The sequence below is a fragment of the Nitrosomonas sp. Is24 genome, from assembly GCF_033063335.1.
Classification (GTDB): Bacteria; Pseudomonadota; Gammaproteobacteria; order Burkholderiales; family Nitrosomonadaceae; genus Nitrosomonas.
The window spans coordinates 2,939,936-3,119,977 of record NZ_JAWJZG010000001.1; the positions used below are offsets into that span (position 1 = coordinate 2,939,936).

Sequence of the window (180,042 nt, forward strand, 5' to 3'; positions counted from 1 at the left end):
CCTATACGCATCGCAATGCGCGCCGCACCTTGGCCGATTTTGTGCAGGAGATGTGGATCGGACCGGCCTCGGCGGTGTTGTTGTTCCTGTTATTGGCACACAATCAATCCGCTGGATTGTTGTCCTGCGCACCGGTTTTGTTAGGCTGGTTATTGTCACCGGTTGTTGGCTGGTGGATCAGCAAACCGCTTTCATCGCCAGTACCTCAACTGACGGCCGATCAGCTTGTGTTTCTGCGCACATCCGCCCGGCGGACGTGGCGCTACTTCGCGCAGTTTGCGGGTCCGCAGGACAATTGGCTGCCACCCGACAATTTTCAGGAGCATCCGGCCAAAGCTATTGCCACACGCACATCTCCAACGAATATCGGCATGTCATTGCTGGCCGATTTGGCTGCATATGATTTTGGTTATATCTCCGCGGGCGAATTCCTGCATCGGACTCAAAACACCCTGGAAACGATGGAAAAGCTGGAACGCTACTCCGGCCATTTTTACAACTGGTATGACACGCGCACACTTAAACCATTGCACCCGCAATATATTTCTTCCGTGGATAGCGGCAATCTGGCCGGTAGTTTGCTCACTTTGCAAGCAGGATTGATCGAGTTGAAAGATCAACCGGTTCTTTCAGCCAATGCGTTTCAAGGGTTGCAGGATACCTTGTCTGTGCTCGCAGAGCATGTACCCGCATCACCTGCCTCGAATCTTGCACAGCGTGTCAAAGCGCTTGAAGATAATCTGCGCACACTGATAGCGAATGGGCCGCCGCACACATTGGCAGCTGTGGATAGCTCGCTGGAGAAAATTCGTTTTATTGGCGAAGAGTTGGTGACCTGGCTGCCTGCAAATATCGATATCGATGGCGAACTGTATTACTGGGTACGGGCATTCAATCAGCAAATTAGCGCACTCCAAGAGGATCTTCGATACTTGGTACCTGAACCGCAGAATTTTCACCACATTCCGGCATTGCTGGAATTGATCAAGGGAAATGCGGCAGATACTGAAACGCAGCTTCCAACCGGAACCATCAGAAGTGCACGGGAACGAATCACTCTTATCAATGATCTGGCGGATCGTTGCCGCAAGCTCGCGATCATGGATTTTGAGTTTCTCTATGACAAATCGCGCGACTTGCTGGCCATCGGCTACGATGTAGTCGAACGGCGCCGCGATCAATCCTGTTACGATCTGCTGGCTTCCGAAGCGCGCTTAGCCAGTTTCTTGCTCATCGCGCAAGGACAGATACCGCAAAGGCATTGGTTTTCACTTGGCCGTCTGCTGACCAGTCATGGCAGTAACGTGAGCCTGATTTCCTGGAGCGGCTCAATGTTCGAGTACCTGATGCCGCGTCTGATTATGCCCAGTTACGAAAACACGTTATTGGAGCAAACCTGCAAAGCCGCCGTGTTGCGCCAGATCGAATACGGCAGGCAACGCGATGTACCATGGGGAATTTCCGAATCCTGCTATAACACCACCGACCTGCATCAAGTCTATCAATATAGGGCATTCGGTGTGCCAGGACTGGGCTTCAAGCGAGGCCTGGGAGATGATCTGGTCATTGCGCCTTACGCCAGCGCGCTGGCGTTGACCGTGATGCCGCGCGAAGCGTGCGTTAACCTGCAAATGCTAGCTGCCAATGGCTTACTCGGCGCGTATGGATTTTATGAGGCCGTCGATTACACGCCATCGCGCGTGCCGCGTGGCAAGACACGTTCTATTGTGCGCACCTTCATGGCGCATCACCAAGGCATGAGCCTGCTGGCCTTCGCGCATGTATTGCTCGATCATCCGATGGAACGCCGCTTTATGTCCGATCCGCTCGCCCAAGCGACAAAATTGTTGCTGCAAGAACGTGTACCGAAGAAAGGCGCAACATTACATCCTCATGCGGCGGAAGTCAGCGCCGCAGCGCGCCCGGCGGCCGCAGAAGCCGGTGCTATCATGCGGGTTTTCACCAACCCGGACACGCTGATACCGGAAGTGCATCTATTGTCCAACGGTCAGTATCACGTCATGGCGACTCATGCCGGTGGCGGTTACAGCCGCTGGCGCGATATGGCCGTTACCCGCTGGCGCGAGGATGCCACTTCCGATAGCTGGGGCACCTTCATTTATTTGCGTGATCGTGATTCCGGACAGTATTGGTCCACCGCGTATCAGCCCACGCTGCGCAAAGCCGATCACTATGAAGCGATTTTCGTACAAGCGCGCGCGGAATACCGCCGCCGCGATCAGGCGATTGAAACGCACACTGAGATCAGCGTTTCACCCGAGGACAATGTGGAAATCCGCCGTGTCACGCTCACTAACCAATCACTCCGTATCCGTCACATTGAAGTAACGAGTTATGCGGAAGTAGTGCTGGCAGCGCTGAATTCAGACCTGGCTCATCGCACGTTCAGTAATTTGTTCGTGCAAACGGAAATAGTCCCCGATAAACAGGCGATTCTCTGCACACGGCGGCGGCGCACACCGGAAGAACAGATTCCCTGGATGTTTCATCTCATGGCGGCACCGGGTGCGGTAATTGGCGAGCCGTCTTATGAAACGGACCGTGCGAAATTCATCGGGCGCGGGCGGACGGCGTTTAATCCAGTGGTATTGGATAAGAATAATCGTTCGTCAGTCTTGTCGAACACGGACGGTTCGGTGCTTGATCCGATCGTATCCATCCGCCGCACCATTACTTTGCTGCCGGATGAATCGGCCACGGTGCAGATCATCTCGGGTGTGGCAAGTACGCGTGAAGGCGCTTTGGCGTTGCTGGAAAATTATTGCGACCGGCACTTCGTGGAACGCGCTTTTGAAATGGCATGGTTCCAGAGTCAGGAAGTGCTGCGCCTCATCAACGCCACCGAAACCGATGCGCAGATCTACGGCCGCCTTGCGAGCTCCATCATATTCAGCAATGCATTGCGGCGCGCTGCTCCCAGCATCATTGCCCGCAACCAGTTGGGTCAATCCGGGCTTTGGCGCTTTGCTATTTCAGGTGATTTACCGATCGTACTGATTAGAATCGGTAACCTGAATCGTATCGATTTGGTCAAACAAGCGCTGCAAGCGCATGCCTACTGGCGCATGAAAGGCTTGGCCGTCGACCTGGTGATCGTGAACGAAGATTTTTCGGGTTACCGGGCAACTTTGCACGACCAGGTCATAGGTTTGATTAATGCGGGATCGGACGGGCAAATCATTGACAAGCCCGGCGGGGTTTTCGTGCGGCGTACCGAAGAACTGACCGAAGATGAAAGAGTCTTGCTCCAGACGGCTGCTCGTATCGTATTTAGCGACACGTCCGAAACATTGATCGAGCCATTGGAACGCCGCATATCATCCGAACGGGTTTCGGATCTCCTGGAGCCCCGGTTACTGCCGGTCTCTGAACCAGTCACCCCGTTGCCAATACGCGAACGGATATTTTACAACGGTTTGGGGGGATTTACGCCCGATGGGCGCGAGTATGTCATTACGTTGGAACCCGGTAAAAGTACGCCCGCACCGTGGGTCAATGTCATTGCCAGTCCGCACATCGGCACGGTTGTGAGTGAGAGCGGCAGTGCCTATACCTGGGTGGAAAACGCGCACGAATTCCGCTTGACCACTTGGCACAACGATCCACTGAGCGACAGCAGCGGTGAAATGTTCTACATCCGCGATGACGATAGCGGGGTGTTCTGGTCACCAACGCCCTTGCCAAGCGGCGGTCAATCCGGATATGTATGCCGCCATGGGTTTGGATACAGCGTATTCGAACATTACCAGGTGGGGATTTCTTCGGAACTGCATACCTATGTCGCTATGAATGCGCCGGTGAAATTCGTGGTGATCAAGCTACGCAATCATTCCAAGCGCGCACGGCGATTATCGCTAACCGGCTACTGGGAACTGGTACTCGGTGAATGGCGGCACACTAATTTAATGCACATTGTGACTGAAGTGGAGCCGCATAGTGGAGCGCTGTTGGCTCGCAACGCGTACGGCCGCGAATACGCCAAACGAGTTGTCTTTGTGAAAGTGAGCGAACAAGAATGCTCAGTGACCGGAAATCGCACCGAGTTCATTGGCCGCAATGGCTTGTTGTCGAATCCAGCGGCAATGCGGCGCAAACGCTTGTCCGGCAAGACAGGCGCAGGTCTCGATCCATGCGCTGCAATCCAGACGCAAATCGAACTGGCTGCAGGACAAGAACGCGAAATCGTGTTTCTCTTCGGCGCAGCGCAAAGCACCGGCGAAGCGCAGCAGTTTATCGAACAATATGGTGGAATTTCAGGCGCCCGGCAAGCATTGGAAGAGGTGTGGAACTACTGGAACCACACGCTGAGCGCGGTACGTGTAGAAACACCGGATCCTGCTTTGGATGTTCTGACCAATGGCTGGCTTATCTACCAAACACTATCCTGCCGGTTCTGGGGCCGTAGCGGATATTATCAGTCCGGTGGCGCGTACGGTTTCCGCGATCAATTGCAGGACAGTATGGCACTGATTCATGCCACACCGTGGCTTGCCCGTGATCAACTCATACGTTGCGCCGGACGGCAATTTCTGCAAGGCGATGTGCAGCACTGGTGGCATCCCCCCAACGGGCAAGGCGTGCGCACGCATTTTTCCGATGATTATCTGTGGCTGCCGTATGTGACCTGCCATTATGTGCTGGCGACTGGCGATACCGGTGTACTGGATGAATCGATCCACTTTCTGGAAGGCCGCGAGTTATATCCGGAAGAAGAAGCGTACTACGACCAGCCTCAGCGTTCCGCAGAAGCAGCAAGCCTTTACGAGCATTGCATACGCGCCATTAAACATGGCCTGCGCTTTGGGGAACATCAGTTACCCCTGATAGGATGCGGAGACTGGAATGATGGCATGAATCATGTCGGCCGCGATGGCAAGGGCGAAAGTGTCTGGCTGGCATGGTTCTTGTACGCAAACCTTCAGCTGTTTTCCGGCTTGGCACAGAGCCGGGGAGACCAAGCTTTCGCCGATGTTTGTGACGAACAGGCTAAATTGCTGAGCAACCATATCGAGGCCAATGCCTGGGACGGAGAATGGTACCGGCGAGCCTATTTCGATGACGGCACACCGCTCGGCTCGTCCAGCAACGATGAATGTCAAATCGATTCAATCAGTCAGAGCTGGGCAGTCATTTCAGGTGGCGGAAACACCGTGCGTGCCCGGCAAGCGATGACAGCAGTCGACAAGCGCCTGATACGGCGCGATAAGCAGCTAGCTCAGCTGTTCGATCCTCCCTTTGATCAATCAGAACTTGAACCCGGGTATATCAAGGGTTATGTTCCCGGCATCCGTGAAAATGGCGGGCAGTATACCCATGCTGCGATTTGGTCTGCGATGGCATTTGCCCTGCTAGGTGACCGGGAACGCACCTGGGAATTGTTTGCCATGCTCAATCCCCTTAACCACGGCCGGACACCGGCGGAGATCGAGCGTTATAAAGTCGAGCCGTACGTCATGTGCGCGGATATTTATGGGGTAGCACCCCATGTCGGACGAGGCGGTTGGACTTGGTATACCGGTGCAGCAGGCTGGATGTACCGGCTGACCGTGGAAACACTGCTCGGTCTGCGATTGGAAGTAGACCATTTACGCATAACCCCGTGCATCCCGGCGCAGTGGAAGTCGTACATCATCCACTACCGCTTTCGTGAGACTTTCTATCACATCACCGTTAAATGCAACGGTACGGAATTAAGTCATGCGATGCATATAACGGTGGATGGTAACGTGATCGATAGCATAGTCACCGGTAAGCCAGGACGGCCACAAGGTATGATTCCGCTTGTAAATGACCGGCAGGTTCACCACGTTGCGGTGGATTTGAGTTAACTGCCAAAATGTCTTCGCGTTTATTCGGTTTTTTTGACTTCGATGAAGATCAATGACAAACCGTTGATCAGCAAACTTATATCGAGTCAACATTCCTCATCGTCGTAGTTCTGTCACGACATGAAAATTATTGTTTCTGAAGTCATCAAAATCAATCAGCTTGATTCCAAAACGATCAATGAATTTGTTATAAACAAGATTCATCGGCATCATTATTGTCTACTGTACTACCTTACACAGCCGGGCTTAATAAACCGCCGGATTTCCTGTCGACCCAATAAGATCAATCGAGTGCGTTTGTATATGTTCCTTTAGAGTATTCTCCTGGATACTGTAAACAACCCTGAGATTTCTTACACCTAATTTGATTACTACTCAGAGGCGATCTTAATCTCTACAGTTTTTAAAAACTAGTACCCTTCTCTGCCACGCCTATCATAAACATACACAAAAAAGGCTATTTACAACCGTTCCGTACGAAATCCACAAGAATCGGCCGCAATAGCGAGAAACCTTATCAATCAAGACAATCAAAACCGGATAAATTGAAAAGCAAAACCATCATGGATACTTGATTACAAGAATCATATGACTCCCATCCTCGCTACATCGTTACTTGCGGGTTTGCTGGCAAAGTATAAGGAGATGGGACCTACCAAGGTTCGGTAAAACGCAACCTCCCGCACTGGATCAAATCCCGCATCCGCCATAAAAACCGGCAGCAGACCCAGCATATGATCGTGAATCTCTTCAAACCAGCGCACGAACCAAGAGATCAACCTCATACCGGTATCATGCGGCGCGCCAAAATCCGCCACATGCAGTTCGCCGCCGGGTTTCAGAACACGAAATGCTTCCCGGAGCGCTTGCTGCTTATCTTCTCTCGTCAGATGATGCAGCATCAAACTAGCGAATACACGATCAAAACTCTCGTTCGGATAAGGCAGGCAGGTTGCTGAACCTTGTTGCAGGGTGACGTTTTGCCCCGCTTTCTCGATCTTCTCGCGCGCGATGTTCAAAGCCTGCAAATCCATATCCAGTGCATGAACTGTCGCACCCGGTTCAGTTTGTTTGATCAGTAGCGTCAACGTTCCGGTACCGCAACCTATATCCAAAACTGTCTGCCCGGACTGCACTTTGGCTTGCGCAATCAATGCCGCCTTGATTCCCGATTCGGGAAAGAGCCACCGCATCATAGGATCGTAGTAACGCGTCAGCCAGTGAAAATGGAACGCCGGGATGAAAGTGGGCCGTTTGTCCATAAAATCAGATTAACTCCGGTAGTTGCGTGCGGCGAGGCGGGTTGTCAGCAAATTTATACAAAGACCCGCAATAATTAAAGTGGCGGCACCGATTTTCCACGGATGGATGGGTTCGTTCAACACCCATGCGGAACTCGCAAACCCAAACACCGGCACAAGGAGTGAAAATGGCGCCACTGTCGCCGCCGGATAATGACTCATTAACCAGTTCCACGCCGCAAAGCCCAGCAGGGTAACCGGGTAGGCATTATAGCCAATGGCGGCGGCAGAGCGCCACGTGAGCCCGGATAAACTTTCGAGATCCCAGAAGTTTTGTTCAAAGATGAATGACACCAGCAAAAGCGGCGGCCATGCAACGAAACTTCCCCAAACGACCAGCGCCAGCATATCAATCTTACCAAGCCGTTTGGAAATCAGATTGCCCGCACTCCACGAAGCCGCTGCTGCAATGATCAACCCCATGCCCAGCGCCGAAATATCGCCGCCCAGATTGGCGGCGACAAGCCCGATACCGGAGAATGCAATAATCGCCCCGGCGATCTGCCAGCCGGACGGCTTTTCATGCAAAAACATGACGGCCAGCAAGATGGTAAAAAACACCTGAACTTGCAACAGCAACGAAGCGAGACCTGCTGTTGTTCCAGCAGCCATGCCAAAAAATAGCAAAGTGAATTGCAACGCGAACATGACAAACCCGAAAGCTGCCACTTGCCGGAAAGCGATGTTAGGCCGCCGGATGAAGAAGACCGCCGGAAACGCCGCAAAAAAGAACCGCAACGCGCACAGCAGAATCGGCGGCAACTCCTCAAGCCCGGCCTTGATCATGACGAAATTGAATCCCCAGATCACCGCCACCGCGATAGCCAGTGCAATATGCTGCAGGTGCATTATTTTTTGTGCTTAGTGTAAGTTAAATTCCCGGAATCATAAGTCATCATGGTATCCGGCGTATCTGGAAAAATACCGGAAATCTCCATTGCCAAGATTGTTGAAGCACTGGGGTACAAGCGGGCAGTGTCTTGAGTGTTGCGGTTCGAGATTTTTGGGAGACGTTATGTCAATGGTAAGGTTTGATCTCGGGGTGTTTGTGCATCGTCATTCCCGCACAGGCGGGAATCCATGATTGCACGCGGCATGACGGGAATGCTGAAGTTCCTTATGTCACTTCATCCTAGCTAAACATTTTATGCAAATATTGCCTTATTCTGGAAAATGGTGAAGCTGTTTTGACGGCTTTCTCATCTTTCCATTGCGCAATGGCTTTCTTGGCTCGCTCACCGGTGATACGAATCGGCCGGTTAACCAGAAAATGATCAACCTCGGCATCTTCAGGATAAATATTATCGATATAAGGATCATGTTGTGTGACAGCAACCGGTATACAGTTACCATCCTTAGCCGCACTGATTACGAAACTGCCACCTTGCTGTGCCTGCAAAATCCCAAATTCCGGATAATCGTCACACCAAACTTTAATATTCTTAAAACCAGCATCTGCAATAATTTGCAATAAATCCGCCTCTGCATAGACTCGCATTTCAAGTGTCGAACCTTCTCCCCCATGCCAGGTTAACCGGTCATATACCTCTATGCTCTGATCTTTGCGTTGATTAACCAACAGCATACCTTGCTGATCCCGGACAATTCCAAACTGATTCAAATGCGGGAAATGTTCAACCGTTTTTGGCAACATCGTATAAGGGACTGTCAACAACATCAATCCGTCCGGTTTCAACAAATGCCAACTATTAACAAACGCGACATGACGGGGTGGCGAAACATGTTCATAAACATCGGAGCTAATCAGTAAGTCGTAACTACCTACTGCCATATTTTCTATATTGCAAATGTCTAAAAATGGTTCCGCGTGGTAAAAATAATTTGTGTAGTCAAATAGATTATTAAGTTTATCCGCATAATGCGGCGCATCACTCAACCCCAGCGCTTTTTGGTTCCGGTCAGGTGAAAAATTAGCAAGCGGAACTGGTTTGCCATAAAAATGGTGTGACAGTGCAAACATCAATGCACGAAAACGGACAATCGATCCACAGTGTTGGCACGCTCCCCCCTCGCGGTGAAAATCTGGCACTACCATAGACTCTTTACCACAAAGATTGCAGGTGTATTGTTTGTAATCCGATGCAGACATATTGAAGAACCAGTGAATGATGCTTAGTTTGGAAGAAAGGGCTGAGGAAAGATAAATCACCTATTCCATGCGCGTTGAATGTACTGAAAGCCGCCTAGGTTGTCAAACACTGGGATAACCGATTGAAAAATGACGGCAGAAACGGGACAAATCTTGTCATTGCAATCTGCCTCAAAATAATCGCTGCGCGATTCACATCGTCATTCCCGCGCAAGCGGGAATCCAGGATTGCAGGCAGCACGACGGAAATGTTAAGGTCAGCTACACAGGGTGACGCAAATCCCACACCGAGCCGTCTTTCAGGCAATTGCGCAACGGAAAGCACTCAAAAAATAAGAGTCAAGTCCCCATTTCAGATTAAATTTAAGCCTGAATTAAATGGCGATTTCCTTCCTACGCCGCGCAAAATACCCAATCAAACCTAACCCGCCCAGCAACATCAGGTAGGTTTCTGGTTCGGGTACTGGCGGAATATAGATTGGTTTAGGGTCAAATACGGTATCAGGAGTATACGATAATAGAAACACTTCTTCATTTCCATTGTGATTGCCAGCCCCAATGATTTGTCCATTATTGTTGATGCTGACAGCATCAAGCTCAGTCCACCCCGCTGCGATGACAGGCGCCAATAACGAAAGATCAGTTATTCCGCCGTGACTAAAGATAAAAGAATGAGCTTCCCCCGTAGCAGTGCTAGCAACCCCCACAACCTCTCCGAAATCGTTGATGCCAGAGGCTCTGCTTTGTTCCCCTCCCAAGGTACCCAAATCAGTCATACCGATACCATTAGAGCCCGTGATAAAAGCGTGATTAAAGAAATTATCACCTACAGTGTAAGAATATCCGACTACTTGCCCGGAATCGTTTATGTCAAAGGCTCTGCTTTGCTCCCCACCCAAGGTTCCTAGGTCAGTCATGCCTTTACCATTAGGACCCGTGATAAAAGCGCGGGCAATATCGTGTAGGTTAAAAGAGTTCCCTACCACTTCTCCAGAACTGTTGATGCCTGTAGCTATGCTCTGTCCCCCACCCAAGGTACCTAGGCCCGTCATGCCTATGCCATTAGGACCCGTGATAAAAGCTTGGCTGGAGCTACTTGCAGTGAAAGAAAATCCTACCACTTGTCCGGAATCATTGATGTCATAAGCACCGCTATAGCTTCCACCCAAGGTACCCAGATCAGTCATGCCTATACCATTAGGACTCGTGATAAAAGCGTGAACAGGGGAAGTATCACTAATAGGTGATAATCCCACCACTTGCCCAGAATTGTTGATGCCATAAGCAAAACTGTATGTTCCACCCAAGGTACCCAAGTCTGTTATGCTCATACCATTAGGACCAGTAATAAAACCGTGATAAAAGTTATCACTTACATTGAAATAATACCCAACTACTTGCCCGGAATCATTGATACCAGAAGCTACACTACGACCTCCACCAAAAGTGCCAAACCCCATAATTGACCAGTCGGCATACGTCATTGAAGGGATCGATGCGGTAGAAATTGCTGTAAGAAAGATTGCAACGTTTTTGAGTTTAGCGAATTGAATGTTCATGATTATTATCCTCATGTGATTATTTCCGCGGTGTTATGGTGTTTCACATTGCAAGAAATCAAGAAATCCAAACAAATTGGATTAGCCTTTCAGTGTAGTCCGGGTTGATTTCACCATCAATAAGGAAAACACTTAATTTTCAATAAAATCAGTGAAGCACCCGGCCGCAAGCAGCGGAGTATGACCACTCTTCAATCCGCTGGTTTTCACCCCAAGGGCCGGAGAATTGAATCCGCAGAGATTAAATCTAAGTTTGAATTAAATGACCATTCCCTTTCTACGCCGCGCCAAATACCCAATTAAACCTAACCCGCCCAGTAACATCAGGTAAGTTTCTGGCTCGGGTACTGGCGGGATATAAATTGGTTTAGGGTCAAATACGGTATCAGGGGTATATGACAATAAAAACCCTTCGTCACTGCTATTGTGAAAACCATGCCCAACCATCTGTCCATTATTGTTGATGCTACTAACAACAAGATTTGTCCAACCAGCTGCAACGACTGGAGCCAGTAACGAAAGATCCGTCATTCCGCCGTGACTGAAAATAAAAGAATGAAATCCCCCATCAGCAGTCTCAGCTAGTCCCACAACCTCTCCGGAATCGTTGATGCTGGAAGCCCAGCTCCAGCCCCCACCTAAGGTGCCTAAGTCCGTCATACCTATACCGTTAGGACCCGTGATAAAACTATGGGTAAAAGGAGTGCCTGCAAAGTCAGATTGTCCCACCAGCTGCCCGAAATTATTGATATCTGCCACACCGCTACTGCCCCCACTTCCAAGTGCACCCAAATCGGTCATGCCTATACCGTTAGGACCCGTGATAAATGCATGTTTGGTAAAGCCGTCACCTGCAATGTAAGATACTCCCGCCACTTGCCCTGAATCATTGATGCCGACAGCACCGCTACTGTCTCCACCCAAGGTACCCAAATCAGTTATGCCTATGCCATTAGGACCCGTGATAAATGCACGAGTGACGGTATCACCGAAATGACCTGAATGTGAAAGAATGTGAGATGTTCCCACCACTCGCCCGGAGTTATTGATGTCATCGGCAAAGGTATAAACGGCTCCATCTAAGGTGCCCAGCTCAGTCAAGCCCATACCGATGGGGCCCGTGATGAAACCGTGGCCTAAGTCATCATACCCCGTCACTTGCCCGGAACCATTGATAGCGCGGCCTGAGGTTTCTTCTCCTTTCAAAGTTCCCAGATCAGTTATGCCTATACCATCAGGACCAGTCACAAACGCATGAAAAGGCACGACTATATTGGATAAGAAAGAATACCCGGTTACTTGCCCGGAATCATTAATGTCGGTAGGTATAGTAGGCCTTCCTTCCAAAGTACCCAGTCCTTTTATTGACCAGTCGGCATAAGCCATTGCAGAAATTGACGCGGTGGAAATTGTTGCGAGAAAGATTGCGACTCTTTTGAATTTTACGAGTTGAGTGCTCACGATTATTGTCCTCATGTGATTATTTCCGCGGTGTTATGGTGTTTCACATTGCAAGAAATCAAGAAATCCAAACAAATTGGATTGTTTTATCAATGTAGTCCTGCTTGATTACACCATCAATAAGGAAAACACTTAATTTTCTAACAAAAGAATCATTTATTTGTGGAACGTGTTGCTATCGTCGTATACGCCAAGACACCATATACTGATGCAGATCAAACTTCCTCAAGCAAAAGCCTTTAACTGGTTGCAAGCCTCATGCTTTTTCTCTTTTTATGCTCGTTGCAGCGACATCCCCTTCACCACCGCATACACCGCCGGAAAAATAATCAGTGTCAGGATCGCCGCTGAGACCATGCCGCCGACCATCGGGGCGGCGATGCGGCGCATGACTTCGGAGCCGGTGCCGGTGCTAAGCATGACGGGTAGCAAGCCGACCACGCTACCGGCGATGGTCATCATGACGGGGCGGATACGGTACACTGCACCTTGCACCACGGCGTCGTACAAATCCGTTAGCGCCACCTGCTCGGCCATCGCTTTGCGTTGCCGGGTGATCGTGGTCAACGATTGGTCGATGAACGCCAGCATCACCATGCCGGATTCGGCGGCGATGCCGATCAGGCCGATGAAGCCGACTACCGCGGCGATGCTCAGGTTGTAATCCAGCCAGTACATCAGCCAGATACCGCCGACCAGCGAGAACGGTATCGACAGCATGACGATCAGCGTTTCGGTCAGGCGGCCAAAATTCAAATACACCAGCAAGAACACCATCAAAATGGTCAGCGGGATGACGATTTTTAGTTTCTCGGTGGCGCGCTGCATGTATTCAAACTGACCGCTCCAGGTGGCATAGTAACCCGGCGGAAATTGCACTTGCTCGCGCACGGCCTGTTGCGCATCGGCGATATAGCCGCCGATATCGCGGTCGCGGATGTCGACGAAGATGTAGGCGGACAGCAGCGCATTTTCGGTGCGGATGCTGGGCGGCCCTTGCACCAGCTTGACTTGCGCCAATTGCCCCAATGGAATCATCGTGCCGCCCTGAGCTGGTACTAGCACTTGCGTGGCAATGGCCTGCGGGTCGCTGCGCAATTCGCGCGGGTAGCGGATTGCGACATCGAAACGTTCACGGCCTTCCACCGTGGTGGTAATGACTTCGCTACCCATGGCAACGGAGACGACGTCGAGCAAGTCGCCAACCGTCAGGCCGTAACGCGCCAGCGCCATCCGGTCCGGTTCGATGTCTAGATAATAGCCGCCGGTAATCCGCTCCGCATAAGCACTGGCGGTGCCGGGCACGGCTTTCACCACGGCCTCGATCTGCTTCGCGATGGCCTCGATTTCTTTCAGATTATTGCCAAAAACTTTAACGCCGACCGGGGTGCGGATGCCGGTGGCCAGCATATCGATGCGGTTTTTGATCGGCATGGTCCAAGCGTTCGCGACACCGGGAATTTGCAGTGCTTGATCCAGCTCGGCGATTAATTTATCGATGGTCATACCGGGCCGCCATGCGTTTTCCGGCTTCAGGTTAATGATCGTTTCAGTCATTTCCAGCGGCGCCGGATCGGTGGCGGTATCGGCGCGCCCGGCTTTACCGAACACCGAGGCGACTTCGGGAAAATTCATGATGATTTTGTTTTGCGTTTGCATCGTTTCCGCCGCTTTGGTTACCGAAATCCCCGGTAAGGTGACAGGCATGTATAACAGCGTACCTTCGTTTAATGTTGGCATGAATTCAGTGCCTAACCGCATTGCCGGATACACCGTAGCTGCCAGCACGCCCAGTGCGATCACTAATATGGATTTTTTCCAGCGCATCACCCCGGCCACAACCGGCTGGTACCCGCGAATCATCCAGCGGCCCAGCGGATTATCTTCTTCGCGCGGTATCCGGCCACGGATCAGCAGCAGGATCAGTACCGGAACCAGGGTGATGGACAAAATGGCCGCACCGGCCATGGCAAACGTTTTGGTGTAAGCGAGCGGCTGGAACATGCGCCCTTCCTGCGCTTCCAGCGCGAATACCGGCAAGAAAGAAACGGTGATGATCAGCAAGCTGAAGAATAACGACGGGCCGACCTCCTGGCACGCCGCGATGACAGCATCGATACGCGACTCGCCCGGCCCGGCACGCGCCAAGTGTTTGTGCGCATTTTCCACCATGACGATGGCGGCATCGGTCATTTCCGCAATCGCCAGCGCAATACCGGCCAGGCTCATGATATTGGAATTGATGCCCAGCTGCGCCATGGCAATGAATGCGATCAGCACGCCAACCGGCAGCATAATGATCGCCACCAGCGCGCTGCGCGCGTGCATCAGAAATACCGCGCACACCAACGCCACAATCGCAATTTGCTCGATAAACACTTCTCGCAGCGTCGCAATGGCACGATGAATCAGTTCGGAGCGGTTGTACACCGACTCAACCGACACACCCTGCGGCAGACCGGATTCGATCTGATCGATTTTCGCTTCGAGATCGTGAATCACATCCAGCGCATTTTCGCCGTAGCGCGCCACCGCAATGCCGGAAACCGCCTCGCCTTCGCCGTTGAGTTCGGTGATGCCGCGCCGTTCACCGGGAACCAGTTCCACCCTGGCGACATCGCGCAGCAGCACGGGCTTACCGATATGCGCCCTGACTACCAGATTCTCCAGATCGCTGCTGTTGCGCAGGTAACCGCGGCCACGCACCATGTATTCCGTTTCCGCCAATTCGATGACACGTCCGCCCACGTCGCGGTTACTCGCGGCGATCACTTCGGTGATACGTTTCAATGGAATGTCATACGCTTGCAGGCGGCGCGGGTCGACCGTGATTTGGTAGGTTTTGACAAATCCGCCGACGCTGGCGACTTCCGAAACGCCGGACACGGTGGTTAATTGATAGCGCAGGAACCAATCTTGAACAGCGCGCAATTCATCCAGGGTGCGCTCCTTGGCCGTCACAACATACTGATAAATCCAGCCGACGCCGGTGGCATCCGGGCCAAGTGCAGGGCGTACATCCCGGGGCAACTGGTTGGCGGCAAAATTCAGATATTCCAGCACGCGCGAGCGCGCCCAGTAAATATCGGTACCGTCTTCAAAAATGACATAGATGAAAGAAACCCCGAATGCAGACAAGCCGCGCACCACTTTTGCGCGCGGCACGGCCAGCATGGCCGTGGTGAGCGGATAGGTGACTTGATCTTCGACAACCTGCGGCGCTTGACCCGGATATTCCGTGTAGATGATGACCTGCACGTCGGACAGATCGGGAATCGCGTCGACCGGCATTTTCCATAACGCGTAGAGTCCCCACCCGGCGATAAACACGGTGCTCAGCAACACCAGGAAAACATTGCGGATCGACCATTCAATGACTTTTTTCAGCATCATGGTGTTCCCTTAGTGATCGTGAAAGGTATCCGCAGGCTGGATACGTACAATGACAAATTCACCGTCCGGTTCTTCGGCGATCTCAAAGATAACTTTCTGCCCCGGCTTGAACGATTGCAGCAATGCCGCTTCCAGGACGCGGAAATCCATCGTCATCGCAGGCCACTTCAGGCTTTCGATCGGGCCGTGTGCGAGTGTCATCGTGGCATGCGCGAAATCAATCGCGTCGATGCGTCCTTCACCGCGGTATTGCACTTGAGAAGGTGACAGAACAGCCGAACTGGATTCGACTTCCTGCTTGTCAACCGGGTAATAGGTGTTGTGGCCGAAACTATCGAGCGCGCTTTTGAAGTTGCTCTCCGCATCGATCAGGAAATTCGCCTTAACGACCACGTTTTCACCGGCCCGAAGCCCGCCCAGCACCTCGGCATAACCATCGGCATGCATGCCGAGCTTGACCGTGCGCGGCTCAAACCGGCCCGAACCCAAATCGACCAATACCATCCGCCGGGTGCCCGTATCCAGCACGGCGGAATCCGCGACGGTCAGCACTTTATGCTTGCTGTGAAACGACGCGAACTCGACTCGTGCATACATGGCGGGTTTCAATAAACGATCGGGATTCGGCAGCACGATGCGCACGCTCGCGGTGCGCGTTTCCGGCGTTACCGCCGGATAGATGAAAGCCACTTCGGCGTTGAAGATCTTATCGGGATAGGCATCCACCCGGACAGTCACCCATTGGCCGGGATGAATCATACCCAGGTCCTGTTCAAATACATCCGCCAATATCCACACGCTCGACAAATCGGCGAATTGGTACAACATTTCTCCCGGCATAAAACGCTGTCCCAAGACCGCTTGCTTTTCCATTACCACGCCATCGGCTGGTGAACGTAGCGTCATGTACTGCTGCACTTCGCCGGTTTGCTGCAGCCGCCGTAACTCGGCTTCGGCAATATTCCAATTACGCAGCTTCTGCAATGCGCCATCGACCAGCCGCTGCATCGCGGCACGCACAGCCGCATCGCCATTCACGACGGACTGCAACCCTCTGATCGCGATCAGATACTCCTGCTGTGCGGTAATCAGTTCAGGACTGTAGACCTCCATCAGGGCTTCGCCTTTCTTAACCGCTTGCCCGGTGGTATTGACATACAACCGGTGTATCCAACCCTCAAACTTGGTCACGAAGGTGTATTGCTTGCGCTCATCGGTTTGAATCGTCGCAACCGCCCGCACGGTGTGGATCAGTTCACGCATCTCCGCGGCTTCGGTACGCACACCGAGCTTCTGCACCTTTTCCGTGCTGATGGTCACCACATTCTGTTCCGCTGGCGGTTCCTTGCCTTCATTTTCATAAACCGGCAGATAATCCATGCCCATTGGATCTTTCTTCGGCACCGGCGAGGTATCGGGCAGCCCCATCGGGTTGCGGTAATACAGCACTTTCCGTTCCCCGTTAGCGGCTTGCGGTGCGGCAATTCCGGCGTCTGGCGACGATTGTGTTTTTCCCCACCAGTAACCTGCGGCCAATGTGGCGGTCAGCACCATTGCAGCGCTGATTTTCTGAGCGATAGATTGCATAGAAAGCTCCATGATCGGTATTCGTTAGTGTTGCTTCTTGCCAATCAGAAAATCGATCTCTGCCAGCGCCTTGTTGTAATTCGCGATCGCGGTAATCAGATTGGTTTCATAGTCGAATACCGTCATCTGATTATCCAGCAAGGTCAGAAAATCAACCCGGTTTACTTGGTAGGCCGCCAGCGCGGATTCAACGGTTAGCTTTGCCTGCGGCAGAATCGCGGTCTGATAGAGTTTGACCGATTTCATACTCTGTTCGGCCATCGCAATCTGCTGACGCAGTTTTGCCGCGATGTCATTACGCTGCGCCTGATACAAACTGATTGCCTGGTCGCGCATGGCTTGCGATTCCATGATGCGCGGCTCGATTTTGTTGCCGCGCCATACCGGCAAGTTGACTGCCACAGTCATACTGACCATGTCGTCACGCCGCATGCTTCCCAGCGTGTTATCGCGCTGACCGTACGATACACGCACATCGAAATCCGGGTAGTACGCCTTGCGCGCCAGATCGGCGGATTTCTCATTGCGTGCAATCAAACTCTGTAGTGCCAGCAATTGCGGACGTTGCGTCCAAGCTTCTTGTTGCAGCGCTTCCAGCAGCAAAGGCGTTTCGTGAGTTTGCAACAACACCGGTGCAGGAATCTCGCCGCGCGTGCTACGCCCCAGTGCGCGGATGAGCTCGGCTTCGAATACCGGTTGCTCGCGCTCGAGTCCCAACAACCTATCCAGCATTCTCGATACCTGCGTTTGCGCTTTCAGCACATCGGCCTGACTGCTCTCTCCCACCTGATAACGCGCATCGGCCATGCGCAGAAAATGTTCCAGCGTTTGCTTATTTTTTTCAACCACCTTGATCATTTCCAGCGTAAGCCCAAGATCAAAGTAGGCGGTTTTCAGATCATGCACGACGCGGTTAACCGTTTCATGGTAGCCCTGCTCAATGGCTTCCGCATCCTTGCTGGCGACTTCCTTGCGCAAACCGCGTTTACCGGGAAACGGCAAGCGCTGGGAAAGACCGATCATTTTCATCGTCATATCTTCGCGGTTAAACGGCGATGACGCCAAAGGCGCATTGATCACGCCCGCCTCGAGCATCGGATCGTCCAGCGCCTCCGCCGGTGCGATGCGTTGCCGGGCTGCTTCGCGCTCTTGATAGGCGGCCTGAATCTCGGGATTGTTCTCCAACGCTTCCGCAATCAAGCCGGGCAACAATACCGCATGGCTAGCATTGGTTGTTGTAAGCGTTTCTGCTGGAACAGCGCGGCTCAGCATGGTTGTTCCAGCTTTACCGGCCACCATTTCTTGCCCCTGGGCCGCAGTTGCGATGGTGGCAGTAAGCAACGCCATCATGATCACAGCTATGATGCGGTTCATCGCAGCCTCCTGAAGGTGTTTTGCTGTTGCTGACGAGTGTTAAGAATGAATGATACGAACATGCTTGTCCTCCTAGCAGGTAATCTCACCGGTTCCGCCGGTGATGGGCAGACATTGACGATAATTGTCAATATTTCATGGCTTGCGCAGCATTCGCGCAAGCACAAAGCTCATGCAAGAAATTGCACTTTTTACCTGACACTCAGGCAAAAAGTGCTAAAGGGAGATTACTACCGGAGGACGTTGCGGGTGTTCCGGCACAAACGAGACAAAGCCGGAATCAAATGAAGCAATGGTGGAAGTATCGGTAACTGGCATGGATACGGCAGCACCCGGAAGCACTGGCGTATGACTGTACGCATCACAGGAAGTATCGTCGCACGGCAAGCTGGCTAAGACATGCCCGGCATGCTCACTGGTACTATTGTCCGTTTGCTTATGGCAACCATCATGATGGTGATTGTCGATGACAATCGCTGATTTGTCATGCGTAGCGATGAAGTTTTTTTCCTGTACGCAGACTGACAAAATAGCCGCTGCAGCGCCTTGCAACGGGAGCCACAGCATGAAAAAAACCAATAGCCATTTGTAGCGATATGCTTTCATGTCTTTTATTATAAACAATTTTCAGATTTGACCAATTAAATCCAGAAAATTACTTATTCATTTGTGCGACTGGTTGGATAGGGTCAACTGCTGATACTGTTGCTGGTATTGCTCTGCTTTGGACTGATCCCCAGCTTCTCTTGCTGCCTGTGCTGCACGATAAACACCATTGCGCCGGTTGGGCGTGCGTATCAAGGATGCTTCCAATTCCTTCAACGCATCACTGGGTTGCTTCAATTCCAGCAATAATTCGCCGAGCAGTTCTCTGGCCGGAATGATTGCGCCGGGCGTGACATTGTCTTTTTCGGTCGAATCTTCCAGGTCCGCCGAAGCACGCATGAGTTTCACCGCTTCTTCCGTTTCACCTTCCGCATAAGCAATCCAGGCAGCTACCGCTAAGCGTTGGATGTCGATTTGACTGGCGGTGTAGTCTTTATTGTCCGCTTGATCGGCATTGCGTAAAACCTTCAGCTGCCGCAGGCTGTAGTGGGCAATGTCCATTTTTCCGCTGCGCGCGGCACCTAAACCACGAGCAAAGTGCGTGATGGCCTCGCACCAGCCAAATTGCTGCCAAGGAAAATCCGCTGGCAATACCTCGAGTTTTGCGGCTTCACTCCACTCGCCGCGTTCTATCGCATAACGCGCTGGAATCGCAGCAAAAGCATAGGCGACGGTGGTATTTTCCGGCTGCGCTTTTTTGATGCCTTGCAGTTCGCGCAGGATCTCCCTTGCTTTCTCCGTCTCGCCACTTTGCAGATAAGCGTACATCATGTAATCCATGAAGTGGAACTGCTGATCCCAAGTTCCGGGCAATGCATTTTTCCGCGCGTGATCTTTTGCCGCATGATAGGCCGCCAGATTCGATTGCGCCGCGTCATGCCATAGCCCGAGCCGGATAAAAATGTGCGAAGGCATGTGCAATGCGTGCGGAACCGCCGGTGCAATGTGCGTATAAGCGCGCGCTGCACTCAATCCAAGCCCGGCGAGCTCGGGGTAATCGCTGCTGTGAATGATGTAATGCGCCACGCCGGGGTGCTCCGGCTCATGTTCCAACACCTGCTGCAATAGATGTAATGCTTTCTTCTGATTGGCGAAGGTCTTGTCTTTGGGCGATGCCGTGGAAATCAGCGCCAAAGCGTAGAACACCGCAGCCTCCCGGTCATCCGGATTGTGTTTCAGGACTTGTTCCATCGCTTTCTGATACATCAGCTTTCTGGTAGTGAGGTCCACTTTTTCATCTTCGGGATACAAGGAACTGACAGCTTCAAGGTAAGCTTTCTCACGCTCTGTCTTGATTGCCAGCTTTTTTGCCTGCCGCAACGCTTCACGCCCCGTTTGTAGTTCTGCCGCAGTCGGCGCTGTAGCCCATAATTGGTAATACAGGCTCATCGCAACGCCCCAATAACCCATCGCGCAAGCCGGATCGGTAACGGTCACTTTGCGGAATGTCTTTCCGGCTTCGTCGTACCAAAAGGAATGCAACATCGCGACGGCTTGATTGAACTGTGCTTGCGCGGCTGGCGCACAGGAAACCGGGAAGGTCACTTTTCCCAGATTTTTCTCATCGAATGCACCGGCATGATGATCCCCATCCGCTCGCACCCCCCCGGCGGACATCATGGCAGCGATCAGAAGAACCCATCCCCATTTTTTCATATCAATTCTCCAGTATTGGTAAGACTTCACCGGAATGAACAATCGACATTCTTCCCGATAGCGCCAAGTAATCCAGGATTAAAAGAACAACTTGTTGCGCCATGAAAATCACTTAGTTACAATAATCGCAACATTGTTGCATTTATTTAAGTATGCTTAATCAGTTTCATCATACCGCAGAAGACATGATCCGGCACAACGGCGGACGGGCAACTGTGGGCAGAACCGGAATTCTGGCCATTTTGCTGGCTGAGCAGCAGGCCATTACCCACCGCGAAATTGAACAACGCCTGCCACAAGCGCTGCAATTGGACCGGGTGACTTTATATCGCGCGCTAGAGTGGCTGGTCGAGAAAAATTTGATCCATAAAGTAACCAGCGACGACCGGGCGTGGCGTTATCACGCCAATCGCGAATTGCATTCACATCAACATGCGCACTTCAAATGCACAGGTTGCGCGCAAGTGATCTGCCTGGATAAATTACCGGTAGAAGCAAACTGGCCGCTACCGGCCGGTTACCGGTTCCAGGAAATTGAATTGACCGTCAAAGGCCTTTGCGCCAACTGCTGTTGACCATGCTACGCAAAAGCTTATTTCTATTTTTGACGCTGGCTTTGTTGGCTGTGCCGGTCTTCTTGCTGGCGCATGCTTTCACGCATTATGCACAAACCGATGTGCTTGATGCCGCCGGAAGCGAAGCTGATGCCAGTGTTGATCTTGACGAAATCTGCTTCGATTGCGTCGCACTCACTGCATTAAACTTCATTCTGATCGCTTCGGGCTTGCTTCTGCGCAACCCGGCAAATCATCGCCGGTTGCCATTATGGGCCATGGGGCGTCATTCCAATCGCACCACACTTCCTTACTGCTCGCGCGCGCCACCATTCCAGCTGTTCTGATTCCTCAGGTTGTTAATCCAGGTTTGACTTAATCATCAGCAATCGGTCGATTGCTTTGATTTGCATTGCTTACCTGCGATTGATCAGTTCCATTGGTGCAACTCAGTTGCACGGCAAATACCCATCAGGGTTAGGAAAGTTGTATGGATTATTCTGATCATGCATCAAATAGCGCGCGATGGCAGCGTAAAAACTTGCTGTCGAAACTGGCAACCATCACGCTGTTTATATTTTTGCTGCACCCGTTGCATAGTTCCGGGCAAACCGCCGGCAAAAACGTCGAGCTGCCCGGTGTGATGATTACTGCGCCTGTTTCCAGCTCGGCCGAATCGGCTGGATTCAAACCGGACACGGTTGTGTCAGGAGATCGTCTGCGCCGGAAAAGGGAAACCAATCTGGGCGATACGTTATCGCATGAGCTGGGTGTCAGTTCTAGCAGTTTCGGTCCTGGCGCTGGCCGCCCGATTATCCGCGGTCAGGATGGGCCGCGCGTACAGGTACTGGAAAATGGCATCGGCACCGGCGATATCTCAACCATCAGCCCGGATCACGCCGTCGCGACCGAAACCTTAAATGCATCGCGCATCGAGATATTACGTGGACCATCGACATTGATGTATGGCAGCGGTATTTCCGGTGGCGTGGTGAACGTGATCAACGACCGCATACCCGATCGCTTATTCAAAAAGCCGCAAGCAAACTTTGAAGGGCGCTTCAATTCCGCGCTGGAAGAACGCAATGGCGCCCTCATGGCATCCGGCAGTTTGGGTAGGATGTCCTGGAATCTTGAAGGCGTGAAAAGAAAAACCAGCGATGTGCATATCCCCGGACTAGCGAATCCCAATGATCCGGACAGCGGCACCGGCTTGATCAGAAACAGCGCGATCGATTCCAGCAATTTATCGGTAGGCAGCTCGTATGTCGGCGAACGTGGTTTTGTGGGAATGTCGATCTCAAGATTGGAGAATTTTTACGGTATTCCCGGCCCAGAAGGCGCAAAAATCGATATGGGTCAGACCCGCTACGGTCTGGCGGGTGATCTGGATAATCCGCTGAAAGGATTCCGGCAGCTCAAGATGCGCTTCAATTACAACGATTATCAACACAAAGAACTCGAACAAAGCGGCGCGGTTGGCAGCCGTTTCAGTAATAACGAACTGGAAGGACGCGCCGAATTAGCCCACAAGCCAATCGCCCAATGGCAAGGAGTCATGGGTATTCAATTACAAAACCGCAATTTTTCCGCAAAAGGCGAGGAAGCTTTCGTGCCATCCAGCCTGACTCAATCCGCCAGCGCATTTATGCTGGAAAAACGCAATTGGCAACGCTGGCAGTTTGAAGCCGGTGGACGCTTTGAACATACCCTGCATAACCCGCAAGCAGCATCGCTGCAATCGCGCGACTTTAATTTGTACAGCATTTCCGCAGGAAGTGCTTGGCAATTCAGGGATGGTTATCAACTCAATCTGACGGCCACGCGCGGACAACGCGCGCCGAATACTGTCGCGCTGTATGCCAACGGTATCCATGTGGCCACCAACACTTTTGAGCAAGGCGCGCAAAACTTGCGCAAAGAAACCTCCAATAATTTCGATATCGCGCTGCAAAAAACCAGCGGCCTGATTACGGGCAAAGTGAATTTGTTCTATAACCATGTCAACGATTATATTTTTCAGCAAAGCCGTGACAGCAATGACGATGGGTTAGCGGATAGAATCAACGATGAGGGCATGCTGGATAATCACGGCGCTTATCTGGTACAGGATTACACTCAAACCCGGGCGAAATTCTATGGCCTGGAAGCCGAAGCCATCGTTGCAGTAATACCGGATACGTTGAATTTGCGGTTATTCACCGATATGGTTTATGGCAGATTGAAAAATAACGGCAACATCCCGCGCATAACACCGCAACGTTTCGGCTTTGATCTGGATTTCAAGAAAAATGCCTGGCAAGCCAATTTCAACCTCACTCGTGTCACGCAACAGGATCGCGTCGCCGTATTGGAAAGCGAAACCCCAGGTTATACCTTGATGAACGCCGAAATGAGCTATCACATGAAACTAACCAAGTCGGTCAACTATACGCTTTTTCTGCAGGGCCGGAATTTGCTCGATAGCGATATGCGCGTTCATACTTCCTTCTTGAAAGATGTTGCTCCATTGCCGGGGCGAGCCATTGTCGCAGGGATTAGAGGCGCTTTTTAAATTCCCGCCGCATCCTAGCGAAGCTAGGATGCTTGCAAAATAACCGCTAAATGCTAATCTGCATGAGCAATCATTTCTGATACTTTCCTCAATTAGTTAAAGCAACTATGGGCAGATGGCTTAAATACTTTTTTTTGGGCATTTTTACCGGTTTGCTCGGCGTAACCCTCTATTTGTCACCTGCTGGCTTATGGTTGGAAGAACGATTCGGTTTGAACGCATTGTTTCTGTTACGCGGCGCAATCCAGGCACCCGATGAGGTGGTCGTCGTTGCGCTTGATCAGCAATCCGCCGCGCAGCTCAAACTGCACGTTAAGCCACGCTTGTGGCCGAGAAGTATACACGCGCGATTAATTGACCGGCTGGCGGCAGTCGGTGCCAACACTATCATCTTCGATCTTATTTTTGATACGCCCAGCGACATACCGGAACAGGATGAGGAGCTGGCCAATGCCATTAAAAGAGCCGGTAATGTCCTATTGGTGGAGCGGTTGGATTATCAGGATTCGGCATTGCTGAATCAGCTCGATGGCGTTACCTATCAAGCATTTATTCAAGAAGGCGCTACTCAGCTCTTGCCAATCATCGGGGAAGCTGCAAAAGCCCGGGCGCCTTTCACATTGCCGAAGGCGGAACGAGTTCATCATTACTGGACTTTCAAATCGCATGCCGGCGATATTGCTACGGTGCCGGTTGTGGTATTACAACTCTATGCAGCGGCGTTGTACGAAGACTTTGCCCGGCTGCTCAGCTCAGCGGAACCGGAACTTGCCACGCAATTACCCGCTCGCATCAACGAAGAAACGGATATTGAGGATCTGATCCTGACACTGCGCAATCTATTCGCAGGCAATCCGCGGCTAGCTGTTCAAATGAAAGAAGGTTTGGATCGCGATCGCCATTTAAAACCGGAAGAAAAGAAACTGCTAAGATCGCTGCTCGACCTGTACGCTGGCGATCAAACCCGTTACTTGAATTTCTACGGCCCGCCGCGCAGCATAAAGACCATTTCGTATGATCAAGCACTGCAATTAGAAAAGGGCGCGTTAAAAAATAAAGTCGTTTTCGTTGGATTTTCCGGCGCTACTCAGTCCGAGCAAGAAATCGTCCGGGACGATTACCCCACGGTATTTTCCAATCCGGATGGGCTTTATATCAGCGGCGTCGAGATTGCCGCCACGGCTTTCGCCAATTTGCTCGAAAACAAACCGGTCAGACCTTTGTCTTTAGCCGGTAATTTAAGTATTTTATTTCTGTTGGGGTTTGCCATCGGCATGGCAACTCAAATCCTGTCGACGCGCAAAACCATCGCTCTGAGTCTTTCCGTCGTCCTTATCTATACTTTCATTGCATTCTCTTTCTTTAAACATACCCTGATATGGCTCCCGGTCATTATTCCGGCCCTGTTAGTGTTAGTCGCGCTTATGCTCGCCTGGGTATTAAAAATTCTTAAGCTAGAAGGCTTTATTGGTAAATCCGGCCCGGCTCGAGAACTTGATCAGATCATTGAAGGGCGGGCAGGGAAATTCTCGGGTGCATGCCTAACGACCGATATCGCGGGTTACACGACACTGTCCGAAACAATGAATCCCTCTGATCTTGAGAAATTGATGACCAATTACCGGACTGTATTGAGGGATGCAATTGATCAGCATCATGGCAGAGTTATGGATACCACAGGCGACTCATCCCTCTCCATATGGATTAAAAAACCAGATAATCCACGCACACCAGCGATTTTTCGGCCGATCAGGAAAACGCCTAATTCCACTGAGAAGCTTCGTGCCTGCAAAGCAGCACTTGACCTTAATGCTGCCATTATGCGTTTCAACAAATTACATAATCCGCCGCTGCCAACCCGAATCGGCTTGCATTTTGGTGATATGTCACTGAACAAAAGCGATGGAACTTACCGCGTCACGGGAGATGTCGTCAATACAGCAAACAGGATTCAAAATACTAATAAAATTTTAAAAACGCGAATTCTGCTATCGAGCGATGTAATCGAAGAATTGGACGATTTTCTTGTCCGTCCTCTGGGAAGCTTTCAATTACCGGGGAGAACTCAATCCGTTGAGCTTTTTGAGCTGATTGCCTACCGGCAATCAGCCAGCAAGCAACAGCTATGGCTATGCGAAATCTTTGCAAAAGCTTTAAATGCTTATCAACTGAAACAATGGACCGAAGCCAGTCAGTATTTTTACGATATTCTGAGAGAATTTCCTTCCGACGGCCCAACGCATCACTTTCTGTCGTTGTGTTTGCAGCACGAAAATGATCTGTCATCCAGTGCCTGATCTACCTCAGCAATTGATGACAAGTGATTATTCTTCGCAACACTTACGATCTGAATCAATATAAAAAATACTGCTAAAATTGCTTTTAAGAAACATAAAATTAAGCGACGGCTAATGCCACATAACTCAGATCCAGAATACCCGAGACACTAGGGTCATTCCAATAATCCTCGATAATTTCCCCCGCGTAAGCCGTCACATGATCTGACAACTCTTTATCAGTCCAGACACTGGGTGAAGGAGAGTCGCTCAAAGCTTCAACGAGCAAGGCCTGGAATTCATTACCGTTTGTATCCGTATGTGTAAAGCTCTCGATTTGATTTAATTCAGTTTGATCGAACGCTTTGAATATATTCAATAGCGTGCCATAAAAAACAGACTCCAAACCTTCGTTCTTTTCAAATACTTCCCCGGGATGGGGAATATTACCCAGATGAGTAACACCTAACTCGTCTGGAGTAAAAACATGATCAACAACATGAGAAGACCACAGAGGCGCAAAAAAATCATCGTAATCCGGAGTATCGCCAAATTTTGGTTTCACTATCGCTTGCAGTGAAGCGATCGATAGAGCACCGGTATTAGTATCAAAATCTACAAAATGCGCCAACGATCCTAAATCGTAATTGATCAGCGAGCTTACCTTATTAAGTTCTTTTGCATCCAATGCCGCATTTGAAAAATATGCCATCACTTCGTCTGCTGAGTGCCCTGAGATCTCTGCCAGCATTGAAACCGTAACACCATATTGCTGACTGATATCAAAAATAACTTGCGGCTGATCTAGGTGAGAAAAAATAAAACCATTCGCTTCTTCAAACGTAACCCCGTTCGGCCCAATTGTAGGTAAGTGTTGTGCAACAGTTGACATCGGCCACCTCTCGATTTTTCAATTAAAAAATTCTTCAAACAACCCGCCAATTCCGGTGCTACATTCTCAAGTCAGCTATAAATCATAAACTTTATGAGATTTTGGAATTGATTCGAACCGATTATAACCCGCATACTTCAATCTATAATGTGCTAATTCTCACATACAACAAGCTTGTAACCTGATTCAATCTCTATTAAATCTGTTATGCATCAGAATCACAGTCCTCATAATTTTTGATCACAAGTAACACTATAGTTTGTTAAGCATTTCACTGCGAAATACCAATAAAAAACCAATCATGGAAATACATCGAACAGCGTTATTTTACCCAGGGCTTAAAAAGGTAATTGCAATAATGTTCATTGTGCTTTCCGTGCTGATTCTTTTTTTCGGGTCCACAAGAGAGGCTCGATCGGCGCCGACGTGCAAATCGGAAGTGGCACGAGTAGTATCGATACAAGGCACGATTGAAATACGCCGGACTCAAGAGAATGTTTGGCAACAAGCGGGGATGGAAGTAGCTCTCTGCGCCGGTGACATGATCCGCGCCCGATCGCAAAGCCGCGCGGCGCTGCGTTTAAGCAATAACAGCATGCTGCGGTTGGATCAAAAAACCAGTATTACATTTCCAGAGATTCAAGAAGAACTAGGCGCCTCGCTGCTAGACTTATTCGAAGGTGCAATCCACATCATTACCCGAACTCCCAGACCATTCAAGATAAGAACACCGTTTGTTAACGGCAGTGTTGAAGGGACAGAATTTCTTGTCGGTCTTAAGGAAGACAATGCAGAAGTTGTCGTGTATGAAGGCAAAGTATCGGTCAGTAATGAACTGGGAAGCTTGCTGCTTCATGATCATGAAGCAGCTGTCACATACAAGGGGCAAGCACCACGTAAAGAAATCATCATCCGGCCGACCGATGCCGTGCAGTGGGCACTGTATTACCCCGGCATCCTAGATTATTGGCAGGGTAGTGAAGCGGGTTCCAGTGCTTTGGTCCGTCAAGCAAGCCATTTATTGACTGTCGGTCAAGCTGATGAAGCCAAGGGAGTCATCCAGCAAGCCCTGCAACTTGAACCTAACAATAGTAACGCACACGCCCTGCTGGCCATCATTGCTCTGGTTCAGAATGAAAAAGACCCCGCACTGGAGCTCGCGAGCAAGGCGGTCACTCTCGACCCAGGATCGGCTGCAGGATATTTAGCGCTTTCTTATACACAGCAAGCACATTTTGAGATTGATGCGGCACTGGAGAGTGTGCAAAAAGCACTGGCATCCGATGCTCAGAACGCACTGATCTGGGCGCGATTAGCCGAATTGCAGATGTCCGTGGGTTACCTGGAACGCGCATTAGATGCCGCAAAACTTGCCGTAAGTTTAAATCCCGGTCTGGCAAAAACTCAAGCGGTACTGGGTTTTGCGCATCTGCTGCAAATCGATACTCAGACCGCAAAAGATATTTTCCATCGCGCCATTGCATTGGATCAAGCCGACCCCATGCCGCGGCTTGGATTGGGACTTGCCCTGATCCGCGAAGGTGAACTGGAAGCAGGCCGGATAGAACTGGAAATTGCCGCCAGTCTGGATCCAGCAAATTCGCTGATCCGCAGCTACCTGGGTAAAGCTTACTTTGAAGAAAAACGCTATCCGCTTGCCAGCACGCAATTCAATCTCGCCAAGGAACGTGACCCCAAGGACCCAACACCGTGGTTCTATGATGCGATTCAGAAACAAACGCAGAATCGTCCGGTAGAAGCATTAAAAGACATCCAAAAATCGATTGAACTGAACAATAACCGCGCAGTATACCGTTCCAAGTTTCTGCTGGATCGAGACGAAGCAGCGCGCGGCTCGAGCTTAGCGCGGATCTTCGAAAATCTGGGGTTTGAACGGCGTGCCATCATGGAAACGGCCAAATCATTGAGCTTTGATCCCGCAAATCATTCGGCGCACCGGTTCTTATCGGATACCTATGCGAATACCCCACGGCATGAGATCGCTCGGGTCAGTGAGTTGTTGCAGGCGCAACTGCTCCAGCCGATTAACGTTAACCCGGTGCAACCGCATATGGCGGTGGCCGATCTCAATATTATTACCGGCACAAGGCCATCCGCCGCGGGCTTTAATGAATTTGCACCTCTGATGGAACGCAATAAGTCTCAAGTAGTTGCTTCAGGCATTGCTGGCAATCAAGGCATACTGGGGAATGAAGTAGTACTTTCCAAGCTTTATGAACGCACTTCCATCAGCTTAGGGCAATTTCATTATGAGACCAATGGGTTCCGGCCCAATAACGCCCAGAACCATAACATCTACAATGCGTTTATTCAGCATGCTTTAACATCCAAGCTTAATATCCAAGCAGAGGTTCGAAGACGTGAGAAGGAACATGGCGATATTGAAATGGATTTTAATCCGAAGAAGTTTTCCGAAAACACGCAAAGAAAGTTAAATGAATATTCAGCACGCGTAGGTGCACGATACTCTATTTCTTCAAATCAAGATCTGATTGTATCTGCGCTGTATGCCAATAGCAGCATAGATACCAAAAATCCTGATAGAACCTCCAGGCAAACTCAGAATAATAGCTATCAGGTTGAAGCGCAATACTTATTTCGCGAGAGTATATTCAATTTGGTAATGGGAGGGGGATATTCCAGAGTAGACTCTGATATAACCGACAACTTGAGGCGATCCGGTGTTTTTGAAAAAGACCGGATAAATGAACGAAGCAATGTCTATCTATACTCTCATTGGCATTTATCCAAAAATATCATAGCTACTTTGGGATTCAACTATAACGTCTTCAAAACTTCTCAGAATACTATTGGTTTATTCGATCCACATTTCTTAAAAGTAAATGAAATCGATCCAAAGTTTGGACTCCAGTGGAATATTTTAGAAGATACACGGCTCCGTCTGGCTTGGTTTGAAACAGTAAAAACCGATTTAATTTCACAACAAACCATTGAGCCCACACAAGTGGCTGGCTTTAATCAATTCTTTGATGATGCAAGTGGCACACAATCACGACGCAAAGGCGCGGGTTTGGATACTCGTATCTTGGATAATGTTTACGGAGGAATAGAGGCTTCCATCCGGGATCTCGATGTGCCAGTACTTGATGCGCATCTTTCTGATCATCAAAAAGAACAAATCTATCGTTCTTATCTCTATATGACCCTTAATTCAAATTGGTCCATCACCAGTGAATTTCAATACGAGAAATTTACACGTGATAAAAATTTTATTCGTCTTGGTAATGATCCCAATAAAATCCAAACACTCAGCGCGCCCGTCAGTATCAAATATTTTAACTCGAATGGGCTATTCTCAAGCATCATAGGAACAGTTGTCAGCCAAGATATTGAAAGACATAATATTAACTTTATCAATCCAAGGATTGGCAAAAGTGAAGGATCGAATAGTTTTTTCTTATTAGATGCAGTAGCTGGCTATAGATTACCTGCTCGAAGAGGATTGCTTAGTTTTGAAGTAAAAAATATTTTCGACGAAAATTTTTATTTCAGAAACTCGCAATTTTATGTATCTGAACCAATAGCACCCCGCTATACCCCTAGCCGTACTTTTTTTATACGATTAACTTTGAACTTTTAAATGGAGCAAAAATGAGATATTCAAAGAAAGAAATGAGCGCTTTATTTGTATTTTGTGTCATCACGATTTTTTCTATTTTTGTGGTGGAAAAACTGATAAGAATCAAAATTTCCCCCGATACACTGCTCTTGTCCGAAAAAAGCATACCGAAAAATATAGAAATTGAGGAACTTGGAAAGGAGGATTTTCTTCTCCCGGTTGCCAAGGATACTAGTTATATTTTTGTAGTTAAAAAAGATGAAGGTACAGGCAAGAAGACATTTGAATTAATTACTCCTGGCACGATACATAACCCAAGTGAGTTTAAGGATGACAAAAAAGTACAGAATTTGCTATTGCAGATTGTCAGTGGTAGTGGCGATGCAAATGCAGGTCGATGCAGACCAGGTCAGCCTCCTTCGGATTGCTCCGGTACTTATGTTGACGGTACAGCATACGTAGAATCGAAATGCTGGTGCAAATAGAAGCTTATTTTCTTGTACGTCACTATCAATGAGCAATTCCAAAATAAAGTACGGCTTTGGGGTTACAAAACTCCTGCATAGTTATTTGGCTTACTGACAAACAACCATGCAGGACTTATTGAATTAGCAGCATAAAACTGGACCGGTTGTTAAGTGTGAGAGCCTAAAGCCTATAATTTTAGTCCAACATGCAGGCTCAGGATTCACAACAAAATAGCTGTGATTTTACAATCATTAGCAACCCAATATCGCCATTGGAAGAATGGCACTCAAACAAAAATCCATCTCAATTTCTCTACCTTCGGCCTTGATCAAGGCACCTATATCTTAGTTGGTACTTCTTTGTTGCTTGTTGAAAACAATCACAGAGCTCAGCGATTGTCTGTGAGAAAAGTCACAGACAAGAACATGCCTCTTTGATTAAAATTTTCACCTTACTGGTTATAAGGCCATCGATTCAGTATAATGAGAAAATGCATGACAAGTCTTCAATATCTTGTTATTTCTGATACAGAATTGCAAATCAATGCTCAACAATTGAGCTGATAGCGAAAGATCGATAATGAAAATATGTTGGGCAGTCGCAATCTACTCACATCAGAGAAAATTCTCTGCGCTGATACTCACTATTTTTACAGTGACCTGCTGGATGACGTATATCACCCAGGCACATGCGGCACCAACGTGCAAGCCGGAAGTAGCGCGATTGGTATCGATGCAGGGTATGATCGAAATACGTCGGACTCAAGAGAATGTCTGGCAGCAAGCGGGGATGGAAGTAATTCTTTGCGCCGGAGATATGATTCGCGCCCGGTCGCAAAGCCGAGCGGCGCTGCGTTTAAGCAATAACAGCATGCTGCGGCTTGATCAAAAAACCAGCATCACATTTCCAGTAGTTCAAGAAGAAAGAGGCACCTCCCTGCTGGACTTATTCGAAGGTGCGATCCACATCATTACGCGCACGCCTCAGCCCTTTAAAATAAGAACCCCCTTCGTCAATGCCAGTGTGGAAGGCACAGAATTCGTTGTGGGTCTTAGGGAAGACAATACAGAAGTTGTCGTGTATGAAGGCAAAGTATCGGTCAGCAATGAGCTGGGAAGCTTATTGCTTCATGATCATGAAGCAGCCGTCACATACAAAGGACAGGCACCACGTAAAGAAATCATCATCCGTCCGGCCGATGCCGTACAGTGGGCATTGTATTATCCTGTCATCCTAAATTATTGGCAGGGTGGTGAAGCTGGTTCCAGCGCCTTGGTCCGTCAGGCAAGTCATTTATTGACTGTCGGACAGGCTGATGAAGCCAAGGAAGTCATCCAGCAAGCCCTGCAACTTGAACCTGATAGTAGTAACGCACACGCCCTGCTGGCCATCATTGCCCTGGTTCAGAATGAAAAAGACCCAGCACTCGAACTCGCGAGCAAGGCAGTCACGCTCGACCCAAGATCGGCTGCAGGATATTTAGCGCTTTCATATACACAGCAAGCGCATTTTGAGATTGATGCGGCATTGGAGAGTGTGCAAAAAGCACTGGCATCCGATGCTCAGAACGCACTGATCTGGGCACGCTTAGCCGAATTGCAGATGTCCGTGGGTTACCTGGAACGCGCATTGGATGCCGCAAAACTTGCCGTAAGTTTAAATCCCGGTCTGGCAAAAACTCAAGCGGTATTAGGTTTTGCGCATCTGCTGCAAATCGATACCCAAACCGCCAAAGATATTTTCCACCGCGCCATTGCATTGGATCAGGCCGATCCCATGCCACGGCTTGGGTTGGGACTTGCCTTGATCCGTGAGGGAGACCTGGAAGCAGGCCGGATAGAACTGGAGATTGCTGCTAGTCTGGATCCGGCGAACTCACTGATCCGCAGTTACCTGGGTAAAGCTTATTTTGAAGAAAAACGCTATCCGCTTGCCAGCACACAATTCGATCTCGCCAAGGAACGTGACCCCAAGGATCCAACACCTTGGTTCTATGATGCGATTCAAAAACAAACGCAGAATCGCCCGGTAGAGGCATTAAAAGACATTCAAAAATCGATTGAACTGAACAATAACCGCGCAGTATACCGCTCCCAATTTCTGCTGGATCGTGACGAAGCGGCGCGCGGCTCCAGCTTGGCACGGATCTTCGAGAATCTGGGGTTTGAACGGCGTGCCATTATGGAAACGGCCAAATCATTGAGCTTCGATCCCGCAAATCATTCGGCGCACCGGTTTCTCTCAGACATTTATACTAATAAAACCGGGCATGAAATAGCTCGAGTAAGTGAATTACTCCAAGCACAACTTCTGCAACCGATTAACGTTAATCCAGTACAGCCGCATCTAGCAGTTGCAGACCTTAATATCATCACCAGTACAGGCCCCTCAATCAGTGGATTCAATGAATTTACACCACTAATGGAACGAAATAAGTCGCAAATAGTTGCTTCGGGATTAGTCGGAAACCAAGGCACATTGGGAAATGAACTTGTACTTTCCAAGCTTTATGAACGCACCTCCATTAGCTTAGGGCAGTTTCATTATGAGACCAATGGGTTTCGTCCGAATTATGGTCAGAATCATAATATTTATAATGCGTTTATACAACATGCCTTTACTTCAAAATTTAACGTGCAAGTTGAGTTGCGTAAACGTGAAACACAGCACGGTGATTTAATTCTGGATGGTCAATATAAACGTGAAACAAAGCCCTGTGAACTTGAAACACAGCCCTGTGATCTAGATAATTTCCGCAAAGAATTCAAACAAATAATTAACCAAGATTCAGCGCGTGTAGGAATGCGCTACGAATTGTCTCCACAACAGAACATCATTGCTTCATTCCTTTATACCGAGCGAAAAGACAATGTTATTGATCCTGAACCAGTCATCACTAAATCAAAAGGAACTGGTTATGTGGCGGAGGTACAGCATCTATTTCAGAGAAATAATTTTAATTCGATAACTGGCTTTAGTACCTATCGAGTTGACTTTAAGAATCAAACTGTTTCCGGTCGCGCATATCCGGATCCTCCTACCATAAGTGAGAAAAATAAGGGTTATATTTATACAAATTATACTTTCTTGGAAAAAATCAATGTACTTCTCGGCTTCAGCTATGAAGCTTATAAAGAAGAAACAGATCACATGAAAAGTAAATTTAATCCTAAACTTGGGGTACAAGTAGATGTTACAGACTATCTACGTTTGCGTGCCGCGTGGTTTGAAACAGTTAAGTCCACATTTATTGCAAATCAAACGGTGGAACCAACTCAAGTGGCCGGTTTTAATCAATTATTTGATGATGTTAATGGTACGAAAAGCAGACGACAAGGCATTGGACTAGATACGATCCTATCCCAAAATATTTATGCCGGAATAGAGGCATCAGTTCGTAATCTTGAACTTCCTGGAAATCCTCATAAACAACGAGAAGAGCTATTTCGTACCTATATTTATTGGCTTCCACAAAAGAATTGGAGCATTAAGGGAGAGCCGCAGTTAGAAAAATATAGTCGTCGTCAAGAAAGTGATTTACCAAATAACGAGGATCCATATCGTATAGTAAATATGAATTTACCTGTAAGCGTTAGCTATTTTCACAACAATGGATTGTTAACCACATTAACAGGTACTTATGTATTACAAAATCTAAAACGGCCAATGAATCATCAGCTAACAGCGGGTACACATGATTTTTTTATGCTGGATACATCTATTGGCTATCGCTTGCCTAAACGTAGGGGGATAATTAATTTTGAGGTGAGAAATCTCCTTGATCAAGAATTTATTTATAGAAACTTCAATTTCCAAGTAAACGAATTTCGAGTATCTCGTTATTTTCCTGAAAGAACATTTTTAGCTAACATTACTTTTAATTTTTAGAGGGAGTGATTATGAAGCCTTATCAAATTGTATTTCTAAATCTTTTAACTGCTGCTTTGACATTTGCTTTGACGTTTGCTTTAGTACTTTATCTAGTGCGTACGGCAAATCAAGCTTCAAATGAAAATTGGCAATCTATTAAGTTTCCATCCAAAAAACTTGAGAAAATACTTACCGAGAATAATTTTGATAAATTTGAAATATCTCCTTACTTATCAACTATTAATCAAGACGGTAGTAAAATAATGATAGATTTAAGCGAGGATCCATCAGTAAGTGATGAACAAGTAGAATTATCAGCAAATGATAAGCAAATAGAAACTGGAATAAGTAAGCGGATTGATCGTCATTTGTTAGCTTTTGTTGCTGAAATTCCTTGCGCGAGTATTGAAGATATCTATATCCATCCGGGCATCACTCCACCTGGCAATACCTGCAATAAAATGGGAGTATATGGAGGTTTTGCAATTAGTGGAAAATATATAACTAAACACTGTCATTGCTATGATCCAAAGTATTAAGATTAATGAAAAAAGTCTTATTTTGGGATAATCGACACTATTCTGATTTGCAGGATTCGAGTAATACAAATTTTTTCCTGCAAATCTTTCCAGTGCCTCTATGGAGCTCAAACCGATCCCTCTCCATTTTTGTGAGCTGTTTCACTAGATGCTGCAGGAGCAGATCAATCTAAATCAAAATTGCAGTGTATTCACTCGTTTTTTCCAATCGGTAAACTTGAAAGATTATTTAGAAATTCAATCACAGCTTAATCCCTATGATCCCACCTGAACGCGGCAGCATACTGTTGGCAGTCATCAAAGTATTTCAAGGACTATCGACAGAAAATTTAAGGGTTATTGCCGAAGCTTGTCTATGGCATCTACACGAAGAAAGCGAGGATATCGTGAGATATCACGATAGTACTAACAGCGTCTTTTTCATCACTCAAGGTGGAATTCGTATCAAGTATCATGCGTTATCAGGTAATGAGGTCATCTTATGTGATCTGCCGACAGGTGAGATATTTGGTGAGCTTTCCGCAATCGACGGTCATGCTCGATCTGCAACAGCAGTAACAAAGTCAGCTACCTTGTTGGCATCAATGCCTGCAACAGCTTTCCAAAATTTGCTGTACAAACACCCGCAAATTGCTGAAGCAATGTTTAAACACTTAACAGGACAAGTCCGTCGGTTGACTAAACGTGTATATGAATTCAGTTCGCTGACACTCAATAATCGTATACAAGCTGAATTACTTCGCTTGGCTGAGAATCATATGATATCGCCTAATGAGGCATTTATTTCTCCCGTGATCCGTTCCGATATCGCCAACTTGGTTAGTACAACGCGTGAATCGGTATCGAGAGAATTCTCTGATCTCACTAAGGACAAAATAATTAAATGTCAAGGCCGACAGGGCGTACATGTGCTCGATGTGGCCAGGTTGGCAAAAATGGTGAGTGAAGTGCGTGGCAGTTTTTAGATATAGTGGTTCAGGCTTTCTAACTTTTTAAAGCAGAGATACGTTACTGTAGCCCTAATCCCCCCATTTTTAACAGGAGCATGCAGTAGAGAGTTTTAATTTAAAAGCTTCTGCCAACTTCATTGCTGGCGTGATACCTCCAAGTGCCATACTTGGACGTTCATTATTATAAATCCATAACCACTGTGTCGCAGTGAGTTGGGCCTCTTCAATGGTTGCAAATTCATTCATCTCCAACCATTCATGCCGGACGGTCCTGTTATAGCGTTCCACGTAGGCATTTTGCTGTGGCTTTCCTGGCTGGATGTAATCGAGCTGAATACCTCGAGTTTCTGCCCAACAACAAAGCGTGCCACTGATATTCTCCGGCCCGTTATCACAACGAATCTTCCTGGGTTTGCCGCGCCATTCGATAATCCGGTCCAGAGCGCGCGTAACGCGTTCTGATGGAAGCGATACGTCCACTTCGATTCCCAACCCTTCACGGTTGAAGTCATCCAGCACATTGAAGGTTCGAAAAGACCGGCCATTGGTGAGTTGATCAGCCATGAAGTCCATCGACCATGTGTCATTGGGCCGTTCTGGCACAGCTAGCGGCTCCGGCTTCTCCCGCTTTAATCGCTTGCGTGGCTTAATTCGTAAATTCAATTCCAGCTCACGGTAAATACGATACACACGTTTGTGATTCCATCCAAAACCCTTCACATTACGCAAATAAAGAAAGCATAAGCCAAAGCCCCAACGCTTGTGACAAGTCGTCAGGCGTAGTAACCAATCGGCGATTTCTTCGTTCTCATCGTTGAGCGCCGGACGATAACGATAGCAGGTCTCAGAAATGCCAAATGTTGTACAGGCCAAAACGATACTAACGGATTTATCCTGTACTGCCCATTGTGCCATTACTTTGCGCTGTGAGGGCTTTACCACTTTTTTCCAAGTGCCTCCTTCAATAGCTCATTCTGCATCTGGCTTTCCGCATACATCCGCTTTAACCGTTTGTTTTCCTCAACCATCGCCTTCATTTCAGATAGTAAGGCAGCATCCATCCCACCATACTTGCTGCGCCATTTATAAAAACTTGCAGTACTCATTCCATGTTCCCGGCATAAATCAGCCACAGGAATTCCTCCTTCAGCTTGCTTCAATATCTGCATGATCTGGCTTTCCGTAAATCGCTGCTTCTTCATCAGTAAAATTCCTCTTCGTCTAGGATAGAAAATTCTACTGCTTTGCTCGTTCAATTTTTGGGGGGATTACCTAGCCACCTAATCCTGACGTTCCAATAAATAAAACGGCCACCAACATGATCATGGTAGCCGTCTCGTTTTATTGACTGACCGATAAAAAATTTAATCAGTCAGTCAATAATAAAAAAACTCACAACAAATCTAATCCTCGCCGTCTACCACTCACTTCTGGTGACAAACCGCGCAAGCATAGGGTGAAGCGGACATAACCGGTTTATATTCACCATTTGAACCATCAGGTGCGGCATTAAAGCGGTTTATATTCAACTGCACATCATTAATCCGCTCCTCAAGTTCACCTTTAAACTTCCATGTTGAGTAGCTTGGAATCACGCGGGCATTTGCATAAATCTTCTTGGCGGTATTCCAGTCGCCAGCTTTCACTAACATATCCCCCATGTTCATGAACCAGCCTTCCAGATTGTGAGGGGCTTTTTCATTATTCCAGCAGACTCTTTTTCTTCCCGTATGGACTTCACGTGATAGAAATGGCGTAAAGTCAGGGTTACTGCGGTCGACTTTTTCCCCTACGCAGATCTCGTAATCTTCCCACCACATTTCCAATCCCCTTTGATAATTTTCGTCTTCCGGCGGCAGCATTCTGCTAAACAAATAGCCGGGAGTAAATAAATTAAATTCCGGCCAATCTTTTACCGAACGCATTAATTTGCTCAACCCATCTTTACTTAACACATCATTGGCATCAATTTGCCCCTCCGCCATGGTCAATGCGCCGAGTTGCCCTAGAAGAATCGCATTGGGATATAAATCAACACTTCTTTTCAAATATTTCCGGCCCAAAACGATACTGTCCGTGATGGTAGCCGGAATCTCTGCGAGCCTGGATTGTTCCGACAAACGCCAAAGATGCGTGGTGCCGATAAATCCAGCCGTAAGCGCATCACCTGGATCATTGAGATAAGCGCCAACCAATGCCTTCAGAACTTGATCAATTAGGTCATACCGTCCATTGTTGAAAGCAAACCAGAAAAAATTATTAGCCTGAATAGCCGCTTCGGTTCGCGGTCTAGGAGGAATCGTTTCCGAGGGATCTTTCGGAGATTGAACTTGTTGATTGGAGAAATTGCCCCTTACCTGAGTATTGTCACGTGCCAAAACAATCTGCATAGAACTTACTAAAACAATGAATAACAATACGTTCAGCGGTGGATCCGATTGCGGTATGCGCCCCAATCAAATTCCTGTTCCCGCTTCCCATCTGGGTCAATTGATGGTCTAGAGTAAATGCACCAATGAATACACCGGTATTGCTGCCCGCTAAAGAATCCGGCGGTATACCGGCGTCTTCCAGTGCTTCCCAGCTTGTCTCCAACAGTAAGCGCTGCTGCGGATCCATACATTCCGCCTCGCGTGGAGCAATGCCAAAAAACAACGCATCAAATGCATCAACGCGTTGTTGCAGGAAGCCGCCTTGCCGCACATAAATTTTTCCAGGTTTATTTGGCTCCGGATCGTAGAAGCGCTGTAAATTCCAACGCTCAGCCGGAATTTCAACAATACCGTCTTTTTTGCTGACCAGTAACTCCCAGAAACTTTTTGTATCGCTTATTCCGCCAGGAAAACGGCAACCAATTCCGACCAATGCGATTGGCTCCATATCAGTCGATTTGGGTAAAGTGCGTTTCATTTGAATTCTCTCCTTTAAACGGGAATCGTCATGGGTAATAGAAATAAAAATCGCCCCTGTGTAATTACACCAGCACAAGAACTGTGTTGACGCAATGATAGTGACCGCGAGGAATTCAGACTGTGGGAAAAATCACTGTGCGCTGATCTTTCTTAACTAAGCGCGATTATTTTCAGAAAAAGCTATTGATTTTTAAAGGCATTACTCAAGAAAGCGCAACTTCTGTAAGTCCGTTGCTGCTGTTTTCCAGCCGGAGTTTTCTTAACTGATGGGGGAATTGAGTCATAAAAAAAGCACACCAGTTTACTGGTGTGCTTTTCAAGTTGTTACTTGATTACGGTTATTACAGCAGTGGAATTATCAGCAATGCCACAATGTTAATAATCTTAATCAATGGATTGATTGCAGGACCCGCGGTATCTTTATAAGGATCGCCCACGGTATCGCCTGTCACGGATGCTTTATGAGCTTCGCTACCTTTGCCACCGAAATGACCATCTTCGATATATTTCTTCGCGTTATCCCAAGCACCGCCGCCGGTGGTCATGGAAATGGCCACGAACAAGCCGGTTACGATGGAACCCATCAATACGCCACCCAGTGCTTGCGGTCCGAGAATCACACCGACTAACAGCGGAATCAGTACTGGTAACAGTGAAGGAATCATCATTTCCTTGATCGCGGCTTTGGTCAGCATATCCACTGCACGGGAGTAATCCGGTTTAGCGGTACCTTCCATGATGCCGGGGATTTCCTTGAACTGACGGCGCACTTCAATCACTACCGATCCGGCAGCGCGTCCGACAGCTTCCATCGACATCGCACCGAATAAGTAAGGAATCATACCACCGATAAACAGGCCAATAATCACCATGTGATTGGATAAGTCGAAGGTGATCGCGTGTCCGGCATGTTCCAGCGCATGCGTATAATCGGCAAACAACACCAACGCTGCCAGTCCTGCTGAACCGATCGCATAACCTTTGGTCACTGCTTTAGTTGTGTTACCAACAGCATCCAATGGATCGGTAATGGCACGGACTGAATCCGGCATTTCCGACATTTCCGCAATACCACCCGCGTTATCGGTGATCGGGCCGTATGCATCCAGCGCAACGATGATACCGGTCATCGATAACATTGAGGTTGCAGCGATCGCGATACCGTATAAGCCCGCCAGTGCATAAGCCAGCAGAATACTGATACATACAGCAAGAACCGGTGCTGCGGTTGCGCGCATTGAAACACCCAAACCGGCAATGATGTTAGTTGCATGACCAGTCGTTGATGCTTCGGCAACATGTTGAACCGGCTTAAAATCGGTCGATGTGTAGTATTCGGTGATGACAACCATCAGTCCCGTCAATACCAATCCGATCGCTGCCGCCAGGAATACTCGCATCACCAGCATACCACCTGCTATTTCCGTGCCGTCGACATCAAGTGTCATACCGCTCATGAACCAAACGGTAACAGGAAGATAAGCAAATAATGCAATACCGCCAGCAACTGCCAATCCGCGGTACAGCGCATTCATAATCTTACCGCCTTCACGCATCTTGACATAGTAACAACCGATAATCGATGCAACGATAGAAACCGCGCCCAGCATCAGCGGATAAATTACCGCATCGAGCGCGTTGGCTGTAAACAGCAGCGCGCCCAGTATCATCGTAGCGATGATCGTAACGGCATAGGTTTCGAACAGATCGGCAGCCATCCCGGCACAATCGCCTACGTTGTCGCCCACGTTGTCGGCAATAACGGCTGGATTGCGAGGATCATCTTCCGGAATACCGGCTTCGACTTTACCCACCAGATCCGCGCCAACGTCCGCACCTTTGGTGAAAATACCGCCACCCAAACGGGCAAAAATAGAAATCAGCGATCCGCCAAATGCAAAACCAACCAGTGGCTTGATGACATCGCTGACGGCTTGATCAGGTCCAGCGCCGTTAAACAACATCGCGCAGTATCCGGCTACACCCAGCAAGCCTAGACCAACAACCAGCATTCCAGTTACCGCACCGCCACGGAAAGCAATCGCCAGCGCTTCGTTCAATCCAACGCTCGCAGCCTGAGCAGTACGGACATTCGACTGAACCGATACTGTCATTCCCAGGAAGCCCGCAGCACCGGAGAGAATAGCGCCTAAAGCGAAACCTATCGCCGTATCCCAACCTAACGCGATCCAAAGCGCAAAAAACAAAACTGCACCCACCATACCGATCGTCATATATTGACGCTTCAGATATGCGGAGGCACCTTCTTGAATCGCTTTGGCAATTTCCTGCATCCGCTGGTTGCCTGTAGATTGATCAAAAATACCCTTAATCCATATACCACTGAATATCAGGGCTACAATCGCACTAAAAATTGCGATAACGAAACCACTAGCCATAGAGAACTCCAATTAAAGTCAGACCATAAAAATTGCATGCGAAATTCTGATCTAATTAATCCCGCACTCTTAACCACTTGTCTTGAATAAAAAATCAGGACGTATTTTATCTGTACTTACTACTTGAATGCATCAAATTTTTTTGAATATACGATTACTTAACAACCAAATCAGTGGTGTATGACTTCATTACAACACTGATCAAATTGCTTGATACCCTAACATTATAATTTGAATTCACCCAATTTCTTAGCAACCGCAACATTCTTCAGCCGCACATAATCCGGCAAACCATTTTTGTACGGCGGATAATCTTCCCCTTCGATCAACGGTGCCAAATATTCACGGCAGGCTGGGCTGATGCCAAAACCATCTTCACTAATAAAATCAGCCGGCATCATTTTCTCAACATTGGCCACGCTGGAAAGCTGCGCCATGCCGACCGACCATTTATACGGTGAACTGGATTCGCGGACAATCGTCGGCATTACCGAATTGTGTCCGGCTATGGCGTATTCCACCGCAGCTTTACCCATTGCATAGGCTTGCTCAACGTCAGTTTTAGAAGCGATGTGACGCGCTGCGCGCTGCAGATAATCGGCAACGCCCCAATGGTATTTCAGGCCCAGACCGTCTTTGATGATATTCGCGACTACCGGTGCAACACCACCGAGTTGCGCATGACCAAACGCATCGCGCAGTCCCTGATCGGATAGGAAATTGCCGTCGCTACCCTTGACACCTTCCGACACCACGACCGAACAGTAGCCATATTCCTTAACATACCGGTCCACCTTGGCGAGAAACTTTTCTTTATCGAAAGTAACTTCCGGAAACAGAATGACAATGGGAATCTCGCAATCCGGGCTTGAAGCCAAACCGCCAGCCGCTGCAATCCAGCCTGCATGCCGTCCCATGACTTCCAGCACAAAAACTTTGGTGGAGGTCTTGGCCATACTGGCTACGTCAAAGCTGGCCTCACGGGTGGATACCGCGATATATTTAGCCACCGAACCAAAACCCGGGCAACAATCCGTGATCGGCAAATCGTTATCAACGGTTTTAGGCACATGAATCGCCTGAATCGGATAACCCAGCGTGCTGGATAACTGTGAAACTTTAAGACAGGTATCGGCAGAATCGCCACCGCCGTTGTAAAAAAAGTAGCCGATATTATGCGCCTTAAAAACCTCGATCAAGCGCTCATATTCGCGGCGGTTTTGTTCCAGGCTTTTTAATTTATAGCGGCAGGAACCAAAAGCACCCGATGGGGTGTAACGCAGTGCAGCAATCGCCGCCGCCGAATCGGCATTGGTGTCAATCAAATCTTCGGTCAGCGCACCGATAATTCCATTGCGGCCTGCGTACACATTGCCGATTTTATCGGTATGCTGCCGCGCCGTTTCCAGAACACCCGCAGCGGAAGCGTTAATGACTGCGGTAACGCCACCGGATTGGGCATAAAATGCATTTTTAATTGCCATATTTTTCTCCTGATTAATCAAATCGTAAGCAAGCTATTTCATTCTACTGAATCTGTACGCACAAAAACTCAGGCGCGGCTTGCCGCATCCCGAGTCTTGAATCCATTCTGTGAATCAAAAAAGAGGCTGGCTAAAACTTATTTCAATGCTGCGAAAATCGAATCACGTATCTCTTCAACCGTGCCTATACCAGCTACTTTGATATAGCGGGGCGCATCTTTCCCGCCATGTGCCGACCATTTTGAATAGTACTCAACCAATGGTTCAGTTTGCTCATGATAGACCTGCAAACGTTTCCGGACAGTTTCTTCCTTATCGTCATCACGTTGTATCAACGGCTCGCCCGTCACATCATCCCGGTCATGCGTTTTGGGTGGATTAAAATCCACATGATAAGTCCGCCCGGATGCGGGATGCACTCTGCGGCCCGACATACGCTTCACAATTTCCGCATCGTCAACATCAATTTCAACGACGAAATCAATGGGCACACCGGCCGCCTTCATGGCGTCGGCTTGCGGAATCGTACGCGGAAAACCGTCAAACAGGAAACCGCCTGAACAGTCGGGTTGTGTGATACGTTCCTTGACTAGATTGATGATAATGTCGTCTGAAACCAATCCGCCGGCATCCATTATTTTTTTTGCCATGACGCCCAATTCCGTTCCTGCTTTCACAGCGCTACGCAGCATATCGCCGGTAGAAATTTGCGGAACACCAAAATGTTCCTTAATATAATTGGCCTGAGTACCTTTTCCGGCACCAGGACCGCCTAATAAAATGACTCGGATAGCTATTCTCCCTCTGTTACCAATTAAAATTTACTGAAAGCGGTGACGCATTTATGTCTGCCACTTCAACGACATTATGCAATTATATCGCAGGCAAGCCGGATACTCGAGTTTTTTACTATGCTAATTTTTGACCCAACCCAACAACTTCATCACAAGTTACGTCGGCGCAATACAGGTTATGCGATAATTTGATTGTCTTTTAACAGGAAAAATCATGGATGAAAACAGAAGTAAGGCGCTTGACGCCGCGCTAGCCCAGATCGAAAAACAATTTGGCAAAGGTTCCATCATGCGGCTGGGCGCCAACGATGTCGCCTATGACATACAAGTTGTTTCTACCGGTTCGTTAGGACTCGATATCGCACTGGGTGTCGGCGGATTGCCGCGTGGACGGATCATCGAGATTTACGGACCTGAATCATCCGGCAAAACCACGCTGACCCTGCAAGTCATCGCGGAAATGCAAAAATTGGGCGGAACCGCCGCTTTTATTGACGCGGAACATGCGCTCGATCCGCAATACGCGCAAAAAATCGGCGTCAACGTCAAGGAACTGTTGATTTCGCAACCGGATAACGGTGAACAAGCCTTGGAAATCGCCGACATGCTGGTGCGTTCCGGCTCGGTCGACATCATTGTGGTGGATTCCGTGGCCGCGCTCACGCCGCGCGCGGAAATCGAAGGCGATATGGGCGATCCGCAAATGGGATTGCAGGCGCGCCTGATGTCGCAAGCATTGCGCAAACTGACCGCGAACATCAAGCGTAGCAATACCATGGTGATTTTCATCAATCAGATCCGCATGAAAATCGGCGTCATGTTCGGCAACCCGGAAACGACGACCGGCGGTAATGCGCTGAAATTTTATGCTTCCGTGCGTTTGGATATCCGCCGTACCGGCTCGATCAAAAAAGGCGAGGAAACCATCGGTAATGAAACCCGCGTAAAAGTCGTCAAAAATAAGATAGCACCGCCGTTCAAACAAGCAGACTTCGATATTCTCTACGGCGAAGGCATTTCGCGCGAAAGCGAAATCATCGAACTGGGCGTATTGCATAAGCTGATCGACAAATCCGGCGCCTGGTATGCATACAAAGGCGAGAAAATCGGCCAAGGCAAAGACAATGTGCGCGATTATCTGAAAGAACACAAAGATATAGCGCAAGAAATCGAACAAAAAATCAGAGCTATCGTCGGCGTTCCGGATCATACAAAACCGATCAAGGAAAGCGCTGGTAAAGACAAAGCCGAGAAAGAAAAATAACCGGTATGGATACGCGCTCTCCGATAGAAATACGCGCACTGCGTTATCTGGCGCGACGCGAATATTCACGCCGGGAATTGGAGCAGAAACTTTCCGCGCCGGGTGATTCCGGTGAAACGGAAAAACTGACGGAAGTATTGGATAAATTGGAACAGCAGGGTTTTCTTTCCGAGCGGCGGATGGTCGAGCAAGTCGCACGCACCCGCCGTTCCCGCTTCGGCAGCCAGCGCATCGTCCATGAACTAAAAACCAAGGGAATCGACAGCCATCTGATTGACGGTATCCTGCCGTCGCTCAAAGAAACTGAGCTGGAAGCCGCACTGAACATCTGGCGGAAGAAATACGATCACCCGCCCGGAACGCGCGAAGAGCGCGGCAAACAAATACGATTTATGATGAATAGAGGTTTTTCCATGGAAACAATACAGCAAGTCCTAGCGAAAGCTGACGAGGAAAGCATATGAAAAAATGGCTTCTTCCCATGATGTTAATGGCAATTCTGACCATCAGCTACCCAGCGCGCGCCGGTGAAATTACACCGATCCATGAAATCAACACAGCACCGGTTAATTTTGACGGCAAGGAAGTCAAATTAAAAGGCATCCCGAAAAACCCCACGCGTTTGCCGCTGGTCAATCTAAAATCCTACGTACTGGAAGACAGTAGCGGCGAAATTACCGTACTCACCGAACTCGATCTCCCTAAAATGAATGAAGAAATCACCATCCGCGCCAAAGTCAAAAGCTTGGCCATCGTCAAGGGCGATGCGCTGGGTTTAACAGTGACTGAACTAGAACGTTACGAGCAGCAACAAAAAATATGAAAAGCAGCGAAATACGACAAAAATTTCTCGAATTCTTTGAATCGCACGGTCATACCATCGTAGCCTCCAGCCCGCTGGTGCCGGGCAATGATCCGACCTTGTTATTTACCAACGCGGGCATGGTGCAATTTAAGGATGTGTTCCTCGGTCAGGACAAACGCCCTTACGTTCGCGCCGTCAGTTCGCAACGCTGTGTACGCGCCGGTGGCAAGCATAACGATCTGGAGAATGTCGGTTACACCGCACGGCATCACACCTTCTTTGAAATGCTCGGCAACTTCAGCTTCGGCGATTATTTCAAGCGCAACGCCATTTTGTTTGCCTGGGATTTTCTGACCGGCACGCTCAGTATCCCGCGCGATAAATTATGGGTCACGGTTTACGCCGAAGACGACGAAGCCGCCGATATCTGGTTGAACGAAGTCGGCGTCGAACCGTCCCGCGTAGTGCGCATCGCCACTGCGGACAATTTCTGGCAAATGGGCGATACCGGCCCGTGCGGCCCTTGTTCCGAGATTTTTTACGACCACGGCCCGGACGTGGCAGGCGGCCCACCCGGTTCTCCTGACGCCGATGGCGACCGCTACATCGAGATCTGGAATTTGGTGTTCATGCAGTACAACCGCGATAGCGCTGGAACATTGCACCCGTTGCCGAAACCGTCGGTCGATACCGGCATGGGACTGGAGCGCATTTCCGCCGTCATGCAGCATGTGCACAGTAATTACGACATCGATTTGTTTCAAAGCCTGATTAAAGCGGCGGCACGGGCAACCGGCACCGGCAATCTCGCCGACAATTCGCTCAAAGTCATCGCCGATCATATCCGCGCGTGTTCGTTTTTGATCACCGATGGCGTCATCCCCGGCAGTGAAGGCCGTGGTTACGTGCTGCGCCGCATCATCCGCCGCGCCATCCGGCACGGTTACAAATTAGGACAAAAACAACCCTTCTTTCATCAACTCGTGGAAGATTTGAGTCAAGTGATGGGGCAAGCGTATCCGGAACTGACCGCCGCTAAAAAGCGCGTCGCTGCCGTATTGCTGCAAGAAGAAGAGCGCTTCGCCGAAACGCTGGAAAACGGTATGCAAATTCTGGAAACCGCACTCAGCCAGAAAATCAAAGTGCTCGACGGTGAAACCGCATTCCGGCTGTACGATACGTTCGGTTTCCCGATTGATTTGACCGCCGACATTGCCCGCGAACGCGGCATCACGGTTGATCAAGCCGGTTTTGAACAAGCCATGGCGCGTCAGCGCGAACAAGCGCGCGCCGCGAACAAATTCACCATGCAAGAAGGCATCGAATACACCGGCAGCCAAACCACGTTCTACGGTTACGACACATTGCAGCACGAAGGGCAGGTATTGGCGATCTACAAACAAGGCAGCGCGGTCGATTTCGTCGAAGCCGGTGACGAAGCCGTGGTGGTGCTCGATCAAACGCCGTTCTACGCCGAATCCGGCGGGCAGGCCGGTGATAGTGGCGAATTGCTCGCCGCCAACGGCACTTTCGAAGTCACCGATACGCAAAAAATCCAGGCCGGTGTGTTCGGCCACAAAGGCTTGCTGCGCAGCGGCCGGTTGGTAATCCGGGATAACGTGCAAGCGCGCGTCAATCCGCAAACCCGCGTCAGCACCGCCAACAATCACTCCGCCACGCATCTGCTGCACGCCGCGCTGCGTAAAGTACTCGGCACGCACGTCACGCAAAAAGGCTCGCTGGTCGACCCCAGCCGATTACGCTTCGATTTTTCGCACAACGCACCGATGAGTGCCGACGAAATCCGCGAAACCGAGCGTCTGGTCAACGAGCAAGTCCGCAACAACACTGTCGTGGAAGTCGCCACAATGCCATACGATGACGCGATCAAACGCGGCGCGATGGCGCTATTCGGCGAAAAATACACAGATGTCGTGCGCGTCATCGGCATGGGTGAATTCTCCACCGAACTCTGCGGTGGCACGCACGTGCCGCAAGTCGGTCAAATCGGCCTGTTCAAAATCGTCGCTGAATCCGGTGTTGCCGCCGGTATCCGCCGCGTTGAAGCAGTCACTGGCAAAGGCGCGATCGATTACGTACAGCAACGCGAAGCGCAATTGCTCGAAATCGCCCACACGCTCAAAGCCAACCCGCAGGAAGTCACGCAAAAAATCGCCCAGATCATCGACAACGTGCGGCAAACCGAAAAAGAACTGGCGCGCCTGAAAACCAAAATGGCCAGCTCGCAAGGCGCCGATCTGGCATCGCAAGCACAGGATGTTAATGGCGTGAAAGTCTTGGCCGCCAACCTGGAAAACGCCGACGCCAAAACGCTACGCGAAACGCTCGATCAACTCAAAGACACACTGAAATCCTGCGCGATTGTGCTCAGCACGGTAGCAGATGGCAAAGTCACGCTAATCGCCGGCGTCAGCGCCGACCTCACCAGCAAAATCAAAGCCGGAGAACTGGTCAACTTCGTCGCCCAGCAAGTCGGTGGCAAAGGCGGCGGACGGCCGGACATGGCGCAAGCGGGGGGTACGCAACCGGAGCATCTGCTTGTGGCGCTTGGGGGTGTGAAAGATTGGATTGGAAGAAAATTTACGGAGTGATCGCAATATTCTCGTTCCGCAACCTGGTTCCGTATTGTGGTTCGGTTTGTAGGTTGGGCTGACAAAGGGAAGCCCAACCTTTATCGTTCATCACAATGAGATACTTTTGTTTTAACACCGTTTGATGTTGGGCTTTCTTCGGCAGCCCAACCTACCTCGCTGGCTCCGTATCGCAATCGTTGTGATAGATAATTAGCTGAATTTGGATAATTAAAATGGGAAAGTATTCAAAACTCAGAATGAAAGTTCTGATGGGCAGTGCTGACACCGACATTGCATTTTCCGAACTTTGCCAATTATTGATCCGATTAGGGTTCACTGAGCGAATAAAAGGAAGCCATCACATTTTTACTCGCCAAAATATTGAAGAAATTATTAATTTGCAACCGAAAAACAGTAAAGCGAAGCCGTATCAAGTCAAACAGGTTAGAATTTTATTGACGAAATATCGCATGGGAGAATACGACATTGATTAAATACGAATTAATCATTTACTGGAGCGAAGACGATCATGCTTTTATCGCCGAAGTTCCGGAATTACCCGGTTGCATGGCAGATGGAGAAACCTACGAACTAGCTGTCGCCAATGTAAAAACCGTCATCGAACAGTGGCTAGAAACCGCCCGCGAACTGGGTAGAACGATCCCGGAACCTAAAGGCAGGTTAATGTTTGCGTGATGGAACTGTTAAAACAACAAAATCAAAACCCGAGAACAGGTCAACTGCGTCGCGCAGCCAGTTGGTAGCAAAGGCGATGAACAGCCGGACATGGCGCAGGCCGAGGGTACGCAACCGGAGCAATTGCCTGCGGCGCTTCAAGGTGTGAAAGGGTGTGTTGGAAGAAAATTTACGGAGTGATTGCAATATTTTCGTTCCGTAACCCAGCTCTGTGTTGTGATTCAGCAAATTTTATGCTCTTGATTGAAACCGCATTGATATGGCAGAAACTTCTGGGAATGAGAAAAAAGAGAATTCCGATCTTAAACATTGGAATCAAGTAGATCGATACTGGTGTACTTTTCTAGATAAAGAATGCACACAATTAATCAATGCGATACCGGAACGCTTTTTTTCTGAACCTTCGCAATCGTCACTTAAAACAATCTTGCTACCGATAACTGATATTCGGGTTAAAGATTTTTTGGAGCGCTTCCCTCCGTCAACTATACCTCGAGAACCAGAAGAACAATTCATTCAATACCTGACACTTAGCTCAATTGATGATTTATACCGGCTTGCGCACCGATTCGATACAGGAACTCCAAAACCACTTTACCGCGGACAAAGCAATTACTCATGGGGATTATTGACACCGCTTGAGCGAAATCGGCCTGAATTTGTGGTTAAAGAATCGGGTTTAGAGATACACGAATATGATGTGCTTTGCCAATCGCAACGCCGATTCCATGAGTTTCTCACTCAATTGCCAAACAATGATGATCGATTGTCATGGCTAGCGTTGCTTAGACATCGAGGAGTTCCAACCCGGTTGCTTGATGTTACTAGATCACTTTGGATCGCTTGTTATTTTGCTCTTCGAGATGCAAAGCCAAATGATGATGTGGCTGTTTGGATTTTTTCTCGTGCCAAAATAGAGCACTCTTTCTGGGAATGGAGTCGTGGAGCAAATCAGGCTTGGTTGCGTTCTTCACCAACTACTACTGCTACTTATGGTGATTATATTCGCTGGCCTTTTCCAAATGATTTACAGAAGAAGTTTGAAATTCCCACAATTGAAACATTAAAAGCTCAGAATGATCCTTTTAATGACCTAAATTTTACTTTAACGCTTGACGCTGCAATGAGAGGGTTTGTCGATAAGCCAGGAGTTGCTGTTGTGGAACCTTTTTGGCTCTCTCGGCGAATGGATTTTCAGCAGGGAGCTTTTCTAATCCCTTTCAATGTCAGGTACGATTTTGAATTTAATCTTTTTACTTCGCTAGATATGTATAAAGTTGAAACCACAGAAAGGAGCGTTCCAACTGATGTTAATGAGCTTGGTAATCTTTGGTATCGTTTTAGTGTGATAAAGCTTCGCATTCCCACCGAATTACATGGAGTTTTGAAGCTTAAGCTGGAAACAATGAACATCCGTGATTTAACATTATTCCCAGATATCGATGGCGCTCTTTCACATTTAACCGCTCTTGTTCCACAGGACCGTTAACCCGTGCTACCCAGAATAACATCCAAGAATACCAATGAAACTTGAACGGCTAATCACCATCATTACCAACCTTGCCGTGGTAGCGGGTATGGTGCTTGTGGTATTTGAACTGCAACAAAACCGCGAGGCGATTCAGATTGCGCATCAGTTATCTCTTGCAGGGTTAATCAGTCAGGCGCATCTGGCGGTTGCATCGGAGCAAGAGCTTGCGGACCTAGTAGCACGAGCAAAGCGCAACGATACGCAGGATTTCAGTCCCGCGGATATTGAGCGCGTCAATCAATGGGCTCTGGCATTCCTTGAACCGCGCATCAGCTCGTACCATCTCAGGAGCAACGAGTTCATTGTGCTGGAAGACTGGTGCGATCTCATGCGCGATTTTACCGATCTCTACCGGCACCCCTACTTTGGCGCCATCGTGAAGTCAGATCTCAGCTACGCCGACTCCATCGTGGCGGATATCGAGAACCGCTGTACTATGAACAAATAATTCGTAAGGCGGAAAGGCTTGCCAAACCGGAACATTCCCCGTTCCACGTGCGTATCCTTGCATCCATCCCGCAGCGGTACTTTGCAATGCTCTTCCAGCTTGATTCGTTGTAAAATACTTGCATCCGTTTCTTAATTACCCTTCCTTGAGTTTATCCGGTTAAAAGCTATGAGAAATTATCTTGTTGGACTAATCCTTTTAGCTTATTGGGGAACGTTATCAGCCAGCCAGGATGCTGATTTCTTAACTGCACGGGAAGCATTCCAGTCGGGCAATGCCAAGCGCCTCGATGAATCCGCCGCGCGGTTGCAACGCCATGTGCTATGGCCTTATGTAGATTACTACCAGCAACGCATGCTGCTACGCACCACCGATAACGCAAATATCCGCTATTTCTTGTCGCGTTACGACGGCGCTCTGGTTGCAGACCGGATGCGCGGTGACTGGCTCAAAATGCTGGGCAAGAATCAGCAATGGGCGCTTTTTGACGCTGAATATCCGCTGCTGGTGAATAAAGATAATGAATTATTGTGCTATTACTATCAGCGCCGCCTGAATACCAACGACCGTACAGTGCTGGCCGAAGCCCGCGCGTTATGGTTTACACCGGCCAGTCTGCCGGATAGCTGCACGCCCGTTTTCCAGGCGCTCATAGCCAATGGCCAGATCAAAGTCGAAGACATCTGGACGCGAATCCGGCTCGCATTGGAAGAAAATCAAACCGGCGTGGCCACGCATGCAAACCGCTATTTACCTAGCCTTGAAGCGCTGAACAGCACCGAGTTGAATAATGCCGCGAAGAATCCGCAGCGTTACCTGGAAACCCTGAAAAGAAAAATCAAAACACGCAGTGACCGCGAAATTGTCTTGTTCGCTCTGTTACGCGTGCTGCGCAACGATACCAACCCGGCGTATGTGCAATGGTTGAAAGTTAAGGATCAGCTGACCGCATCCGATCGTTCTTATTTCCTCGGAAGACTCGGACATCGCGCCGCCATGCGGCATGATTCACGTGCTTTGGATTGGTTCCGGGAAGCGCAAAACATGACGCCGTATTATCCGCCCTCGGATACCGTGCTGGCGTGGCACGTTCGCGCAGCTTTGCGCGCCAGCAATTGGGATGAGGTACTGAAAACCATCGAACGGATGTCACCCACCGAACAGCAAACCGATACCTGGCGTTACTGGAAAGCGCGCGCATTAAAAACCAAAGGCAGAACGCAGGATGCCAACGACATCTTTATTTCGCTCAGTAACGAGCACAGTTTTTATGGTCAGCTGGCCAGAGAAGAACTGGGCACCATTCTGACCATCGCGGACAAAACTTACCGCGTCAGTAACGCGGAAGTATCCGCCATGGAGCGTAACCCCGGTCTGCAACGTGCATTGGCTTTCTCGCGCATGAATTTGCGCACCGAAGCGCTGCGGGAATGGAGCTGGACCATCCGCAACTTCAGCGATGCCGAGTTGCTGGCCGCGGCGGAAGTCGCTCGCCGCCAAGGGCTATATGACCGTGCGATCAACACCGCCAACCGTACCGTCGCGCAACACGACTTCAGTTTGCGTTTCTTATCGCCACACCGTGAAACCCTCAAAAAAGTTCTGCGGCAACATGAACTGGACGAAGCCTGGGTATACGGTTTGATCCGGCAGGAAAGCCGCTTCATTGCGGATATCAAATCGCACGCCGGAGCAGCCGGTTTGATGCAATTGATGCCCGCCACCGCCGAGTGGGTGGCCAAGCAATTGGGCATACCGAATTTCCGCCAGCACCTGGTCGTCGACGTGAATACCAATTTGCAGCTGGGCACCTATTATCTCAAGCACGTGCTCGGCACATTGGACAATCAGCCGCTGCTGGCTTCCGCTGCGTATAACGCCGGACCCGGACGCGCCAGACGCTGGCGTGACAATACCATGCCGCTGGAAGGCGCGATTTACGCCGAAACAATCCCTTTTAACGAAACGCGCGATTACGTTAAAAAGGTTTTGAAAAACTCGATGTATTACGCCAAGGTGCTCGATCACGGTCAAGATGCGCCGACACTCAAGCAGCGCCTGGGCGTTGTCAGGGCGAAATAACCCGTGAAAACTTACCTCGTGGGCGGCTCAGTTCGCGATGAACTGCTGGGATTGCCGGTCAAAGATCATGATTATGTCGTCGTCGGCGCTTCGCCCGAGGAAATGGAGCAGCTCGGTTATCGTCCGGTCGGCAAGGATTTTCCGGTTTTCTTGCATCCGCAAACGCATGAACAATATGCCTTGGCACGCACAGAACGGAAAATTTCGCGCGGCTACAAGGGATTTGAAGTGTTTACTTCACCGCAAGTCACGTTGCAGGAAGATCTGGCGCGGCGCGATTTGACCATCAATTCAATCGCCAAAGACGAAGATGGCAACATCATCGATCCTTTCAACGGTGTAGCCGACTTGGAAGCCGGTATTCTGCGTCATATCAGCCCCGCGTTTTCCGAAGACCCGGTGCGTATTCTGCGCGCAGCACGGTTTGCCGCGCGTTTCAATTTTCACGCTGCCCCAGAGACACTCACCTTAATGAGCGACATGGTGCATAACGGCGAAGTGGATGCGCTGGTGCCGGAGCGCGTTTGGCAGGAGCTGTCGCGCGGTTTGATGGAAAATAATCCATCCCGGATGTTCCACATGTTGCGCGAATGCGGCGCGCTGGCGCGCATCATGCCGGAAGTCGATGTGCTGTTCGGCGTTCCGCAACCGGCGCATGCGCATCCGGAAATCGATACCGGCGTGCATATCATGCTGGCGATCGATTACGCCGCCGTGCAAAACTATTCGCTACCGGTGCGCTTTGCCACGCTGATGCATGATCTGGGCAAAGGAACTACGCCACCCGAGGAGTGGCCGCGTCATATCGGTCACGAGGCGCGCAGCATCGAATTGACGCAAAATGTATGTGAGCGCATCCGGGTACCCAAGGATGCTCGTGATCTGGCTTTACTGGTCGCCCGTTACCATGGCGACGTGCATCGCGCCGCAGAACTGAAACCGTCCACGCTGGCGGATATGCTGCAAGCGGTCGATGCCTACCGCAAACCCGGCCGGTTTGAAGAATTTTTGCAGGCTTGCGCGTGCGATTTTCACGGCCGCCCCGGCTACGCCACCAAACCCTATGTTCAGGCCGGACGGTTTCAGCAAGCGTACGCAGCAGCCAGAAGCGTCGATGCCGGCGCCATTGCTGCCGAATTGAGCCAGCGCATCGCGGATGCCACGGCATTGCCCGCGGCCATCAATGCGCGTGTGCGCGAAACGCGTATCGCCAGAATAAGCGCCGAACTCGGCTAGGAAGCCAAACCGTTGCTGAATCCTGAATCAGGATTTAACGGGAATTTGCGCGCTTGGGCGGCCAAAATAATAACCTTGCGCAAGATCGACTCCCAGATTTTTCACCATACTCAGCGTAGCCGCGTCTTCAACGAATTCCGCCACGGTTAACTTGCCAAGCCCGCGTGCGACCTCCACCATGGCTTTGACGAAAATCTGATTGTCGCGGTTATTGGGGAGATCGCGAATAAACAACCCGTCGATTTTAAGGATTTCGACTCCCAGGTATTTCAGATAACCGAACGTGGAAAAACCACTGCCGAAATCGTCCAGGCAAACACAACAACCGGCTTGATGAACCGCTTCGATGAAGCGTTGCGCGTCCTGTATGTCTGACACCGCCGCAGTTTCGGTCAGCTCGATGATCAACCGCCCCGGATCCACGCGCAGTTCGCTTAAAAGATTGCGGATGTACTGGGGAATCGCCGGATCGTCAAACGTGCGGCCGGAAATATTAATCGCAACTGGCGGCATATCCGGATTCTCGCTGAGCAGTTCGATGCTGCGTTTGATCACCCAGCGGTCGATCGTGACAATCTGGCCGTTCTTTTCCGCTATGGGAATAAATTGACCTGGCATGATCAAATGCGCCGGTTCATTCACATCGCGCATCCGGACGAGAATCTCTAAATGAGTCAGTGCATTGTGAGCGGTTTCGTAGACACCCTGGAAATGAACTTCAAAAAGATTCTGTTCCAGCGCCTGGGCAATCCGGTTATACCAGGTCAGCCGGTGCATCATGGCTTCCGATGAATCACGCTGAGGATCGTAGACTGCCCAGGTATTCTTGCCCTTATTTTTGGCCTGATACATCGCTGCATCCGCATGCGCCACCAAATCTTCGGCTGTTTCGCCGTGCTCAGGGAAAACGGCGACGCCCACGCTGGTCGTCAGACGGATATTGGTGTCACGGAAATGCAGCGGGATCGATGAGATGGAGGTTACAATCCGGGCGGGAAGGATACTCAAATCGTCATCCGGTTGCAGATGGCTCAGAATGGCAAACTCATCGCCCCCCAAGCGGGCAAGCACTTCGATATGCCGCACGATGCTGGAAATCTCGCCCGCTGTCCGGACTAGAACGGTATCACCGGCTTTGTGCCCGAAAGTATCATTAATATATTTGAAGTCATCCAGATCGAAATACAGTAGCGCAAATTTCTGCCGGTTGCGTAATGCAGTGGCAATCAGATTGTTCAACTCTTCCTGGAAGCGGTGGCGATTATACAAGCCGGTCAATGGATCGCGTTCCGCCAGATATAGCAGTTGCTGCGCGGTTTGCCGCTCTTGCGTAATATCCTCGTAAATCCATAAGCGCCCGATAATCCGCCCCTCGATGTCGTTCACGGGATACGATAATTGAGTGAGCGTCCGTCCGTTATTCAACTCGAGTTCGCAGCGCTCGCTGATTTCATGCGTATCCAGCACATTCAGCACGTGCTTGGAAGCGTGACTGGGTTGCGCAAAACGCTCGCTGGAACTCTCCAGGATAGTCCTGGCTGGCTTATTCAATAAGTTCTCGTGCTCGCCGATACCCCACATCCGTAAAAATGCCGGATTGACATACTCCACGCGGTGTTCATTGTCTTCAAACAAAATGCCCATGTTCATGGCGGAAAGTAATGCGCCCATGCGGCTTTGTTCCCGTTCTGCCAGCACACGCAATTCCCGTTGGTGGCGCTCGGACACTTTCAATTCTTCCAAAGCCGTGCTTAATTCTTCTTCCGCGCGTTTTTGTTCACTGATATCGGTATGCGTACCGAGCATGCGCAGCGGCTGGCCTTGCTGATTCCATGCAACGATTTTTCCCAGCGAGAGTATCCATTTCCACTCACCTTGTTGCGTAAGTTGCCGGAATTCCACCCGGTAATCTTCGCGTAAACCGCCGATGTAGTCGCTGTAAACTTGGTAAGCGGCATCCCGGTCTGCCGGATGCGTACGTTCTAACCAGCGCCTATCCGTTTCCACAAAAGATTGCGGATCATAACCCAGCATGCGGGCATACTCGGGACTGACTATCGCTTCCCCGGTTTGCACATTCAAATCGTACAGCCCTTGATTTGCCGCCGCCAGCGCCAGACGCAAGCGTGATTCGCTATCCTGCAATTGCTGCTCCGCCTGACGCTGATTCGCCTGGATACCGATCATCATAAAAGCGATGAGCGTAATCGTTGCAACAAAAACACATAACACTAATTGATCAAGCTGGAAATCCCCTCCGGAGAAAGGACCGAACCCTTTCGCCGTGCCCATGACAGCAATCGAGGCAATCGCCAGAACCACAATAAAAGTCTCTAATGCATTTAAACGTAAACCCGCCCATATCAAAGGGGGAAAAACCAGAAAAGCCAGCGGCAGCATGAGCTGGCTGATGGCCGTAATACCGCCGAATATCAGCCACGTCAGGCAAACACAACTGCCCAGCACTACAATAAATTCCAGTTTGATCTGTGACGGCGATACCTGGGTTCGCCGGAGATTCATCAGGAACAACAGGAATGGCGTGAACACCAGAACACCCACAGTATCTCCAAGCCACCAGCCGACCCAGGCGCGCGAGAGCACATCAAATGGCAGCATTCCACCGGCATACAACGCAAAAACACCGATACTGGCGGTCAGCAACATACTGCCTGGCCCGATCAACAGGAAGGTCGTTACATCGCGTCCGCGTATAAAGCTATTTTGAAAGCCCATCACTTTTCTGAGCAACAATGCCCCCAATACCGGACCTGCGGTATTGCCTATAGCGATTGCCAAAGCAACGTGCGAGGTGAGATCACCGGTAGCTAGGTTTGTGACAAGCGCACCCAGGAATATACCCGGCCAGCAGGGCAATCCCCATAGCAACAGTGCCGCCAAAGCGATTCCGGAAGGCGGCCAAAACAAGGTGATACTTGAACCTAGATAAGGTGCGTTTAATCCTGCTTTTCCCCCGGCGAAATACACCGATGCCAGCAATAATATTTGCGTGGCCAGTAAAAATAATGATTTTTCTACGCGTTGTTGTTCCATATCCAAGGGAGGTTGGCTGATTTAATGAGCTAAAGCACTATCTTGGAATATGAAAACATAATGTATGAGTTTCAAGAACTTGAAGCAAGTGAGCGCGCGCTGGTTTTCATATCGCACGATAAAGATTATCACATTGAAGATTAAAACGAAATTCCATTGCACACAGCAACCGGAAAAAGTATTTTTAATCGGATCATTTGATGCCATGTCACGATGGATCCGCTTACCCTGGAGTGATCCAATATCCTGCAGATACAGTTTTTCATTTCCGCTTATCGTTATATCATGTCAGCAGCTTCAATGGATTGGCTGCCATATTCCAGCTTAAAGGAGGGAGAAGAAAATGACATTCCACGTATTTCACATTAATGAAGTGTATTCCAATGCTGACGGAACCGTTCAATTCATCGAATTTACAGGGGATGCCAACGATCAGGACGAATGGGCCGGACATACGCTCACCTCGACCAGTGGCGCCACCACCCACACGTATACTTTCCCAACGAACCTTCCCAGCGAGACAACCCTAAACAAGTCCGTATTGGTTGCAACGCAAGGATTTTCAGCGCTGGGTTTAATTACACCTGATTACATCATGCCGAACGGCTTTTTGTTTACCGGCAGCGGCACCGTCACTTTTCCCGGAATGTTTGGCGGTACGATAACTTATGCCGGATTACCGGTCGATGGCATCAAGTCACTCAACCGGGATGGTTCGACGGGGACTAATTCTCCCGCCAATTTTTCCGGCGAGACCGGTACGGTACCTCCCAATGTGTTGTTCGGCACCGATAACCCTGACAATTTGACCGGCACACCCGGGGATGATTTTATTCTTGCAGCCGGTGGAAACGATACGTTGAATGGCTTGGAAGGCAATGACACGCTGAATGGCGGTTTGGGGGCCGACACTGCCATCTATAGCGGCAACCGTGCGAATTACACCGTTCTCGGCACAAGCTTGGGCATGACGGTTTCCGGGACAGAGGGTAACGATACGCTCACCGGTATCGAACGTTTTCAATTTGCCGATCAAAAAGTCGCGATCGACCTCAATGACGGCCAAGCTGCCGGCAACACGGTCAGACTGATCGGCGCGGCATTCGATGCGCCAACCATTCAGGCGCACCCGGACTATGTCGGCATTGGGCTTGGTTTGTTCGATTCCGGTCAAAGCATGCTGCAAGTTTCACAACTGGTGATCGGTGTGCTGGGTAATCCGGATAATGACACTTTTGTGGATACGGTGTACCAGAACGTTGTCGGCAGCGCACCGTCACCCGCAGATCACAACCTATATGCCGGATTGCTGACAGGCAGCGGCGGCACATTATCGCAGGCGCAACTCCTAGAAATTGCGGCCAATTCCGAGGTGAACGCCACGAACATCGACTTAATCGGATTACAGCAAAGCGGGGTGGAATTTACTTAAATTACGCTCACTCCGCCGATTCACAACCAGATTCGCGATCTTTGTCGCTCCAAGCCAGTGAGCGGTAGTCAAAACCATTTTCAATCACCGGCTTAATAATGTCGAAGTAGGGCGAAATGTCAAAATCGCGCGGGGTGTACAAACTATAATGACGAATGTGGTAGATATCCGCGTAGCAATCGGTATGCCTCGGATCATCCGACCAGGTACGTTGAATCTCCGGCAATATCGGATAGCGCACCGACTCAAACGCTTGCGCGATCAGCGTCGAACAGATCGCCCGTGTCGGATCTCCACTGCCGAGGGCTAGCATACGTCTGCGGAACCGTGTCGGAACCGGCATGGTCGGCAGCAAATAGCGCAAAAGATCGAAAATGTGCTTGAGATCATAGTGCTGGCCGATGCGCGCAATTACAAAATCCACCACACGTTTGCGATCCTCATCGTTCAAACCGACTGGACGGCAAATCCGGGTATGCATTTGCGCATAGTGCGCGAGTGTTATCGCGCGCACACCTTCCTTCAGATCGGCTTCTATCAATACTTGGGGCAACTGCCAGGGCGCGCTGTGCGGCAGCACGTTCCCAATGTAGATGGCGGCATGCGACCAGGTGGATTGCGTCAGGTATTTGATGGCTACGCTGACACGGGTATCCCCCTCCACCAACAGCACATCGCCGGGCTGCAAAGTAGCTGCCAGTTTTTCCTGACTGATCGTTGCCACCTGAACGCTCTGCCGCACCGGCTTGGTTAAGAAGTGTGCCAACCCGCGGCCTACAATTTCTGCTACCTGCCCCATGCGATTTCCTTACATCGTTATTTATTTTCGAAACATAGCATCAATTAAATCAACTCTAAAGAGCTTTGCATGAGCGGCGGCTGGCTTACGCAGACATAAAAATATGATTTTTTTGAATATCATAGTGTTAACCCATTGATTAACCGCCACATCAGCTTTGCAACATCAACAGCAACTGATTGAGTCCGTCAGCTACAATTCCGTTTGATGAGCATTTATTGTCAGAACGACACCGATCCTTGCGGCGATGAGAGATTATCATTTGGAATTAATTGATTAAATGAATCATTGCCACACCAAGGTTTACTCTACCAGTGATTGCCAGTAAAATTTTCGTGTATTTCCATCTTGGTAGGAAATTACCCGCAAGCATAAACCCTGCACCATAGCGTTTTATTTTAGCCGGCACTCCCATCACACAAGCGCTTATGTTTCATGATTTGAACACGATTGCCACCGTTGTTGCCGCAAACTTACCCGATACGGCCGCTCGCTCGCTGATTGCCCAATGCGCGAGCGCTATTTCACGCCGGATGAGGATTACAATACGGATTGGGTTTCCCGCACCTTGATTGAGGTTCCATGTACTGACGATGAGGAATCAGCATAACGATGGAAAATAACGCTGCGAAACACGATGAAAAATCATCCGGCAAAAACCTCAACGGATTGGCATGGCATGCATTGCCGCCCGATGAAGTCACCGCTATCTGGAAAACTTCCAAACAATCGGGGTTGACGACGCAAGAGGTCGCTCGGCGCTTGAGCGATTTCGGCGAAAACCGTCTGCCGGAACCGGTCCACCGGGCAGCGTGGCTTAGATTCCTTCTGCAGTTTCACAATCCTCTGATCTACGTTCTGTTGCTGGCTGGATCGGTTACCCTTGCATTAGGCGGATTAGTCGATGCGCTGGTCATTCTTGGCGTTGTCGTCATTAACGCCGTCATCGGATTCGTCCAGGAAGGTAAGGCTGAGCGGGCGCTCGACGCAGTCCGCGATATGCTGGCAGCACGCGCTGCGGTCGTGCGCAACGGCGAGCGCCAGCACATCGATGCGGCACAACTGGTTCCCGGCGATGTGGTGTTGCTGGAATCAGGCGACAAAATTCCCGCTGACTTGCGCCTGATTCATACGCGGAATCTACAAGTCATCGAATCCGCTCTCACGGGCGAATCGGCACCGGTCGAGAAGGAATCGGCCGCCATATCCCAGCAAGCCAATCTGGCGGACCGGACCAATATGTGCTATTCCGGGACGCTGGTGAGTTATGGTCAAGCGCAAGGCATCGTTGTCGCTACCGGCGTGCTTACGGAAATCGGACGCATCGGTGCGATGGTCAGCGATGTCAAAAGCCTGGTGACGCCGCTGACACGGCGGCTAGATCAGTTTGCTCGGCAAATCACTGCTTTCATTTTGGGGGTCGCGGCAGTAACGCTGTTGTACGGTTATTACATCGCTCAACTTCCATTATTCGATTTGTTTCTCGCAGTTGTCGGACTGGCAGTCGCCGCGATTCCCGAAGGTATGCCGGCCATCGTGACAATCGTTCTGGCGATCGGCACCCGGGTCATGGCGCGCAAGAAAACCATTGTCAGACGTCTGCCGGCAGTCGAAACCCTCGGCTCGGTTTCGGTGATCTGTACCGACAAAACCGGTACGCTGACCCGGAATGAAATGACCGCCGTCCGGCTGGTATTGGCCGGTTGTGAGATAACGGTGTCAGGCGCAGGATATGCGCCGGACGGCGGCTTTCACATCAACGGTGTCAGTATCGACCCGGCAGCCATTGCCGGATTCGAGGATTTGGCGCGATGCGCGCTGCTTTGCAACGACGCCCGGATTCATCATGATGCCGTCGGCAACTGGACGCTGACCGGCGATCCGACGGAAGGCGCCTTAATGACGCTGGCTCACAAAGCGGGCATGGAACCGTCCGGCACTGCGCCGCAGTGGCCTCGCGTCGACGCGATTCCGTTCGAATCCGAGCGTCAATACATGGTCACGCTGAATCACGATCACGGCGGACGCCACCTATTGTTTTTGAAAGGCGCACCGGAACGCGTCTTCGTGCTCTGTAAAACGCAATCCGGCGGCACTGCTATCGATCGCGATTACTGGGAAGCCGCCGTCACCCGCGCTGCTCAAGCAGGTGAACGGGTGTTAGCGTTCGCCCAAGCGCAATGGTTAGAGAACCGGCAAGACATTGAAGCCAGCGACATCATGCCTCGCTTTGAGCTGTTGGGGCTGGTGAGCATCATTGATCCGCCCCGGGAAGAAGCGATTGCAGCAGTCGCCGAATGCCTCTCGGCGGGTGTGAGGGTCAAGATGGTGACTGGCGATCATGCGATCACGGCGGCGGCGATCGGCAGCCAGCTCGGCCTGGTTTCCGGACGAACCCTGACGGGTGATGCGATCGAAAACCTGGATGACGGCGCGTTACGTGAACATGCGCTCACCACTGACATCTTTGCCCGCGCCACACCGGAGCATAAACTGCGGCTGATCACCGCCTTGCAGTCGCAGGGCCATCTCGTGGCAATGACCGGAGACGGTGTAAATGACGCGCCGGCATTGAAGGCGGCTGACATAGGAGTCGCCATGGGTCAAAAAGGCACCGATGCTGCCCGCGAAGCATCCGATCTGGTTTTGACGGATGACAACTTCGCCACGATTGCCAGCGCTATCCGCGAAGGCCGCGTGGTTTACGACAATATCAAGAAATCGCTGATGCACATGCTGCCTACCAATGGCGGCGAAGCCGGTGTCATTCTGCTGGCGATCTTTGCTGGTTTGCCGCTACCGGTAACCGCCGGTCAGATCCTATGGGTAAACACGGTCACGTCGGTCACGCTGGCATTGGCTTTGGCATTTGAACCGGCGGAGCGGGGTGTCATGACGCTTGCGCCACGCCCGCCCGACGAACCTTTGATCACGCAAGCACTCGGGTTGCGGATTCTGTTTGTGATCGTTTTGATGGTAGCCGCGACATTCGCCATCTTCAATTGGGAATTGCAACGCGGCAGCAGCCTCGATACGGCACGCACCGCTGCAGTCAATATGATTGTGGTGTGCGAACTGTTTTACCTATTCAATGTCCGTCATTTTACGGCACACGCATTCAGACTGGAAACGCTACGCGGCAACCCGGCGGTTCTGCTGGTGTCCGGCATTCTGATCGTACTGCAACTCGCCTTTACCTACACAGCACCGATGCATCATCTGTTCAAAAGTGTCACACTCGATATTCATTCCTGGGCGGCTATACTCAGCTTGGGCTTACTATTGTTCCTGTGCGTTGAAGCGGAAAAAACTTTCCTGCGTATCGCCAGAATCGACCGTTTGTGAAAAGCCGGTTGCATATATTCCATACGCAAAGGAGCGCTATTAATGAAACTGATTAACCATGTCTTTGTTGCAACGGATTTGTCATCCCCATCCTTGCAGGCCATCGAGCGAGGCTTCGATATTTCCGGGATAACTTCGGCCCACTGCACGGTCATGCATGCTCTCGGGCTGAACGCTTTGGGTTCGCTGCAGGATCTTATCGGAGACCAGGCTGCCGCCGTCACGAGCAAACTGATCGATAAGCAGCGTAATGAATTGCATTCGATCATTTCCGATACTTCCCGCAACCGCGGAGTGGCTGCGGAAATTCTAGTCGAGGAGGGATTGCCCGCCGCGGCGATCCCGGCTTGCGCCGCCTCAACGAGCGCGGATCTTGTCATTGCCGGTTCCCGCGGGGATAACGTATTGCGCCGACTTCTAATTGGCTCGACCGCCTCGCATCTGCTGCACAAATGCCATTGCCCGGTATTGATTGTGAAAACCGGCGTCCGCGGCTCGTACAAGAAAGCTTTACTGGCGATCGATTTTTCGCCGGCCTCGGAACTTGCCCTCCGGATAACCCGTGAGATCGCTCCCGATGCCGGTATCGTGCTGTTCCATGCATTCGACGTGCCGTTCGAAGGGTTGTTGAATTACGCCGGCATCACCCAAAATGACATTAAACGCTACCGGCACGAAGCCTGCGAGAAAGCGTTGCATTTACTGCACGAGCTGGCCCGGAATGCAGGCTTGACGGAAGATCAGTATCAAGCGCAGGTGGAGTGTGGCGACGCCACGCGCGCCATCCTCAATCAAGCCGAACGTCAAGATTGCGATCTGATCGTTATGGGCAAGCATGGTACGCACGTTACCGAAGAATTATTGCTGGGAAGCGTCACAAAACGGGTATTGGACGAAGCGCCAACCGATCTCTTGGTAATCGTCGATGCGCGTTCTCCGGAATTGGCAACGCTCGGCGGAATGCAAACCGGCGAACCGGGTACGGAAAAAGATGCGCCCCCCTCACCGTCCTTCCCGCCGCCGACGCATTTGCTGCTGGCGACCGATCTAAGCCCGCGCTGCGACCGCGCGCTTGACCGGTCTATCCAGCTGGCGCAGGCTTGGCAGTCGCATTTGACAGCGCTCAATGTCTTCGATGTTCCCTGCGCGCCGGATCAAATCCTGGCGTGGGCCGCAGGCGATCAATCGTTTGATTTGCAACACGATGCGCGTCATCAGTTAAGCCAGGATCTGGCGGGTATGGGATCGCGCGCCGACATCCGGTTGGTCCGCTCAACCGCGCCTGCGGATTCGATCTCCCTCGTTGCCAGGCAAACCGGCGCTGGATTAGTGATAACCGGCGTAGCGCGGGACGAGCCACTCGGGCGTTTTCTGCTAGGATCCACTGTCGAGAAATTGTCACAGACATTGGAGCAGTCGCTGCTGATCGTCCGCAATCGTGTCCATGGGCCGTATCGCAATATTGTCGCCGTCACCGACTTATCCGGGAATTCCAGTGCCGCGTTGCTTGCCGCCGCGCAGTGGTTCCCGCAATCCGCCATGGATGTGTTTTACGCACATGAGCGTCCCAAAGCGATGGGTTCCGCGCCGGAAAGCGCAGCGTTAAAACTTGCCAGTTCCGCAGTTCATGAACGTTGTGAGCGGTTCGTCACCGGCAGCGGCATCCCCCGGTTACGAATCAGGCACATCGTACCGGTGGACGAAGCATTGGAAACTTCACTCACCCGGTATGTCCGCCGACACGCGATCGATCTGGTCGTGATGGGCTCCAGTGAAAACACCGGTTTGTTCGATACACTGTTCAAAAATCCCCTTAACCGGGTTTTGCAATGGATTTCTTCGGATGTACTCGTGGTTCCCGCAACGGATAAGCAAAGCGAATGATCCAATTACATCCGGCCATCATCTTCCTCGGCGGCTTGGCAGTCATCGTCCTAGGAGCCGAGATGCTGCTGCGCAGCGCTACCAGGGTGGCCGCAATGCTCGGTATCAGTCCGATCGTTATCGGCTTGACCATCGTTTCGATCGGAACCAGCACCCCCGAGCTGGCGGTCGGCATCACGGCGGTCGCGGAGGATAAAGGTTCGCTAGCGATCGGCAATATCGCTGGCACCAATATCCTCAACATTTTGTTTATCCTGGGCCTGAGTGCGGTTATCCGCCCGTTGCCAATCCGGCTTCTGAGCATCAAACTCGATGTGCCGGTGATGATCGGATCGGCTTTCATTTTGATTCTAATGTCGCTTGACGGCGTTCTGTCCCGGATCGAAGGTATGTTGCTGGTATTTGCGGCGGTGTTTTATACAATCTTGCTGATCAAAGAAAGCCACAAGGAAAGTGCCGCAACCAAGAAAGAATTTTCGGAGGAATTTGGTGAGAAGCCCATTCCCAAAGCACACCGGTATCCGCAATATGCTCTACAGTCATTGCTGTTGTTCACAGGTATGGCGCTAACAGTATTAGGTGCGGATTTGCTGGTCGCGGGGGCGGTGAACATTGCCAAGACTTACGGCGTCTCCGATACTTTCATCGGATTGACAATCGTTGCTATCGGCACATCCGCGCCGGAACTGGTAACGACACTCGTAGCCACTTACCGGAATGACCGGGACGTGGCGATCGGCAACTTGATCGGCAGCAGTATCTACAACATTCTGGTGATCCTGGGTTTGACTACGCTGGCCGCCCCTGGTGGAATCGGCGTTGAGGATGATATTTTATGGATCGATTTGCCGCTAGCGGCAATCGTCGCCGTTGCTTGCCTGCCGGTATTTCGCAGTGAGCGGATGGTATCGCGCAATGAAGGGATTATTTTTGTAACTGCGTACATCTTCTATCTGACAATGCTGGTCATGCTGCGCACATGACGATGGCCGACACGGCCTGATGGTTATCTCAAATAACTGCCATCAGACCGGCAGCGATTGACTATTTCAAACCAGACAAATCCTGCTGATACTTGGATTTGCATTGCTCGCCTTTTCCACCCAGATCCAATACCCCCTTCATTCGCATGCATTCGTTATATTCAAACAAAATATCGTTCTTTTTCTGCGCAATCTCGAGCGAAGCCGACAGTTGTTTGACCTGCTGCGCGATATTCTTCAAATTGGTATCCGAAGCAGCGCCAACGCCCTCTATGCTTTCTTTGGTCGCATCCAGTTTTTTCAACGAAACCTGATTGATTTTATTGACTTGCTCAGTAAACGCCTGATTGGCCTTGTTGGAGTAATTTCTTAATTCATCGACATTCTGTTGCGTAATTCCGGCTAACCTCGTTTGGTAATTATTCAGCTCTCCCTGAACGAAGGTATTAATGCTCTCTTTAAAACCGTCCAATGAACTATCGATTTCCTGCTTGAATCCCTGCATTTTTCTTTCAATTAAGACTTTGACGTCGTCATCCAGCTTTTTGACGATAGAGTCGGAAATTTTATCAACCGGCGGACGTGAGTCGATAATTTCAACTTTTGCCGCAGCCAAATTAGACTTTATGTCGTCGCCGAGCGATTTCTGCTTGCTGTCAATCTGATTCAGCGCATACTTTTCATTTTCCGCAACCAGCCAGGAAATCAGCACCAGTTCTTTTTTCTTCTCCTGATTCAGGCCATGAATCATCTCGTCCAATATACTCGCAGCCGCTTCCTTATCCGCTATCCCCTTGGCGTGCGATAAGCTGGCCGAATCCAGATAACTCTGCAAACTGCCTTGAATCTCACTGACATTGGCATTCGCTCTCGCGGATACCATCGATTGGCGGTAAAACTCGTACGGCAAATAAACCAGTCCGATCAGAGCGCATACAATAGAGGCCGCCGTTTTCCAGCGTTTGTGCTGGATATAAAAACTCAGCCCAAGAAATACCAAAGCCAAAAGGAAAACCGGCATTAAAATTTCCGCAATTTCCAGCCAGCCTCTTTCCACCAGCGATTCAAACGAAACAAACTTCAATATTTTGGCAATAAACTCATTCATCAACGACTCCCCATATGACGAAAAAATGCAATTAAACGTAACAGATAACAGCTATTATTCAGGATAGTGATAATTTATCATGGTATAGCCGTTTGATTGTATAAACTTTGGCTTTCCGCACCTGCCGGCATGACCCAGGATTCCGCTCGACATCGAATTTCAACGTAACAAGGAATAGCGTGCAAACAGCGTATATCACCCACCCGGATTGTCTCAAGCATGACATGGGCATGGCCCATCCGGAGTGTCCACAGCGCTTAATCGTCATTGAAAACGAATTGAAAGCCACCGGGCTGCTGGCACAATTGCAGCGCTACGAGGCACCCCTGGCCACGACGGAACAATTGGCGCGCGTGCATACTCCGGAATACATTGAAAGCATCCGCCAGGCTGCTCCGGCAACCGGTTTGATTGCCTTGGATGCGGATACCGCGATGAATGCTTTTTCACTCAGTGCCGCGTTACATGCAGCGGGGGCGGTTGTACTGGCCACCGATCTGGTTCTGGCCGGTACCGTCAATAACGCATTCTGCGCCGTCCGTCCGCCCGGTCATCATGCGGAATCGGACCGTGCCATGGGATTCTGCCTGTTCAACAATATCGCGGCCGGGGTGGCGCACGCCATTGCGCAGCATCATCTGCAACGCGTTGCCATTCTGGATTTTGACGTGCACCACGGCAACGGCAGCGAAGAGATTTTCCACGACAACCCGCACGTCATGCTGTGCTCGACGTTTCAGCACCCGTTTTATCCCTACAGCGGCGCAAACAGCGCCACCGAACGCATGATCAACGTGCCGCTGCCGCGCGGCTGCAACGGTGCGGCATTCCGCCAAGCGGTCACCGATCACTGGTTACCGGCACTCGACCGCTTCAAACCGGAGATGATTTTCGTCTCCGCCGGATTCGATGCGCATCGCGACGACGACATGGCGCAGCTGCAACTTGAAGACGAAGACTATGTCTGGATCACGCGGCAGATCAAGGTTATTGCCGATCACTGTGCACACGGCCGTATTGTTTCGGCGTTGGAGGGGGGATACGATTTAAAGTCATTAGCACGCTGTGCGGCCGCGCATATTCAAGTATTGCAGGCAGAAAATCCCGCCCGTTAGCGCAAACCGCTAATGGGTGTTTGCCGGTAATGCCGCGCATCCGGTCAATGCGGAAAATGTATCCTCGATCGCTGAACGAGGGACATTCCGGGTGATGAATACAATGCGGGTGCGCCGATCATCCGATGGCCATCCCGTCAATTCCACCGGAGGATGAAAAATATGCTGAACCCCATGAATAACTATCGGACCCGCACGATTCTTCATATTCACTATCCCTTTGATGCGCAAAATATCCGCGCCTTTGACCGCCATCAGCAAATTCAGCCAATCCTCAAACCATTCGGGATCGATCGGTTCGTCAAAAGTAAAACAATAAGACAAAATATGATCATCATGGCGATTAATATCCGGTTGTTTAACGATGGATCTCTTGGAAGAATACAAAGTTTGCGCCGCACCATACCGCACAAATTTGTACCGGCTTGAAGGATTTCCGGCATACGCTTCCGCATTCAGCCACCTGACAACATCCGGCGTTTTTTGATCTATCGAAAATAAGTTAGTACTGAATACCGATGGCCCATTCACCTGACCGTTTACAGCCAGTAATTGTGTAGCGGCGGGATTCAGAATCGCCAAGCGCTGTTGCAACGTACGGCGTTGCTGTTCATCGATTAAATCGCTTTTGGTCAAAATAATCCGGTCTGCTACCGCAGCTTGCTTGACGGCTTCGGGATGATGATCCAGTGTATCCATCGCATGGATACAATCGATGGTAGTGACAACCGCATCCAAGCGATAATGCGCAGTAATGTTTTTGTCCGTCATTAAGGTATGTAAAATCGGAGCCGGATCAGCCAATCCGGTGGCTTCGATGATCACCCTGTCGTAGTTGCGTACCCCATTGCGGGAAAAGCGCCAGGTGATATCTTTAAGCACCTTGGCCAAATCACCGCGCATCGCGCAGCAGATACAACCATCTCCCACTTCCATCACCAACGTTTCATTGCTATGCGCAACCAGTAAATGGTCCAGGCTGATTGCACCAAACTCGTTAATCACAACCAGGGTTCGTCTGAACAGTGGCTGCTGAACCAAATGGTTTAACACCGTAGTTTTGCCGCTGCCTAAAAAACCAGTCAGCAGCGAAACCGGAATCGGTGATGATGGTTTTGTAACTGTATCCACAGTCCTTCAGCACGCTGAGTAGCAAACCACAAGACAGCGCTCAGACTGGATGGCTTTGGCAGTGCTCACAAACTCCATGCAGTTCCAGCTGTTTTTGTGCCAACATAAAACCGGTGCTTTGAATGCTACGTTCAAGTTCCTCGATGATGGGCTTCTTGATGCCGACTTCCTTGACACTGCCGCAGCGATCACAAATCAGAAATTGCGGTGTTTCATGCTGATGATCGCATGCAATGTGCGCACACGACATATACTGACCGGCAGTTTCCAGTTTATGAACCAATTTTTCCTGAATCAGGAAATCCAGCATGCGATAAACGGACATCACCGGTAACGATTCCTGGAATTGCGCTTTATATCGATCCACGATTTCATAAGCCGAAAGGGGCGTAGCAGAAGCCAACAACACCATGAGCACGTTTTTTCGCTTGTGCGTTAATTTTGTTCCTGCCGACGCACAAACTTCCCGTGATTTTTTGATGATTTGTTCGATATCGACTGACATTTTTAAAAATTTCAGTATCCGGAATGATCAGAAATACTTCTTGTGATTAACCGGTAAAAGCATATCACGCTAGAGAAATTCTATGTGCAAATCCCTAAATTCAGTTAAGAATCAAAGCAATTTTTATTGATCAATCCACGCAGGAAATGGATCTTCCAAAGTTAACCAATCTTTCTCGCCAGCTTGCGATTCTTCATCGGTCACCAAACATTCATCCAGCCATTGGCATATCGCTTGTTGATCAATATTCTGACCGATAAAAACCAATTCTTGCCGCCGGTCTCCGTGCGGCTCTTGCCATTTCTCCAGTATCGATTTCAAATAATCTTCATCGTGCGGCCATTCATTCCTGGGCACAGCTTTCCAAAACATACCGGCATAGCCATAGTGCGCGATGCCACCGGCTTGACTCCACTGGCCCGCATAATCCGGCCGGGTTGCCAGCCAGAAATATCCCTTTGACCGAAGTAATTTTCCTTCTGACCAAGGTTGATGGATGAAATCGTAGAACCGTTGTGGATGGAACGGTTTCCTGGCTGTGTAAACAAAACTGCTGATGCCGTACTCTTCCGTTTCGGGTATATGTTCGCCGCGCATCTCCTTTAACCAGCCGGGCGCTTGTTGCGCATGCTCAAAACTGAATTTTCCGGTGTTTAAAAGCTTGTGCAATTCAACCCGGCCATCTTGGATGGCAATAATTTCAGCTTCAGTATTCAAACTGCGCAAGATACCTTGGAGTTGAATTAACTCACCCGGACTGATCAAGTCAATTTTGTTGATCAAAATGACATCACAGAATTCCACTTGATCAATCAGGAGATCAGCGACACTGCGCTCATCATCTTCTCCCAAGCTTTCCCCTGTCTCTTGAAGCATTCTCGCTTCTTCAAAATCCTTCATGAAATTAACCGCATCCACAACCGTTACCATGGTATCTAGCCGGGCGATATCGGATAGACTGATTCCTTTTTCGTCAGCGAATGTAAATGTTTCCGCGATCGGTAGCGGTTCGGATATACCTGTAGATTCAATAACCAGATAATCGAACTTTTTCTCGATAGCTAGCCGCCGTACTTCGATGAGCAAATCTTCGCGCAATGTGCAGCAAATGCAGCCATTGCTCATTTCAATGAGTTTTTCTTCTGCGCGGTTAAATGAAATTTCTTTCTCGATGATGGAAGCATCAATATTGATTTCGCTCATATCATTCACAATGACCGCAACACGCAGCATTTGCCGGTTATTCAGAATATGACTCAGTACGGTCGTTTTACCCGCACCTAGAAACCCGGAAAGCACAGTCACCGGTAGTCGATCAGTTGGCATCATTTTGATTTAAATTAGTAGAATTGATATTTGTTATGATATAACATATCAAAAAGGTAACACAATATAATCTTTTTCTAGCCATTAAGGATCCGTCAATTTCCGGCACGACTCAATCAGGAATTGGTGCTTCAGCAGTAACTTGCAACGGCTGCTTTCTTAAGTTTTTTTGAAATGCGCTTTTACAAAATTAAACAGATTACTGAAATTAATAACCGATGAATCCATTAAAAATTACAGTGACCAGCATGCATTCGCAAAAATTAAGCAGGTTGAATGACGAGTGGTTAATCGTAAAAATTCTTCAAATGCCAACAGACAGTCCAATATGTTCCATTCCGCGCGGCAAATAGCGGCCAGCATGATTTTGGCAATGACGATGAGTGCAATGGACAAAGTAATAGCGGAACAAGTTGCCGGGAATTCGGCAGCAACCAAAGTTAGGTCTGAAAACAACGAGCACAATTCCGCTGTTCAAATGACACCGATAAATATTATCGGTGTCACACCGGATCAACCCTCCCAGCCCAATACCAGTACACTGAAAGGCCGTTCACTACGCTTGCAGCAAGGCAATACACTGGGGCAGACCTTAAACGAGGAACTCGGTGTTAGCAATGCTTCTTTTGGCCCCGGAGTAGGTATTCCGGTGATCCGTGGCTTAACCGGATCGCGGGTGCGCATTTTACAAAACGGTATTGGCACGCATGATGCCACCAGCTTGAGCCCGGATCATGCCGTGGCGATTGATCCCTTATTTGCCGAAGAAATCAGAATCATGCGAGGCCCGGAAATCGTTCGTTATGGCGGCAACGCAATCGGCGGTGTTGTGGATGTTAACGATCATCGCATACCCGGAAAGCGCACCACGAAACCCATCAGCGGCTCTGTCGAGAACCGCTATGACACTAACGGAGACGGCACAAATTCGGCCTTCAAATTGAATCTGGGAAAAGACCGGCTGGCATTCAATCTGGGCGGTTTCTTTCGCAAACGGGGTAATACTCAAATTCCAGGAAAAGCAATTGACGAAGCTTTGGTAGAACAACAATTCGGTCTATCAGAGATACAAAATGTCAGTGGCACAATCCCCAATACCGATAGCAGAGGAATCGGCGGTTTTGCCGGTATATCATGGCTTGGCCATAACATCATGGCGGGCATGTCGGTCAGCCACACGGATAATCGCTACGGCGTGCCCAAAGGCAGTCATCATCTGGACCCCAATCACCTGAATGGTTTGGAAACAATCCTGCCTAAACTGAATGATTTGAGAGGGTTTGAAGATATCTTCGGTCCTCAAGCATTGTTTCCCAATATTCGCCTTAACATGCAGCAAACCCGCTATGACTTTAAGTCTGAGTGGTACGAGCCAGCACGCGGCATTGAAAGTGTCAGTTTCCGCTATGGTTTGGTCGACTATGGGCATACTGAGATGGAAGGCGGATCCCCTTTCACAAAGTTCAAAAACGATGTCGGTGAAGGGCGTGTTGAAGTACGTCATCATGCGTTTCCGAATCTAACCGGCACCTTTGGCGCGCACTGGATACATCGCAATTTTTCCGCGCTGGGTGTAGAAACGTTTGCACCTCGCACCAAACAACAGTCGTTGGGCTTATACACGACGCAAGATTACGCCTGGAATAATTGGATCTTGCGTGGCGGGCTCCGCTTTGAACACGCGCATATCGATCCCAGTGTAAACGAATTGAGACTACGCGGCAGCGCCCTGCCGCCAGTACCATTACCCGGCTCACTTGACTACCAGGCACTGTCCGCCTCCTCGGCACTGCAATGGAATCCGCGGACAGATACCGCATTGACGCTGACCTTAAATCGCGGAAAGCGCCCACCGGATATCCAGGAACTACTGGCACTTGGGCCGCATTTGTCGACTCGCAGTTTTGAAATTGGCAATGTGCAGCTCAAGAATGAGACCGTGAATATGGCCGATTTAGGAATGGAATGGAAATCAGGACGTATCAGCGCGCGAGCTAACGGTTACTACAACCGCACTGACGATTTTATCTACCTGCGGAATACCGGTTTGGTGTATGAGATTGACAACGAGGTAATTCGTCAGCGCTGTGTCAGTGAAGCGGAATGTGTATCGATCCTCGCCTATGATCAACGGCATGCTGAGTTCATCGGCTTCGAATCCAGGATTGACGCAACGCTTTATGAAATGCCACAAGGCAATTTGCTGCTCACTTTATTTTCCGATTATGTACGCGGCCGTTTTGTCACTGGCGACCGCGACGATGTGCCGCGTATGCCGCCGCTTCGTTACGGCGCTGAACTGGGCTACGGCAACTCCACCTGGAATACCTCCGTAAGGTATACCCGGGCTGAAGCGCAACATTATCCGGGAAAAAACGAAACACCCACTGATAGCTACCATTTATTGATCGCAACGGCAGATTATCAAATCACAACGAGCAAATGGGGCAATTTATGGCTATTCGCCAAAGGGCACAATCTGCTGAACGAGGAAATACGTAACTCGGTTTCTTTTTTGCGGAATTTTGCACCGGAACCGGGACGAAGTTTCATCTTGGGCGCGCGCGCCACATTCTAAAACTGGCCACAATCCGGAATCTCGACAGGGAATCGTTATATTGAAAACATCAGCCGGTAAAACTTATCTTTGCTTTTATCTACTCTCCATTGTTTTACTATCCGGCCGGCAAGCTTTTGCCGTGCATCTGGATGTCGAAGTCTGGGGGCAAGGCAATGCTCTGTTTACAGGCTATTGCCGCACACCCGGCGCGGTAGGTTGCGATCTGGACGGATTAGCCGAAGTATTGCATTTACCAGCGGGTACATTGCCGATAGAAGCTGTTACCGGGAAACTGATTTTTCCAGCCGATTTTCAAGATCTGCCGGGCGGGGATTTCAAAACTAAAAACCCAGGATTCCAGTCAATTCAAAATGCATTGCTACCGAATGAATTGCTGAGTTATCGGGCGCTGGGAGCCCTCAAATACTGGGACCCGGTTTTATCTTCTTGGGGAAAACCGCCCGAAGGCACACAAATCAGACTGTTTGGCGGACTGGAAGCAAGTGCTGACATAATCAATGATCTATCCCAATGTGCCGGTCAGTTAATATGCTTCAGCGACGGAATCTTCGGTAGTGATGGCAGCACCATTTTTTCTGCCAATGGTATCTTGGGCAATCCGGAGCTGGTTGTAGATATTACAGGAAGCAACGGTGTATTGCATACGCATCTGAGTTTCTTCCTGGAAAACCAGAAAGGTGAAATAGGCGGCCCCGCAGGTGCTTATCTCATCGAAATGCAACTGATCTCCAATGCCCGTTACTTTCCTTCAGCACCGTTTTTCATTTTATTCAACGCGGGCTTGCGTGAAGATGAATTCGCCGCAGCATTGTTAGCGCTTACTGGCGGCATCGTAGCGCCTGATCCGGATCCACCACAACCGGTCATTCCTGTATCCATTCCGGGTGACGTTGATTTCGATGGCGATGTAGATCGACTCGATGTAGCGTTGATTTTACTGGCCGCACAAAACAATGAGCCGGTGCGATCCAGCAATGCCATGCTCGACGTCAATCGTGACGGTGTTATTAATCGCACCGACGCATTTCTGGCGAAACAATTATGCACGCTGAGGCTGTGCAACATTCCGGTATTGGCTCCCGCCACCGTTTTGAATGTGGCGGCGGTCTACGATGAAAAGAACAGTCTATTGGACTTGAACGATGTTCAAGTGGGTAAATTGCATTATCGGGCGCAGTTGCAATTAAAGGATAACAGCTTATTCGAGCTGAATTCGGCGCAGTTGGATATATCACGCTATGCCATACCCGCACGTTATGACATTGAAGCGGCAATTCTGGAAATCCCTTCAGTCTATATTAATGAAAAAAATTATAAAGCGATCCTGCGCAACATAGGGGATTCGAAGTTCCGGCTAGAATACTTTGAAGAAATTGACACAATTTTTAAGTAAGGGCGATTTTGCCAGGAGGATAACGACAGAATTAATTTTGCAGCACGTATCAATAAAAACAGTAATTTAAAAAATTTAAGAGGCTTGATCATGTTTAAAAAAATACTTTTTGGGTTAGTAACTGTAGTTGCTAGCGGGTTCTTTTCATCCGCTAGCGCGGTTGAGCATCATCATGAGAGTGACATACAACCTTGGAAAATCGGTGCCGAAATATTCGTCAACAGCAATTTATTCGAGCCTGATTTTGGTGATATCGGCGGAGGATTATATGCAACAGATGAACCAGGGTTTGATGTTCACATAGAAAAAGGCGCATTTACCCCTGGCAACTGGCTGCGTTTTCAGCCTGTGGGTAAATTATTATTCTGGAATGGCACCGAATGGAGTCCGGCAATACCAAATGGAGAGCGGATCGAGATCACCGACGCGCTTGATAATATCATTTCGTATCACGCCGATGGCACAAGCAGTATTCCAGGGGTTATCGGGGAAATTGGCAGCGATGGCGGATTGCACGATCACTTAAGCATGTCTATTTTCAATGCATCCAATACTTTGGGTGGCAGTACCGGCGCATATCGCATCGAACTCAAATTATTCGAATCTAAAGCCAACAGCGATACTTCGGTTGCTATTGCCGCATCTCCTATCGCAATCGTTTTTAATCGCGGGCTTACGCAAGATAAGTTTGAATTGGCAGTCTCGGCAGCTGCAGACCTGAGAGACAACTCCGTTTTCGTCGCGGAAACAGGAATGTTAACTATCCAACGAGTCAAAGCACTGGGCTCATATTACCAAGCAAGACTCAAATATCTTGGCGATAACAAATTTGAACTGATTGATGTTCAGGAAACTCCTGCAGCCAAGGAATGAAAGATACCCTTAACTTCGGCTTACAGAACCCCAAATAGCGTTAAGAAGTGTTCTCAACCGGATGACAATCGTTGCAGTTTTTCCTGCCGGAGAATGTCATTAGTAACAAGTTGCGGCAAGAGGTGGCGCTCAGTCACCTCAAACACCGCAAAGTTAATGCGACGATCAGAAGGCAAAATCAGACGAAATAGCATACCGTTTGCGAGTGATCAATAAACGTTTTGAATTTGATTTCAAAGCAGCATCCCCCAACATAGTAGTCTCTCAGCGTATCCCCAGGTTTTCTGGAGGGATATCACCCGGTTGTCTGGATTGCAGGTAGTGATATACACTGCAATACTGTGCCGCAATTCTGCACGTCGGCTGCCGGAATGGCTGATAGTTTTACCCGCTCGTTCCACAAGACAGTGTGACGCCAATACGGAACTTCAGGAAAACATTCTGAAGATTTACCGGTGTTTTAATTTTTTTCATGGACCCACGTCAATGAAGTTTTTTGCTTTTATCTTGTTAGCGATGATTCCCGGCTTGGCAAGTGCTGCCGAGCCGTCATCATCCGGACTATCCGATACCCTCGAAGAGCGGGTAAAACCCTGCATCATCTGCCACAGAGATGCCGACCGGATAGACCGGGATGCCTATTTCCCGCGTATTGCGGGCAAACCGGCTGGTTATCTCTTTAATCAATTGCGTAATTTTCGCGATGGGCGGCGCTATTATCAGCCGATGGCCATTTTGCTCGAAAACATGTCGGATGAGTACATGCGGGAAATCGCGGATTATTTTGCTGCCCAACCCTACGCTTATCTGGAGCCGGTAGTGCCCGCACTGACACCGGATGAAATCAAATCCGTGGAAACACTGATGTATTCCGGCGACCCCGGACGCGATCTTCCGGCATGCGGTGCTTGTCATGGCGAAAAACTGATGGGCGTGCAACCGGCCATTCCCGGCCTGCTGGGCTTGCCGCATGCCTATCTGGCGGCACAGTTCGGCGGCTGGCGCAATGGCGGAATCATGCGCGGCCAGGTACCGGATTGCATGTCGGAAATAGCCAAGAAACTGACTCAGGAAGAAGTTAATGCGCTGGTGCAGTGGCTGCCCGGGCAGCCGGTATCGGAGCAATCCGCCGGAGCGGATGCACTTACTCCGGAATTGGCGCAGCGTTGCCGGACTATTTTGTCCGGAAAGGAAGTGACACAATGAGAAATTCAAGCGGAGCAGAGTTTATGAGCAAGTGGCCAATTATCGCTTGGGTTGCGGGTGGTTTGCTGCTATCCCTGGTGCAAACTGCATCGGCTCAGACACCGGCTGACTCCGATACGGAGCAAGTCCGGCGCGGCGAATATCTTGCCCGGGCAGGCAATTGCATGGGGTGCCATACCACGCGCGGCGGCGAACCTTACGCGGGCGGGCGCAAGCTGAATACGCCTTTCGGTCAATTCGTCACACCGAACATCACGCCGGATAACGAAACCGGAATCGGCAGCTGGAGCGGCGATGATTTCTGGCAAGCACTGCATTACGGAAAGTCGAAGGATGGCCGCTATTTGTACCCGGCTTTTCCATATACCGAATATACCAAGGTTACCCGGCCGGATGCCGATGCGATTTTCGCGTATTTACGCTCACTTCCGCCTGTCGCACAGACCAATCCACCCCACAAGATCAGTTCACCTTACGATAATCAGTTTCTCCTGTTTCTTTGGCGAACTCAATACTTCAAGGAAGGTGTTTATCAGCCGGATAAATCGAAAAGCGATGAGTGGAACCGGGGTAGTTATCTGGTTCAGGGGCTTGGACACTGCACCGCCTGCCACACCTCCCGTAATGTATTGGGAGCAAGTCAGGATGATAAACTGTCCGGCGGTAAAATCATGGGTACCTACTGGTATGCACCCTCTTTGATATCTCCGCTGGAAGCCGGAGTGGGTGAATGGCCGGTCGAGGATATTGCCGAACTGCTGTCCACTGGGATAAACAGCCATGCCGTGACTTCCGGCTCTATGGCCACGATTGTCCGGCAAAGTCTGCAATATCTGTCGGACTATGATATCCGTTCGATAGCGGTTTACCTTCAATCCCTGGGCGAGAAAAAAGGCGACGCCAAGGCACCCCGGAAAGCTCGCAAAATGCCGGAACAGGTGCGCCAATATCTAGCACTCGGGCAAGAAGTATATGAAAAACACTGTCAGGACTGTCACGGCCAATCAGGCGAAGGCATACCGAAAATATATCCTCCGCTGGCTGGAAACCGCAATGTGACCATGAGCCCCTCGCTGAACACTATCCGCAACGTGCTGTATGGCGGATATCCCCCTGCCACGGCTGGTAATCCGAGACCCCATGGCATGCCACCGTATCAGCATTTCATTCGCGATGCTGAGATTGCCCAAGTTGTGTCTTATATCAGGAACGCATGGGGAAATCGCGGCAGTCTGGTGAGTCCAGAAGATGTCGATAACAGTCGAGGCAGCGAATTCTGAGCCGCTCCGGTTTTTCCGGAGATTTTTAGTGTGCGGCGGGCTGCAATAATGCGATATTCCGCCAAGCTGTCACCGATCACTAGCTGCCGTGCTCGATCGCATCAAACCTGGGAATTCGTTTTCACCGGGTTTGATGCGCACCGCAACAACATGGTGCAATTGCATTTCAATTCCAACGCTGGAATCCGCTTGATCCGCCTTCATCTTAATTCAAATACTTCATCCAAGTTAGTGTGACTTTCCACCTCTAGCGTTTAAAAGCGCAATCTGGATAATCTTAGGTGCAAAATTTTGGCAAATCACCAGCGCCTTAAAATATTAATTCTTACAGTGTTAAGAAACTGGCGGTCACATTCGATCAGAATGACGCGGTTTCGCAATTCTCAGTAAAATAAGAACAGTTTTTCTACTAGGAACCTTTATGAATCTGTTAATAAAATATCTTGTCTGGATAGCTCTGTCTCTCGCCGGAGCTTCCGCTCTCGCGGTCATTGCCCTGAATCGCGGTGAATCGATCGGCGCGATCTGGATCGTCATCGCGGCGGTATGCGTTTATCTCATCGCTTTCCGTTTTTACAGTTTGTTCATTGCGAACCGGGTGTTAAAGCTGGATGAAAGGCGAATGACACCGGCGTATAAGCATAACGACGGCCTTGATCATGTACCGACCAATAAGTATGTGCTGTTCGGGCATCATTTCGCGGCAATTGCCGGGGCGGGTCCGCTGGTGGGACCAATTCTGGCGGCGCAAATGGGTTATTTGCCAGGTATGTTATGGCTGTTGGCCGGTGTGGTATTTGCCGGTGCAGTGCAGGATTTTATCGTGCTGTTCATTTCCACGCGACGTAATGGCCGCTCGCTCGGGGATCTAATCAAATCCGAGCTGGGGCAGTTACCCGGCATGATTGCCATGTTTGGCACGTTCTTCATTATGCTCATTTTGCTGGCAGTACTGTCCTTGATCGTGGTTAAGGCACTGGCCGAATCGCCGTGGGGCACGTTTACGGTGGCAGCGACCATCCCGATTGCTTTGTTCATGGGGATTTACGCACGTTATTTCCGTCCTTGTGCCATCGGTGAAGTGTCGATCATTGGTTTTGTGCTGCTCATGTTGTCTATCGTTGCCGGACAGTATGTTCAGGAAGATCCTGAATGGGGTGCGATGTTCACGTTGAGCGGCGAGCAATTGACCTGGTTGTTGATCGGTTATGGCTTTATCGCTGCGGTTCTGCCGGTCTGGCTACTGCTCGCGCCGCGCGATTACTTGTCGACCTTTTTAAAGATCGGCACCATCGTGGGCTTGGCCATTGGTGTTATTGCGATTTCGCCGGAACTTAAAATGCCAGCACTGACACAGTTTATCGATGGCTCCGGTCCGGTTTGGTCGGGCGATTTGTTTCCTTTCCTGTTTGTCACCGTGGCCTGTGGCGCGATTTCCGGTTTTCATTCACTGATCGCTTCGGGCACCACACCCAAGATGATTTCGTCGGAAATGGATGCGCGCTTTATCGGTTACGGCGCAATGCTGATGGAGTCATTCGTTGCCATTATGGCATTGGTTGCCGCAGCAACTTTGGAACCTGGCATTTATTTCGCCATGAACAGTCCTGCGGCCATTATCGGCACCACCGCAGAATCGGCAACGCAAACGATCACCCAATGGGGATTTTATGTGACGCCGGAAATGATTCACCAAACTGCACAAAATGTCGGCGAACATAGCATCATTTCACGTACCGGCGGCGCGCCGACACTGGCGGTCGGCATGGCGCAGATTTTGTCGGAAGTCATCGGTGGCACCGCGATGATGGCTTTCTGGTACCACTTCGCGATTTTGTTTGAAGCGTTATTCATACTGACCGCAGTCGATGCCGGAACACGCGCCGGACGTTTCATGCTGCAGGATTTGCTGGGATCGTTTGTTCCTGCCATGAAACGCACCGACTCAGTCGTTGCCAGCCTGGTTGCCACCGGTCTTTGCGTCGCTGGTTGGGGATACTTTCTGTACCAGGGGGTCATCGATCCGTTGGGTGGTATCAATACGCTGTGGCCGTTGTTCGGTATTGCGAACCAGATGCTGGCGGGGATCGCACTGATTTTGGCGACTTGCGTACTGTTCAAGATGAAACAAGATCGCTTTGCTTGGGTGACCGCTATTCCGGTGGTGTGGGTCAGCGTCTGCACGCTGACGGCGGCGTGGCAAAAGATTTTCCACGACAACCCGCGTATCGGGTTTCTCGCCCATGCAGAGAAATACCAGGAAGCAGTGGCGCAAGGCATCGTATTAGCCCCGGCCAAGTCCATCGAACAAATGCAGCAGGTGATTTTCAATGACTACGTGAATACCTCGCTGGCCGGCCTATTCATGGCCGTGTTGATCAGCATGCTGGTGTTTGGCATCCAGACCGTACTGCAAGCGCGCATCGTCCGTCATCCAACGGCTCAGGAAGCACCGTTTGAATTATTGCCCGTTTACGCGGCAAACAACAATAAATAATGGAGATTAACCATGTATAACAAAATTACTCTGACTTTGCGCCATTTCTCACAAAGCTTGCGATTGATGGTCGGCATGCCGGAATACAGCACGTATGTCGAGCATATGAAAAGCACTCACCCTGATCAAACCATCATGACCTACGAGGAATTTTTCCGCGAACGCCAGGAAGCACGCTACGGGGGTAAAGGCAGGTTAAACCGGTGTTGCTAAAAATAGGTTTCGGACAAAACCCAGGCTTTCCATCCGGCTAAACACAGTAGCGTAAAGAAAGCTGCCACCATGTCATCGAACATGACGCCAAACCCGCCTTTCAGATGTTGATCGTAATACCGGATCGGCTGGGGTTTGGCGATGTCAAATAGGCGAAACAATGCAAATGCCGCCAATTGCCAGGTCCAATGATCGGGGGTGAAATACAGCACCAGCAGAAAGGCTACGGTTTCATCCCAGACCATGCCGCCATGATCCGGATCGCCCAGCGCCTTACCGCAAAGACCGCACGCCCAGATGCCGACAATAAACATGATGTCGATCAGCAAGAGAAAATAAACCGGGCTAAGATAATGATTGAATAACCAGAATAGCGGAAAGGCGACGAGTGTTCCCACCGTGCCGGGAGCAAACGGACTGAGCCCCGCACCGCCGGAGAATGCAATGAAAGGAGCGGCATGGCTATAGACAAAATCCGCATTCGGCTGGAATTGCGGCGCTGGGGGACTGGGTGAATTGTGAGTTTCAGGTGTTGAAGTGGTCATATCCTTTGCTATCCAATGTCATTGCATTGCCTTGCGCATCTTTTACCGTCAATCCCGTGCCGGAATAGATTTCGCCGATACGGGTGAGCGGCAGGATTAATTCGCCAGACAATTTTTCAATTTCCCGGCGGTTTGTTTTGGCTGCCGTAAAGCATAACTCGTAATCATCGCCACCCGTTAGCAGACAGTCGATGGTGGTTGATTGCTGCCGGTATTTTTTTACTACCGCTGAGCAAGGTATGTCAGTCATATTAATACAAGCGGCTTTTTCTGAGGCAACCAGAATATGCCCCAAATCCGCAACCAAACCATCGGAGATGTCGATGGCGCTATGCGCCAGGCCGATCAGGCGCTGCCCTAGCTCGACCCTGGCTACCGGCGTCAATAGCGACGGCAGACATTGCGCGATTTCCTCCGGCTCCAAAATGATTTGTTGCAATTCATGGCGCAGCGCCAAGGCAGCATCGCCCAGCTTGCCGGAAACCCAAATATCATCGCCCGTTTGCGCGCCGCTGCGGCGTAATGCTTTCCCGGCTACAACCTCACCGATGATTTGTATACCGATATTCAATGGCCCAGCGGTAGTATCGCCGCCGATCAATTCCACATGATAGCGGTCAGCGAGTGTGAAAAAGCCTTGGCTGAATTCTGCTAACCATGTTGTATTCTGGCTTACTAATTCTTCCGGTAGTGTCAGCGCCAGTAATGCCCAGCGCGGTTTGGCGCCCATGGCGGCCATGTCAGACAAATTAACCGCCAGGGATTTGTAGCCGAGCCAGTAAGGATCGGCGTCGGCAAAGAAATGCCTGCCACTGACCAGCGTGTCGGTCGATATCGCCAATTCGGCTCCGGCCGGTACACTGATGAGTGCCGCGTCGTCACCGGCTCCGAGTACTGCATTCGTTACAGGCCGCTTGAAATAACGGCGGATGATATCGAATTCCGAGGCCACGCGGGTGTGATACTAAAGGCGGTTTTTTACCGGTCTGGGGGCCGAGCTTTCAACGGCACGTAGCTGAATGGCCAGTTTATCCAGCACGCCATTGACATACTTATAGCCGTCGCTGCCACCGAATGTTCTGGCCAATTCAATCGCTTCGTTGATGATGGCGCGGTAGGGGATTTCCGGGTGATGAATCAACTCAAAAGTACTGAGCAGCAAAATCGCCGACTCTACTGGGCTGAGTTCATTTAAAGTGCGATCCAAATGCGGCTGGATGATTTTTTCCAATTCCTCGGCATGCTGCACCACGCCATGCAGCACATGCACAAAATGCTTGTCGTCGACATGTTTGAATTCATCCGACTCGCGTAACTGCTGCTCGATAAAGCTGGCCGAACCGCCAGCCACTTGCCATTGATAGATGCCCTGCACGGCAAATTCGCGCGCTATCCGGCGGCGGCTTTTGTATTTTTCCGTTTTGCCGCCGATGGATGGATCAGTTTCTGTCACGGCGCTGTTCATAAATCGATTTCATCAATTTTAATATGCAAATTGGCCATTTCCAGCGCAACCTGCGCGGACTCGGTGCCTTTGGTGCTCATCCGGGCAATCGCCTGGTCATCGTTATCGGTGGTCAATACACCATTGGCCACGGGAATTTCCGCTTCCAATTGCACCATCAGGATGCCGCGCGCCGACTCGTTGGCCACTATTTCAAAATGATACGTGTCGCCGCGAATCACGGCGCCTAAAGCAATCAGCGCGTCGAATTGATCGGACATGGCCATTCTTTTCAGTGTCAATGGAATTTCCAATGCACCTGGAACCGTCGCGATCAGGATATTGGAATCCAGCACGCCATTTTTTTTGAGTTCCGCCGTACAGGCACCGAGCAGACCTTCGCCGATATCGATGTTAAAACGGCTCATAACAATGCCGATGCGCAAATCCGATCCATCCAGATTAGGCTCAAATTCAAGTATTTCATCATAGTACGGCATATCCGGCTCCTGTTATGTTAATTAGTCGCAATGGCGGCGTGATCGCCGGGAATGGAGAATCATGGTTTTATTTTTCCACATAACGCGTTACTTCCAGACCAAATCCCGTCATGCTGGGCATTTTTCTGGGTGTCGCCATTAACCGCATTTTTCCTACGTTGAGGTCTTTCAATATTTGCGCACCAATACCATGGTCGCGCAAATCCGGTTTGAGCGAACCGGAAACATGTGTATCCTGCGATTGTACACGTTCAATCAGTTTTGCCGGGCTTTCTTTCCGGTGCAGCAGCACGATAACGCCTTGCCCTGCTTCGGCGATCAATTTCATCGCGTCATGGATATTCCAGGAATGCGTGTTGTCATGAATGTCGAGCAAATCAACCACCGACAACGGTTCATGCACCCGCACCAATGTCTCGGTCGCCGGATTGATTTCACCTTTGACCAAGGCTAAGTGGGCGGTGTTGGCAATTTCATCGCGGTAGGCCGCCAGCAGGAATTCGCCGTGCAGCGTTTGAATCGTGCGTTGCGCGACACGCGTAACCAAGCTTTCGGTTTGGCTGCGGTATTGAATCAAATCCGCAATCGCGCCAATCTTGAGTTGATGCTTCTGCGCGAATACCATCAAGTCGGGCAAGCGCGCCATACTGCCGTCTTCTTTCAGAATCTCGCAAATCACCGATGCCGCTGTCAAACCTGCCATTCTGGCCAAATCGCAACCGGCTTCGGTATGTCCGGCGCGCACCAATACGCCGCCTTTTTGCGCCATCAGCGGAAAGATATGGCCCGGCTGCACGATGTCTTGCGGCTTGGCATCGGGTTTGACGGCAACCTGGACAGTTCGTGCGCGATCCGCTGCGGAAATACCAGTCGTGACACCGCTGGCGGCTTCGATGGAGAGTGTGAAATTGGTACCCAGCGGCGCGCGGTTGGCCGATACCATCAAGGGCAAATCCAGCTGATGACAGCGCTCCTCAGTCAAGGTCAGGCAAATCAAGCCACGCCCATGCGTCGCCATGAAGTTGATCGCTTCCGGTGATACAAAATCGGCGGCGAGCACCAGATCGCCTTCATTCTCGCGGTCTTCTTCATCAACCAGGATGACCATTTTGCCCATTTTAAGATCGGCAATGATGTCTTGGATGGCGCTGATACTCATATCTGTCTACTCCGGCTAACCTTCAATGTTTAATAATCTTGCCACATAACGGGCCAGCATATCAGTTTCCAGGTTCACCAGCATGCCAGGGGCAAGTTCTTTCAGATTCGTCATCGCTAACGTATGCGGAATGAGATTGACTGAAAACTCATTGCCTTCAATCCGGTTGACCGTCAGACTGACGCCATTGACGGTAATCGAACCCTTATGCGTTAAAAACCGCATGATGGATTCCGGCGCCTGAATGACCAAAACAAAGCTTTCGCCAGCAGGCTCAAACTTCACCACAGTGCCAACAGCATCCACATGCCCGCTAACCAAATGACCGCCCAGACGGTCGGACAAGCGCATGGCTTTTTCCAGGTTGACGTGAGCACCGGTCCGGTCGAGCCCTTGGGTGCAATTGAGTGTTTCATGAGAAACATCGACGGTAAACAAGTCTGCGGTTAACGCTGTAACCGTCAGGCAGACGCCATTGACGGCGATGCTATCCCCTTGCGCCACATCGCTGAGATCTAGCCCACCCGGGGAAATATTCAGGGATAATCCGTGCTTGCTCAGTTCATGGATGGGTTGACTTTGCTTGATCTCTCCCACCGCTTGTACGATTCCGGTAAACATTTCAATGCGTTCTAGAAATTCACCATGGTATGAATGATTGGATATGCTTTAACGAATTAGAAAAACATTGGCGCGCCCAACACGATTCGAACGTGCGACCCCCGCCTTCGGAGGGCGGTACTCTATCCAGCTGAGCTATGGGCGCTTTGATGAATAAATCTTCAAGTTATAATTGCGGCGCAAGGATAACCGCTTTTGTTATTTCCGTCCAACCCGGTTTACTGATCGTTGCAGGGATTGCGCTGCATGAATAAACCCGTTTGTCCTTCTACCTACTCGGCATGCTTTATCTCGGCCGCTGTAGTGATAGGAAAGATTTTAACAGTTTTTACCACCCGGTTTTTAGTTTGAATCACTTCCATTGGGTAACCGGCAATATTAAGACCGGTTCCAGCTTCCGGAATATCTTCGAAATACTCCAAAATCAAACCATTCAAAGTTTTCGGTCCGTCCAATGGAAATTGAAAACCCAGCTTGCGGTTTAATTCGCGCAATAAAGTGCTGCCTTCAACAATAAAACTGCCATCTTCTTGTTTCGAGAAAGTACTGGCCAGAGTGGGTGCTTGCGTGGTGAATTCACCGATGATTTCCTCAACAATGTCTTCCAGTGTAACCAGTCCCATCCATTCACCATATTCATCAACGACCAGCCCGACTCTTTTCTGGTTTTCCTGGAATAATTGCAGTTGCGAAAATAAGGATGTTCCGGAAGGAATGAAATAAGGCTCACGCATGACTTTTTCAAGCGTAGCCGCAGTTATTTTTCCTCCCTGCATTTGATTCAATACCTTGCGCACATGCACGATGCCGACAATATTATCCAGGCGCTCACGGTATAGCGGCAGGCGAGTATGGTGACAAGTCAGCAATTGCGTATGAATAATTTCATCATCCGCATTCAGGTCTATCGCTTCGATCTGGCTGCGCGGCACGATGACATCGTCAACGGTGATCGTTTCCAGGTCAAACAAGTTCAATAGCATGCTTTGATGCTTGTGCTGTATAAAATGCCCGCCTTCCAGCACCAGTGTTTTCAGTTCTTCCGTGCTGATCTTCTGTTCCAAGTTGCCCTTTTGCGGTTTTAACCGGAACAGAATTAGCAATCCGCTGACGAATAAATTAACGAACCATACAATGGGATAGAAAATAATCAGCAATGGTGTCAATACATAGCTGGCGGCTAAGGCAATCCGCTCAGGATAAGCGGCGGCGATGACTTTCGGGGTGATTTCACTGAATACCAGAATAGCAAAGGTCACAGCGATTGTTCCCATAAGCAAAGCAAAATCATCGTGAGCAAATAAAGTCGCAACAATAATGGCGACCAAAGTTGCGGAAGCAGTGTTCAGTAAATTGTTGCCGAGAAGAATGACACCCAGTAAGCGGTCTGTATGATCGAGCAGCTTGATGGTCAGCCGGGCGCCGCGATGACCTTGCTTGGCAAGATGCCGTAAGCGATAGCGGTTAATCGCCATCATACTGGTTTCAGAGAGGGAAAAGAAGCCTGACAAGACCAACAAAAACACCAATGCAATCAGCATGATGTGCAACGGCATATCTTCCAAAAGTCACCTGTAGCGAGTAATGAGAATTATAAAAACATTATATATTCTGAATCTAAGCAAATTTTTGTCAACCAAAAGAACCATGAGACAAGTAATCGATAATTATTTTATGCCAGCTACTTCATTCTAAATATTAAATTTTACTCTCATCTAATTGATTCATAATTAACTTAATAAGTTATACTCTAGTTTCCTTGAGAGTGACCTAGGTGACGTTTGTAAAAATTGTTTTGTTTTTTGTAAACCTATCAATTTGAGTAACGTTAATAGCATCTCTTCTTACCGATTCAAATGCCATGTCCGACTCCTTAAATTTAGACTGCAATAGTACTAAAGATATCAAATTTCTTGAAATCAAACACTTAAATGGTCCCAACATGTGGACTTATTATCCCGCTTTGGAAGCAACCGTGGATATTGGTGAACTGGAAGATTTTCCTTCCGATAAGATTCCAGGTTTTTATGAGCGCCTATCCGGATGGTTGCCGTCTCTGATAGAGCACCGTTGCAGCTATGAAGAGCGCGGCGGTTTTTTACGCCGCGTCAAGGACGGCACTTGGCCATGCCACATTCTTGAGCATGTCACGCTGGAGCTTCAGAACCTGGCGGGTATGCGCGGCGGCTTTGGCAGAGCACGTGAAACCTCGGTGCGCGGTGTTTATAAAGTTGCACTAAGCGCCTGGCAAGCGGAAATCACCACAGCCGCTTTACATTCCGCACGTGAATTGGTTTTGGCCGCCATGAATTTTCAGCAATCCGCCAACCCATTTTATGATGTCGAGGGAGCAATCCAGCATCTTCGTGATATGGTCGACTCACTTTGGCTCGGACCTTCCACAGCATGCATTGTAGATGCTGCAATGGCTCGTAATATTCCAGCCACCCGTCTTATTGCAAAAGGAAATCTTGTACAGCTGGGTTATGGCGCGCGCTGCCGCCACATTTGGACAGCTGAGACAGACCGGACATCGGCCATTGCTGAGGGTATTTCCCGTGATAAGGATCTGACAAAATCATTGCTGCAATCTTGCGGTGTTCCTGTTCCGGAAGGGCGTATTGTCGAGAGTGCCGAAGCTGCATGGGAAGCGGCGAATGATATTGGTATGCCGGTTGTTATAAAACCTTGCGATGGAAATCATGGACGTGGCGTTTTTATTGAGTTAAGCCAGCGGGAAGAAATCGAATCGGCTTACCGCATGGCGTTACGGGAAGGTACGGAGGTACTGGTTGAACGCTATATTGCCGGAACCGAGCATCGTTTGTTGATTGTCGGTGGACGCCTCATAGCGGCTACGCGCGGTGACTCAGTATCAGTCATGGGGGATGGTGTCTCAACCATTGCCGAGTTAATAGAATCTCAAATTAATTCTGATCCACGACGCGGGTCGACAGAAGATCACCCGCTCAATTTGATCCGTTTGGATAGCGCGGCACAGATGGAAATCGCTCACCAAGGGTATCATCGTGATTCCGTCGTGCCAACCGGCATTAAGGTTTTGATTCAAAGGAATGGTAATCATGCGTTTGATGTGACCGATCAGGTTCATCCGGCGACGGCGTCTATTGCATCACTTGCTGCACGCGTGATCGGCTTGGATATTGCCGGTATTGATCTGGTTACCAGCGATATTTCACGTCCATTGCATGAACAAGGCGGAGCTATTGTTGAAGTCAACGCAGGTCCAAGCTTATTGATGCATATTAGACCGGCAGTTGGTAAACCCCGTCCGGTCGGAAAAGCGATTGTCGATCACTTATTTCCAGGCCAGGAAAACGGCCGTATCCCCATTGTTGGAATTTCCGGAAGTTATGGCAAAACATCGGTTGCTTACCTTGTTGCCAGATTGCTGGTTCTGTCCGGCAAGCAAACCGGTTTGGCTTGCAGCGATGGACTATATCTGGACTATCGGCAAATTGATAAAAGCAACAGCGCTAACTGGGCGGCAGCTAATCGCACTTTACTCAATCCGACAGTTGAAGCTGCTGTTTTTGAGAATGGTTTTGATGTGTTATTGAATGAAGGACTGGCATACGATAGCTGCCAGGTGGGTGTGATCACCAATATTGATCCCGAGCACCATTTTGGCCATCACGGTATTGAAACGCACAAACAGGTTTATACGGTGCTCCGTTCGCAAGTCGATATGGTGACACCGACCGCTGCGGCCATTGACGATGTGGAAAAAGACGTAAAACTCCCGGTCGGTGCAGCAGTCCTCAATGCGAACGATGAAATGCTGGTTGAAATGTCCGAGCTGTGTCACGGTGAAGTGATTTATTTCAGCAGCGAACCGGAGCTACCGGTGATTAAGCAACATTGCGCAAGTGGAACCGGACCTACGCAGGGCAAACGCGCTGTGATAGTCCGCAATGGCAGAGTTGTACTTGTATCGGGTTCAAATGAATTGATACTGATCAATCTGCGTGAGATCGTTTCAGAAAGCGGGACGAAAAGCACGCAGGCAATCGAGAATATATTGGCAGCCGTGGGTGCCGCTTGGGCATTAGGCATTGAACCGAATCTTATACGTGTTGGAATTGAGACATTTGGTTTCAGTCAAGAGAAGTACAAACCTGAAAATCAGAATCTTCTGGAATTACAAACACAAGGAATTAAGTTATGAAAGTTTTACGCATACGCGCTTTACGCGGACCCAATTTATGGAGTCAGCATACTTCGATTGAAGCTACCGTTTTTTGTAGTGGATCTGAAAATAGTATTGATACCATTCCTGGCTTTGAAGCAAGACTACGTGAACGTTTTCCTGAGATTTCCTTGCTCCAGCCCGCCGGCCATCATGAAGCGGTCACCATGGCCCATGTACTTGAATTTGCGACGCTAGGCTTGCAAGTTCAGGCAGGTTGCCCGGTAACATTCAGCCGCACGGTACAAACACCGGAAGCCGATACCTATCGCGTTATCGTAGGATACAGCGAAGAAAAGGTTGGCTTGCTGGCTTTTGAGCTGGCACAAGCTTTATGTATCTCGGCTATTGATGATAGCGCTTTTGATTTAGCGGATGCGCTGCATCGCTTGCGCGAACTCAATGAGGATATCCGCCTGGGCCCAAGCACTGGGGCCATTGTACAAGCGGCAGTTGCGCGCGGCATTCCGTTTCGCCGCTTGACTGAAGGCAGTCTGGTGCAATTTGGCTGGGGCAGCAAGCAACGCCGTATTCAAGCATCCGAGAGCGATCGTACCAGCGCCGTCGCAGAGTCGATTGTGCAAGACAAGGAATTAACGAAAACTTTATTGCATGCCGCCGGCATACCGGTACCACTTGGCCGGGAAGTGAAGGATGTCGAAGATGCTTGGGCAGCCGCTTGCGAAATCGGCGTGCCTGTCGTGATAAAACCTCAGGATAGCAATCAAGGTAAAGGCGTCACTGTTAATCTTGTCACCGCTGAACAAGTCAAAGCGGCGTATATGATTGCAGCCGAAATCAGTGATAATGTTTTGGTAGAGCGTTATATCCCCGGACATGATTACCGCATGCTGGTTGTCGGTAATAAATTGGTTGCTGCCGCCCGGCGCGAACCCCCGCAAGTCATAGGCGACGGCGTGCACAGCATTTATGAATTGGTGGAGCAAATCAATCGCGATCCCATGCGCGGCGAAGGTCATGTCACCTCATTAACCAAGATACATCTGGATGAGATATCCATCGCACATTTAGCTGCGCAAGGATTGACAGCCGAATCGATTCCCGTGAAAGGAATGCGCGTTGTGTTACGCAAGAATGCCAATTTATCAACAGGGGGCACGGCGACCGATGTAACCGACGATGTGCATCCCGAACTGGCGGCGCGCGTAGTTGCTGCTGCGAAAGTGGTAGGGTTGGATATCTGCGGTGTTGATGTGGTTTGCGACAATGTTATGAGTTCTTTAGAAGACCAGGGAGGCGGCGTTATTGAGGTAAATGCAGCACCCGGTTTGCGGATGCATTTGCAGCCATCGTATGGAAAAGGCCGTGCAGTGGGTGAAGCCATTATTGATTACATGTTTCCCCAAGGAGAAAATGCCCGCATTCCCGTGATCGCCGTCACCGGCACCAACGGTAAAACAACGACAACCCGTTTAATTGCCAACGTCCTGCAGAGAGATCATAAGCGCGTTGGCGTTACTTGCACCGATGGTGTTTATGTTGACGAACAGTGCATGGATACCGGAGATTGCAGCGGGCCGAAGAGTGCAAGAAATATTCTTTTTCATCCTGATGTCGATGCTGCGGTGTTAGAAACCGCGCGAGGCGGTTTGTTACGCGAGGGCCTGGGATTTGATCGTTGCGATGTTGCCGTTGTAACCAATATTGGCATGGGCGATCATCTTGGCATGGCTTATATCAATACGGCGGAAGAGCTGGCTGTGGTTAAGCGTATTATTGTACAGAATGTAACGCCCAATACCGGTTATGCGGTGCTTAATGCAGCTGATCCGCTGGTTGCCAGCATGGCTGAACATTGCCCCGGTTCGGTTATTTTCTTTGCTCAAGATCGCCATCATCCGGTGCTGGCGATGCATCGCGCGCAGCATAAACGAGTTATTTATGTGGAAAGCAGCTGCATTGTCGCTGCGAGTGAAACGGTTGAATATCGTATCCCGTTAAACGAGATCCCTTTGACGAAGAACGGTAGTATCAATTTCCAAATTGAGAATGTGATGTCTGCTATTGGGGCTGGCTGGGCACTCGGTCTGGAATGGGCGGTTATTCACGCCGGTGTCGCTAGTTTTGTCAGCAATACGCAAACAGCGCCGGGCCGCTTTAATCTCTTTAATTACCGCAATGCAACCTTGATTGCCGACTACGGACATAATCCCGATGCGATCCAGGCTCTGGTCAGTGCGATTGATAATATTCCGTCAAAGAAACGTTCAGTCGTCATTAGTGCAGCAGGCGACCGGCGTGATGAGGATATTCGTCAGCAGACACGAATCCTCGGTGATGCATTTGACGAGGTGGTGCTGTATCAGGATCAATGTCAACGCGGCCGTGCGGATGGGGAAGTATTGTCTTTATTGCGCGAAGGTTTAGGTAATGCCAAACGCACGCAAAAAGTCAGAGAAATCGTTGGAGAAGCGATTGCCATTGACGCAGCTTTGTCCAATTTGCAGGACGGTGAGTTATGTCTTATTCTGGTCGATCAAGTTGAACAATCACTGGGACAGATTAACAACCGTATTGCATTGGGATAATCGGGCTAAACTTTTTAGATGTGAGCGTTATTGAATTTCATGTTGATGTTGAACTTGAATCACTAACGCTCATATCACTATCACAATCCTTACCACAAGTCATAAATTCCAAAATCAAGAGCAATGACGAATTGCTCATCATCCACTCCCCTGAAAGTATTCGCAATGAATGCGAATTCTTCTGCATTGACAGCTAGCCAGTGAGCTTGTCATCCCGCTATCGAGGGCGAATGGTGGCAAAGTTTTACGTGGCGCGGTTACGATTCTTGCCGTATCGCTGCAAAATACACCGCTCGCCGCAATATTCGGTCAGATTGACGGGAACATGTGAAGCAAGCAAAATAACAGGGCGTTACGAACCCGATCGGGCTTTATTAAGCCATTACACTCATCTACCCAAAGCGGCACAAAGTCCAGCAATCAGTTTCTTCAGAGAAGCTACTGTAGCTTAAAGTTATTCCCGAGACTTCTCTATCGCAGCAGACTTGCCGGGCTTAATACCCCACCTTATGCGGCGGGGTATTCATTGCTTTCTTTAATTCTCTGATCTCCAATTTCTCACTCCCAAAGCTGTGGAAAATTAAATCTTGAGAAATTAAATCTATTTAATCGGCCTGTCTTCTCAAGAAAGCGGGTATATCCATTGGATCAACGCCTGATTGACGCATCGCTGCGACGGTGGCATTACCTCTTCTGCCTGTGCGCATCACAGCCGGTTCTTCAGTAGAAAAAACGGAATCCCTGTCGTCGGTACCAGTGCGTGTATGCACCACGGTTAACGGAGAATTTTGGCTTTGGCTGACCAAGCTTCCAAGCCCGGTAGCCACCATGGTAACGCGCAGATTATCGGCCATATTTTCATCAATGACAGTACCGACAATAATCGTTGCATCCTCAGCGGTCAGGTCTTTAATCGTGTTCATTACTTCATGCACTTCGCGCATTTTCAGCGATGAGCTGGCGGTGATATTCACTAGAATGCCGCGCGCTCCGGACAAGGAGATATCCTCGAGCAGCGGGCTTGATACCGCACGTTCGGCTGCAACTCGGGCACGATCTACACCCATTGCGACTGCTGAACCCATCATGGCCATGCCCATTTCCGACATGACGGTTCTGACGTCGGCAAAGTCAACGTTAACCAAGCCGGGACAATTAATCACTTCGGCGATGCCTGCGACCGCGCCATACAGCACGTCATTGGCTGCTTTGAATGCATCCAGCATGGAAATATCATTGCCCAGGACCATCATGAGCTTATCATTCGGTATCACTATCAGCGAGTCCACGTGCTGCGACAATGCTTCCATACCCGCTTTAGCGGCGGCTAAGCGTTTTCCTTCAAATGCAAAAGGCTTACTGACCACGGCAACGGTTAAAATACCCATTTCCTTGGCGACTTGCGCAACCACCGGTGCAGCGCCGGTACCGGTACCGCCACCCATGCCAGCGGTGATAAACAACATATCCGCGCCTTGAATCAATTCTGCAATACGGTCGCGATCTTCCAGCGCAGCTTCACGGCCGATTTCAGGATTCGCTCCAGCACCCAATCCTTTGGTAATGCCCGTACCCAGTTGCAGTACGGTCGGCGCTTTATTGCTTTTCAATGCCTGGGCATCAGTATTCATACTGATGAACTCAACGCCTTGCATGCCGTTCTGGATCATATGATCCACAGCATTGCTGCCGCACCCACCAACGCCGACAACTTTGATGACTGCTTCTTGAGTTTCGTTATTCATGATTTCGAACATAGTGTTTCTCCTTTAGTACATTGAAATTAAAGCCGCCTGACTGCTAATACAACCCGTGAAATTTGATATTAAAAATTTCTTTGAAACCACCCCTTCATTCTGGAGAAAATCTGCTTGGCAGATCCTCCTTGTAATCTTGAACCATGCTGATGCTGCAACTGTTCGATACCCGCCAGAATCAAGCCGATCCCGGTCGAATAGCGCGGTGTATGAATCACGTCTTTCAAATTGCCATGATAATTGGGCAACCCCAATCTGACCGGCATGTGAAAGATTTCCTCGCCCAATTCCACCATGCCGCGTAACGAAGCGGATCCGCCCGTGATGACGATGCCCGATGACAGCAATTCTTCAAACCCGCTGCGGCGCAATTCCGCTTGCACCAAGCAATACAGTTCCTCCGCCCGTGGCTCGATCACTTCCGCCAGCGTTTGCCGCGAAAGTTGGCGCGATCCGCGGTTGCCGACATCGGGAACTTCCACCATCTCTTTTGTATCGGCCAGACTTCTCAATGCACAGCCGTAGCGGCATTTGATGTCTTCCGCGCTCTTAGTCGGTGTGCGTAAGGCCATCGCAATATCATTGGTAATTTGGTCCCCGGCAATCGGAATCACCGCGGTATGCCGGATCGCGCCATGCGTGAATACCGCAATATCGGTTGTACCACCACCAATGTCGACCAGACAGACACCCAGATCTTTTTCATCCTCGGATAGCACAGCCATGGCCGATGCCAGCGGCTGCAATATCAAATCACGCACTTCCAAACCGCAGCGATGCACGCACTTGACGATATTCTGCGCCGCCGAAACTGCGCCCGTGACAATATGCACTTTCACTTCCAGCCGTATGCCGCTCATGCCCACCGGTTCACGCACATCTTCCTGGCCGTCGATGATGAATTCCTGGTTCAGAATATGCAGAATCTGCTGATCGGCCGGAATATTGACCGCTTTGGCCGCTTCCATGACGCGCTCGACATCTTTTTCGGTAACTTCTTTATCCTTAATGGGCACCATGCCATCGGAATTAAAACCTTTGATATGGCTGCCGGCGATGCCGGTATACACTTCATGTATCTTGCAATCCGCCATCAGTTCCGCTTCTTCCAGTGCGCGCTGAATCGCATTCACCGTCGTCTCGATATTGGCCACAACACCTTTTTTCAATCCGCGCGATGGATGGCTGCCCAAACCGATCACTTCAAAACCGCCTTCCGGAACCACCTCAGCGACAATGGCAACAATTTTCGATGTGCCAATATCCAGACCGACAATCAAATTTCTATTTTCTCGAGCTTTATTCATCTAATCCCATCTCCGTGGTCTCACGTTTCTCTCCTCGCGCCGGATTTACGTGGTACTTGTTGCATCACTTCAGGCATGCGGATGGCAAAACCATTGGGATAGCGCAAATCGACATACGCCAATGGTTCTTGCTGATTTAACCGCGCAATACTGTGGTTATATACTGAAACATAACGAACCAATCTCTCTTCAATCTCATTCCGCCCCAATTCCAGAACCGTTCCGGTATTCAATTGCAGACGCCAGGCATAGCGCGGCGTCAGGCTTATTTCCGCGATATGCTGCTGCAATGGCGTCAGTATCTTGTTAAAACGCCGGAATTTCTGCGCCACTTCATGCGCGCTGGCCTCATTAGGGCCGGTAAACACCGGTAAATCAGCATCAGCCGTCACCCGGAACACCTCACCATACGTATTGACCAAGGCATGACTCCCCCAGTAGGCCAAGGCCTCATGCTCTTCCAGTGTCACATTCAAACCATGCGGCCACTCTCTTTTCACTCTGGCCTCACGCACCCAGGGTAATTTTACAAAAGCTTCGCGCACTTCAGTGAGATTTACCGAAATAAAATTTCCTGCAATTTCATCCCTGACCAGCTGTTCAATTTGCTCGCGCGTCACGTGCTGTAACTCCGCTTTACTTTTCTCTTTCCCGTGAATAACTTGCACATTAATCTCTTTGATGGGGAACAACGGTGGCTGGATGAGTTGCAAACTGATCGCATACAGCACCGCCATTGCCACCAAAGTGAGCAATATTCTGGATAACAAATTCAAGGCGTGATGGTTATTCCACATGAGCCAGATCCAATATTCTCAAAACCAGATCCTCAAACGGGATTCCGGCTGTTCTTGCCGCCATCGGCACCAAACTGTGGCCGGTCATGCCGGGCGAAGTATTGGCTTCGAGAAAATAAAACTGATTGGTTTCACTCAAAATCAGATCAACCCTTCCCCAGCCCTGACAACCCAGCATCTGGTATGCCTTTAACGCTTCTCTCTGAATCGCCGTTTCCAATTCCATCGGTAAACCGCTCGGGCAGAAGTATTTCGTCTCATTAGAGAGATACTTCGCTTCATAATCGTAAAGCTCACCCGCAATTTCAATCCGCACAACCGGCAGCGGCGTTTCACCCAGAATCGCCACGGTCAGTTCCTTACCGGCAATAAATTCTTCCGCGAGCACCAGTGCATCGTGCTCAGCAGCCAGTTGATACGCTTTTGCCAAATCTTGCTTGTGCTTCACTTTGCTCAAGCCGATGGTTGAGCCTTCCCGCGCTGGTTTGACGATCAGCGGCAAACCCAATGTCCCGGCGACTTGTTCAAAATCGCTATCCGCTTGCAACACTGCGTAGCGCGGCGATTGAATAGCGGCTGCCTGCCAGATCAATTTGGTGCGCCATTTATCCATCGCCAATGCGCTGGCCATCACACCGCTGCCGGTATACGGTAATCCCATTAACTCCAACGCGCCCTGGATCGTGCCATCCTCGCCAAAACGGCCGTGCAACGCGATAAAGACTCTATCGAAACCTTGTTGCAGCAGTTTTTCCATGGCTTGCTCCGCCGGATCGAAAGGATACGCATCGACACCGCTGCGTAGTAATGCATCCAGAACAGCTTGTCCGCTTTGCAGCGATATTTCCCGCTCGGCCGACCGGCCGCCCAGCAGAACCGCAACTTTGCCGAATTGCTGCGCGGCCATTACGTCAGCCTCCTGGCATCACCGATGATCCGGACTTCCTGAATCAACGCGATGCCCATTGCTTTTTTAACCCTGCTTTGCACCATCATGATCAGCGCCTCAATATCCGCCGCGCTGGCAGCGCCAGTATTGACAATAAAATTGGCATGCTTGGGCGACACCATCGCGCCGCCAATGTGGCATCCCTTCAAACCACACGCTTCAATCAAACGCGCCGCATAATCTCCCGGCGGATTGCGAAATACCGAACCGGCATTCGGCAGATTGAGCGGTTGACCGGCTACTCGCTGCGCCAGCAACTCCTTGATGCGTTGCCGCGATTGCATCTGATCGCCTTGCGCCAAACGGAAATAGGCGCCGGTAAACCATTCGGCTTCCATCGTACCGGCCGGTTCGCTGTGCCGTTTCACACTGCGATAACCAATCGCGTATTCACCGTGCTGGCGCATTACGATTTCCCCGTTGCGCTTGATGATCTGCACTTGCGCCACGATTTCCCAGGTTTCAGAACCGTAGCATCCGGCATTCATCGCCAACGCGCCGCCAACCGTGCCCGGTATTCCGGCCAGAAACTCCGCACCGGCCAGATGATGTTTGGCGGCAAACCGGGCTACTTTGGCGCAGGCCACACCGGCACTCGCGTAGATGAGCCCGCCGGATTGATTCTGCTCGATCAAGCGCAAATCGTTTAAGCGCGCATGCAACGCCACCACCGTGCCACGCAGCCCGCCGTCCCTGACCAGCAAATTGCTGCCCAGTCCAATCACATGGATGACTTCATGCGGCGATGCACGCAGAAAATCCGCCCAATCATCCAGATCCGCCGGTTGGTAGTAACGATCCGCATAACCTCCCGCGCGCCAGGTTGTATGTTTGCTCATCGGCTCAGCAAGGCGCATTTCGCCCCGCAATGCGGACACGCCTGTCTCACCGGTTGTGTGGTCGGCTATCGGCATGGCAAATCTCGTATTTTGCGGCAAAGCGGTCATGTCTCATCAATCCTCAGCATTCATAGCCATTAACCACGGTCAGCTTCTTTCCCATTTGCGCAATGTGCGGCGCCACTCTCGCTACCGAACCCGCGCCCATCACCAGCACAACATCACCGTCCTGCACGATATCCAGTATCGCTGCCGGTAAATCATCCACTTCCTCGATATAAATCGGTTCCACTTTGCCCTGCACCCGGATAGAGCGCGCCAGCGATTTGCTATCCGCTGCGACAATCGGCTCTTCACCCGCGGGATAAACTTCCGTGAGCAGCAACACGTCCACTTGCGATAACACGCGGGTGAAATCCTCGAATACATCCCGTGTGCGCGTATAGCGATGCGGCTGAAAAGCCACTACCAGGCGGCGGCCTGGAAACGCACCGCGTGCCGCTTTGATGGTTGCTTCCATTTCCGCCGGATGATGGCCATAGTCATCCACCAGCGCAAAACTTTTCTGTCCGCTGAAGCGGATATCGCCGTATTGCTGGAAGCGTCTTTCAACCCCTTTGAATTCCGCCAACGCTTTGACGATGGCGCTATCCGGTACGCCGATTTCATTGGCGACCGCAATTGCCGCCAGGGCATTCTGAATGTTATGCAAACCGGGCAGATTCAGCGTGATATCCAGTTTGCGGGCGGAACCGTTCACACCGACCACCGCGGTAAATCTCATCCGGTGATGATCTTGCCGGATATCGATGGCGCGCACTTGCGCTTCTTCGCACAAACCGTACGTGGTGATCGGTTTACTAATCGATGGCATGACTTCGCGGATGTTGGCATCGTCCATGCAAACCACCGCCATGCCGTAAAAAGGCAGATGCTGCACGAAATCCACAAAGGTTTGCTTCAAGCGGCTGAAGTCGTGACCGTAGGTTTCCATATGATCCGCATCGATGTTCGTCACGACGGCGAGCATCGGCTGCAAATACAAAAACGAAGCATCCGATTCATCCGCTTCAACCACGATGAACTCACCGCTGCCCAGTTTGGCATGACAACCCGCCGCTTCCAGTTTTCCACCGATGACAAACGTCGGGTCCATATTCGCCGCCGCCAGAATGCTGGCAATCAAGCTGGTCGTGGTGGTTTTTCCATGCGTGCCGGCAATCGCGATACCGCTGCGCAGACGCAGCAGCTCCGCCAGCATCATGGCGCGCGGCACGACGGGAATATTTTTGTTTTTGGCGGCGATCACTTCCGGATTGTCCGGTTTCACCGCCGTGGAGGTCACCACGACATCCGCTCCGGCAATTTGCTCGCTAGCATGACCCGCATAAACCTTGATGCCGAGCTTGGCCAAACGCTGCGTCACCGGATTACTCATCAAGTCGGAGCCGCTGACCTGATACCCCAGGTTGACAAAAACCTCGGCGATACCGCTCATGCCCGCGCCGCCAATCCCGACAAAATGGATATGTTTGACTTTATGCTTCATGCAGTGCTCCGCTCAATTCGATACAACCTTCAGCCACGATCCGGGTTGCTTGCGGTTTTGCCTGACTGTGCGCTGCCATCGCCATGTCAAGCAATTTTTCCCGGGTTAAATCCGTCAATAAATCCGCCAGCTTTTGCGCGGTCAATTCATGCTGCGGCAACAACACAGCAGCGCCATGACGGGAAAGAAATTGCGCATTGCCGGTTTGATGATCGTCGACGGCATGCGGATACGGCACCAGGATGCTGGCGACCCCGGCCGCGCTTAATTCCGCGACTGTCAACGCACCGGCGCGGCACAACACCACGTCGCAGTCCGCGTAGCGTTTGGCCATATCGTCGATAAACGCTGTCACTTCGCCATCCAATTGCAGTGCTTGATAGGCCGTTTTGACCGTTTCCATTTGCGCCGTGCCCGTTTGATGCACCACTGCCGGGCGCACATTCTCCGCTATTAATTTAAGCGCTTGCGGTACCACGGTATTCAGAACTTGCGCCCCCAGGCTGCCGCCCACGACGAGCACATTCAACTTGCCCTGCCGTTCCTGGAAGCGTTTCTCCGGCGCTTCTATGCGTGTAATTTCCGATCGCACCGGATTACCGGAACAAACCGTTTTATCCTGATCGCCTCGGATAGCGCCGGGAAAACCGAGAAAAATTCTATCCGCCAGCTTCGCCAGGATTTTATTGGTTAACCCGGCGACCGAATTCTGCTCATGAATCACCAATGGTTTGTTGAGCAGCGAGGCCATCATGCCACCCGGAAAAGCCGGATAACCGCCCATGCCCAGAACCACATCCGGCTTCACGCGTTGAATAATCCGCAGGCTCTGCCAGAACGCCTTAAGCAAACGCAGCGGCAATAGTAACCACGTGGCCAACCGTTTACCCCGCAATCCGGAAAAACTGATTATTTCGGTTTCATAACCCCGTTGCGGCACCAGTTTTAATTCCATTCCAGCCTCGGTTCCCAGCCAAACCACGCGCCAACCGGCTTGCCGCAAGTAATCAGCCACCGCCAAACCCGGAAACACATGTCCGCCGGTACCGCCTGCCATAATTAAAATGGTGTGCGCGCTCATACGTTCAGCCCCCGCAGCCGCTGCCGGTTTTCCCAGTCGATACGCAGTAAAACCGCCAATGCGATGCAATTCGCCGTAATGCTGCTACCACCAAAACTCAGCAGCGGTAGTGTCAGCCCTTTCGTAGGCAAGACACCCATATTGACGCCCATGTTGATCAGCGCCTGCACACCGATCCAAATACCGATACCCTGCGCCACCAATGCCGCGAAAGGACTGCCCAGCCTGGCCGCCAGACGGCCAATAACAAATGCGCGTGTAATGAGCCAGATAAACAATACGATCACGGTAGCCACACCGGCAAAACCCAATTCTTCGGCCAGCACCGACAATAAGAAATCGGTGTGCGCTTCGGGCAGATAAAACAGTTTCTCAACACTGCCGCCCAGACCCACACCAAGCCACTCGCCGCGCCCGAATGCGATCAACGCATGACTGAGCTGATAGCCTTTGCCATAGGGATCGGCCCATGGATCCATAAAAGCAATCACGCGATTTAGCCGGTACGGCGAGCTTAAAATCAATTCATACAAACCGAATGCCAGGATAGCAATCAGGCTGATGAATATTTTCAAGCTGACGCCGCCGAGGAACAAAATCGACATCGCCAGTGCCGTCACCACAAAGAATGCGCCGAAATCCGGTTCCAGCAGCAGCAAAGCACCGACAATGGATAACACTGCCGTTATGGGCAAAAATCCTTTGAAGAAAGAATTCAGATCAGCTGCCTTGCGATTAACGTAATCCGCAGCGTACAACACCATGCAAAACTTCATAAATTCGGACGGCTGAATATTCACCACATACAACGAAATCCAGCGCTGACTGCCGTTCACTTCATGGCCAATGCCCGGAATCAGCACCAGTATCAGCAACGAAATGCTCAGCATGAGCAGATAAGTCACATATTTTTGCCACATCTGCATCGGTACTTGAAAGGCGATCAATCCCAACAACAATCCGACACCCAGGTATGCGCTATGCCGCAACAAATAATGACCGGCGCGATCAGCGCCGAATTGCGCTTCGGCAATGGCAATCGAAGCGGAATAAATCATGACCAAACCAATACTCAACAGCAGCAAAGCCGACCACACCAGCGCCTGATCGAAATCGGCCATGACTCTTGGTTTCTGTTGGGTTGCCTGATAAATCATCGGTTAATGTTTTTTCTGTCCGAAACTGAAAAATTTGTTTTCCATATCCTTGACCGCTGCAACGAACACTTCCGCGCGGTGGATATAATTTCTAAACATGTCGAAACTGGCACAGGCCGGCGAAAGCAACACCACATCACCGGATTGCGCCAACAAGAAACTCTTTTGCATGGCTTCTTCCATGGTCACGGCAAAATGCAATGGCACACCGCAGTCTTTCAATTCATTCGCAATCATGTTTGCATCCCGTCCAATCAGCACCACGGCACGGGCATTATTGGCAACCGCTTCCCTCAGATACGAGAAATCCTGTCCCTTGCCGTCGCCACCTGCGATTAATATGACGTTCTGCTTCATGCCGCTTAATGCAGCTACAGTGGCACCGACATTGGTGCTTTTGGAGTCATCAAAGAAAGTAACGCCGTTAAACGCAGCGACTTTTTCCATGCGATGCGGCAGGCCGCGAAATTCGCGCAACGCGGTCAACAGCGGATCGATGGCCACATCCAAGGCGCGGCACATGGCCAATGCCGCCAGCGCATTGACCGCGTTATGCAAGCCGTTGACAACCAGCTCGGAAGTTTTCATTAATTGCACATCGCCTTCCATCAGCCACAAATCGTCGCCGTCGTGCATGAGACCGAAATCGGTATGGCTGGGGGGTTCATCGACGCCAAAAGTAATTTGTTTTCTGTCCGGCAGTGCCATCGCGCAGACACCGGGATCGTTGCGATTTAACACCTGTATGCCTTTACCGGCCTTCTCATGCAGAAACACTCTGGCTTTGGCGGTTGCGTAATCGCGCATGCCGGTATAGCGATCCAAATGGTCTTCGCTCAAATTCAGCACAGTCGCTACATCCGCATTCAAATTGTGCGTCGTTTCCAGTTGAAAGCTGGATGTTTCCAGCACCCAAGCCTGCGGCCAATCGCCCGCATCGATCCGCTGCATCAACGCATTCAGTACGGCGGGACCGATATTTCCCGCCACTTCCACATTCCAGCCGGATTTCTTCAACATTGCGCCGGTCATTGCCGTCACCGTGGTTTTTCCATTCGACCCGGTAATGGCGACAACTTTCGGTTTGGGCCGGTTGCTTTGCTCCAGCGCCCAGGAAAAAAGCACCATATCGCCAATGACCGGCACGCCGCGTTGCACCGCTTGCTGCACGCACGGATCGGCCATCGGAACACCGGGGCTGATGGCGATCATATCGATATCATTAAAAATGGATGTCGTGAATTTGCCTTTATGCAGCTGCACGGACGGAAATCCCGCGCTGATTTGCTGCCAATTGGGCGGCTCGGAACGGCTATCCGCAGCGCGCACCGCGGCACCCTGACGTAGCAACCATTTCACCATGGACAAGCCGGTTTCACCCATCCCCAGCACTAGAACTGTTTTATCTTGCACATTCATCGTAATTTTAATGTCGACAATCCAACCAATACTAAAATAAAGGTGATGATCCAAAACCGGACCACCACCTGATTTTCTTTCCAGCCTTTTAATTCAAAATGATGATGCAATGGCGCCATGCGGAATACCCGCTTGCCCAGCAGCTTGAATGACGCCACCTGCAACATCACGGATAGGGCTTCCACAACAAAAACGCCCCCCATAATCACCAGCACGATTTCCTGCCGCACGATGACGGTGACGATTCCGAGTGCGGCTCCTAGCGCCAAAGCGCCGACATCGCCCATGAAAACCTCGGCGGGATAAGCGTTAAACCACAAAAAGGCAAGCCCGGCACCGGCCATGGCGCCGCAGAATATAGCCAATTCACCCGCATTGGGGATATAAGGAATGCCCAGATACTTGGCGAATACCACGTGCCCGGAGGCATAGGCAAAAACAGCCAGCGCGCTGCTGATCATGACGGTCGGCATAATGGCCAAACCGTCCAGGCCGTCGGTCAAATTGACTGCATTACTGGTGCCGACAATGACAAAATAAGTCAGTATGACAAAACCGGTCACACCCAGCGGAATCGCCACCTCCTTAAAAAAGGGCACGATCATATCGGTTTGCGCCGGAATTTCCGCGATGGAAACCAGATACAACGCAACAATCAGCGCAATCAGCGATTGCCAGAAAAATTTAGCGCGCGCGGACAATCCTTTCGGATTGCGGTAAACCACTTTGCGGTAGTCATCGACCCAGCCGATCACTCCAAATCCCAGCGTGGTCGCGAGTACCACCCAGACATAGCGGTTGTTCAGGTCCGACCATAAAAGAGTCGTCAATACGATCGCCATGAGAATCAAAGCGCCGCCCATCGTGGGTGTGCCGACTTTGACCAGGTGCGTTTGCGGGCCGTCGTCACGCACCGATTGTCCGATTTTGTAAGCCGTCAGTTTACGGATCATCATCGGGCCGATGATGAAGGAAATGACTAGAGCGGTCAGCGTAGCCATCACCGTGCGGAGCGTAATATAACTGAATACATTGAATGCACGGATGTCCTGCGCCAGCCATTGTGAAAGTGTCAGCAGCATGACGGCTCCCTCGGTTGCTCCAGTTGCCGCACCACCCGCTCCATGCGCATAAAGCGCGACCCTTTTACCAGCAAAGTCACATCATCCGCCAGCAAGCTTTCCGTCGCATGCAGCAATTCATCGATATCGTTGAAATGCCGTGCGCCCTTGCCGAATGCTTCGGTGGCGTAAGCGCTCAGCTCGCCCAGCGTGAATAATTGATCCAATCCGGCATTGCGCGCATCGCGCCCGATCGTACGATGCAGATCGATGGCGGACTTACCCAATTCGCCCATATCGCCGAGCACCAGTATTTTTTTCCCCGTCGTGGCAGCCAGCACTGCAAGAGCGGCGCGCACGGATTCCGGATTGGCGTTGTAGGTATCATCAATCAGCAGCGCATGGTGCAAACCGGATTTCTTCTGCAACCGTCCCTTCACGCCCTGAAACGATTCGAGCCCAGCGGCAATCGATGCTTTCCCGATACCCGCTGCGACAGCCGCTGCCGCCGCTGCCAAAGCGTTATAGACGTTGTGCACGCCGGGTGCTTGTAACTTCACTTCCACAATGCCATCCGGCAATTTCAGCTGAATTCTGTTGCTCAGCCGGTCTGCTTGATACTTGGCACTGACCAGCGCTTTCTCGCGCAAACCAAAATCGGCAATCTTGCGTGCACCGGCGCATTCCCGCCACAAAGCAGCAAAGCGATCGTCCGCATTGATCACTGCCGTTCCCTGTTGATCCAATCCGGCAAATATCTCCGCCTTGGCGCGGGCAACCGTTTCAACGGAACCCAATCCTTCGATATGCGCAGCACCCGCATTGGTAATGACGGCAACACCCGGTTTTGCCAGCTGAGCCAGGTAACCGATCTCGCCCACATGATTCATGCCCATCTCGATTACCGCATAACGATGCTGTGGCCGTAAACGCAGCAACATCAGCGGCACGCCGATATCGTTATTCAGATTCCCTTCGGTGGCCAAAATTTGCTCCGCAGGCGCAGCCATGGTGACTTCATCGCCTGCGGTCGCTTGACGCAATATCGCAGCAATCATTTCCTTGACCGTGGTCTTGCCGTTGCTGCCGGTTACGGCGATGAGCGGCAGCGTAAAGCGGTTGCGCCAATACGCGGCCAATTGCCCCAGGCTTAAGCGCGTATCTTGCACGCGCAGCAATGGAATCCCGGCGGATAAAGCATTTTCACTAACCGATTGCGGAACCAGCGCAGCGGCGGCGCCTTTTTCCTTGGCGCTTGCGACAAATTCACTGCCATCGAATCTTTCGCCGGTTAACGCCACAAATAAATCGCCCGGCTTGAGCGTGCGGCTGTCCGTACTCACTCCGGTAAATAGCCCGTCTTGCCCGTTCCATCCGGCCTGCAATACTTGCGCCGCTTCCCGGATCGTCATCATGATTGCACCCGCACTTTCCGGGCCAAATCTTTCAGCACCTGCTGCACAATGTCGGCATCACTGAAAGGAATTTTCCGTCCTTGTATTTCCTGATACTTTTCATGACCTTTGCCTGCGATCAACACGATGTCGTTGTGCTGCGCATTGGCGATGGCCTGATAAATGGCCAGCGCCCGGTCGCTCTCAATCTGGTAATTGTCCGCGCCTGCTCCTGCTGTGATGTCTTTAATAATGCTCAAGGGATCTTCCGTACGCGGATTATCGCTGGTAAAAATGACTTCATCCGCCAAGCGCGTGGCAACCTCGCCCACCATCGCACGTTTGCCTTTATCCCGGTCACCGCCGCAACCGATCACGCAAAACAGCCGCGCATTCCGTCCGGATGTCCGCTTTTTCGATTGTGCGCTGCGCAAAAGCTCGCGTGACGTGCACAGCACTTTTTCCAGGGCATCGGGAGTATGGGCGTAATCGACGATAACAATCGGCTGGTCAATCCCTTCGTATTTTTCCATCCGGCCCGGAATGGATTGCACACTGTGCAGCGCCCGGACTGCGTCCGGCAATCGGATTCCGCTTGCCAGCATTGCCGCCACGACAGCCAGCAAGTTCGATGCGTTAAATTTACCCAGCAAACCGATTCTCAAATGTTCGCGATTATCCTCAAATTCAACATCAAACTCCAGACCTTGAAGATCAACTTTCAAATTGGATCCATATACCATTCTCAACTGGCTTGCATGCAACTCTTCCGGACAATGAAATCCATAACCAATTAATTTCGTGCGTTTATTGGTAAATTGCCGCGATAACTCCACACCCAGCACGTCGTCCATATTGACAACCGCGTACTGTAATCCGGGCCAGAAAAACAAACGCGCCTTGGCTGCGGCATAAGCATCCATATCCGGGTGATAATCCAGATGATCGCGCGACACATTGGTCAGCACGGCAATCGCGAATGTGGTGCCGTTAACCCGCCCCTGCACCAGGCCGTGCGAAGATACTTCCATCGCCACGCCATGCGCGCCCTGTTCAACAAATCGCGCCAGCGAACGTTGCAGCACCGCGGCATCGGGCGTTGTATTTTCCGCCGCTTCCAATGCACCGCAAAAACCATTTCCCAGTGTTCCCAGCACCGCTGTTTTTTTACCCAGGCTGGTCATAGCTTGCGCATACCAGTGGCTGCACGATGTCTTGCCGTTGGTACCGGTAATCCCGATCATCCATAATTTCTCCGATGGCTGATCATAAACATGGCTGGCAATCAATCCCGCTTTAGCCTTCAACTCATCGATTGCCAACGCCGGAATCCGCCATTCGGGGTTCCACTTGAAATTCTGCGGATCCCACAAAACCGCATTGGCACCCGCAGCAATGGCTTGCGGAATAAATTTGCGCCCATCGGTGATATCACCGGCATAGGCCAGGAATGTATCGCCGGGCTGTATCTGGCGGCTATCCGTAACCAGATTTATAACCGGGACACCCAGCTCATCCAACCGATGATAATCAAACAACCGGGATGTTTTTTTCTTGATCGTCATCGCAGTCATCCTTCATCACCCATTTCAGGGGTTGCGGTAAAGGTAACGACATTATTAGCCGGTGCATCCGGCGGAATATTCAAGATGCGCAAAGCACCGGACATGACATTACTGAACACCGGCGCTGCTACGGCACCGCCGAAATATTTTCCGGCGGAAGGCTCATCGATCATCACGGCGATGATCAGGCGCGGATTCGATGCCGGTGCATAGCCGACAAACGTTGAAATATAACGCTTATTGGCGTATTGACCATCGATCAATTTATGCGCTGTTCCCGTTTTGCCAGCCACGCGGTAACCGCTGATCTGCGCCAGCGGCGCCGTGCCGCCGGGTTTGGTCGCCATCTCCAGCATACGGTTCATCGCTTGTGCGGTATCGCGCGAGATGACGCGTTGCCCCATCACCGGCATGTTTTGTTTCAAGAGCGAGATCGGTTTCAATTCACCGCCGCTGGCAAAAATCGTGTAAGCGCGCGCCAATTGCATCAGGCTGGTAGATATGCCGTGACCGTACGACATCGTGGCTTGCTCAATCGGACGCCATTTATTGTACGGGCGCAAAATTCCGCTGGCTTCTCCGGGAAAACCCGAATTCGTCAGTGTGCCAAACCCGGAGCGGTTAAACATCTCCCACATCGTTTGCGATTCGAGCGATAACGCGATTTTTGCCGTACCGACGTTGCTCGACTGCTGAATGATTTGCGCGACGGTCAGTTCGCCTTTGTTGCTGACATCGCGGATGGTTTTTCTGCCCACCTGCCACATTCCAGGCGCGGTTTGCAGCACCGTATTGGCATTAACTTTGCCGATTTCCATCGCAATCGCCACGGTAAAAGGCTTTAGTGTCGAGCCTGGCTCGAATGTATCGATCAGCGCCCGGTTACGCAGCCGCTCATTGGTAATCGATGATCGCCGGTTCGGGTTGTACGCCGGTAAATTGGTCAGAGCCAAGATCTCACCGGTTTGCGCATCCAGCACAACGATGCTGCCCGCCTTGGCGTTATTGGCGAGCACCGCTTCTTTTAATTCCGCATGGGCGCGATACTGAATTCTTCTATCGATGGACAACACCAAATCCTCGCCAGGCTTGGGCGGACGGATGTTTTCCACATCCTCGATGATCTGTCCTTTATTATCCTTAAGCACACGGCGGCGCCCCAGCTCGCCCGCGAGTTTATCCTGCCAGCCGCGCTCTACGCCTTCCTGGCCTTCGTCGTTGATATCGGTAAAACCGAGTACATGCGCGGCAAATTCGCTTTCCGGATAGTAGCGTTTGGATTCGCTGGCAAAATAGATGCCTTTGATCTTCAACTTCATGATCTTATCGGCGATATCCGGCACCACTTGGCGCTTCAAGTATACAAACCGGCTATTTTCCCGGTGGATGCGGGCATCGATCTCGGCGCTATCCATCTCGAGCAAACCGGCTAATTGCTTCAATTGCTCCGGCTTGATATCGATCATTTTCGGATCAACGTAAACGGAGGCGACCGGTGAACTGATTGCCAGAATATGGCCATTGCGGTCGGTAATCATGCCGCGATCGGCGTTCATTTCCACAACACGGCTATAGCGCGATTCTCCTTTTTCTTGGAGAAAATCATGGTGCATTCCCTGCAAATAGGCCGCACGTCCCGCCAAACTGATCAAACCGAGCACCAGCAAACCGAACAGCAGCAAGGAGCGCCACCCCGATAATTTGATTTGCCGTACTTCGGGTTTAATCATGGTTTTAACCCTTCCGTGTTCAAGCGGTTTTCTGCATCGTTAATGGATATGATTTGTATGCTGGAAGCGGCGGGTACGGTCATACTCAACCGCTCTTTCGCAATCTGCTCAATCCGCCCGTGCATGATTAATGTGCTTTGTTCCAGTTGCAATCTTCCCCATTCCACATCCAGCTTGCGCTCGATTCCTTTTTCATTTTCTAGCGCCATAAACAGTTTGCGCACCATGTGCTGCGAGGTCACCACGCCCAGCGCGCTCGCGATCAATATAAAAACCAGAAAAATGTTCAGTTTGAACATTCTGTTACCCGTTTATGGTTACTCTTTCAGCCACACGCATCACCGCACTTCTGGCGCGCGCATTTTCCGCCACTTCCTGCTCCCCCGGACGCACCGCCCGGCCGATCACGCGTAACGTTTGATTGCTGAACCGCAGCAGATCCTTTTCTTGCAGCGGGACGCCGCGAGGCAGTTCGTCCATGCTGGCAGCTTTGCGCATAAATAGTTTGACCATGCGATCCTCCAAAGAGTGAAAACTGATCACCACCAACCTTCCGCCCGGATTCAACAACTCCACACACTGCGGCAAAACGAGCGGCAATTCCTCAAGCTCCTGGTTGAGATAGATCCGTATCGCCTGAAAAGTGCGCGTCGCCGGATGCCGCACAATTTCCCGCTGGCGTTGCCGCGAACGCAAAACCGTTGCGACAATCTCGGCAAGTTGTGATGTGGTAACAATAGGCTGCCGCGCTCTTGCCACAATAACCGCTCTTGCAACCTGCCGAGCAAACCGTTCTTCGCCATATTCCTTGATCACCCATCCCAGTTGATCTTCTGCGACTGTCGCCAGCCACTCCGCCGCCGTTTGGCCCTTCGTTGTATCCATGCGCATGTCGAGCGGACCATCGGCGCGGAAGCTGAAACCGCGCGAAATTTCTTCGAGCTGCGGCGACGACACACCCAAATCGAGCAAAACCCCGTCTATTTTGGCGACTCCCAAATCCTGCATGATCTGCCGCAATTGCGAGAAACTGCCGTGCCGGATACAAAACCGTTTGTCCTCAATGGCCTCGCCCGACATCACCGCAACCGGATCTCTATCTAAGGCGATTAACCGGCCATACTCACCCAATCGCGACAAAATCAAACGGCTATGGCCACCGCGCCCAAACGTTGCGTCTACATACACACCTTCCGGTTTGATCGCCAATGCATCGACCGCCTCGTGCAACAACACCGAAATGTGCATGAATCGCTGTTACCGCCTCAATTACAGTGAGAAGCCATCCAGCTCAGGCGGCATATCGCCATCCTTGAAAGCCAGCGCTTCTTCAATTTGTAAATTCCATTGCACTTCATCCCACAATTCAAACTTAGCCCCCTGGCCAACCAAAACCACATCCTTGGATAAACCGGCAAAAAGGCGCAGCGGCGGCGGCAGCAAAATGCGGCCAGCAGCATCCATTTCGACATCACTGGCATTACCTACCAGCAGCCGCTGCAAATTGCGGGTCTTCGAATCAAAACTAGAAAGATTATTGAGTTTTTGCTCTATCGGTTCCCAGGCTGGCTGAGGATAAATCAACAAACATTTTGAAGGATCGACAGTGACGATCAAATGCCCTGAGCAGGTTGACATCAGCTCGCCACGGTATCTTGCGGGTATCGCAAGCCTACCTTTTGCATCAAGACTAAGTTGCGTGACGCCACGAAACATGCTGTCTCCTCAAATTAAGGAAAAATTCATCAAGGCTCACCAAATTTTCCCACATTTCCCCACCACTTCCCACTTTAATCAAAAAATCCCTGTTAGTCAAGCAAGTAATTGGGTTTTTATAGTTATACGACAAAGACTTAAACGTGGTGCGGATTGCCATCAAATGGGCAGTAAAATGTTCAAATAAATAAGATAGATAGAAGAAAAATGAAATGTGAACTGTCAATTTTGCTGAAGAAATGAATTCAGGCAGGCTTGTTTACACCGGCAAAAAACTGCACACTGCACAGCTTTAATTTCCCACTTTAACCTCGCAATGACACCCCAATACTGGACACAAGCCACACAAGAATTGGCGGCATGCGATCCCGTCATGCACCAATTGATCGAGCAGTTTCCCGATGCCACGCTGGTCTCGCGCGGCTGCGCATTCACCACGCTGGCGCGCTCCATCGTCGGACAGCAAATCTCCGTCAAAGCCGCCGAAAGCGTCTGGCAAAAAGTGATCGGTACAATCCCCGAAATCACTCCGTACACCATTGCCGCAACCGAGCAGGAATTATTGAGATCGTGCGGATTGTCCGCGAGAAAAGTCACCTACCTGCATGATTTATCGCGGCACTTCCGCGAGGGTGATTTGAATGAAACGGCGTGGGAAGATCTGGACGATGAAAGCATCATCAAACAACTGATTCAGGTCAAAGGGATTGGACGCTGGACCGCGGAAATGTTCCTGATCTTCCACCTGCACCGCCCGGATGTGCTGCCGCTCGACGACATCGGCCTGCAACGAGCAATGAGCCTGCACTACCTTGATAAACAACCGGTCGACAAAAAAATCATGCTCGAACTCGCCAAGCCCTGGGAGCCGTGGCGCTCGGTCGCCACGTGGTATTTATGGCGCAGTTTGGATCCACTGCCGGTGGCGTATTGATACCTTGATATTTTGAGTTTTTTATTGTGTTGACGGACTGTAGCCAGATAGCTACACTTGACCGATGCTGGAAATAAGAAAAACCAAGGTATTTGTTGATTGGCTGAACGGCTTGCACGATATTCGCGCCAGATCGCGTATCTTGGTTCGGATTGAACGTCTGGCAATGGGCAATCCCGGCGATGTAAAACCGGTTGGCGAAGGCGTTTCCGAAATGCGAATTGACTATGGCCCAGGCTACCGGGTGTATTTCAAGTCTTTTGGAAATAAATTGATTATTTTACTGGCGGGCGGCGATAAACGCAGCCAATCGGATGACATCAAAACCGCTCTGCACTTGATGCGTGACTTACAGGAAAACAAATGACCGATAGCAAACTACATACGACACCATTCGATGTTGCCGAACATCTGAGAACCCCGGAGGAAATGGCTGCTTATCTCGAAGCGTGCTTTGAAGAAGCCGGTGACGACGCCGCCTTCATCGCCCAGGCATTGGGTAACATCGCACGCGCCAAAGGCATGTCGCAAATAGCACGCGACTCCGGCTTATCACGCGAAAGTCTGTATAAAGCGCTTTCAGGCGATCGCAATCCTAGCTTTGACACAATCTTGAAGGTTATCCATGCGCTGGGCATCAAACTTCACGCAACGGCAGCATCGGCATCGGATCAATAGATCGCTTCTGAGATCAGTAGATGATCTTGATTCGATTTCTCTACCGATGATGTGCTGAAGGGGTTCGGTTAAAAAGTTGTCTATTACATATGAGTATCTTTGTTAACGAATTGATACAGATATTCTTAGCTATTTAGCTGATTCTATCTATTTAGTTAGGCGCTCCATTTATGACTCAATTTATCACCGCCACATGCCTCCTGTTGGTTGATCACTTCTTGAACATCAAATCCAATCCAACTGGATACGGTTTCCATTCAAGAGTGTTCTCGCATGTATTACACCCTGAAGAGAAATTTATTCTTGAAGGCTGCTCAGCAGGGACAATTGCAGACGAGCCATCGCGGCTGGAGCATTTGGTTCCATGCATAGTTCTCTACAATGAAACACAGCGTCTTCTCGCAAATGGGAAACTGTCTAAGGCTGAAATAGCTCTCTTACTGCAGAAGCACTGGCGCGTGGCACGTATAACCCAAGAGGAACAAAAACGACTTGACTCTGAGTACAAACAAACTATGCCAAAAAAGTGGGTATATGAAACCGGTGATACTCTAGCTAGACTCAAAGCTGTAGGGATAGAGCTACAACCACCACCACTTTAATCTTGAACTGTAAGAATTACTAGCGTTGTTTACAGTATTTGGGAGAATACTGTAGATGAACATACACAAACGCACCCGATTAACTTTATTAGATCGCCAGGAAATCTGGCGGCTTTATCAAACCCGGCTGTGGAAGGTGGCGCATTTGGCGGAACGCTTTCATGTCAGCCGGCCAACGATTTATGATGTACTGAAACGCGCGAGACTGCAGGAATTTACGCCGCGTGACAGCACCAATCAGCGGTTCAAGACGTTGCAATACGGTCTTAAGCGCCTGGCTAAGGTCGAACAAGCCATCCAGGAACGGCTCAAGCGTGAAGCCAAACGCTATAACAAGTCTTACCCAGGTGAGCTTGTTCACTTTGATACCAAGCGGCTTTCCTTGTTGAAAGGGCAATCCGCCAATGAACCTCGCGAGTACCTGTTTGTGGCCATCGATGATTTTTCCAGGGAGCTGTATGCCGATATTTTTCCCGATAAAACTCAACACAGCGCAGCTCGCTTTCTCATAGACACTGTCATTGCCCAATGTCCGTATCAGATCGACTGCGCTTATTCCGATAACGGCAAGGAATTTAAAGGAACTGACGGCCATGCTTTCGGCAAAGCTTGCACACAACACGGTATCGGACAGAAGTTTACCCGCATCAATCGTCCGCAAACCAACGGCAAAGCCGAACGAGTCATCCGCACCCTGATGGATATGTGGCACAGCCAGATTTCCTTTAAAGACTGCGCCGATCGGCGCATTCTGCTTCTCCGTTTCATTAATTTCTACAATACCGTTAAGCCTCATAAGAGTTTGAATAATGCTACCCCTTATGAAATACTCACCGCTTATTTCAATCAACCTCTCTGTAAACAACCCTGAGATTTCTTACACTTGAACTTATTAACTCAATTGTAGTATGTAGAAGAGCAAGCATTTTGTAATGATAGATGTTCCTGTTGTTGGCTTTCCTCTTGTTTTATTGAATCCACTCCTTTACCGCCATCATCTTCTTTCCTCGGGGTATTCGTTTATAATCCCCAAATCCCGTCTGGCTTGTAACCCATGATCGACTACCAATACTTTCAGAAATCACTCAATCACTTGCAAGCGCAATTTCTGAATTACCAATCGCTGGATCCTGCATTACCTAAGTTGATGCAGGAGGCGGTCGCGGAGTCGGTGATTCAGCGTTTTGAGGTATGTTATGACTGCCTGTGGAAAGTACTGAAACGCTACCTGGTTGAAGTATTGGGTATTCCGGAAGTGCCGAACAGTCCGAAGCCGATTTTCCGGTTGGCTGCAGAAAACAATTTGCTGCCTTCCGCTGTTGAACGATGGCTGGATTACGCCGAAGCGCGTACCCACACCACACACGATTACAGCGGCGAAAAAGCCAAGGCGTGTTTGTCGCTGATGGGCGATTTTATTCGCGATGCTACTGCGCTCTACCAATTACTCAGCAAGCAGACAGGGCAGTAATGCAGGATATCGATATTACGCCGGATCAGCGCAAAATCCTGATCGATCTGCTGAATGACTATCTGCCGGACGTGACGGTCTGGGTTTACGGTTCACGCATCAAAGGAACGGCGCGTCCGCAATCCGATTTGGATTTGGCGGTTTTTGCATCCGCGGAGCAGAAGCGGGCAGTCGCCGCGTTGAAAGAAGCGTTGGAAGAAAGTCAGCTACCGTTCCGGGTCGATTTATTCGTCTGGAATGAAATCCCGCAACAGTTTCGCGACAATATTCAACAGGCGCATGTAGTTTTGGTCAACGCACATTCGTCGTAACACTCCTTTAAGGTTTATCATTCGGTTTTTACCAATTAACCGTCCGCGAAATTTATGGAACCAACCTACTTCGACCACAACGCCACCACCCGCCTCGACGATGCTGTGCTGGAAGCCATGCTGCCGTACTTCCAGCAGGAATTCGGCAATGCGTCGAGCCGTCATAGTTATGGGATCAATGCCCGGCGGGCGATTGACAAGGCGCGCAAGCAGGTGGCGGAGGCGGTCGGGGTGCAGCCGGTGCAGGTGATTTTTACCAGCGGCGGTTCGGAGGCGAATAATTTGTTTGTGCGCGGCGCGGTGGATAGTTTGAAACCGGGGAATCTGTTCATCAGCGCAATCGAGCATCCGTGCGTGTTGAAACCGGCGCAGGCGATTGCGCGGCGCGGTTGCGATCCTTGGCCGTTGCAGCAATTGGCGATCAATGCGGACGGGCAAGCCGATGTGGCCGCCGCCGAAGCCGCAATGCAAACCAATAAACCGGGATTGGTATCGGTGATGCTGGCGAATAACGAAACCGGGGTGATTCAGGATATCGCCGCGATTGCCGAGCTGGCGCGTTCGCATGGCGCTTACGTGCACACCGATGCGATTCAGGGACTGGGCAAAATTCCGGTCGATTTTGCCACGCTGAAAGTGCATGCGATGACGCTATCCGCGCATAAAATTTACGGACCGAAAGGCGCGGCGGCATTGATCGTCGACAAGCGCTTGCTGTTGAAGCCGTTGATTTACGGTGGTGGACACGAAAACGGTTTGCGTTCCGGCACCGAGAATGTGCCTGCAATTGTGGGATTTGGTGTGGCGTGCGAATTGGCGCACGCGCGCTTGACGGAAACCGCGCAGCATACTGCCCAGTTGCGCGAGCAGCTGGAAACCGGGTTGCTTGGCATGGGCGCGACGATTTTCGGAAGCCGGGCGGCACGCATTCCGAATACCTGTTATTTTGCCTTGCCGGATATCGAGGGCGATACGCTGGTGGTCAAACTGGACAAAGCCGGTTTTGCCGTCGCCGCAGGTGCTGCGTGTTCCAGCGTCAATCCGGGGCAAAGCCATGTGCTGGCGGCGATGCAAGTCGACCCGATGCTCGCGCGCTGCGCGGTGCGCGTCAGTCTGGGCCGTGACAACACACTGCAACAAGTGGACGATTTTTTGCGCGCCACGCAACGCATTGTTGCAGAATTGCGCCAGATCGACAGTCTCTCGTTCTAAAAATACCGCGCTAAATCCAAACTTGGTTACAATGCAGCGTCGCTATTATTGCTTTGTATACAAAGCTGCCTAAAATCCATTCATTTATGACGAATCAAACCACACAGCCAGTCAAAGCCATCATCCTAAGCGCAGGGCAGGGGCGGCGCTTACTGCCGCTGACCGAGAACACCCCGAAATGCCTGCTGCCGGTTGCCGGTAAACCCGTGCTAGCTTGGCAAATCGACGCTTTGCTCGCAGCCGGTGTCGAAGAGGTCACCATTATCACGGGCTTTCAGGTGGCACAAATTGAGGAGTTACTGCAACAACGGTACGCCCATCATCCCAAGATTAAAATCCTGTTCAATCCTTTTTACGAGGTGGCGGATAATCTGGCGAGCTGCTGGATTGCGCGTACCGAAATGGATAGCGATTTTTTGATACTAAATGGCGATACCGTGATCGAAACCGCGCTGTTGGACAAAGTCTTGAATTCAGAATCCGCGCCCATTACACTGAGTGTGGATTTTAAGGATAGCTACGACGCCGACGATATGAAAGTGCAATTGAACGCCGATGGCTGGGTGCAACAAGTGAGTAAAATCGTGCCGCCGCATCAAGTCAACGCGGAATCCATCGGGCTGATCTATTTTCGCGGCAACGGTGTGCAAACATTCCGGCAAGCCGTGGAAGAAGCGTTGCGTCATCCGGCGGAGCTGAAATCGTGGTATTTGTCGATTATCGACCGGCTGGCTAAGCAGCATCTGGTCAATTCCTGCTCGATCAACGGATTGCGCTGGTGTGAAATCGATTTTATCGAGGATCTATCCCGCGCAGGCATCATTTTCAGTCAATAAATTCGCATAATGCAATATTCGATTCCATCCGATTTCAATGCCACCATGCGCAAGTTTGGCGCGCCGCAAACGATTATCCGGTCGTTTCAATACTGGTCGGTGCTGTTGCGCCCGGCGCAAGCAACACTGGGTGCGCTAATTCTGGCCGCACATGAACCGGCACAGGCATTTTCGCAACTGAGCCCGGCCAGTTTCGCGGAACTACACACCGTCACCGGACAAATTGAATCGGCACTGGCAAAAGCCTTCCACTATGACAAAATCAATTATTTGATGCTGATGATGGTCGATCCCGATGTGCATTTTCATGTGATTCCACGTTATGCACAGCCCAAGCCGTTTGCCGGGATGGAATTTATCGACGCGGGCTGGCCCGCCATGCCGAGCTTGGGGCAAGTCAACACCACCGATGCGGCGATCAATCAGCACATTATGAATCACCTTCAATCCTGCTGGTCTTAAGCAAAACAAGGCGAGACGACACGTGACCGAAGAAAAAGCCCCTTACGTCAAAGAATTTCCGCTACGCGAAGCACATCATCTGGTACGTGACCTGATGACGCCGAATCCGTGGATTTACTGGACGGATTTTCTGTTTCACATCACGCTGGGCTGGGCGGCGTTTCTCACCGCGTTGTTATCACCCGCATTTTCGTTGTGGCAATTGGGCGGATTTGTAGTTGCCGTGCTGGCGTTGTATCGTTCGGCGATTTTCGTGCACGAACTGGCGCATTTAAAAAAAGGCACATTCAAGAATTTCCGCCTGGTGTGGAATATCATTTGCGGCATCCCATTCATGATTCCGTCGTTCACCTACGACGGCGTGCACAACGACCATCACAAACCGGATGTGTACGGCACCAGCGCGGATGGCGAGTACCTGCCGTTTGCCACACGCAAACCGGCGGAAATGGTGTTTTATGTGTTACTGTCGTTTCTGATTCCGATTGCACTGGTCGTGCGGTTTGTACTGCTGACGCCGGTTTCCTATTTGATTCCGCCATTGCGGAAAATTGTGTGGGAACGCGCATCGTCGTTGACCATCGATCCCACTTACCGGCGCGCGCCGGATGCGATCCGCAACGATCTCAATTGGCGCCAGCAGGAGCTGGGCGCTTTCCTATTCGGCGCGAGCGTCATTGCACTGGTTGCGTTGGGTGTGCTGCCTTATTCGGTGCTGGTGTTATGGTACCTCACCGCAGTAGCTGTGTTCATTCTCAATTCGCTGCGCACATTGGCGGCGCATGCCTACCGCAATCCTGGCGACCGCAAAATGACATTAGCCGAACAATACCTGGATTCGGTCAATATTCCCGGTAATGTTCTGATCACGCCGCTATGGGCGCCAGTCGGCTTGCGTTTTCACGCCACGCACCACTTGTTCATGAGCATGCCGTATCACAACCTCGGTAAAGCCCAGCGCCGCCTGGTCAATAACTTGACCGATAATTCGCAATACATCAAAACCATCCGCAGCGGTTTATGGCCCGCGCTCAAACAAATTTGGCACGAATCCTCCGAGGCCGCCAAAACATCAACATCACCGCAACAAAACGGCTAATGCTGAAAGCCATTCCAACGGTACAAAACACCCAGCAGCACATCACCCAGCTTGTTTTACTGCGGCATGGCCAGAGCATCTGGAATCGCGACAAGAAATTTACCGGCTGGAGCGATATCCCGTTGAGCGCCAAGGGCAAGCAGGAAGCAAAACAAGCCGCTTATTTGCTAAAGCAGGCCGGTCTAACCTTCGATTTGTGTTTTACCTCTTCCTTGCAACGCGCCAAAACTACCGCGCGCATCGTGCTCTCCGCCATGCAACTGGATATACCGGTGCATGAAAGCTGGCGCTTGAACGAGCGCCATTACGGCGCGCTGGAAGGCATGGAACGCTGGCCAGCCATCAAGAAGTTCGGTATCTGGCCCATTCTGGGCTGCCAGATCAAATTTGATGCAACACCGCCGTATCTGGATGCGCACGATCCCCGCTTTCCCGGCAATCTCCCCGGTTACGCCGGTATCGATAAAAATGAGCTGCCGCTGGGAGAAAGCATGCAAAACACCCTGGCACGGGTAAAACCCTATTGGGAAGAAACCATCCGGCCGGAAATTCAGCACGGAAAACGTGTCCTGATAGTTTCCCATCGCAATACCTTGCGCGTAGTCACGATGCTGTTGGATCAGCTCACCTCCGCACAAGTCATGAAAACACGATTGGCTACCGGCCGGCCGCTGGTTTACGAACTGGATCAGCATGGTCACGCCGTGCGGCATTATTACGTCGACTAATCTACCGCAACAGGGTATGCCGACTGTTTATAGTTTTCCCCCCATCGCCGGCAGCCAGGCGAAAATTCTGATCCTCGGCAGCATGCCGGGTGAAGCGTCATTAGCCGCCAAACAATATTACGCCCACCGCCGCAATGCCTTCTGGCCGATCATGGCGCAATTGCTGCACATCGATTCGGAAGCTTCGTATCAGGAAAAAATTGCCGCGCTGCGATCATCGCCGATCGCGCTGTGGGATGTGCTCCACTCGTGCAAGCGTAGCGGCAGCCTGGATTCGATGATCGAAAACGGCACGCAAATCAGCAATGACTTCCAATCCTTTTTTTCCATACACCGCGCCATCACACATATATTTTTTAATGGCGGAACAGCGGAAGCTTGTTTTAAACGATATGTAGTGCCCGCACAAAACCTGGGATTGCTCAAACTCTCACGGCTGCCTTCCACCAGCCCCGCCAACGCCCGTTTATCATTCGAGGATAAATGCGGAATCTGGCACGAAACGATTGGCTCAGCATTGCGTTCCTGACATCCCATGCCAAAAATAAAGCAGACGCTTGACGGCGAAGCCCGGGATGCGTTTTACTTATGCGCTAGCAGCACGGAACAAAAATGATTAATCACTATTCGACTGAAAGGAATGCACGCGATGAAAAAACTCATTGTCATTGTCCTCATTATCTTTGCCGCTGGATACATTAGCTTGATGGTTCAGTATTTTTAGAAATCAACAACGGTTGATGACGAAAACCACCTGATCTTAAGGCATGCGATGCAAAACAAAGCCCGCACGAAATGATCCGGCGATACGAAGGAAAAAGTGTTTGATCTCTTTTCCTGTACACGGAAGTGAACTGGATCACTTTATCCGGCTGCGCACTGCGGGCTGACGTATGCCTTTGTTCAAAACAAATTGCTTTTTATTCATACTGCTGGCGATTGCCACCCTGATATCGCACGCCAGATTTGAACAGTATGTGCAAATTGGTCCGGAGCTTCAGACCGCCGATTGGCAGTTCCGGACCACGGAAAGCAGCCGGGTCGAGGTCACGGAAAATGGCTTGAGCCTTTTTTCCAGCGATGCCAAAACCGGCGCCAGCGCGCTCCGTCATCTTCCAATGGTAAAACCCGGCACTGTCTTATTAGTATCCGCTGATATGCGGTGCGCGAATGTGATCGCGGGCATAAAACCCTGGAACTCCGCCCGGCTTCTATTAGCGCAAAATGATGGCAAGAAAGACCGCTGGGATCTGCCCCACGCGGCGGTTGCCCTGACAGGAACCCATGACTGGAAAAATTACCGCAAGGCTTTCACGATTGCACCCGGAATCCAGAACATCCAGCTGATCGTACAATTGAGCCAATCCACCGGGTCGTTGCAGATTAAAAATATGCGGGTTTATCCGGTTTACGAAAATCCGGATTATAAGTCGGTTCGCGACATCATTCTGTTGGCTTGGAGCGCATATTTCCTGCTGTTTACCGGTTCATTCCTGTTCATGGACAAGAAAAACATCGTCGTCCGCTTCCTGCTGGTTTCCGCCTTTATCGCCATCATTGCCGGGACAACCCTGCCAGGTGACATGAAAAACCAGGTCTCCAGCGAAGTCAAAGTTCAAATCGATGCCGACAGCGAATCTTTTAAAACGATCATTCCTTGGGATTTATCCAAAGTTTGGCATCTCGGCTTCTTTTTCTTGCTTGGCCTAATCCTCAGCGTCATGATGAAAAGAGAATCGATCCTGCAAACGGTCACGATTATTCTTCTGCTGGCTGGCGGCACAGAAATCGTACAGTTATATATTGAAGGGCGAACTGCGCTTTTGAACGATTTCTTTATTGATGCGGCCGGAGGAGTGGCCGGTATGATTTTGATCAGGGCTTTTATTTCAAATCAACAGGAAAACACAGCCGCTGCCAAATGATTTTTGAACGCTGAAGAATTTTTAGCCATTAAAAACTGTCGTCAGAACCTGACTTGGACGCGATACTTCAGCGTAACTGCGCTTTCCGCAGGGACAGTCACTTGCCATACGGCTGTGTTACTGGCTGGTTTATGGTGCGGCTGGCTTTCTTCGATTATTTTCCAGTCACCCGGTATGGGTTCTTGCACAGTGACCGTGGCCATTTCCTTTTTGGCATTTTTGAGCGTGATTTCGTAAGCGCTTTCAAAACGGTTAACGCTATTGTTCCCGGTGCTTAATTGCTTGAAATCGGTTTGTTTCTTATCCGCTGTGACATCAAAAGACTGCCCCAGCTTTACCCGCACGATCTCGTTCTTCGGTGTGTGATCGATGCGATCTTCACCGACGAACTGGGCGTTTCCGGCTTTATCGCGTTTGTAGGCGCGTAAAATACCTTTGGGCAGCGGTATGCCTAACCGGGCCGATTCTTTATTATCAAACTGCATGAACACACTCACTTTCAGTTTCTGTCCCAGATCACCATAACCGGAAGCATAATAATAATCGCTGCCCGCCAGCACCAGCTCTTTACGGGCTGGCACGCCGGAGGCATTCAGTAGCGCGACTTGCTTAGTTTGGTTCTCGGCAATCGTCGTTAACCGATCCAGGTTATAGAGATGATATTCCATGAGCGATTCCTGGCGCATCGGCTCGACAGCGTTATCCGCCGCCATTTTGGCTCTCATCGCTACTGGTGCAGCGAATTCTTGCTGCACCCGGTTGATATCACCGGCCACCAATTGCAGCTTCGCATTGACATAACGGGTACCGCTGGTATTCGTCAGCGTTACCCAGCCGGATAAATCCAGTTGATCATCCGTATCGTTCAGTTCAGCGACATAGTCCGCTTTCCAGGCCAGACCGCCGGTCAAATAACTCAGTTCCAACGCTTGCGCTGTGTGGCCATGATGAATTCCCTCGATCACCAGCGTAGGGCGATCACGCAAGTTGCCGGGCACATTCTCAAAGGTGATGCGGCCCGGCAATCCAGTTTCAATGCGATCGGCCATCTTGAGCACCACACCCTCGGTAGCCGCCAGCACCAATGCGCTCTCTTTGCTTTCAACGCCGGTAGCCGGATTGATTTTAACGATCGACACTGTTTGACCGACGTATTTACTCAGCAGACTTTGCGGCGTGAGCAAATCGAAATTGAAGTTTTGCTCGGCAATTGTAATGCTACCCGGATTGGTGACACTCCTTAGCAATGCCGTTTCAGGCCGCATTAGCGCGCTGACATCACGCCAGGCCAGATTAAAATCGCCGTTGATCAAGGAAACGTTGCGCACATCTTTTATCAACGCTAAGTCACTGTTATAGATCGTTACTGCCACCGCTTTCTGATCGCTCAGCGTACTCAGCCGTTCGTCAGCACCAGCCATGACCGTAACCTGACCGAACGATAGAATGCCGCTTGCAATGAACAGCACAGGATAAAAAGCGCGGCGTGTTGTACGCATTGAATTCCCCTATTGAAGAAGCTTAGAGCGGATTTACTTGCCGGATTTAGGCCGTTCAAACGACAAGACTTTACCGGCGGGAGCTTGTTCCAAAGTATGCAGTATTTTTTTAGGCTCCTGAAGCGCTTTGAATAAACCCGTTTCTCCAAGCACATTGGCCCACATTTTCTGCGAAATCTGTAAACAGGCGGCCATCGGGTTGCCAGCCTGCTTGCGAATTTGATCGACTTGCCATTGCAGGCCGGTCATGCGCGGTTTGAGATGATCCGGTGCCTGCGCAATCAATTCATTGATCATGTCCTGGCGCATCGCTTCAAACTTTTCGGGTTCTTCGCGAGCAATCCTGGACCATTGGTCAAAATCAAAATCCGGTATTTTTTCTTTTTCATTCATGAAAATATTTTAGCACTTTGATATCAGAACGGATGAGCGATGTGCTGACAATCCATACAAATTGCGGCAACTAAAATGCATTGTTTCACGCTCTGGTCCAATTATATCCTGCTGCTACAGACAAAAAATTTCGATTCAGGAGCTATAGCGCTCAGTCAAATCCCACGCGGAGTTATTTTCCTGTAATCAATAAAAAAGCCGGAATCAGCAGCGCGTCAATTCCGGCTCATTAGATAATCTAATCTTACTGGCTTTGCTACTTAAATTGATCCGCCAAACCAGAGATCATTTTGACTTTCTCAGTCATCGCACGACTGGACGATGATAATTTCTCTACTAATTGTCCATTCTGCTGCGTTACCTCATCGATTTGTGAAATTGCTTGGTTAATCTGCTCAATGCCATTGGCTTGTTCAATTGATGATTGAGAAATTTCACCGACAATATCGGAAATTTTCTTGACACTCTCCGTGATCGTTTTTAACGAATCGGCCGATTGATTGACCAACTGAGTACCATTTTCCACTTTGGTAACACTATCGTTAATCAGCTCTTTGATTTGTTTTGCCGATTCGGCACTGCGACCAGCCAGACTGCGCACCTCATTGGCTACCACCGCAAAACCGCGCCCTTGTTCTCCGGCACGAGCAGCTTCGACTGCTGCATTCAGTGCCAGCAAATTGGTCTGAAATGCAATCTCATCAATAACATTAGTAATGTCGGCAATTTTTTTGCTGCTTTCGTTAATTTGCGACATTGCTTGCATCGTGCTTGACACTACCGAGCCGCTTTTCTCAGCTTGTTTGCGTGCTTCCATAACCAGAACATTGGCTTGTTTAGCATTATCGGCATTTTGCTGCACGGTCGAGGTGATTTCTTCCATACTGGATGCCGTTTCTTCCAGACTGGAGGCTTGATTTTCCGTACGGCTTGACAGATCCACGCTACCCGTCGCTATTTCAGAAGCAGCATTTTCCAATACTTCAGACGACTCTTTAACACGGCCAATCGCAGTACGGAGTTTCGCCGTTTGGAATATCTGCGCATATTCCAATTGACCCAGTTCGTCGGTTCTACCTGTATAGATATAACGTGCTACACGATCATTAGCAATTTTTTCTGATTTTGCAGCAAGTGCCCGGAGCGGGCTCAACATTTGGTGAATCACGGTAAAACTGATCAAACTGCCAACCGTACAACCTGCTAAAGCAAAAAGTAACGAAATTTGCTCGGCCACCGCCAATCCGGTGAAAAGCAGCGCAAAAACACTCGCCACGGCCAATGCGATTTTTGTGGATAAACCCATTGGGAATCGAGTTAACTTAACCGCATCCAGTTTTGAGCGCCGTTTGTCATCAGCGGATTTTTTTGACATGATCTTGGTGTACAAAGCATCTGCACGATCAACCCAGACTTTTTCCGGTTTTACCCGGACCGACTGATAACCGATAATTTTACCGTCTTCGTATTGCGGGCTGGCAAAAGCATCAACCCAATAGTGATCGCCGCCTTTGTGACGGTTTTTTACCATACCCATCCACGGATTACCCGCTTTTAGCGCATCCCATAGCATCGCATAGGCTTCCGGCGGCACATCGGGGTGACGGATAATATTGTGATTTTTATTCTCGAGCTCTCCCCAACTGAAGCCACTCATTTTGATAAAATCTTCATTAACTGATGTGAGAACACCTTTTAAATTGGTTGTCGAGATGATCACACAATCATTATTCATACCCATATCCCGCTGGGTAATTGGCTCATTTACTCTCATTGCATACCCCCACTATAGTTGCACCTCCAGCAAAGCCGGAGATTTATTGAATGAACGCCTCAAAGGCGGCTAAACATCTAATTTCATTTGGTCGTAGCATTTATCTTCATGCTCTTGGTTGCGGATATACGCCCTTACTATTCCTTCATCAAATCCGACCGTAAAAACAAAATACCCTGGAGCCGAGTTAGAAAGCGATGTTATGCCGCTTAAAACAATCCCATATATAACCAACGATGACTGAAATCATCGTTGGTTTTAGTAGTTGAACTACTGCAATCACCAGAATAATCAAGTTGTATCTGCGGAAAATCGCAGAGCGAAAGCGCGCGTGCGGTACTAAGCAGAGTAAAACCATAACTACTCATTTGTTCCTGGCTGCTGTTGCTTACGCATGCATGATTTGCATCCGTGCCATTCTTCAAGCAGCTGACCACCTCTTCACTAGCGCGTATATCGTTGGAAGCAGCAGTGACTCGTAGTGTGTTAAGAATACTTTCATCCACGATATCAAAATATACACCGTGCAAATTCCCTATGGCACCACCGACTTGTTTTACTTTAAAAAGCAGCGCCCCTCCTATCAATTCTTCCACTGTCACCCAAGCGATGGATTTTGCTTGATTGGCTGCCGTACCCTTAACTAGAAAAGATATTGTTGCCATGAATGCCTCCTGTATTAAATCTGTAATTACTACCTTGTTTAAGTGGTAGTGTTTCGTAACACAGGCGTAACTATAAATTGAGAAAGCAATTCAATTGTGAAGCGAATGTAAACTCTTTGTTAAATGCTAGTCACGATTGATCAAAATGACACTGACATGCCATAGATACATCATTGATTAGTATTAGCGCGAACAATGATCAAAGAATCTTAGGTGTAAGAATTCCTAGCGTTGTTTACAGTATTCAGGAGAATACTGTAGATGAATATACACAAACGCACTCGCTAAATTGGTTGTCGAGATGATCACACAGTCATTATTCATTCCCATATCCCGCAAGGTAACCGGCTCATTTACTCTCATTGCATACTCCTACTATAGCGATTAAGAAAAAGTAAGAGTTTTCTTACGACAAAAAATTTTACACCTTTAGTTTTTAAATATCATTTGAAATGAAATAAATCTATATTTAATAATAAATTATTAAAAAATTAATTATTACAACATGATTTATTCATAAAAATAAAAAGTGTTGCTAAATTTATTGATTTGAAGAATCTTATTAGTATGAATAACTACCAATATATGTAGGATAATTTACCGACAAGAAGATTAACTGATGTAGGAAAGTTTACCAACAAGAAAATCAATGATAAGCATTTAATGGTTAAATGAAATCTTAAATTCAGAGCTCCGTCATTGCAATTCAGACCTTTCTGACCGGAATCCGCCAAATATAAAAGGCCAATATGCTGCCGATTACAACCAACATTATTTTCTGCCATAGTTCAGGCACAATCAGAATTGAACTGCCAAATGACAATGTCATCAAAAAATATACCCAGCGTTTAACACGCTGCGGAATACTGCGATAGAGCGTCCATTCACGAATGATCGGTCCGGCAATCTGGTTTTCCAGCAATTTACGATGAAAGTGCTCGGAGCCGCGTGCGAAACAGGCCGCCGCCAGTAACACAAACGGCGTCGTTGGTAATACCGGCAAAATTGCCCCTAATACGGCCAAAAATAACGCCACAAAGCCAGCGCCCAAATACATGGCGCGCACCACCGGCGAATCATGCAGGCATAATAAATCAGCCGCTTGTTGCTCCGCTAGTGGCGGCTCATTGCGGCCGGTTTCACGTTGTTCGGGTAAGTGCATATTGGATGTCATAAAGAAAAAATGTTATCTGTAAAAATACTGCACACTGGGTGATTTGATCAAACCCTGGCGAAAACGATCCATTCAAGCAGCCAGTGATAAAAAGAATTGATGTTACCAGTTATAATATGCATGCGTTAATTGCTAAAATTAACCGGATTTTATTTATTCTCGAGGAAACCATGCGTACTATTAAAACACTGTTTCACTTAAGTTTCGTTCTGCTGGCACTGACACTGCTGCCCCAGACTGTCTTCGCTTATAAGGACACGGCATCGGCCGATGGTCCCGCACTTCAAAAAATCGATACCAAAGTAGGCTCCGGCGAAGAAGCGGAAATTGGAAAAACCGTCAGCGTACATTATACCGGCTGGCTCTTCGATGAAAACGCGCCCGACAAAAAAGGCAAAAAATTCGATAGCTCCTACGATCGTAAGGAATATTTTTCTTTCATGCTCGGCGCAGGGCGTGTGATCAAAGGCTGGGATCAGGGCGTTCAAGGCATGAAAGTCGGCGGGCAACGCACGCTCATTATTCCACCCTCCATGGCTTATGGCTCACGCGGTGCTGGGAACGTTATTCCTCCGGATGCAACCTTGATATTCGACGTCGAACTCATCAGCCTGAAAGCAGGCGCGCATCATTAACATAAGCCGCTTATCCGGTTCCGGTAAATTCCGTAAATTGAGCGATCAGACTGACTCCGCAACAGTTTCTGAGCAGCTCAATTTGCCCCCGGTTAGAAACTTATATCATCAACATCCTATCCATTTAAAATGTTTTGAAACTTCGCTAACCCGCTGTAGAAATTGACAGGGCATCGCTATGACTCCGACCTCGCAGCAACGTGTTATTCGATACAAACGGCTGGGCATTACCCTCGGCGTGATTGCGATTCTGATTGCCGCATTAGCTGCGCTTGGCACCTACTGGTTGCCCGGTTATGCCAAATCCCAGCTCGAAATCCGCCTGTCAGAAATTCTGCAACGCCCGGTAACGGTTGCGGCGATTGAACTAAAACCGCGCACGCTCGAGTTGAACATACAGGGTTTTCGCATTGCCGAAAAAGCGGATAGCGCTGAAGCGAGCGCAGCGCTTTTTTCCTTCAACACGCTGCACATCGGTCTCAGCTTGGAATCGCTCAAGCAACGCGCCGCCGTGGTTTCGTCCATCACACTGACAGAACCGCAATTGCGTCTGGTGCGGAACAGCAAAGATCAGTTGAATATCTCCGATTTGCTGGAACGGTTCAAGCAACCGGCGGAACAGGAGGATACTGCAAATAAAACCGTTATTCCTTTTTCAATCAGCAATATCGCTATTCAAGGCGGACATGTTGAATTTATCGATCAGCACGAAAATGCCGAGCACAGCATCAGCGAAATTAACTTCGGCATCCCAATCGTCGCCAATACCGGCGGCTCGCAAAATGACTGGATAGCGCCGCAATTCAGCGCGAAAATTAACGGTGCGCTTCTATCACTGGACGGTAAATTGCGTCCTTTTGCCGCCACTCAGGAAGCGATGCTGACTTTTAAGCTGGATAATGCAGACTTAACCCGCTTTGACCGCTACGTCACTTTGCCGGAAGGCATTCGTCTGCTTTCCGGCTTTTACGACAGTAACCTGAATCTCTCTTTCACCCAGGAAACGGGTAAAGAACCGCAAATAGAAGTGACCGGCGCCACTTCGCTGCGGCAGCTCACCCTTAAGAACAGTGCCGTAGCCGCCCCTTATCAAGCGCAATTGAAACATTTGAATATCGCGTTGACCAAAGCCGACCCGACCGGAAAGCAACCGTCACGGATAAAACTCCATATCGACCAAGCCGCACTGACGCGCGATGGCGATAAAGAACCTGCGCTATCGCTCGCCAAATTGACCATTCCTGATATCACCGTCAATACTGCGGCACAAAAAATTGCCTTGGGCACCATTACACTGGACGGATTTAACACGACATTACGCCGCGATGCGAAGGGAAATCTCGATCTTTCCCGTCTGTTTGAGTCTTCCGGATCTTCTGAGTCATCCAAATCATTCAAATCTTCCGCAAGCGCACCGGTAGAGCGGGTAATGATTCCGATCCCGGGCAGAAAACCCGCCCATTCTGCCAGTACAGTCCAAACAGCCGGAAAAGAACCGCAGCAGCAGAAACTCGCGCGCGCGGATAGCGGCAGCAGCGGGAAAAAATCCTCTGCCAGTAAACCTTGGATACCGCACATCAAAAGCATCCAATTCAAATCGGCCAAGCTACGCTATGAAGATCTGTCGCTGACGAAAGTCACCCCGATGGTGATCGATTCGCTCGATTTGGCGTTAGAAGACATCGATCTCGACGGCATAGAACCGCTGCAACTCACGTTACAAGGACAAGTCAATCAACACGGCAGCATAAAAGCCAGCGGCGCGCTGGCCTGGTCGCCGCTGTCAGCGGACTTGCTGCTGAACCTCAATGCGGTTGATCTGGTATCGCTGCAAGGTTGGCTGGGCGATAAACTCACCGCGCTGCTCACCAGCGGCGACATTTCTTTCGCGGGAAATTTCAAAGCCAGCGGCGATCCGTTAAAAATTCAATTGAGCGGTGAAGGAAAACTGGGCAATTTCAATATTTTCGATAGCAAAAATGCCTATGATTTGCTGCGCTGGAAGAAACTGGAAATCGGCCGCCTCAACTACACCAATGATCCGCTGCTGGTGGATATCAACACACTTTATTTGAGCGATTTCTTTGCGCGCATGATCATCCAGCCGGATGGCACGCTCAATCTGAAACAAATCATTCAAACCGGAAAACCGTCGGAACCGGTCGCATCGATTGCCGCAGCGGCATCCAAGGATCTTGGCGCAACCGGGGCAAAAAGCGAAACACCGGTGCATATCGGCAAGATTTACCTGCAACAAGGCAATATCGATTTCAATGACCGGTTTATTAAACCGAATTACCGCGCCAAGCTGACCGCGCTTACCGGCCAGGTCGGTCCGCTCTATCCGGGCAAATCGGGAAAAGTCGATATCCGCGGCATGGTCAGCAAAACCGCGCCTTTGCATATCCAAGGAACCGTCGATCCGTTCAGCGCCGAATTGCTGCTGGATATCGTTGCGCAGGTTAAAGGTATCGATCTGCCGCCATTCAGCCCTTATTCGGGAAAATATATCGGCTATGAAATTGAGAAGGGAAAACTGTCGGCTGACGTCAATTACCAGATCGAAAATGGCGCATTAACAGCGGATAACAAGATCTTTCTCGATCAATTCACTCTCGGTGAGAAGGTCGAGAGTGAAAATGCGGTATCGCTTCCGCTCGATCTGGCCATCTCGCTGCTTAAGAATCGCCGCGGTGAAATCAATCTTCATCTGCCGCTCAAGGGCTCCATCGACGATCCGGATTTCAATCTCGGCGACATTGTCTTTTCAGCGTTTATCAATATGATCTCCAAGGCGATCACCTCGCCGTTCGCATTGCTTGGCTCGGTGTTTGAAGGCGGTGAAGAATTATCCGAGATTTCCTTTACACCCGGTTTTGCCGATATCGAGACCGAATCCGCGCAGCGCCTGGAAACCTTGGCCGGGGTTTTAAAAGACCGCTCATCGCTGCAACTGGAAATTTCCGGTCATGTCGATCCGGATGCGGATCACGAAGGGCTCAAGCTGGCCATGTTGCAAACCAAAGTCAAAGCGCAGAAATTAGCCGAAGATACCAAAAAAGGCATCGCCAGCGGCGCCATCACGGATATCAAATTGACTCCGCAGGAATACAGCAAATATCTTGAAATTGCCTACAAAAAAGAATCTTTCGACAAACCCAAGAACGCCATCGGATTGGCCAAGAGCCTTCCCAGCGCTGAAATGGAACAACTCATTCTGACCCATCTCACCGTTGCCGATAGCGACTTGCAAGCGCTGGCGGAGAATCGTGCAGCCGCTGCGCGCAACTGGCTGGTCGAGAATGGCGGGATATCCAGCGAGCGTATTTTTGTCGTCGGTATCCACGAAACCGGCGAGAGCGATCAAAAGAAAGGCAGCAAAGCTGAGTTTTCATTGAAATAAGCACTCGCGCAATGTTCACTCACTCAACCACATCCGATTAACCCGCTTCGATAACCATCACTTATTCTGACCCAATGAAAAACCTGACCTCGCTATTTTTTGCAAAATTGGCTCGTCCATTGCTCATCCTCGCGCTGGGCTTTTTGATCGCAACACCATCCCAGTCGGCCGGAACACTCAACATCAATCCGCAAGATGCGCCTGACGCCTGCAATAAGCGCACGGCTCAGGTCAGGGTGACGGTAAAAAATGTGACGGCCGGTGGTGCTTTAAACATCGAGTTGTATGATGATCCGGACCATTTTCTCTCCAAAAAAGGGCGCAAACGCAAAGTGCGCATTCCGGCAGCCGCGGGGCAGCAAACCGCTTGCATCAATCTTGAACGGGCTGGCACTTATGCCGTGGCGGTTTATCAGGACTTGGACGGTGACCGGAAATTAAAAAAGAACTGGAATCTGTTACCGCTCGAACCTTTTGGCCTATCGAACAATCCTGAACAACCTGCCGGTTTTCCCAGATTCAGCGATTCCGCATTTACCACCGGCAAGCTCGGCGCGGATATCGTGATCAAGCTGCAGCAGCCTTAATGCGCGTGTCATGCTGCGTATGCTGCTCAATCTGCTGATCGCGCTGGTTGTCGCGTATGTAGTGATTGTTCTGCTGGTGTATTTTGGTCAATCCCGCCTGGTTTATTTCCCGGAAAAACAGCTCAGTAATACCCCCGGCGCAGTCGGGCTGGATTATAGCGCCGTCAGCATCCCAACCAGCGACGGCGAAACATTGCATGGCTGGTGGATGCCCGTACCGGATGCCAAAGGCACGGTATTGTTCTTTCATGGCAATGCCGGCAATATTTCCCATCGCATCAATTACCTGACCATGTTCAAACGGCTGGGGTATGACACGCTATTGTTCGATTATCGCGGTTATGGCCAGAGCAGCGGCACGCCGTCGGAATCCGGCACGTATCTGGATGCGCAAGCAGCTTGGCATTATTTGACAGCAACCAAAGGAATCGCGCCTGAACGGATCGTCCTGTTCGGCGAATCGCTCGGCGGCGCGGTGGCAGCGTGGCTGGCAGCCCGGGAGAAACCCGGTTTGCTGGTGTTGGCTTCAACCTTTACCTCCGTTCCCGGACTGGCTGGAGAAATTTACCCGTTCCTGCCGGTACGGTGGGTCAGCCGCTTTGCATACGACACACTGGCATCGCTACAGTCGGTATCCTGTCCGGTTTTCATCGCGCACAGCCCGCAGGATGACATCGTTCCATTTCATCATGGCGAGCGGCTGTTTCAGGCGGCACCGGAACCGAAGCAATTTTTACCGCTGGAAGGCAGTCACAATACCGGCTTCATTTTTATGCAACCGGCGTGGAAAAGAACCTTGGGCGCTTTTATGGATGAACATTTACGCTAGGGTCAATGCTCATCGCGTCATTAATCCCTTTGATTCCCGCGATCATGATCTTTCTTGCCGCGATTTCCGCGATCGTCCTTATCGCGATTCTTGTGATCTCCTCGGCCCGGGTGATCGCGGTCACCGTGCCTGCCTTGAGAATTTTCTTGCGGATAGCGGCGTGATTCATCGTAGCGGTCGCGGTAACGATCCGAATCGCGCCCCTCATCATGGCGGCCCGGATTATCGTATTGTCTGTTTGGATACATCTGCTGGCTCTGATAATGCGGCAGATAAACATCGTTGTACCAGTTCCGCTGCACAAAATAGACCGGTTGATAGCAGGCGTTGTAACGATGACAGTATTTGTCCCAGCGTTTGGCATGACCGGGCGGCACGTACAGATAAACCGGCTGCTGTTGAACTGCGACAGCGGGAGGAATGGCCAAAACAGGGTTCGGATAAATCAATTGCGGCACCGGATAATGATTACCCAAGGTGATCTGACCGTAAAATCCAGGTTGACCGATGCTGATGGTAACCCCGACGTCACTTGCCAATACCGGTACCGGAATAACTGAAATCATTACTGCCAGTAAAAAATTTCGCATGCTCAATCCTTTGTACGTATCAAAAAACATCGATCATATAAACCCGGAACTCTGGCTAGCATCTTCCCTGTTTGGGAAAATAACGTCAAGGCACAATCGATTCTCGGATTTGCTTGTATCACCCGCTTTACGCAATAACCTGCAACGATTCCCAATCCGCAGTTTCTAGCTGCTTAGAGCATAGCCAATAAGCCGCAGGTCATGAACCCTGCAGGCAGCAAGATATGCATCCGCTTGGATACCGGCCGGGCTTCCAGCCAGTTAAAAAGTAGCATACCGGCGCCGATACTGGCACACATCGCCAATAACAGACCGCATAATTGAATTTCAGGTTGATGCGGCATAAATCTGAAAAATGCGGCATTGATGATCAGCAGTACCGGGAAATGAATGAGAAAGATGGAATATGAAGCGCGCCCAAGATAAGCGAGGTAGCCGGGGATGTGTCTGCTCTGTAACACATCAAAATACTGCGCCAGCCCCAGCAGCAAAGCGACAACGCCTGCGACGGCAATGCGCGCACGGAAATCCAACAGCAGCGCGGCAATAATCACCGCAATCAGCACGGCAAGCCAGAGCACCGGGCGTTTGCTGACTGATGCCCAATAAATCAGAATACCCAGACCATAAGCGCCAAAAAAATATAAAGCCGTTTCGTCCCAGTAACGATCGCGGTTAAAAAAGAACAAAGAGACAGTGGTCAAGATGAAGATTAGAAACAAGCCGAGCGTTTGCAGACCTGAGTATCGATGCTGCATTTGATTGGCAATCCAGAACACTAAAATGGTCAGCGCAAATAATTGGAAATCAATGGCAACATACCAGACCCCGGCCGACAAAACTTCCTGATTGAGCAGATCCTGCAGCAAAAAAATATGCGCGAGCAATTGAAATAAATTGGGTGTACCGGGTATCGATTCATGCTGCATCCAGATTCTGGCCAAGGCGGCCGCGCCAATCGCTAGTGTTAATGCCGCCAGATAAGGCGTGATCAAGCGCACATAGCGTTGCTGGATAAGCTCGATTGGATTGGAGACCAGTGATAAGCCCTGCGGCGCAAGTTTTGCAGCAGCAAAAAAACCCGCGATGACAAAAAATAGTTGCACCGCGATTCTCCCATCCTCACGCAACCAATCGAGTAGTCCTGGCATCAACGGATAAGCAAAATCCGGCATGGGGCCGTAAAGGGCTAAGTGATGCGCGACGATCAACAAACAGCAGATCGCTTTTAAGGCATCCATAAAAGGCATTCTTGCACGATGATCAGCTTGCATTTGCCAGTCTTTTACAAATGAAACAGTGAGAAAAGTAAAAATAGATTCCAATATAATGACATAAGCGGCATATCGCGCATAGCGAGTGAAACAACAAAACACCTTACTGCATCAAGATTATCTTAATCATTGGAGTCATAAAATTCCTGATACAAATCAAAATGCACTCGATTTGGCAATAACCGTTGGGAAATGCCTCGCTCAGCGTGGCTGGATGCTGGTGACGGCGGAATCCTGCACCGGCGGCTGGGTGGGTCAGGCTGTCACGGCGGTATCCGGCAGCTCAGGCTGGTACGAGCGCGGATACATCACCTATAGCAATACCGCCAAATGCGAAATGCTCGGCATACAACAAGCTACTTTGGATCAGCATGGCGCCGTTTCCCCGCAAACCGCGCAGGAGATGGCCATCGGCGCGCTCAACCGCAGTCATGCGCACATCAGTGTATCGATTACCGGAATCGCCGGACCGGACGGCGGCACGGCCACCAAACCGGTCGGCATGGTGTGTTTTGCGTGGGCAACCCAGGATGGTTCGGTGCAACAAGAAACCCATTACTTTAAGGGCGACCGCGAAACCATCCGGCGCCAGGCGGTGGCTACCGCGTTGCAAGGCGTACTGACCATGTTGAACGATGCAGCAGCCATAGCTTGAAACGACAAACGATCGAAATCAGTGTTCGCCGGACTGCATACTGGTTTGCGTAATAATGCGGTCGCAGTAGGCAATGGCAATGGCGGAAAACAAGAACGCCATATGGATACCGGTTTGCGCCAACAGCGTTTTTTCGTCGTATGCGCTGGCATTGATAAACGTTTTCAGCAGATGAATCGACGAAATCCCAATGATCGCCGTGGCCAATTTGACTTTCAACACCGAAGCGTTGACATGCGACAGCCATTCCGGCTGATCCGGATGTCCTTCCAGATTCATGCGCGAAACGAAAGTCTCATACCCGCCGATAATGACCATGATCAGCAGATTCGAAATCATCACCACGTCGATCAATCCCAGCACGACGAGCATAATGGCCGTTTCGGTCAACTTGGCCGGTCTGTCCGCACCCTTGATCGTAACGGTATCGAGGATATGCTCCAGCGCATTTTTGTTTCCCATCACCGCGCCAATCAGATCAGTTAACTCAACCCAAAAGTGAAACACATATACGCACTGCGCCAACACCAGCCCAAGATACAAAGGCAACTGCAACCAGCGGGTGAAAAAAAGAAAATGCGCAATGACGGGAATTCTCTGCGACGGCGTGTTTCGAGGTTTATCTTTTTGTTCCATATCTTCCAATAGCGTGAATAAAATGCCGCAAGAATAGCATAGCAGCGGTTAAAAAAATTCGGCTTTTTTATAAAAATTACACTGGGAATTTGGTGTTGCAAGTCATAAATTTCAATAGCCTGGAACTGCAAATCAGGTAACCGGTTTTACTTGCTTGGACGTTGGAACAGATTATTTAACGAAATGAGAAATTGACGGTAAGCATGGGGCGATTCCAACGTGCTCTGATGTGACGCTGAAATTTTCATTCAACTATGTAGGATGTGCCGACCGCAAGGAGGCGCATCGGATAAATCATTCAAGCCCTTCGATATCATAACCTTCGTGATTTCCCCAATTCTCGGGATAAATGCCTTGTTCAACATAACGATGAAAACTGGAATAAGGCCAACCATTGACGTTTTTCGCCCAGCCATGTTTCACAGGATTCCAATGAATATAATCGACGTGCCGGTTAAAATCATTTTGGTCACGTAAAAGATGCTCCCAGAACCGTCGTTGCCATAACCCTCTTTCCCGGCGGGATTTCCGGCTGGCAGAAATTCTTTCTCCTGTTGCAATGCGACGGGAAAAATAGCCTTTCAACAGATTCCACCGGGTTGAAAAATCCGCATCGTCCTGCGGCAGCGTCCAGATACAATGCAAGTGGTCCGGCAAAATAACCACGGCATCCATACGAAAAGGGTGGCGCTGTTTGGTATATTCAAATGCGCTACGCAGTAAATCGATTTTTTCGACCAATAGCCGGTTGTCCTTGCGCTCGGCAAGATTGACCGTAAAAAACCAGGAGCCTCCAGGGACATAGGCACGCCGGTATTCTGTCATTACGTTTACTTTCCTGTTCTCAAACGTTTCTTGATTGATGCGCCTCCTTGCAGTCGGCACATCCTACCGGGCTCAGCCGGCTTGTCTGAGATATGTACAAGCTTCTGCAGCTCGTCGAGCATCTCCGGATACAAGTAAAGCATTGGATTCTGAGCATGAAAATGATGCTTCAATCGTACAGTTGGTCGCTTTCTCACGCCATATGCAGCGTTCTGCCATAAGAGTGCAGAACGACTTGGATGCTTGCGGTCGCCCAGAACCTTTTCGAGAAAGCCACCATGTAAGCGAAACTTGTGATGAGGGTTGTTCGAACTTTGTGAGAGCTCTTCCTGAGCCCGTGAAAGTAGGGTCTCTTCATCAGGCGGCAGGATCATCCCGAAGACATTCAGAACTTGGCAGTATCGCCTTAGCTCCCATACGGTTAAGTCCAAATCAACCAGTGGATAGCCTACGACGTAGTACGGAATGTTGATGTATCGACACTTGCCGCAATCGTCTATGTACTTAATAAAATCTCTGCTTCGTGAGGACAACTCAATGGCGAAGGTAAGATTGGTTGTAAGTGACATCGCCGCAGCAATGTCGTGCCCAATATTTCGAGCTTTGATTCTGTTGTAGAGGAGAATTGCTTTGAGGTACTTCTCAATCGCCTGCTGAGAAGACCATAGGAACTGAGGGAACAGCTCAGCCTTCCATGCAAGGCGGGCTGCAATGTAATCCCTATCGGCCTGATCACGGAATGACTGTGTCGCAAATGAGTTTATCGATCTGTTCAGCCTCTCCTGTTCATCTGTGGAAAGTGAAGAAGTCATAGGCGTGGGACCTCCGTAGCGAATTGTGATACCAAATAAAAATCAGATACCCAAAATGATGAATATCTTGTATTAAGTACAAAATTTAGTATGACTGGTAATTTACACCGGAATCTTCATTCGACTAAACAAAAAAACCCGTAAGCACCAGCCCCGGGTTTTTATTTTAACAACAACTACAATTACAGAATTACAGCTTCGCCAGCACTTCCGCGACCGTTTGTCCCATCAGCGATGGAGTAGGGCAGATGGTAACGCCGAGTTCTTTCAGCATCGCAACTTTTTCGGCGGCGCTTTCACCAGCGGAGGAGATGATCGCACCGGCGTGGCCCATGCGGCGGCCTTCGGGTGCGGTCAGTCCGGCAATGTAAGCGACCAGCGGTTTGCTCATGTTTTCTTTCGCGAATTTTCCGGCTTCGACTTCTTGCGGGCCACCGATTTCGCCGATCATTAGAGCGACTTTGGTTTCCGGGTCTTGTTCGAGCCGTTCCAGGATGTCGCGGTGCGAGCTGCCGGGGATCGGGTCGCCGCCGATGCCGACCGAGGTGGAAATGCCGATGCCGAGTGCGCGCATCTGGTCGGCAGCTTCATAGCCCAAGGTGCCGGAGCGGCCAACCACGCCGATATTGCCGCGAATGTAAATATGGCCGGGCATGATGCCGAGCATGGCGCGGCCCGGGCTGATGGTTCCGGCACAGTTCGGGCCGGTCAGCAGCATGCGGTCTTCTTTCGGAAAACGGCGCATGAAATTCTTCACCGTCATCATGTCTTGCGTCGGGATACCGTCAGTGATCGAGACGCAGTATTTGATCCCGGCGTCAGCGGCTTCCATGATCGAATCTGCGGCAAACGCGGGCGGCACAAACACAATGCTGGCTTCCGCACCGGCTTGCTCGACCGCTTCCTTAACCGTATTGAATACCGGCAATCCCAGATGCGTTTGTCCGCCTTTACCGGGTGTGACGCCGCCGACCACGTTGGAGCCGTAGTCGATCATTTCCTGCGCATGAAAAGTACCGATTCTGCCGGTAAAACCTTGCACGATGATGCGTGTTTTTTCGTTGATTAATATGGCCACTTTATACTCCTAGGCTTTTGCGGCGACTTCGTTGCGGGCGCGGACGACTTTTTCCGCGGCTTCCGCTAACGTTTCGGCGGTGATGATCGGCAGGCCGCTGTTCGCAATGATGCGGCGGCCTTCTTCTACGTTGGTGCCGGACAAGCGGACCACCAGCGGGATTTTCATATTGATGTTTCTGACGGCTTGCACCACACCTTCGGCGATCCAGTCACAGCGGTTAATCCCGGCGAAAATATTCACCAGCATGGCTTTGACATTAGCATCGGCGAGCACCAGACGGAATGCTTTTTCGGTACGCTCGGCGGATGCGCCGCCGCCGACATCGAGGAAGTTGGCGGGTTCACCACCGGCCAGTTTGATCATGTCCATCGTCGCCATCGCCAGACCGGCACCGTTGATCATACAGCCGATGTCGCCATCCAGGCCGACGTAACTCAAACCGGCTTCAGCCGCTGCGACTTCGCGATGATCGACTTGCGTGTTGTCGCGCAGTTCGGCGATTCTATGGCGGCGGAATAACGCATTTTCATCAAATTCCATTTTGGCGTCGAGCGCAATGATGTCGTTATTCGCGGTGACGACCAGCGGGTTGATTTCCAGAATATTAGCGTCTAAGTCGCGCAACGCGCGGTAACAGCCTTTGATGGTTTTCACCGCGTGATTCAGTTGCGCTGCATCGATACCCAGCGCAAACGCCATTTTACGCGCTTGAAAGTCCTGCAATCCGACCGCAGGTTCGACATAGATCTTGATGATCGCTTCAGGATTGGTCACGGCAAGTTTTTCGATTTCCATGCCGCCTTGTGCCGAGCCGATCATGATCACGCGTTCACTGGTTCGGTCGATCATAAACGACAGATAGATTTCCTTGGCGATTTGCGTTCCGGCTTCGACGTACAAGCGGGTACAGACTTTTCCCGCCGGACCGGTTTGGTGCGTCACCAGTTTTTTGCCGAGCAGCGCTTCGGCGGCTTGTTCGACTTCCGCGTGCGTTTTACAGACTTTGATACCGCCCGCCTTACCGCGCGCGCCGGAATGGATCTGCGCTTTGACGACCCAGACATTACCCTCGATTTCGCGGGCGCGTTGCACCGCTTCTTCGACGGTGTAAGCCAGACCGCCTTCCACGATCTTGACGCCGTACTCCGCCAGTATTTCTTTTGCTTGATATTCGTGAATATTCACTTCAATTTCCTCAACAATCGCATTAATACGTTAATATTTATCGTTTCAAACCATCCGGCCCTAAAGACAAAGGCCGCATTGAGCGGCCTTTATGCATTAACCGTTTTTTGCTGCAATCGCTTCCGCGACTTTCACCACATTATTGGCCATTCTTTCCGAAGCCGCGTCGATCAAACGGCCGTCCAGCGCAGCGGCGCCTTTGCCTTGCGCAGCGGCTTCCTTGAGCGCGGCCAGAATACGTTTGGCTTTTTCAATTTCCCGCTCGGGCGGTGTGAATACATCGTTAGCCAGCGGAATCTGTGTCGGATGAATCGCCCATTTGCCTTCGCACCCCAGTGCGGCTGCGCGTTTGGCTGCCAGCACGTAACCATCGGGATCCTTAATGTCGCCGAACGGCCCGTCGATCGGGCGCAAGCCGTACGCGCGGCAAGCCACGATCATGCGGCTGATGGCAAAGTGCCATTGATCGCCAGGATAATCGGGATTCAAACCGCCGATGTTGGTGGTTCTGGCGCGGTTACTGGCGGCGTAATCAGCCACACCGAAGTGCAAGGCTTCCAATCGTCCGGCTGCACCGTTGCGCGCGATGTCTTCCACGTTGGCCATGCCGAGCGCGGTTTCGATCAATGCTTCCAGACCGATACGGTTTTTCAACCCTTGTTGCATTTCGAGCTGTGTGACCATGGCTTGTACCATGTAGATATCCCCATACACACCGGCCTTGGGTATCAGCAGCGTGTCGATCTTGCTCCCGGCTTGCTCGACCAAATCCACCACGTCACGCACCATGTATTGTGTATCAAGGCCGTTGATGCGCACGGAAACGGTAATGCCGTGTCCTTTCCAATCCAAATCGTTGAGCGCTTGGATGATGTTCTTGCGCGCCTGAATTTTATCGTCCGGCGCAACGGCATCTTCGAGATCGAGAAAAACGAAATCCACGCCGCTATTCAGCGCCTTCTCAAACATACCCGGGCTGGAACCTGGAACGGCCAATTCACAGCGTTGTACCCGCTGAACGGTGGTTTCATAAAGCGTGTGACTCATTTTTCCTCCAGAATTTAATAAATTTGTAAGTAATCGATAAGGCTAATAAGACGAATAGGCCGAATGCATTATTGGGTTTCTTAGTGTCATTTCATCTGAACTGCGCGCAATGGCAGCAATGGATTTAAGACAGACTGTGGTTCGTGATTTAACAACGCAGGCAATCGTGAAGAGATGAATGGATAGAGTGTTTTCTGCTTTTTGTTGTAAAGACTAATTATTCAGCAAATTATATCCATTCCGCGGGAATTTATCTACTGATGCCGGAGTTGAACGCAAGCATCCGCCGCAATAGACAGCTTATGATAGCGCGCAGCCCATTCAAGCGGAATCGACGCTACCTGACCGTTTTGCTGTGCGGTATAAGCCGCCATGATCGCGCCGAGCATGATGGAACGGCCGCAGCTATCGCCGCCGATGCGGATATTTTCTTCAATCGCTGTGCGGTAATCGGGTGCATAACGTGCGATATGCGCAATCACCGGCACGCCTTCCAGCACATGGCAGGCCGAACCGAAACGTTTGGCCGCTGCGGCGCTGTCGAGCATTCCCGTTTGTAATGCTTCTTCCACCAGCGGCGCGAGTTTTTCACCTGCGTGCGGCAAAGCGCCGCTCAGCGCTTGACCGGCGGATTGGCCTTGCAAAATGGCCAGCAGCGCACAGCCTGCGTACTGCGCCGCCGCAACGGCGGTATCATTGTTATTGGTCAGCCGCACTACCTGTTCGATTTTCGCTTTGAGCGCATCTTGCGATTCATCATGGGCCGCCACGATTGCCGGTAATGCCGCCAATGCGGCAAACTGATCGTCGTCCGCGCCGGATTGCAGCGGAAAATCTTCCGGCTTAAGCGGTAGCAAAGTTTGCAGAGTTTGCCGCGTGGGAGAATCGATATAGCCTTGATACCCGCCCCCAGGGCCGAAGTAGTTGCGATATTCGCTTTGGTAATCGACACGATAGAATTTGCCGTGCCGCGCAATATGCCGCAGCATCAGCAAACACAATTCACCATAAGCCGATGAATCGCCCGCTTGCTTCTTGCCATGCGCGAAGTAGCCGCTGACACCGGCGTAATCGCTGGCATCCGGTTGCAGAAAAACCAGTCCTTTGCTTTTATCGATCTGCGCGATGCGCGCGGGATCGTAGAGCCAATGCAACCCCAGTGACGCGGCATCGCCGACCAAGGCCCCCAGAATAGCCGCCACACGCGGCTCAAGCTTGATACTCGAATTCATCGTTATTATTTTATTTCAACTTCATCCGGTATCCGGCGCGCTTCGTCCTCCAGCATCACCGGGATGCCGTCCTTGATCTGGAATGCCAGCCGGTCGGGTTTGCAGATCAATTCCTTATCGTCTTTTTTGTAGAGCAGCGGCCCTTTGCACAACGGGCAAACCAGAATATCCAATAACCTTGCGTCCATAATTTTCCTTATTCGTTCTTTCTAGAATTTACTGAGAATATCATCCAATTGATCCAAACTGGTATAGTGGATCACGATATTGCCCTGGCCGTTCTTTTTCGGCTTGATCGCCACCTGCGCGCCGAGACGCTCGGAGATATTCTCTTGCAACCGCAACAGGTCGCGGTCTTGCTTCTGCACTTTTTTCGGCGTTGGGTGCTCGATCTGGTTGACGATTCTTTCCGTTTCGCGCACCGACAGCTGTTTTTGCACGATCACATTGGCGATTTTAATCTGCTGCACCGGCGCCAGCGATAACAGGGCACGCCCATGCCCCATATCGATTTTACCTTGCATCATCAATTCCTGTACCGGCGCGGACAAATTAAGCAGGCGCAGCAAGTTGGAAATCGTGCTGCGCGAATTGCCCAGCGCTTCGCCCGCCGTTTGATGCGTCATGCCGAATTCATTGATAAGACGCTGAATCCCCATGGCTTCCTCCAGCGGATTCAGGTTTTCCCGCTGAATATTTTCGATCAGTGACATGGCCAACGCCGATTCATCGGCGACTTTGCGGATCAGCGCGGGCACCTCGGTCAGTCCGGCCAATTGCGCGGCGCGCCAGCGGCGTTCCCCGGCGATGATCTCGAAGCGGTCGTCACTGATGGGCCGCACCAGAATCGGCTGCATCACGCCCTGCGCTTTGATCGATTCGGCCAGCTCCGCCAAAGCTACTTGATCCATATTGGTTCTGGGCTGATATTTGCCAGGTTGCAATTTGGCGATCTCGATATTCTGCAACGAATCTTCCGCCAGCGCCGCATTGCCATCGCCCGACAACAAAGCATCCAGTCCGCGCCCTAATCCTTTTTGTTTTGTCATTTCATTGGATTCCTTATTTCCTTCAAGCAGGATTACCCGCCAGAATTTCCTTGGCTAAATCGAGGTAGGCCTGCGCACCTTTGGATTGCCCATCGTGATACAACACCGGCAAACCAAAACCGGGCGCTTCGGCCAGGCGCACATTGCGCGGGATCACAGTGCGGTAAACCTTGTCGCCGAAATGCTTCTGCAATTGATCGGAAACCTGCTGCGCCAGAATATTGCGCGGATCGAACATGGTGCGCAGCAACCCTTCGATGCGCAACACGGGATTGAAACTGCTACGCACCCGTTTGATGGTATTGACCAGGTCGCTCAAACCTTCCAGCGCATAGTATTCGCACTGCATCGGAATCATCACCGCGTGCGCCGCGCATAAACCGTTTAGAGTCAACAAGTTCAACGCGGGCGGGCAATCGATCAAAATATAATCGTATTCGTCCTGAATCTCTTCCAGTGCGGTCTTTAACCGCGCTTCGCGCTGCGGAAAGTCGACCATTTCGACTTCCGCGCCCGCCAGATCTCGGTTAGCGGGAATCAAATCGTATTTTCCTTGCGCACTGCTCACCAACGCTTGCTGTATTCCTGTATGACCGAGCAACACATGATAGATCGTGGTTTTCAGCATTTGCTTGTTGGTGCCGCTGCCCATCGTGGCGTTCCCTTGCGGATCGAGATCGATCAGCAGCACGCATTTATCGGCAGCCGCCAAGCTTGCAGCCAGATTCACGCTGGTGGTGGTTTTGCCGACACCGCCTTTTTGATTGGTAATGGCTAGAATTTTGGTCACGGGCTTAGCTCCTGTATTCATGACGCGGAATCAAAGCTGTTCTGTTGGATGATAATCAGTTGCCGGGCGGCATCCAATCCAGGCACATGCAGCGTGATCGTCTTTTCAATCGCAAATGGCGCACGTATTTGCTGGCGTTCTTGTTCCGTGCAATTGGCTTTCATCGCAACCCAGCGGCAGCTGGCAGCATTTTCTCCGGCCAAATGTTGCGTTAACGCGATGAATTCGCCGAGCTCGGAAAATGCGCGCGAAATGACGGTATTCACCTTTTCATCGGGAAGGACATCCTCGATACGCTGCGTCATGATCTCAACATTCTGCAACCCCATTTCAATTTTTGCCTGCTGTAAAAAAGCGCTTTTCTTCTGATTGCTTTCCACCAAAGTCACTTGCCAATCCGGCCTTGCCAGTGCGACCGGAATGCCCGGCAAGCCTGCGCCGGTGCCAACATCGACAATGTTCGGTCCATGAATATGCGGCAACACCGCCAAGCTATCCAGCACATGCTGCACCAGCATGTCATGCGGATTGCGGATCGCGGTCAAGTTATGGACTTTGTTCCATTTTTCGATCAGTAATAGATAATGCTCGATGCTTTTAGCCAGCTGCTCCGGCGCGGCAATAACGTCTATATCCAGCGCTTGCAAGCTGCGCGTAATCTGCGGCAGCAAGCTCATGCGCTTTGTTTTTTGTCATTGACCGCAAAGCCGCGTTTCAAATGCACCAGCAACAACGATATCGCCGCCGGTGTCACGCCGGAAATACGCGATGCCTGGCCGATGGTTTCCGGTTTGTGCTGATTGAGTTTTTGCTGCACTTCGTTCGACAATCCTTTCACTACGCAATAATCGATTTCCTTCGGCAGCAAGGTGTTTTCATACTGCGCCTGGCGCGACACTTCTTCCTGCTGGCGCTGGATATAACCGTGATATTTGGCTTGGATTTCAACTTGTTCGGCGACTTGCGCGCTCGCTACCGGCTCACCCGCGCCCGGCAGGGTCATCAATGTCTCATACGTCACATCGGGGCGCTTTAGCAATTCGGTCAACGTGTATTCGCGCTCAATGCCTTTACCGAGCACACGAAGAGCATCCTGTTCCGGCAATGTACCGGGCAATACGCGAATCGAATCGAGCCGCTGCTGCTCCTTGATGATCGCTTCCTGTTTATTGGAAAACGCTTCCCAGCGCTGATCGTCAATCAAACCCAATTTCCTGCCAGTTTCGGTCAAGCGCAAATCGGCATTGTCTTCGCGCAATTGCAAGCGGTATTCGGCGCGGCTGGTGAACATCCGGTAAGGCTCGGTGACACCGGAAGTGATCAGATCGTCAACCAGCACGCCCAAGTACGCTTCATGGCGTTGCGGCGACCAGGCATCCCGTCCCTGCACTTGCAGTGCGGCATTGATCCCGGCCAGCAGCCCTTGCGCGGCGGCTTCTTCATAGCCGGTGGTGCCGTTGATTTGTCCGGCAAAAAACAGACTCGCGATGGTTTTGGTTTCGAGCGTATGCTTCAAATTGCGCGGATCGAAATAATCGTATTCGATAGCATAACCGGGGCGCGTGATGTGTGCGTTTTCCAATCCGGCGATGGAATGAATCAATTGCGTTTGCACCTCGAACGATAAGCTGGTGGAAATACCGTTCGGGTAGATTTCATGCGTACCCAGACCTTCCGGTTCGAGAAAAATCTGATGCGATTCGCGCGCGGAAAAACGCACCACTTTGTCTTCGATCGACGGACAATAGCGCGGCCCGACGCCTTCGATTTTTCCGGTAAACAGTGGCGAATCGACCAAGCCGTCGCGAATAATATCGTGCGTATCGCTATTAGTATGCGTAATCCAGCACGAAATCTGGCGCGGATGTTCGATGCCGGTATCGATCAGGGAAAAAAACGGCACCGGTTGATCACCCGGTTGCTCCAGCAGTTTGGAATAATCCATGCTGCGGCCATCGATGCGCGGCGGCGTGCCGGTTTTCAATCGCCCTGCGGGAAATTCCATTTCCCGTAACCGCTGCGCCAATGTCAGCGCTGGCGGATCGCCTGCGCGGCCTGCTTTAAAATGGGTTTTGCCGATATGCGCCAACCCCGCCAGAAACGTGCCGACCGTCAAAATCACCGCGCGCGCGCGGAATCTAATCTGCAACTGCGTCACCACGCCAACCACGCGATCCTGCTCGATGATCAAATCGTCCACCGCCTGCTGCATTACCCGCAAATTCGGCTGGTTCTCAACCCGGCTGCGAATCGCTTGCTTATACAATACCCGGTCGGCCTGTGCACGCGTCGCCCTGACCGCCGGACCTTTGCTCGAATTCAACACCCGGAACTGAATCCCCGCCTCATCCGCCGCCAACCCCATCGCACCGCCGAGCGCATCGATTTCCTTCACCAAATGGCTCTTGCCGATACCGCCAATCGACGGGTTGCACGACATCTGCCCGATGGTTTCGATATTGTGCGTCAGCAACAACGTCTTGCACCCCATGCGCGCCGCCGCCAGTGCAGCTTCCGTTCCGGCATGTCCGCCGCCGACAACAATAATGTCAAAATCCGTGTGATTGCTCATAGTGTTATGATGATTGGTAACTCAGGTGACGCAAGAAGATTTAATCGATTGGTTTCACGTGAAACCATGTTGCGCATTGTAAGCTAAAAAGGTGAAATTTTCGCGGGCAATTATAGGTGGTACACAAAAGCCCAGGCAAGATAATTTCTAGAACAGCTGCATTCGTATCGCGGTTGAATTCCTTTTGTCAAATCAGCAAGGTAAAATATTCAAAGCTTATTACACACCATAACTTTCTGATCGTCTTGAAAGCAGATTTCTCTCTTAGTCACTGCTGAAATCTAAGGCGTAGATTTTGAGCTTCTCTTTTTCTTAACCTCATGTGATTGCTCCGGGAGCATATCCTGATTTTTTTCCTTCTTGATTTTGTCAAGAAAGTTGACCGTTGGGAGAATCAATAAGCCGCCATAACATCTCGAGGTAATCGTCATCACTTGCTCTCTGATTGCACTGTAAAGAATAGCGCAACCATTTACAATCGCCATTTCTTCATGCTTTTCTTTTGGTACTGATTCACTGATCACAAACAATCCTGAAGCCTCAACATCGATTGCATAGGGTGCAATTTTGCCTTCATTATTGCTAATGACAATACGAAGATTCACACCATAAGTTAATTCGTTATTCTGATTTGAGAAAATATTTAATTTCACTGTTTCTCCAATATTTACCCCATTGAAATCAAAGCCTCTCGCAAATCCAGGACCGGGAACTTCATCAGGATTTTGTGGAAACTGAGGTACTACTGAAATCCCAAGGTAGTACATTTCCATGAGATGAATTGGGCTAGGCTGCATATAGATAAGTTGGATCGTTAGCTGATTGGTTTATAGTGGCCAATTTTTGGTATTCACTGCTCAATACAGATTCAGTTGTTGATATCATCTTTTTTCCAGATAACGATTGAAGTTTTATTTCCAGATTGTAGCCCACCGCGCGAGAAAGTTTGACCATACTTTCAATGGTTAAATTGGTATCTCCTCGTAGTACTTTAGAGATATAAGCATTGCTTGTATTCAATGCACGAGCTAATTCAGCATTACTCATGCCGCATTCCCTACGCTTAGCTTCAATAGTGATTGCAAAATCAAGTTTTGCAGAATTTACCCAGTAATCATCTGTTTTCTTGAATTCTTCCAATCTTTCTTTGAGTGATTTGCTTAACGCCATGCTATTCCTCCCTTATTTCTATCAAACTATTTTTCATTATCGAATGAAAATAATCTCTGTATGCACTTATAGCTCTATTTACAACATGCGAGTCTGCCTTCTGGGTCTTTTTTATAATTACTTCAGTGCAAACAACAATGGTTTTACCTTCTCCATGGAAATAAACAAGCCTTAATTGCCCATGGATTAATTCATAAATATTCGGATTCCTATGAATGAGATGAGATAAACTACTTGAAAAATTATCAAATCCATCAGTAGCAATCCTATCCAATTTCACTAATAGCGCATCTCCATGTTTCTGATATTGAGACTGCAAACCACCATTTAATGAATCATATGTTGGACAGCTATCGCCTTTCATGATCGCAGCTATTGTAAATTTCCCATTCGCCAGGATTTTTACTTTCATTCGATTATTTTTAGTTTAGGTAAATATTAACCTATAGGTTAATATTGTCAATGATTTTGGTCAAATGTAAATAATAAAAAAGAGATAAATTCCTGCTTTATCTCGAATAAAAAAGTTGAAACGATTAATTTACAGTTCGGCAATTCTACGATGAAAGTGCCAAGAATTCGTAGAAGTACAATTCAATCATTCTCACTCAACAACCAGCTCCACATCCTGGCCTGTACGGGTGGTCAATGTAATCAGCATGTTCAGGTTAAATTTTTCCCATTTTCAGCGCATCAGGTCGGACACGCGGGATTGTCCGATACCTAATTTTCCGCAGCTTCTTGCTGCGTCCACCCGCGTTGCACGGCAGCAAGTTGAAAACCTGCTTCGCGGCGCGCTTTTTCAGGAAAACTTCTGAGATCATTTTGTACAATACCGGAAAGCAACGAAAGATCTTTTCTATAGTCTATAATCAGCCAATGATCAATTTAGCAATGCTTAAATTGCAATCTTCAATCACCAAATAAAATATATGCAACGCTGGCTTCGTACCTTATCCATCCTGCCCATCCTGCTGCTGACCGCATGCGCGATGGGGCCGGACTATATCCGCCCGCAGGTCGATATCGCGGAGAAATTCCGTATGGAGCCGATGGAGGGTGAATCGGTCGCCAATTTGCGCTGGTGGGAGTTGTTACACGATGAGACATTACAGCAGCTGATCCGGCAGGCTTTGCAGGAAAACAAAAATCTCAAGCAAGCGGTGGCGACGGTTGAAGAGTTTCAGGCGCGTTTATATACCACGCGCATGGGGTTTATTCCGAACTTTAATGCCGATGCCAACGCACCGGCTTTCGGCACGCTTGGTGGCTTCTTGCGTCCGGGCTTTGCCACGCCGTTCAATTACTACGGCCAGACCACGCTGAATTGGGAGCTGGATATCTGGGGCAAGATCCGCCGTTCCAATGAAGCGGCGCGCGCCGATTTGCTGGCGCAGGAGGAAAACCGCCATGCCATCATTCTGACGCTGGTCAGCGCGGTGGCGCAGTCTTACTTCGATCTGCTGCAATTGGACATGCAGCGCGATATCGCGCAGCGCGCACTGGCTTCATGGGAAGAATCGGTAGCCATTTCGCAGGCGCAGTTGCAGGGCGGTGTCATTTCCCGTCTCGATTTCGATCAGTTCGAAGCTGAGCGTGCCAATGCCGCATCCCGGGTTGCCGAGCTGGAACGGCAAATGCGGCAAAAGGAAAACGAGCTCAGCGTGCTGCTGGGGAAAAACCCGGCGCCGATTGCACGCGGCCATACGCTGACGGAGCAATCGATGCCGCCGGAAGTACCCGCCGGTTTGCCGTCGGAATTGCTGCAACGGCGTCCCGACATTCTGCGCTCGGAACAATTGCTGGCAGCGGCAACCGCCAAAATCGGCGTCGCCAAGGCCTCGCGGTTTCCCAAGATCTCAATTACCGGTTTTCTCGGTGTGGCCAGTCCGGCGCTATCTAACTTACTGATGTCCGGCAGTGAATTCGGCACGGGCGGGCTTGGTTTGGCGGTTCCTCTGCTGAACGCGCAAAGCCTGGGATTCGAACAGCGCGCAGCGGAGGCGCAAGCGCGGCAAGCCTTGGCGCAATACGAGCAAACCATTCTGGTGGCGTTCAGGGAAGTTGACGATGCGTTGATCGCGGTACGCACCGCCAATGATCAGCGCAAAGCGCAGCAGTCGCAGGTCGAAGCGCTGCGCTCCGCATTACAGATAGCCGATCTACGCTACCAAGGCGGGATCACCAGTTATGTCGACGTGCTGCTGGCTAAGCGCAATCTGTTCGATGCCGAATTTGCCCTGATGGCAACTCACCGCCTGCATTTGGTATCGATCGTGCAACTTTACAAAGCGCTGGGCGGCGGCTGGATGTTGCTGTAAGCACCGGTTTGTAGCGGGCGAGCCCGTAAACGGCTGGAACTTATCGCGCACGCCGGTTGACACATAAAATTTTAGAAGTCTGGCAGCGATTTAAGTACATTTTTCCTGACCGGCTTTTCCATTAAATAATCAAAATAACCCAGAGTCGACGCTATGCAGAAAATATTTCAATGGATCAATGCCCGTGAAACTCGAAGCAGTTTCACCTCAGCTTATCGTTTGACGGTTTTGTTGCTCGTGCTGTTAACAGCTTGTTCGGGCCAGCCGCCGGAAAATCCGGCGCCACCACCGCCGCAGGTCGAGGTCATTACCATAGCGCCGCAAACGGTTGACGATCAGCCGGAGTTCATTGGGCAGACCGAGGCTTTCCGGCCGGTTGAGATCCGTCCGCAAGTCAGCGGTATTATCAAAAAAATTCATTTCACCGAAGGGCGGAACGTCAAACAAGGCGACAAGCTATACCTGATCGATCCGGTGCCCTTTAAGGCCATTTACCTCAGCAACAAAGCAAAAGTTGCACAATCCCAAGCACGCCTGACCCAAGCCAAGCAAGATCTGGCGCGTGTCAAACCGCTGCTGGAAAAGCAAGCCGTTAGCAAGAAAGACGTCGATGACGCCGAGGCCGGAATGCTGGCAGCCCGCGCGACGCTGGAAGCCGCGCAAAACGATCTGATCAAGGCGAAATTCGATCTCGATAACACGCTGATCACCGCGCCGGTCAACGGCCGTATCGGCCGCAGCCAGTTTTACGAAGGGCGGTTGGTTTCCGCGCAGGAATCGCTACTCGCCACGATCGATCAGCTCGATCCGATGTATGTCAATGTCAGTGTGCCGGAAAGCTATCTGCTGCGCCGCCGCCGCGAATTGGCTGCGCATAAGGTGGAACGGCCCGACATTTTCCAGCTACGCGGCGTCATGACGTTTTCCGATGGCAGCGTGTACCCGCACGAAGGCATACTGGATTTCGCCGATGTCTCGATACGGCCGCAAAGCGGATCGTTGCAGGGACGTTTCAAATTTCCCAATCCGGAAGGCGGCATGGCGCCGGGAGATTCCTATTTTTATCCCGGTCAGTTCGTCAGAGTCCGTATCAAGGGTTATATCCGCAATAACGCCATGCTGATTCCGCAGCGCGCGGTACAGCAAGGTCCCAACGGCTCATTCGTGTATGTGATCGACGCTGAGGAAATCGCGCAACTGCGTCCGGTGCAAGCCAGCGCTTGGCGCGGCAAGGATTGGTTGATCGAGAGCGGTTTGCAGCCGGGGGGGCGCGTGGTGGTGGAGGGATTTTTCCGCATCCTGCCAGGGGTAAAAGTGCACGCGATTGAACAGCAGCAACAACTGCAGGAAAGTGCCGCCGTTCAGACATCCGATCAACCGGCTCAGCAGGTCGCGCCATGAAGTCACATTTTTTCATCGACCGGCCTATTTTCGCATCGGTATTGTCGATCATCATCGTCGTGCTGGGTTTAGTGGCGTTGCAGAAATTGCCGGTGGCGCAATTTCCGCAAATCACACCACCGATGGTGCAGATCGACGCGGATTATCCCGGCGCCAGCGCGGAAGTCGTTGCCGAAGCGGTGGCGCGCCCGATCGAAGTGCAGTTACCCGGTATCGATAATCTGCTGTATTACGAATCGGTCAGTACCAACGACGGCCACATGATGCTGCGCTTGACCTTTGAGATCGGCACCGATGTCGATATCGCGCAGGTACAGACGCAGAACCGGCAACGCTTGGCTGAGCCGCAGCTGCCGGATGAAGTGGTGCGCCAGGGCGTGACGGTGAAAAAAACATCGCCGGATTTGCTCGCCGTGGTCATTCTGAGCTCCACCGATCCCAAGCATGATAACGTTTTTCTGTCGAATTACGCGTTGCTGCGCATACTCGATAATGTCAAGCGCCTGCCCGGCGTAGGCGACGCCATTATTTTCGGCGGCCAGAATTATTCCATGCGGCTCATTCTCGATCCTGTGCGCATGGCGCAACTCAATGTAACGCCCAGCGAAATCGCCGCTGTGGTGCGGGAACAAAACCGCGATTTTCCGGCGGGACGGATCGGACGCGAGCCCACGCCGGAAGGCACGGAAATGACCATTCCGGTGATTACCCACGGGCGCATGAGCGAAGTGAAGGAATTCGAGGATATGATCGTGCGTGCCTATCCCGATGGTTCGATGGTACGGCTGCGCGATGTGGCACGTATCGAACTGGGAGCGCAATCGTACGACTTGGAGGGACGCTGGAACGGCCAGCCAAATACTTTCTTGCTGACTTTTCTGGCACCCGGCGCCAATGCACTTGAAACCGTGCGGGGTATCCGCGCGGAAATGCAGCGCTTAGGCAAAAGCTTCCCGGCTGGGGTGTCGTACGACATTCCCTACGACACGACCACGTTCATCGATGTTTCCATCAAAGAAGTGTTGATAACGCTGGCGGAAGCGACACTGCTGGTGATTCTGGTAGTTTTTGTCTTTTTGCAAAGCTGGCGCGCCACCTTGATTCCCGCCGTGGCCGTTCCGGTTTCCTTGATCGGCACGCTGGCCGGCATGGAAGCGCTGGGATTTTCCATCAATACACTGACACTGTTCGGCATGGTGCTGGCGATCGGTATCGTCGTCGACGATGCCATTGTAGTGGTGGAGAACGTCGAGCGGCACATGAACCAAGGCGGTTTGTCCCCCAGGGATGCGGCGAAGCGCGCCATGGAGGAAGTGTCTGGGCCGGTAATCGCGATCGTGCTGGTGCTGGCTGCGGTGTTTTTGCCGGTAGCTTTCCTTGGTGGTATTACCGGCGAATTGTATAAGCAATTTGCCATCACCATTGCGTTGTCAGTCGCCATATCCGGTTTCGTCGCGCTGACCTTGAGTCCCGCTTTATGCGCGCTGGTGCTCAAACCTGCGCATCAAGCGCCACAAGGGTTCTGGCAGCTGTTTAACCGCTCATTCGATTGGATGCAGACCCGCTATACCGGCGCCGTGGCAACGATCATGCGGCGCTCGGTGATTGCACTGACGCTTTTTGCGGTAATGATTGCCGGTATCATCGGTTTGTTCAAAATTCTGCCGGGCAGCTTTTTGCCGGAAGAAGATCAAGGCTACTTCATCACCGTGGTGCAACTGCCGGACGGCGCTTCGATGACGCGCACGCGGGAAGTGCTGAGCAAAATCGAAAACTATTTTCAGGCCAATCCGGCAGTACATTCCACCGACGTGCTGGCGGGCCAGAACTTTGTGTTCAGCACGCGCGGCGCCAATCAGGCCACCATGTTCGTTCCACTGAATCACTGGGATACACGCCAGAACCCCGAACAAAAAGTGCATGGCTTGATCGGCGCGGCTTTTCAGGAATTTGCCAAGATTCCCGAGGCGCTGATTCTGGCTTTCAACGCGCCTTCGATCAGCGGCTTGGGATCGACCGGTGGATTCTCGGTGCAGATACAAGATCCCAGCGGCGGCGATTTCGCCGAGTTTGCCGCAGTAGCGCAGGAATTCACCGCCAAGGCCATGGAAAATCCGGCGATTGCCGTGGCCAGCACCAACTTCCGCGTCAGCGCGCCAAGACTGTATGCAACGGTGGATCGTGAGCGCGCCAAGGCGCTGGGGGTGCCGATTTCGGAAATTTTCGATACCATGCAGGCCTATTTCGGCAATTTTTATATCAACGATTTCGTCAAATTCGGCCGCATTTACCGGGTGCAAACCGAAGCATTACCGGAATACCGCTCCAATCCCGACGATATCAGCAAAATTTATGTGCGCGCGCAGAGCGGTGCAACATCGACCATGATTCCGCTGGATTCGGTCGTCAATACCACATTCAACAGCGGCCCCGATCCGGTAACGCACTTCAACGGCGCCAATTCCGCGCTGGTGCTGGGCGGCGCCGCGCCGGGCTACAGCTCAGGGCAGGCGCTGGCCGCACTGGAGCAAGCCGCCGATGAAATTCTGCTGCCACGCGGCTACACCCTCGATTGGAGCGGCATTTCGCTGCAAGAACGCAAAGCGGGCGGACAATCGGTCATGGTGTTTGCATTTGCGCTACTGATGGTGTTTCTGGTACTGGCCGCTCTGTACGAAAGCTGGTCGATTCCGATGGCGGTGATTCTGGCGATTCCTTTCGGCATACTCGGCGCGCTGCTAGCGATATGGATGCGCGGCTTGAGCAATGATATTTATTTCCAGATCGGCCTGGTGACTTTGATCGGCTTGGCGGCGAAAAACGCCATTTTGATTGTCGAGTTCGCCAATCAGCGCCACGCCGCCGGGGAAACCCTCACCGATGCGGCGCTGGATGCCGCCCGACTGCGCTTCCGGCCGATCATCATGACGTCGTTAGCCTTCATACTCGGCGTGTTTCCATTGGTGATCGCCTCCGGCGCGGGTGCAGCGAGCCGTCATTCGATCGGCACCGGGGTATTCGGCGGCATGCTGGCGGCCACCTTCCTGGCGATTTTCTTCGTACCGTTGTTCTTTGTCGTGATCGGAAAAATGAAACGCCGGAAAACACCGCAGGCCATTGCAGTGAGTTCGCAGGAAAATGCGGTTAATCATCCTGAAAATCCTGAAGACACCGGCCAGGGTAAGTAAATCAATCAGTCCAAGTGCTGATAAAAGCTCTTGCGATTTCAACATGCGCAGTAGTTTCGTTCACCGCGAGTCAATCGTGCGGTGAACGAAACCATGACTTCCTTTATTGCCAGCTATAAAGCACCGAAAGAAAGGCGAAGTTGACCATTTGATTGTTGTTTTGCGTCAATGTAGTGCCATCGGTATAGCGCCATCCCGTCCACGTCCATTCGTTGGTTTTAAAGTGATCCAGAATGTAATCCAGGCGCACACCCAGGTTCTTACGAATATCGTATCGAGCAAATAGCCGCAGGCTGGAGTATTGCGTTGAAATATTCGGAACGATATTGACTTGCGGCTCAAGCGTGACTTTCTGATTGAATTTATCGGTGTAATCCGAGAACATGAAATTGGCGCCGGTTTCAAGCTTATCGGTTGGTTTGGCGGTGACTTCCATACCCACGGAAGTTCCTATGTTATGCAGATTGCTTCCCCAAATTTCACGAATTCCGTTATCGGTAATCGCGTTTCTAGAAGCCTGATCGATATGGGTTTCATTGCGTGAGAACCATGCGGTTGCTTGCAGCCGCTCGGAAAATATATACGTGGCATCGAGTGAATAATTTCTTGCGGAGCCTTTGCGCAAGCCTAAACCGGACCCTGGCCGCTGGCCGTAATCATCAATCGACTCATCGATTGCAACTTGTATGGACAATGAATCGATCGGATCCCAATTAGCTAGAAAGCGGACTTTATCCCGGCTGCGATCGGCAAGATTGGACGGTGCGATGAGATTGAAGAACGGAGCACCCGAATCGGTCGTATTGGTGAGAAAACTTGAACCGAAACGATCGCTGTGTATATATGAAATCGTACCGGTAATCGTGTCGGATAACGAGCGGCGCAATTCCGCGCGATAGAAAAGCTCATCGGTTCTAAAGCGGTGACCGGTATTGGTCGCCGTTCCGGTGCGATCCCGGTGTTCATAATCAATACCGCCGATCAAACGAAAATTGTGCGGCAGCGAATAGTTTGCTTCAAATTTACTGGTTATCGTGCGGAATGAACGCGGATTATTCAGACCATTCCATGTATTGCCGTTCAAATCGTGCAAAGTGGCCATAGGGTTATAGAATCGTACCGGTGTTTTGTCGTCGCGATCCTCGAAACGGAAGTTGGTATTGATCGATAACTTTTGCAGCGGACGCGCTGTCAATCCGGTTTGCGCCAGTACGGTATCGATACGCCCGCCCAAATTGGCGCCAATACCGGGTGCGGTTAGCAGTCCCGGGGAAAATGAATCGGTTTGGGTCGCTCGCGTATAAGCAACTTTGAACGTGCCGCGGGTTGCTGGGGTAAAGCTATATCCACCGGATAGAAAACCCTGATGCGATTCGTTATCCGGCGCAAGTGCGATCGGTGCATATTGGCTGGGTGAAAAAATACCCCCGACGGTGCTGCCGCCGGTAGGTGTCAATAATGCATTTTTGTTGTTATACATCGTGCCGTAATAGCCGCCCGATAATTGCAGATCTTTTCCCGCATAATCGAGTGAAGCGCCAAAAATCCGGATGGTTGAATTGATCGGTTCCGGAACAAACTCAAAACCGCCGATCGCTCTCGGGCTGGGTCTGCCATCGAATCCACTGAGCCTAGGCTCGCCCAGCCGGTTTCCGCGCCCGAAAATACGCTCCCCGTCTTTTTCTTCGTTACGGAAATGGAGGTGAAATTCCAGATTACCGGGAAGGAATTGGTTAAAACTGAATCCGATCGATTGCCGCTCGGTACTCAATTGGGCGGGATCGCCCGTTGTTCGAGTAGACGGTATATGAGGATCGGTGGTGCCGATGCCGGTAACCGCGGTATTGACCGTAAACGGCTCGTAGCGCGGTGTTTGGCTGTAATCGATAACATAGCCCCATTTACCTTGTTTGCTGTGCTCAAAACGCACATCACGGTTTTGGAATCCTAAATTACGTCCCAGCAGTTTGAACCATGTTCCGGTATCGTCGTAGCGTTTGGCAATATCGACATTAAAGATTCCATAAGGTCCTTCATTGCGCAAACCGGTATACTGGCCGAATCGCGCGTTATCATTGAACAATTGACCGGCACCGATATTCACCACGCTTCTCGGCTTGGAAAGTTCTTTTAAAGGATCGGCATCCGCTCCGGAAGAATAGGCCGGAACTGCCGTCACGACGCATGTGAAAAACACCATTGCAGGTGAAAATTTTTTGCGGTTAAGCGTGTTAATGAACATGATATTTGTCTCCATTCTTAGCGCTGAAATACGCTTTCATTGCGAATGTTTTCAGGCATGTTGCTGCCGTGAACCTGGGTGTGGCAATTGGCGCATCCACGCGCAAGCGTGTTTCTGGCATAAGCGCCCGTGAGCGTGCCGGAGCTGCCTTGGTGCGTGTTCGGCTCGTGGCATTGCTGGCATAGGAATGGGGAACGGGTGCGCAATAAATTAGGCGCTGTGGTGCCATGTGGATTGTGGCAAATCGCGCAATTTTCCTGTACCGGCGGATGGTTGTAGACAAAGGGGCCGCGCTTTTCCATGTGGCAGGTATAGCAAGTATCGTTGACGCTATCCCGCACCATTTTGCTTGGACCGGCTGAACCATGCGGATTGTGGCAATCCGAACAAATAACCTTGCCTTCACGGATGGGGTGGCGGTACGGACGGTTAATCAGCTGGCGCATCTCCTTATGGCAGTTAAAGCAAACCTCAGGCTGCGTGTTGCGGTTGCGCACTTTGTCCTGTTCGGTATGAATGGTGTGGCAGGACGTGCATGCGACATCGCGATTCGCGTGGGTGCTGCCAGGCCAATGCATGCGCTTGCCGCCTTGATGGCATGCTAAGCAGGCGTTATTCCTGTCCTCAATGGAATTGACGGATTTTTTCCCGAATGTCCGTTGCGGCATGAGCGCTTTGTCCGGTGAGTCTTCATGACTTCCGCCCTCACCGTGGCAGCTGGTGCATGTTGGGGTTCTATGATCGGCAGTGGTACCATGCTTGGTTTTCCCGATAGCGAGAATGGGATTGTCACTGTTTTCGTCATGGCACGCCGTGCACTTACCGTCGCCGCGCAGAATAAGATCTTGAGGAGGGTCATCGTCATCATCGTCAAGCTCGGCTGAGCTGACGGGTTGCGGTAATACAGCGATAATGAATGCAAGAATAAAAGCCAATAACCCAGGCACAGCAATTTGCCTGATTTTGATGATTGTTAACATGCCTATTTCCTCTACTCTTTGATAGTTTGCTTGGGGGCGCATTATTGGCGGTAGAGAGAAAAAGTTCTGTGAGTTTTGTCACGCGCATGAGCGGATTATCCATCACTCATCTTATTTTTTGATGAATTGAGTCTAAATATCACTAAAGATCAGTCAGTTATCCGTACTAGCGATGAAATATGAAGATTGAAAATGAAAGGAAAAAAGAATGCAAATCTGCGGTGCCGATCCGTCTGCCAGCATCGTGATGAATGATCCCGTCATTTGCTGGAGCGAGGATAACGAAGAAAAATCCGCCCGCTGGCGTTGTGAAAAAGGATTGCCACCACCCAAACGGGTGCAAGTCATTGACGACCGCATGCCAGCCGATACCGCTTATCGTCTGGCTTGTGAAGGGACAGCATTATTGTGGCGCGGTGATTTCCAAAATGCACGCCAACTGTTGCAAGCAATGGCGCGACGGGTGGATAAAAAGAAACCGGAGAAAAACCCCCGCCAGCAGCCGGTTTTCACGCCCGCTGAGGCATTTCACCGTCACCGTCTGGCGCAATCGCAGCGTGCCCGCACGCTGGAGAAGCTGCTGATTCCATTCAATCCCGATCACACAATCCCGCTGCGCCGCGCACCGGATGTGCACGCCGCTTGCCTGGAAGCCTATGGCGCTTGCACCGTTGCGTATATTGCCTCGCTGCGCGAGTTGCTGGGATTGATCGGCGCTTACGAATGGCGCAAAAAAGGGATTGAAATTGCCGCGCTGGGTATGACGATACACCCGCATTACGGCGTGTTTGCACCGATCCGCAGCGAGTATGTAAAGCTGATCACACAGGCGCCGCTGCCCAAACTGCTGGCCACACAATCCATCGCCTTCGACATCGGCACCGGCACTGGCGTATTGGCTGCCGCACTGGCATCACGCGGCGTGCAACACATCACCGCGACCGACCAGGACCCTCGCGCATTAACCTGCGGGCGCGACAACTTAACGCGGTTAAACTTGCTCAACCAAGTAGAGCTGGTACAAGCCGATCTCTTTCCCGCAGGACAAGCCGCCTTGATCGTTTGCAACCCGCCGTGGATCCCGGCACGCCCCAGCTCACCGCTGGAACATGCCATTTTCGACCCGGAAAGCCGCATGCTGCGGGGATTTCTGCACGGTTTGCGCGATCACCTGCTGGCAGATGGCGAAGGCTGGCTGATCTTGTCGGATTTTGCTGAGCATTTGGGATTGCGCACGCGGGAAGAATTGCTGCAAATGATCGACGCTGCGAATTTGAAAGTGCTGGGACGCACCGATATTAAACCGCACCATCCACGTGTTTCAGACACCAGTGATCCGCTGCACGCCGCCCGGGCGGCGGAATTGACGTCATTATGGCGGCTGGCCGTAAAATAGCCGGGGAATTGCTACAACTCGGTGTACTTTTTCGCACTGCCTTTGGATTTCTCCACCGGATATTTGAGCGCGTTTTTCTCGATTTTCTCCAGCACGATCTGCTTCACGTCCAAATCGTATTTGTCGGCCAGCAGCAAAGCAAACGCGATCACATCGGCCAGCTCTTCCTTGACGCTGGCAATGTCCGCCTGCTCCGGCGTTTTCCATAAAAAAGCTTCCAGGAGTTCAGCCGCCTCAATATTCAGCGCCATTGCCAGGTCTTTCGCATTATGAAACTGCGCCCAATCGCGTTCGTCACGGAATTTGCGTAATGCTTCAGTAAGTTGCTGGATATCGTTCACAGAAAAACAATCGTCACTATTGAAGTTTCCTACTGCCTGGCAGTTACCCAAATTTTATTTAATGCTCAATTTCAACAGCATTTCTACGAAAAATGCACTATTCAGAAACGATAATGAAGCGCAAATGGTCGTAACCGAAATTGAACTGTCCTGATTGCAGGTCAGTTTTTTACTCTGACGATGATTAATCAGCGTATGCTTTCACAGTGTGTATTCGTCAAATTCTCAGTTTTTAAATACACATAAATTTATAGTCAACATGCGGCTAATCCGAATTAGCTCCACTGCTAGGATTCGATTCACGAACAAATTTAATTAGTTTTTGAATTTGTTCTTTCAAATCTAGCTGGCTTAAATTAGTTTCAAAATTCTCAATTATATAGTTCGCAATCGCAACTTTATCAGCTTGAACCTCTTTACCTGATTTCATTGTGATAGAAAGCGTATTTTCATATTGACCAAGCGATGACTTAAATTTTGCTGAAGGATGAATTTTTGATATTGCCTCTTTTAATTTATCCTCACTCAAATAATTTTCGATTTCACGGCCTTTTGTAATCCAAGCATAGCCAGGCCCTTGATTGAATTCACTCATTAAACGCTTTTTTGTCTGATTGAGATTTGCAGCTTTACTAGATTTATCGCTATCAATGACTATAACTCCACGTCGATTTAACCGGCGCAATGAAATAAATTTATCGATCGATTGATCAATATCCTCTCCAGATAAATGCGAAGCAAGACGCCCCCCATAAAACATGATGCTGTAATGAATTCCCTCAAATAAATCGGGAGCTCGACTATTGATCCAGTTGTTTAAATAAATTCTATCGGATGGTCCTTCAACCCAAATAATACAATTCGATTGCAACAAATCTGAAGGATGATAACCGAGGTCTTCGCAAATTTCTGATCGCTTTTTGTCTGAAGTAACTCGCTCTGCAATCGACTGATCTTTCTCAAGGCGGATATGGTAAATCTCGGCACTCGGCGTATCCATGAGGGCAGCCGAATGGGTAGTAATGAAATATTGGTTGTTTGTTGAGTTAACCAAGTATCGGACAAGCTTTTTTTGCAAAATTGGATTTAAGTGAAGCTCAGGTTCTTCCATACAAATTACGGTATTCTCAAGAATAGTAGCCGCAGCAGCTAGAATAATCACTTCATGGATTCCGGTTCCAAGTGACTCAAGTGGAAGAGTCTTTTCATTAATATGAACATGAATCGTGTTTCGTTCATACGGAATTTCTATCGTAGCTGAATTGTTAGCGATAACGTTTTGTAAAAACTTATTGATCTGCTCAAACTTGTTCTTGTCTTTTTGATTAAGCACATCTGGATTTTGCAGTTTTGCCAGCCGCTCGATAATTCCCTCACCACTAAACTCTTCAGAAACACTTCCATGCTTGCCAATCTGCCGAATAGCAGGAATCATTTTTACTACAACAGTTTTAAAATCCGGAGTTAGATGTCTTAATGTTTCTGGGAACCAGGCACCAGCCCGACTTCCACCAGTCTGGTTAGTCAAATTGTTCCAAATAGCGTGAAGGGAATTGTCATTAATCTTTTTGAAAGCGACTTCCCAATTGTCATTAATTAACTTTTTATTTATATCAAAATCAAACCATACATTCTCATCAGTTGCTTCAAGCTCTACCTTATTTTGGAAGGTTGATAATATTAAATTTAGGTGTTTCGGTTGATAATGATTCAGAGGAATTTTTTTAGAAATTTCTCTTTCAAATATTGAGTGTTCACCAGACTCGTTTTTGCAAAGAGAGATGCAGGTACCAGTAACAAAATCCGCACTTACGGGTAAGTGACGGTCCAAAGGAGTTAAATTTAACGGTCTTCTATTGCTACTTGCTAGTTCAGGGTAAATTTCATGAATAAAACGCAGAATATTTGATTTACCGCTATTATTTTGGCCGATGAAAAGGTTGATTCTCGACAAATTTGCAAAACGCTGAATCTTATTTCCAAAGCTTCGATATCCGCCTATCGCAAAAGAAGTTATAGGTAGATTGCTTTCAATCATGTTTAACCCGGAACACATCAAGCTCCATCTTTCCCAATCCCCTCATGCAGCCATACCGAATCAAAATCCGCAGCATTCGACCATGTAAGTACACCTAGTTCTATGCGAACTTGATTAAATAATTGCGCGTCTTTTAAGGCTGAATAAATACCGGCTTTTTCACTAAAAATAAGTTGCGACATATCGATGATACCGGTCGCGCCGTCATTACAAGTCACAGAGAGACAATAGTCAGGCATTACAGTCACTGAACGAATGCGCCATGGTGTGCCTGCTATCTCCCCAATCTTCGCTTTAACGTCGTATCGACTTGTTGCTTGGTCATCTTGCATTAAGATTCTCTGGGAATTTTTTCATCTTTCAGATTCTTTCTCTGGTGCACCACAGCGAGTACAAAAATTTCCTCGCCCTTTATTTCATAGATGATGCGGTAAGAATAAAGGAGCAGTTCTCTCACCGCTTCTTCATTGAGCTCTGGGACCATTCTTCCCATTTTCGGTAACCCATTTAATTCATCGACTAATTCGCGTATATCATGCACAACCTTTTTCGCATAGTAATGCGAGTCGCGAGCGATGAAATCATGGATAGACCGTAAATCAGCAACCGCCTGCTGCGACCAAATTACCACGCATCAATTTCCTGCTTCAGTTGTTCACTCGTCAGCGTTTTGCCTTGCACGACAGCTTCTTGCCCTTTTCTGATTTTGTCCAATAGATATAGCCGGTACATGATCTCATCCATATCTGCATCTTCCGGTAATTGATGAATGGTTTTTAACGCTTCCTGTTTGATTGCCTCCATATTGCTACCTCACATCAAAAAATTCGGTAATTGTTCGGATTTACCTGCTAATCGGCTTATACCGTATCCGCTTCGGTTTCGCACCTTCCTCACCTAAACGTTTTTTCTTATCGGCTTCGTATTCCTGGTAGTTGCCGTTGAAGAAGGTCCATTGCGAGTCGCCTTCGGCGGCGAGGATGTGGGTGGCGATACGGTCGAGGAACCAGCGGTCGTGCGAGATGACCAGCACGCAACCGGCGAATTCGAGCAGGGCGTCTTCCAAGGCGCGTAGCGTTTCCACGTCGAGGTCGTTGGACGGTTCGTCGAGCAGCAGCACGTTGCTGCCAGCAATCAAGGTTTGCGCCAGGTGCAAGCGGCCGCGTTCACCGCCGGAGAGCTGGCCGATGATTTTTTGCTGGTCGCTGCCTTTGAAGTTGAAACGGCCCAGATATGCGCGCGCCGGGGTGGTGTACTTGCCGACTACCAGCAGATCGTTGCCGCCGGAAATGGCGTCGAATACGGTTTTGTCGTTTTCCAGTGAGTCACGCGCTTGATCGACGTGTGCAATCTGCACGGTATGGCCGATTTTCACCTCGCCAGAGTCGGCTTGTTCCTTGCCGGTAATCAACTTGAACAAGGTTGATTTACCCGCGCCGTTCGGGCCGATGATACCGACGATCGCGCCCGGTGGGATTTTGAAGCTGAGATTGTCGATCAGCAGACGGTCACCGTAGGACTTCGACACACCGTTAAACTCGATGACTTCATTACCGAGGCGCTCGCCGACCGGAATGAAAATTTCCTGCGTTTCGTTACGCTTTTGGTATTCCTGCGAATTGAGTTCTTCAAAACGAGCCAGCCGCGCCTTGGATTTGGCCTGGCGGCCTTTGGGATTTTGCCGCACCCATTCCAGTTCCTGCTTCATCGACTTCATGTGCGCGTCGATCTGTTTGTTTTCCTGCTCCAGGCGCGCTTCTTTTTGCTCCAGCCAGCTGGAGTAATTGCCTTTCCACGGGATACCGTGACCGCGGTCAAGCTCGAGAATCCATTCGGCGGCGTTGTCGAGGAAGTAGCGGTCATGGGTAACGGCGACGACAGTACCGGGAAAGCGCACCAGGAATTGCTCCAGCCATTCGACCGATTCGGCGTCCAAATGGTTGGTCGGCTCGTCGAGCAGCAACATGTCCGGTTTTTCCAGCAGCAATTTGCACAACGCCACGCGGCGTTTTTCCCCGCCGGACAAGTTTTTAACGACCGCCTCCCACGACGGCAGGCGCAGCGCATCGGCGGCGATTTCCATCTGGTGCTCGGTATCGCTGCCCGAAGTGGCGATGATCGCCTCCAGGCGCGCTTGCTCTTCCGCCAAGGCATCGAAATCGGCGCCTTCTTCGGCATACGCTGCGTACACTTCCTCCAGCTTCTTCTGTGCCTGCATCACTTCGCCCATGCCTTCCTCGACTTCCTGACGCACCGTGTGCTCGGGGTTCAGCTGCGGTTCCTGCGGCAGATAACCGATGCGGATATTCGGCAGGCGCTGCACTTCGCCGTCAAATTCCTTGTCGACACCGGCCATGATACGCAGCACGGTGGACTTGCCGGAGCCGTTCAAACCGAGCAGGCCGATTTTTGCACCGGGAAAAAAACTGAGCGATATATCCTTGATAATCTGACGTTTGGGTGGAACGATTTTGCTCACGCGGAGCATCGACATTACATATTGAGCCATGGGTTTAATCTTTGTTTGATATGAAAAAATTAAGAAACGAATAGACGGAGAGTTTAGCGCACGTCTCGCGGCAATGATAGCCAAATGGAAGGGATTTGCTCAACTGCCCATGCGCTTGATCGATACAAACTTATTGTTTTCGTCGAAAACCAATTCAAACGTGCCGTACACCCCGTTGTTCCGTACTACGGAGCGCAATACATTGGCCGGAAAATGAACGATGCGGCCATCGATTGTCTCGGCCGCCACGGTATCCACGGCACCTTCGTAGTAGTACAGCAGTTGATGCGCAGGAATTTTAAGCACAACGTGCAGGCATTGATGCATAAGCAGCCTCAATCAGGAAACACCATCAAAACTTCTCGCCATCCTCCAGATAGCGCCATTGACCCTCAGTCAAATTACCCAATTTGACTTTGCCTATGCGCACGCGCTTCAGGCCGGTCACTTTCAGATTGACCAGCTCGCACATGCGGCGGATCTGGCGTTTTTTGCCCTCGTGCAGGATAAAACGCAATTGATTCTGGTTTTGCCAGCTCACTTGCGCCGGTTTTAATGTCTGACCGTCCAGACTCAAGCCATGATTCAGCAATGCCAGTTTGGCCGGTGGTAAACCGCCGTCGACCCGTACCAGATATTCTTTTTCGATACTCGAGTTTTCGCCGATGAGCTGCTTGGCGATACGGCCATCCTGCGTCAGCACCAGCAAGCCCTGCGAATCGATATCGAGCCGCCCGGCCGGAGCCAGATTTTTTAAATGCGCGGGCTGAAAACGCTTGGCCGGTTGCTTGGGAATAAACTGATTTTCCGGTTTGATCAGCACCACGGCAGGCTGATAACCCGGCTCCGGCTGTCCCGACACATAACCGACCGGCTTGTTCAGCAGAATCGTGACCAAACCGGTTTGCTGCACTTGCGCGGCTTTGTTCAACGTGATTTTCTGCGTTGGATAAATTTTCGTGCCAAGCTCGGAAATCCGCACGCCATCGACAAATACCCAGCCCAGCTCAATGTACCGGTCCGCTTCACGGCGCGAACAAAGTCCTTGCTCGGACATCAGTTTGGATAAGCGGATTTTTTCCATGAAGCGCTATAATATTGGAAATTCGAGGAATGGAATGAAAAGTAGGCGTTACCGGTATTATAAAGGTAATCAATCGATCATTTTTAATAACATCGCTAGGATCATTTATGGAAACTACCGCAGCAATACTGGAAAAAGCGCAGCAACGCGCGCAAGAATTGGGGCTTCCCTACAAAGGCGCATTACTTCCGATGGAAGCTTACCGCGTGTTACAGGAACATACGCAAGCCCAATTGGTCGATGTGCGCTCGCGCGCCGAACTGGATTGGGTCGGCCGCATTCCCGGCGCGACGGAAATCGAATTGCGCTCATATCCCAATATGCAACCCAATCCAAACTTCCTGGATCAGCTCGCACAGCAAGTCGATAAAACACTGCCCGTACTGTTTATCTGCCGCAGCGGCGCGCGCTCAAACCAAGCGGCAGCAATGGCAACGGACATGGATTTTGCCGAGTGCTACAACATTCTCGAGGGATTTGAAGGCGATCGGGATGAACAGGGTCATCGCGGTACAGCATCCGGCTGGAAGGCCGCCGGTTTGCCGTGGGTGCAGAGTTAACTAAGTTTAAAAAACAAGAGTCTCATGAGAGACTCTTGTCAGTAATCATTTAAACGGTTTCACGTTTGGCGCGGCGTGCGAATAGTGTTAAAACTCCAAGACCGGCCAGCAATAATGCATAGCTTTCAGGTTCCGGCACAGGACTCAACAATCCGCGGATTTCGCCGCCCGGGAACAGATCGGTATGAACGTTCAGGTAAGCCTTTCCGGCATCAAGACCGGCGACCAAATCGTTGAAAGCGGTGCTTACCAAACCGCCGTGATTGGTAATAAACGCCGGGTTATAACTGGAAGCCAGCGCCATGTCGAAGGTATGATCGTACGAACCGGCTGTAATACCCAGAGGAAAACCGATAAAGGATGGCACTTGGGTTGCAGCACCAACATTGGTTCCCGGATCCGTGCAGCAGTGGATGTGCGCTGCCGTCACATTTCCCAGCAGATCGCTGAAATTGGTCTCGACCCGCATCGTCACTAAGTCAAAATCGATCGTAATCAGCACCGAACCGGTGGCAGGTGACGCATTTGCAGGTACTTCGCTGCTGCCGAGCAAAGACGCGCCATATTTCGCCTCGTGTGCCGCAACCGGTAATGTTGTGCTAGCAAAAACAAAGAAGCCTAAGAGTAGTTTATTGATATTCATGATTTGTCCCTCCAAGTTATAGGAAAAAACATATTTTCCCGCGAGCAAATGTACTGAAAGACAAATAGGCCGTCAAACGAATTGTCGGGTGATATCAATATCGCCGGACTGGTGCTCGATGAGAGGAAACAAAAGAATTTAACCGGCTAATTCTAAGAATGAATTGTACTCACATCTCCGACCAGCCGATCACACCGGTATACGCCGTGACCAAAATCACGATGCCAAACACGATCCGGTACCAGGCAAAAATGGTGAAGTCGTGATTGCTGACGAAACGCAGCAATCCGCGCACAGCAATTAAAGCGCTTAAAAAGGCCGCGGCAAAGCCCGCCGCGATCAGACCCAAATCGTTCCCATCGAGCAATTCGCGGTTCTTGAATAAATCGTAAAAAGTAGCGGCGAACATGGTGGGAATCGCCAGGAAAAAAGAAAACTCGGCCGCAGCTTTGCGCGACAAACCGAAAAACAAGCCGCCGATGATCGTAGCACCCGAACGCGAAGTGCCCGGAATTAACGCTAGGCATTGCGCCAGACCGATCTTCAGCGCATGTTTCCAATCCATATCATCGACTTGCTCGACCTCGATCACATGCTCCCTGCGTTCCGCCCATAAAATCAGTAAGCCACCGATAATCAGAGCGGTAGCCACAGGAATGGGGTGAAACAAATAGAATTTGATGATTTTGATGAACAACAAACCCATCACCGCAGCCGGCAGGAATGCGATCAACAGGTTAAGAACAAAGCGGTTCGCCGCCGCACTGCTGCCAATGCCACGAACCACGTCGATCACTTTGGCACGGTATTCCCAGCAAACTGCCAGAATAGCGCCCAACTGGATCGCAATGGTGAACACCTTGGCGCGTTCGTCGTTGAAATCGAGCAAATCGCCAATCAGAATCAAATGGCCGGTCGATGAAACCGGCAAAAATTCGGTCAATCCCTCAACAACGCCGAGGATCAACGCTTTTAGCAGTAGAGCCAAATCCATAGCGTTTTTGTTATTTCTTTATAAAATTAAAAATCACAACTTGCTGTAGATCTCAGCACCCTTTTCCTTGAATTCCGCCGATTTCTGCGCCATGCCCACTGTCAGTGCTTCAGCTTCTGCAACGCCCTGGTTAGCGGCATAGTCGCGCACATCCTGGGTGATTTTCATCGAGCAGAAATGCGGGCCGCACATCGAGCAGAAATGCGCCACCTTAGCGCCATCCTGCGGCAGGGTTTCATCGTGGAATTGTTGTGCTTTGTCCGGATCGAGACTCAGATTGAATTGGTCTTCCCAACGGAACTCAAATCGCGCTTTCGATAGTGCGTTGTCACGGATTTGCGCGCCGGGGTGGCCTTTCGCCAGATCGGCGGCATGCGCGGCAATCTTGTACGTGATGATGCCGTCTTTGACATCGTCCTTGTCCGGCAATCCGAGGTGTTCTTTCGGCGTCACGTAACACAGCATCGCCGTGCCATACCAGCCGATCATCGCCGCACCGATCGCTGAGGTGATGTGATCGTAACCCGGCGCGATGTCGGTGGTCAGCGGCCCAAGGGTATAGAAAGGCGCTTCGTCGCAGTACTTTAATTGCAGATCCATGTTTTCCTTGATCAGGTGCATCGGCACATGACCGGGGCCTTCGATCATAGTTTGCACATCGTGTTTCCAAGCAATTTTCGTTAATTCGCCGAGCGTTCTCAGTTCGGCAAACTGCGCTTCGTCGTTGGCGTCGTAAATCGAGCCGGGGCGCAAACCGTCGCCGAGTGAGAAGCTGACGTCGTACGCTTTCATGATCTCGCAAATTTCCTCGAAATGCGTGTACAGGAAGCTTTCCTTATGATGCGCCAGACACCATTTCGCCATGATCGAGCCGCCGCGCGACACGATGCCGGTCATGCGTTTCGCAGTCATCGGTACGTACGCCAGACGCACACCGGCATGGATGGTAAAGTAATCGACACCCTGTTCGGCTTGTTCGATCAGCGTGTCGCGGAAGATTTCCCAAGTCAGTTCTTCCGACTTGCCGTCGACTTTTTCCAGCGCCTGATAAATCGGCACCGTGCCGATCGGCACCGGGCTGTTGCGGATGATCCATTCGCGCGTTTCATGAATGTTTTTGCCGGTGGACAAATCCATCACGGTATCGCCGCCCCAGCGAATCGCCCAGGTCATTTTTTCCACTTCTTCCTGAATGCTCGAACCGAGCGCAGAATTACCGATATTGGCGTTGATCTTGACCAGAAAATTGCGACCGATGATCATCGGTTCCGATTCCGGGTGGTTGATATTGGCGGGGATGATGGCGCGCCCGCGCGCCACTTCGTCGCGCACAAACTCCGGCGTGATCATTTTCGGCAGCGACGCGCCGAAATCCTGCCCCGGATGCTGGCGCGTCAGTAATTCATGATGCTGCGCGTTAAACGTATCGATACGCTGATTCTCCCGGATGGCGATATATTCCATTTCCGGTGTGATGATGCCACGGCGCGCATAGTGCATTTGCGAAACATTGGCACCCGATTTGGCGCGGCGCGGCTGGCGCTGCAAATTGAAGCGCATGTCGGCCAGTTTCGGATCGTGCAAACGCGCCTGGCCGTAGCTCGAACTAAGACCGGGCATGATTTCGGTATCATTGCGCTCAGTAATCCATGGCTCGCGCAACGCTGGCAATCCGGAACGGATGTCGATTTTCACCGCAGGATCGGTATATGGGCCGGAAGTATCGTACACCCAGATTGGCGGATTTTTTTCGCCGCCCGAACTGGTATGCGTGTCGGTCTGCGAAATTTCACGCATTGGCACGCGGATATCGGGGCGCGAGCCTTGCACGTAGATTTTGCGGGAATTCGGCAGCGGCTTGATAGCGGCTTCGTCGACTTGCGCAGTGGCGCTGGAAAAACTTTTTTGGTTTAAAACTGTAATGCTCATAAAATGCTCCTTAATAGAAATGCCATAAAGAGCGGGAGGATGAATCCCAGCTTCCCTACGGCGGCATTATCCGCGTCAGGTAATAAGGGACTTTCTCACCAAATTATCAGAGAATTCTGAAAACGGACCCCTAGCTGATGCTGTGAAGCTAATGGAAATGTGAAATAATTGCAAGCCTTATGTCAATTTAAGAATACGGAATAGAAATGGACCTTGAACAAACCCGGTTTAACATGGTAGCGCAGCAAATCCGCACATGGTATGTATTGGATGATAACGTGCTGGATCTGCTGTACAAAGTAAAACGTGAAGAATTCGTGCCGGCGGACAATCGCGCCGCCGCTTTTGTCGATATGGAAATTCCGCTTGGTTACGGCCAAGTCATGCTGACGCCGAAAATGGAAGCGCGCATCCTGCAGGAACTTCACATTAAAAAAACCGACAAAATTCTCGAGGTCGGCAGCGGCAGCGGTTACATGACTGCGTTATTGGCCGATCAGGGCGCGCATGTCTACAGCGTCGAAATCATACCCGAACTGAAAGCGATGGCGGAAAACAATCTGAAAGCGCACAACATCACCAATGTCACCATCGAGCAAGGCGATGCCGCACGGGGCTGGGTTAAGCATGAGCCGTACGATGTCATTGTGTTAACTGCATCGACCCCGGTTTTACCGGCTGCTTTTCAAAACAGCCTGAATCCCGGCGGACGTATGTTTGCGATTGTCGGCGAAGATCCCGTCATGGAAGCATTATTGATTACCTGCGTGGCTCCCGGTGAATTCACCACCGAACAATTATTTGAAACCAGCACGGTAGCACTCGTGAATGCCCAGCAACCCGCAAGGTTCAGCTTTTGAGTATCACAGCATTGACGCGCGTCATTGGCCACAGCAATCAACCTATAGCTGAAGTATCACCGGCTCCGGGCAATTGCCGGAAATCGCTATGAAATTTATGCCATTCGTTTGGGTTGCCTGCATCGGGATGCTATCGCATGCCACGCTGCAAGCCGCCGACCTGATGAATATTTATCAGGAAGCATTAACACAAGACGCCCAGTTCAAGTCTGCGCGAGCCGCCTATGAAGCGGCTCAGGAAAAAATACCGCAAGGCAGGGCCGGTTTTTTACCGAACATTACTTTGTCAGGCACGCGCCAAGTGCAGGAAGTTGATGCCGGAAAAATCGTCAGTTCGACAACCGGATTGGCTGTGAATCCTGGCGCCAATATCGTTCAAAGCGGCGGGATTACGATCTCGGCAACGCAACCGATATTCCGCATGCAGAATATCGTCATTTACCAGCAGGCAAAAATCGAAGTCAGCAAAGCGGAGTCACAATTCATCACTGCTGGGCAAGACCTCATTTTGCGCGTAGCGCAAGCATATTTCGACGTACTGGACGCGCAAATCGATATCGAAGTCAACGAAACGCAGAAAAATGCCATCCTGAGACAACTCGAGCAAGCCAAGCGTAACTTTGAAGTGGGCGTTTCGACCATCGTCGATACCAATGAAGCGCAAGCGCGTTATGACTTGACGCTGTCGCAGGAAATCGCCGCGCGCAATGCATTGGAAATCAAAAAGCGCGCGTTGCAAGGCATTATTGACCGCCTCCCGGAGAATCTCTCCGGCGCCAGGGAAATTGCCAACAACCTGGCCACTTTGAAATACGGCAGCATGGATGAATGGGTGCGCACTGCGGAAGAAAAAAACTTTACCTTGAAAGCGCAGCAGGCTGCGTATGAATCAGCGCACCAAAACGTAAAAAGAATCTGGGCGCAACATTACCCAACCTTGGATCTGGTCGCGCAATACAGCAATCAAATCGGCGTCGGCGCAGCGGTTACCGGGCGCGGCATCGATCTCACCTCGCAATCCATCGGTTTACAACTCAACGTGCCTTTATTCCAGGGTTTTTCGGTGCAATCCCAGGTACGCGAGGCGATGGCGCTGCAAAATAAAGCCTTGCACGACCTGGAAAACACCCGGCGCAACATTACGATACAAACGCGTCAGCAGTATCTGAACGTCACCAATGGCATTGCACAGGTCAAAGCGCTCAAGCAAGCTTTGGTTTCGAGCCAAAGCCAGTTAGATTCGACCATACTCGGCCAGCAAGTCGGGGTTAGAACCGAAGTCGATGTACTCAATGCCCAGCAGCAACTGTACGCCGCCAAGCGCGATCTGGCCAAGGCCTACCACAGCTACCTGATGTCCCGCTTACGCCTGAGCGCGGAAGCCGGTGAATTGGACGAAGATACGTTAATACAAATTAACGCCATGCTGATCAAGTAACGGACAATCTTCCAACGGCCAATCCGGCTAGTGATAGAATAGCCGCCGAAGCTGGCCAGACAGTCGCCGCCTGTTGTTCTTTTTGAACGCAGGGGGAGGAAAGTCCGGGCTCCATAGAGCAGGATGACGGTTAACGGCCGTCCGCCGTGAGGCGAGGAATAGGGCCACAGAGACGAGCGTATTCAGTTACGGTGAAACGCGGTAACCTCCATCCGGAGCAAGACCAAATAGGCAGGCGATGATGTTGCTCGCAGAGCCTGCGGGTAGGTTGCTTGAATGCACGGGTAACCGTGCGTCTAGAGGAATGACTGTCCACGACAGAACCCGGCTTACCGGCTGGCTTCACAAAATTTTAATGAGATTGACCCGAATTGAATTCTAGCCATCATGCAAAACACAATGAGCGCTTGATACTTTACGTTTAGCAATGATCCGTAAATTTCTCCGCAAGGTATTCACCCGCAAAGCGCCCGCTGCCGAATCGATCGCAACGCTGAGTATCATTCCACACAAGCGCCACGGCATCCGGCGTAACCAAATTAATCCGTGCGCGTTAAAAGTCGCCACCACCCTGCAGCAGGGCGGGTTTTCCGCCTATATCGTCGGGGGCGCGGTGCGTGACTTGCTGTTGGGTTTGATACCGAAAGATTTCGATGTCGCAACCAACGCAACCCCGGAAGAAATCCATAAGCTATTTCGCCGTTCACGCATCATCGGGCGCCGTTTTCGCCTGGTTCATGTGATGTGCGGTATGGAAACAGTGGAAGTGTCGACTTTCCGCGGACCTTCACCGGACGATGAGGAAGATTCCACAGCAATCCCGTTGACCGACCAGCATGGCCGTTTGTTGCAGGATAATGTTTTCGGTAGCCAGGAAGAAGATGCGGTACGCCGCGATTTCACGGTCAATGCGCTGTTTTACGATCCGATCAAGGAAGAAATTCTGGATTATCTGGACGGCTTCGACGACATTAAAGCCAAAAAGCTGCGCATTATCGGCGATCCGGAGCAGCGCTACCGCGAAGACCCTGTGCGTATGTTACGCGCGGTGCGGTTAGGATCGAAACTGGATATGCAAATCGACGCGGAAACCGCCAAACCGATCGGCGATCTGGCGCCATTGCTGCAAAATGTTCCGCCATCGCGCTTGTTTGATGAAATGCTGAAGCTGTTACTGTCCGGGCACTCGTTGTCTTGCGTGGTCGAATTGCGCGCACGTGGGTTACACCACGGCCTTTTGCCGATGCTCGATGTGATCCTGGAACAACCGCTCGGTGAGCGTTTTATCACCATCGCGCTGAAAAATACCGACGAACGGATCGGGCAAAACAAACCCGTGTCACCCGGATTTCTGTTTGCCATATTGCTATGGCACGAAGTGCTAGCAAACTGGAACACCTTGAAAGCATCCGGCGAAAAACCCATGCCCGCTTTGTTTAAGGCGATGGACCAAATTCTTGCGCGGCAACACAAGAACCTGGCAATTCCGCGCCGCTTTGACGCGGTAATACAGGAAATATGGTCGATGCAGCCGCGCTTTGAAGCGCGGAGCGGCCGTCAACCGTTCCGCTTACTCGCCCATCCGCGTTTTCGCGCAGCTTACGATTTCATGCAACTGCGCTGCGAAAGCGGTGAATTGAGCGCGGAGCTGGGCGAATGGTGGAAAACTTTTCTGGCCGTAGATAGCGAAGAACGGGAAAAAATGCTGCCCAAGCAAACATCCGGTAAAAAACCCCGGAAAAGACGCAGCCGCAAAAAATCTTCGTCCAGTTCCGCTGCTCCGCCCGGCAGCGCAACGGATCAGGAAAACTCTTAATCCACTCCCTTCATGCATAAAAAACCGAGCCGGGCCTTTATCGCTTTGGGCAGCAATCTGGAAAACCCTGTTCTTCAGATTCAACGGGCATTTGACGAATTGAAACAACTGCCCGGCACCCGTTTGATTAGCTGCTCATCGCTGTACCGAAGCGCCCCGGTGGGAAGGTTGGATCAGCCTGACTTTATCAATGCGGTCGCCTTGATTGAAACCCAGCTTACGCCGCATGATCTGCTCAATGCATTGCTGGCCATCGAGCAGCGCCACGGGCGCATACGCGAATCACTCAATGCGCCGCGAACGCTTGATCTCGACGTTCTGTTGTACGATACGCTGCAATACCAGGATGCCGATCTGATCATCCCTCACCCGCGCATGACGCAGCGTGCCTTTGTGTTAAAACCGTTGTTTGAGATTGCACCGGATTGCGATATTCCGGGTCACGGGCCCATTGCGCCGCTGCTTGCGGCGTGTCACGGACAACAACTGGAACAAATGAAGGAATCGCCCTAACCCGGCTTTTAACCTGCAACGGCAACCGGCCGCTCTGCCGGGGAATTAACAGCAGGGTCGAGTTCCAGTATTTGCGCCGATGTTTGGCTTGGCGCATCGCTGATAATTTTTCCACCCTCCAGCACAATGACTCTGTCCGCACTGGCGATCGTTTCGGGACGATGCGCAACGATGATGCGCGTCAGCTTCAGCGCACGGATCGCTTCATTGACGCTGTGCTCACGCGCGATATCGAGATGGCTGGTGGCTTCGTCAAGAAAAAGAATGCCGGGCTGGCGGTAAAGCGCCCGGGCCAGTAATAGCCGTTGTTTCTGTCCACCGGACAAAACCGCGCCCATATCGCCGACTAATGTATTGTATTGCATCGGCATCGCGGTAATGTCGTCGTGGATTGACGCCAGCCGGGCGCTTGCTTCGATACGGCTGTAATCCGCTTGCGGAGCAAAAAAGCAAATGTTTTCCGCGATGGAACCGGCAAACAATTGATCATCCTGCATGACGCTAGCAACCGCATTGCGGTACCGCTCAACCCCAAAATGGCTCAGCGGAACGCCATCCACTTCGATACTTCCGCCGCTCGGCTGCAACAGTCCCAGCATCAATTTAACCAAGGTCGTTTTGCCGCAACCCGACGGGCCTACGATGGCGACCGACTCACCCGCTTGGATATTGAAGCTGACATCGTGCAGCACCAGCGGATCGGTTTCCGCATGACGGAAGGCCAGATGTTTCACTTCGATCCGGCCGGCAAGCGGCGCTGCCGTGATACTTCCCGATTCATCAGGCGGTTCTGTGGGGGTCAGTGCAATGTCCCCGGCACGTTCCGTGTGCAACCCCAGCATGCGCAATTCCAGGCCCTTTTCAATCAAGCCTGCGACACGCTGCACAAATTGCGTTTTATACGCGATGAAAGCAAACAGCATTCCGATCGAAAAACCGCTGCCGTTCGCACTATCCAGCACCAGCATGGCACCGAACCAAATGGTGATGACATTCTCCACGCCGAACAGCAGACCATTGAGTCCCTGATACAAAATGCCCAGACGCTGAGTCCGGATACCGGCATTGAACTGATCGACCGTCAGATTTTGCCACGCCGCCGTGCGCGGCGATTCATGCGCGTGCAGCTTAATGCTCTGCATACCGCGGATCGTCTCCAGAAAATGACTCTGTTGTTTGGCGCTACGGACAATATGTTCTTCGGTGGCCAGACGAAACGGACGGTATAACGCAAACCGCAGCAAGGCATAAACCACGGCGGCAATCAGCGCGATCAAGGCCAGTTTGATACTGTAAAAAAGCATCATGCCGAGCGTGACCATAGCCATCACCCCATCGATCAATGCCTCCAGAAATCCGGTCGTCAGGGTCCGTTGTATGACATTGAGCGAATCGAAACGCGACACGATATCGCCGACGTGACGTTTGTCAAACCAGCTCATGGGCAGGCGGATCAAATGACGAAACAAGTTCGTGATCATCTGCAAATTGAGCGTTGTTCCAAGCACCATCAGCACCCAGGCGCGCAATGCTGTCACACCCGCTTGCACCACGGCGAACAACAGAAACCCAATTCCCAGCACGGTGACGAGATCGTAATCTTGCGCCACCAGCGCCTGATCGACAATCCACTGCATATAGAAAGGCGCCAGGATGGCAAAAAGCTGTAATACCAGCGCGAGCACCAGAATCTGCGTAACCGTCCCGCCCAATCCTTGCAAACGGCCGATCAGCGTGGTCAGTTTTACCTTGCGCGTATCGTCGCGCGCTGTGAATTCACTGGTAGGCATCAGCTCCAACGCGACCCCGGTAAAATGCTTGGAGAACTCCGCTAACGCCAATTCACGTTCACCGGCGGCCGGATCGTGCAGCGTCACGCGGTTTCCTTGAACGCGGGTCAATACCACAAAATGACTGAAATCCCAATGCAGCACGCAAGGCAGCTTCAGTTCCGGCAAATGTTGCAGATCCAGCCGCAAGGGACGGGGGGTGAATTTGAGTTGACCGGCAATTTTCATCAAATCGGCGAGTGTCGATCCGCGTAATGAGATGGGATAGCGTGTCCGCAAAGTCGCCAGATCGATACGATGGCCATGATAACTGGCAATCATGGCCAAGCACGCCAAACCGCATTCCGCCGCTTCGGTTTGCAGAATAACCGGGGTTTTGTGGCGTAAGGAAAAATTAAGCATGATCCGTCCTTTAAATCCGCCCGGTAATCGACAGCACCGGATCAAACACCCACTCAATCAACCGCCGCCGGTCGATATGAACATCCGCATCCAGCACCATACCCGCCTGCAATGGCATCGCCTGGCCGTACGCTTGCACCTGCTGCTGCGGCAAACGGACGGTGATGCGGTATACCGACTCCTGAATCGCTACCGGCAAACTGGATTCATCCGGTTGAATCACCGTGCGGCCGATTTCGACCACCTCACCCAGATGGTGCCCGAAGCGCTGATAGGGAAAAGCTTGATAGCGCAGGGAAACTTGCTGTTCCGGCTTAATAAATCCGGCGGCGCGCGTGGGCACCAATAACTGTGCTTGTAGCTCGGCGCCCGCGGGCAAAATCGATAGCAGCGGCATGGCCGGATTCACCATCTGCCCTACTTCAGCCAAAATGGTCGTAACCGTACCATTGGCCGGTGCAGTCAAAATAACGCTGCGGCGTGCATCGGCTTCCGTGAGTTGTTGCTCTAGCTCGGAGATTTGCCGTTCGATCGCGGCGGTATTATTGGCCTGTTTCAAACCGGAAGCCGATAATTCCACGCGCGCCGCGCTCAGCTCGCGATTCAGGCCGGTAATGCTACGTTTTAATTGCGCATGTTGATTACGCTGATCGATCAGCGCCTCCTGCTTTTCCTGTACGGCCGCATCGGAGACAAAATGCTCCGTCAGTAATTTTTCATAACGCGCCACCGTGCGTTCCGCATTCGCCACGCGACTGGCTTGAAGCGCCAATTGCGCCAAGGCTTCACGGATTTCCGTTTCCAATCCGCGGATCCGGCCGGCAATACTGCTGCCGGTCAGTACATCGATTTGCTGCTGCTTGCCTTGCTCCTGCCGCAAACTATCGCGCCGCTGCTTAAGCTCCGCCAGCATCGCCGCCTGCGCTTCGCGCGTATTTGTCGTAGCACGTTCACTGGTAATCGTCAGCAACGCATCGCCTTGTTTGACCTGCTGACCTTCACTAACATGCTTCTCAAGCACGGTTCCGTTTTGCGGGGAAAAAACCCGGATCATGCCTTGTGTCGGCGACAAGTAACCCACCACATGTTCCTTGCGGGTATATTCCCCCCAGTATGCAAAACCGGCGATCGCGATGGCAAAAAGCGCGGCCGCCCAAACCAGCACACTGATCGCCGGAGACCGCGCAATCAAAACATCGCCATGCAAGCAGTTTTTCTGGTGAGATAAAGCTTCTGTACGAAAAAGGGCGCGCTTCATTGGATCAATCGATTTCGTTAAATATCGCTGTGCGCATGCGCGATATTCAATGGACCGCTCTTTTCGACGAGGTAAGGATAATTCGCTTCTTCCGCCCGTTTGCCGATCAGATTGTTCCAATCAAAAAAATAGGGTTTTGGCGCACGGGATATTTCATCGTAAACATCCCGGCAGAGCGAATAAAACGCTGGCAGGCGCTGTTCTTGCCAGTCTTTCAGCAACGTGTGCAACGGCGCCTGGGTTAGATTACCTATGGCAAAATCCCGCGCAAATCCGTATTGAATTGGACTGACAGTGGCGTCCGCCTCAATCACGACCGGAGAAACCAAATCGCCAAACCGTTTACTTTTGTGTTCGGCTACGGCACTGGCAAAAACCAGTTCCGGATGTTGTTTCACAGTTTCGCTCAATGCGAGATCGATTTGTACTCTCAACGCACTGTTATTGCTTTGCTGGGCAAGCAGCCAGGCATACGCGCTTTCCGTCGCATCCGGCGCGCTTCCTTGCAGCATCGTGGCGGCATTACCGACTTCCTCCAAGGGATGAATCTGGAGCAATTTTGCACCCTCGCTGATAGCAAAATCCCGGACCCAGTCGAGTTCGTTCAAATTGTATTGCGTCAATGTGAAAATAAAACCGAAATTCATATTCGCTGCGCGCAGCAGCGGTAAGCGCGCTTTCATGGTATCGAACGCCAGCTGCGAACCTCTGATACGGTTATGCGACTCAGGTATGCCGTCAATGCTGATCGCTAGCACATCGACGTTGCCGTGCAACAGCTCGATATTCGGCGCCGTCAGCAACATACCGTTGGAAGTCACGCTGGTGCGCATACCGCAGGTGTGGGCATGCTGTAATAATTGTGCCAATGGTTTATAAAGCAGCGGTTCACCACCGGAAAGACTGACAAAATTGAAACCTTCGTCGGCCGCATCCGAAATGGCCTCACACAAAAGATCAAGCGCAAGTGCGCCATGCGCTCGCGGTGAAGAAGAAGAATAGCAGTGGAGGCAACTTAGATTGCACTGCCGTGTCGGATGTATTTGCAAAATACGGGCTGATCCGGTTGGTCCCATTGCTATCTCCCTCTTGATGAGCTGTTAATGTCCGGCGCTGATCGTGTTAACGTGATAAATATCGACTGGGATACCCCTGATCAGCCAGGATGGAAAAGTGTTAAAATTAACTGCGCTGAAACCGGATAATCCACCCGCGATTTGACTGATTTCTTCCGGGGTTAAGCTCGCCATGGTTTGGCATTCGGCTTTCAGTTTTTCAGAACCGCTCATTTCATGAGACATGATTTTTCTCCTTTGAAGGGTTTAATAAACAATGCTAGGCGGATTGATCGATCCCAAAGTTGCGATTGAAATAAGGTTTTGACGCTGCCAAAAACCGCTGCCAATGCATTTATCAACCAATCCAGTTTCAAGATAACGTGATTGACTTGAAACCGCAGTGAGAAAAATCACAGCGGAATGCACATCCATTCCGGCTATTGGAACGTCTATTTGAAGCCAGCAAATACGTTATGATGATCCGGTAATGGCTAAATCTTTATCAGGTATTGATACAAAAACATGAGAATTACCCACCTTACCCTGCAAAAAATGGTTGAGAACCGTGAAAAATTCGCGGTACTGACTTGTTACGACGCGACTTTTGCAGCCGTACTGGAAAATGCCGGTGTAGACGTGTTATTGGTTGGCGACTCGTTGGGCAATGTACTGCACGGTAGTGACACCACTTTGGCCGTGACGCTCGAGGACATGATTTATCACACACGCTGTGTGGCGCGCGGCAGCAGCAAGGCGCTGATCGTCACGGATATGCCGTTCGGCAGTTATCAGATCTCGCCCGCGCAAGCGTTTGAGCATGCCGCCAGGATTATCGCCGCGGGTGCGCAGATGGTTAAGATCGAAGGCGGCCATCTCATGGCTGACACGATTCAATTCCTGACCCGGCGCGGTATCCCGGTGTGCGCGCATATCGGTCTGACGCCGCAATCCGTTCACCAGCTGGGCGGATATAAACTGCAGGGTAATACGGAGAAATCGGCGAAACAATTGCTCGATGACGCAAAAATGCTGGAAAAATCCGGCGCGAGTTTACTGGTGATGGAAGTGGTTCCGGCGAAACTAGCGAAAAAAATTACCCAAGCATTATCTATTCCGACCATCGGCATCGGCGCGGGCGCCGATTGCTCGGGCCAGGTGCTGGTACTGCACGACATGCTGGGGCTATCCCAAGGTAAAAAACCGCGCTTCATCAAAGACTTCATGCCGGGTGCCAAAAGCATACCCGAAGCAGTGGCGAATTATGTACAGGCTGTCAAAACCGGGCAGTTTCCTGCTAAAGAACACGAATTTTGATTGCCTGATCTGTATGAACATACTGACCGATATTGCCGCATTGCGTGACACGCTGCGCGATGAAAAAAATATTGCTTTCGTTCCAACCATGGGGAATCTGCACGAGGGTCATCTAGCGCTGATCGAACAAGCAAACCGGTTGTCCGGTTGCGTGGTGGTCAGTATTTTTGTCAACCGGCTGCAATTCTTGCCGCACGAAGATTTTGAGCGCTATCCGCGCACATTGGAAGAAGATTGCAGGGCGCTGTCCGTACTGAATGTCAAGACCGTTTTCGCGCCCAATGAAAAAATTCTTTTCCCAACACCGCAAGAATTCTTGTTAGCATTACCGCCTGTAGCAGATATCCTGGAAGGAAAATTCCGCCCGGGGTTTTTTCGTGGTGTTGCAACGATCGTATTGAAGCTATTCAATATTATTCAACCTGACCTGGCTGTATTCGGCAAAAAGGATTATCAGCAGTTGCATATAGTGCGTGAAATGGTGCGACAATTGAATTTACCCATTAATATTGTGGCCGGAGAAACGATCCGGTCTGCCGATGGATTGGCGCTCAGTTCGCGTAATCAGTATTTAAACGGCATACAACGGGCAGAAGCCTGCCACCTTTATCAGACGCTTTTACGCATCAAGCAGGAAATCATTTCCGGCTGCACCGATTTTCAGACACTACAACAGAACGCCAGCAACGCTTTACTCCAACGCGGCTGGAAAGTTGATTACATCAGCATCCATGAACGCAGTTCGCTGCTGCCAGCGCAGGCCCCGGACCGGGATTTGGTCGTTTTAGGGGCAGCCTGGCTCGGCAATACGCGATTAATCGATAACCTGGAAATTAAACAACCGATTTTTCTAAACTAACATTGCAGCATTATGACCGCCTTTCCAAACCAGACAGACGAAGAACAAAAAATG

150 protein-coding genes, 1 tRNA gene, 1 other RNA gene and 1 riboswitch (1 of these 153 running past the window's edge) are annotated in these 180,042 nt (G+C 50.5%); of the genes, 65 read left to right on the forward strand and 87 right to left on the reverse strand.

The window, feature by feature from the left end; all coding sequences use genetic code 11:
• Positions 1–5,849, forward strand: the 3' portion of a protein-coding gene (locus tag R2103_RS13510; RefSeq protein WP_411172647.1) for a GH36-type glycosyl hydrolase domain-containing protein. The gene continues 2,806 nt to the left of window position 1, outside the view; the window shows 5,849 of its 8,655 coding nt (coding positions 2,807–8,655); the start codon falls outside the window, past its left edge; its stop codon occupies positions 5,847–5,849.
• Positions 5,850–6,433: 584 nt separating this feature from the next.
• On the opposite strand, the gene R2103_RS13515 is transcribed toward R2103_RS13510, so the two are convergent.
• From R2103_RS13515 to R2103_RS13560, 10 genes are all read right to left on the reverse strand, one after another.
• Entirely contained in the window at positions 6,434–7,111 is a 678-nt protein-coding gene (locus tag R2103_RS13515; protein ID WP_317531892.1) for a class I SAM-dependent methyltransferase, read from the reverse strand.
• A 9-nt stretch (positions 7,112–7,120) separates the two neighbouring features.
• A complete protein-coding gene (locus R2103_RS13520; protein WP_317531893.1) occupies positions 7,121–7,999 on the reverse strand; it encodes an EamA family transporter in 879 nt (292 codons plus the stop codon).
• A 283-nt stretch (positions 8,000–8,282) separates the two neighbouring features.
• Positions 8,283–9,320 (reverse strand): class I SAM-dependent methyltransferase, encoded by a 1,038-nt coding sequence (locus tag R2103_RS13525; protein WP_317531894.1) that lies wholly within the window; start codon positions 9,318–9,320, stop codon positions 8,283–8,285.
• A gap of 314 nt (positions 9,321–9,634) precedes the next feature.
• Positions 9,635–10,819, reverse strand: coding sequence for a PEP-CTERM sorting domain-containing protein (locus tag R2103_RS13530; protein WP_317531895.1), 1,185 nt, complete (start codon positions 10,817–10,819; stop codon positions 9,635–9,637).
• 258 nt (positions 10,820–11,077) lie between these two features.
• On the reverse strand, positions 11,078–12,280 hold the full coding sequence (locus R2103_RS13535; protein ID WP_317531896.1) for a PEP-CTERM sorting domain-containing protein: 1,203 nt from the start codon (positions 12,278–12,280) through the stop codon (positions 11,078–11,080).
• Between the two features lie 273 nt (positions 12,281–12,553).
• On the reverse strand, positions 12,554–15,670 hold the full coding sequence (locus R2103_RS13540) for a CusA/CzcA family heavy metal efflux RND transporter (protein WP_317532105.1): 3,117 nt from the start codon (positions 15,668–15,670) through the stop codon (positions 12,554–12,556).
• A gap of 12 nt (positions 15,671–15,682) precedes the next feature.
• Positions 15,683–17,260 (reverse strand): efflux RND transporter periplasmic adaptor subunit, encoded by a 1,578-nt coding sequence (locus tag R2103_RS13545; RefSeq protein ID WP_317531897.1) that lies wholly within the window; start codon positions 17,258–17,260, stop codon positions 15,683–15,685.
• Positions 17,261–17,284: 24 nt separating this feature from the next.
• Positions 17,285–18,634, reverse strand: a complete 1,350-nt coding sequence (locus R2103_RS13550; RefSeq protein WP_317531898.1) for a TolC family protein — start codon at positions 18,632–18,634, stop codon at positions 17,285–17,287.
• Positions 18,635–18,850: 216 nt separating this feature from the next.
• Positions 18,851–19,201 carry a hypothetical protein gene (locus R2103_RS13555; protein WP_317531899.1) on the reverse strand — a complete coding sequence of 117 codons (351 nt, stop codon included), beginning with the start codon at positions 19,199–19,201 and terminating at the stop codon, positions 18,851–18,853.
• Positions 19,202–19,297: 96 nt separating this feature from the next.
• Positions 19,298–20,896 carry a hypothetical protein gene (locus tag R2103_RS13560; RefSeq protein WP_317531900.1) on the reverse strand — a complete coding sequence of 533 codons (1,599 nt, stop codon included), beginning with the start codon at positions 20,894–20,896 and terminating at the stop codon, positions 19,298–19,300.
• Between the two features lie 152 nt (positions 20,897–21,048).
• Here R2103_RS13560 and R2103_RS13565 point away from each other — a divergent pair, with 152 nt between their 5' ends.
• From R2103_RS13565 to R2103_RS13580, 4 genes are all read left to right on the forward strand, one after another.
• On the forward strand, positions 21,049–21,471 hold the full coding sequence (locus R2103_RS13565) for a Fur family transcriptional regulator (RefSeq protein WP_317531901.1): 423 nt from the start codon (positions 21,049–21,051) through the stop codon (positions 21,469–21,471).
• A 2-nt stretch (positions 21,472–21,473) separates the two neighbouring features.
• Entirely contained in the window at positions 21,474–21,797 is a 324-nt protein-coding gene (locus R2103_RS13570; RefSeq protein ID WP_317531902.1) for a hypothetical protein, read from the forward strand.
• 143 nt (positions 21,798–21,940) lie between these two features.
• A complete protein-coding gene (locus R2103_RS13575; RefSeq protein WP_317531903.1) occupies positions 21,941–24,004 on the forward strand; it encodes a TonB-dependent receptor in 2,064 nt (687 codons plus the stop codon).
• Positions 24,005–24,111: 107 nt separating this feature from the next.
• A complete protein-coding gene (locus R2103_RS13580; protein WP_317531904.1) occupies positions 24,112–26,301 on the forward strand; it encodes an adenylate/guanylate cyclase domain-containing protein in 2,190 nt (729 codons plus the stop codon).
• Positions 26,302–26,401: 100 nt separating this feature from the next.
• Here the strand turns inward: R2103_RS13580 and R2103_RS13585 are convergent, their stop codons facing one another.
• Entirely contained in the window at positions 26,402–27,172 is a 771-nt protein-coding gene (locus R2103_RS13585; RefSeq protein WP_317531905.1) for a hypothetical protein, read from the reverse strand.
• A 439-nt stretch (positions 27,173–27,611) separates the two neighbouring features.
• Here R2103_RS13585 and R2103_RS13590 point away from each other — a divergent pair, with 439 nt between their 5' ends.
• From R2103_RS13590 to R2103_RS13610, 5 genes are all read left to right on the forward strand, one after another.
• Positions 27,612–30,794, forward strand: coding sequence for a tetratricopeptide repeat protein (locus R2103_RS13590; RefSeq protein ID WP_317531906.1), 3,183 nt, complete (start codon positions 27,612–27,614; stop codon positions 30,792–30,794).
• 11 nt (positions 30,795–30,805) lie between these two features.
• Positions 30,806–31,258, forward strand: coding sequence for a hypothetical protein (locus R2103_RS13595; RefSeq protein WP_317531907.1), 453 nt, complete (start codon positions 30,806–30,808; stop codon positions 31,256–31,258).
• Between the two features lie 649 nt (positions 31,259–31,907).
• Positions 31,908–35,129 carry a TonB-dependent receptor domain-containing protein gene (locus R2103_RS13600; protein WP_317531908.1) on the forward strand — a complete coding sequence of 1,074 codons (3,222 nt, stop codon included), beginning with the start codon at positions 31,908–31,910 and terminating at the stop codon, positions 35,127–35,129.
• An 11-nt stretch (positions 35,130–35,140) separates the two neighbouring features.
• The gene (locus tag R2103_RS13605) at positions 35,141–35,650 is read left to right on the forward strand and encodes a hypothetical protein (protein ID WP_317531909.1); all 510 of its coding nucleotides are present in this window, start codon (positions 35,141–35,143) and stop codon (positions 35,648–35,650) included.
• 257 nt (positions 35,651–35,907) lie between these two features.
• The gene (locus tag R2103_RS13610; protein WP_317531910.1) at positions 35,908–36,615 is read left to right on the forward strand and encodes a Crp/Fnr family transcriptional regulator; all 708 of its coding nucleotides are present in this window, start codon (positions 35,908–35,910) and stop codon (positions 36,613–36,615) included.
• 69 nt (positions 36,616–36,684) lie between these two features.
• Here R2103_RS13610 and R2103_RS13615 read toward each other — a convergent pair.
• The 6 genes from R2103_RS13615 to adk form a co-directional block, all read right to left on the reverse strand.
• Positions 36,685–37,802 (reverse strand): IS3 family transposase gene (locus R2103_RS13615; protein ID WP_411172635.1). Its coding sequence is split into 2 segments (ribosomal slippage): positions 36,685–37,541 and positions 37,541–37,802, totalling 1,119 coding nucleotides; the frame shifts between segments, so codons are not numbered across the junction.
• 222 nt (positions 37,803–38,024) lie between these two features.
• Complete coding sequence (locus tag R2103_RS13620; protein ID WP_317531912.1) at positions 38,025–38,978, reverse strand: hypothetical protein; 954 nt, start codon at positions 38,976–38,978, stop codon at positions 38,025–38,027.
• Positions 38,968–39,510, reverse strand: a complete 543-nt coding sequence (locus R2103_RS13625) for a polyketide synthase (RefSeq protein WP_317531913.1) — start codon at positions 39,508–39,510, stop codon at positions 38,968–38,970. The genes R2103_RS13620 and R2103_RS13625 overlap by 11 nt, the downstream gene beginning before the upstream one ends.
• 343 nt (positions 39,511–39,853) lie before the next feature.
• Positions 39,854–41,911, reverse strand: coding sequence for a sodium-translocating pyrophosphatase (locus R2103_RS13630; protein ID WP_317531914.1), 2,058 nt, complete (start codon positions 41,909–41,911; stop codon positions 39,854–39,856).
• A 224-nt stretch (positions 41,912–42,135) separates the two neighbouring features.
• The gene (locus R2103_RS13635; RefSeq protein ID WP_132426896.1) at positions 42,136–43,395 is read right to left on the reverse strand and encodes a 6-phosphofructokinase; all 1,260 of its coding nucleotides are present in this window, start codon (positions 43,393–43,395) and stop codon (positions 42,136–42,138) included.
• Between the two features lie 137 nt (positions 43,396–43,532).
• Positions 43,533–44,186, reverse strand: a complete 654-nt coding sequence (gene adk / locus R2103_RS13640; RefSeq protein WP_317532106.1) for an adenylate kinase — start codon at positions 44,184–44,186, stop codon at positions 43,533–43,535.
• Positions 44,187–44,403: 217 nt separating this feature from the next.
• On the opposite strand from adk, the gene recA reads away from it, so the two are divergent.
• The 6 genes from recA to R2103_RS13670 all read left to right on the forward strand — a co-directional run bounded on the left by recA (position 44,404) and on the right by R2103_RS13670 (position 49,548).
• Positions 44,404–45,453: a recombinase RecA gene (recA, locus tag R2103_RS13645; protein WP_317531915.1), complete on the forward strand. Its 1,050-nt coding sequence runs from the start codon at positions 44,404–44,406 to the stop codon at positions 45,451–45,453.
• 5 nt (positions 45,454–45,458) lie between these two features.
• Positions 45,459–45,917, forward strand: a complete 459-nt coding sequence (gene recX / locus R2103_RS13650; protein WP_317531916.1) for a recombination regulator RecX — start codon at positions 45,459–45,461, stop codon at positions 45,915–45,917.
• On the forward strand, positions 45,914–46,276 hold the full coding sequence (locus R2103_RS13655) for a hypothetical protein (protein ID WP_317531917.1): 363 nt from the start codon (positions 45,914–45,916) through the stop codon (positions 46,274–46,276). Before recX ends, R2103_RS13655 begins: the two co-directional genes overlap by 4 nt.
• Positions 46,273–48,870, forward strand: a complete 2,598-nt coding sequence (gene alaS / locus R2103_RS13660) for an alanine--tRNA ligase (RefSeq protein WP_317531918.1) — start codon at positions 46,273–46,275, stop codon at positions 48,868–48,870. Before R2103_RS13655 ends, alaS begins: the two co-directional genes overlap by 4 nt.
• A gap of 215 nt (positions 48,871–49,085) precedes the next feature.
• Positions 49,086–49,346: a type II toxin-antitoxin system HicA family toxin gene (locus tag R2103_RS13665; RefSeq protein ID WP_317531919.1), complete on the forward strand. Its 261-nt coding sequence runs from the start codon at positions 49,086–49,088 to the stop codon at positions 49,344–49,346.
• Complete coding sequence (locus R2103_RS13670) at positions 49,339–49,548, forward strand: type II toxin-antitoxin system HicB family antitoxin (RefSeq protein WP_317531920.1); 210 nt, start codon at positions 49,339–49,341, stop codon at positions 49,546–49,548. Before R2103_RS13665 ends, R2103_RS13670 begins: the two co-directional genes overlap by 8 nt.
• Here the strand turns inward: R2103_RS13670 and R2103_RS13675 are convergent.
• Positions 49,534–49,776 carry a hypothetical protein gene (locus tag R2103_RS13675; RefSeq protein WP_317531921.1) on the reverse strand — a complete coding sequence of 81 codons (243 nt, stop codon included), beginning with the start codon at positions 49,774–49,776 and terminating at the stop codon, positions 49,534–49,536. The two genes, R2103_RS13670 and R2103_RS13675, sit on opposite strands and share 15 nt — an antisense overlap.
• A 31-nt stretch (positions 49,777–49,807) precedes the next feature.
• Here R2103_RS13675 and R2103_RS13680 point away from each other — a divergent pair, with 31 nt between their 5' ends.
• The 4 genes from R2103_RS13680 (at position 49,808) to R2103_RS13695 (ending at position 54,845) form a co-directional block, all read left to right on the forward strand.
• Positions 49,808–51,037, forward strand: coding sequence for an FRG domain-containing protein (locus tag R2103_RS13680; protein ID WP_317531922.1), 1,230 nt, complete (start codon positions 49,808–49,810; stop codon positions 51,035–51,037).
• A gap of 34 nt (positions 51,038–51,071) precedes the next feature.
• Positions 51,072–51,527: a hypothetical protein gene (locus R2103_RS13685; RefSeq protein WP_317531923.1), complete on the forward strand. Its 456-nt coding sequence runs from the start codon at positions 51,072–51,074 to the stop codon at positions 51,525–51,527.
• Positions 51,528–51,695: 168 nt separating this feature from the next.
• Positions 51,696–53,609, forward strand: coding sequence for a lytic transglycosylase domain-containing protein (locus R2103_RS13690; protein ID WP_317531924.1), 1,914 nt, complete (start codon positions 51,696–51,698; stop codon positions 53,607–53,609).
• A gap of 3 nt (positions 53,610–53,612) precedes the next feature.
• Positions 53,613–54,845 carry a multifunctional CCA addition/repair protein gene (locus R2103_RS13695; protein WP_317531925.1) on the forward strand — a complete coding sequence of 411 codons (1,233 nt, stop codon included), beginning with the start codon at positions 53,613–53,615 and terminating at the stop codon, positions 54,843–54,845.
• Positions 54,846–54,872: 27 nt separating this feature from the next.
• On the opposite strand, the gene R2103_RS13700 is transcribed toward R2103_RS13695, so the two are convergent.
• Positions 54,873–57,899 carry an EAL domain-containing protein gene (locus R2103_RS13700; protein ID WP_317531926.1) on the reverse strand — a complete coding sequence of 1,009 codons (3,027 nt, stop codon included), beginning with the start codon at positions 57,897–57,899 and terminating at the stop codon, positions 54,873–54,875.
• Positions 57,900–58,242: 343 nt separating this feature from the next.
• Here R2103_RS13700 and R2103_RS13705 point away from each other — a divergent pair, with 343 nt between their 5' ends.
• Entirely contained in the window at positions 58,243–59,331 is a 1,089-nt protein-coding gene (locus R2103_RS13705) for a calcium-binding protein (protein WP_317531927.1), read from the forward strand.
• Between the two features lie 7 nt (positions 59,332–59,338).
• On the opposite strand, the gene R2103_RS13710 is transcribed toward R2103_RS13705, so the two are convergent.
• Entirely contained in the window at positions 59,339–60,130 is a 792-nt protein-coding gene (locus tag R2103_RS13710; RefSeq protein WP_317531928.1) for a YiiX/YebB-like N1pC/P60 family cysteine hydrolase, read from the reverse strand.
• A 612-nt stretch (positions 60,131–60,742) separates the two neighbouring features.
• Between R2103_RS13710 and R2103_RS13715 the strand changes: the two genes are divergently transcribed.
• Genes R2103_RS13715 through R2103_RS13725 form a run of 3 tightly spaced genes read left to right on the forward strand, consistent with a single transcriptional unit; the run spans position 60,743 to position 66,342 of the window.
• Positions 60,743–63,475: an HAD-IC family P-type ATPase gene (locus R2103_RS13715; RefSeq protein WP_317531929.1), complete on the forward strand. Its 2,733-nt coding sequence runs from the start codon at positions 60,743–60,745 to the stop codon at positions 63,473–63,475.
• 42 nt (positions 63,476–63,517) lie between these two features.
• Positions 63,518–65,359 (forward strand): universal stress protein, encoded by a 1,842-nt coding sequence (locus tag R2103_RS13720; RefSeq protein WP_317531930.1) that lies wholly within the window; start codon positions 63,518–63,520, stop codon positions 65,357–65,359.
• A complete protein-coding gene (locus R2103_RS13725) occupies positions 65,356–66,342 on the forward strand; it encodes a calcium/sodium antiporter (protein WP_317531931.1) in 987 nt (328 codons plus the stop codon). The genes R2103_RS13720 and R2103_RS13725 overlap by 4 nt, the downstream gene beginning before the upstream one ends.
• Positions 66,343–66,403: 61 nt before the next feature.
• On the opposite strand, the gene R2103_RS13730 is transcribed toward R2103_RS13725, so the two are convergent.
• Positions 66,404–67,450, reverse strand: a complete 1,047-nt coding sequence (locus R2103_RS13730; RefSeq protein WP_317531932.1) for a hypothetical protein — start codon at positions 67,448–67,450, stop codon at positions 66,404–66,406.
• 179 nt (positions 67,451–67,629) lie between these two features.
• Between R2103_RS13730 and R2103_RS13735 the strand changes: the two genes are divergently transcribed.
• Positions 67,630–68,565, forward strand: a complete 936-nt coding sequence (locus R2103_RS13735) for a histone deacetylase family protein (protein WP_317531933.1) — start codon at positions 67,630–67,632, stop codon at positions 68,563–68,565.
• Between the two features lie 9 nt (positions 68,566–68,574).
• On the opposite strand, the gene R2103_RS13740 is transcribed toward R2103_RS13735, so the two are convergent.
• From R2103_RS13740 to zigA, 3 genes are all read right to left on the reverse strand, one after another.
• On the reverse strand, positions 68,575–69,696 hold the full coding sequence (locus R2103_RS13740; RefSeq protein ID WP_317531934.1) for a GTP-binding protein: 1,122 nt from the start codon (positions 69,694–69,696) through the stop codon (positions 68,575–68,577).
• 40 nt (positions 69,697–69,736) lie between these two features.
• The gene (locus R2103_RS13745; RefSeq protein WP_317531935.1) at positions 69,737–70,201 is read right to left on the reverse strand and encodes a Fur family transcriptional regulator; all 465 of its coding nucleotides are present in this window, start codon (positions 70,199–70,201) and stop codon (positions 69,737–69,739) included.
• A 123-nt stretch (positions 70,202–70,324) separates the two neighbouring features.
• Positions 70,325–71,530, reverse strand: coding sequence for a zinc metallochaperone GTPase ZigA (zigA, locus tag R2103_RS13750; protein ID WP_317531936.1), 1,206 nt, complete (start codon positions 71,528–71,530; stop codon positions 70,325–70,327).
• Positions 71,531–72,005: 475 nt separating this feature from the next.
• Here zigA and R2103_RS13755 point away from each other — a divergent pair, with 475 nt between their 5' ends.
• The 7 genes from R2103_RS13755 to R2103_RS13785 all read left to right on the forward strand — a co-directional run bounded on the left by R2103_RS13755 (position 72,006) and on the right by R2103_RS13785 (position 81,570).
• The gene (locus R2103_RS13755; protein WP_317531937.1) at positions 72,006–74,105 is read left to right on the forward strand and encodes a TonB-dependent receptor; all 2,100 of its coding nucleotides are present in this window, start codon (positions 72,006–72,008) and stop codon (positions 74,103–74,105) included.
• Between the two features lie 40 nt (positions 74,106–74,145).
• Complete coding sequence (locus tag R2103_RS13760; RefSeq protein ID WP_317531938.1) at positions 74,146–75,501, forward strand: dockerin type I domain-containing protein; 1,356 nt, start codon at positions 74,146–74,148, stop codon at positions 75,499–75,501.
• Positions 75,502–75,591: 90 nt separating this feature from the next.
• Positions 75,592–76,374: a hypothetical protein gene (locus R2103_RS13765; RefSeq protein WP_317531939.1), complete on the forward strand. Its 783-nt coding sequence runs from the start codon at positions 75,592–75,594 to the stop codon at positions 76,372–76,374.
• 486 nt (positions 76,375–76,860) lie between these two features.
• Positions 76,861–77,580: a cytochrome c4 gene (locus tag R2103_RS13770; protein ID WP_317531940.1), complete on the forward strand. Its 720-nt coding sequence runs from the start codon at positions 76,861–76,863 to the stop codon at positions 77,578–77,580.
• A gap of 23 nt (positions 77,581–77,603) precedes the next feature.
• Positions 77,604–78,860 (forward strand): cytochrome c, encoded by a 1,257-nt coding sequence (locus tag R2103_RS13775; RefSeq protein ID WP_317531941.1) that lies wholly within the window; start codon positions 77,604–77,606, stop codon positions 78,858–78,860.
• Between the two features lie 421 nt (positions 78,861–79,281).
• The gene (locus R2103_RS13780; RefSeq protein ID WP_317531942.1) at positions 79,282–81,357 is read left to right on the forward strand and encodes a carbon starvation CstA family protein; all 2,076 of its coding nucleotides are present in this window, start codon (positions 79,282–79,284) and stop codon (positions 81,355–81,357) included.
• Between the two features lie 12 nt (positions 81,358–81,369).
• Complete coding sequence (locus R2103_RS13785) at positions 81,370–81,570, forward strand: YbdD/YjiX family protein (RefSeq protein WP_317531943.1); 201 nt, start codon at positions 81,370–81,372, stop codon at positions 81,568–81,570.
• On the opposite strand, the gene R2103_RS13790 is transcribed toward R2103_RS13785, so the two are convergent.
• From R2103_RS13790 to R2103_RS13825, 8 genes are all read right to left on the reverse strand, one after another.
• The gene (locus R2103_RS13790) at positions 81,567–82,115 is read right to left on the reverse strand and encodes a phosphatidylglycerophosphatase A (RefSeq protein ID WP_317531944.1); all 549 of its coding nucleotides are present in this window, start codon (positions 82,113–82,115) and stop codon (positions 81,567–81,569) included. The two genes, R2103_RS13785 and R2103_RS13790, sit on opposite strands and share 4 nt — an antisense overlap.
• The gene (gene thiL, locus R2103_RS13795; RefSeq protein WP_317531945.1) at positions 82,096–83,067 is read right to left on the reverse strand and encodes a thiamine-phosphate kinase; all 972 of its coding nucleotides are present in this window, start codon (positions 83,065–83,067) and stop codon (positions 82,096–82,098) included. Before thiL ends, R2103_RS13790 begins: the two co-directional genes overlap by 20 nt.
• 12 nt (positions 83,068–83,079) lie before the next feature.
• The gene (gene nusB, locus R2103_RS13800; RefSeq protein ID WP_317531946.1) at positions 83,080–83,580 is read right to left on the reverse strand and encodes a transcription antitermination factor NusB; all 501 of its coding nucleotides are present in this window, start codon (positions 83,578–83,580) and stop codon (positions 83,080–83,082) included.
• Positions 83,577–84,059 (reverse strand): 6,7-dimethyl-8-ribityllumazine synthase, encoded by a 483-nt coding sequence (gene ribH / locus R2103_RS13805; RefSeq protein ID WP_132426948.1) that lies wholly within the window; start codon positions 84,057–84,059, stop codon positions 83,577–83,579. Before ribH ends, nusB begins: the two co-directional genes overlap by 4 nt.
• A 67-nt stretch (positions 84,060–84,126) precedes the next feature.
• Positions 84,127–85,218: a bifunctional 3,4-dihydroxy-2-butanone-4-phosphate synthase/GTP cyclohydrolase II gene (gene ribBA / locus R2103_RS13810; protein ID WP_317531947.1), complete on the reverse strand. Its 1,092-nt coding sequence runs from the start codon at positions 85,216–85,218 to the stop codon at positions 84,127–84,129.
• Between the two features lie 15 nt (positions 85,219–85,233).
• Positions 85,234–85,839 carry a riboflavin synthase gene (locus R2103_RS13815; RefSeq protein WP_317531948.1) on the reverse strand — a complete coding sequence of 202 codons (606 nt, stop codon included), beginning with the start codon at positions 85,837–85,839 and terminating at the stop codon, positions 85,234–85,236.
• A 68-nt stretch (positions 85,840–85,907) separates the two neighbouring features.
• A tRNA-Arg gene (locus R2103_RS13820) sits at positions 85,908–85,984 on the reverse strand.
• Between the two features lie 127 nt (positions 85,985–86,111).
• Complete coding sequence (locus R2103_RS13825) at positions 86,112–87,395, reverse strand: HlyC/CorC family transporter (protein ID WP_317531949.1); 1,284 nt, start codon at positions 87,393–87,395, stop codon at positions 86,112–86,114.
• A gap of 305 nt (positions 87,396–87,700) precedes the next feature.
• Between R2103_RS13825 and cphA (R2103_RS13830) the strand changes: the two genes are divergently transcribed.
• The gene (cphA, locus tag R2103_RS13830) at positions 87,701–90,028 is read left to right on the forward strand and encodes a cyanophycin synthetase (protein ID WP_317531950.1); all 2,328 of its coding nucleotides are present in this window, start codon (positions 87,701–87,703) and stop codon (positions 90,026–90,028) included.
• Entirely contained in the window at positions 90,025–92,598 is a 2,574-nt protein-coding gene (cphA, locus tag R2103_RS13835) for a cyanophycin synthetase (RefSeq protein WP_317531951.1), read from the forward strand. The genes cphA (R2103_RS13830) and cphA (R2103_RS13835) overlap by 4 nt, the downstream gene beginning before the upstream one ends.
• 605 nt (positions 92,599–93,203) lie before the next feature.
• On the opposite strand, the gene ftsZ is transcribed toward cphA (R2103_RS13835), so the two are convergent.
• The 16 genes from ftsZ to mraZ form a co-directional block, all read right to left on the reverse strand.
• A complete protein-coding gene (gene ftsZ, locus R2103_RS13840; protein WP_317531952.1) occupies positions 93,204–94,355 on the reverse strand; it encodes a cell division protein FtsZ in 1,152 nt (383 codons plus the stop codon).
• Between the two features lie 68 nt (positions 94,356–94,423).
• Positions 94,424–95,662 (reverse strand): cell division protein FtsA, encoded by a 1,239-nt coding sequence (gene ftsA / locus R2103_RS13845; protein WP_317531953.1) that lies wholly within the window; start codon positions 95,660–95,662, stop codon positions 94,424–94,426.
• Positions 95,663–95,682: 20 nt separating this feature from the next.
• Entirely contained in the window at positions 95,683–96,459 is a 777-nt protein-coding gene (locus R2103_RS13850) for a cell division protein FtsQ/DivIB (protein ID WP_317531954.1), read from the reverse strand.
• Positions 96,449–97,366, reverse strand: a complete 918-nt coding sequence (locus R2103_RS13855; RefSeq protein WP_317531955.1) for a D-alanine--D-alanine ligase — start codon at positions 97,364–97,366, stop codon at positions 96,449–96,451. The genes R2103_RS13850 and R2103_RS13855 overlap by 11 nt, the downstream gene beginning before the upstream one ends.
• Entirely contained in the window at positions 97,366–98,322 is a 957-nt protein-coding gene (murB, locus tag R2103_RS13860) for a UDP-N-acetylmuramate dehydrogenase (protein ID WP_317532107.1), read from the reverse strand. The genes R2103_RS13855 and murB overlap by 1 nt, the downstream gene beginning before the upstream one ends.
• A gap of 46 nt (positions 98,323–98,368) precedes the next feature.
• Positions 98,369–99,796 carry a UDP-N-acetylmuramate--L-alanine ligase gene (murC, locus tag R2103_RS13865; protein ID WP_317531956.1) on the reverse strand — a complete coding sequence of 476 codons (1,428 nt, stop codon included), beginning with the start codon at positions 99,794–99,796 and terminating at the stop codon, positions 98,369–98,371.
• Positions 99,786–100,877: an undecaprenyldiphospho-muramoylpentapeptide beta-N-acetylglucosaminyltransferase gene (gene murG, locus R2103_RS13870; protein WP_317531957.1), complete on the reverse strand. Its 1,092-nt coding sequence runs from the start codon at positions 100,875–100,877 to the stop codon at positions 99,786–99,788. The genes murC and murG overlap by 11 nt, the downstream gene beginning before the upstream one ends.
• Positions 100,874–102,034: a putative lipid II flippase FtsW gene (gene ftsW / locus R2103_RS13875; RefSeq protein WP_317531958.1), complete on the reverse strand. Its 1,161-nt coding sequence runs from the start codon at positions 102,032–102,034 to the stop codon at positions 100,874–100,876. Before ftsW ends, murG begins: the two co-directional genes overlap by 4 nt.
• Before the next feature lie 3 nt (positions 102,035–102,037).
• On the reverse strand, positions 102,038–103,453 hold the full coding sequence (gene murD / locus R2103_RS13880; protein ID WP_317532108.1) for a UDP-N-acetylmuramoyl-L-alanine--D-glutamate ligase: 1,416 nt from the start codon (positions 103,451–103,453) through the stop codon (positions 102,038–102,040).
• Entirely contained in the window at positions 103,450–104,535 is a 1,086-nt protein-coding gene (gene mraY / locus R2103_RS13885) for a phospho-N-acetylmuramoyl-pentapeptide-transferase (protein ID WP_317531959.1), read from the reverse strand. The genes murD and mraY overlap by 4 nt, the downstream gene beginning before the upstream one ends.
• Positions 104,526–105,929: a UDP-N-acetylmuramoyl-tripeptide--D-alanyl-D-alanine ligase gene (locus R2103_RS13890; protein WP_317531960.1), complete on the reverse strand. Its 1,404-nt coding sequence runs from the start codon at positions 105,927–105,929 to the stop codon at positions 104,526–104,528. The genes mraY and R2103_RS13890 overlap by 10 nt, the downstream gene beginning before the upstream one ends.
• Positions 105,926–107,473 (reverse strand): UDP-N-acetylmuramoyl-L-alanyl-D-glutamate--2,6-diaminopimelate ligase, encoded by a 1,548-nt coding sequence (locus tag R2103_RS13895; protein WP_317531961.1) that lies wholly within the window; start codon positions 107,471–107,473, stop codon positions 105,926–105,928. Before R2103_RS13895 ends, R2103_RS13890 begins: the two co-directional genes overlap by 4 nt.
• 5 nt (positions 107,474–107,478) lie before the next feature.
• A complete protein-coding gene (locus tag R2103_RS13900; protein WP_317531962.1) occupies positions 107,479–109,203 on the reverse strand; it encodes a peptidoglycan D,D-transpeptidase FtsI family protein in 1,725 nt (574 codons plus the stop codon).
• A complete protein-coding gene (gene ftsL, locus R2103_RS13905) occupies positions 109,200–109,502 on the reverse strand; it encodes a cell division protein FtsL (protein WP_317531963.1) in 303 nt (100 codons plus the stop codon). The genes R2103_RS13900 and ftsL overlap by 4 nt, the downstream gene beginning before the upstream one ends.
• Before the next feature lie 4 nt (positions 109,503–109,506).
• Positions 109,507–110,451: a 16S rRNA (cytosine(1402)-N(4))-methyltransferase RsmH gene (gene rsmH / locus R2103_RS13910; protein WP_317531964.1), complete on the reverse strand. Its 945-nt coding sequence runs from the start codon at positions 110,449–110,451 to the stop codon at positions 109,507–109,509.
• A 21-nt stretch (positions 110,452–110,472) separates the two neighbouring features.
• Positions 110,473–110,919: a division/cell wall cluster transcriptional repressor MraZ gene (gene mraZ / locus R2103_RS13915; protein WP_317531965.1), complete on the reverse strand. Its 447-nt coding sequence runs from the start codon at positions 110,917–110,919 to the stop codon at positions 110,473–110,475.
• 316 nt (positions 110,920–111,235) lie between these two features.
• On the opposite strand from mraZ, the gene R2103_RS13920 reads away from it, so the two are divergent.
• From R2103_RS13920 to R2103_RS13985, 14 genes are all read left to right on the forward strand, one after another.
• Positions 111,236–111,853, forward strand: a complete 618-nt coding sequence (locus R2103_RS13920) for a DNA-3-methyladenine glycosylase (protein WP_317531966.1) — start codon at positions 111,236–111,238, stop codon at positions 111,851–111,853.
• Between the two features lie 64 nt (positions 111,854–111,917).
• Entirely contained in the window at positions 111,918–112,220 is a 303-nt protein-coding gene (locus R2103_RS13925) for a type II toxin-antitoxin system RelE/ParE family toxin (protein ID WP_317531967.1), read from the forward strand.
• Positions 112,217–112,531, forward strand: a complete 315-nt coding sequence (locus tag R2103_RS13930; protein WP_317531968.1) for an addiction module antidote protein — start codon at positions 112,217–112,219, stop codon at positions 112,529–112,531. The genes R2103_RS13925 and R2103_RS13930 overlap by 4 nt, the downstream gene beginning before the upstream one ends.
• A gap of 170 nt (positions 112,532–112,701) precedes the next feature.
• Positions 112,702–113,133 carry a hypothetical protein gene (locus R2103_RS13935; protein WP_317531969.1) on the forward strand — a complete coding sequence of 144 codons (432 nt, stop codon included), beginning with the start codon at positions 112,702–112,704 and terminating at the stop codon, positions 113,131–113,133.
• A 55-nt stretch (positions 113,134–113,188) separates the two neighbouring features.
• Positions 113,189–114,004: an integrase core domain-containing protein gene (locus R2103_RS13940; RefSeq protein ID WP_317531459.1), complete on the forward strand. Its 816-nt coding sequence runs from the start codon at positions 113,189–113,191 to the stop codon at positions 114,002–114,004.
• Positions 114,005–114,187: 183 nt separating this feature from the next.
• The gene (locus R2103_RS13945) at positions 114,188–114,604 is read left to right on the forward strand and encodes a nucleotidyltransferase substrate binding protein (protein ID WP_317531970.1); all 417 of its coding nucleotides are present in this window, start codon (positions 114,188–114,190) and stop codon (positions 114,602–114,604) included.
• Positions 114,604–114,915 carry a nucleotidyltransferase domain-containing protein gene (locus R2103_RS13950; RefSeq protein WP_317531971.1) on the forward strand — a complete coding sequence of 104 codons (312 nt, stop codon included), beginning with the start codon at positions 114,604–114,606 and terminating at the stop codon, positions 114,913–114,915. Before R2103_RS13945 ends, R2103_RS13950 begins: the two co-directional genes overlap by 1 nt.
• Before the next feature lie 54 nt (positions 114,916–114,969).
• Positions 114,970–116,127, forward strand: coding sequence for a cysteine desulfurase family protein (locus R2103_RS13955; protein ID WP_317531972.1), 1,158 nt, complete (start codon positions 114,970–114,972; stop codon positions 116,125–116,127).
• An 86-nt stretch (positions 116,128–116,213) separates the two neighbouring features.
• Positions 116,214–116,963 carry a phosphocholine cytidylyltransferase family protein gene (locus tag R2103_RS13960; RefSeq protein WP_317531973.1) on the forward strand — a complete coding sequence of 250 codons (750 nt, stop codon included), beginning with the start codon at positions 116,214–116,216 and terminating at the stop codon, positions 116,961–116,963.
• A gap of 9 nt (positions 116,964–116,972) precedes the next feature.
• Complete coding sequence (locus R2103_RS13965) at positions 116,973–117,425, forward strand: HIT family protein (protein WP_317531974.1); 453 nt, start codon at positions 116,973–116,975, stop codon at positions 117,423–117,425.
• Positions 117,426–117,447: 22 nt separating this feature from the next.
• Positions 117,448–118,524 carry a fatty acid desaturase gene (locus tag R2103_RS13970; protein ID WP_317531975.1) on the forward strand — a complete coding sequence of 359 codons (1,077 nt, stop codon included), beginning with the start codon at positions 117,448–117,450 and terminating at the stop codon, positions 118,522–118,524.
• A complete protein-coding gene (locus R2103_RS13975; RefSeq protein ID WP_317531976.1) occupies positions 118,524–119,252 on the forward strand; it encodes a 2,3-bisphosphoglycerate-dependent phosphoglycerate mutase in 729 nt (242 codons plus the stop codon). Before R2103_RS13970 ends, R2103_RS13975 begins: the two co-directional genes overlap by 1 nt.
• Before the next feature lie 16 nt (positions 119,253–119,268).
• On the forward strand, positions 119,269–119,781 hold the full coding sequence (locus R2103_RS13980) for a DNA-deoxyinosine glycosylase (protein WP_317531977.1): 513 nt from the start codon (positions 119,269–119,271) through the stop codon (positions 119,779–119,781).
• 364 nt (positions 119,782–120,145) lie between these two features.
• On the forward strand, positions 120,146–121,177 hold the full coding sequence (locus tag R2103_RS13985) for a VanZ family protein (RefSeq protein ID WP_317531978.1): 1,032 nt from the start codon (positions 120,146–120,148) through the stop codon (positions 121,175–121,177).
• A gap of 41 nt (positions 121,178–121,218) precedes the next feature.
• On the opposite strand, the gene R2103_RS13990 is transcribed toward R2103_RS13985, so the two are convergent.
• The 5 genes from R2103_RS13990 to R2103_RS14015 all read right to left on the reverse strand — a co-directional run bounded on the left by R2103_RS13990 (position 121,219) and on the right by R2103_RS14015 (position 126,682).
• A complete protein-coding gene (locus R2103_RS13990) occupies positions 121,219–122,598 on the reverse strand; it encodes a DUF4139 domain-containing protein (RefSeq protein WP_317532109.1) in 1,380 nt (459 codons plus the stop codon).
• Between the two features lie 111 nt (positions 122,599–122,709).
• A complete protein-coding gene (locus R2103_RS13995; RefSeq protein WP_317531979.1) occupies positions 122,710–123,069 on the reverse strand; it encodes a DUF3135 domain-containing protein in 360 nt (119 codons plus the stop codon).
• Between the two features lie 256 nt (positions 123,070–123,325).
• Positions 123,326–124,843, reverse strand: coding sequence for a methyl-accepting chemotaxis protein (locus R2103_RS14000; protein WP_317531980.1), 1,518 nt, complete (start codon positions 124,841–124,843; stop codon positions 123,326–123,328).
• Positions 124,844–125,052: 209 nt separating this feature from the next.
• A complete protein-coding gene (locus R2103_RS14010) occupies positions 125,053–125,508 on the reverse strand; it encodes a hypothetical protein (RefSeq protein WP_317531981.1) in 456 nt (151 codons plus the stop codon).
• A gap of 706 nt (positions 125,509–126,214) precedes the next feature.
• Positions 126,215–126,682 (reverse strand): YbaN family protein, encoded by a 468-nt coding sequence (locus tag R2103_RS14015; protein ID WP_317531982.1) that lies wholly within the window; start codon positions 126,680–126,682, stop codon positions 126,215–126,217.
• 170 nt (positions 126,683–126,852) lie between these two features.
• Here R2103_RS14015 and R2103_RS14020 point away from each other — a divergent pair, with 170 nt between their 5' ends.
• The 4 genes from R2103_RS14020 to R2103_RS14035 all read left to right on the forward strand — a co-directional run bounded on the left by R2103_RS14020 (position 126,853) and on the right by R2103_RS14035 (position 132,136).
• Complete coding sequence (locus R2103_RS14020) at positions 126,853–127,317, forward strand: FKBP-type peptidyl-prolyl cis-trans isomerase (RefSeq protein WP_317531983.1); 465 nt, start codon at positions 126,853–126,855, stop codon at positions 127,315–127,317.
• A gap of 178 nt (positions 127,318–127,495) precedes the next feature.
• Positions 127,496–130,720 (forward strand): DUF748 domain-containing protein, encoded by a 3,225-nt coding sequence (locus R2103_RS14025; RefSeq protein ID WP_317531984.1) that lies wholly within the window; start codon positions 127,496–127,498, stop codon positions 130,718–130,720.
• Positions 130,721–130,794: 74 nt separating this feature from the next.
• Positions 130,795–131,307: a DUF2141 domain-containing protein gene (locus R2103_RS14030; protein WP_317531985.1), complete on the forward strand. Its 513-nt coding sequence runs from the start codon at positions 130,795–130,797 to the stop codon at positions 131,305–131,307.
• 10 nt (positions 131,308–131,317) lie between these two features.
• Positions 131,318–132,136, forward strand: coding sequence for an alpha/beta hydrolase (locus tag R2103_RS14035; protein ID WP_317531986.1), 819 nt, complete (start codon positions 131,318–131,320; stop codon positions 132,134–132,136).
• A 20-nt stretch (positions 132,137–132,156) separates the two neighbouring features.
• Here R2103_RS14035 and R2103_RS14040 read toward each other — a convergent pair whose 3' ends face one another.
• Together R2103_RS14040 and R2103_RS14045 are read right to left on the reverse strand one after the other, a co-directional pair.
• The gene (locus tag R2103_RS14040) at positions 132,157–132,726 is read right to left on the reverse strand and encodes a hypothetical protein (RefSeq protein ID WP_317531987.1); all 570 of its coding nucleotides are present in this window, start codon (positions 132,724–132,726) and stop codon (positions 132,157–132,159) included.
• A 173-nt stretch (positions 132,727–132,899) separates the two neighbouring features.
• Positions 132,900–134,000 (reverse strand): acyltransferase, encoded by a 1,101-nt coding sequence (locus R2103_RS14045; RefSeq protein WP_317531988.1) that lies wholly within the window; start codon positions 133,998–134,000, stop codon positions 132,900–132,902.
• A gap of 172 nt (positions 134,001–134,172) precedes the next feature.
• Between R2103_RS14045 and R2103_RS14050 the strand changes: the two genes are divergently transcribed.
• Positions 134,173–134,655 (forward strand): CinA family protein, encoded by a 483-nt coding sequence (locus R2103_RS14050; protein WP_317531989.1) that lies wholly within the window; start codon positions 134,173–134,175, stop codon positions 134,653–134,655.
• Positions 134,656–134,673: 18 nt separating this feature from the next.
• On the opposite strand, the gene R2103_RS14055 is transcribed toward R2103_RS14050, so the two are convergent.
• The 15 genes from R2103_RS14055 to R2103_RS14125 form a co-directional block, all read right to left on the reverse strand.
• On the reverse strand, positions 134,674–135,291 hold the full coding sequence (locus R2103_RS14055) for a YqhA family protein (protein ID WP_317531990.1): 618 nt from the start codon (positions 135,289–135,291) through the stop codon (positions 134,674–134,676).
• A gap of 294 nt (positions 135,292–135,585) precedes the next feature.
• A complete protein-coding gene (locus tag R2103_RS14060; RefSeq protein ID WP_317531991.1) occupies positions 135,586–136,116 on the reverse strand; it encodes an REP-associated tyrosine transposase in 531 nt (176 codons plus the stop codon).
• A gap of 5 nt (positions 136,117–136,121) precedes the next feature.
• Positions 136,122–136,928, reverse strand: coding sequence for a HEPN domain-containing protein (locus R2103_RS14065; RefSeq protein WP_317531992.1), 807 nt, complete (start codon positions 136,926–136,928; stop codon positions 136,122–136,124).
• 190 nt (positions 136,929–137,118) lie between these two features.
• Positions 137,119–138,006 carry a succinate--CoA ligase subunit alpha gene (sucD, locus tag R2103_RS14070; RefSeq protein WP_317531993.1) on the reverse strand — a complete coding sequence of 296 codons (888 nt, stop codon included), beginning with the start codon at positions 138,004–138,006 and terminating at the stop codon, positions 137,119–137,121.
• 9 nt (positions 138,007–138,015) lie between these two features.
• Positions 138,016–139,194 (reverse strand): malate--CoA ligase subunit beta, encoded by a 1,179-nt coding sequence (locus tag R2103_RS14075; RefSeq protein WP_317531994.1) that lies wholly within the window; start codon positions 139,192–139,194, stop codon positions 138,016–138,018.
• A gap of 96 nt (positions 139,195–139,290) precedes the next feature.
• On the reverse strand, positions 139,291–140,241 hold the full coding sequence (locus tag R2103_RS14080) for a CoA ester lyase (protein WP_317531995.1): 951 nt from the start codon (positions 140,239–140,241) through the stop codon (positions 139,291–139,293).
• Positions 140,242–140,495: 254 nt separating this feature from the next.
• Positions 140,496–141,473 (reverse strand): ADP-ribosylglycohydrolase family protein, encoded by a 978-nt coding sequence (locus R2103_RS14085; protein WP_317531996.1) that lies wholly within the window; start codon positions 141,471–141,473, stop codon positions 140,496–140,498.
• Between the two features lie 5 nt (positions 141,474–141,478).
• On the reverse strand, positions 141,479–141,661 hold the full coding sequence (locus tag R2103_RS14090) for a Trm112 family protein (protein ID WP_090314933.1): 183 nt from the start codon (positions 141,659–141,661) through the stop codon (positions 141,479–141,481).
• A 21-nt stretch (positions 141,662–141,682) separates the two neighbouring features.
• Positions 141,683–142,522 (reverse strand): ParB/RepB/Spo0J family partition protein, encoded by an 840-nt coding sequence (locus tag R2103_RS14095; RefSeq protein ID WP_317531997.1) that lies wholly within the window; start codon positions 142,520–142,522, stop codon positions 141,683–141,685.
• Between the two features lie 22 nt (positions 142,523–142,544).
• Positions 142,545–143,312: a ParA family protein gene (locus R2103_RS14100; protein WP_317531998.1), complete on the reverse strand. Its 768-nt coding sequence runs from the start codon at positions 143,310–143,312 to the stop codon at positions 142,545–142,547.
• 17 nt (positions 143,313–143,329) lie between these two features.
• Complete coding sequence (gene rsmG / locus R2103_RS14105; protein ID WP_317531999.1) at positions 143,330–143,989, reverse strand: 16S rRNA (guanine(527)-N(7))-methyltransferase RsmG; 660 nt, start codon at positions 143,987–143,989, stop codon at positions 143,330–143,332.
• Complete coding sequence (mnmG, locus tag R2103_RS14110) at positions 143,986–145,884, reverse strand: tRNA uridine-5-carboxymethylaminomethyl(34) synthesis enzyme MnmG (RefSeq protein ID WP_317532000.1); 1,899 nt, start codon at positions 145,882–145,884, stop codon at positions 143,986–143,988. The genes rsmG and mnmG overlap by 4 nt, the downstream gene beginning before the upstream one ends.
• 281 nt (positions 145,885–146,165) lie before the next feature.
• Entirely contained in the window at positions 146,166–146,657 is a 492-nt protein-coding gene (locus R2103_RS14115) for a protein-export chaperone SecB (RefSeq protein WP_317532001.1), read from the reverse strand.
• A 13-nt stretch (positions 146,658–146,670) separates the two neighbouring features.
• Positions 146,671–147,054: a helix-turn-helix transcriptional regulator gene (locus tag R2103_RS14120; protein WP_317532002.1), complete on the reverse strand. Its 384-nt coding sequence runs from the start codon at positions 147,052–147,054 to the stop codon at positions 146,671–146,673.
• Between the two features lies 1 nt (position 147,055).
• Positions 147,056–147,466: a type II toxin-antitoxin system RelE/ParE family toxin gene (locus R2103_RS14125; RefSeq protein ID WP_317532003.1), complete on the reverse strand. Its 411-nt coding sequence runs from the start codon at positions 147,464–147,466 to the stop codon at positions 147,056–147,058.
• Positions 147,467–147,986: 520 nt separating this feature from the next.
• On the opposite strand from R2103_RS14125, the gene R2103_RS14130 reads away from it, so the two are divergent.
• From R2103_RS14130 to R2103_RS14140, 3 genes are all read left to right on the forward strand, one after another.
• A complete protein-coding gene (locus R2103_RS14130; RefSeq protein WP_317532004.1) occupies positions 147,987–149,375 on the forward strand; it encodes an efflux transporter outer membrane subunit in 1,389 nt (462 codons plus the stop codon).
• A 153-nt stretch (positions 149,376–149,528) separates the two neighbouring features.
• Entirely contained in the window at positions 149,529–150,776 is a 1,248-nt protein-coding gene (locus R2103_RS14135) for an efflux RND transporter periplasmic adaptor subunit (protein WP_317532005.1), read from the forward strand.
• A complete protein-coding gene (locus R2103_RS14140; RefSeq protein ID WP_317532006.1) occupies positions 150,773–153,964 on the forward strand; it encodes a multidrug efflux RND transporter permease subunit in 3,192 nt (1,063 codons plus the stop codon). Before R2103_RS14135 ends, R2103_RS14140 begins: the two co-directional genes overlap by 4 nt.
• Positions 153,965–154,067: 103 nt before the next feature.
• On the opposite strand, the gene R2103_RS14145 is transcribed toward R2103_RS14140, so the two are convergent.
• The gene (locus tag R2103_RS14145) at positions 154,068–156,206 is read right to left on the reverse strand and encodes an MtrB/PioB family decaheme-associated outer membrane protein (protein ID WP_317532007.1); all 2,139 of its coding nucleotides are present in this window, start codon (positions 156,204–156,206) and stop codon (positions 154,068–154,070) included.
• A gap of 17 nt (positions 156,207–156,223) precedes the next feature.
• The gene (locus R2103_RS14150) at positions 156,224–157,186 is read right to left on the reverse strand and encodes a DmsE family decaheme c-type cytochrome (RefSeq protein ID WP_317532008.1); all 963 of its coding nucleotides are present in this window, start codon (positions 157,184–157,186) and stop codon (positions 156,224–156,226) included.
• A gap of 247 nt (positions 157,187–157,433) precedes the next feature.
• Here R2103_RS14150 and R2103_RS14155 point away from each other — a divergent pair, with 247 nt between their 5' ends.
• Positions 157,434–158,582: a class I SAM-dependent methyltransferase gene (locus R2103_RS14155; protein WP_317532110.1), complete on the forward strand. Its 1,149-nt coding sequence runs from the start codon at positions 157,434–157,436 to the stop codon at positions 158,580–158,582.
• Positions 158,583–158,593: 11 nt separating this feature from the next.
• On the opposite strand, the gene R2103_RS14160 is transcribed toward R2103_RS14155, so the two are convergent.
• From R2103_RS14160 to R2103_RS14195, 8 genes are all read right to left on the reverse strand, one after another.
• Positions 158,594–158,923 carry a nucleotide pyrophosphohydrolase gene (locus tag R2103_RS14160; protein WP_317532009.1) on the reverse strand — a complete coding sequence of 110 codons (330 nt, stop codon included), beginning with the start codon at positions 158,921–158,923 and terminating at the stop codon, positions 158,594–158,596.
• 265 nt (positions 158,924–159,188) lie between these two features.
• A complete protein-coding gene (locus tag R2103_RS14165) occupies positions 159,189–160,961 on the reverse strand; it encodes an AAA family ATPase (protein ID WP_317532010.1) in 1,773 nt (590 codons plus the stop codon).
• A gap of 17 nt (positions 160,962–160,978) precedes the next feature.
• Positions 160,979–161,293, reverse strand: coding sequence for a DUF2442 domain-containing protein (locus tag R2103_RS14170; protein ID WP_317532011.1), 315 nt, complete (start codon positions 161,291–161,293; stop codon positions 160,979–160,981).
• Positions 161,293–161,592 (reverse strand): type II toxin-antitoxin system RelE/ParE family toxin, encoded by a 300-nt coding sequence (locus tag R2103_RS14175; protein WP_317532012.1) that lies wholly within the window; start codon positions 161,590–161,592, stop codon positions 161,293–161,295. Before R2103_RS14175 ends, R2103_RS14170 begins: the two co-directional genes overlap by 1 nt.
• Positions 161,586–161,765: a hypothetical protein gene (locus R2103_RS14180; RefSeq protein ID WP_317532013.1), complete on the reverse strand. Its 180-nt coding sequence runs from the start codon at positions 161,763–161,765 to the stop codon at positions 161,586–161,588. The genes R2103_RS14175 and R2103_RS14180 overlap by 7 nt, the downstream gene beginning before the upstream one ends.
• Positions 161,766–161,805: 40 nt before the next feature.
• Positions 161,806–163,470 (reverse strand): energy-dependent translational throttle protein EttA, encoded by a 1,665-nt coding sequence (ettA, locus tag R2103_RS14185; RefSeq protein ID WP_317532014.1) that lies wholly within the window; start codon positions 163,468–163,470, stop codon positions 161,806–161,808.
• Positions 163,471–163,569: 99 nt separating this feature from the next.
• Positions 163,570–163,797: a DUF2835 domain-containing protein gene (locus R2103_RS14190; protein WP_317532015.1), complete on the reverse strand. Its 228-nt coding sequence runs from the start codon at positions 163,795–163,797 to the stop codon at positions 163,570–163,572.
• Between the two features lie 25 nt (positions 163,798–163,822).
• On the reverse strand, positions 163,823–164,554 hold the full coding sequence (locus R2103_RS14195; RefSeq protein WP_317532016.1) for a pseudouridine synthase: 732 nt from the start codon (positions 164,552–164,554) through the stop codon (positions 163,823–163,825).
• A 107-nt stretch (positions 164,555–164,661) separates the two neighbouring features.
• Between R2103_RS14195 and R2103_RS14200 the strand changes: the two genes are divergently transcribed.
• Positions 164,662–165,114 carry a rhodanese-like domain-containing protein gene (locus R2103_RS14200; RefSeq protein ID WP_132428754.1) on the forward strand — a complete coding sequence of 151 codons (453 nt, stop codon included), beginning with the start codon at positions 164,662–164,664 and terminating at the stop codon, positions 165,112–165,114.
• 49 nt (positions 165,115–165,163) lie between these two features.
• Here the strand turns inward: R2103_RS14200 and R2103_RS14205 are convergent, their stop codons facing one another.
• The 3 genes from R2103_RS14205 to thiC form a co-directional block, all read right to left on the reverse strand.
• Positions 165,164–165,757, reverse strand: coding sequence for a CHRD domain-containing protein (locus R2103_RS14205; RefSeq protein WP_317532017.1), 594 nt, complete (start codon positions 165,755–165,757; stop codon positions 165,164–165,166).
• Positions 165,758–165,926: 169 nt separating this feature from the next.
• Positions 165,927–166,751, reverse strand: a complete 825-nt coding sequence (locus R2103_RS14210; RefSeq protein ID WP_317532018.1) for an undecaprenyl-diphosphate phosphatase — start codon at positions 166,749–166,751, stop codon at positions 165,927–165,929.
• A 33-nt stretch (positions 166,752–166,784) separates the two neighbouring features.
• On the reverse strand, positions 166,785–168,680 hold the full coding sequence (gene thiC, locus R2103_RS14215; protein WP_317532019.1) for a phosphomethylpyrimidine synthase ThiC: 1,896 nt from the start codon (positions 168,678–168,680) through the stop codon (positions 166,785–166,787).
• A gap of 35 nt (positions 168,681–168,715) precedes the next feature.
• Positions 168,716–168,822, reverse strand: a riboswitch (TPP riboswitch).
• Between the two features lie 64 nt (positions 168,823–168,886).
• Between thiC and R2103_RS14220 the strand changes: the two genes are divergently transcribed.
• The 5 genes from R2103_RS14220 to folK all read left to right on the forward strand — a co-directional run bounded on the left by R2103_RS14220 (position 168,887) and on the right by folK (position 173,307).
• Positions 168,887–169,540, forward strand: a complete 654-nt coding sequence (locus R2103_RS14220; RefSeq protein ID WP_317532020.1) for a protein-L-isoaspartate O-methyltransferase — start codon at positions 168,887–168,889, stop codon at positions 169,538–169,540.
• Between the two features lie 88 nt (positions 169,541–169,628).
• Positions 169,629–170,978: a TolC family outer membrane protein gene (locus R2103_RS14225; protein ID WP_317532021.1), complete on the forward strand. Its 1,350-nt coding sequence runs from the start codon at positions 169,629–169,631 to the stop codon at positions 170,976–170,978.
• 47 nt (positions 170,979–171,025) lie between these two features.
• An RNA gene (rnpB, locus tag R2103_RS14230) (RNase P RNA component class A) lies at positions 171,026–171,326 on the forward strand.
• Between the two features lie 79 nt (positions 171,327–171,405).
• Positions 171,406–172,794 carry a polynucleotide adenylyltransferase PcnB gene (gene pcnB / locus R2103_RS14235; protein ID WP_317532022.1) on the forward strand — a complete coding sequence of 463 codons (1,389 nt, stop codon included), beginning with the start codon at positions 171,406–171,408 and terminating at the stop codon, positions 172,792–172,794.
• Positions 172,795–172,806: 12 nt separating this feature from the next.
• Positions 172,807–173,307 carry a 2-amino-4-hydroxy-6-hydroxymethyldihydropteridine diphosphokinase gene (gene folK, locus R2103_RS14240; protein ID WP_317532023.1) on the forward strand — a complete coding sequence of 167 codons (501 nt, stop codon included), beginning with the start codon at positions 172,807–172,809 and terminating at the stop codon, positions 173,305–173,307.
• A gap of 8 nt (positions 173,308–173,315) precedes the next feature.
• On the opposite strand, the gene R2103_RS14245 is transcribed toward folK, so the two are convergent.
• Genes R2103_RS14245 through R2103_RS14260 form a run of 4 tightly spaced genes read right to left on the reverse strand, consistent with a single transcriptional unit; the run spans position 173,316 to position 178,058 of the window.
• Positions 173,316–175,499: a peptidase domain-containing ABC transporter gene (locus R2103_RS14245; protein WP_317532024.1), complete on the reverse strand. Its 2,184-nt coding sequence runs from the start codon at positions 175,497–175,499 to the stop codon at positions 173,316–173,318.
• 10 nt (positions 175,500–175,509) lie between these two features.
• Positions 175,510–176,757: an HlyD family secretion protein gene (locus R2103_RS14250; RefSeq protein ID WP_317532025.1), complete on the reverse strand. Its 1,248-nt coding sequence runs from the start codon at positions 176,755–176,757 to the stop codon at positions 175,510–175,512.
• A gap of 17 nt (positions 176,758–176,774) precedes the next feature.
• Positions 176,775–177,833, reverse strand: coding sequence for a radical SAM protein (locus tag R2103_RS14255; RefSeq protein ID WP_317532026.1), 1,059 nt, complete (start codon positions 177,831–177,833; stop codon positions 176,775–176,777).
• 24 nt (positions 177,834–177,857) lie between these two features.
• The gene (locus R2103_RS14260; RefSeq protein ID WP_317532027.1) at positions 177,858–178,058 is read right to left on the reverse strand and encodes a hypothetical protein; all 201 of its coding nucleotides are present in this window, start codon (positions 178,056–178,058) and stop codon (positions 177,858–177,860) included.
• 279 nt (positions 178,059–178,337) lie between these two features.
• On the opposite strand from R2103_RS14260, the gene panB reads away from it, so the two are divergent.
• Both panB and panC read left to right on the forward strand, forming a co-directional pair.
• Positions 178,338–179,129: a 3-methyl-2-oxobutanoate hydroxymethyltransferase gene (gene panB, locus R2103_RS14265; protein ID WP_317532028.1), complete on the forward strand. Its 792-nt coding sequence runs from the start codon at positions 178,338–178,340 to the stop codon at positions 179,127–179,129.
• A gap of 13 nt (positions 179,130–179,142) precedes the next feature.
• Positions 179,143–179,988 (forward strand): pantoate--beta-alanine ligase, encoded by an 846-nt coding sequence (panC, locus tag R2103_RS14270; protein WP_317532029.1) that lies wholly within the window; start codon positions 179,143–179,145, stop codon positions 179,986–179,988.
• Positions 179,989–180,042: the final 54 nt, after the last annotated feature.

What these genes read in the sequence shown, in the direction of transcription:
- R2103_RS13515 (WP_317531892.1), bottom strand. Translation starts at nt 7,111, where the DNA reads ATGGACAAACGGCCCACTTTCATCCCGGCGTTCCATTTTCACTGGCTG.
- R2103_RS13520 (WP_317531893.1), bottom strand. Translation starts at nt 7,999, where the DNA reads ATGCACCTGCAGCATATTGCACTGGCTATCGCGGTGGCGGTGATCTGG.
- R2103_RS13530 (WP_317531895.1), bottom strand. Translation starts at nt 10,819, where the DNA reads ATGAACATTCAATTCGCTAAACTCAAAAACGTTGCAATCTTTCTTACA.
- R2103_RS13540 (WP_317532105.1), bottom strand. Translation starts at nt 15,670, where the DNA reads ATGCTGAAAAAAGTCATTGAATGGTCGATCCGCAATGTTTTCCTGGTG.
- R2103_RS13545 (WP_317531897.1), bottom strand. Translation starts at nt 17,260, where the DNA reads ATGCAATCTATCGCTCAGAAAATCAGCGCTGCAATGGTGCTGACCGCC.
- R2103_RS13550 (WP_317531898.1), bottom strand. Translation starts at nt 18,634, where the DNA reads ATGAACCGCATCATAGCTGTGATCATGATGGCGTTGCTTACTGCCACC.
- R2103_RS13555 (WP_317531899.1), bottom strand. Translation starts at nt 19,201, where the DNA reads ATGCTGTGGCTCCCGTTGCAAGGCGCTGCAGCGGCTATTTTGTCAGTC.
- R2103_RS13560 (WP_317531900.1), bottom strand. Translation starts at nt 20,896, where the DNA reads ATGAAAAAATGGGGATGGGTTCTTCTGATCGCTGCCATGATGTCCGCC.
- R2103_RS13565 (WP_317531901.1), top strand. Translation starts at nt 21,049, where the DNA reads ATGCTTAATCAGTTTCATCATACCGCAGAAGACATGATCCGGCACAAC.
- R2103_RS13570 (WP_317531902.1), top strand. Translation starts at nt 21,474, where the DNA reads ATGCTACGCAAAAGCTTATTTCTATTTTTGACGCTGGCTTTGTTGGCT.
- R2103_RS13575 (WP_317531903.1), top strand. Translation starts at nt 21,941, where the DNA reads ATGGATTATTCTGATCATGCATCAAATAGCGCGCGATGGCAGCGTAAA.
- R2103_RS13580 (WP_317531904.1), top strand. Translation starts at nt 24,112, where the DNA reads ATGGGCAGATGGCTTAAATACTTTTTTTTGGGCATTTTTACCGGTTTG.
- R2103_RS13585 (WP_317531905.1), bottom strand. Translation starts at nt 27,172, where the DNA reads ATGTCAACTGTTGCACAACACTTACCTACAATTGGGCCGAACGGGGTT.
- R2103_RS13595 (WP_317531907.1), top strand. Translation starts at nt 30,806, where the DNA reads ATGAGATATTCAAAGAAAGAAATGAGCGCTTTATTTGTATTTTGTGTC.
- R2103_RS13600 (WP_317531908.1), top strand. Translation starts at nt 31,908, where the DNA reads ATGACGTATATCACCCAGGCACATGCGGCACCAACGTGCAAGCCGGAA.
- R2103_RS13605 (WP_317531909.1), top strand. Translation starts at nt 35,141, where the DNA reads ATGAAGCCTTATCAAATTGTATTTCTAAATCTTTTAACTGCTGCTTTG.
- R2103_RS13610 (WP_317531910.1), top strand. Translation starts at nt 35,908, where the DNA reads ATGATCCCACCTGAACGCGGCAGCATACTGTTGGCAGTCATCAAAGTA.
- R2103_RS13625 (WP_317531913.1), bottom strand. Translation starts at nt 39,510, where the DNA reads ATGAAACGCACTTTACCCAAATCGACTGATATGGAGCCAATCGCATTG.
- R2103_RS13630 (WP_317531914.1), bottom strand. Translation starts at nt 41,911, where the DNA reads ATGGCTAGTGGTTTCGTTATCGCAATTTTTAGTGCGATTGTAGCCCTG.
- R2103_RS13635 (WP_132426896.1), bottom strand. Translation starts at nt 43,395, where the DNA reads ATGGCAATTAAAAATGCATTTTATGCCCAATCCGGTGGCGTTACCGCA.
- recA (WP_317531915.1), top strand. Translation starts at nt 44,404, where the DNA reads ATGGATGAAAACAGAAGTAAGGCGCTTGACGCCGCGCTAGCCCAGATC.
- recX (WP_317531916.1), top strand. Translation starts at nt 45,459, where the DNA reads ATGGATACGCGCTCTCCGATAGAAATACGCGCACTGCGTTATCTGGCG.
- R2103_RS13655 (WP_317531917.1), top strand. Translation starts at nt 45,914, where the DNA reads ATGAAAAAATGGCTTCTTCCCATGATGTTAATGGCAATTCTGACCATC.
- alaS (WP_317531918.1), top strand. Translation starts at nt 46,273, where the DNA reads ATGAAAAGCAGCGAAATACGACAAAAATTTCTCGAATTCTTTGAATCG.
- R2103_RS13665 (WP_317531919.1), top strand. Translation starts at nt 49,086, where the DNA reads ATGGGAAAGTATTCAAAACTCAGAATGAAAGTTCTGATGGGCAGTGCT.
- R2103_RS13680 (WP_317531922.1), top strand. Translation starts at nt 49,808, where the DNA reads ATGGCAGAAACTTCTGGGAATGAGAAAAAAGAGAATTCCGATCTTAAA.
- R2103_RS13685 (WP_317531923.1), top strand. Translation starts at nt 51,072, where the DNA reads ATGAAACTTGAACGGCTAATCACCATCATTACCAACCTTGCCGTGGTA.
- R2103_RS13690 (WP_317531924.1), top strand. Translation starts at nt 51,696, where the DNA reads ATGAGAAATTATCTTGTTGGACTAATCCTTTTAGCTTATTGGGGAACG.
- R2103_RS13700 (WP_317531926.1), bottom strand. Translation starts at nt 57,899, where the DNA reads ATGGAACAACAACGCGTAGAAAAATCATTATTTTTACTGGCCACGCAA.
- R2103_RS13705 (WP_317531927.1), top strand. Translation starts at nt 58,243, where the DNA reads ATGACATTCCACGTATTTCACATTAATGAAGTGTATTCCAATGCTGAC.
- R2103_RS13710 (WP_317531928.1), bottom strand. Translation starts at nt 60,130, where the DNA reads ATGGGGCAGGTAGCAGAAATTGTAGGCCGCGGGTTGGCACACTTCTTA.
- R2103_RS13715 (WP_317531929.1), top strand. Translation starts at nt 60,743, where the DNA reads ATGGAAAATAACGCTGCGAAACACGATGAAAAATCATCCGGCAAAAAC.
- R2103_RS13720 (WP_317531930.1), top strand. Translation starts at nt 63,518, where the DNA reads ATGAAACTGATTAACCATGTCTTTGTTGCAACGGATTTGTCATCCCCA.
- R2103_RS13725 (WP_317531931.1), top strand. Translation starts at nt 65,356, where the DNA reads ATGATCCAATTACATCCGGCCATCATCTTCCTCGGCGGCTTGGCAGTC.
- R2103_RS13730 (WP_317531932.1), bottom strand. Translation starts at nt 67,450, where the DNA reads ATGAATGAGTTTATTGCCAAAATATTGAAGTTTGTTTCGTTTGAATCG.
- R2103_RS13745 (WP_317531935.1), bottom strand. Translation starts at nt 70,201, where the DNA reads ATGTCAGTCGATATCGAACAAATCATCAAAAAATCACGGGAAGTTTGT.
- zigA (WP_317531936.1), bottom strand. Translation starts at nt 71,530, where the DNA reads ATGATGCCAACTGATCGACTACCGGTGACTGTGCTTTCCGGGTTTCTA.
- R2103_RS13755 (WP_317531937.1), top strand. Translation starts at nt 72,006, where the DNA reads ATGACACCGATAAATATTATCGGTGTCACACCGGATCAACCCTCCCAG.
- R2103_RS13765 (WP_317531939.1), top strand. Translation starts at nt 75,592, where the DNA reads ATGTTTAAAAAAATACTTTTTGGGTTAGTAACTGTAGTTGCTAGCGGG.
- R2103_RS13770 (WP_317531940.1), top strand. Translation starts at nt 76,861, where the DNA reads ATGAAGTTTTTTGCTTTTATCTTGTTAGCGATGATTCCCGGCTTGGCA.
- R2103_RS13775 (WP_317531941.1), top strand. Translation starts at nt 77,604, where the DNA reads ATGAGCAAGTGGCCAATTATCGCTTGGGTTGCGGGTGGTTTGCTGCTA.
- R2103_RS13780 (WP_317531942.1), top strand. Translation starts at nt 79,282, where the DNA reads ATGAATCTGTTAATAAAATATCTTGTCTGGATAGCTCTGTCTCTCGCC.
- R2103_RS13785 (WP_317531943.1), top strand. Translation starts at nt 81,370, where the DNA reads ATGTATAACAAAATTACTCTGACTTTGCGCCATTTCTCACAAAGCTTG.
- R2103_RS13790 (WP_317531944.1), bottom strand. Translation starts at nt 82,115, where the DNA reads ATGACCACTTCAACACCTGAAACTCACAATTCACCCAGTCCCCCAGCG.
- nusB (WP_317531946.1), bottom strand. Translation starts at nt 83,580, where the DNA reads ATGAACAGCGCCGTGACAGAAACTGATCCATCCATCGGCGGCAAAACG.
- ribH (WP_132426948.1), bottom strand. Translation starts at nt 84,059, where the DNA reads ATGCCGTACTATGATGAAATACTTGAATTTGAGCCTAATCTGGATGGA.
- ribBA (WP_317531947.1), bottom strand. Translation starts at nt 85,218, where the DNA reads ATGAGTATCAGCGCCATCCAAGACATCATTGCCGATCTTAAAATGGGC.
- R2103_RS13815 (WP_317531948.1), bottom strand. Translation starts at nt 85,839, where the DNA reads ATGTTTACCGGAATCGTACAAGCGGTGGGAGAGATCAAGCAAAGTCAA.
- R2103_RS13825 (WP_317531949.1), bottom strand. Translation starts at nt 87,395, where the DNA reads ATGCCGTTGCACATCATGCTGATTGCATTGGTGTTTTTGTTGGTCTTG.
- cphA (WP_317531950.1), top strand. Translation starts at nt 87,701, where the DNA reads ATGTCCGACTCCTTAAATTTAGACTGCAATAGTACTAAAGATATCAAA.
- cphA (WP_317531951.1), top strand. Translation starts at nt 90,025, where the DNA reads ATGAAAGTTTTACGCATACGCGCTTTACGCGGACCCAATTTATGGAGT.
- ftsZ (WP_317531952.1), bottom strand. Translation starts at nt 94,355, where the DNA reads ATGTTCGAAATCATGAATAACGAAACTCAAGAAGCAGTCATCAAAGTT.
- ftsA (WP_317531953.1), bottom strand. Translation starts at nt 95,662, where the DNA reads ATGAATAAAGCTCGAGAAAATAGAAATTTGATTGTCGGTCTGGATATT.
- R2103_RS13850 (WP_317531954.1), bottom strand. Translation starts at nt 96,459, where the DNA reads ATGTGGAATAACCATCACGCCTTGAATTTGTTATCCAGAATATTGCTC.
- R2103_RS13855 (WP_317531955.1), bottom strand. Translation starts at nt 97,366, where the DNA reads ATGGCCGCGCAGCAATTCGGCAAAGTTGCGGTTCTGCTGGGCGGCCGG.
- murB (WP_317532107.1), bottom strand. Translation starts at nt 98,322, where the DNA reads ATGCCGATAGCCGACCACACAACCGGTGAGACAGGCGTGTCCGCATTG.
- murC (WP_317531956.1), bottom strand. Translation starts at nt 99,796, where the DNA reads ATGAAGCATAAAGTCAAACATATCCATTTTGTCGGGATTGGCGGCGCG.
- murG (WP_317531957.1), bottom strand. Translation starts at nt 100,877, where the DNA reads ATGAGCGCGCACACCATTTTAATTATGGCAGGCGGTACCGGCGGACAT.
- ftsW (WP_317531958.1), bottom strand. Translation starts at nt 102,034, where the DNA reads ATGATTTATCAGGCAACCCAACAGAAACCAAGAGTCATGGCCGATTTC.
- murD (WP_317532108.1), bottom strand. Translation starts at nt 103,453, where the DNA reads ATGAATGTGCAAGATAAAACAGTTCTAGTGCTGGGGATGGGTGAAACC.
- mraY (WP_317531959.1), bottom strand. Translation starts at nt 104,535, where the DNA reads ATGCTGCTGACACTTTCACAATGGCTGGCGCAGGACATCCGTGCATTC.
- R2103_RS13890 (WP_317531960.1), bottom strand. Translation starts at nt 105,929, where the DNA reads ATGATGACGATCCGGGAAGCGGCGCAAGTATTGCAGGCCGGATGGAAC.
- R2103_RS13895 (WP_317531961.1), bottom strand. Translation starts at nt 107,473, where the DNA reads ATGACGATCAAGAAAAAAACATCCCGGTTGTTTGATTATCATCGGTTG.
- R2103_RS13900 (WP_317531962.1), bottom strand. Translation starts at nt 109,203, where the DNA reads ATGATTAAACCCGAAGTACGGCAAATCAAATTATCGGGGTGGCGCTCC.
- ftsL (WP_317531963.1), bottom strand. Translation starts at nt 109,502, where the DNA reads ATGTTCAAACTGAACATTTTTCTGGTTTTTATATTGATCGCGAGCGCG.
- rsmH (WP_317531964.1), bottom strand. Translation starts at nt 110,451, where the DNA reads ATGCACATTTCGGTGTTGTTGCACGAGGCGGTCGATGCATTGGCGATC.
- mraZ (WP_317531965.1), bottom strand. Translation starts at nt 110,919, where the DNA reads ATGTTTCGTGGCGTCACGCAACTTAGTCTTGATGCAAAAGGTAGGCTT.
- R2103_RS13920 (WP_317531966.1), top strand. Translation starts at nt 111,236, where the DNA reads ATGACACCCCAATACTGGACACAAGCCACACAAGAATTGGCGGCATGC.
- R2103_RS13925 (WP_317531967.1), top strand. Translation starts at nt 111,918, where the DNA reads ATGCTGGAAATAAGAAAAACCAAGGTATTTGTTGATTGGCTGAACGGC.
- R2103_RS13930 (WP_317531968.1), top strand. Translation starts at nt 112,217, where the DNA reads ATGACCGATAGCAAACTACATACGACACCATTCGATGTTGCCGAACAT.
- R2103_RS13935 (WP_317531969.1), top strand. Translation starts at nt 112,702, where the DNA reads ATGACTCAATTTATCACCGCCACATGCCTCCTGTTGGTTGATCACTTC.
- R2103_RS13940 (WP_317531459.1), top strand. Translation starts at nt 113,189, where the DNA reads ATGAACATACACAAACGCACCCGATTAACTTTATTAGATCGCCAGGAA.
- R2103_RS13945 (WP_317531970.1), top strand. Translation starts at nt 114,188, where the DNA reads ATGATCGACTACCAATACTTTCAGAAATCACTCAATCACTTGCAAGCG.
- R2103_RS13950 (WP_317531971.1), top strand. Translation starts at nt 114,604, where the DNA reads ATGCAGGATATCGATATTACGCCGGATCAGCGCAAAATCCTGATCGAT.
- R2103_RS13955 (WP_317531972.1), top strand. Translation starts at nt 114,970, where the DNA reads ATGGAACCAACCTACTTCGACCACAACGCCACCACCCGCCTCGACGAT.
- R2103_RS13960 (WP_317531973.1), top strand. Translation starts at nt 116,214, where the DNA reads ATGACGAATCAAACCACACAGCCAGTCAAAGCCATCATCCTAAGCGCA.
- R2103_RS13965 (WP_317531974.1), top strand. Translation starts at nt 116,973, where the DNA reads ATGCAATATTCGATTCCATCCGATTTCAATGCCACCATGCGCAAGTTT.
- R2103_RS13975 (WP_317531976.1), top strand. Translation starts at nt 118,524, where the DNA reads ATGCTGAAAGCCATTCCAACGGTACAAAACACCCAGCAGCACATCACC.
- R2103_RS13980 (WP_317531977.1), top strand. Translation starts at nt 119,269, where the DNA reads ATGCCGACTGTTTATAGTTTTCCCCCCATCGCCGGCAGCCAGGCGAAA.
- R2103_RS13985 (WP_317531978.1), top strand. Translation starts at nt 120,146, where the DNA reads ATGCCTTTGTTCAAAACAAATTGCTTTTTATTCATACTGCTGGCGATT.
- R2103_RS13990 (WP_317532109.1), bottom strand. Translation starts at nt 122,598, where the DNA reads ATGGCTGGTGCTGACGAACGGCTGAGTACGCTGAGCGATCAGAAAGCG.
- R2103_RS13995 (WP_317531979.1), bottom strand. Translation starts at nt 123,069, where the DNA reads ATGAATGAAAAAGAAAAAATACCGGATTTTGATTTTGACCAATGGTCC.
- R2103_RS14000 (WP_317531980.1), bottom strand. Translation starts at nt 124,843, where the DNA reads ATGAGAGTAAATGAGCCAATTACCCAGCGGGATATGGGTATGAATAAT.
- R2103_RS14010 (WP_317531981.1), bottom strand. Translation starts at nt 125,508, where the DNA reads ATGGCAACAATATCTTTTCTAGTTAAGGGTACGGCAGCCAATCAAGCA.
- R2103_RS14015 (WP_317531982.1), bottom strand. Translation starts at nt 126,682, where the DNA reads ATGACATCCAATATGCACTTACCCGAACAACGTGAAACCGGCCGCAAT.
- R2103_RS14020 (WP_317531983.1), top strand. Translation starts at nt 126,853, where the DNA reads ATGCGTACTATTAAAACACTGTTTCACTTAAGTTTCGTTCTGCTGGCA.
- R2103_RS14025 (WP_317531984.1), top strand. Translation starts at nt 127,496, where the DNA reads ATGACTCCGACCTCGCAGCAACGTGTTATTCGATACAAACGGCTGGGC.
- R2103_RS14030 (WP_317531985.1), top strand. Translation starts at nt 130,795, where the DNA reads ATGAAAAACCTGACCTCGCTATTTTTTGCAAAATTGGCTCGTCCATTG.
- R2103_RS14035 (WP_317531986.1), top strand. Translation starts at nt 131,318, where the DNA reads ATGCTGCGTATGCTGCTCAATCTGCTGATCGCGCTGGTTGTCGCGTAT.
- R2103_RS14040 (WP_317531987.1), bottom strand. Translation starts at nt 132,726, where the DNA reads ATGCGAAATTTTTTACTGGCAGTAATGATTTCAGTTATTCCGGTACCG.
- R2103_RS14045 (WP_317531988.1), bottom strand. Translation starts at nt 134,000, where the DNA reads ATGCAAGCTGATCATCGTGCAAGAATGCCTTTTATGGATGCCTTAAAA.
- R2103_RS14055 (WP_317531990.1), bottom strand. Translation starts at nt 135,291, where the DNA reads ATGGAACAAAAAGATAAACCTCGAAACACGCCGTCGCAGAGAATTCCC.
- R2103_RS14060 (WP_317531991.1), bottom strand. Translation starts at nt 136,116, where the DNA reads ATGACAGAATACCGGCGTGCCTATGTCCCTGGAGGCTCCTGGTTTTTT.
- R2103_RS14065 (WP_317531992.1), bottom strand. Translation starts at nt 136,928, where the DNA reads ATGACTTCTTCACTTTCCACAGATGAACAGGAGAGGCTGAACAGATCG.
- R2103_RS14080 (WP_317531995.1), bottom strand. Translation starts at nt 140,241, where the DNA reads ATGAGTCACACGCTTTATGAAACCACCGTTCAGCGGGTACAACGCTGT.
- R2103_RS14085 (WP_317531996.1), bottom strand. Translation starts at nt 141,473, where the DNA reads ATGAATTCGAGTATCAAGCTTGAGCCGCGTGTGGCGGCTATTCTGGGG.
- R2103_RS14090 (WP_090314933.1), bottom strand. Translation starts at nt 141,661, where the DNA reads ATGGACGCAAGGTTATTGGATATTCTGGTTTGCCCGTTGTGCAAAGGG.
- R2103_RS14095 (WP_317531997.1), bottom strand. Translation starts at nt 142,522, where the DNA reads ATGACAAAACAAAAAGGATTAGGGCGCGGACTGGATGCTTTGTTGTCG.
- rsmG (WP_317531999.1), bottom strand. Translation starts at nt 143,989, where the DNA reads ATGAGCTTGCTGCCGCAGATTACGCGCAGCTTGCAAGCGCTGGATATA.
- mnmG (WP_317532000.1), bottom strand. Translation starts at nt 145,884, where the DNA reads ATGAGCAATCACACGGATTTTGACATTATTGTTGTCGGCGGCGGACAT.
- R2103_RS14115 (WP_317532001.1), bottom strand. Translation starts at nt 146,657, where the DNA reads ATGGAAATGTACTACCTTGGGATTTCAGTAGTACCTCAGTTTCCACAA.
- R2103_RS14120 (WP_317532002.1), bottom strand. Translation starts at nt 147,054, where the DNA reads ATGGCGTTAAGCAAATCACTCAAAGAAAGATTGGAAGAATTCAAGAAA.
- R2103_RS14125 (WP_317532003.1), bottom strand. Translation starts at nt 147,466, where the DNA reads ATGAAAGTAAAAATCCTGGCGAATGGGAAATTTACAATAGCTGCGATC.
- R2103_RS14130 (WP_317532004.1), top strand. Translation starts at nt 147,987, where the DNA reads ATGCAACGCTGGCTTCGTACCTTATCCATCCTGCCCATCCTGCTGCTG.
- R2103_RS14135 (WP_317532005.1), top strand. Translation starts at nt 149,529, where the DNA reads ATGCAGAAAATATTTCAATGGATCAATGCCCGTGAAACTCGAAGCAGT.
- R2103_RS14140 (WP_317532006.1), top strand. Translation starts at nt 150,773, where the DNA reads ATGAAGTCACATTTTTTCATCGACCGGCCTATTTTCGCATCGGTATTG.
- R2103_RS14145 (WP_317532007.1), bottom strand. Translation starts at nt 156,206, where the DNA reads ATGTTCATTAACACGCTTAACCGCAAAAAATTTTCACCTGCAATGGTG.
- R2103_RS14150 (WP_317532008.1), bottom strand. Translation starts at nt 157,186, where the DNA reads ATGTTAACAATCATCAAAATCAGGCAAATTGCTGTGCCTGGGTTATTG.
- R2103_RS14155 (WP_317532110.1), top strand. Translation starts at nt 157,434, where the DNA reads ATGAATGATCCCGTCATTTGCTGGAGCGAGGATAACGAAGAAAAATCC.
- R2103_RS14165 (WP_317532010.1), bottom strand. Translation starts at nt 160,961, where the DNA reads ATGATTGAAAGCAATCTACCTATAACTTCTTTTGCGATAGGCGGATAT.
- R2103_RS14170 (WP_317532011.1), bottom strand. Translation starts at nt 161,293, where the DNA reads ATGCAAGATGACCAAGCAACAAGTCGATACGACGTTAAAGCGAAGATT.
- R2103_RS14180 (WP_317532013.1), bottom strand. Translation starts at nt 161,765, where the DNA reads ATGGAGGCAATCAAACAGGAAGCGTTAAAAACCATTCATCAATTACCG.
- ettA (WP_317532014.1), bottom strand. Translation starts at nt 163,470, where the DNA reads ATGGCTCAATATGTAATGTCGATGCTCCGCGTGAGCAAAATCGTTCCA.
- R2103_RS14190 (WP_317532015.1), bottom strand. Translation starts at nt 163,797, where the DNA reads ATGCATCAATGCCTGCACGTTGTGCTTAAAATTCCTGCGCATCAACTG.
- R2103_RS14195 (WP_317532016.1), bottom strand. Translation starts at nt 164,554, where the DNA reads ATGGAAAAAATCCGCTTATCCAAACTGATGTCCGAGCAAGGACTTTGT.
- R2103_RS14200 (WP_132428754.1), top strand. Translation starts at nt 164,662, where the DNA reads ATGGAAACTACCGCAGCAATACTGGAAAAAGCGCAGCAACGCGCGCAA.
- R2103_RS14205 (WP_317532017.1), bottom strand. Translation starts at nt 165,757, where the DNA reads ATGAATATCAATAAACTACTCTTAGGCTTCTTTGTTTTTGCTAGCACA.
- R2103_RS14210 (WP_317532018.1), bottom strand. Translation starts at nt 166,751, where the DNA reads ATGGATTTGGCTCTACTGCTAAAAGCGTTGATCCTCGGCGTTGTTGAG.
- thiC (WP_317532019.1), bottom strand. Translation starts at nt 168,680, where the DNA reads ATGAGCATTACAGTTTTAAACCAAAAAAGTTTTTCCAGCGCCACTGCG.
- R2103_RS14220 (WP_317532020.1), top strand. Translation starts at nt 168,887, where the DNA reads ATGGACCTTGAACAAACCCGGTTTAACATGGTAGCGCAGCAAATCCGC.
- R2103_RS14225 (WP_317532021.1), top strand. Translation starts at nt 169,629, where the DNA reads ATGAAATTTATGCCATTCGTTTGGGTTGCCTGCATCGGGATGCTATCG.
- pcnB (WP_317532022.1), top strand. Translation starts at nt 171,406, where the DNA reads ATGATCCGTAAATTTCTCCGCAAGGTATTCACCCGCAAAGCGCCCGCT.
- folK (WP_317532023.1), top strand. Translation starts at nt 172,807, where the DNA reads ATGCATAAAAAACCGAGCCGGGCCTTTATCGCTTTGGGCAGCAATCTG.
- R2103_RS14245 (WP_317532024.1), bottom strand. Translation starts at nt 175,499, where the DNA reads ATGCTTAATTTTTCCTTACGCCACAAAACCCCGGTTATTCTGCAAACC.
- R2103_RS14250 (WP_317532025.1), bottom strand. Translation starts at nt 176,757, where the DNA reads ATGAAGCGCGCCCTTTTTCGTACAGAAGCTTTATCTCACCAGAAAAAC.
- R2103_RS14255 (WP_317532026.1), bottom strand. Translation starts at nt 177,833, where the DNA reads ATGGGACCAACCGGATCAGCCCGTATTTTGCAAATACATCCGACACGG.
- R2103_RS14260 (WP_317532027.1), bottom strand. Translation starts at nt 178,058, where the DNA reads ATGTCTCATGAAATGAGCGGTTCTGAAAAACTGAAAGCCGAATGCCAA.
- panB (WP_317532028.1), top strand. Translation starts at nt 178,338, where the DNA reads ATGAGAATTACCCACCTTACCCTGCAAAAAATGGTTGAGAACCGTGAA.
- panC (WP_317532029.1), top strand. Translation starts at nt 179,143, where the DNA reads ATGAACATACTGACCGATATTGCCGCATTGCGTGACACGCTGCGCGAT.